The 230,686-nt window shown below is 72.0% G+C and carries 185 protein-coding genes, 5 pseudogenes, 2 CRISPR repeat arrays and 1 riboswitch (2 of these 193 cut by a window edge); of the genes and pseudogenes, 89 read left to right on the forward strand and 101 right to left on the reverse strand.

What is annotated here, in order from left to right:
- Together OG711_RS16770 and OG711_RS16775 are read left to right on the forward strand one after the other, a co-directional pair.
- Positions 1-304, forward strand: partial view of a MobC family plasmid mobilization relaxosome protein gene (locus tag OG711_RS16770; protein WP_329559625.1) — the 3' portion only. The gene continues 269 nt to the left of window position 1, outside the view; 304 of the gene's 573 nt are visible here — the last part of the coding sequence; its start codon lies beyond the left edge, outside the window; its stop codon occupies positions 302-304.
- Positions 294-2,003, forward strand: coding sequence for a relaxase/mobilization nuclease domain-containing protein (locus OG711_RS16775; RefSeq protein ID WP_329559626.1), 1,710 nt, complete (start codon positions 294-296; stop codon positions 2,001-2,003). The genes OG711_RS16770 and OG711_RS16775 overlap by 11 nt, the downstream gene beginning before the upstream one ends.
- 24 nt (positions 2,004-2,027) lie before the next feature.
- Here OG711_RS16775 and OG711_RS16780 read toward each other — a convergent pair whose 3' ends face one another.
- Genes OG711_RS16780 through OG711_RS16800 form a run of 5 tightly spaced genes read right to left on the reverse strand, consistent with a single transcriptional unit; the run spans position 2,028 to position 6,553 of the window.
- Positions 2,028-2,558, reverse strand: coding sequence for an AAA family ATPase (locus tag OG711_RS16780; protein ID WP_329559627.1), 531 nt, complete (start codon positions 2,556-2,558; stop codon positions 2,028-2,030).
- Between the two features lie 38 nt (positions 2,559-2,596).
- Positions 2,597-3,472, reverse strand: a complete 876-nt coding sequence (locus tag OG711_RS16785; protein ID WP_329559628.1) for a glycosyltransferase family protein — start codon at positions 3,470-3,472, stop codon at positions 2,597-2,599.
- Complete coding sequence (locus tag OG711_RS16790; protein WP_329559629.1) at positions 3,466-4,701, reverse strand: glycosyltransferase; 1,236 nt, start codon at positions 4,699-4,701, stop codon at positions 3,466-3,468. The genes OG711_RS16785 and OG711_RS16790 overlap by 7 nt, the downstream gene beginning before the upstream one ends.
- Complete coding sequence (locus OG711_RS16795; RefSeq protein ID WP_329559630.1) at positions 4,698-5,399, reverse strand: hypothetical protein; 702 nt, start codon at positions 5,397-5,399, stop codon at positions 4,698-4,700. Before OG711_RS16795 ends, OG711_RS16790 begins: the two co-directional genes overlap by 4 nt.
- The gene (locus OG711_RS16800) at positions 5,396-6,553 is read right to left on the reverse strand and encodes a glycosyltransferase (RefSeq protein ID WP_329559631.1); all 1,158 of its coding nucleotides are present in this window, start codon (positions 6,551-6,553) and stop codon (positions 5,396-5,398) included. The genes OG711_RS16795 and OG711_RS16800 overlap by 4 nt, the downstream gene beginning before the upstream one ends.
- Positions 6,554-6,677: 124 nt before the next feature.
- Between OG711_RS16800 and OG711_RS16805 the strand changes: the two genes are divergently transcribed.
- The 3 genes from OG711_RS16805 (at position 6,678) to OG711_RS16815 (ending at position 11,734) form a co-directional block, all read left to right on the forward strand.
- Complete coding sequence (locus tag OG711_RS16805; RefSeq protein ID WP_329559632.1) at positions 6,678-7,682, forward strand: helix-turn-helix domain-containing protein; 1,005 nt, start codon at positions 6,678-6,680, stop codon at positions 7,680-7,682.
- Positions 7,679-8,242, forward strand: coding sequence for a peptide deformylase (locus OG711_RS16810; protein ID WP_329559633.1), 564 nt, complete (start codon positions 7,679-7,681; stop codon positions 8,240-8,242). Before OG711_RS16805 ends, OG711_RS16810 begins: the two co-directional genes overlap by 4 nt.
- 786 nt (positions 8,243-9,028) lie before the next feature.
- Positions 9,029-11,734, forward strand: coding sequence for a tetratricopeptide repeat protein (locus tag OG711_RS16815; RefSeq protein WP_329563858.1), 2,706 nt, complete (start codon positions 9,029-9,031; stop codon positions 11,732-11,734).
- 593 nt (positions 11,735-12,327) lie between these two features.
- Here OG711_RS16815 and OG711_RS16820 read toward each other — a convergent pair.
- From OG711_RS16820 to OG711_RS16830, 3 genes are all read right to left on the reverse strand, one after another.
- Positions 12,328-12,675, reverse strand: coding sequence for a hypothetical protein (locus OG711_RS16820; RefSeq protein ID WP_329559634.1), 348 nt, complete (start codon positions 12,673-12,675; stop codon positions 12,328-12,330).
- 327 nt (positions 12,676-13,002) lie between these two features.
- Positions 13,003-15,576: a S9 family peptidase gene (locus OG711_RS16825; RefSeq protein ID WP_329559635.1), complete on the reverse strand. Its 2,574-nt coding sequence runs from the start codon at positions 15,574-15,576 to the stop codon at positions 13,003-13,005.
- Positions 15,577-15,728: 152 nt separating this feature from the next.
- Positions 15,729-17,267, reverse strand: coding sequence for a DHA2 family efflux MFS transporter permease subunit (locus tag OG711_RS16830; protein WP_329559636.1), 1,539 nt, complete (start codon positions 17,265-17,267; stop codon positions 15,729-15,731).
- Between the two features lie 373 nt (positions 17,268-17,640).
- Here OG711_RS16830 and OG711_RS16835 point away from each other — a divergent pair, with 373 nt between their 5' ends.
- Together OG711_RS16835 and OG711_RS16840 are read left to right on the forward strand one after the other, a co-directional pair.
- The gene (locus tag OG711_RS16835) at positions 17,641-18,435 is read left to right on the forward strand and encodes a TetR/AcrR family transcriptional regulator C-terminal domain-containing protein (protein WP_329559637.1); all 795 of its coding nucleotides are present in this window, start codon (positions 17,641-17,643) and stop codon (positions 18,433-18,435) included.
- A 102-nt stretch (positions 18,436-18,537) separates the two neighbouring features.
- Positions 18,538-19,065, forward strand: a complete 528-nt coding sequence (locus OG711_RS16840) for a glutathione peroxidase (protein ID WP_266509007.1) — start codon at positions 18,538-18,540, stop codon at positions 19,063-19,065.
- 144 nt (positions 19,066-19,209) lie between these two features.
- On the opposite strand, the gene OG711_RS16845 is transcribed toward OG711_RS16840, so the two are convergent.
- A complete protein-coding gene (locus OG711_RS16845; protein WP_329559638.1) occupies positions 19,210-20,994 on the reverse strand; it encodes an MFS transporter in 1,785 nt (594 codons plus the stop codon).
- A 640-nt stretch (positions 20,995-21,634) separates the two neighbouring features.
- Positions 21,635-23,797 (reverse strand): serine hydrolase, encoded by a 2,163-nt coding sequence (locus OG711_RS16850; RefSeq protein WP_329559639.1) that lies wholly within the window; start codon positions 23,795-23,797, stop codon positions 21,635-21,637.
- A gap of 990 nt (positions 23,798-24,787) precedes the next feature.
- On the opposite strand from OG711_RS16850, the gene OG711_RS16855 reads away from it, so the two are divergent.
- From OG711_RS16855 to OG711_RS16865, 3 genes are all read left to right on the forward strand, one after another.
- A complete protein-coding gene (locus OG711_RS16855) occupies positions 24,788-25,528 on the forward strand; it encodes a GOLPH3/VPS74 family protein (RefSeq protein ID WP_073783656.1) in 741 nt (246 codons plus the stop codon).
- A 716-nt stretch (positions 25,529-26,244) separates the two neighbouring features.
- Complete coding sequence (locus OG711_RS16860; RefSeq protein WP_073783654.1) at positions 26,245-27,102, forward strand: helix-turn-helix domain-containing protein; 858 nt, start codon at positions 26,245-26,247, stop codon at positions 27,100-27,102.
- A gap of 564 nt (positions 27,103-27,666) precedes the next feature.
- Entirely contained in the window at positions 27,667-27,876 is a 210-nt protein-coding gene (locus tag OG711_RS16865; protein WP_073783652.1) for a DUF397 domain-containing protein, read from the forward strand.
- A 134-nt stretch (positions 27,877-28,010) separates the two neighbouring features.
- On the opposite strand, the gene OG711_RS16870 is transcribed toward OG711_RS16865, so the two are convergent.
- From OG711_RS16870 to OG711_RS16885, 4 genes are all read right to left on the reverse strand, one after another.
- Positions 28,011-29,126, reverse strand: a complete 1,116-nt coding sequence (locus OG711_RS16870; protein ID WP_073783650.1) for an ADP-ribosylglycohydrolase family protein — start codon at positions 29,124-29,126, stop codon at positions 28,011-28,013.
- A gap of 91 nt (positions 29,127-29,217) precedes the next feature.
- On the reverse strand, positions 29,218-31,386 hold the full coding sequence (locus OG711_RS16875) for a bifunctional serine/threonine-protein kinase/ABC transporter substrate-binding protein (protein WP_329559640.1): 2,169 nt from the start codon (positions 31,384-31,386) through the stop codon (positions 29,218-29,220).
- A 124-nt stretch (positions 31,387-31,510) separates the two neighbouring features.
- On the reverse strand, positions 31,511-34,240 hold the full coding sequence (locus OG711_RS16880; protein WP_329559641.1) for a protein kinase domain-containing protein: 2,730 nt from the start codon (positions 34,238-34,240) through the stop codon (positions 31,511-31,513).
- A complete protein-coding gene (locus OG711_RS16885; protein ID WP_329559642.1) occupies positions 34,237-35,226 on the reverse strand; it encodes a hypothetical protein in 990 nt (329 codons plus the stop codon). Before OG711_RS16885 ends, OG711_RS16880 begins: the two co-directional genes overlap by 4 nt.
- Positions 35,227-35,592: 366 nt before the next feature.
- On the opposite strand from OG711_RS16885, the gene OG711_RS16890 reads away from it, so the two are divergent.
- Positions 35,593-38,238: a bifunctional FO biosynthesis protein CofGH gene (locus tag OG711_RS16890; RefSeq protein WP_266509029.1), complete on the forward strand. Its 2,646-nt coding sequence runs from the start codon at positions 35,593-35,595 to the stop codon at positions 38,236-38,238.
- A 333-nt stretch (positions 38,239-38,571) separates the two neighbouring features.
- Here OG711_RS16890 and OG711_RS16895 read toward each other — a convergent pair whose 3' ends face one another.
- Positions 38,572-41,076, reverse strand: a complete 2,505-nt coding sequence (locus OG711_RS16895; RefSeq protein WP_329559643.1) for a tetratricopeptide repeat protein — start codon at positions 41,074-41,076, stop codon at positions 38,572-38,574.
- Complete coding sequence (locus OG711_RS16900; protein WP_329559644.1) at positions 41,073-41,639, reverse strand: hypothetical protein; 567 nt, start codon at positions 41,637-41,639, stop codon at positions 41,073-41,075. The genes OG711_RS16895 and OG711_RS16900 overlap by 4 nt, the downstream gene beginning before the upstream one ends.
- 718 nt (positions 41,640-42,357) lie before the next feature.
- On the opposite strand from OG711_RS16900, the gene OG711_RS16905 reads away from it, so the two are divergent.
- Together OG711_RS16905 and OG711_RS16910 are read left to right on the forward strand one after the other, a co-directional pair.
- Positions 42,358-43,941: a CehA/McbA family metallohydrolase gene (locus OG711_RS16905; protein WP_329559645.1), complete on the forward strand. Its 1,584-nt coding sequence runs from the start codon at positions 42,358-42,360 to the stop codon at positions 43,939-43,941.
- A 290-nt stretch (positions 43,942-44,231) separates the two neighbouring features.
- Positions 44,232-44,636, forward strand: a complete 405-nt coding sequence (locus OG711_RS16910) for a hypothetical protein (protein WP_329559646.1) — start codon at positions 44,232-44,234, stop codon at positions 44,634-44,636.
- A gap of 601 nt (positions 44,637-45,237) precedes the next feature.
- Here the strand turns inward: OG711_RS16910 and OG711_RS16915 are convergent.
- Positions 45,238-48,093 carry an alpha/beta hydrolase gene (locus OG711_RS16915; RefSeq protein ID WP_405673632.1) on the reverse strand — a complete coding sequence of 952 codons (2,856 nt, stop codon included), beginning with the start codon at positions 48,091-48,093 and terminating at the stop codon, positions 45,238-45,240.
- 668 nt (positions 48,094-48,761) lie between these two features.
- On the reverse strand, positions 48,762-48,950 hold the full coding sequence (locus tag OG711_RS16920; protein ID WP_073785385.1) for a hypothetical protein: 189 nt from the start codon (positions 48,948-48,950) through the stop codon (positions 48,762-48,764).
- A gap of 315 nt (positions 48,951-49,265) precedes the next feature.
- On the opposite strand from OG711_RS16920, the gene OG711_RS16925 reads away from it, so the two are divergent.
- From OG711_RS16925 to OG711_RS16945, 5 genes are all read left to right on the forward strand, one after another.
- A complete protein-coding gene (locus OG711_RS16925) occupies positions 49,266-50,840 on the forward strand; it encodes an APC family permease (protein WP_329559647.1) in 1,575 nt (524 codons plus the stop codon).
- A gap of 1,168 nt (positions 50,841-52,008) precedes the next feature.
- On the forward strand, positions 52,009-54,837 hold the full coding sequence (locus tag OG711_RS16930; RefSeq protein ID WP_329563862.1) for an AfsR/SARP family transcriptional regulator: 2,829 nt from the start codon (positions 52,009-52,011) through the stop codon (positions 54,835-54,837).
- Between the two features lie 666 nt (positions 54,838-55,503).
- Positions 55,504-55,698 (forward strand): hypothetical protein, encoded by a 195-nt coding sequence (locus tag OG711_RS16935; protein WP_073783632.1) that lies wholly within the window; start codon positions 55,504-55,506, stop codon positions 55,696-55,698.
- A gap of 144 nt (positions 55,699-55,842) precedes the next feature.
- Positions 55,843-56,028, forward strand: coding sequence for a hypothetical protein (locus tag OG711_RS16940; RefSeq protein ID WP_073783630.1), 186 nt, complete (start codon positions 55,843-55,845; stop codon positions 56,026-56,028).
- A gap of 173 nt (positions 56,029-56,201) precedes the next feature.
- Entirely contained in the window at positions 56,202-56,771 is a 570-nt protein-coding gene (locus tag OG711_RS16945) for a hypothetical protein (protein WP_329559648.1), read from the forward strand.
- A gap of 100 nt (positions 56,772-56,871) precedes the next feature.
- On the opposite strand, the gene OG711_RS16950 is transcribed toward OG711_RS16945, so the two are convergent.
- Positions 56,872-57,660, reverse strand: a complete 789-nt coding sequence (locus OG711_RS16950) for a nucleotidyl transferase AbiEii/AbiGii toxin family protein (RefSeq protein WP_329559649.1) — start codon at positions 57,658-57,660, stop codon at positions 56,872-56,874.
- Between the two features lie 325 nt (positions 57,661-57,985).
- On the opposite strand from OG711_RS16950, the gene OG711_RS16955 reads away from it, so the two are divergent.
- The 3 genes from OG711_RS16955 (at position 57,986) to OG711_RS16965 (ending at position 59,898) form a co-directional block, all read left to right on the forward strand.
- Entirely contained in the window at positions 57,986-58,411 is a 426-nt protein-coding gene (locus tag OG711_RS16955; protein ID WP_329559650.1) for a hypothetical protein, read from the forward strand.
- 167 nt (positions 58,412-58,578) lie between these two features.
- Entirely contained in the window at positions 58,579-58,941 is a 363-nt protein-coding gene (locus OG711_RS16960; RefSeq protein ID WP_329559651.1) for a MarR family winged helix-turn-helix transcriptional regulator, read from the forward strand.
- A gap of 42 nt (positions 58,942-58,983) precedes the next feature.
- Positions 58,984-59,898, forward strand: coding sequence for an aminoglycoside phosphotransferase (locus OG711_RS16965; RefSeq protein ID WP_329559652.1), 915 nt, complete (start codon positions 58,984-58,986; stop codon positions 59,896-59,898).
- 421 nt (positions 59,899-60,319) lie between these two features.
- Here the strand turns inward: OG711_RS16965 and OG711_RS16970 are convergent.
- Positions 60,320-62,817: pseudogene (locus tag OG711_RS16970) on the reverse strand (outer membrane protein assembly factor BamB family protein).
- Between the two features lie 743 nt (positions 62,818-63,560).
- A pseudogene (locus OG711_RS16975) lies at positions 63,561-64,319 on the reverse strand (VOC family protein); the annotation flags it as partial.
- A gap of 514 nt (positions 64,320-64,833) precedes the next feature.
- Between OG711_RS16975 and OG711_RS16980 the strand changes: the two are divergent.
- Positions 64,834-65,481 carry a TetR family transcriptional regulator gene (locus OG711_RS16980; RefSeq protein WP_073783616.1) on the forward strand — a complete coding sequence of 216 codons (648 nt, stop codon included), beginning with the start codon at positions 64,834-64,836 and terminating at the stop codon, positions 65,479-65,481.
- 84 nt (positions 65,482-65,565) lie between these two features.
- Here the strand turns inward: OG711_RS16980 and OG711_RS16985 are convergent, their stop codons facing one another.
- Positions 65,566-66,024 carry a nitroreductase family deazaflavin-dependent oxidoreductase gene (locus OG711_RS16985; protein ID WP_073785379.1) on the reverse strand — a complete coding sequence of 153 codons (459 nt, stop codon included), beginning with the start codon at positions 66,022-66,024 and terminating at the stop codon, positions 65,566-65,568.
- Positions 66,025-66,281: 257 nt separating this feature from the next.
- Between OG711_RS16985 and OG711_RS16990 the strand changes: the two genes are divergently transcribed.
- Together OG711_RS16990 and OG711_RS16995 are read left to right on the forward strand one after the other, a co-directional pair.
- The gene (locus OG711_RS16990; protein ID WP_329559653.1) at positions 66,282-67,781 is read left to right on the forward strand and encodes an alpha/beta fold hydrolase; all 1,500 of its coding nucleotides are present in this window, start codon (positions 66,282-66,284) and stop codon (positions 67,779-67,781) included.
- A 274-nt stretch (positions 67,782-68,055) separates the two neighbouring features.
- Entirely contained in the window at positions 68,056-68,715 is a 660-nt protein-coding gene (locus OG711_RS16995; protein WP_329559654.1) for a pyridoxine/pyridoxamine 5'-phosphate oxidase, read from the forward strand.
- A gap of 63 nt (positions 68,716-68,778) precedes the next feature.
- Here OG711_RS16995 and OG711_RS17000 read toward each other — a convergent pair whose 3' ends face one another.
- A complete protein-coding gene (locus OG711_RS17000) occupies positions 68,779-69,396 on the reverse strand; it encodes a GNAT family N-acetyltransferase (protein ID WP_329559655.1) in 618 nt (205 codons plus the stop codon).
- 260 nt (positions 69,397-69,656) lie between these two features.
- On the opposite strand from OG711_RS17000, the gene OG711_RS17005 reads away from it, so the two are divergent.
- Positions 69,657-70,835, forward strand: coding sequence for a flavin-containing monooxygenase (locus OG711_RS17005; RefSeq protein ID WP_329559656.1), 1,179 nt, complete (start codon positions 69,657-69,659; stop codon positions 70,833-70,835).
- A gap of 420 nt (positions 70,836-71,255) precedes the next feature.
- Here the strand turns inward: OG711_RS17005 and OG711_RS17010 are convergent, their stop codons facing one another.
- Complete coding sequence (locus OG711_RS17010) at positions 71,256-71,492, reverse strand: hypothetical protein (RefSeq protein ID WP_329559657.1); 237 nt, start codon at positions 71,490-71,492, stop codon at positions 71,256-71,258.
- A 49-nt stretch (positions 71,493-71,541) separates the two neighbouring features.
- On the opposite strand from OG711_RS17010, the gene erm reads away from it, so the two are divergent.
- The gene (gene erm, locus OG711_RS17015) at positions 71,542-72,285 is read left to right on the forward strand and encodes a 23S ribosomal RNA methyltransferase Erm (protein ID WP_329559658.1); all 744 of its coding nucleotides are present in this window, start codon (positions 71,542-71,544) and stop codon (positions 72,283-72,285) included.
- A 203-nt stretch (positions 72,286-72,488) separates the two neighbouring features.
- On the forward strand, positions 72,489-74,063 hold the full coding sequence (locus OG711_RS17020; protein ID WP_329559659.1) for an alpha/beta hydrolase: 1,575 nt from the start codon (positions 72,489-72,491) through the stop codon (positions 74,061-74,063).
- A 163-nt stretch (positions 74,064-74,226) separates the two neighbouring features.
- Here the strand turns inward: OG711_RS17020 and dapF are convergent, their stop codons facing one another.
- On the reverse strand, positions 74,227-75,276 hold the full coding sequence (gene dapF / locus OG711_RS17025) for a diaminopimelate epimerase (protein WP_329559660.1): 1,050 nt from the start codon (positions 75,274-75,276) through the stop codon (positions 74,227-74,229).
- 327 nt (positions 75,277-75,603) lie between these two features.
- Positions 75,604-76,974 carry an MFS transporter gene (locus OG711_RS17030; protein ID WP_329563864.1) on the reverse strand — a complete coding sequence of 457 codons (1,371 nt, stop codon included), beginning with the start codon at positions 76,972-76,974 and terminating at the stop codon, positions 75,604-75,606.
- Positions 76,975-77,294: 320 nt separating this feature from the next.
- On the opposite strand from OG711_RS17030, the gene OG711_RS17035 reads away from it, so the two are divergent.
- A complete protein-coding gene (locus OG711_RS17035; RefSeq protein WP_329563866.1) occupies positions 77,295-78,326 on the forward strand; it encodes a GlxA family transcriptional regulator in 1,032 nt (343 codons plus the stop codon).
- On the opposite strand, the gene OG711_RS17040 is transcribed toward OG711_RS17035, so the two are convergent.
- The 4 genes from OG711_RS17040 to OG711_RS17055 all read right to left on the reverse strand — a co-directional run bounded on the left by OG711_RS17040 (position 78,249) and on the right by OG711_RS17055 (position 82,112).
- On the reverse strand, positions 78,249-79,541 hold the full coding sequence (locus OG711_RS17040; protein WP_329559661.1) for an MFS transporter: 1,293 nt from the start codon (positions 79,539-79,541) through the stop codon (positions 78,249-78,251). The two genes, OG711_RS17035 and OG711_RS17040, sit on opposite strands and share 78 nt — an antisense overlap.
- 222 nt (positions 79,542-79,763) lie before the next feature.
- Positions 79,764-80,237, reverse strand: a complete 474-nt coding sequence (locus OG711_RS17045; protein WP_073783594.1) for an ATP-binding protein — start codon at positions 80,235-80,237, stop codon at positions 79,764-79,766.
- A 724-nt stretch (positions 80,238-80,961) separates the two neighbouring features.
- Positions 80,962-81,474 carry an EF-hand domain-containing protein gene (locus tag OG711_RS17050; RefSeq protein WP_073783592.1) on the reverse strand — a complete coding sequence of 171 codons (513 nt, stop codon included), beginning with the start codon at positions 81,472-81,474 and terminating at the stop codon, positions 80,962-80,964.
- Positions 81,475-81,731: 257 nt separating this feature from the next.
- Positions 81,732-82,112, reverse strand: coding sequence for an STAS domain-containing protein (locus tag OG711_RS17055; RefSeq protein ID WP_073785374.1), 381 nt, complete (start codon positions 82,110-82,112; stop codon positions 81,732-81,734).
- A 453-nt stretch (positions 82,113-82,565) separates the two neighbouring features.
- Here OG711_RS17055 and OG711_RS17060 point away from each other — a divergent pair, with 453 nt between their 5' ends.
- Both OG711_RS17060 and OG711_RS17065 read left to right on the forward strand, forming a co-directional pair.
- Positions 82,566-83,138: a sigma-70 family RNA polymerase sigma factor gene (locus OG711_RS17060; RefSeq protein WP_073783590.1), complete on the forward strand. Its 573-nt coding sequence runs from the start codon at positions 82,566-82,568 to the stop codon at positions 83,136-83,138.
- Positions 83,135-84,604 (forward strand): MDMPI N domain containing protein, encoded by a 1,470-nt coding sequence (locus tag OG711_RS17065; protein ID WP_329559662.1) that lies wholly within the window; start codon positions 83,135-83,137, stop codon positions 84,602-84,604. The genes OG711_RS17060 and OG711_RS17065 overlap by 4 nt, the downstream gene beginning before the upstream one ends.
- A gap of 142 nt (positions 84,605-84,746) precedes the next feature.
- On the opposite strand, the gene purU is transcribed toward OG711_RS17065, so the two are convergent.
- A complete protein-coding gene (purU, locus tag OG711_RS17070; protein WP_073785372.1) occupies positions 84,747-85,619 on the reverse strand; it encodes a formyltetrahydrofolate deformylase in 873 nt (290 codons plus the stop codon).
- A 112-nt stretch (positions 85,620-85,731) separates the two neighbouring features.
- Positions 85,732-86,232 carry an SCO4402 family protein gene (locus OG711_RS17075; protein WP_073785370.1) on the reverse strand — a complete coding sequence of 167 codons (501 nt, stop codon included), beginning with the start codon at positions 86,230-86,232 and terminating at the stop codon, positions 85,732-85,734.
- A 118-nt stretch (positions 86,233-86,350) separates the two neighbouring features.
- On the opposite strand from OG711_RS17075, the gene OG711_RS17080 reads away from it, so the two are divergent.
- Positions 86,351-87,733: an ABC transporter substrate-binding protein gene (locus OG711_RS17080; RefSeq protein WP_329559663.1), complete on the forward strand. Its 1,383-nt coding sequence runs from the start codon at positions 86,351-86,353 to the stop codon at positions 87,731-87,733.
- 216 nt (positions 87,734-87,949) lie between these two features.
- Here the strand turns inward: OG711_RS17080 and OG711_RS17085 are convergent, their stop codons facing one another.
- Positions 87,950-89,323: a hypothetical protein gene (locus tag OG711_RS17085; RefSeq protein ID WP_329559664.1), complete on the reverse strand. Its 1,374-nt coding sequence runs from the start codon at positions 89,321-89,323 to the stop codon at positions 87,950-87,952.
- Between the two features lie 380 nt (positions 89,324-89,703).
- Between OG711_RS17085 and OG711_RS17090 the strand changes: the two genes are divergently transcribed.
- Positions 89,704-90,582, forward strand: a complete 879-nt coding sequence (locus OG711_RS17090) for a hypothetical protein (protein ID WP_329559665.1) — start codon at positions 89,704-89,706, stop codon at positions 90,580-90,582.
- A 142-nt stretch (positions 90,583-90,724) separates the two neighbouring features.
- Here the strand turns inward: OG711_RS17090 and OG711_RS17095 are convergent, their stop codons facing one another.
- Entirely contained in the window at positions 90,725-92,110 is a 1,386-nt protein-coding gene (locus OG711_RS17095; protein WP_073783584.1) for a tetratricopeptide repeat protein, read from the reverse strand.
- 355 nt (positions 92,111-92,465) lie between these two features.
- On the opposite strand from OG711_RS17095, the gene OG711_RS17100 reads away from it, so the two are divergent.
- A complete protein-coding gene (locus OG711_RS17100) occupies positions 92,466-93,125 on the forward strand; it encodes a bifunctional DNA primase/polymerase (protein WP_099284854.1) in 660 nt (219 codons plus the stop codon).
- Between the two features lie 805 nt (positions 93,126-93,930).
- Positions 93,931-95,346 carry a PAS domain-containing protein gene (locus OG711_RS17105; RefSeq protein WP_329559666.1) on the forward strand — a complete coding sequence of 472 codons (1,416 nt, stop codon included), beginning with the start codon at positions 93,931-93,933 and terminating at the stop codon, positions 95,344-95,346.
- Between the two features lie 158 nt (positions 95,347-95,504).
- Here OG711_RS17105 and OG711_RS17110 read toward each other — a convergent pair whose 3' ends face one another.
- A complete protein-coding gene (locus OG711_RS17110) occupies positions 95,505-96,335 on the reverse strand; it encodes an SIS domain-containing protein (RefSeq protein ID WP_329559667.1) in 831 nt (276 codons plus the stop codon).
- A 420-nt stretch (positions 96,336-96,755) separates the two neighbouring features.
- On the opposite strand from OG711_RS17110, the gene OG711_RS17115 reads away from it, so the two are divergent.
- Positions 96,756-97,448, forward strand: coding sequence for a metal-dependent transcriptional regulator (locus OG711_RS17115; protein ID WP_073783578.1), 693 nt, complete (start codon positions 96,756-96,758; stop codon positions 97,446-97,448).
- 1,192 nt (positions 97,449-98,640) lie between these two features.
- Entirely contained in the window at positions 98,641-99,498 is an 858-nt protein-coding gene (locus tag OG711_RS17120; RefSeq protein WP_073783576.1) for an alpha/beta fold hydrolase, read from the forward strand.
- Between the two features lie 325 nt (positions 99,499-99,823).
- Here the strand turns inward: OG711_RS17120 and pdxH are convergent, their stop codons facing one another.
- Positions 99,824-100,465, reverse strand: a complete 642-nt coding sequence (gene pdxH, locus OG711_RS17125) for a pyridoxamine 5'-phosphate oxidase (protein ID WP_329563868.1) — start codon at positions 100,463-100,465, stop codon at positions 99,824-99,826.
- A 476-nt stretch (positions 100,466-100,941) separates the two neighbouring features.
- Between pdxH and OG711_RS17130 the strand changes: the two genes are divergently transcribed.
- Positions 100,942-102,054, forward strand: a complete 1,113-nt coding sequence (locus OG711_RS17130; protein WP_266509133.1) for a citrate synthase 2 — start codon at positions 100,942-100,944, stop codon at positions 102,052-102,054.
- 288 nt (positions 102,055-102,342) lie between these two features.
- On the opposite strand, the gene OG711_RS17135 is transcribed toward OG711_RS17130, so the two are convergent.
- The 3 genes from OG711_RS17135 to OG711_RS17145 form a co-directional block, all read right to left on the reverse strand.
- Positions 102,343-103,401: an isopenicillin N synthase family dioxygenase gene (locus OG711_RS17135; RefSeq protein WP_329559668.1), complete on the reverse strand. Its 1,059-nt coding sequence runs from the start codon at positions 103,399-103,401 to the stop codon at positions 102,343-102,345.
- Between the two features lie 285 nt (positions 103,402-103,686).
- Positions 103,687-104,856 carry an epoxide hydrolase family protein gene (locus tag OG711_RS17140; RefSeq protein WP_329559669.1) on the reverse strand — a complete coding sequence of 390 codons (1,170 nt, stop codon included), beginning with the start codon at positions 104,854-104,856 and terminating at the stop codon, positions 103,687-103,689.
- 191 nt (positions 104,857-105,047) lie between these two features.
- On the reverse strand, positions 105,048-105,944 hold the full coding sequence (locus OG711_RS17145; protein ID WP_079184401.1) for an EamA family transporter: 897 nt from the start codon (positions 105,942-105,944) through the stop codon (positions 105,048-105,050).
- Positions 105,945-106,628: 684 nt separating this feature from the next.
- On the opposite strand from OG711_RS17145, the gene OG711_RS17150 reads away from it, so the two are divergent.
- Positions 106,629-107,588 (forward strand): LysR family transcriptional regulator, encoded by a 960-nt coding sequence (locus OG711_RS17150; RefSeq protein WP_329559670.1) that lies wholly within the window; start codon positions 106,629-106,631, stop codon positions 107,586-107,588.
- A 681-nt stretch (positions 107,589-108,269) separates the two neighbouring features.
- Here the strand turns inward: OG711_RS17150 and OG711_RS17155 are convergent.
- Entirely contained in the window at positions 108,270-111,284 is a 3,015-nt protein-coding gene (locus OG711_RS17155; RefSeq protein WP_329559671.1) for an FAD-binding and (Fe-S)-binding domain-containing protein, read from the reverse strand.
- A gap of 1,797 nt (positions 111,285-113,081) precedes the next feature.
- On the opposite strand from OG711_RS17155, the gene OG711_RS39235 reads away from it, so the two are divergent.
- The 6 genes from OG711_RS39235 to serC all read left to right on the forward strand — a co-directional run bounded on the left by OG711_RS39235 (position 113,082) and on the right by serC (position 120,132).
- Positions 113,082-115,571: an ATP-binding protein gene (locus tag OG711_RS39235; RefSeq protein ID WP_456341298.1), complete on the forward strand. Its 2,490-nt coding sequence runs from the start codon at positions 113,082-113,084 to the stop codon at positions 115,569-115,571.
- Between the two features lie 155 nt (positions 115,572-115,726).
- The gene (locus OG711_RS17165; RefSeq protein ID WP_266510491.1) at positions 115,727-116,212 is read left to right on the forward strand and encodes a roadblock/LC7 domain-containing protein; all 486 of its coding nucleotides are present in this window, start codon (positions 115,727-115,729) and stop codon (positions 116,210-116,212) included.
- On the forward strand, positions 116,209-116,568 hold the full coding sequence (locus OG711_RS17170; RefSeq protein ID WP_073783560.1) for a DUF742 domain-containing protein: 360 nt from the start codon (positions 116,209-116,211) through the stop codon (positions 116,566-116,568). Before OG711_RS17165 ends, OG711_RS17170 begins: the two co-directional genes overlap by 4 nt.
- 142 nt (positions 116,569-116,710) lie before the next feature.
- Positions 116,711-117,379 carry a GTP-binding protein gene (locus OG711_RS17175; RefSeq protein WP_329563869.1) on the forward strand — a complete coding sequence of 223 codons (669 nt, stop codon included), beginning with the start codon at positions 116,711-116,713 and terminating at the stop codon, positions 117,377-117,379.
- Entirely contained in the window at positions 117,376-118,812 is a 1,437-nt protein-coding gene (locus OG711_RS17180) for a cytochrome P450 (protein WP_329559672.1), read from the forward strand. Before OG711_RS17175 ends, OG711_RS17180 begins: the two co-directional genes overlap by 4 nt.
- Positions 118,813-119,013: 201 nt before the next feature.
- Complete coding sequence (serC, locus tag OG711_RS17185; protein WP_073783558.1) at positions 119,014-120,132, forward strand: phosphoserine transaminase; 1,119 nt, start codon at positions 119,014-119,016, stop codon at positions 120,130-120,132.
- A 215-nt stretch (positions 120,133-120,347) separates the two neighbouring features.
- Here the strand turns inward: serC and OG711_RS17190 are convergent, their stop codons facing one another.
- On the reverse strand, positions 120,348-121,217 hold the full coding sequence (locus OG711_RS17190; protein WP_329559673.1) for an ABC transporter permease: 870 nt from the start codon (positions 121,215-121,217) through the stop codon (positions 120,348-120,350).
- Positions 121,214-122,224, reverse strand: a complete 1,011-nt coding sequence (locus OG711_RS17195; RefSeq protein ID WP_073783556.1) for an ATP-binding cassette domain-containing protein — start codon at positions 122,222-122,224, stop codon at positions 121,214-121,216. The genes OG711_RS17190 and OG711_RS17195 overlap by 4 nt, the downstream gene beginning before the upstream one ends.
- A 128-nt stretch (positions 122,225-122,352) precedes the next feature.
- On the opposite strand from OG711_RS17195, the gene OG711_RS17200 reads away from it, so the two are divergent.
- On the forward strand, positions 122,353-123,207 hold the full coding sequence (locus tag OG711_RS17200; RefSeq protein WP_329559674.1) for a TetR/AcrR family transcriptional regulator: 855 nt from the start codon (positions 122,353-122,355) through the stop codon (positions 123,205-123,207).
- A 15-nt stretch (positions 123,208-123,222) separates the two neighbouring features.
- Here the strand turns inward: OG711_RS17200 and OG711_RS17205 are convergent, their stop codons facing one another.
- The gene (locus tag OG711_RS17205) at positions 123,223-124,221 is read right to left on the reverse strand and encodes a WD40 repeat domain-containing protein (RefSeq protein WP_329559675.1); all 999 of its coding nucleotides are present in this window, start codon (positions 124,219-124,221) and stop codon (positions 123,223-123,225) included.
- Positions 124,222-124,352: 131 nt separating this feature from the next.
- On the opposite strand from OG711_RS17205, the gene OG711_RS17210 reads away from it, so the two are divergent.
- Together OG711_RS17210 and OG711_RS17215 are read left to right on the forward strand one after the other, a co-directional pair.
- The gene (locus OG711_RS17210) at positions 124,353-125,036 is read left to right on the forward strand and encodes a GDSL-type esterase/lipase family protein (RefSeq protein ID WP_329559676.1); all 684 of its coding nucleotides are present in this window, start codon (positions 124,353-124,355) and stop codon (positions 125,034-125,036) included.
- Between the two features lie 79 nt (positions 125,037-125,115).
- On the forward strand, positions 125,116-125,667 hold the full coding sequence (locus OG711_RS17215) for a Uma2 family endonuclease (protein ID WP_073783548.1): 552 nt from the start codon (positions 125,116-125,118) through the stop codon (positions 125,665-125,667).
- 25 nt (positions 125,668-125,692) lie between these two features.
- Here OG711_RS17215 and OG711_RS17220 read toward each other — a convergent pair whose 3' ends face one another.
- Together OG711_RS17220 and OG711_RS17225 are read right to left on the reverse strand one after the other, a co-directional pair.
- A complete protein-coding gene (locus OG711_RS17220; protein ID WP_329559677.1) occupies positions 125,693-126,127 on the reverse strand; it encodes a hypothetical protein in 435 nt (144 codons plus the stop codon).
- 150 nt (positions 126,128-126,277) lie between these two features.
- Positions 126,278-127,474 (reverse strand): helix-turn-helix domain-containing protein, encoded by a 1,197-nt coding sequence (locus OG711_RS17225; RefSeq protein WP_329559678.1) that lies wholly within the window; start codon positions 127,472-127,474, stop codon positions 126,278-126,280.
- Between the two features lie 155 nt (positions 127,475-127,629).
- Here OG711_RS17225 and OG711_RS17230 point away from each other — a divergent pair, with 155 nt between their 5' ends.
- Entirely contained in the window at positions 127,630-128,622 is a 993-nt protein-coding gene (locus OG711_RS17230; protein WP_329559679.1) for an aldo/keto reductase, read from the forward strand.
- A 555-nt stretch (positions 128,623-129,177) separates the two neighbouring features.
- Positions 129,178-129,393: pseudogene (locus OG711_RS17235) on the forward strand (transposase); the annotation flags it as partial.
- A 285-nt stretch (positions 129,394-129,678) separates the two neighbouring features.
- On the opposite strand, the gene OG711_RS17240 reads toward OG711_RS17235, so the two are convergent.
- The 3 genes from OG711_RS17240 to OG711_RS17250 all read right to left on the reverse strand — a co-directional run bounded on the left by OG711_RS17240 (position 129,679) and on the right by OG711_RS17250 (position 132,397).
- Entirely contained in the window at positions 129,679-130,437 is a 759-nt protein-coding gene (locus OG711_RS17240) for a MerR family transcriptional regulator (RefSeq protein WP_329559680.1), read from the reverse strand.
- Between the two features lie 168 nt (positions 130,438-130,605).
- The gene (locus OG711_RS17245) at positions 130,606-131,535 is read right to left on the reverse strand and encodes a GlxA family transcriptional regulator (RefSeq protein WP_329559681.1); all 930 of its coding nucleotides are present in this window, start codon (positions 131,533-131,535) and stop codon (positions 130,606-130,608) included.
- 22 nt (positions 131,536-131,557) lie between these two features.
- Positions 131,558-132,397, reverse strand: a complete 840-nt coding sequence (locus OG711_RS17250) for a S1 family peptidase (protein WP_329559682.1) — start codon at positions 132,395-132,397, stop codon at positions 131,558-131,560.
- A 142-nt stretch (positions 132,398-132,539) separates the two neighbouring features.
- On the opposite strand from OG711_RS17250, the gene OG711_RS17255 reads away from it, so the two are divergent.
- Positions 132,540-133,511, forward strand: coding sequence for a GlxA family transcriptional regulator (locus tag OG711_RS17255; protein ID WP_329559683.1), 972 nt, complete (start codon positions 132,540-132,542; stop codon positions 133,509-133,511).
- Between the two features lie 9 nt (positions 133,512-133,520).
- Here the strand turns inward: OG711_RS17255 and OG711_RS17260 are convergent.
- Positions 133,521-133,691 (reverse strand): annotated as a pseudogene (locus tag OG711_RS17260) (type I restriction endonuclease subunit M); the annotation flags it as partial.
- A gap of 750 nt (positions 133,692-134,441) precedes the next feature.
- Positions 134,442-135,026, reverse strand: coding sequence for an RNA 2',3'-cyclic phosphodiesterase (gene thpR, locus OG711_RS17265; protein WP_329559684.1), 585 nt, complete (start codon positions 135,024-135,026; stop codon positions 134,442-134,444).
- Between the two features lie 31 nt (positions 135,027-135,057).
- On the opposite strand from thpR, the gene OG711_RS17270 reads away from it, so the two are divergent.
- Positions 135,058-135,573, forward strand: a complete 516-nt coding sequence (locus OG711_RS17270; protein ID WP_329559685.1) for a GNAT family N-acetyltransferase — start codon at positions 135,058-135,060, stop codon at positions 135,571-135,573.
- Positions 135,574-135,679: 106 nt separating this feature from the next.
- Here OG711_RS17270 and OG711_RS17275 read toward each other — a convergent pair whose 3' ends face one another.
- Together OG711_RS17275 and OG711_RS17280 are read right to left on the reverse strand one after the other, a co-directional pair.
- Positions 135,680-137,305 (reverse strand): MFS transporter, encoded by a 1,626-nt coding sequence (locus OG711_RS17275; protein WP_405673648.1) that lies wholly within the window; start codon positions 137,303-137,305, stop codon positions 135,680-135,682.
- A gap of 24 nt (positions 137,306-137,329) precedes the next feature.
- Complete coding sequence (locus OG711_RS17280; RefSeq protein ID WP_073783519.1) at positions 137,330-137,767, reverse strand: MarR family winged helix-turn-helix transcriptional regulator; 438 nt, start codon at positions 137,765-137,767, stop codon at positions 137,330-137,332.
- Positions 137,768-137,911: 144 nt separating this feature from the next.
- Here OG711_RS17280 and OG711_RS17285 point away from each other — a divergent pair.
- Positions 137,912-138,082 (forward strand): annotated as a pseudogene (locus tag OG711_RS17285) (ribbon-helix-helix protein, CopG family); the annotation flags it as partial.
- Positions 138,083-138,395: 313 nt separating this feature from the next.
- Here OG711_RS17285 and OG711_RS17290 read toward each other — a convergent pair.
- Positions 138,396-139,847, reverse strand: a complete 1,452-nt coding sequence (locus OG711_RS17290; RefSeq protein ID WP_266509213.1) for an NCS2 family permease — start codon at positions 139,845-139,847, stop codon at positions 138,396-138,398.
- A 221-nt stretch (positions 139,848-140,068) separates the two neighbouring features.
- Here OG711_RS17290 and OG711_RS17295 point away from each other — a divergent pair, with 221 nt between their 5' ends.
- On the forward strand, positions 140,069-140,410 hold the full coding sequence (locus OG711_RS17295) for a DUF2530 domain-containing protein (RefSeq protein WP_329559686.1): 342 nt from the start codon (positions 140,069-140,071) through the stop codon (positions 140,408-140,410).
- A gap of 93 nt (positions 140,411-140,503) precedes the next feature.
- Positions 140,504-143,020, forward strand: a complete 2,517-nt coding sequence (locus tag OG711_RS17300) for an HAD-IC family P-type ATPase (protein WP_329559687.1) — start codon at positions 140,504-140,506, stop codon at positions 143,018-143,020.
- Between the two features lie 530 nt (positions 143,021-143,550).
- Here the strand turns inward: OG711_RS17300 and OG711_RS17305 are convergent.
- The 7 genes from OG711_RS17305 to OG711_RS17335 all read right to left on the reverse strand — a co-directional run bounded on the left by OG711_RS17305 (position 143,551) and on the right by OG711_RS17335 (position 154,124).
- Positions 143,551-144,336, reverse strand: coding sequence for a hypothetical protein (locus OG711_RS17305; protein WP_329559688.1), 786 nt, complete (start codon positions 144,334-144,336; stop codon positions 143,551-143,553).
- Positions 144,337-144,475: 139 nt separating this feature from the next.
- On the reverse strand, positions 144,476-145,279 hold the full coding sequence (locus tag OG711_RS17310) for a DUF5707 domain-containing protein (RefSeq protein ID WP_329559689.1): 804 nt from the start codon (positions 145,277-145,279) through the stop codon (positions 144,476-144,478).
- 218 nt (positions 145,280-145,497) lie between these two features.
- Positions 145,498-146,322 carry a calcium-binding protein gene (locus OG711_RS17315; RefSeq protein ID WP_329559690.1) on the reverse strand — a complete coding sequence of 275 codons (825 nt, stop codon included), beginning with the start codon at positions 146,320-146,322 and terminating at the stop codon, positions 145,498-145,500.
- 255 nt (positions 146,323-146,577) lie between these two features.
- Complete coding sequence (locus tag OG711_RS17320) at positions 146,578-147,402, reverse strand: calcium-binding protein (RefSeq protein ID WP_329559691.1); 825 nt, start codon at positions 147,400-147,402, stop codon at positions 146,578-146,580.
- A gap of 254 nt (positions 147,403-147,656) precedes the next feature.
- Entirely contained in the window at positions 147,657-148,424 is a 768-nt protein-coding gene (locus tag OG711_RS17325; RefSeq protein WP_329559692.1) for a calcium-binding protein, read from the reverse strand.
- 276 nt (positions 148,425-148,700) lie between these two features.
- Positions 148,701-151,997: a sacsin N-terminal ATP-binding-like domain-containing protein gene (locus tag OG711_RS17330; protein WP_329559693.1), complete on the reverse strand. Its 3,297-nt coding sequence runs from the start codon at positions 151,995-151,997 to the stop codon at positions 148,701-148,703.
- Between the two features lie 1,152 nt (positions 151,998-153,149).
- Complete coding sequence (locus OG711_RS17335; protein WP_073783510.1) at positions 153,150-154,124, reverse strand: DUF3027 domain-containing protein; 975 nt, start codon at positions 154,122-154,124, stop codon at positions 153,150-153,152.
- Positions 154,125-154,565: 441 nt separating this feature from the next.
- Here OG711_RS17335 and OG711_RS17340 point away from each other — a divergent pair, with 441 nt between their 5' ends.
- From OG711_RS17340 to OG711_RS17355, 4 genes are all read left to right on the forward strand, one after another.
- Positions 154,566-155,951 carry an MFS transporter gene (locus OG711_RS17340; protein WP_329559694.1) on the forward strand — a complete coding sequence of 462 codons (1,386 nt, stop codon included), beginning with the start codon at positions 154,566-154,568 and terminating at the stop codon, positions 155,949-155,951.
- Positions 155,952-156,395: 444 nt separating this feature from the next.
- Positions 156,396-156,908, forward strand: coding sequence for a DUF2771 domain-containing protein (locus tag OG711_RS17345; RefSeq protein WP_329559695.1), 513 nt, complete (start codon positions 156,396-156,398; stop codon positions 156,906-156,908).
- 4 nt (positions 156,909-156,912) lie between these two features.
- Complete coding sequence (locus OG711_RS17350) at positions 156,913-157,644, forward strand: futalosine hydrolase (protein WP_329559696.1); 732 nt, start codon at positions 156,913-156,915, stop codon at positions 157,642-157,644.
- Positions 157,641-158,513 carry a 1,4-dihydroxy-6-naphthoate synthase gene (locus OG711_RS17355; RefSeq protein ID WP_329559697.1) on the forward strand — a complete coding sequence of 291 codons (873 nt, stop codon included), beginning with the start codon at positions 157,641-157,643 and terminating at the stop codon, positions 158,511-158,513. Before OG711_RS17350 ends, OG711_RS17355 begins: the two co-directional genes overlap by 4 nt.
- A gap of 22 nt (positions 158,514-158,535) precedes the next feature.
- Here the strand turns inward: OG711_RS17355 and OG711_RS17360 are convergent, their stop codons facing one another.
- Positions 158,536-158,919 carry a cold-shock protein gene (locus OG711_RS17360; protein WP_073783505.1) on the reverse strand — a complete coding sequence of 128 codons (384 nt, stop codon included), beginning with the start codon at positions 158,917-158,919 and terminating at the stop codon, positions 158,536-158,538.
- 200 nt (positions 158,920-159,119) lie between these two features.
- Here OG711_RS17360 and OG711_RS17365 point away from each other — a divergent pair, with 200 nt between their 5' ends.
- Entirely contained in the window at positions 159,120-159,377 is a 258-nt protein-coding gene (locus tag OG711_RS17365) for a hypothetical protein (protein ID WP_073783504.1), read from the forward strand.
- Between the two features lie 104 nt (positions 159,378-159,481).
- On the opposite strand, the gene OG711_RS17370 is transcribed toward OG711_RS17365, so the two are convergent.
- Positions 159,482-160,051, reverse strand: a complete 570-nt coding sequence (locus OG711_RS17370) for an HAD family hydrolase (protein WP_405673654.1) — start codon at positions 160,049-160,051, stop codon at positions 159,482-159,484.
- Positions 160,052-160,319: 268 nt separating this feature from the next.
- Here OG711_RS17370 and OG711_RS17375 point away from each other — a divergent pair, with 268 nt between their 5' ends.
- The 3 genes from OG711_RS17375 to OG711_RS17385 all read left to right on the forward strand — a co-directional run bounded on the left by OG711_RS17375 (position 160,320) and on the right by OG711_RS17385 (position 163,334).
- Positions 160,320-161,312 carry a FecCD family ABC transporter permease gene (locus OG711_RS17375; RefSeq protein ID WP_073783502.1) on the forward strand — a complete coding sequence of 331 codons (993 nt, stop codon included), beginning with the start codon at positions 160,320-160,322 and terminating at the stop codon, positions 161,310-161,312.
- 154 nt (positions 161,313-161,466) lie between these two features.
- Positions 161,467-162,480: a FecCD family ABC transporter permease gene (locus OG711_RS17380; protein ID WP_329563873.1), complete on the forward strand. Its 1,014-nt coding sequence runs from the start codon at positions 161,467-161,469 to the stop codon at positions 162,478-162,480.
- 8 nt (positions 162,481-162,488) lie between these two features.
- Positions 162,489-163,334 carry an ABC transporter ATP-binding protein gene (locus tag OG711_RS17385; RefSeq protein WP_385917668.1) on the forward strand — a complete coding sequence of 282 codons (846 nt, stop codon included), beginning with the start codon at positions 162,489-162,491 and terminating at the stop codon, positions 163,332-163,334.
- A 147-nt stretch (positions 163,335-163,481) separates the two neighbouring features.
- On the opposite strand, the gene OG711_RS17390 is transcribed toward OG711_RS17385, so the two are convergent.
- A complete protein-coding gene (locus OG711_RS17390; RefSeq protein WP_329559698.1) occupies positions 163,482-164,015 on the reverse strand; it encodes a hypothetical protein in 534 nt (177 codons plus the stop codon).
- Between the two features lie 172 nt (positions 164,016-164,187).
- The gene (locus tag OG711_RS17395) at positions 164,188-165,504 is read right to left on the reverse strand and encodes a hypothetical protein (RefSeq protein ID WP_329559699.1); all 1,317 of its coding nucleotides are present in this window, start codon (positions 165,502-165,504) and stop codon (positions 164,188-164,190) included.
- Positions 165,505-166,543: 1,039 nt separating this feature from the next.
- Here OG711_RS17395 and OG711_RS17400 point away from each other — a divergent pair.
- Both OG711_RS17400 and OG711_RS17405 read left to right on the forward strand, forming a co-directional pair.
- Entirely contained in the window at positions 166,544-169,111 is a 2,568-nt protein-coding gene (locus OG711_RS17400) for a helicase-associated domain-containing protein (protein WP_266509248.1), read from the forward strand.
- Positions 169,112-169,268: 157 nt separating this feature from the next.
- On the forward strand, positions 169,269-170,933 hold the full coding sequence (locus tag OG711_RS17405; protein ID WP_073783494.1) for a DNA repair helicase XPB: 1,665 nt from the start codon (positions 169,269-169,271) through the stop codon (positions 170,931-170,933).
- A gap of 19 nt (positions 170,934-170,952) precedes the next feature.
- Here the strand turns inward: OG711_RS17405 and OG711_RS17410 are convergent, their stop codons facing one another.
- The 3 genes from OG711_RS17410 to OG711_RS17420 all read right to left on the reverse strand — a co-directional run bounded on the left by OG711_RS17410 (position 170,953) and on the right by OG711_RS17420 (position 172,156).
- Entirely contained in the window at positions 170,953-171,150 is a 198-nt protein-coding gene (locus OG711_RS17410; protein WP_073783492.1) for a hypothetical protein, read from the reverse strand.
- A 104-nt stretch (positions 171,151-171,254) separates the two neighbouring features.
- A complete protein-coding gene (locus OG711_RS17415; RefSeq protein WP_073783490.1) occupies positions 171,255-171,767 on the reverse strand; it encodes an SRPBCC family protein in 513 nt (170 codons plus the stop codon).
- The gene (locus OG711_RS17420; protein ID WP_266509255.1) at positions 171,764-172,156 is read right to left on the reverse strand and encodes an ArsR/SmtB family transcription factor; all 393 of its coding nucleotides are present in this window, start codon (positions 172,154-172,156) and stop codon (positions 171,764-171,766) included. Before OG711_RS17420 ends, OG711_RS17415 begins: the two co-directional genes overlap by 4 nt.
- 207 nt (positions 172,157-172,363) lie before the next feature.
- On the opposite strand from OG711_RS17420, the gene OG711_RS17425 reads away from it, so the two are divergent.
- A complete protein-coding gene (locus tag OG711_RS17425) occupies positions 172,364-174,469 on the forward strand; it encodes a HelD family protein (protein WP_329559700.1) in 2,106 nt (701 codons plus the stop codon).
- A gap of 188 nt (positions 174,470-174,657) precedes the next feature.
- Here the strand turns inward: OG711_RS17425 and OG711_RS17430 are convergent, their stop codons facing one another.
- Positions 174,658-175,356, reverse strand: a complete 699-nt coding sequence (locus OG711_RS17430) for a copper homeostasis protein CutC (RefSeq protein ID WP_073783486.1) — start codon at positions 175,354-175,356, stop codon at positions 174,658-174,660.
- Positions 175,357-175,748: 392 nt separating this feature from the next.
- On the opposite strand from OG711_RS17430, the gene OG711_RS17435 reads away from it, so the two are divergent.
- Together OG711_RS17435 and OG711_RS17440 are read left to right on the forward strand one after the other, a co-directional pair.
- Positions 175,749-176,390 (forward strand): HD domain-containing protein, encoded by a 642-nt coding sequence (locus OG711_RS17435; RefSeq protein WP_073783484.1) that lies wholly within the window; start codon positions 175,749-175,751, stop codon positions 176,388-176,390.
- 171 nt (positions 176,391-176,561) lie between these two features.
- Positions 176,562-177,794: a Cmx/CmrA family chloramphenicol efflux MFS transporter gene (locus tag OG711_RS17440; RefSeq protein WP_073783482.1), complete on the forward strand. Its 1,233-nt coding sequence runs from the start codon at positions 176,562-176,564 to the stop codon at positions 177,792-177,794.
- A gap of 79 nt (positions 177,795-177,873) precedes the next feature.
- On the opposite strand, the gene OG711_RS17445 is transcribed toward OG711_RS17440, so the two are convergent.
- The 3 genes from OG711_RS17445 to OG711_RS17455 form a co-directional block, all read right to left on the reverse strand.
- A complete protein-coding gene (locus tag OG711_RS17445; protein ID WP_073783480.1) occupies positions 177,874-178,143 on the reverse strand; it encodes a DUF4031 domain-containing protein in 270 nt (89 codons plus the stop codon).
- A complete protein-coding gene (locus OG711_RS17450) occupies positions 178,140-178,466 on the reverse strand; it encodes a hypothetical protein (protein WP_073785347.1) in 327 nt (108 codons plus the stop codon). The genes OG711_RS17445 and OG711_RS17450 overlap by 4 nt, the downstream gene beginning before the upstream one ends.
- Positions 178,467-178,609: 143 nt before the next feature.
- A complete protein-coding gene (locus OG711_RS17455; protein ID WP_329559701.1) occupies positions 178,610-179,089 on the reverse strand; it encodes a hypothetical protein in 480 nt (159 codons plus the stop codon).
- 334 nt (positions 179,090-179,423) lie between these two features.
- Here OG711_RS17455 and OG711_RS17460 point away from each other — a divergent pair, with 334 nt between their 5' ends.
- From OG711_RS17460 to OG711_RS17475, 4 genes are all read left to right on the forward strand, one after another.
- The gene (locus tag OG711_RS17460) at positions 179,424-180,362 is read left to right on the forward strand and encodes a MurR/RpiR family transcriptional regulator (RefSeq protein WP_073783476.1); all 939 of its coding nucleotides are present in this window, start codon (positions 179,424-179,426) and stop codon (positions 180,360-180,362) included.
- Positions 180,363-180,478: 116 nt separating this feature from the next.
- Entirely contained in the window at positions 180,479-181,471 is a 993-nt protein-coding gene (gene murQ / locus OG711_RS17465) for an N-acetylmuramic acid 6-phosphate etherase (RefSeq protein ID WP_329559702.1), read from the forward strand.
- A 121-nt stretch (positions 181,472-181,592) separates the two neighbouring features.
- The gene (locus OG711_RS17470; RefSeq protein WP_329559703.1) at positions 181,593-183,095 is read left to right on the forward strand and encodes a PTS transporter subunit EIIC; all 1,503 of its coding nucleotides are present in this window, start codon (positions 181,593-181,595) and stop codon (positions 183,093-183,095) included.
- Between the two features lie 76 nt (positions 183,096-183,171).
- Positions 183,172-183,450 (forward strand): hypothetical protein, encoded by a 279-nt coding sequence (locus OG711_RS17475; RefSeq protein WP_329559704.1) that lies wholly within the window; start codon positions 183,172-183,174, stop codon positions 183,448-183,450.
- 284 nt (positions 183,451-183,734) lie between these two features.
- On the opposite strand, the gene groL is transcribed toward OG711_RS17475, so the two are convergent.
- The 4 genes from groL to thrC all read right to left on the reverse strand — a co-directional run bounded on the left by groL (position 183,735) and on the right by thrC (position 188,301).
- Complete coding sequence (gene groL, locus OG711_RS17480; protein ID WP_073783470.1) at positions 183,735-185,357, reverse strand: chaperonin GroEL; 1,623 nt, start codon at positions 185,355-185,357, stop codon at positions 183,735-183,737.
- 467 nt (positions 185,358-185,824) lie between these two features.
- Complete coding sequence (locus OG711_RS17485; RefSeq protein WP_037910665.1) at positions 185,825-186,028, reverse strand: cold-shock protein; 204 nt, start codon at positions 186,026-186,028, stop codon at positions 185,825-185,827.
- A gap of 448 nt (positions 186,029-186,476) precedes the next feature.
- Complete coding sequence (locus OG711_RS17490) at positions 186,477-186,752, reverse strand: MoaD/ThiS family protein (RefSeq protein ID WP_073783468.1); 276 nt, start codon at positions 186,750-186,752, stop codon at positions 186,477-186,479.
- Positions 186,753-187,005: 253 nt separating this feature from the next.
- Positions 187,006-188,301, reverse strand: coding sequence for a threonine synthase (thrC, locus tag OG711_RS17495; RefSeq protein WP_073783466.1), 1,296 nt, complete (start codon positions 188,299-188,301; stop codon positions 187,006-187,008).
- 18 nt (positions 188,302-188,319) lie between these two features.
- Positions 188,320-188,537: riboswitch (SAM riboswitch) on the reverse strand.
- A gap of 136 nt (positions 188,538-188,673) precedes the next feature.
- On the opposite strand from thrC, the gene OG711_RS17500 reads away from it, so the two are divergent.
- The 3 genes from OG711_RS17500 (at position 188,674) to OG711_RS17510 (ending at position 192,007) form a co-directional block, all read left to right on the forward strand.
- Positions 188,674-189,672: a glucosyl-3-phosphoglycerate synthase gene (locus tag OG711_RS17500; protein ID WP_329563879.1), complete on the forward strand. Its 999-nt coding sequence runs from the start codon at positions 188,674-188,676 to the stop codon at positions 189,670-189,672.
- 108 nt (positions 189,673-189,780) lie between these two features.
- Positions 189,781-189,996 carry a hypothetical protein gene (locus OG711_RS17505; protein WP_143673929.1) on the forward strand — a complete coding sequence of 72 codons (216 nt, stop codon included), beginning with the start codon at positions 189,781-189,783 and terminating at the stop codon, positions 189,994-189,996.
- A gap of 577 nt (positions 189,997-190,573) precedes the next feature.
- A complete protein-coding gene (locus tag OG711_RS17510) occupies positions 190,574-192,007 on the forward strand; it encodes an alpha,alpha-trehalose-phosphate synthase (UDP-forming) (protein WP_266509271.1) in 1,434 nt (477 codons plus the stop codon).
- 61 nt (positions 192,008-192,068) lie between these two features.
- Here OG711_RS17510 and otsB read toward each other — a convergent pair whose 3' ends face one another.
- From otsB to OG711_RS17525, 3 genes are all read right to left on the reverse strand, one after another.
- Positions 192,069-192,920: a trehalose-phosphatase gene (gene otsB, locus OG711_RS17515; protein WP_073783460.1), complete on the reverse strand. Its 852-nt coding sequence runs from the start codon at positions 192,918-192,920 to the stop codon at positions 192,069-192,071.
- 610 nt (positions 192,921-193,530) lie between these two features.
- Entirely contained in the window at positions 193,531-193,767 is a 237-nt protein-coding gene (locus OG711_RS17520) for a DUF3263 domain-containing protein (RefSeq protein ID WP_073785341.1), read from the reverse strand.
- A gap of 352 nt (positions 193,768-194,119) precedes the next feature.
- Complete coding sequence (locus OG711_RS17525; protein ID WP_399503392.1) at positions 194,120-195,388, reverse strand: extracellular solute-binding protein; 1,269 nt, start codon at positions 195,386-195,388, stop codon at positions 194,120-194,122.
- Positions 195,389-195,581: 193 nt separating this feature from the next.
- Here OG711_RS17525 and OG711_RS17530 point away from each other — a divergent pair, with 193 nt between their 5' ends.
- From OG711_RS17530 to OG711_RS17545, 4 genes are all read left to right on the forward strand, one after another.
- Positions 195,582-196,634, forward strand: a complete 1,053-nt coding sequence (locus tag OG711_RS17530) for an ROK family protein (RefSeq protein ID WP_342748454.1) — start codon at positions 195,582-195,584, stop codon at positions 196,632-196,634.
- On the forward strand, positions 196,634-197,779 hold the full coding sequence (nagA, locus tag OG711_RS17535) for an N-acetylglucosamine-6-phosphate deacetylase (RefSeq protein WP_073783456.1): 1,146 nt from the start codon (positions 196,634-196,636) through the stop codon (positions 197,777-197,779). Before OG711_RS17530 ends, nagA begins: the two co-directional genes overlap by 1 nt.
- A gap of 136 nt (positions 197,780-197,915) precedes the next feature.
- On the forward strand, positions 197,916-198,854 hold the full coding sequence (locus tag OG711_RS17540) for a 1-phosphofructokinase family hexose kinase (RefSeq protein WP_073783454.1): 939 nt from the start codon (positions 197,916-197,918) through the stop codon (positions 198,852-198,854).
- A gap of 191 nt (positions 198,855-199,045) precedes the next feature.
- Positions 199,046-199,474, forward strand: coding sequence for a hypothetical protein (locus tag OG711_RS17545; protein WP_329559705.1), 429 nt, complete (start codon positions 199,046-199,048; stop codon positions 199,472-199,474).
- 134 nt (positions 199,475-199,608) lie between these two features.
- Here OG711_RS17545 and OG711_RS17550 read toward each other — a convergent pair whose 3' ends face one another.
- The 3 genes from OG711_RS17550 to cdgB form a co-directional block, all read right to left on the reverse strand.
- On the reverse strand, positions 199,609-201,429 hold the full coding sequence (locus tag OG711_RS17550; protein WP_266509280.1) for an LCP family protein: 1,821 nt from the start codon (positions 201,427-201,429) through the stop codon (positions 199,609-199,611).
- Between the two features lie 613 nt (positions 201,430-202,042).
- Positions 202,043-203,047 carry a carbohydrate-binding protein gene (locus tag OG711_RS17555; protein WP_329559706.1) on the reverse strand — a complete coding sequence of 335 codons (1,005 nt, stop codon included), beginning with the start codon at positions 203,045-203,047 and terminating at the stop codon, positions 202,043-202,045.
- Between the two features lie 1,077 nt (positions 203,048-204,124).
- Positions 204,125-205,816, reverse strand: coding sequence for a diguanylate cyclase CdgB (gene cdgB, locus OG711_RS17560; protein ID WP_073783446.1), 1,692 nt, complete (start codon positions 205,814-205,816; stop codon positions 204,125-204,127).
- Between the two features lie 510 nt (positions 205,817-206,326).
- On the opposite strand from cdgB, the gene OG711_RS17565 reads away from it, so the two are divergent.
- Positions 206,327-206,902 carry a flavin reductase family protein gene (locus OG711_RS17565; protein WP_073783444.1) on the forward strand — a complete coding sequence of 192 codons (576 nt, stop codon included), beginning with the start codon at positions 206,327-206,329 and terminating at the stop codon, positions 206,900-206,902.
- Between the two features lie 239 nt (positions 206,903-207,141).
- On the opposite strand, the gene arfB is transcribed toward OG711_RS17565, so the two are convergent.
- On the reverse strand, positions 207,142-207,579 hold the full coding sequence (arfB, locus tag OG711_RS17570; RefSeq protein ID WP_073783442.1) for an alternative ribosome rescue aminoacyl-tRNA hydrolase ArfB: 438 nt from the start codon (positions 207,577-207,579) through the stop codon (positions 207,142-207,144).
- 220 nt (positions 207,580-207,799) lie between these two features.
- Here arfB and OG711_RS17575 point away from each other — a divergent pair, with 220 nt between their 5' ends.
- Positions 207,800-208,375 (forward strand): TerD family protein, encoded by a 576-nt coding sequence (locus OG711_RS17575; protein ID WP_073783440.1) that lies wholly within the window; start codon positions 207,800-207,802, stop codon positions 208,373-208,375.
- A gap of 33 nt (positions 208,376-208,408) precedes the next feature.
- On the opposite strand, the gene OG711_RS17580 is transcribed toward OG711_RS17575, so the two are convergent.
- The 7 genes from OG711_RS17580 to OG711_RS17610 form a co-directional block, all read right to left on the reverse strand.
- Positions 208,409-208,882: a hypothetical protein gene (locus OG711_RS17580; protein WP_329559707.1), complete on the reverse strand. Its 474-nt coding sequence runs from the start codon at positions 208,880-208,882 to the stop codon at positions 208,409-208,411.
- Between the two features lie 119 nt (positions 208,883-209,001).
- Positions 209,002-209,241 carry a DUF397 domain-containing protein gene (locus OG711_RS17585; protein WP_073783436.1) on the reverse strand — a complete coding sequence of 80 codons (240 nt, stop codon included), beginning with the start codon at positions 209,239-209,241 and terminating at the stop codon, positions 209,002-209,004.
- 169 nt (positions 209,242-209,410) lie between these two features.
- Positions 209,411-210,268: a helix-turn-helix domain-containing protein gene (locus tag OG711_RS17590; RefSeq protein WP_266509291.1), complete on the reverse strand. Its 858-nt coding sequence runs from the start codon at positions 210,266-210,268 to the stop codon at positions 209,411-209,413.
- Entirely contained in the window at positions 210,252-210,782 is a 531-nt protein-coding gene (locus OG711_RS17595) for a DUF6879 family protein (RefSeq protein ID WP_323181406.1), read from the reverse strand. Before OG711_RS17595 ends, OG711_RS17590 begins: the two co-directional genes overlap by 17 nt.
- The gene (locus tag OG711_RS17600) at positions 210,769-210,987 is read right to left on the reverse strand and encodes a hypothetical protein (protein ID WP_266509295.1); all 219 of its coding nucleotides are present in this window, start codon (positions 210,985-210,987) and stop codon (positions 210,769-210,771) included. The genes OG711_RS17595 and OG711_RS17600 overlap by 14 nt, the downstream gene beginning before the upstream one ends.
- A 178-nt stretch (positions 210,988-211,165) precedes the next feature.
- Complete coding sequence (locus tag OG711_RS17605; RefSeq protein WP_405674902.1) at positions 211,166-212,629, reverse strand: M1 family metallopeptidase; 1,464 nt, start codon at positions 212,627-212,629, stop codon at positions 211,166-211,168.
- A gap of 237 nt (positions 212,630-212,866) precedes the next feature.
- Positions 212,867-213,514 (reverse strand): GlcG/HbpS family heme-binding protein, encoded by a 648-nt coding sequence (locus OG711_RS17610; protein ID WP_329559708.1) that lies wholly within the window; start codon positions 213,512-213,514, stop codon positions 212,867-212,869.
- 618 nt (positions 213,515-214,132) lie between these two features.
- Here OG711_RS17610 and OG711_RS17615 point away from each other — a divergent pair.
- The 3 genes from OG711_RS17615 to OG711_RS17625 all read left to right on the forward strand — a co-directional run bounded on the left by OG711_RS17615 (position 214,133) and on the right by OG711_RS17625 (position 216,809).
- Positions 214,133-215,473: a sensor histidine kinase gene (locus tag OG711_RS17615; RefSeq protein WP_329563884.1), complete on the forward strand. Its 1,341-nt coding sequence runs from the start codon at positions 214,133-214,135 to the stop codon at positions 215,471-215,473.
- Positions 215,470-216,132 carry a response regulator gene (locus OG711_RS17620; protein WP_073783427.1) on the forward strand — a complete coding sequence of 221 codons (663 nt, stop codon included), beginning with the start codon at positions 215,470-215,472 and terminating at the stop codon, positions 216,130-216,132. Before OG711_RS17615 ends, OG711_RS17620 begins: the two co-directional genes overlap by 4 nt.
- A 176-nt stretch (positions 216,133-216,308) precedes the next feature.
- The gene (locus OG711_RS17625; RefSeq protein ID WP_329559709.1) at positions 216,309-216,809 is read left to right on the forward strand and encodes a hypothetical protein; all 501 of its coding nucleotides are present in this window, start codon (positions 216,309-216,311) and stop codon (positions 216,807-216,809) included.
- A gap of 49 nt (positions 216,810-216,858) precedes the next feature.
- Here OG711_RS17625 and OG711_RS17630 read toward each other — a convergent pair whose 3' ends face one another.
- Complete coding sequence (locus OG711_RS17630) at positions 216,859-217,524, reverse strand: pentapeptide repeat-containing protein (RefSeq protein ID WP_329559710.1); 666 nt, start codon at positions 217,522-217,524, stop codon at positions 216,859-216,861.
- A 116-nt stretch (positions 217,525-217,640) separates the two neighbouring features.
- Here OG711_RS17630 and OG711_RS17635 point away from each other — a divergent pair, with 116 nt between their 5' ends.
- Positions 217,641-218,870: an alcohol dehydrogenase catalytic domain-containing protein gene (locus tag OG711_RS17635; protein ID WP_329559711.1), complete on the forward strand. Its 1,230-nt coding sequence runs from the start codon at positions 217,641-217,643 to the stop codon at positions 218,868-218,870.
- 56 nt (positions 218,871-218,926) lie between these two features.
- Complete coding sequence (locus OG711_RS17640) at positions 218,927-220,480, forward strand: MFS transporter (RefSeq protein WP_405673666.1); 1,554 nt, start codon at positions 218,927-218,929, stop codon at positions 220,478-220,480.
- A gap of 708 nt (positions 220,481-221,188) precedes the next feature.
- A CRISPR array of direct repeats spans positions 221,189-221,521; the repeat unit is 28 nt; unit sequence ATGGTCCCCGCACGCGCGGGGGTGGTCC.
- Positions 221,522-221,645: 124 nt separating this feature from the next.
- Here OG711_RS17640 and OG711_RS17645 read toward each other — a convergent pair.
- Both OG711_RS17645 and OG711_RS17650 read right to left on the reverse strand, forming a co-directional pair.
- The gene (locus tag OG711_RS17645; RefSeq protein WP_073783421.1) at positions 221,646-221,843 is read right to left on the reverse strand and encodes a hypothetical protein; all 198 of its coding nucleotides are present in this window, start codon (positions 221,841-221,843) and stop codon (positions 221,646-221,648) included.
- Positions 221,840-222,190, reverse strand: a complete 351-nt coding sequence (locus tag OG711_RS17650) for a hypothetical protein (RefSeq protein WP_329559712.1) — start codon at positions 222,188-222,190, stop codon at positions 221,840-221,842. Before OG711_RS17650 ends, OG711_RS17645 begins: the two co-directional genes overlap by 4 nt.
- Before the next feature lie 172 nt (positions 222,191-222,362).
- On the opposite strand from OG711_RS17650, the gene OG711_RS17655 reads away from it, so the two are divergent.
- Complete coding sequence (locus OG711_RS17655; RefSeq protein ID WP_329559713.1) at positions 222,363-222,611, forward strand: winged helix-turn-helix domain-containing protein; 249 nt, start codon at positions 222,363-222,365, stop codon at positions 222,609-222,611.
- Positions 222,612-222,658: 47 nt separating this feature from the next.
- Here OG711_RS17655 and OG711_RS17660 read toward each other — a convergent pair whose 3' ends face one another.
- From OG711_RS17660 to OG711_RS17675, 4 genes are all read right to left on the reverse strand, one after another.
- Complete coding sequence (locus tag OG711_RS17660) at positions 222,659-223,477, reverse strand: phosphotransferase (RefSeq protein WP_329559714.1); 819 nt, start codon at positions 223,475-223,477, stop codon at positions 222,659-222,661.
- Positions 223,478-223,887: 410 nt separating this feature from the next.
- A complete protein-coding gene (locus OG711_RS17665) occupies positions 223,888-224,370 on the reverse strand; it encodes a hypothetical protein (protein WP_329559715.1) in 483 nt (160 codons plus the stop codon).
- Positions 224,367-224,591, reverse strand: coding sequence for a hypothetical protein (locus OG711_RS17670; protein ID WP_329559716.1), 225 nt, complete (start codon positions 224,589-224,591; stop codon positions 224,367-224,369). The genes OG711_RS17665 and OG711_RS17670 overlap by 4 nt, the downstream gene beginning before the upstream one ends.
- Before the next feature lie 26 nt (positions 224,592-224,617).
- Complete coding sequence (locus OG711_RS17675; protein WP_329559717.1) at positions 224,618-224,881, reverse strand: hypothetical protein; 264 nt, start codon at positions 224,879-224,881, stop codon at positions 224,618-224,620.
- A gap of 103 nt (positions 224,882-224,984) precedes the next feature.
- On the opposite strand from OG711_RS17675, the gene OG711_RS17680 reads away from it, so the two are divergent.
- Positions 224,985-225,824 (forward strand): helix-turn-helix domain-containing protein, encoded by an 840-nt coding sequence (locus tag OG711_RS17680; protein WP_329559718.1) that lies wholly within the window; start codon positions 224,985-224,987, stop codon positions 225,822-225,824.
- Complete coding sequence (locus tag OG711_RS17685; RefSeq protein ID WP_329559719.1) at positions 225,821-226,018, forward strand: DUF397 domain-containing protein; 198 nt, start codon at positions 225,821-225,823, stop codon at positions 226,016-226,018. Before OG711_RS17680 ends, OG711_RS17685 begins: the two co-directional genes overlap by 4 nt.
- 166 nt (positions 226,019-226,184) lie before the next feature.
- On the opposite strand, the gene OG711_RS17690 is transcribed toward OG711_RS17685, so the two are convergent.
- From OG711_RS17690 to OG711_RS17705, 4 genes are all read right to left on the reverse strand, one after another.
- A complete protein-coding gene (locus tag OG711_RS17690; protein ID WP_329559720.1) occupies positions 226,185-226,445 on the reverse strand; it encodes a hypothetical protein in 261 nt (86 codons plus the stop codon).
- Positions 226,446-226,746: 301 nt separating this feature from the next.
- Positions 226,747-227,228: direct repeats of the CRISPR family, unit length 28 nt; unit sequence GTGGTCCCCGCACGCGCGGGGGTGGTCC.
- 102 nt (positions 227,229-227,330) lie between these two features.
- On the reverse strand, positions 227,331-227,711 hold the full coding sequence (locus tag OG711_RS17695; RefSeq protein ID WP_329559721.1) for a hypothetical protein: 381 nt from the start codon (positions 227,709-227,711) through the stop codon (positions 227,331-227,333).
- 321 nt (positions 227,712-228,032) lie between these two features.
- On the reverse strand, positions 228,033-228,611 hold the full coding sequence (locus tag OG711_RS17700; RefSeq protein WP_329559722.1) for an HD domain-containing protein: 579 nt from the start codon (positions 228,609-228,611) through the stop codon (positions 228,033-228,035).
- Between the two features lie 19 nt (positions 228,612-228,630).
- Positions 228,631-229,737, reverse strand: a complete 1,107-nt coding sequence (locus tag OG711_RS17705; RefSeq protein ID WP_073783403.1) for a helix-turn-helix domain-containing protein — start codon at positions 229,735-229,737, stop codon at positions 228,631-228,633.
- A gap of 194 nt (positions 229,738-229,931) precedes the next feature.
- Between OG711_RS17705 and OG711_RS39150 the strand changes: the two genes are divergently transcribed.
- Entirely contained in the window at positions 229,932-230,303 is a 372-nt protein-coding gene (locus OG711_RS39150; RefSeq protein ID WP_405674904.1) for an ATP-binding protein, read from the forward strand.
- A 301-nt stretch (positions 230,304-230,604) separates the two neighbouring features.
- Here the strand turns inward: OG711_RS39150 and OG711_RS17710 are convergent, their stop codons facing one another.
- Positions 230,605-230,686 carry the 3' portion of a GNAT family N-acetyltransferase gene (locus tag OG711_RS17710; protein WP_329559723.1) on the reverse strand. The gene runs 398 nt beyond the window's last position, so only the last 82 of its 480 coding nucleotides appear in the window; the start codon falls outside the window, past its right edge — the gene reads right to left on this strand; the stop codon is at positions 230,605-230,607.

Genomic DNA, 230,686 nt, shown 5'->3' on the forward strand with positions numbered 1-230,686 from the left:
GCGACGTGGACAGCGGTTCGCCGGCTTCGTCGGCGACGCGGCGCTGGCCGCCGCGCTCGGGAAGACGCCCGCCCTCGGAGGCCCGGAGGACGATCCCGTACGCCCGCTGGTGGAGGTCGCGGAAGCGCATATCCGGGCTCTGAACCGGATCGGCAACAACCTCAACCAGATCACGGGTGCCATCCACCGAGGAACCGTGCCCGACCGCGCCGAAGCCGTGCTGGCCGGCGTCGAGGAGGCGGTGGATAGCAGCTATCAGCTCATCGACCGGCTCATGGCGGAGGGAGCCGGGCATGGTGCCTGATGTCTCCACCGGCTCCAGCACCCTCGGCCTGATCAACTACCTCTTCGGCGAGGGACGCCGCGACGAGCACACTGATCCGCATATCGTCGCCGCCTGGGACATGGCCGGTGCTCCCGACCCCGGCCGCGATCCCGGGGCGACCTACGCCAAGCTCGCCCAACGCCTCGACCACCATGTCGTCCTGCGGACCCGCGAGCTGGGCGGGGCAAGGCCGCCTCAGCATGTCTGGCACTGCCCGGTCCGTACCGCGCCCGGCGACCGCTACCTCACCGATGCCGAGTGGGCCGAAGTCGCCCGCCGCGTCGTGGCCGCGGCCGGGATCGCGCCCGAAGACGACGAGAAGGCATGCCGGTGGATCGCGGTGCGACACGCGGACGACCACATTCACATCTTGGCCACCACTGTCCGCGCCGACGGCCGCCGCCCCCGCACACACCGGGATGGCCAGCGGGCCCAACGAGAGTGCCGCAGGATAGAAGCAGAGTTCGGGCTGCGCCGCCTGAAGTCCGGTGATCTCACGGCGCCCCGCACACCGACAGGTGCCGAGCGGGCCAAAGCAGGGCGTCAAGGCCAGGCGGTCACCGCGCGGGAGTGGCTCCGTGAGCGGGCGTACACCGTCGCCGCCGACGTACGGAGCGTCGACGAATACTTCACGGTCCTGCGGTCCCTCGGGGTTCAGGTCAGAACCCGCATCGGCCCGAAGACCGGAGAGGTGACCGGCTACAGCCTGGCCGCGCCCGGCGACACCAACGGTCAGGGCGAGCCCATCTGGTACGGAGGCTCCAAGCTGGCACCCGATCTGTCCCTCAACCGCCTGCGTGAGCGGCTTCCCGACCAGGAGACCGCCGACCGCCCCCAGCACATCGCCGAGCCGGGTGGGCCGTGGCGTCGAGCCGAGACCGCGCTACGAGAGGCCCGCGTAAGTGTCGAGTCGGGCGAGGACCACGTAGCCCAGGCGCAGCTCGATGCGTTCGGTGACACCCTGCACAGCCTGGCCCTCGCGACAGACGGCGCCCACCAGGCCGATCTGCACGAGGCGGCCAAGGCGTTCAACCGAGCCCGGCGCTCCGTCATCAGGTCCGATCACCAGGCCGCCACCGCCCTACGCAAGGCCGCCAAAGAACTTGCGTACGCGTCTCGCGACCCCGGAGGACTTGCCATCGCTCTGATCCTCGCCGCCGTCCACATGGCCCGCGCCGCTTCCGCATGGCACCGGCAACGCGGCCATGAACAGCAGGCCGCCGCAGCCGAGGAAGCCCTTCACCACCTGCGAGCGGGATATCGACAGGCCGGGGACCCGGTTCTGGCGAACCTCACCCGCCGTGCGCCTCGCGCCGCAACGATCAGCCGCTTCGAGCACGACCTCCGCGCGGCCCTTCCCGACCACGCCGACCGTATCCTCGCCGACTCTGCCTGGGCCGCCCTTACCACCGCACTCGCCCGAGCCGAGACGGCCGGCCACGATGTCCGAGAGCTCCTGAGCGAGGCCGCCGCCGAGCGTGAACTCGACACCGCAGATTCACCGGCGCACGTGCTCATATGGCGCATCGTGTCCCAGCCGAACAAGCGGACGGAAGCGGCTCGCAGGCGAAGCGCCATGGCGCCCAGGACCGTCCTGTCCCGACCGACAGCAGCACATGAGCACAGCGGTCCGCACCGTCCGGCAGACGCTCACGACGGACCACGACATGGCCGATGAGGACAAGCGGCGCAGTGGAGGGCGTCAGCCCGTACGGTGCCGGGCGGCGGACAGTTCCGCCAGGAGCCGACCCCGGTCTCCGGTGTGGACAATGACCTCTTCGTCGTCGGCCGGTGGATCGAAGCGGGCGAAGAAGTCGTCGAGGGCTTCGGGGGTGACGGTGAGCGCGTTGGCATCCTCGCGCTGGTTGCGTTCGGCGAGACGCCGTAGCAGTTCCTCACGGTCGGCGGGGAGGTGAACGACGAGGGGGTGGCCGCCCGCTTCCCGGGCGGCCTGTCGCCAGGCATCCCGGTCAGTGCGCCGCCACAGGCCGTGATCGAGGACGACGTCGTTCCCGGCTTGAAGTTCCTTGACGAACCGTTCCCGGATGGTCTCGACCGCGGGCCGCTCGCGCTCGAAGTAGGTGTGCTCCGGGTAGTCCACGCCGTACCGGCCGTGGAGGCGGTGCACCTCCTCGTCCACGGACAACCGGACGAAGCCGTGTCCGGTGAGGAACCGGGCGACGGTGGTCTTGCCGGAGCCGGTGAGGCCGACCAGGAGAACGGCGAGGGGCACGGAGAAATCCCTTCCGCGACGGGCGGGCGCGAGCGCGGTCATTCTCCCCGATCCTGGCCCGTGGAGGTATACGGCCGCCATCCGGTGATGATGCCGCGCGCCTCGGCGGCCCAGTCGTCCGGCATTCGGTTCAGGCTCACCCGCCGGAAGGCGAATCGGGGATCGCTGGTGTTGATCGCGCCGCCGTATCGGCCGACGTGTGAGAGGAGACGGCCGGCCTCGTCGCGTACAGCAGGGCTCTGCTCCTGCCAGGTGCCCGTCGAGAAGTGTTGGACCCGTCGGCGGAGGTCGTCCAAGACGCCGGACCGCCACTTGAAGTGGTGAACGGCGCAGATGCGGTTCGGATCCGGCCGGTGGCCGGGCGCTCGGTGGTTACCGGAGGAGAGGGCAATGTCGTGGCGGACGAGGACGATCTTGCGGGGGTCACCGTGTAGAAGGCGGTGGGTGAGGTGCCCGCCAAGGGGATAGGCGTGGTCCAGTCCGGCTTCGGGTCGCCAGCCGGTCGGTCGTCCGGTCGCGGCGACGCGGTCGAGCATCAGCCCACCCACGACCCGATGCCCGGAGCGCTCGGCCTGGGCGATCACCTCGGGTAGTGGTACGGCGTACTGCTGGAACTCGTCGGCGTCGGCGACCAGGTGCCAACCGGGTCCGGCGCTGTGCCGCAGAGCGTCGCGGAGCTGGGTGTTGGTGTGCTCGTGCCAAGGGCCGGTACTGGTTCCGGCCGGAACGATGCCCAGCTCGCGGCAGGCCGCCTGGAGGTGGTGCCGCTGAGCGTCGGGAACGTGCTCGGGAAAGTGGAAGGAGATCAGGAAGCGTTCGATGCCCAGCCACCGGTAGTGGCAGACCCAGGCGGTGAGGAGCGGAGGCTCGACCGGGCCGATGACCGCGATCAGGGCGGGCGGTGTGTTCAGCATCGAGAATCCTTCGCCGTGAGTGCGGTGAATGTCCGGGCGAGGAAGTCGGCCTGTTCCCCGGCCGGCCACATGCCGAGCAGCCTGGGGGCTTCGGGTCCGGCCCGTTCGAGCGGCTGAAGGACGATCGAGTGCAGGGCTTGGGCGAGGCTGTCCGGATCGCCTGCGGGGAAGGTCAGGGCCCAGGGTTGGTGGCGGAGCCGATCGGTGAGGGCAGGGTCATGGTCGGAGACGATCAGCGGAACACCAAGGCGGGCGGCATCCATGACCAGGCCGGATTCCTTCCCGACACCGGGGTGCCGGGCGACCAGGGCGGCATCGGCAGCGCCGTAGACCAGCCGCAGCACGCACTCCACGACGGGGCCCGGAACGGTGTGCAGTCTGAGCAGCGGCAGATTCCGCCAGCGGGCGAGTACCGACTCGTCCAGCGGATAGCCCGCGACCACGAGATGGAGGGGCTCCTTCAGCCGGTTCAGGGCGGCGTCGATGACCCGGATGTCCTTGTACAGCCACCAGCCGCCGACCAGACACACCACGGCTTCGGCGGGCGAAATCCCGAAAGCCGTCCGCCCACTTTCGCGTTCGCCGTCGGTCAGCCGGAGGCCGTCGTCGACCGAGAAGGCTCGGACCACGGCGGGCAGGTCGGGGAAGTCGTCGGCCAACTGATCGGCGACATCCCGGGTCGGGTAGACCGCGATCGTCTGCTTCTCGTGCCGGCGGGCGAGTCGACCGAGCAGCCGTACGAACGTGTCCTCCGTGGTGACGGCCTCGTGGACGAACCTCAGGTGCGGTTGGCGACCGAGGAGGGCCGCCGCGCCGTGGAGGGACTCGCTCGCGGTGAGGATGACAACCGCGCCAGCATGGGGCTGAAGACTCCGGGCGGTGCGCAGGGCCGAGGCTTCGGCCAGACAGCGGGCGACAAGGGTGATCTGATGCGGCAGCCGCCGCAGACGGTCGGGCCAGCGGCGCGAGCGCACGATGCGGCGGCCGATCGCCGCGGCCCCAGTCGCCAGACGTGACGCGGCCAGCAGCCCGGCGGCGGTATGGCCGACCGGTTCGACCACCACCCGTGCCCGAGTGTCCCGCAGTTCCGTTGAGGCGTCCCGGGCGATCCCGTTGAGGGTGATGATCAAGCTGCCGGGCCGGGCCCGGGCGAGCGCCACCAGGGTGCGCTGGTGGTGCCCGCCCAGGCGATCGGCGTACGGCTCGATCAGGACGAGTGGCCTGGTCATCCGGAGACCGCCTCGTCCCCGTGGGTCGTGGTGAACCTGGCCCGCAGCCACGACGGGTCGTTGAGACGTTCGAACTGGTCCGGGCGGGCGCCTTCGCGAGCGAAGGCGACACCCTCCCGAGCCCCTGCCGCCGCGTAGTCGGCGAACTCACCATCACTGCTGCGCTGCCAGGCGTCCACCCGCCAGCGGGCGTCGCCGTCGGCCATGCCGTACTCGCTGCCGCGGGTGAGCATCGCGCACTCGCGGAAGCCAGCCTTCCAGGAGTGGAAGGGACTCTGGTTGAAGCGCGTGACTCCGGCGCTCCGTTCGGCGAACTCGACGCGTCCGGGCAGTGCGGCGAGGACATCCACAGCCTCGCCCATCTCCCGCAGAGCGCTGCGGCGGATCAGCTTGAGCCCGCCGTAGCCGTAGGTCAGGCCGTTGACGGGGTTGACCGCGCGCCACACGCGCATGGAGACATCATCGTCCAGCGGTTCCACGGCAGCCGGGTCGAAATCAGTGTCGATGGCGAAATCACCGTCCGCGAGGAAGAACTGCTCATGGTCGACGGCCTCGGCACACAGCCGGTAGGCCCGGCGCATCCCGTGCACACCGTGCAGACGCTTCACGGCGCCCCCGAGAGTCCGCTGGAGACGCGAGTGGAGGGAGTCGGCCATCGGTTCGTCGTACGAGAGGAAGACGGCGTCGAACCCGGTCACGAGATCGCCTCCAGGTAGCGGGCTGCGACCAGCTCGGGGGTGCAGTCGGCTGTGGAGGCATGGGCGCGCTTGGCGTGCATGGCGTGGAACGCGTCGTCGGAGGCCAGCCGCTCTGCGAGGGCGACCGCCTCGGACGTGGTGGTGAAGCACAGCTCGGGGTCGATGTGCTCGGCGAGCCAGCCCAGCCGCGGCGAGATCACCGGCAGACCCATGCCCTGGCAGTCGATCACGCTCATCGACCACGGGCAGCCGGGCCGGAACGGGGCGATGCCGAAGCGCGCGCCGGCCAGCAGATCCCGGTAGCGGACGCGGTCACCCCGGTCCGAGACGATCTGGACGTGGGGCAGCGCGGCAAGTTTCGCCCGCATCCGCTCGGGACTGTCGTTCAGCCCGGTCCGGGCCGCGCTGCGCTGCCCGAACAGGTCCATCACCCGAAGCCGCACCGATCCGGAGGACACGAGATCACGCGCCAGGTCCACGAACTGTTCGGTGCCGTAGTGGGCGTACAGCCTGTGGTTGTAGACCCCGATCGGCTCGGCTCCGTCGCCGCTCGTGGTGGTGGCGGGCGCGCGGACCAGGCGTTCGTCGCGTGGCGCCGGAACCACCCGCAGCCTGTCGCCCAGATCCACGGTCATCCGTTCTGCGGCGGCCGAGACCCAGGAGGCGGCTGTGGAGGAGTGCACCATCACCCGGTCACAGGCGGCCAGGCCGGCGGCGAACGCCAGCAGCACCGGCCGCCCGAGCCCGCCGTCATCGAGGGATGGGTCGACCAGGAGCCGCCTGCCGTCGTCGAAGGAGTACGGCAGATAGTGGCAGTACCCGGCCAGTAGCGCGCCGGAGCCCGCTTCCAGCAGGGCCGTACGGATCGCGGGGGCCTCCTCTATCTGGTTGGCCACCACCACGTCCGGCTTCTCGGACCGAATGAGAGACACCAATTCGTCGATGTCCGCCGAGAACCGGGCACGGTATTTCGTCCCGGGCAACTTCGTCCGACGGAAGCCGCACCGGGCGTCCCCGGCCGGTGCCGGCGCAGCGACGGTCACCTCAGCCCCGGCATCCGCGAGGGCCGGGGCGAGGAGATCGGCGAAGATCCAGCCGGAGTCCGATGACAGCCGGTCGGGATTGGAGATGTTCAGCAGGTACAGCACACGCATGATGCGTCGCCTCCGTCATCCGCCCGGGTATCGGTCCGGGCCGCTGAGGGAAGGAAAGCGTCGACGCGGACCGTGACGGGATGATGAACTGGGATCACTCACGGTTCATTCATGCTCACTGAAGATGACACGGGGCGATGGTTCGATGGACACCCAGGGCGCGGAGATCACCGCCGAACAGGCAGCCGAGGACTTCGCGGCCGAGTTGGCGCGGTGGCGGGAGGTACGGGGTCTGTCCAAGCGGGCTTTAGCCCAGGCCATGGGCTTCCACCCGTCATACGTCAGCCACATGGAGTCCGGTCGTCACAAGCCCAGCGCGGAGTTCGCCCGGCTCGCCGACAAGGTCATGAACTCGGGGAAGGCCATCTGGCGGCGCTGGCTCGACTACGAGCAGGCGAAGGCCAGAGAGTCCCGAGCACGGCGCCCACCCGCAGCCCCGCCGGCCCCGCGCAGGCCCGAGCAGCCGTACGCCGCAGGCTCCGCCCTCGTCGTCGAACACGACGCCGCCCATCTCCGCTACGACGGCCGCTCGTACCGGCTCACGATGCGACGACGGCTCCGGAACACCGGAACGGAACCGGTCACCCGCTACCTGATCCGCATCTCGGTCGACCGCTACCCCGGCAACCCTGAACAGTCCAACGCCCACTACCGAGCCCACCCGCTCACCTGGGACGAGCTCGACCTCACCGCCACCTGCCGGGGCGAGCCCATGCGCTGGCAGGCCAAGCACGACCGCGACGCCTTCAAGGAGATCTGGCTGCTGTTCGACAACGAACACGGCCGCTTCCCGCTCTACCCCGGCGAATCCGTCTGGATCGAGTATGCCTACACCGTCGGCGACGACAAATGGGGCAACTGGTTCCAGCGTGCCGTCCGCCTGCCCACCGAACAGCTCGAAGTCCAGCTCGCCTTCCCCGCCGCCCTCGACCCCGTGGTCTGGGGCACCGAGACCTCCATGACCGCCGAAGCCTCCCCGCTCCGCACCCCACCCGTCCGCCGTGACGACGGCGAGCAGCGGGCTTTCACGTGGATCACGACCACACCCGCACTGCACGCTCGGTACCGTTTGGAGTGGCGATTCCGGGCACGACCCGAACACGAGACGAACCAAGGGGAGTTCAGTTGAAGGACGTTCGGCCCAGCCAGCAGATGCGCGACCTCGGCGTCGTCCAGGAGGGCGCCGCCATCCTCACCACACCTGCCCGCCCCTTCAACCTGCCCAGCGAGCGCGACGAGGCCGAGCGCATCGTGGACGAACTGTTCGCCGCCCTGAACCGCATCGGTCAGGTCCACCCCTTCGCCAAGGGCATGGGCATCGCGGCCCCACAGATCGGCATCGGCCGCGCCGCTGCCGTGGTTCAGCCGCCGGGAGATGCACCGGCGATCATCCTGCTCAACCCACGGATCACAGCCGGTGTGGAGGCGAGCGACGAGCAGTACGAGGGCTGCCTGAGCTTCTTCGACGTCCGGGGCCTCGTCCCACGGCCCCTGGAGATCACGGTGGAGACCACGACCCTCGTCGGCGAGACCGTGACCACCATGTACGAACACGGCCTCGCCCGCCTCATCCACCATGAGATCGACCACCTCAACGGCCTGCTCTACACGGCCCGCATGCCGCCCGGGACCGATCCGATTCCTGTCGAGGAGTACCAGCAGACCGGGCGAGCTTGGGCATACGAATAGAAATGAGCGGATCAAACCCCATCCGCCTCTCCTCCAGCGTGTGGGCCAATCTGACATCAGGACTCGCGACTAGCTGGTCCACCAACCCCACAGAATGACCGTCAGTGCCCTCAGCGCGATACCGGCCATCCACCGCACAACAATCACGACCACCCGCCGCCGCAGTCTTGGCGTGCGCCATACGTACCGCGCTTTGCGACAGAGAATACGCATTGTCGATCCCATCGGTTGACTTGACCAACCAAGTGATCGGCCACAGGACACTTGACCTGTTCGGAATGGGGTTCGGCGAGGCACAACTACCCACGGACCACGGGTACGCGGTGGTCAGATAGGTGGGGCGTAGGGTTCGTGGAAGGTTCGGAACGAACGGGGAACGGCATCGTGGACATCCCGGCAGCAGCCTCGCGTCTGGCTGAGGAGCTGAGGGCAAAGCGGCAAGCATCTGGACTCTCGCTCGGTCAGATCACCCAGCAGGCCAGGCGGCAGTCTCCTCCCATCACCCTAACCAAGAGCACTCTCAGCGCATGGTTCAACGCTCAGAGTGTTCCGCGGGCCGGACGGCCCTTCACCTTCGTCACCGACCTCCTAGACAGCCGCTCTGGTTCGGAGCTCAGACCGCGATCCCGTGTCTGGTGGGAGGGCCTACGTCGAGCAGCCGCGCAAAGCAGGACTACGGATCACCGGGGCAGCACGGCAACCGGCACCCGAGCAAAGCGACAGTCCGGGGGTACTTGTCACAGCTCAAGGCCATTGCGCCTGGGGTTGGTGCCCGACTTGGCCGGGGTGCTCGTCGAACGAGAACACCGCGATGCCTTGGCACGCGCCCTGGACGCGCCCGAAGGCAATGACCTCGGGGACACAGCTGGCACAGCCGTTACGGGACGCTTGATCACAGGGGCCGGCGGCGTCGGCAAAACCTGCCTAGCCGCTGACTACTGCCGCCGTTCCGCCGACGCGGCGGACAGCGGAGTGGATGTACTGATATGGGTGACGGCAGACAACACGGCTGCCGTGGCCGGTTCCTATGCCCAGGCAGCCCGAAGTCTTGAACTGGTATCCAGTGATGAGGACACCAAGTCTGCGGCTGAGCAGTTTCTCAACTGGCTGCGAGTCACCGATCGTAGTTGGCTCATCGTCCTTGACGACGTTCACTCCCCCGGCGTCATGGAGGGATTGTGGATGCCTCGACGCACCGCAGGTCGCGGCAGGGTCATCGTAACCACACGTAGCCGCGAGAAGGATCTAGTTACAGCAAGTGGACATCCGTTCCTGTCGGTTGGCGTCTTCGCACCGGAGGAATCCCTCACCCACCTGCGCAACACACTTCAAAGGGCCGTGCCCACCGGCACCAGTACAGACGTGGAGCTGGCAGGACTCGCCGATGACCTCGGTCATCTTCCTTTGGCGCTGTCACGCGCTGCCGCGTATCTCGACTACAACCCCTCCTGCACCATCGCCCGTTATCGACGCCAGCTCGCAGACCGTCGGATCACCCTTGAGCGACTGATCCCTGGTGTGCGCGGTAGCGCTACAGCGGGCTCACTCGCAGCGCTGTGGGACATTTCCATCGACCAGGCTGACCAGCACACCGGCATGCTGGCCCGGCCCATGCTGGAAATGGCCGCCATCCTGGACGGGACAACCGGCGTTCCCGCCCTGCTGTTCACCAGCGAAGCCGCCCTCGCGTGGCTCACCGAGCGCAGCGGAACAGAACAAACCGTGGACGAGCTCGACGCCGAGCACACCCTGGCAACGCTGGACCGACTACACCTTGTCGATCACATCCCGGGCGAGGACTGCGACGACGCATGGCTAGTCCGCATGCACCAACTCATCCAGCGCGCCGTGCGCGAGCAACAACCTGCTGAGTCCTCGCGCGACAATCGATCACAGCGACTGAACTCCGCCCTGCCCGCTGCCGCTCACGCCCTGCTTAGCATCTGGCCAGACACTGGCCTCGACCAGGACCGCGCAGAGCGGCTGCGGGCTAACGCCCGCTCGCTGGCAGCCCACGATTACCACAACGAAGGTCACCCTCTGTGGCAGGATGACACGGCATACACCCTCCTCTTCCGGCTGGGCACGAGCGCGGGTGAATCTGGCGACACCTCCTGGGCACAGAGCCATTTCGAGGCTCTCCGCTCCCTCGCCCACCAACATCTTGGAACCGACCACGGGCACACCCTTCTTGCACGGAGCGAGCTCTCCCGCTGGCAAAGAGAGGCCGGCGATCACGCCAGGGCAGTCCGGACCCTGGAAAGTCTTGAGGCGGACCAAATCCGATTGTTCGGATACGAGGCCCCTGAAACACTCGTCACTCGCCACAACCTTGCAATCGAACGAGGCGAGGCGGGCGACACAAACGGCGCCATCACCGCCCTCACAGAGATTCTCGCTGTCCGGCAGCGCGACGGAGCCAACCGTGGGGCGATACTTGCCACTCTCCACAATCTTTGTTACTGGAAAGGTGCCGCGGGTGACGCAGTGGAGGCTGCGGACGCCTATCGCAACCTGATCCCCCTCATGGAAGAGGAGTTCGGTGCCGATGCCGATGGCACCCTGACCGCCCGCCACAATCTGGCCCGCTGGTTGGGTGAATCAGGCAACGCCGCCGAGGCCGTCAGCTTGCTCGAAGCGCTACTGCCCAACCAAACACGATTGCTCGGGGCCCGTCACCCGCGCGTCCTGACCACCAGGCAAAGCCTTGCCCGTTGGCAGGGAGCGGCTGGCGAGACGAATAGGGCCATCGACGAGTATCAGGCGGTGATTCCCGACATGGGTGAGAGCCTAGGCCCAGATCATCCCGAGCTGCTCGCCGCACGCCACAACCTCGCCCATTTGCAGGCAGAAAGCGATCCGGCCACCGCAGCCGAAAGCCTCGCTACCGTGGTCGCTGACAGAACTCGGGTTCTCGGCCCTCACCACCCCAGCACACTCACCTCCCGGCAGAGCCACGCCGAGTGCCTGGGCCGGGCGGGGAATCCCCAGAAGGCTGTACAAACGCTAGAGGACGTCCTCCGTGATCAGCAGCACCATCTCGCACCGGATGACTCCAGCATCCTCAGTACCCGTCACAGCCTGGCTGTCATGCGTGGCGCTGCAGGAGCACCCCAGGCAGCCATCGCCGCACTGCAAGAGCTGCTCTCTGACCAGGAGCGCGTGCTAGGTCCTGGCCACGTTCAAACGCTGGCGTCTCTCGATAGCCTTGGCCAATGGCAAGGTGCCACGGGCTACGCACACGCGGCAAGCGACACCTACCAGGCCCTGCTAAACCGCATTGAACGCCGCTTTGGTCCTGATCACCCCGCCACCTGTTCGGCTCTCGACAAGCTCGCTATGTGGCACGGACGCGCGGGCCGCCCAGGGGAGGCCGTCCGCATGCTCACCCGAATGCTCACCCACACACGACGCCTCGTAGATCCTACGGATCCCATCATCACCGTCATCACCAACAACATCGCCTACTGGCAAACACAGGAAAACCGTTGACAACAACGCACAGACGGTAAGACCCACAACCACAGACTCCGCACGTGGCACTGGGCAGAACGGATGCAGCACACATGAGGCCGGGAAATCCCGCGAACATGCGAGAACCATTGAGCGGTGTTTCCCCAGGTCAGGGACCCTTCAGGTGACATCTGCGCAGGTCACAGCCCTGCCCCGAGGAATCTCCTAAAGCGGGTGTCGCAGGTTCGAATCCTGCCGGGGGCACATGGCTTGACCAGCACAGGAGCCCCGCACCGAGATCGGTTCGGGGCTTCCGCGCGTCTTCGTTCAATGGCGACCCCGAAGATCACCCCCTCCGGGAGGCTTTGATCCCTCTCGGGCTGTGGTGAAGCGGTGGGGTACAGGCTCCAGGAGGGCGGCCACCGGGCGGTCGACCATCAGCAGGATGTTCTTGACCTGGCGGAAGTCTCACTGCGGTCGGGCTGCCGCAGGTGCCGGGCATACGGGCCGCAGACACCCGACGACGGCTGCGCTCGGCAGTGATCAATGCCTGATGGCATGCCCCGGCCGTCGGCCGCCCGGTCGAACCGGCCCGGCGCGCACTCGCATGCGGCGACGTGCCCAGGTGCGGCTCAGGCCGCGTTGCCCTGCCTGTTGTCCGCTGAGGCCGCAGGGGTGACGCGGGTGCAGGTGGAGCCGTGGACCGTGGTCGAGTGGTACCAGAGTGGGCAGCAGGGGGCGAGCGGAGGCGGTGCGTCCAGGGGGTCGAGGTCCGCCCTACGTGTCGCGTGACGCTCTTCGTCCTGAAGTCTTCGACCCACGGCGCGTTCACGGGAGGCTCCCCAGGCCAGCAGGGCGGTGCTGTAGGTCATGGCGACGGCCACGAGCCAGTACGCCTGGTACGCGGCGTACAGAGCCCCAGCAGCGAGCAGGAAGCTGATCGCGGTGAGTGCGTGGGCGTAGCGGCGGTGGGTGGTCATCACTGTGCGTCCCCTCCCGGGCACAATCGGATATTCAGGATTGTTGCATTAGTTGGGAGCAATGGGGATAGGAGGGGTGGAACAGGTGAGTTGCCGTCAGAGTGGCTGTAGGGCCTCACGGATGGAGAAACGCCGCAGTGGCCACCACTTGGGATGCGGTGGCCACGAGTTGGGGAGCAGGGGCCATGGGCTGGGGCGGGGTGGCCGCTGCGGGCGTGTTGGCATCTAGGTCAACGGATCGCCGGATTCGTCCTCATCGCTGGTGTCCTGTCGGCGGGGGGCCTCATCGCGGGAGTGCCTCATCGCGGGGGACTGATGGTCGGCGGCTCAGCTGAAGATGTCCTTCAGGAGCTCCGCGTCGATCGTCGGCGGTGTCAGCCGGTACGTCTTCGGGGGCTCGGCACCGAGGAGGTGGCGCAGGAAGTAGTCCCATCGGCGGCGGCTCACGTAGTGCTCGTACCCGAAGAAGGCGTGCTCCGCGCGCGGGACGATCAAGAGGTCGAAGTCCTTGTCCGCTCGGACCAGGGCGTCCGCGAGGCGGAGGGTGTGGTGCGGGTGCACGTTGTCATCCATACCGCCATGGATCAGTAGGAGCTTGCCCTCGATACGGTCTGCCACCTCCACGTTGGAGGAACGGATGTAGTCCTCCTCCGCCGCCGGGCCGTCGTACGTCTCGGCCCACCACAGGTGATAGAAGCGGTTCTCGTGGTTGCCCGCCTCCGCGACGCCCACCTTGAAGAACTCCGGGAACGAGGCCATCGCCCGGACGGTGGCGTAGCCGCCGCCGGAGAGGCCGAAGGCGCCGACCCGATCCAGGTCCATCCAGGGTCGTTCGGCGCCCAGTTGCCGTATGGCCGCGACGTGGTCCTCCAGGCCGCCCGCCGCCTCGTGCCGCGCGTACGAGGCGTCATGGAACGCCTTGTCCCGGCCCGGAGTGCCCCGTCCGTCGACGGCGATCACCACGAACCCGAGTGCCGCGACCGCCTCCGCGTCATGGCCGAGCACCCCGGGGTCGAAGGCGGAGCTCACCCGGCGCATATGCGGGCCCGGGTAGGGGTGGTCGATGACCGGGTAGGAACGCTCGGGGTCGAACCCGTGCGGCCTGTAGAGGACACCGTGGATGTCGGTGACGCCGTCCGCGGCCTTCGCCGTGAACCGCTCCGGCGGCGTCCAGCCCGTGGCCCGCAGACGGCTGATGTCCGCTTTCTCCAGCATCACGACGGCTCGCCCGTCCCAGTCCCGGACGGTGATCACCGGCGGGACGTCCTGGGTCGAGGCCGAGTCGATGAAGCGGTCACCTGCGGGGGTGACGGTGACCTCATGGTCGAGCCCGTCGTCCGTGAGCTGAACAAGGCCCGTACCGTCCAGACCTGTCCGGCAGACCGTACGCCGGTATGGGTCGCCGACGACGAGTCCGGACGCCACGAAGTCGACGGTCCGCGCTTGTCCGTCCACACGGAGGATCTCCTGAACAGCCCACGAACCGGTGGTGACCGGAGTCGCCGGCCGCCCCGACGCCGTGTCGTACAGGTAGAGGTGGCCCCAGTTGTCCCGCTGGGAGTACCAGAGCACCTCAGCGCCGCCGGACAGCACTCGCACCATCGGCTTCTGCGACTGCTGCTGTGCCGGTTCCACGCGGGTCGGACCCGTCTCGGTGACGAGTGTGCGCACCTCCCCGGTCGCCGGGTCCATCCGTTCCAGGGTCAGTGTCCGCACGTCACGGGACTGGCGCAGGAAGTGGACCGCTGAACCGTCCTCGTCCCACCAGGCCCACCGGGTCGTGATCGGGGACATGAGCGGCATGCTCAGCGGCTCGGTGCGTGCCCGCACCGTGTCCCCGGTCGCGATGTCCAGCACGACCAGTTCGCCCGTCGGCATCCGCTCGTCGCCCGGGTACGCGTACCGCTGAGTCCTCAGCTCGGGCGCACCGCCGCTGTCGGGCATGTGGTCGACAGTGTGGGTACGGCGTACATCGCGCTGGTCGGTGAGATGGGTCAGGACACGGGTGGAGTCCGGCGACCAGACCAGAGCGGGGGGCAGATGGGGCAGGCCGATCCTGCCCAGGAGTACTTGGGGGCTGAAGGGGCTGAGCCCGTACTCGTGGTCCTGCTCGCCGTCCGTCGTGAGCGGTCGCTCCATCCCGGTCGCCTGGTCACGGAGCCACAGGTTGTGGTCCTTGAGTCGGACCGCCCATCTGCCGTTGGGGGACACCATGTCCAGGAAACTGGCCGGTCGGTGACCGTCGATTCGGGTGATCGCGTAGGTGGAGAGGTCGCAGCGCCAGTGGCCTTCGGGGGTGTCGAACTCGACGGCGGAGTAAGGGGGCTCGCAGTTCCTTGCGGACGAGATGGGAGCGACGCTGGCCTCATTGGCCGCTATGGGCGCGTCCGCTGAGGTCGCGCTGGCCTCAGTGGCCGCATTGACCGCTATGGACCCGCCTGCCGGGACCTCATCGACCGCAATGGCTTCACTGGCGCCCGTGGCGTCGCCGCTTGCCCTCGTCTCGTTGCCCCGATCGGCCCCGGTCCCCGCCCGTTCCGTCGGTTCAAGGCTCTCGAAGGGAAGATGCGCCGGCTCCACGCGCTGTCCCGTCGCCTTCGCCAGAGCGACGGCCAGTCGCTCGTGGTCGAACGCGGGGGTACGGGCGCCGGTGCGGGTGTCGACGGTCATGAACATCCGGCCCGGAGGAACGCCCGGTCCCTGGTCGGTGGCCACCGTGTACCAGAAGCGGGAGCCGTCACCTGTCCAGTTGGGCCTGATCCGGCCTCCGAGGACGAGGTGGCGGCGATTGTGGCGGAGAAGGGATTCGGCTGTGGCGTAGACCGAGTCCTCGATCTGAACGACCTCGGGTGCCGTGCGGGTGTGAGCGTCGGTCCGGGTGGGCGTGGTGTGCGGGGCCATGTCCGTGTCTCCTTGCTGCCGGAGGGCGGCTGTTCCGGCGGAAGTGGGGTCGGGCGGGTGATGCATGCGGTCACTCGGGCGTAGCGGGTGTCCGCATTCCGTCAGCGAGTCGCAGGCCCGTCGCACGTACCGCGACTCGGGGGGGGCGGAAGTCAGACCGCAGCGGTGTCCAGCGCGCTCGGGACGGGTACGGGCGTGGAGGGCTTCGCTATGGGGTGCTCGGTCTTGGCGTCACGCATCAGCAGGAAGGCGACGAGGGCGGCCACGAGGACCCCGGCCGCGGCGATGACGAAGCTGGTGGACATCGCGCCGGTGAAGGCTTCGCGAGCGGCCGAGGCGAGGTCGGCGTCACCGGTGGTCCCGGCGAGCGTGAGGGCGTCGGCGATCGAGCGGGTGGCCGCCTCGGGAGCGGTGCCGGGCAGCCGGTCGGCGAAGCCGCTGGAGACAACGCTGCCGAGGACGGCGACACCGAGGGCGGCACCCATCTGCTGGATGGTGTCGTTGAGGGCGGACCCGACGCCCGCCTGCTCCTGCGGAACGGCGCCCATCAGTGCGGCGATCGCGGCCGGCATGGCCAGACCGGAGCCTGCGCCCAGCAGCGCCAGGGACGCGGCCACGGCGACGAGGTCCCCGCCGGACGCGGTGACGGAGAGTGCGAAGAAGCCTGCGGCGGTGAGAACGAGGCCGAGGGCGACAAGGGGACGGTTGCCGGTTCGGGTGCCCAGGGCGGCGCCGATGCCATTGAAGACGAGTGACGCCACGGCCAACGGGATGAAGGCGAGACCGGCCTCCGTGGGGGTGTAGTCGAGGACGAACTGGAGGTACTGGCTCAGGACGAGGAGCAGCCCGCCGTTGCCGACCTGGACGAGCGCCAAGGAGAGGCTGCCGCCGCTGAAGTTGCGGTCACGAAAGAGGCCAAGGGGCACCATAGGCGCGTCGGTTCGGGACTCCCAGACCAGAAAGCCGGCCAGCGAGGCGACGCCGACGACGAGGGTGGCGAGAGTGCTGGTGTGACCGAGTCCGCCCTTGGGGAGCTCGATGATCGTCCAGACCACCGCGACCATGCCCACCGAGGAGAGGACCGCGCCGAGCGGATCGGGCTTCTGCCACGGCCCCTTGGACTCGGGCATGAGGACATAAGCGGCCACGATGGCGAGGGCGGCGATGGGCACGTTGATCAGGAAGACGGCACCCCACCAGAACCAGCCGATCAGCACGCCGCCGAGCACCGGGCCGCCTATCAGACCGACCATGGCGACGGCGCTCCATGCGGACATCGCGGTCCGCCGCTCCTTCTCGTCGAAGACGGTGATCAGGATGGACAGCGTGCTGGGCAGCACCAGCGCTCCGCCGACACCCATGACCGCGCGGGCCGCGATGAGCTGAGCGGGGCTGTCCGCAATGGTGGCCGCCAGGGACGAGAGTCCGAAGAGGGCGAGTCCTATGACCATGATCCGGCGTCGGCCGAAGCGGTCGGAGAGGCTGCCGGAGGTGAGCAGCAGGCCGGCGAAGACCAGGATGTAGGAGTCCAGAATCCACTGCGTGTCCTGGGCTGTGGCCCCGAGGTCGGCCGCCAGGGAGGGCACCGCGACTGTCAGCACCATGTTGTCGATGACCAGCACGAGAGTGCTGAGGCACAGCACGATCAGGATCAACCAGCGGCGGGGATCGCTGACTCGTCGGGCTTCCATGACAGACCTTTCGATAGGACGACGCGGATGTTCCAGAGCACTTGACGCAGCACGCTGCGAACACCATTCCGTCGATGCGCACACCGTTCGCAGCACTGCGAACACCGTACGCACGCCGAACGCCGTACGCAAGTGCGCACAGCGTTCGCATGACCCTGCTTGGGTTGGGTGTACGCAGATGCGTACGGCGTGCGCTACGGTGATGGGGTGGGCTTCCCTGGGCTCAGGAGCGATCGATCGCAGTCGGAACGGCGCACGTCCGCGAAGCCTCGGAGCAGGCAGGAACGGCGGGATGCGCATGCCCCGGACGCCCTCCGGCCGCTATGCCCGGGACCTCTATCAGCGACAGCGCGTACCGAAGGAGCAAGGCGTTATGGCCGTCAGCAGGAAACCGTCCGCCGCGGCCGCGAAGCCGTCCGAGAGTTCCGGCAGCGCGGGGGGCGCGCATGATGAGCCGCCCGTGGCCTCCGCCTGGACCCGCCGTCGACCGCGCCGGGAGCAGCCCGCGCTGAGCCGGGAGCACATCGTCGCGGAGGCCGTCCAACTCCTCGACGCCGAGGGCATCGAGGCGCTCAGCATGCGGCGCCTCGGGACCAGGCTGGGTGCCGGAGCGACCTCCCTGTACCGGCACGTCACCAACCGCGACGAGCTGATCGAGCTGGTGGTGGACGAGGTGTACGGGGAGATCCTGGTGCCGGACACCGACGATCCCGCGCATTGGCGGGAGTCCGCGGTCGTCTGCGCGGACAGTGTCCGGGCGATGATCCTTCGGCACCCGTGGGTCGCCTCTGTTTTCAGCCAGGTCGGCCTGTCCTATCTCGGTCCTCATGTCATGCGCCTCAATGACCGCATGCTGGCCTTGTTCGAAGCCGCCGGGTTCGATGCGGAGGAGGCCGACCAGGCGATCGCCACGGTCATCGCCTACGTCATCGGGACCGGGACGAGCGAGGCGGCCTGGCTCACGATGGTGGCCCGGAGCGGGGAGGACGAGGAGCGTTGGGCGGCCCGTCTTCAGCCGGCGATCGACGAGGCCTCGGCGGACTACCCGCGGTTGCGGCGACAGCCCAAGCCCTCGGGGGCCCGCAGTCTGGCCGAGATCCGTGACACGAACTTCCGTTACGGCCTCGACCGCGTCCTCGACGGCCTCGCGCTGCGGCTCGCGCCCTGAGGAATGAGGAATGAGGACAACGCCTGGTCACGGTTGGCCGCAGGTGGCCGCGAGTGGCCGCTGGGTTCTCGTTCACGGGGGCGGGCCGACTAGCATCCAGTCATGCCCGACACCTCATCGCACGCCATCGACCCGGCGGACGCCCGCGCCCTCGACACGGACATCCGCGCGCTGAACGGCGAACCCGCCGGACTCGACGCGCTCCAGGGTTCCGTCGTCCTCATCGTCAATGTCGCCTCCCGCTGCGGGCTGACGCCGCAGTACACCGGCCTTGAGCAGCTCCACGAGCGGTACGCGGGCCAGGGCTTCAGCGTCCTGGGCGTTCCGTGCAACCAGTTCATGGGGCAGGAGCCCGGAAGCGCGGACGAGATCGCGGAGTTCTGCTCCGCCACGTACGGCGTGACGTTCCCCCTGACCGAGAAGATCGAGGTCAACGGGGACAGCAGGCACGAGCTGTACCAGCGGCTCGTCGGTCACCCCGACGCGGAGGGGTACTCCGGTGACATCCGCTGGAACTTCGAGAAGTTCCTGATCGGCCGTGACGGCCAGGTCGTCGCCCGGTTCGCCCCTGCGGTGGAGCCCGGGGCGGCGGAGCTCGTCGACGCCGTCGAGAAGGCGCTCACGGCCTGAGGCCACGAAGCTGAGGCCACAAAGAGGACACTGCGGAAACGGGTGGTGCAGGGCGGGGCGGGGCGAAGGAGGCCACGCCCCTGTCCGCTGTCCGCTGTCCGCTGTCCGCTGTCCGCTGTCCAGGATGACAGCGTGTCTGGTGGGTCAGCGGAGCTCGTCGGGGCAGGTGGTGCCCCGGGGGATCTGGTAGCGGGCCACGAGGTGGTACGTCCCCGCGCGCGGGGCGAGGAGCTCCGTCCAGCGGTCACCGTCGGCGTCCTCCGGGGCCTCCAGCAGACAGCCTTCCGTGTTGAGGAAGGTCTTGGGCGTCCCCTCGGCACGCACCTTGGACGACTCCGCCTCCTGTGGCGGCTTCACACTCTCGCCCTGGGCGTCGAGGAGACCGAGCCACGGTGAGTACGGGACCCGGATGAGGACACGACCGGGCTCCCGCACCTCGATGGTCATGCCGCCCTGTTCGGTGTCCGTGACGGTGGCGTCCGGGGAGGCGATGGGGGTGGGGTCGGTGACCTCGAAGAGCTGCCAGTTCGCGTCACCCCACACCTGCTTGAGATAGGGCTGGCCGCGCAGCACGAGTTCGCGTTCCCGTTGTCCGCCATCGCCGTCGGGCTCGTCGTCCGGCAGCACCACGTAGTGGACGGCCCACCGCCGCAGCCACTCGTGGTAGTTCGCGGAGTTCAGGGTGTCGTCGTAGAAGAGCGGGTTGCGTTCCATGTCGGCCTGGCGGTTCCAGCCGCGCGCCAGGTTCACGTAGCGGGCGAGCGCGGACGCCTCCCGGTGGCTGCGCGCCGGGACGACCTCGACCCGACCGCGCTCGGCGTCCACCTGCTGCAACTGGTTGACCAGCGGTGCCAGCTCCCGCGCCCAGGACGCCTTCGGCGTGGTGTTCACGATGTCGTTGACCGTCTTGCCGCCGATCCAGGTGACGAACCCGACCAGCACCACCACGATCACGTACCACTTGCGGCTGCGCGGCACGGTGTACGGCAGCGCGGCGAGCAGCACGGCACCGGCGAACAGCATGGCGAGACGGGTGATGTTGGACCCGACCTGTGAGCTGATCAACCAGCTCAGCAGCACCGCGAGGGTGTAGACGGCGGAGGTGATGCGGACCGTCTTCCACGCCTGCGGCACGAGGAAGTAGACAAGTGCCCCGAACACCATGGGCAGGCTCGCCGACCCGATGGACATCGGCTGGGTGCCGGAGAACGGGAACAGCCACGCCGAGAGCAGGACGACGGCGGTCGGCGCCAGTCCCAGTGCGTAGGCGCCGGGCCTGCGCTTCTGGAGGAACAGCGCAACCGCGACCAGCCCGATGTACAGCCCGGCGACCGGCGAGGAGGCCGTGGCGAGGGCCGCGCACAACGCGGCCACCGCGGCCTTGGCCCACCGCTTCTCGCGCCAGCGGTACGGCCAGCAGAACACCGTCGCGACGGCCGCCAGCCCGAACATCATCCCCAGGCCGAAGGTGACCCGCCCGGACAGGGCGTTGCACAGCAGACCGAAGAGACCCATATAGGCCGGGCCGAGGGGCTTGCGCACCGGCTTGCTGCGCAGCAGGAGCAGGGTCATCAACGTCGCGGACAGGGTGCCCGCGATCATCATCGTCGTCCGCACCCCGAGCACGGACATGAGGTACGGCGACACCACGCTGTACGAGACGGGGTGCATGCCGCCGTACCAGGCGAGGTTGTACGCGGACCCCGGGTTCTGTCCGACGAACTCCGCCCACGCGTCCTGGGCCGCCAGGTCCCCCCCACCGTTCGCGAGTGTGAAGAACCAGACGACATGCAAGGCCGCGGCGACGGCCGTGACCTGGACTACGGGATGCCGGACGAAGTCCGCCGCCCGCAAGCGGCGGGGCGGGTTGGGGCCGCTCGGCACATCGGGGTCTCCCGCGGCCACCGGAGTGCGTGGGGGTGTCCTCATGGAGGAGCTCACCGGGCGCGTACGGGACGGCCCTGGGCTTGCGGGGGTCTCGGTGCCGGAGCGCTTGACCTCATCGGCCGCATCGGCATCCACGGCCGGAGGCGCCGCGTTGGCCGCATTGGCCGCATTGGCCGGGGTGACTTCTATGGCCGGGGTGACCTCATCGGCCGCGATAACCGAGGTGTCCTCAATGGCCGCATTGACCTCCGGCGAGGGCGACGCGGGCTTCTCGTCCCTGGCCGGGGCCCGGTGGTGCTCCCGGGTGGACGGAGCGGCACCTATTCGGCTCGGTGCGGCCGTCGATCGGGGTCGCCTGCCCGGGCGGGAAGCCGGACCGGAAGGCGGGTGCGACACGGTGTCGTGTCCGCTTCTGTCCGCCGTGGCGGAGTTGTTCGGCTCGGCGTCGTCGGCCCGCGTCGGCTCCGTCGTGGCCACTTACGGCTCTCCCCGTGTTCGTCATGGGCCGGGGCTCCTCGGGGCGCGCGCCCCAGGAAACCCAGGTGTCCTGCCCCGATCACGCGACGCTAACACGAGCGGAGGTACGGCCAGGGAGTGCGGGACCCCCGTGGACAGGCGCCCACCGAGGGCGTTCTGCCCGCCACCGGGCCGGTGACGGGCAGAAAAGGGGCGCCGGAACGGATCAGCCCACTCGGGTGAGCTTCGTCCCGAGGCCCGGTTCGCTCTTGGCGTCCTGGAGCGCGACGGGCACCTCGATCGCGCCCCCCTTACCGTCGCCGACGGTGAGGGTGCCGACGCGGGTCCCCGCGGCGGCCTGGTGCGCGAGTTCCCCGCCGTCACCGGTCAGCTCCAGCTTGACCGTGTGTCCGGCGAAGCCGACGGCGGACACGTCCTTGGTCACCACGACCGGGGTCCGGATGCCGAGCCCGTCGTCCACATGTCCGACGACGGCGCCCTTCTTGAGCACCGTGCTGGCCTTGACCGCGTCCTGAGCCGCGATCACGGCCGTCTTGCTCACGGCGTTGACCGTGTCGATGATCGGCGGCTTGTGCTGCCCGAGAACCGCGCCGACGACGATGGCCGTTTCCCCGCCGACCTCCTTGGTGGCGGCGAAGAGGAGATTGCCGCCGGCCTTGGTGGTGCTGCCGGTCTTGATGCCGATGGCGTTGTCATAGGGGACGAGCCGGTTGTAGTTGTGCCATTCCTTGCCGGTCTGGTCGGTCCACACCGGCAGCCTGGTGATGTCCGTGAGGGCCTTCATGCGGACCAGCGCGTTGCCGAGCTTCACCTGGTCCTCGGCGGAGCTGACGGTGGTCTCCTTCAGCCCGGACGGGTCGGTGTACGTCGTGTTCTTCATGCCCAGGTCCTTGGCGGCCTGGTTCATCTTCTCGACGAACTCCTTCTCCGAGGAGTCCCAGCGGGCCAGCAGCCGGGCGATGTTGTTCGCGGACGGGATCATGATCGCGGCGATCGCGTCCTTCTGCGAGATCTTGTCGCCCTGCTTGAGGGTGTTCAGCGTCGACTCGCCCTCGGCGTCGAGCCCGCCCTCCTGCTCGGCCTTGGCGTCGACAGGGATCGACGCCCCGTCCGCGCCGGGCTTGAGCGGGTGCTCCTTGAGGATCACGTACGCGGTCATGGCCTTGGCGACCGAGCCGATCGGTACGGGCTTCTGCTCACCGAACTCGTCCATCGTCCCGACGCCGTTGACGTCCATCCACCCCTGGCCCTCCTCGGGCCACGGCAGCGCGATGTCCTCCCCCTGGAAGGCGTACGTCGACTTGGCGGTGAGTACCAGCGACGGCTCCGGAAGCGGTCGCAGGAACTGTGCGACCGCGAACACGATCACGAGCAGGAGGACCAGCGGGGTCCAGATCTTGACCCGCCGCGCGGCCGTCCGCAGCGGGGTCTCCCGGGGCGGTGGCGTGTTGGTCAGCTCGGCGAGGAGGTCCAGCGGGGGCCTCGGGGGAAGCGGCTGCTGGGTGGTGCGCTCCGGGGACGCCGTGGGGAGCGCCGAGGTCTCGGCGGGCCCGGCGGTGCGCGCGCCCGGGACGGGGGCGGCGGCCGCATCGGCCGCCCACGAGGGCTTCGGGGCGGGGCGGCGGGGTGTGGAGGGCTCGTCGAGCGGCTTGAGGGCGACGAACTTGCTGGTCCGCTCCTGCTCCCGTTCGACGGGCGCGGAAGCCGGTGTCCTAGATGTGGCCGCATCGGTCGGGGCGCCGGAAGCGCGACCGGAGCCCACGCCGGACGCCGCAACTGCGCCCGCGCTGCCTGTGCCTGTGCCTGTGCCTGTGCCTGTGCCCACGGCAGAGTCGGTGTCGGCGCCCGGGGCCGGGTGCCGTGTGTCGCGGTCGCCGAGCTTGAGCGTGGTCGTGGGCTGATCGACGTGGGGCGGCAGTGCGCGGAAGACCGCCGTGGCCTGGTCGGGGGCCGGGCGCTCGCCGTCCGGGTCCGCGGATTCGTCGCGGTCCTCGGCTTCATCGCGGTCCTCGCGGGGCGCCTTGTCCGTCGTCGCGTCGGCTGTCGCGTCCGCAGGTTCGTCGCGGGGCCCGCCGAGGGGTTCGTCACCGTGCTCGTCGCCGGGCTCGCGCTGCGAGCCTTCCGTGCGGCCGGCCATATCGTCCGGGACGGCCTCTGCGGTCACGGAGCCCGTGTCCGCTTCGGGGCCGGTCACGGCGTCCGCTTCCGTGGCCGCTTCGTCGGCGCGCACGTCCGTACCGGACGTGCCGTCCGCGTCTACTGCTTCGTCGGCATCAGCGTCGGCGGTCGCGTCCGAGGTGGCCTCGGCGGTCGCGTTCGTGTCCGCGTTGACCGCTTCGGTGGCCGCAATGGCCGCTTCGGTGGCCACAGGGATCTGATCCGTGACCGCATCGCCGGAGCGGGTGTCCTCATGGGGCGCGCGCGTGTCCTCATGGGCAGCGCCCCCGGCCCCCGCAGCCACAGCACCGCCGCCACCAGCGCCAGCGCCAGCGCCAGCAGCCCCGGTGTCCGCTTCCGACGCCCCCATGTCCGCTTCGGTCCGGTCGGCGTCCGGAGCGGAAGCGGAACCGGTGCCGGAACCGCTGTCCGTGTCCGGGGAGGCGTCCTCGGTGGACCCGTCGGGGCGGTCGTCCTCGTCGGGCGCACCGCCAAGGCCCTCAGTGCCGCCTGTGGGCTCCTGTACGCCGCCACGCCGGGCACCACTCGAAGCGGAACCTCCAGCGGCCTCCACGGCGCCCGTGGGGCCGCTCTCGGCGCCCTCCCCGGCTCGCGCCCCGGTTCCGCCGACGGAACCGTCCGACCCACCGCCGTCCCGTACGCCCCCGCCGGCCGCCGCGGCACCCGAATCCGGGGCCGCCGTACCCGACTCCGTCCCGGAGACCTCGTGCGAGGTTCGGAACACCGCCGTCGCGTGGTCGGGCCGTGCGTCGCCGGCCGGGGCGGCCCCCGCGCGGGCCATCGTCAAACGTGGATCGCCGCCGGGTGCCGGATCACCGGCGGACGCCGGAACCGGTTCGGACGCCGACGCCGTCATAGGTGTCGATGAAGCCCCCGGGCCTCCCGACACACTCCGCTGCTCCGACCTGTCGGGGGACTCGCCCGCCACCGATGCCTCCTACGCCATGCTGTCAACCGCTCAGCCGAAACCGGCCGCGCTTGCCCAGTCATTGGACCGCACGGCTCGCCCCAGCCCCGAATTCGGGGAACCCGGCCGCCCCCAGTGTGCTGGTTTCGGACCCGCCCCTTGCGGTAGACGAGAACGACATACCTATCGGTTCCACTACAAAGCGGCCACGCACTCTCGACAGACCAATGTGAGAGGGGTCACCCTGTCATTCATCCACGCGGGGAGGCATGGATGGGCAGGAGCCGCAGAACACTTCCGGAGGAGCTTCTGTTGCTCGCTCTGGACCCGACCACGGGTACCACAGCGCAGCCGCAGTCGCTCGATCTCGGTCTGGCCGGTGCACAGCTAGTGGAGCTGGCGCTGGCCGGGCGAATAGCCCCGGACGGGGATCGTATCGCCGTGGTCGTGCCACGGCCGACCGGAGATCCGACATTGGACTCCGCACTGGAACTGCTCCGCAGGCGCGGGGCACCGGTGCGGGCCGTCCACTGGATAGGCGGGCCCCGACTGGGGTTGCGCCAGACCTATCTCTCGCATCTGGAGCGGTGCGGCATGGTGCATGCCGTGGCGGGCCAGATGTGCGGAGTGCTGCCGACGACTCGCTACCAGGCGACGGACACGGCGATCAGCCGGGAGATCAGATCCCGGCTGGACAGCGCGATCCGGACCGGCGTACCGCCGGACCCCCGGACCGCGGCGCTCGCCGCACTGGCCCACGCGGTCGGACTCGGCAAGCATCTGTACCCGGGGAACGAAGGACGTTCCTCGCGGTCCCGGCTACGGGACCTGATTCGGCACGACCCGATGGGCGGACTCGTGGCGCACGCCGTGATGGACGTCCAGAACGGGGCAGCGGCCGGGCCACGGCGTGGTCCCGCGCAGCCCGCCCCACGGCAGGTCGGACGGCCGGAGCCCGGCGGAATGCCGCTACAGGCCCGGCACAGCCCGATGGCTCGGGTCGCCGCCCACTGACGTTCCGGTGGGTGCCACCAGTGGCGTGCCACGTGTCCCTGCACGGGAACACGTGCGGACGCCCGGTGGCGTGCGCTCGTTGCTTGCGCGGTGCGGGACGGACCAGGGTCCCGCACCGTTCCGGACGGGTCGGTACGCGGGGTTCTCCGCGCCCCGGACAGGGTGCGCGGGGCCCGTGACCGGTCCCTTCCATGTGCGCGCCGGCCCCTTCGTCGTACGCGTCCGAGCGGAACAGATACCTGTCCGCATCGATCTGTCACGTGTCCGCGCACATATGGCGCATGTCCGCATTGACAGGACGGATGTCCGCGTGGCCGCGACATGTCCTCATTACCCGAGGCCTGTCCGCAATCCCTGAGGCCTGTCCGCAATGCCCGGGACGTGTCCGCGATACCCGGGGGCGCGCGCCGAGCCCCCCGCGCCCCTCACGGCAGCCGTGCACCCACCCTGCCTGGACAGCGGCGACGGCAGCCTGACCCTCGCGCTGCCCACCGCACGGCGCGTACCCCAGGACCCCCGCCAGCGGCGCGTGACGCCGCGCTAACGGCCCATGACAGTACGCGACTTACGGCGCCCCGGGAGTCGTCCACCCGGATATCCGCTGTTTGCCAGCGGCGGTGAGCCGCATGGTGGCAGTCTGCTGAACAGCAGATACGGCTAGTCGTCCGCGATCACGAGCCGGTGTTGGCGGGCCCGGACCCGGAGGTACACGTCCCGTGGCGTCCCATGTCAATCCCACCGTCAGGCGGCGGCGCCTGGGCCAGGAGTTGCGTCGGCTCCGTGAACTGCAGGGCATGACCGCGGAGGAGGTCGCCGAGCGGCTGCTGGTCTCGCAGTCGAAGATCAGTCGCCTGGAGAACGGCCGCCGCAGCATCAGCCAGCGCGACGTACGTGACCTGTGCGGGGTGTACGAGGTCGAGGACGTCCGGATCGTCGAGTCGCTGATGCAGATGGCGAAGGACTCACGTCAGCAGGGCTGGTGGCACTCCTTCGGCGACATCCCGTACAGCGTGTACATCGGTCTGGAGACGGACGCCGCGTCGCTGCGCGTGTACGACCCCCAGGTGGTGCCGGGCCTGCTCCAGACCCGTCCGTACGCCGAGTCACTGATCGTGGGCGCGCTGCCGGAGACCGCGCCGGCCGACATCGACAAGCGCGTCCAGGTGCGGCTGCGCCGCCAGGAGCGGATCACGGCGCCGCAGAACCCGTTGCGGCTGTGGACCGTCCTGGACGAGGCCGTACTGCGGCGCGTGGTCGGCGGCAAGGAACTGATGCGGGAACAGCTGGAGTATCTGGTGGAGCAGTCGCGGCTGCCGCATGTGACGGTGCAGGTGATCCCGTTCGACATGGGCGCGCATCCGGGACTCAACGGCCAGTACGCCATTCTGGAGTTCCCCGACGCCGCGGATTCCAGCGTCGTCTATATCGAGGGCGTCACCAGTGATCTCTATCTGGAGAAGGCGAACGACGTCCAGCGGTACAGCGTGATGTATGAGCATCTGCGCGCGCAGGCGCTGAATGTCGAGCAGTCGAGGCAGTTCATCTCACAGATCGCGAAGGAGTACGCGCGGTGAGCCGGGGCGGGTTGTCCCGATAGCGAAAGGCGGCAATGCCGAACGGCGGTCCCGTACAACGACCGAGCCGGACCACGGCATATTCGGGTCGGGGTCCATTCAGGTCGGGCCTGTCCGGGTCGCGTCGGGTCAATCGGTCGGAGCGGGCCGATTGAGGTCGGGCCTGCCCGGGTCGGGAACTGCCGGACGGTAGCCGCCGACCACCGTCACCGTACGGCTGGAAGCGCACCCTGCCCGCACACGCCACCGTTCGATCTTCACGCTCGGTTCTGCGGGATCGGCGGGCTGTCACCGCGGAGCCGTACCGAATTGCATGCTCTTCCAAAAGGTCGGCACAATACACCTTCAACAACAGGCAATGGAAGACCTGATGGGGGCACACCACCCTGTCGAGTGAATGGCCCGTTCGCCCAGGAGGCTTGACGAGTAGCGTCGATCGCGCCATCACGGAGCACCACGTCATGCAAGCGGTGACGGTTCCGGGAGGGCGACGACCGCCACGGCCATGACTGCCGGACGCGGTGGTCACATGACCGACTGGCAACTGGCAAAACCGGAGCGAACATGGCAATCCAGCAGGGCGCTACGAATTCTTGGGTCAAGTCCTCCTATTCGACGGGCAACGGCGCGTGCGTCGAGGTCAGGTCCCCGATCGCGCACACCGTCGATATCCGCGACTCCAAGGTCACGGAAGGCCCGACGATCGCGTTCACCCCTCAGTCCTGGACCTCTTTCCTGAACGATGTGCACCGGGGCTCCGCCGAACTCGGCTGACCCGGCGAACGCGGTCGTCCCTCACGTACCGCGAGCTTCATCAAGAGCCCTCTCGACTGGCCCGCCGTCCTGGCCGAGAGGGCTCGCCGCTGTCCGGGAGAACCCTCCCCGTACAGGGCCGGCGCGACGGTCGGTCAGGGTCGGGGGTAGCGGGTGAGCCAGGCGGGGGACGAGGTGGTGGGGGTGTGCAGGGCCGGGCCCTGTGTCATCTCCATCGCGAAGTCGTCGGCGAGGGCCAGGATCGTGGGACGGCCCTCCAGCTCCGCGACCCACGCCGGAGGCAACGCCGTCTCCCCGTGCAGCGCACCGAGCAGACCTCCGGTCATCGCGCCGGTACCCGCGGAGTCCGCGCCGTGGTTGACCGCGAGACGCAGCCCGTGCCGGATGTCCTCACCGACCGACGCGCAGTACACCGCGACGGTCAGCGCGCCGACCGCGTCCCCGTCGCCGACGAGATCCTCGACCCGGTCGGCGGACGGCAGCCCCTGCCGTACCGCGGCGAGTGCCCGCTGGAGGCCTTCCCCGACGGGTTCGTGCCCCGGCCGGGACTCGATGAGGGACAGGGCCCGCCGCACGGCCGTGTCCAGGCTCTCGCCGCGCGCGAGGCCGTGCACGATCACCGCGTACGCCCCGGCCGTGAGATAGCCGCTGGGGTGGCCGTGGGTCTGTGCCGCGCACTCCACCGCGAGTTGCGCGACGAGTTGTGGTTCCCAGCCGACGAGCAGCCCGAACGGCGCGGACCGTACGGTCGCCTCGCAGCCGCGCGCGGTGGGGTTCTTCGGCGCGTCGAGAGTGCCCATCACCTCGTCCCCGAGGCCCATCAGCAGCGCCCGCGCGGGGTCGCGGCGGGCGTAGAGCCACTCCTCCTGGGCGAGCCAGCCGTTGTCCTTGCGCCGCTCGTCCGGCCCCCAGTCGCGCTGGGTCGCCGCCCATCGGAGATACGCGCGGTGCAGGTCGGTCGGCGGGTGCCAGGCGCCCGTGTCCCGGCGGACCTGGGCGCGTATGAGCCCGTCGACGGTGAAGAGGGTCAGTTGTGTACCGGCGGTCACCGCGCCGCGCCGCCCGTAGGCGGCGACGGGTTCGGTGACGCCGTCGTCCCCGTACGCGTCCCTGACACCGTCCAGGTCGAGCACCGCTACGGGCGCGCCCAGCGAGTCCCCGACGGCGAGTCCGAGGAGCGTTCCCCGGACCCGGCTGCGGAAGTCCTGCTGTTCGGCGCGACCCCATACGGTGGTGGCCCCTGCGCTCACCGGCCTCCCCCTTCACTGCCCTCCCCGAGCGGCTGGCTGCGCAGCACTGTAATGGACACGGTAAGCGGCACCGGGCGCGTGTACAGGCTCCTCACAGCACCCCCTTGTCCACCTCCTGGTACGGCCCCAGGTAGCGGGCGCGCCCCTTCTCCGCGCGCCAGAGGTACATGCCCTTGGTGTGGTCGAAGGCACCGTCGCCCTTGCGGAAGGTGTACGCCCGCGCGATGCCCTGGTAGGTGCCCTTGCGCAGGGCACGGTGCGCGGCGACCCGGTCGGGGGTGTCGATGCGGGACAGGGCGTGGGCCACGAGGCCCAGCGCGTCGTACGCCTCCGTGGCGCCCATCGGTACGGGGCCCTGGCCGTAGACCGCGCGGTACGCCGCTACGAATGAGGACGCCTTGCGGACACGCTCCGGGTCCACGAACGAGGAAGCGACGACCCAGCCCTCCCCCGCGGCACCCGCAGCGGTCAGGAACTCGGCGCCGAAGGCCGGTTGGGTGAGCACCCTGCCTCCGGTGAAGCCCGCCGCGCGGACCGCCTTGGCGCACCTTGCCGCGCGGTCGGGGGACGTGCCGCAGTAGACCAGGCCCTCGGCGCCGGCGGCGAGGGCGCCGGCGACGGCCGTCCCGAAGTCCTCGCTGTCCGCTTCGACGGTGTGCACGGAGACACTGCCCCGGGACGGCGGAGCGTCGTTGAGGATCTTGACCAGGTTCCAACTGGTGCTCTCGTCTGCACGGTCGTCGATCAGCGCCGTCCGTTCGGACGGCCGCACATGGGTGAGCCAGTGGACGATCGGTGTCGCGAGCATCGCGGCCGGGGCGCGTAGTTGGAAGATCGGTGCGTCCACGATGGCGTTCAGGACGGTGTCGGCCGCCCATACCGTCACCATCGGGAGCACCGACTTCTTGTACACCGTGACCGCCGCCGTCGCGGTGGTGTCGCTGGTGGGCCCCAGCACCGCGTAGACCTCGGGGTCGTCGACGAACTGTCGCGCGACCCGAGCCGCGCGGGCGGCGCCACCCCCGTCGTCACGGACGCGGAGCTTGAGGGTGACGGTGCGGTCCGCGCGCGCGTTGTGCGCGGCCACGGCCAGCCGCGCGCCGCGTTCCTGGGCCCGGCCGAACGCCCTGTCCGGGCCGCTCATGTCGCCGTGGAGGCCGATGTGGACCGTCGGTACGGCACCCCCGCGGGTCCCGGCGGTGGTCTTCGTGCCGTCGCCGCTGAACCACTGGTACGCCGCCGTGCCGCCGCCCGCCGCGAGCACACCCGCCGCTGCGCCCAGTGTCAGCAACCGGCGTCGGCCCGGACCGGGCCCCGGCCCCGGTGCGGGGGCTGGGGCGGTGACCGTACGCTCCGGTTCCGGAAGGTCGAGTATCCGCGCGGAGCGTTCCGCGATCAGGGCCGGTAGGCCGGGCGGCAACCACGCGTCGTCCCCGGGCGCGCCGGGTGTGTCCGCTACATGTCCCAATTCGGCGGCCAGTTGCGCGGCGGTCGGGCGCAGTGCCGGGTCCTTCGCCAGACAGCGCTCCAGCAGGGCCCGCCACTCGCCGTCCACCCCCGCGAGGTCCGGCGGTTCCTGCACGGTGCGGACCATCACCGCGAGCGGCGCACCCGTACCGAACGGTCGGCGGCCCGTGGTCGTGTACGCGAGGACGCAGCCCAACGAGAACACATCGCTGGCCGGGCCGACCTCGCCCGCACCCATCCTGGCCTGTTCGGGCGCCAGATAGCCGGGGGTGCCGATGACCGCGTCGGTCGCGGTGAGCGCGGTCGCGCCCAGGGAGCGGGCGATGCCGAAGTCGATCAGACGGGGCCCGTCCAACGCGAGGAGGACGTTGCCCGGTTTGACGTCACGGTGGACCAGGCCCGCCGCGTGGACCTCGGTGAGCGCCTTCGCCAGGCGCGCCCCGAGTCCCCGCGCACTGGCGTACGGGAACGTGCCCCGTTCCGCGACGGCCTCCGCCAGGGACGGACCGGGGACGAACGCCGTGGCGAGCCAAGGCTCCCGCGCGTCCGGGTCGGCGGCGGTCACGGGCACGACGAAGCGGCCCCGCAGTCGCCGCGCGCTCTCCGCCTCCCGGCGGAACCTGGCCCGGAATCCGGGGTCGGCGGCGTACTCGGCGCGGATCACCTTCAGGGCGACCAGCCCGCCGCCCTCCGAGCGGGCCAGGTACACCACGCCCATCCCGCCCGCGCCGAGACGGGCCAGCAGCCGGTAGCCACCGATGGCCTCGGGGTCCGCCCCCTTCAGCGCCCGCATCGTTCAGTCCCTTTCCCTTCTCCGCCGTCCTGAGACTTCCCCCGCCGCCCGAAGGCTTCTCCGCCGCCCTGAGGCTTCCCTGCCGTCCCAGGGCTTCCCCGCCGCCCCAGGACTTCCCTGCCGTCTAGGACACGGTCGGCGGCCGCATCGGCGCCGGGCCCACGTAGTGGAACTCGCCGTTCCTGACCTGATGGAGATACACACCGGCCGACGCCGCGTACTCGCCGGTCTCGGGCTTGAACGACATCGCCTTCGCGACGCCCAAGAACTTCGCCGCGCGCAGCGGCTCGATCAGCGCGCGCGGCTCGGGGCGCTTGCCACCGTCCGCTGCGCGCTCCAGCTCCCGGATCAGCAGGTTCACCGCGTCGTACGCCTCGACGGCCCACAGACCGGGCGCCGCGTCGAACCGCTCGCGGAACGCGGTGGCGAACCGGCGCACCCTCGGGTCGCCCGGACCGATCGCCCCGGCGGTCACCGTCCAGCCCTCGGCGGCCTCCCCCGCGTCCTGGAGGAAGGTCCCGCCGAGGGCGGGCTCCGCCGCGAACCGGGGGCCGTTGAAGCGCCGCTCGGCGAGCGTGCGGGCCAGTCGGGCGGCCCCCACGGACGGACCGCAGTACACGAACGCGTCGCAGCCCGCGTCCAGCATGTCGTCCACCACGGGCCCGAACCCGTCCCCGATCGACGCGGGCACGACCCTCGGGTACGCCGGTCTGCCCATCTGGCGGAACATGTAGTTGGCCATGGTGGAGTACATCCAGGCGAGCGTCTCGTCGCCGCGGTCCTCGATCAGCCCGGTCCTGCGGGGCGGCTTGTCGAGGCCCATGACCTGGTATGTGATCCCGGCGGCGGCGATCGTATGCGTCGGCCGGGCCCTGAGGAACATGCTGGAGGTGCTCTGTTCGGGCAGGGTCTGGCCGTTGGAAACCGTCACCATCGGGATCAGCGCGCCGTCGTAGACGGGCAGCGCGGCATCCGTCGTACGGTCACCGCTGGACGCGAGGACGGCGAGCACGTCCCGGTCGTCGGCGATCCGCTGGGCCGCTGCCGCCGCCCGGTCCTGTCGGCCCTCGTCGTCGGACGTCCGCAGCGTCAGTTCGAACGAACGGCTGCCGCGCGCGTTGTACTGCTCCACGGCGAGCCGCGCCCCGTTTTCCTGTGCCCGCCCCACGGCTCGTCCGGGACCGGACAGATCTCCCTGGACACCGATGGTCCAGCGGCGGGCGGGCTTGGCCGGTGTGCCACCGGAGCCGCCCGAGAGCGCGGCCCAGAGACCGACCCCGCCGCCCGCGGCAAGCACGGCCGCACCGGACGCGAGGGTCAGGAACCGGCGACGGCCGGCGGGGCGGCCGGGCACCGGGCCGGACGGTGTGGCGAGGGTGCGTTCGATGTCGGGCAGCGCGAGCATCGCCGTCGACCGGTCCGCGATCATCCGGACCACCTGCGGCGGCAACCAGTCCGCTGTGCCGTCCGGCAGGTCCTCGCTGAACGCGGCGGCCACCTCGGCGGCGGTGGGCCGCTCGGCGGGGTCCTTGGCCAGACAGCGGCGCAGCAGGGCGAGCAGGGCGGCGGCGGGGGTCGTCGGTGCGGATGTCTGTGCGGGGGTGGCCGGGACGGGTTCCGGTGCCGGAGCGGGGGTGGCCGTCGTGGGTGCCTGTGGCTGTGGCTGTGGCTGCGCCTGCGGTTGCGGTTGCGCCTGAGCCAGTGGCTGTGGCTGCGCCTGTGCGGGGGTGTTCGGTGTGGGCGTAGGGCCGGGGTCAGTGGGCGTGGGGCGGATGTCAAGAGGGGCGTCCATGGGCTGTGCGGGGGTAACCGTGCCGTCCACGGTGGCCGTGGTGCCGTCGGGTGCCCTGCCCGCGGAGTCGGCCGCGTTCCCTCGGTCGGCGCCTGTGGGACTGTCCTGCGTCGGCTCGGGGTCGGCGTGCGTGGCGCGGTCGCGTGCGGGTCCGGGGTAGGCGCCCGTAGCGCGGTCCCGCGTGGGTCCGGGGTCGGCGTGCGGCTCCCCGGCGCCGGACCGGAAGGCGACGCGTGGGTCGAGGGCGCGAGGCCCTTGACCGGCGTCACGGCCTGCCCCACCGGGGCCCCCGTCGGCGGACGGAACGCCCGGGGACGGCGCAGGTGCCCCGCCGGTCGCGGCCTCGTCCGCGATGCCCGCCAGATCGGGTTCGCCGTGCACCGTCCGGTACAGCAGCGCGTCGGGTGCCCCGAATCCGAACGGGGGACGACCGGTGACCGCGTAGGCGAGCAGACAGCCGAGAGAGAAGATGTCCGACGCGGGTCCGAGATCGACGCCGTCCGCGCGGGCCTGCTCGGGCGCGAGGAAGCCGGGTGTCCCGATGACGAGGTCCGCCGAGGTCAGCGCGGTGTCGTCGAGGGAACGGGCGATACCGAAGTCGATCAGCCGGGGCCCGTCCACGGCGAGGAGGACGTTACCGGGCTTGATGTCGCGGTGGACGAGTCCCGCCGCGTGCACCGCGCCCAGGGCGCCCGCCAGCATCTTGGCGAGGACACGGACACTGTGCACCGGCAGCGGCCCACAGGCCATGACCGCTTCCTGGAGGGCGGGGCCGGGGACGAACGCGGTGGCGAGCCAGGGTTGATCGGCGTCCAGGTCGGCTCCCGTCACGGGCACGGCCCAGGGGCTGCGGACCCGGCGGGCCGCGTCGGCCTCACGGCGGAAGCGGGTACGGAAGTCCTCCGTGTCAGCGTGCTCGGCCTGGATGACCTTGACGGCGGCGAGCGCACCGGACTCCGCGCGGGCGAGGTACACGACGCCCATACCGCCCGCGCCGAGCCGGGCGAGCAGCCGGTGTCCACCGATCGAGGAAGGGTCCTGGGGCAGCAGGGGCTCGGTCATTCGGTCCCTCCCAGAGCGCTCTTGAGGCGGTTCACCATGGAGGTCATGGCATGTATCTGCGCGGTGGTGAGCTCCAACGGGGTGTGGCCCTTGCCGCCCTTGACGACGACGGAGACCGTCACCGTGCCGAGCCGTGACTGGTTCCACGCGTAGTGCGCGGGAGCCCCGCCGCCGCTCTCGTCGATGAACTCGCCCCGCTCCATGAGGGAGTCGTCAGCGGTGAGATTGGCGCTCTGGCCGAAGGCGGAACCCAAGGACATCAGCTGCTGGACGCGTTCGCTGCCACCGAGCCGCTGGTCGGGGCAGCGCAGGGCCTCCTCCAGGGTCTCCGCCATCTCCCAGTCGGCTTGGGACGTGGTGCGGTGCACGGTCACGGTCGAGGAGATCCGGACGAGCCCCTTGGCGCCCGAAGCGGGTAGCTGACCTCGCCGGGTGAAACTCGCGAGCACCGTGCGGGGCAGTCCCTCGCGCTGCCAGTTGCAGGAGGTGTCCAGGACGTTCCAGTCGCCCGGGTCGCTCTCGTAGGGGGTGCCCTTGCCGTAACCACGCCCGTACTCGGTGGGCCGGGTGATCACGGCCCGCGCGAGGGTGAGGGCGTCCGCGCGGTTCCTCGGGACGAGAGCGGGGTCGGCCACGAAGTCGGGCGTGGGTGTGGTGTCCGGGGCAGGGGTGGCGTCGGGCGCGGCCGTACCGCCGGGCTCGCCGGACGCCGTACCGCCCTTGCCGCCGCCCTCCGACCCGGCTGATCCGGCCGATCCGGTCGGCCCGTCCCCGCTCGTAGCGGCGCTGGGACCACCGCTCGGGCCCGTCGTTCCCTCAGCGCCGGTCGTCCCCTCGGTGCCGGTCGGCTCCTTCGTACCTGTCGTCCCCTTCGAGCCGCTAGCGCGGTCCCCCTCCGGTTCGTCACCGGAGCCGCATCCCACGAGCAGCGCTCCGCACAAGCCGATCACGATTCCGGCCCTGATGGCCGCGCGAGCAGACCTCACGTACCCCACCTGTCCCCCAACCGCCCCTCGCCCCTGAGAGCGCCGGCCCTGTCCCCCTGGGCCCTGCGACGCAAAGGCATTTCAACGATCCCGCCCCCTGCGACGATCCACGTGGGTCCGTGGTTCCGCTTGTTACGGCTTCGCCACCCCGCCGTGAACCGCTGCGGAAATCACGGTACGCCGGTATCGATCGGCCCGTGCGGGCCTGTGGATAACTTCGCCGGAGGCGATCCGGGCGACCGCCGGGTGACCACGGCGGAGATCCGCCGATGGACGGTGCGATGGCCGGATCGGGCCGTCCGAGGAGGTCGGGGGCGGGGTGAGGCACCGCAGACGGTGTCGGTGTCCGCTCGTATGCTCGACGGCATGACTGATCCACAGGCCGTGCCCAGCTCCGCCGCCCCCGGAGGTTCCGACCGGCCGGGCGGTGCGGCGCCGACCGCCAACTCCATGCGGCGGGCGCTGAGACGTGCCAGGGACGGCGTCGCGCTGGACGCCGGGGAAGCCGCCGTCCTGCTGCAAGCGCGCGGGGACGATCTGCTGGATCTGTCGGCGTCGGCGGCCCGGGTACGTGACGCGGGTCTCGCGGCGGCGGGGCGGCCCGGGGTCATCACGTACTCGAAGAGCGTGTTCATCCCGCTCACGCGGCTGTGCCGGGACAAATGCCACTACTGCACGTTCGCGACCGTGCCCGGGAAACTGCGCCGCGCGGGGCACGGGATGTTCATGTCGCCGGACGAGGTCTTGGACATCGCGCGCAAGGGCGCCGAGCTGGGCTGCAAGGAGGCGCTGATCACCCTCGGGGACAAGCCCGAGGACCGGTGGCCCGAGGCCCGCGAGTGGCTTGAGGCGGAGGGCTACGACGACACCATCGCGTACGTGCGCGCGATGTCGATCCGCATCCTGGAGGAGACCGGGCTGCTGCCCCACCTCAACCCGGGCGTCATGTCCTGGACGGACTTCCAGCGGCTGAAGCCCGTGGCACCGTCCATGGGGATGATGCTGGAGACGACGGCGACCCGATTGTGGAGCGAGCCGGGCGGCCCCCACTACGGCTCCCCCGACAAGGAACCGGCGGTCCGGCTGCGGGTCCTGGAGGACGCGGGGCGCAGCTCGGTGCCGTTCACCAGCGGGCTGCTCATCGGGATCGGCGAGACCTACGAGGAGCGCGCGGAGTCGCTGTTCGCGTTGCGGCGCGTGGCGCGGTCGTACCACGGCGTCCAGGAGCTGATCATCCAGAACTTCCGCGCCAAGCCGGACACGGCGATGCGCGGGATGCCCGACGCGGAGCTGGACGACCTGGTGGCCACGATCGCCGTCGCCCGGCACATCATGGGCCCTTCCGGCTGCCTCCAGGCACCGCCGAACCTGGTGGACGCGGAGTACGCGCGTCTGATCGGCGCCGGGATCGACGACTGGGGAGGGGTGTCACCGCTCACACCCGACCATGTCAATCCCGAGCGTCCGTGGCCGCAGATCGACGAGTTGGCGCGGCACTCGGAGGCGGCCGGTTTCGCACTGCGGGAACGCCTGTGTGTGTATCCCGAGTTCGTGCAGCGTGGTGAGCCCTGGCTCGATCCCCGGCTGATGCCGCACGTGAACGCCCTCGCCGACCCGCTGACGGGTCTCGCCGCCCCGGACGCCCGTCCGGTCGGCCTTCCCTGGCAGGAGCCCGACGAGGGGTACGTGGCCGCGTCGGGGCGTACGGACCTCCACCGCACCATCGACACGGAGGGCCGTTCGTCGGACCGCCGTGACGACTTCGACGCCGTGTACGGCGACTGGGAGGCGTTGCGGGAGGCCGCCGTACCCGGCATGGTCCCGTCCCGGATCGACGGCGACGTGCGCGGCGCGTTGCGGACCGCGGCCGACGACCCGACTCGGCTCAGCGACTCCGAGGCGCTCGCGCTGCTGCACGCGGACGGTCCCGCGCTCGACGCGCTGTGCACGGTCGCCGACGATCTGCGGGCGTCGGTGGTCGGGGACGACGTGACCTATGTCGTCACCCGGAACATCAACTTCACCAACGTCTGCTACACAGGCTGCCGTTTCTGCGCCTTCGCCCAGCGCCGTACCGACGCCGACGCGTACACGCTCTCGCTCGACCAGGTCGCGGACCGCGCGGCACAGGCGTGGGAGGTGGGCGCGGTCGAGGTGTGCATGCAGGGCGGGATCCATCCGGACCTGCCCGGCACGGCGTACTTCGACATCGCGCGGGCCGTGAAGGAGCGGGTACCCGGCATCCATGTGCACGCGTTCTCCCCTATGGAGGTCGTCAACGGCGCGAGCCGTACGGGCATGTCGATCCGTGAATGGCTGACCGCCGCGCGCGAGGCCGGGCTCGACTCGGTGCCCGGTACGGCGGCGGAGATCCTGGACGACGAGGTCCGCTGGATCCTCACCAAGGGCAAACTCCCGGCGGCCACCTGGACGGAGGTCATCAGCACCGCGCACGAGCTGGGCATCCGTTCGTCGTCCACGATGATGTACGGGCATGTGGACCAGCCCCGGCACTGGCTGGGGCATCTGCGGACCCTCGTGGGCATGCAGGAACGGGCCCTGGAGAAGGGGGTCGAGGGCTTCACGGAGTTCGTGACGCTCCCGTTCATCCACACCAACGCCCCGGTCTACCTCGCGGGTATCGCCCGTCCCGGCCCGACCACCCGCGACAACCGGGCGGTCACCGCGATGGCCCGGCTCCTGCTTCACCCGCACATCCGCAACATCCAGACGAGCTGGGTGAAGCTCGGTGCCGAGGGCGCAGCCGAGATGCTGCGTTCCGGGGCGAACGACCTCGGCGGCACGCTGATGGAGGAGACCATCTCCCGGATGGCGGGCTCCAGTTACGGCTCGTACCGCTCCGTCAAGGATCTGGTCGCCATCGCGGACGCCGCCGGCCGCCCGGCCAAACCCCGCACCACCCTCTACGGCGAGGTGCCGGAGGAACGGCAGCGGGCCGCGGCGGAATCGGACGGTCACCTTCCGCAGCTGCTTCCGCTGGTGGAGGAGTAGGGGGCGGGGTGGGGCAGGGGCGGGCCGGGACGGGGCGGGGTGAGCCGGGACGGGGTGAGCCGCTCGGATTTTGAGACTTTTCACCCCGTTTCGTAGCTATTTGCCCAGGTCTTCGAAATCGGCCCGGCCGAATCGGGAACCCGGCGGCGCTGGGCGGTGTACCAGAGATGAAGCGGTGCGGATTTCGCACCGGAAGAACCTCCGGGGACTTCGCCCGGACACCGGCGGGGAGGCATCGATGGAAGTGCTGCGGCGGTTCGTCGCCCTGATGGCGTCGCTGGCTCTGCGACAAGTACTCGTGCCGAGCACGGTGGATGGGGCCGTGCACCACGGTCAGGGCTGGGCGGTGCGGAGCCGGTCCAGCGCCGCACGGGCCCTGGCCGTTGAAGGGTGGGCATCACCGAGGACCCGCTCGTACAGCGGGAGAAGATCCGTGAGCATCCGGGCCGCTTGCCCGATATCCCCGGAGAGCTCATGGACCCGGGCGAGACCGGCACGGGTGTCGAGGGTGTCCGGATGCAGTGCGCCGAGCACCTGGTCGCTGTCGCTCAGCAGGGTCTCCAGCAGATCGGCGGCCCGCGTCAGCTCGCCACCCCGCCGGTAGGCGTAGGCGAGATTGCTGCGCGCGCCGAGAGTGTACGGATGTGTGTCCCCGAGGGCCTGTCGGCACTGGGTGAGCACGGTTTCGTAGAGACGGGTCCCGCGCTCCTGGTCTCCGGCGGCGACGTAGGCACCGGCAAGGTTGTTGCGGACGGCGATCGTTGCCGGGTCAAGGTCACCGAGCACCCGCTCTCGCTTCGAGAGCGTGTCCTCGTACAGCTCGATGGCGCGGTCGAGGTTATCGCTGTCCTCATAGACGGAGGCGAGCGCGTTGCAGGTCATCAGGGTGTCGGGATGGTCGGCGCCGAGGATTCGAGCCCGCTGTTCCAGCGTGGTCTCGTAGAGCGTGCGGGCGCGTGGAAAGTCCCCCGTTCCCGCGAGGCCGAAGGCGAGATTGTGCCTGCTGGTGAAGGTGGCGGGGTGTTCGGCGCCTTCGGTGCGCTCACGGTAGGCAAGGATCACCTCCCGCAGCGGCAGGGCGGGGGCGAAGAGTCCGGCGCGGTACAGATGGTCGGCCGCGGTGACGAAGAGATCGACGGACCTGTCGGTGAGGTGGTGCGGCGGGGTGTGTGTGGCAAGGGCGGTGATGTGGGGCAGGAGCCGGGTCTGCCTCTCGGTGGCCGTCGGGGCGACTCCCTCACCCTCCGGGACGGCATCGTGGAGAAGCCTCTCGGCAGCGGTGAGTCCATCGGGACGGACAGGGCCTGATGCCGTCGGCCGTGCGCGGTCGGCCTCCGCGACGAGCCGGGCTCGCAGGGCGGCTTGCACCAGGCGGTGCACCCGCAGACCGCCGCCGCGCGTGAGGGTGACCATCGTGTAGGCATGGAGAACGCCGATCGACTCGTCAAGGGCGTCCGGGTCGGGACCGTCGAGGTCGCCGTCAGGGGTGACGGGATGTCCGGGGCTTCCCGGTCGGTCGGGACAGCCGGGGTGGCCAGGGAGTCCAAGGCGGCCGGCTTCGGGGGAATCGAGCCCGGGGGCAGGGCCGAGGGCCAGCGGCGAAAGGAGATCGCGGGGGATGTCGTCGGGCGCCAGCCAGGCAACTGTGTTGAGGACGGATACGGCGAGAGGGTCTCGGGCGGTGACGGCCCGCAGGGTGTGCTCCCAGATGCGGGCGACGGTGCGTTCGGGTTCGATGGCGTCGGTGCGTTTGGCCAGCATCCGGCGCAGACCTCGGCGGTAGGCGTCCATGTCCTTGCCGGTCTGGTGGAGGTACGAGCCGGCCTGTTCCAGGGCGAGGGGCAGATGGCCGAGTTCGTCCGCGAGAGCTGCGGCGGCCTGGCGTTCCGCCGGGGCGGGAGTCCGCCCGCTGTATGCAAGGGCGCAGAGCAGATCGGTCGAGGCGGCGGGGGTCAGCGGCCCGAGGGGAAGGGCGGCGCCAATGGTGTGCCAGCCCGTGGCACGACGGCTGGTCGCCAGCGCGTGGCCGCCGGAGAGGGCGCCGAGGTAGGGGTGAAGGTCGGCAGGGTTCTCGACGTTGTCGAGCACGAGCAGCCAGCCGGGGTGCCACTGGAGCCAGGTGAGGGACCAGGCGACCCGTTCCTCCGTGGTGGCCTCGCGGGCCCACAGCGGGGCCAGGCGTACGGCGAGGGAGGCGAGTCCCGCTTCGATGGCCGCAGGAGCGGTGGCGGTGATCCACCAGACGAGGGGATAGGCCGCGCGGTATCCGGAGGCGTAGTGGAGGGCGACGGTGGACTTGCCGATTCCGCCGAGGCCATGGATCGCGACGGTGCGGGTCGCGCGGGAGGTGGGGAGGTCGGGGGCGGGTGCATAGGGGGCGTGGGAGTTGGTGGTGTGAGGGTCGGCGGCCCGGAGGTCGGTGATGGGGTGGGCCGCAGCGGCGGTCGGGGAGCTCGACGCGGCCGGGTGGCCGGGCTCAGGGCCGGCGGCGTGCTCTGCCGGGGGATGCGCGGGTGGCGCGAGGCGATTCGGAGCGGTGAAGAGGGAGCGGAGGAGGGTGAGGGTGTCGTCGCGGCCGGTGAAGGTGGCGGGGGGCGGACCGGGGAGGTTACCGGTACCGGGCGGGGCCTGGGTTTCCCGGGCCGAGTGGGCCGCGTCGGCAGGAAGGACGACGACCCGGGCGTGGTCGCCGGTGATGGCAACGCCGATCGCCTTGGCGGCGATGGCCCGGGTGCCCGAGGCGTGGACCTGTGGAGCGGCGGCAGAGGGTGCGGAGGCGGCTGAGTCGCCCGAGGAGCGGTCAGGTGGCCCGGGGTTCTCGGGCACAGGCCGGGTCAACGTCGGACGGTGTTGTGGTCGCCGGTGACTGCGGTGCCGATGTGGTGTCCCGCGATCGACCGTTCGCCGGAGGCGGTGACGTTCATGGGGGCGGGCTCGGGGGTCGGGGCGGAGCGGAGGAGGGTGAGGAGTTCGGCGCGGAGGTCCGGGTCTTCACGGAGCGCGCGTTTGATGTGCTGGCGCAGGGCCGCCAGGGAGTCCGGGTCGTCAGGGGTGGCGGCCGCTTCGGTGACGACCGTCTCCAGTTCTCCGCGGGCGCCGGCCGGGCGGTGGGACCAGATGGTGTGCAGGACCCGAAGACCGAAGTGGTGGGGCGAGGCGTTGTGGGGCCCCGCGGCGGGCTCCAGGGTCCGGATCGGCTCGGCCGTTCCGTTCGACTCGCTGACGGTGTGGGGGTGCGGGGCTTCATCAGGACGGTGGGTCGTCCGGAGGGGCGGAGCGTCGGAGGAGGAAACGGAGAGCAGAGGGAAGCGCGGTGGCGGGGAACCCTCGCGATGGGAGGCCATCGCCGCCGAGAGATAGGGGCTCAGTTGTTCCATGAGCGAGGTGGCACCGGGCTCCATCGTGTTCCTCCCCCTCCCGCCGCCGTAGGACGGCGTGTCCGGGACCGAGGGTATGGGGTGGCGCGATCCACAGATAGACCACCGGACCCCACGAACTCGCCTATGGGTTAGGCGTGTTCAACAAGAGCCGTATGAGTGCGACGAAGGGAGAAGAGGGCTGACGGGATGACTTGCCTGCCTTGCGTTGGTGGGTGGTGCGGCGTGCGGGGGTTGCTTCTGCTGGGAGGGCGGTGATGGTGGTCGGCCGCGCGGTAGCCGTCGGAGGCCGATGTCAGGTTCGGCGGTCAACGTCTCGCGTTCCAGGGGCATACCTCATCGGGGTCTGATTCTCGCGCGTGTTCGTGGTCGGTGGCGCCGTCGTTCGGGTGGCGGCTGCCGGAGCCGCGGGGGCATGGGCCCTCGTACCGCCTGGATCGCGCGCACTTCAGTACCCCTACCGAGTTCCTCGGCGAACAGCACGCCTTGCGGGACCGCAGACAATGCGTCGCGGTGCCCACACTGCTCCTGGCGTCGGTTCCTCGACTGCGCCTCTCACGCTCACCCTGCGCTCCCTTCACCGTCCCTTCTCGCCGCGACGTTCCTCCGCTGCCGTAACAGCACCGTCTGACCCAGCCTCGGCCAAGCGGGCCACCCCCCGAGCCCGAGCACCAACAGGACCAGCACCAGCACCAGCAGGACCGGGACCAAGACCAGGACCAGACCTAGGACAGGAGCTCGCATGGACGTGACTTCGGTGGGTGGGGCTTCGGCGTTCGGTCGGCGGGCGTTTGTGGTGACGGGGGGTGCTGTCTCGCTCGGGTGGGCGGCTGGGGGTGTCGCCGGTGCGGAGGGCGGGGCGGGAGCAGAGGCGAGGTCGAGGCCTGGAGTGGCGCCGGGGACGGGGGACAGGGTGACGTGGACGATTCGGGGGACGCTTCCGCCGGGTGCGCCGGATTACGTCTATCTGCCGGTCGATGTTCCTTCCGGAGTGCGGGAGTTGCGGGTGGCGTACCGGTACGACCGGCCGGTGGTAGCGCCCGGCACGGCGGGCAACGCGCTGGACATCGGGCTGTTCGGGACGGGGGGTGTCGCGGCGGGTGGGGCGGGGTTCCGGGGCTGGTCGGGAGGTGCCCGTACGGAGTTCTTCGTCCGGGGTGACGACGCCACACCCGGGTATCTGCCGGGCCCCGTGGACGCGGGCCGTTGGCACATCGTGCTCAGTCCGTACACGGTCGCGCCGGGCGGGCTGACGTACGAGGTGCGGGTCACGCTGGTGCCGGGACCGCCCGCCGCACCCGTTCCGGACCGCCGGTATCCGCCGCAGCGGGCACGTGGGCGGGGCCGGGACTGGTACCGGGGCGACTGTCATCTGCACACCTGGTACTCCGACGGCCGCCGTACCCCGGAGGAGGTCGCGGCGCTGGCGCGCGCGGCGGGTCTGGACTTCATCAACTCGTCGGAGCACAACACCCACGCGGGCCACCGGCACTGGGCGGGGGCGGCGGGTGACGACCTGCTGGTGATGCTGGGCGAGGAGGTCACCACCCGCAACGGGCATGTACTGGCGATCGGCACCGACCCGGGCACGTTCGTGGACTGGCGCTACCGGGCCCGGGACAACCGCTTCGGCCGGTACGCGGGGGTGATCCGCCGCGCGGGCGGGCTCGTCGTACCGGCGCATCCGCACGCCACCTGCGTGGGCTGCGGGTGGAAGTACGGGTTCGCGGAGGCCGACGCGGTGGAGGTGTGGAACGGCGCGTACGGGGCCGAGGACGAGGCGGCACTGGCCGAGTGGGACAACACGCTGGTCACAGGGGTGCGGGGTGGGCGGCGCGGATGGGTTCCGGCGATGGGCGGCAGCGACGCGCACCGGGATCCGGAGCCGGTGGGGCGGCCTCAGACTGTGGTCCTCGCGGACGATCTGACCCGGGTGGCCGTCCAGGAGGGTATCCGGGCGGGGCGCAGCTATGTCGCGGAGTCCGCGTCGGTACGGGTCGACTTCTCGCTGGTGGACGGGCGGGGCCGTCGGGCGGGGATCGGTGAACGGCTGGCGGTCGGGCCTGACGCGGCGGTGACGGCACAGTTGACGGCTTCGGGGGTGCCGGGCTGCACGGTCCGGTTCGTGACGGACCGGGGGGCGCTGTACACCTCGCCGGTGGTGGGTCCGTCCGGCGAGGTGGCGGTGCGGTGGACGACCACTTCGTCGTACGCGGCGTACGTCCGTGCCGAGATCCGGCACCCGTCCGGGGCACCGGGCGGACAGGGACCGTCCGGCCCGCTCGCCGCGTTCACGAACCCGGTGTTCCTGGACCCACCGCCGTGACGGACACTCCGCAGCTGACGGACGCCCCGCACCGAGCGCAGACGTCCCCCCACGCCACCCGCCACCCGCCACCCGCCACCCGCCACCGAGCACGGCAGGACACAACAGCACAGGGATGTACGTCCGTGTCGCGTCACAGCCTCGTCACCCGACCGCAGCAGCCATGGTCCTGCCGTGGGAGCGGTGATTGGATCAAGCGCATCGGGGCCGCCACCGGCATGGCAAGGGGGAAGCCGGTGGCCGACCAAACCCCGGGGGGACCTTCGATCCACTGTGATGGGGAAGTACACATGAGGAAGCTGTTGGGAACCGCCGTCGTCGGCGTCGCACTGATGGGCACCGTGTTGACCGGTGGTGCCGCAGTGGCGGGCGGGGTGGACACGGCCCGTTCCGCGCCGGTGACGGTGGCCGAGGCCGGGTCCGCACCGGCGGGACCGGTGGCCGCGGCGGCGAGTTGCAGCAAGACCCTGGGGCCGATCAAGGCCAAGGAGAGCGTGAAGTTCCGCAAGTCCGCGAAGCTGAGCGCGACCGCGCTGGGTGTGTGGGGCAAGGGCCAGAAGGGCGAGGTCTGCAATGACGGCAAGGCGTCCCGGGGGCAGTCCTACCGTCTCTGCGGCAAGTCGAGCGACAAGTGGTACTACGGCCGCACCGACCGTGTGACCGGATGGGTCCCCGCCGCCTGCATCAACTGGTAGTACCGCGGCGCACGGATCGTGCGCGAACGCACAGGTAGTGCGGCGCGACCGGTAGTGCGGCGCGACCGGTAGTGCGGCGCGACCGGTAGTGCGGCGCGACGCCTTGCGCAGGGCACCCGTCACCGGAACTCCGGGGCGGGTGCCCTGTCCGCTGTGCCACCTCCCGGCCGACGGCGGATTCCGCTGCGCCACTGCCCCGGCCGACGGCGAACCGTCGGCAACCGACCGCCGACCGCCGACCCCCACCACCGGCACCGGCACCGGCACCGGCACCAGCACCAGCACCAGCACCAGCACCAGCACCAGCACCAGCACCAGCAGACACCAACCGCAGACGGGCCCACCGCAGACGGGCCGACCGCAGACCGCATACGAGCGGACCGCAGACGGCAACCGGCAACCGGCCCCGACAGCGGACAACGAACAGCCAGCAACCAACCACCGGCCCCCGTGGCCACGGCCGCCGGACCCACCACCCGACCCGGGAACGCCACCCGACCCGGGAACGTCACCGAACCCGACACCCGACACCCGGGAACGCCGTCGCCCCCGGGGTCGGATCGAGATGACCCCGGGGGCGACGGACCGGTGGAGCTGTCGGTTACGGGGTGTCCCGTACCGTCCCGGTGTGGATGTCACCCTCGATGGGGTTCCACTCGGCGTCGTGCACGATCTCCTGGAGCCGCAGGGTCTCGTCCGTCTCGGCCACCGAATCGGTGACCGTCGGGACGGTGACGTCCGCGGTGAGCGCGCCCGCGGCGAACATCACGGGCAGATACGCGTCGCCCTCCCACAGACGCGACAGCGGCACCTCCGGGGTGGGAGGAGTACCGAACTGGGCGTCGAGCCAGGTCGGGTCCACGTCGCGGGTGGACAGTTCGGTACCGCCGGTCGCGGGAAGGAGCTTGAAGGCGATCCCGTACAGCTCCACGTCGGCGGCCTCCGAGAGCTTCACCCGCCAGCTGAGGGCCTGCCCCTCGGTGACCTTGTCCGCGACCGGGGCCACGGAGATCTTCGGCATCGGGTCGTCGTTCCGGACGAGCACCCCGCCGCTGTGGGCGCCGACCGCCACGCCCCGTACGGCCTTCACGAAGGCGCTCCGCGCGGAGTCGTAGGCGAAGCGGGTGTTGCCCTCGACGGTGATCGGGACGTCGACGGCCTGGCTGCCCGGCTTGACGGTCACCGTACGGGCGGTGGTAGCACCCGTCTCGGCGTCCTGGACGAAGACGCGCACCTGGCCGCTGCCGTGCCCGGTGATCTTGACCGGCACCCGGAACGTCCGGCTGCCCGAGTCGCCCTCCTTGACCGTGAGCCGGCCGAGGTCGACCCGCGGCATCTTCGCCGTACCCGCGGCGGGCGTACCGGGACGCCAGCCCCACGCGTCCATCAGCCAGGCCTTCCCGGAACCGGTACGCGGCGTGAGTTCGAGGGACGCCGCCTTCCGCAGGTCCAGTCCGGCACGGACCGCCGCCTTCAGCGGTACGCGGACCTCACGGGCCCACGCGGACGTGGTCCGGTCGGTGCCCGGGATGCCGTCGATCCGGACCTGGCCGAGGTGGGCCTTGCGGCCCGCCCCGTCGGTGAGCCGGACATCCAGCTTCGTGCCGGTGCTGTTCTGCGGGACGATCACCCGCAGGGCGAGCGACTCGGAACCCTTGACGGAGAACTTCTTCGCGGGAGTCACCTTCAGCGGGGTGCCCGCCCGGTTCCAGTTCATCGCGACCGCGTGCCGTCCGGGCTCCCGGGCGGTCTCCCAGAAGGCGAAGTGCGGTGAACGCGCGCTGCCCTCGAGCGGCAGGCACGCCTTGGCCGGGTCGGGGTCGATCTGGGCGCAAAGACGTCCGCCCGTCACCTTGGTGGAGGCGGAGGGCAGCACCGCGGGGACGCGGTTGCCGCCGACGGCGTGCGTACGGACCTGCGCGGGTCCGGCGGACGGGGCCCGCCGGTTCGAACCGTCCAGCAGCGGACGGACCTTGTCGTCACCGGCGACGAACAGCCGGGCCGCGGCGGCGATGTACGTGGAACCGGCGGTCTGCTGCTGCTTCGCCGTCAGCCGGGTACGGGTGCCGGGCGCGCAGACGGCGTCGCGGGTGTCGTCGGAGTCCCAGTCGTCCCAGGCCGGGGCGACGGCCTGGCCGGGCGTCCACTCGGTGTTGAAGAAGTTGTGGTTGGCGCCGACCATGTACACCGAGCTCTGGAGGGCCTTGCCGCGGCTCACCGCGCGGGTGCCGTCGGCGTAGATCTGGCCCTGGAGGTCGGACACGTCGCCGTCGCAGCCGGGCAGCAGCGTCACCGACGGGACATCGGGCGCGGGGTTCTGGCCGAAGATGGTGGGTCCGATGAGGACAGTGCCGCGGATCTTCCAGCGGACCGGGCCCTTGTAGCCGTCGCGGTCGGCGGGCGCCGGGTAACGGCTGTCCAGTGCGGCGCGGTTGACACCCTCGCCGCCCCGGGAGTGCCCGACGAGCAGCACCTTGTCGAGGTCGGCGCGCGGCAGCTTGCGGAGGGCGGCGGGAGCGCTCGCCGGGTTCGCGGACCAGCCCGCGAGCCGGGCGAGGTGCTGCCGTACGAGGGACGAGCGGGCCTGTGCGCCCGCGTCCTCGATGCTGTGGTCCTGGCCGTTGATCCCGTTCGCGGAGATCGAGACCGTGACATAGCCCTGGGAGGCGAGGAGTCTCTGGTCGTGCAGATAGCCCTTATGGCTGGGGATCGGCTTGAAGCCGGTGTCGCAGGGCCATGAGCCGGTCTCGTTCTGCGCGTTGTAGCAGGTGCTGTGCCGGCCGTGCAGGAACAGCGCGACCGGACGCTTGCCGGGCGCGTCCTTCGGGCCGACGACCGTGGCGGTCATCTCGACCTTGCGCGGGAAGTCCGGCAGCTTCACGGACGGCAGGGTGTAGTCACCGCTGACGGTCCGGTAGCGGCCCTTGGTCCCGGGGTCGACCGGGTTGGCCGGTGCGGGGTTCGCCGCCTGCGGCGCGGGTCCGGTGCCGCTCCGGTCGCGCGGGGCGCGTTCGGCCGCCTCGTCCTTCCCGGCCTGGTCCAGTCGGCGCCCCCCGGCGAGCACCTTCAGCGCGTCGTCCGGGCCCACCTCGGCCGAGCCGAGCGGCAGCCGGAAGGTGCGCTGGTCCTTGTCGGGCGCGGGCGCGCCGAGCACCCGGTCACCGGCGTGGAACTCGACCCGGGCGTCCCCCATCGGGACACGTTCCGGCGCGGTCCATACGAGGTGCCGGTCGGCGCCCGCGCCGGTTATTCGCCAGCCTTCGGGGAGCTTGCCCCCCGGTTGACGAGCCCCTGGTTGCTGGGCCGCCGGTCGCGTACCCTCCGCTTGCTGGGCCGCCGGTGCGGAACCGGGCGGTGCGGGCGTCTGCCCTGGCGAGGCGTACGCCAGTTCCGGCGCCCCCGCCGCCAGCGCGAGAACCGCCACGGCGGCGGCTCCCTTGCGCGTCATTCGGATCAAGGTGGTCCTCCTTGCTGATCGGTGGTGCTGAGCGTCCGGGCACCGCCCGGAGGCTCCCCCGTCCCCCCGCCCGGAGGACGGTTCCCGCCGGTCGGGGGTTGCCTGCCGCGGGAGAGCGGCTGCGAGGCGAAGGGGGCGGATCGCCGTACACGCGGGGGCGGTTGCCCGGCGCACGGCGGTGAACGAGGCCCCGGCGATGGCCGCCCGGGACGGGCCGAGGCACAGGGGATGGTGGTGCCGGTACGCACGGCACGTTTCACGGCGCCCTCCCTGTGCCGGTGCCGGTACCCGGGGGCCGCGAAGCGCCGTCCCCTCCCCGACAACCGGAGGACGGCTCCCGCACACCGATGGTTGTACGGTCGGCGGCGGGTCGGGCACCGCGTCGGGATTCCGGCAAGCGGCTGTGGATACGTCAGCGGCTAAGGCGGGTTGACGCCCGTACGGTCACGGGTGGCGGTACGTGACAGGGGCCTGGCACACGGAACGGGTACGGGTACGGGTACACGTACGACCGGTAGGAGTGGGCGCCGGACGGGCACCGGCGGGCGCCGGGGAGTGGGCGAGCGCCGGGAGCGGGCGTCAGGGCAGGAGAGGTCGACGCCACCGCCGCAGGTGACCGGGAACCGGGGACAGCGGACCGCGGACAGCGGACCGGGAACCGGCGGAGGTCAGAAGGGGGGCTCCCGGCGCTCGTAGTCCTTGGCGGTTCCGCCGTGCTGGTCGACCCACCAGGCGATACGGCAGTCGAGGCAGGTGTAGCGCCACCGGGGAAGCCGGGTCTCCGGGTCGGTGGCCTGCGCCACGATCACGCCGGTGTTGCCGCACTGGACGCAGCGGACCTGCCTCTGAGCGTTCACGTCCGTCAGTGTGGCAGGGCACGGACCGGGGTGGTTCCCGATCATGGCAACGGACGCTTCGCGGGGTCTCGGTCCGGCCACCGCCCAGGAATTCTGGAAGCCCCCCAAACCGGACACACCTACGGTTCCCGCACCACCCATGGACCAGCAACCGACCTTGCTAAGGATGATCACCCGCCCTACGCGACCTTGGAATCCCCACCCCACACGCGCAGCCACCGCACCATCCCAAGGATGCCACGCCCTCATCACCCCACCACCAAACGGAACTTCGCCCTCCCGTTGACGGAAACCGCAGCGCTTAACCTCCTGTTCATGACTCAGGTGGAAGCACGGCCTCCGGCCGGGGACCCGGTCCGGGGCGCCACAGGGCCCGGCGGCGGAGGCGCGGACGTACCGGACAAGGGGCTCGGCGGGAACTCCGTCGGACTCTTCGGCAGTGCCGTCATCGGCATCTCCACGGTCGCCCCGGTCTACTGCCTGACCTCCACCCTCGGGTCCACCGCCGGCGAGGTCGGGCTCCAGATGCCCGCCGTGTTCCTCGCCGGGTTCCTGCCGATGCTGCTCGTCGCCTTCGCGTACCGCGAGCTGAACCGGGCCGTCCCCGACTGCGGCACCTCCTTCACCTGGACGGTGAAGGCATTCGGTCCCCGGGTGGGCTGGATGTGCGGCTGGGGTCTGGTCATCGCGACGATCATCGTCCTGTCGAACCTCGCGGGGGTGGCGACCTCGTACTTCTGGCTGCTCGCCGGGGAACTCACCGGCAGCGAACGGATCGCCGCGCTCGACGGCGACAAGGTCGTGCACATCGTCACGGTACTCGTCCTCGTCGCCGTGGCCACCGCGATCAGTTACCGGGGCATGACGGCCACCAAGGGCGTGCAGTACACCCTGGTCGCCCTCCAGCTCGTCGTCCTCGTCGTCTTCGTGGCGCTCGCCGTGCAGAAGGCGCGGTCCGGCGCCTTCGCCACCGGTGCCGACTTCTCATGGTCCTGGCTGAACCCGTTCGCCGTGCAGTCCTTCGCCGCGTTCACCGCCGGACTGTCCCTGTCGATCTTCATGTACTGGGGCTGGGACGCCTGTCTCACCGCCAACGAGGAGACCGTCGGCAGCGACCGTACGCCCGGCCGCCCCGCCCTCGTCGCGATGGTCGTCCTCGTCGGCTCCTACCTCGCGACCGGGGTCGCCGCACAGATGGCGGTCGGCTCCGGAACGTCCGGCCTCGGACTCGCGAACCCCGACACCTCCGACAACGTCTTCGCCGCGCTCGCCGGTCCCGTCATGGGCGGCGCGCTCGGGGTGCTCCTGTTCGTCGCGGTCCTGGCGTCCGCCGCGGCGAGCCTCCAGACGACGTTCATCCCCGTCGCCCGGACGGTGCTCGCCATGTCCGCGTACGAGGCGCTGCCCGCGTCGTACGCACGGGTGCACCCCCGCTACCGGACACCCGGACGGGCGACGATCACGGCGGGGATCGCGACCGGGGTGTTCTACACGGTGATGACGCTGGTCAGCGAGCACGTACTGGTGGACACGATCTACGCGCTCGGTCTGATGATCTGCTTCTACTACGCGCTGACCGCGTTCGCCTGCGCATGGTACTTCCGGGCGGAGCTGCGGAACTCGTTCCGTGACCTGATGTTCAAGGGCGTCTTCCCGCTGCTCGGCGGAGTGCTGCTCGCGGCCGTCTTCACGAAGACGCTGATCGACATGTGGAACCCTGCGTACGGTTCCGGGTCCGCCGTTCTGGGGGTCGGGTCGGTGTTCGTGATCGGGGTGGGGCTGCTGGTGCTGGGGTTCGGGATCATGCTGGTGATGCGGCGGCGGAGCCCCGCGTTCTTCCGGGGCGAGATCCTCACCAAACAGTCCCCGGCCCTTGCAGTACCGGACTGACCCCCCTTCCCTGTGCTGGGCGTACCTGTTCCTGCTCCTGGCCTTGCCCGTCATCCGCCGCGGAACCCCCTTCCTCGCGGACTCGCATGGCTGCGGGAGGGGGTGGGCGGGAATCTCTGCCCGCAGACTCCGATGCTCTTCAGTCGGACATGGGGGATGTCCGACCGAGCGCGTTGGAGCGAGGACGGAGAATCCCGACCGGCACCGACCCGAAGAACAGACCGGACGCGCCCCAAAGGGGCGCGGGGAACTGCGCAGAACCACCGAACGACGGCACAGGGACAAGTGCGTCCAGCAGGAACGAGAACCGCCCCGCACCCGAAGAGCGACGAACAGAGGCAGCATCCAGGGGCGCGGGGAACTGCGCACAACCCACGGACGACGGCACAGGAACGAAGTACGCCCCGCCGGACGAACCTGGGAAGCGCAAGCGAAGGCGACCCGTCGGGAACCGTTCGCGCGCGTACGCGCCTCCTCCTTGGGTACGACCGCAGATACGGGGCGGGCGAGCGCACGGGGCGGGCCCCTGACGTCCGGACTCTGTGACAGGTACATATCCAAGCTGACGCATCAGGCCTGAACAAGGCAAACTGGCGGCAGCCCACAGACACGTCGGGAACGGCAGGGGGACTGTATGGACGGAGAACCGCGAGTTCCGGGTCAGCGTCATCCGGTTGAGGCTCCCGCTCACGGCGCGTCCCCGGTCTCCGGCGGCGCAGCCGGGACGTACCGCGCCAGGACGGACGGCGGCGGTCGCGGAGTGAGCGGCGAGGGCGGCGAGGGCGTCCGGACCGGCGAAGACGTCCGGGCCGGCACCGCCCGCGACGCGACAACTCCGGCGCCCCGCACCACGGCTACAGCGGACGCGGCCCCGGACACACCCACCGCCGGAGGCGGCCCGGTCCACCGGGTCACGTCCGGCCCTCACCCCACCCCGGCAGCAGCCCCCAGCGCGCACCAGGCCGTCAGCGGCACCCCCGGCGCCGACGCCAGCCCACAGCCCACCCCGGGCCCGGGCGCCACCCGCACCACCACCGCAGCCACAACCGCCACAGCCACCGCAGCCACAACCGCCGCCGCAACCGCAACCGCCGCAACCGCCAAAGCGGAACTACGCTTCGGCGTGCTCGGCCCCGTGCGCGCGTGGCGCGGCGGGGAGGCCCTGCCGATGGGGTCCCCCCAGCAACGCGCCCTGCTCACCGCGCTGCTGCTCCGCGAGGGCCGGATGGCGACCGCCGCCCAGCTCATCGACGCCCTGTGGGGCGACGAACCCCCGTCCCAGGCGCTCGCCGCGATCCGCACGTACGCCTCCCGGCTGCGCAAGGCCCTCGGACCGGGGGTCCTGGTCAGCGAGGCGGGCGGGTACGCGGTCCGGATGCCGTCCGACGCGCTGGACCTCTCGTACGCGGAGGACCTGTCCGCCACCGCCGAGAAGGCCCGCAGCGAAGGCGATCTGCACCGCGCCCGGACCGTGCTGAACCAGGCGCTCGCCCGCTGGGACGGCGAGCCCCTCGCCGGTGTCCCCGGACCGTACGCCGCCACCCAGCGGACCCGGCTGGAGGAAATGCGGCTGCAACTCCTCGAAACCCGGCTCGACATGGACCTCGAACAGGGCTGCCACGCCGAGGCCGTGTCCGAGCTGACCGCCCTCACCGCCGCGCACCCCCTGCGGGAGCGGCTGCGGGAACTCCTCATGCTCGCGCTGTACCGCAGTGGACGGCAGGCCGAGGCGCTCGCCGTGTACGCCGACACCCGGCGGCTGCTCGCCGACGAGCTCGGTGTCGACCCGCGTCCCGGCCTCAGCGAACTCCAGCAGCGCATCCTCCAGGCCGACCCCGGCCTCGCGGAGCCGTCCGCCCCGGCCGCTGAACCGGCCGTCACCCTCGTACGTCCCGCCCAGCTCCCGGCGACCGTCCCGGACTTCACCGGACGGGCGTCGTTCGTCTCGGAACTGAGCGACGTACTGTCCACCGCCGAGGGCCGGGTGATGGCCGTGTCCGCCGTCGCGGGCATAGGCGGGGTCGGCAAGACCACGCTCGCCGTGCATGTCGCCCACCGCTCCCGTACCCGCTTCCCCGACGGTCAGCTGTACGTCGACCTCCAGGGCGCGGGCCCCCGGGCCGCCGAACCCGAAGCAGTCCTCGGGGCGTTCCTGCGGGCCCTCGGCACCCCGGACACGGCGATCCCCGAGACCCTGGAGGAGCGCGCCGCGCTGTTCAGGTCCATGCTCGACGGGCGCCGCATCCTGATTCTCCTCGACAACGCGCGGGACGCCGCGCAGGTACGGCCGCTGCTGCCGGGCACCGAGGGGTGCGCCTCGCTGATCACCTCCCGGGTGCGGATGGTGGATCTCGCGGGCGCCCATCTGGTCGACCTCGACGTGATGTCGCCGGAGGAAGCGCTTCAGCTGTTCACGCGGATCGTGGGGGCGGAACGCGTCGCGGCGGAACGCGAGTCCGCGCTGGACGTGGTCGCCGCGTGCGGATTCCTGCCGCTCGCCATCCGGATCGCCGCGTCCCGGCTCGCCGCGCGCCGCACCTGGACCGTCTCCGTCCTCGCCGCGAAGCTCGCCGACGAGCGGCGCAGGCTGGACGAGCTCCAGGCCGGTGACCTCGCGGTGAAGGCGACCTTCGAACTCGGCTACGGCCAGCTCGAACCGAACCAGGCGCGCGCCTTCCGGCTGCTCGGTCTCGCCGACGGTCCGGACCTCTCGCTGGCCGCGGCGGCGGCTGTCCTCGATCTCCCCCAGGACGACACCGAGGACCTCCTCGAAGCCCTCGTCGACACCTCGCTGCTGGAGTCCGCCGCGCCGGGCCGCTACCGCTTCCACGACCTCGTCCGCCTCTACGCGCGGGCGTGCGCCGAACGCGACGAGCAGCCGAACGCCGAGCCGCCGGCCGCCCTGACCAGGCTCCTCGACTTCTATCTGGCCACCGCCGCCGGGGTGTACGGCCTGGAGCGGCCCGGTGACCGCACGGTCGACCATCTGGCACCGACCTCGTACCCCGGGCTGCGGTTCACCGACAGCCGGGCCGCCCTGGACTGGCTGTACGCCGAGGCCGACTGCCTGCTGGCCGCCGTCCGGCAGGCCGGCCAGTCCGGTGCCCTGCGCAGGGCGGTGGACCTGCTGCTCGCGGCGAAGGACCTCGCGGAGACGGGCGTCAGCGCCCGGCGCTACGAGGCCGCCGCGACCGCCGTGCGGGACGCGGCGGCGGCCGCCGGTGACACCTGGGTCGAGTCCCGCGCGCGGACGACACTCGCGCAGGTGCACAGCACGGCCGGGCGTTTCGCGCGCGCCGACGAGGAGGCCGCGCGGGCGTTGCCCCCGGCGCGGACCGCGCACGACCCCTGGGTCAGCAGCAACGCGCCCAACGAACGCGGCATCATCGCCCTGTACGAGGGGCGCCACGAGGACGGCGAGCGGCATCTGGGCGAGTCCATCGCCGCGTTCCGCGCCGACGGCAACCGGCCCGGTGAGGCCAGCGCGCTGTGCAATCTGTCCCGTATCCATCTGGCCGGGGGCCGCACGGAATCGGCCGTGCGTCTCGCCGGACAGGGCGTCGCGATCTACGACCAACTAGGACTCACCCTGCGGCTGGCCAACGGCCGCTACGCGCTGGGGATGGCGCTGACCCAGGCCGGACGGCTGCCCGACGCGCTCGACCAGCTCACCGGCGCCCTGGCCGTGTTCCGCGCGTCGCGGCAGCGGCTGTGGGAGGGGATGAGCCTGTTCCGGCTGGCGGAGGCGCACCTCGCGGGGGACCGCCCGGCGCAGACCGCGGTACTCGCCGAGCAGGCGCTGATCGCCCTGCGGCAGATCGGCGGCGAGTGGCGGCGCGGGAACGTCCTCACCCTGCTCGGACGGGCCCTGGCGCGGCTCGGACAGAGCGACCGGGCACGTGCCTGCTGGTCGGAGGCCCTCGCCATCTACGAGGAGCTGGGCTCCTCCGAGGCCACGGAGGTACGGGCGTTGCTGGCGCCCATGGCCGCGGCGTGACCCGTGCGTGTGCCTTGCGGGTCCTGAGCGGGTCCTGAGCGGGTCCTGAGCGGGGGTCCCTAGCGGGTCCTGAGCGGGCGCTGGACAGGGTGCAGGGTGCTCAGGCCAGGCGGCTGGGTCCCGGGCGCTCGGCTGGTCGCGGGTGGGCCCTTCCGCGCCCGTGCGGGCTGCTTGACCGCCTCGGTCGAGCCGAACCTCCCGGATATGGGACAGGTATGGGACAAGGTATGGGACAGGTATGGGACAGGTACCGGCGGGAAACCGCCCCGGTTCACCCAGGCCATCCGGGACACCAGGGACACCCAGGCCGTCCGGGACACCCAGGCCATCGGAAGCCCCGATGACCGCTCAGGGTGGACAACCCGGCACCGCCCTCTGACCGTCAGGCACGGTTCGATACGGTCCGGCACGGGGGGAAGGGGCGAAGATCAGCCAGCCCAGCCATCGGACACCACCGGGCAAACCGCCACGATTCCCCGCGTTCATCGTTCGTTTATCGCCGCACGCCACTGTGTACCGCATCGGCCCGCCGCAGCGGGGGGCAGGCGAGCCGGTTCAGGCCACACCGTTCTAAGGTGTACGGCCCGAACGCTCGTCCGGCAGCCCACGGGGGAGCTGCCGGACGGGCCTCAGACTCGACGACTCCCAGAATAGGAGTTCAGCACCATGAGCAATGCCGAGCACATCGACGGCACCATCAAGCCGCAGGACAGTCACGCCACGGGCGAGGAGCCCCAGGTGACGGTCAAGGACAGCCACGCGACCGGCGGCAAGGGCAAGCCGGTGAAGCCGCTGGACAGCCACGCGACCGGCGGCACCGCGAAGCCCGCGGACAGCCACGCGACGGGCGGCAAGCCCTAACAAGCCTGCACCGCACGGGGGAACCGAACCGCGACGGCACCGAGGGGGAGCCGTCGCGGTTCGCTGTGCCCCGGAAGCGGGCAGGATCGTTCCGTCCGCACCTGTCCTCGTTCCCGTCACCGCACCCCAGGGGAGATCCCGCACATGACCCGCGCCACGAAGCTGCTCGTCGTCGCCGTCCTCACCACGGGCACCGCGCTCGGTACGGCGGCCGCCGCCTCGGCCGCCGACAACCACGCCACCGGCGGCCAGAACCGCCTGGTGAAGCCGCTGGACAACCACGCGACGCACCTCGGGCCGCTGGACAACCACGCGACCGGAGCACACTGACGGCCGTCCCGGCCGGCCCTGGCCGCGCGGCTCCCTCCTCGCCGTCCGGCCGAAGGAGCCGCGCCGTCCGGCCGAAGGAGCCGCGCTGTCCGGCCGACGGAGCCGCGCTGGCGTGGCGAGGGCCGCCCGGCGGGCGTAGCGTCGTTGGCGTCAGGCGCGAAGGAGGCGACGCGATGCTACGCAACGTCCTCGGGTCGGTCCTCGCCCTGCTCGGTGCGACGGCCGCCGTCTGGAGCCCCTTCCGTGCCTGGTACGACGGCCGTCTCGGGCGGTACTACGAGGTCGGGGAGCTCTTCACGGGCCACGGCGTCACGGACGCGCGGTCCGCTCTCTTCCTCTCCCTGTTCCTGCCGTTCCTGGTGGCGGCGGTACTGACCCTGGTCGGTGTGGCCCTGCGGTCCCGGACCACGGTGGCCCTCGCCGGACTGATCGTCCTCGGCTTCACGGTCCTGTGGATGGTCCGGCTCGGGCTCGCCCTCGGTGAGCTGACCGTGAACGGCGACGGCACGGGCCTCGGCTGGGGAGCCCTCGCGGGCCTGGGCGGCGGCTTGGTGATGCTGCTCGGCGCCGCCCTGATGCCGGGCCGCCGCGCCCGTCCGACGCCCACGTCTCCCCCGGCCGACACGGCTCCCCCGGCCCCGTACCCACCCCCGCCGGACACCCGGTACGACGACTCGGCTCCGACGCGTACGTGGGACACCCCGCCCGACACCCCGGGGCCCCGACCGCCGGACCAGCACTGAAGCCCCGTGCCCACACCTCGCACCTCGGCCGAAGCCGCGCACCCGGGCCTCGACCCCGTCGGCCACTGCGGCATGAGGACAGGCCGCTCGCTGTCCTGTCCTAAAGGTCCGGGGATTCCTCGGGTGGTGGCGCGCCCTCCAGAAGGCGTTCCGCGAGGTCGTCGGCCCACTCCTGTGCCCACACCCGGATCGCGACGACCTCGCCCCTGCTGACGCCGTACGTCCGGAACTCCCGGTCGTCCGTCCACTCCGCCCCGGCGAGCCGGGCCTGGAGGTCGCTCAGGTCGAACGTGTCGGGGGCGTGCCGACGGCCGAGTTCCTCAAGATCCGGACGGCCCCATCGGTCCGCGACAGCGTGGACGTGGACGAGGTCCCGGGCGAGCCCCCGGTCCGCGAGAGCGCGGACCTTGGTACCCACCAGGTCCTCAAGGCTGAGCGCGAGCCCGATCGGGGTGGCGACGGGCGGATGCCACAGGGCTTCCTTGGCCGCGTGGACCTCGACGGCCGGCATCGGAACCGCCGTCCCCCCGCCCACGGGTCCGGTCGCGACGTCACCCCGGCCCCCACCTCCGTCCATGCCCCCCACCTCGGACACCACTCCGGCGAAGGCCGCCGGGCCGCCAGGACCAGCCACGACGAACCTGGCCGCCAGCGGACCCGCCTCCCTCTCCGTGACGAACCAGCCGCGCCGCTCCAGTTCCGCGGTGACGGCGGTGGCGATGTCCGGCATGGGTACGGAGCTGTCCGTCGCGAGGCCGAGACCGTTCCCGGTGCACTCGGTCAGCCCGTGCGCGACGGCGGCATACCCCCCGGCGAGCGCGAGACGGTACGGGCTGCCCGCGGCGAGGAGAGCACGCAACAGCCCCCCATGGAGTTCGCCGGGGTTCATTCGGCTGCCGGTGACACGGAGGTCGATGAGGTTCCCATGGACCGATTGTCCCCGCCCCCACGGGATAGGGCCCGCTCCGACGGGCGGACGGGCGGACGGTCAGCAGGCGGCGTACTCCGAGTGGGCGGGCAGCGCGGGGACGGGGACGCGGGGGCGCGCGGGGCGCAGGGGCACGCGGGGCGCAGGTGGCACGAGCGGCACGGGGCACGGGCGGCGGGCGGCGGGCGGCGGGCGGCGGGCGGCACAGGGCATGGGCGGCGCGGGGCAGGTGCTGCGGCGGCTACCAACCCTCGCGCGATGTATGCGAAACGCACACGCTGCCCCCATGGAGCAGCCGGAACACACTCTGCGCACGGCCGTCGACCGATGGCATGCCGCGGTGAACGCCCACGCCCCCGCGCGGGTCGAGGCCACTGTCAGCGATCCGGTCGTGGTGAGGGGACCCAGAGGCGCCGGTCCCCTCAGCCCCGCCGAGTTCGCCGAGTTCGCCGAGTTCGCCGAGTTCGCCGAGTTCGCCGACTGGGCGGCACGATCCGGGATCGAACTGGTTCCACGGTCCTGGCACCCCGTCAGTGATCGCCTGATGGTCGTGGAGGAGGACGCCACCTGGCCCGGGAGCAAGGAACCGGTCCGGGTCGCCACCGTCTTCAGGAGCACCGGAGACCGGATGTCCGCCGCGCTGCGGCTGGCCGATCTCGGTTCCGCTCTGGAACTGGCCTCGATCTGCCGCGAGATGGCCGCAACCGAATGAGCGAGTACGACGGGTACCCCGCCCATCAGCCCCCGCCCCCGTCGGCACCCGGACCCGGACCCGGACCCGGACCCGGACCCGGACAAACCCTCTTCGAGTTCGTACGTCACTGGGCCCGCCGGTGGAACTCCCCGGGCGACGGACCGGCCCGACAACAAGGTCGCCATGTGCTCGTCACCGAAGCCGTGCGGTCCCTCGACAGCCGCGGCATCGTGACGATCAACGCCGTGGCAAACGAGATCGGCATCGACCAGAGTGGCGCGTCACGCATGGTGAAGGACACTGTCGCAGCCAGGTATCTGGAGATCAAGCCTTCGGCATCGGATACGCGCCGCCGAGAGGTGACGGTCACCTCCGAAGGTCTCGATCTGCTCCACGACGCCCATCTCTGGCAGGAGGCGTTGTTCGACCAGCTGTCCGGCCAGTGGACCGCCCAGCAGCGCGCGGAGTTCCACCACGCGATGCTCCACCTCCTGTCGCGCTCGCACACCCTCGACACCGACGGTCACGCGCGTCCCGACGCCCCATGAATTCCGGTGCGCGGAAGGCACTCGTCCGCGAGGATGCCCGACGTGACCGATGCAACCGATGCGACCGACGCGACCGAGATGACCGAGATGACCGATGCGGCCAAGGTGCCGAGCGCTCCGCTGCCGTCCGCCCAGGTGCTGGCCGCATTCGGGCTGACCGGAACGCCCGTACCGTTGCCCGGCGGCCAAGGGCAGAGCGTCCTCGCTGACGGGGCTGTCCTCAAGCCGGCGGACAGCACGGAGGTCTCCGAGTGGGGCGCCGAACTCTTCACTGAACTCGCCGACCTCGCCGATCTCGCCGTGCAGAAAGAGGACACGGCGTTCCGTGTTCCGCGTCCGATACGAGCGGCGACGGGAGGGTTCGTCTTCGACGGCTGGACATCCGACCGCCTGGTCGAGGGCGAAGCCGGTCCCGACGGGCGATGGGACGAAATCCTCACCGCGGGGCGCGCGTTCCACCACTCCCTGCGGCAGACTCCGCGCCCCGACTGGCTCGACCGACAGCAGCACCCCTGGGCCGTCGCCGACCGCGTGGCATGGGATGAGACAACGGTGAACGTCTCACCCGATCTACGCGAGCCGCTCCGCGCCTTGCTCGACCTGCGGCAACCGGTCAGTGCGCCCTCCCAGTTGATCCACGGCGACCTCACCGGCAACGTCCTGTTCGCCCCCGGCCTACCACCTGCGGTGATCGACTTCTCCCCGTACTGGCGTCCGGTGGCGTACGCCGACGCGATCGTGGCGGCCGACGGTCTGCTCCATCACGGCGCCGACCGGGCTCTGGTGGATTCCGCCGCACCGGGCACGGACGGACTTCAGATGCTGGTACGCGCGTTGATCTTCCGCTTGGTGGCCTCGGCCGGGCTCGCCGGACCTGACGCCTCTCCCCCGGCGACGGACATCCAGCGCTTCCACCTGACCGTCGACCGCGTCCGTGGGTGGTTCACCGGCCCCTGAGCGCGGCCCTTGCCGTGGGCGACCAGCAGGCGACCCATAGACGACGGGACGTGGGACAACTCATCGCGCCCTGTGGTCTCCACCTATAGGTCAGCTGGACGCCTCGACTGTCCTAGAGGCCAGCACGGCACCCCAACTGTCCTATAGGACGCCACGGTGGCTCAACTGTCCTATAGGACGACGCAGCGCGATGGCTGTCCTATAGGACATAGGACAACGCAGCATCGCAGCAGCCCTATAGGTCAGCACGGCGCCCCAGCTGTCCTTTAGGTCAACGCCGAGCCCCGACTGTCCTTTAGGCCACAGCAGAGTCCCGACTGTCCCCATGGGTCAACCAGGTCGATCAGGTCACGCACCGTCAGGTCACGCACCGACCGTGTCCCGTACCCACTCTGGGCGGCGGCGCGGCGACGAGGCGGGGTCACGTACGGGCGGTGCCGGTGCCCTTCTCCGCGTCGAGGGCGTACACGCAGCGGTCCTTGCTACAGGCGTAGACGACACCCGCCCGGACGACGGGGGCACCGGTGATCTCACCACCGGTGGCGAGCTTCCAGCGCAGTCGGCCGTCGTCGGCCTTGAGGGTGTACAGGAGGTGGTCGGTGGAACCGAAGTGGATGCGGCCCTCGGCGACAGCGGGGGCGCCGACGACCTCGCCACCGGCCTGGAAGCGCCACTTCGGCGTACCGGTGACGGCGTCGAGGGTGTAGAGGCCCTTGCCGCTGCCCACATGGACGTGTCCGTCCGCGACGAGTACCGGATCGACGGACGAGCGGGGCTCCGTGGCGATGCGCCAGCGGTCCCGGCCGTCGGCGGCGTCCAGGGCGTAGACGGTACCGAGGTAGTCGGCGAGGTACACGCCACCGCCGGTGACGGCGGGACCCGGGGCGAAAGCGGGCGGCGCGAGGAAGACGGCGGGTGCCTCGAAGTGCCAGCGGACGTGTCCGGTGGCGATGTCGACGGCGAGGACCCTGGTCCCAGCGGAGAGGTAGACATTGCCGTCCGGGGCGGGTGTGATCCGGACAGGCACGCCACCGCAGGAGGCCGCGTCGCCGATGGGGTAGGACCAGCGTTCCTCACCCGTACGGGCTTCCAGCGCGCGGAGCCGGGCGTCCCGCCAGATGTAGACCGTGCCGTCGTGCAGCGCGGGACCGGCCTCGGGGGTCTCGAAGTCGGTCTGGGCGCCGGTGACCTCCCACAGCTTCTGGCCGCCGGAGGCCTCCCACGCCTGGACACCGCCGCCGCGGGTGCCGGTGACGACGGTGCCCCGTTCGGCGCGCAGCGAGTAGATCCAGCCGTCGGTGGGCAGCCGCCACAGGTCGGTGCCCTCGCGTGCGTCCAGGGCGTAGAGGGTCGGGCCGTCGGAGGCGAGGACACGGCCGTCGGACACGGCCATGGACCAGGCCACGTCGCGGGTCTTGAAGCGGCGGCGGCCGGTGGCCACGTCAAGGGCGTGCACCTCGAAGGAGGTGACGTACACGAGGTCGCCGTCGACCGCGGGCGTGCCCCAGACGTCGTTCGACATCCGGAACCGCCACGGCCGCCAGCCCGCGCCCGCGGCGGGCGGCGCGACGGCGGGACGCGGCGGGACGGCGGGGTCGAGGGCGCCCGGCTGGGCCTTGGAGCGGGACCAGTGGCCGGAGAGCTGTGCCTCGGGCGGTCCGGCGTGCGCGGCGCCGACGCGGGCGGCGGCCTGCCGGGCGTCGGACACCCGCGGTCCCGGTCCGATCGGCACCCGCGCGCCCGCGAGGCGTACGCCGCCGTGGTCGGGGGCACCCGCGTGCCGTCCGTGGTCGACGGCGGGCGGCTGGTGAGGCACGGGCGGGGCGTGCGGAGGTGCGACGGGGGGCGGGGGACGCCGGGCGCGCCCCGGCCACGGCCACCGCGTCCGCCGCCGTGCGCGGGGGCGCCGGGCCCCGGGGCCGCACCGGGGTGGCCGCCCATCGGCGGGGCGCCCTGCGGGGTTCCGGGTGCGGCGCCCGGGTGGGGCGCGGGCCGGACGGGCGGCTGGGGGCTCACCTGGGTGCGCGCGCCGCGCCGGGACTCGATCAGGCTGGTCGCGGGCTCGGGGAGCCACGCGGAGGCGGTGCCGCTGTCGTCGGAGCCGGAGCCGAACAGGTGCGGAGCGAGCTGGGACTGGAGGTCCGCGGGAGTGGGACGGGCGGTCGCGTCCATCTGCATGCAGGACTCGATGAGGGGCCGCAGTTCCTCCGGCAGACCCGCCAGGTCGGGGCCCTCGCGCAGCAGCATGAACACCGTCTCGACCGGGTTGGCCCCATGGAAGGGGGCGTGTCCGGTGGCGGCGAAGACCAGGGTGGAGCCGAGCGAGAAGACATCGCTGGCCCCGGTCACGCTGCGGGAGTCCTTGGCCTGTTCGGGGGACATGTAGGCGGGTGTGCCGACGGCCACGTTGGTCATGGTCAGCCGGGTGTTGGACACCCCGCTGGCGATGCCGAAGTCGATGACACGCGGGCCGTCCTCGACGACCAGCACGTTGGACGGTTTGAGGTCACGGTGCACGAGTCCGGCGCCGTGGATGGACTGAAGGGCCTCCGCGACTCCGGCGGCGAGCCAGCGCACGGCCTGGGCCGGCATGGGGCCGCACTCGTTCACTATCTCCTCCAGCGAGGGCGCTGGAACGTAGGCGGTGGCGAGCCACGGCACGGCGGCCCTGGGGTCGGCGTCCACGACGGCGGCGGTGTAGAAGCCGGATACGGCACGCGCGGCCTCGACCTCGCGGGTGAAGCGGACCCGGAAGAGCTGGTCCTCGGCCAGTTCGGTCCGGACGGTCTTGATCGCGACCCGTCGCCCGGACGCCGAGCGCGCGAGATAGACCAGCCCCATGCCTCCGGCCCCGAGCCGCCCCAGCACCTCGAACGGGCCGATCCGTCTCGGATCATGCTGTGTGAGCTGATCCACCACTTGTCTGCCACCTCCCCGTACGCGCCGTCTCCGTGAACACGGCCCCGTGCAGCGTCTCACCACCGAACCGCCGCGGCGGCACGCACCCCGATTCTTCCTGTCCGGGGGGTCCGTTGCGAACCCGAGGACGAATCAGGGTGTCTCCGGCGAGTCGGCCCATTCCGCGCACCCCGGGCGTTGACGACGGGCCACCCCGGGCGCCGGGAACGTGATATGGGGCACTCTGGCCTTCCCGCAGCCCGCTCCCCGCACCCCGGATACGCGCGCGATGTGGCGTACGACTCAATTCGCAACTAGTGGCCGCGGGGCCGACGCCCTCCGGCAAGCGGCCACGCGGCCAGCCGCCGGCCACGGCTGCCGGCATCCGGCCACAAGGCCATTCCACCACCCGCGCTGACCGCATCGGCCTTGCCGACGACCCGAGCACCCTGGCCGACCGCACTGACCTGGTTGACCTGGTTGACCGGATTGGCCGCGCTGACCTCATTGGCCGCCCTGGCCTACTTGGCCGCAGCGGGCTGGTTGACCGCAGTGACCTAATTGACCGCGCCGGGCCTGCCGACCTCAAGGGCCGCGTCAGCCGTACCAAACCTGCGGGCCGCGCCACCCGCACCGGACCCACGGACCGCATTGGCCGCATTGGCCGCTTCCGAAGCGTCGGCGGCATCCGTGGCGGCGAGCACGTCGAACTCCTGGGTGGCCTCCGCGTCCGACTCGGCGGCCGCTTCTGCGGAACCTTCGACCTCATAGTCCTGAAGGACGGCGAAATCGGCTCCCTGGTTGTCGGAGAACACCGCGATACGGCCGTACGGGGTGTCGGTGGGCGCCATGTGGACACGCCCCCCGAGACGGGTGACAGTCGCGGCGGCCAGGTCGCAGTCGGGAACCCGGAAGTACACGAGGAAGTGGGAGGGCATCTCCGGCGGGAAGCTGTCCTCGATCAGAATGCGGCCACCGACCGCGGAGTCGGGGCCGGGCCGGGTCCCGGCGGGCGACCAGACGCGCAGCTCGTCGCCACCGTGCGGACCCAGATCGGTGACCCCGAAACGGAACACTGCCGAGTAGAAGGGGTCGACCACCGACTTGTCACGGGAGTACAGCTCCGTCCAGCAGAAGGACATGGGCTCCTGCTGGACGCCGAACCCGGTGCCCTGCGGGCCCTGCCACAAACCGAATACGGCTCCCTCGGGATCGGCCGCCAAGGCCATCGTCCCGTCCCTGACGGGTAGCGGACCGCTCACCACCTGGCCGCCCGCGGACCGGACCCGCCCGGTCAGGGCGGCGATGTCCGGAGCGGCGAAGTACACCGTCCAGACGGTGGGCATACGCCCGTCCCTCTTGCCTGCCAGGGCGGCGACGAGCCGCCCCTCGCGGTACGCACGGCTGTACGGCCCGTCGCCGAACATCCACCCGAACAGCTCACCGTAGAAACGTTTCCCCGCGGCCACGTCAGGCAGCATCACATCGGCCCAGCAGGGCGCCCCCTCGGCAAAACCGCCCATCAACACCTCAACCTTCCAACGAACCCCTCATCGCAGCAATCTACGCCAACCGCCCAGAAACCCCCACAGCACCCTCCCGCCCACCGGCCAGGGCCCCGGACCGGACCGGAGAGCCCCCGGACCCGGCAACCCGGACCGGACCGGAGAGCCCCCGGCCCCGGCAACCCGGACCGCACCAGCCGCGAACGGCGCCGCAAGACCGCTGAGCCCAGCGCTGCCCCCGCACCGGACAGCGCCAGACGAAGCGGCACCGGCACCCGCAGCCATGCGCAACCGCACCGCCACCGCCATGCAGAACACCCGGCGAAGAGCACCCGCACACAACCGGCCGGTCACCCCGTGGAGGGCACCCGCGCCGCATTCGTGCCTGGACCGCGCGCACCCCGTCCGACCAGGGCGGAACTCAGAAACCGCCAGGTACACGAACCGGCCCCCGACCCCCGCCGCGAACCGGGTGCACCCCATTTGCAGTCGGTCGAATCGCGCTCCGAGACCCCCTCGGTAAGCTGACGACATGACAGGACAGGTAAGAACCGTCGACGGCCGCGTAGCCGGACGACGCGGCCAGGCGACCCGCCAGAAGCTGCTGGAATGCCTCGGCGACATGCTCAGCTCGTCCCCGTACCGCGATGTGAAGGTCATCGATGTGGCCCGCAGGGCGGGCACGTCACCGGCGACCTTCTACCAGTACTTTCCCGACGTGGAAGGCGCCGTTCTGGAGATCGCGGAGGAAATGGCCGCGGAGGGCACATCGTTGGCCCAGCTCCTCGAAGGCCGCTCCTGGGCGGGCAAAGCGGGCTGGCAGACGTCCCAGGAACTCGTGGACGGATTCCTGGACTTCTGGCGCCGCAACGACGCCATCCTCCGGGTGGTCGACCTGGGCGCCGCCGAGGGTGACAAGCGGTTCTACAAGATCCGTATGAAGGTGCTGAACTCCGTCGCCAACTCCCTCGCGGCCACGGTGAAGGACCTTCAGGCCAAGGGCCGTGTCGACAAGGACGTGAACCCGGCCGCCGTGGCCGGTTCCCTCGTCACGATGCTGTCCGCCGTGGCCGGCCACCAGAAGGGGTTCCAGACCTGGGGCGTCAAACAGGCGGAACTGAAGCCGAACCTCGCCCTGCTGGTCCACCTGGGCGTCACGGGCCGCAAGCCCACCCGATAGCGGACACCAGCGGACACCGTCCCGCTCCGCCCTCAGCCTTCCGGCCCCGACGACCACACGGTCCGGCGCATCACCAGGCACTCCTCACGGCCTACGTCCGGCCAGCCTGAACAGACGGATCTCCCGAGTCACCCGGGACTGATAGGTGGCGTACGGCGGCCAGAACCGCAGCGCGGCGGTCCACGCGGCCTCACGCTCGTCCCCCGTCAGCAGACGAGCCGTCACCTCAACACGCTCCCCCTTCCAGTCGATACGCGCGTCGGGGTGGGCCAGCAGGTTCGCGGTCCAGGCCGGATGCCCGTCACGGCCGAAGTTGGACCCGATCAACACCCACGTACCACCGGACTCCGGCATGCACGCGAGCGGCACACGGCGGGGCAGGCCCGAACGGGCACCGGTCGCAGTGAGCATCACTCCCGGCAGCATCAACCCGCTGACCAGGTACTTTCCGCCGCTCAGCCGATGCACCGAACGGTCGAGCGCGGGAACGACATGCGGCGCGAGGCGCGCGAACGCACGCGTGGACGACACCCTCCGCACCATGCGGACACCTAAGGCCAGCACGTTGTCCCCTTCCTCGGCTTCCTCGGCTTCCTCGGCTTCCGCGACCTCCGCGACCTCCGCGACCTCCGCGACCTGACCTAATGGCCGGGCGAGTAAGCACAGGTGGGCACCAGGACACGTGACTTGGTGGTCCGGTAGCAACAACCCGCGCTGCATGAAAGGCACGTTGACCCCTATTACGTCCTCATCATGTGCTCATGGCAACGCCATAACGCGCGGCCGGGACAGTGACGCGCATGAACACGACCATGCGCGTGAACAGGGTCCCGAACGCGAGACGTCGGGCTGTCTCCGTACTCCTGGCCCTGTCCGCTTCCGCCGCCGCTCTGGCCGTCCCCGGTTCAGCCGCCGCCCGGGAGTCGTCCGAAGCCACGCCCGCCGTCACGCCCATCAGTTGGGGGCCCTGCCCCAAGGCCGAGCCGCCCTATCCCGACCCCAGCCCGAAGGCGCGGTGCGGGACGGTCCAGGTGCCGCTGGACTGGTCGAAGCCGAAGGGCCGGAAGATCGGCATCTTCGTCGCCCGCTACCGGGCCACCGACCCCGCGCGGCGGATCGGTGTCCTGATGTCGAACCCGGGCGGCCCGGGGGCGCCCGGCTCGGACGACGCGCTGTACGCGGACGACCCCTACAACGGCTACTCCCCCGACATGCTCAAGCGCTTCGACATGATCGGGTTCGATCCGCGCGGCATCGGCCGCAGCCAGAAAGCCGAGTGCGACGAGACGATCCTCGACTCGATCCCGACCCGTCCCCGCTACGCCGCCGAGTTCGAGCGGATGCGCACCCTGAACGGCCGGCTGGCGGACAGCTGCCTCGCCCGGACGGGCCCGCTCGCCGCCCATATGGACGGCGAGAGCGTTGCCCGCGACATGGACGCGATCCGCGCCGCCCTGGGCGAACGGAAGATCAGCTTCATCGGCCATTCCTACGGCACGTTCCTCGGTGAACGCTACGCGCGCCTGTTCCCGGACCGGCTCCGCGCGCTCGCCCTCGACAGCGCGATGGACCCGGCACGCCCGAACGCGGAGCGCTACCTCACCGACGGCAGCGTGACCACCAACACCACCCTGAAACGGCTCGCGGCCTGGTGCGAGACCGAAGCGGACTGCGCGTTGAAGGGCCAGGACCTGACGGCCGTCACCGACGGCCTGTTCGCCCGTGCCGACGCGGGCACGCTCCGCGAGCCGGGCCCCGACGGACCGACGCGGACCAAGGTCGACGCCGACCAGCTGTCCGACTACCTCACCTTCGCCCTCGGCAGGTGGACCCCGGCGAGGGCCACACAGGAACTGGCCGCCCTGCACAGCGGAAAGGGCGAGGTCACCTGGTACGGCGGAGCCACCGACCCCGCATCGCGGCTCGTGCTGTGCCGTGACTACGACTTCCGGATTCGCGACTACGCCCAGTACCGGGCCATCCGCGAACGGGTCGCGAAGGCCGCCCCGCACATCCGCTACAACGCGCAGGCCCTGGAGACCGTCCTCGGCTGCCAGGGCTGGAACATGGCGCCCAAGCCCCAGCCCGCCCAGGCGAAGGGCAGCCTCCCGCCCGTCCTGGTGGCCAACGCCACCCTTGACCTGGCGACGCCGCTGCCGGGCGCGCAGCGCATGGCGCGTGCCTTCCCCAAGGCGACCCTGTTCACGATGGACGTCGCGGGCCACTGGCTCTACCGCAAGGGCGGGACGGAGAAGGCGATGCGGGTGATCGACACCTACCTCACCGGCCGCAAGGGCTGAGCCGGGGAGGACGGAGGACCTCACCGTCGCGGTCGGCTCCACGTCAGCCGCCGGCCGCGACGGTGACACCTGCCGCGTCCCGGCCACAACTCGGCCATCGGTGTCCTCATTCCTCCACCGGTGACCCCATTACCCGGTGACCTCATTGCCCGGTGTCCTCTTTCCCCGGTGTTCTCATTCCCCGGTGTCCTCGACCCTTCCAGGGTGCACAGGGCGCGGAACGGCCTCCCGGTGAGCGATCACCGGGAGGCTGTCCGGCCCCATACTCGGGCCCATGGGAACCGATCTCGATGAGCTGCTGAAGTCCCTGCGGGTGTGGGACCTCCCCGAGCTGCCCCGTTTCGATCCGCGTGACGCACCGGCCGACCCGCGCGAGCTGTTCACGTCCTGGTTCGGGGACGCGGTCGCCGCGGGACAGGTGGAACCGCACACCATGTCCCTGGCCACAGCGGACACGGACGGTCTGCCGGATGTCCGCATCGTCATGCTGCACGGGGTGGACGAACGGGGCTGGCTGTTCGCGTCCCACTCGACCAGCCGCAAGGGCCGCCAGCTCGCCGCGCTGCCGTACGCGGCACTCGCGTTCTACTGGCCTTCGCGGGCCAGGCAGGTACGGGTACGAGGTCCCGTTCGCACTCTGGACGCACAGGAAGCACGGGCCGATCTCGGCGCACGGTCCACCGGGGCACTCGCCGCCGCGCTCGTCGGTCGGCAGAGCGAGCCCCTGACCGCGTACGAGGAGTTGGCACGCGCGTCCGCCACGGCCTGGGAACGTGCGGCGGCCGAGCCGGACGCAGCGGTGCCGAGTTGGGCGCTCTACGCGCTCGACCCGCGTGAGGTCGAGTTCTTCCAGGGCGATACCGAGCGGCGGCACGTCAGGCTCCGCTATGCCCACGAAGGTGACGGGTGGACGCAGGAGTTGCTGTGGCCGTGAGCGGCGGGACGGCGGGACCGTAGGGCAGCGGTCCGGCAAGGGGACGGTCCGGTCCGCCGAGGGCTACACGGGGGCCTCGTCCGTGGTGAGGCGGCCATGCAGGTGGACGTCCCGGAACGCGTCGTGCCGTCCCTCCGCGAACATCGCGTCCCGCAAGGTCCCCTCGTACCGGAAGCCGACCGCTTCGGCGATGCGGCAGGACACGTCGTGTCCCAACGCGTGTCCTAGTTCGAGCCGGTGCAGGCCGCGATACCGGAACGCCCAGTCGGTGGCCAGGGCGAGGGCCCGTCGCGCGACACCCCGGCCACGGGCTTCCGGCAGGGTCCAGTAGCCGACGAGCGCGACGCTCATCGTGTCGTTGATGTTGTTGATGCCGACGTGCCCCAGGATCGCGCCGGTCTCCTCGTCCGTGACGCAGAAGGCCGCTTCCGTGCCCCGCGACACGTTCTTCGAACGCGCACGCAGCGAGACGCGGGCGTCGGCCAGATCCTTGACGAGGATCGACGGGGTGTTCCACCGCAGGAACTCCGGATCGGAGAGCCCGCGCAGATAAGCGTCCAGGTCCGCCTCGGCGTCCGGACGCCAAGGGCGCAGCACCAGGCCCCGGCCTCGTAGGTCGGGGAGGGGGACCGTCTCCGAGCCTGCCGGAATCGCGTCACTCTTGTCACTCGTGTCACTCATGCGTTCATTGAACATCTATCAGGTGATCACAGCGAAGGAATTTTCGGTCGGCGGGCCGCAGCCACCGCGCGGCCAGCGAGACGCGTGCCGGATAGCGACGTGACCGGATACCGACGTGCCCGGACACCGACCGGAACCGGTCGCCTTCGGGGGGCGCTTCCTCCCGGACCGACACCTTCGCGGAAGTCCGTGATCAATTCGCAACGCATTCCGGTCTTGACCGAGACCAATCAACTCAGGACGTGATTACGCTCGCGCTCATGGCCCACTCCGCAGACCACGACAAAGCCGCCCTGCTCCGCACGTCGGACCGCCCGGTCTACGTCATCGGCGGAGGTCCCGGCGGGCTCGCGACGGCCCACGCGCTGCGGTCGCGAGGGGTGCGCGCGGTCGTCCTGGAGAGGTCGGACGGGGTCGGCTCCTCATGGCGCGGCCACTACGACCGGCTGCGGCTGCACACCACGCGCAGGCTGTCCTCATTGCCGGGCCTGTCGATCCCCCGGTCGTTCGGCCGCTGGGTGGCCCGCGACAACGTCGTGCGGTACCTGGAGAAGTACGCCGAGCACCATGAGCTGGAGATCATCACCGGTGTGGAGGTCAATCGCGTCGACCGGGCGCCCGACGGGGACGGCTGGCTGCTCAAGGCCTCCGGTGGCCGCGAGCTGTCCGCTTCGGCGGTGGTCGTCGCCACCGGCTACAACCACACACCGCACCGGCCGGACTGGCCCGGGCACGACACCTACAAGCGGACACTGCTGCACGCGTCCGCGTACCGCGAGCCCGGACCGTACCGGGACAAGGATGTCCTGGTGGTCGGCGCGGGCAACACAGGTGCCGAGATCGCCGTCGACCTGGTCCAAGGGGGCGCGGCACGGGTGCGGCTCGCCGTACGCACCGTCCCGCACATCGTGCGCCGCTCCACCGTGGGATGGCCCGCCCAGGCCGGGGCCATCCTGTGCCGCAGGCTTCCCGTGGTCCTGGTGGACCAGTTGGCCCGGGTGATGGCCAAGGTCAGCGTGCCGGACCTGACCGCGCGGGGGCTGCCCCGGCCACGGACCGGCCTGTACTCGCGGGTGCGGCAGGGGGCGCTTCCGGTGCAGGACGTCGGCTTCGTCGAAGCAGTCCGCGCCGGACGCGTCGAAGTGGTGGCGGCTGTCGAGTCACTGGACGGTGACCAGGTCGTCCTCGCGGACGGCACCCGCGTCGACCCCGACGCCGTGATCACCGCGACCGGGTACGAACGGGCTCTCGGCGGCCTCGTCGGCCACCTCGGAGTGCTCCGGGCCGACGGACGACCGCTCCCGCACGGACGCCGTTGCGCGAAGGACGCGCCCGGCCTCTACTTCACCGGATTCACCAATCCGATCAGCGGGATGCTGCGGGAGCTGGCGAAGGACGCCGACCGGATAGGCAAGGCGGTCGCACGAGCCTCGCGCTGATTCGGGCACCGCGGTTGAGTCCGCCGTCCCGCACTCCCGCGCAAGCCCCCACCACCGCGCCGCCCGCCCCACGCACCGCCCGCCCCCGCTCCGCCCCATCCCGCCCAACAGGGGGAACCGGGTCGCGGCCCCGAACCGGGAAATCCATTTGAGCCCGTGCTCGATGGCGCCTAACGTCCTGGACCATGTGTGGAATCTCAGGTGTCGCAAGCATGGCAGCAACCCGATTCCGTCGCTTCTAGCGGCGGCGTCCCCACTCCTCGTCGGTCCTCGCCGACCACGGCCGGCCCCATGGGCCTGTGCCGGTCCGCGCTGATCCCGTAGACGAGACGTACCGCCGTTTCCGAGCGACCCCGCCGGACGGCCCTTCGTGCTGCCCGGCTCACCTCGAAGCCGCGGAGTTCCCGTGCCCAGGCACCATCAGCCCTCCTCCCCCGACCGCCGCACCCCGTCCCATGACCGGGCCCGCACCCAGCCCAGGCCCACGCCGTCCGGGTCCGGGTCCTCGTCCTTGTCCGCATCCGCGTCCAGGTCGCGTTCCGCGCCCCGGACCGAACGCCGGGCCGAAGCCGACCCTCGCCGTACCGCCGGCCGCGGTGCGGGCACCTCCAGCGCCCCCACCGATCCACGTACGGCGAACGCCCCCGAACCACCCACCGCTCCCGGCTCTCCCCTCGCCCCTGTCTCACCGGGCGGACGGCACGAGTTGGGCCAGAACTTCCTCGTGGACCGGGCCACGATCCGCGCCTTCGTGGACCTCGTCGCCCGCACCGACGGGCCCATCATCGAGATCGGTACGGGTGACGGCGCGCTGACGCTTCCGCTCCAGTCCCTCGGCCGGCCTCTGACCGGAGTCGAGATCGACCCCCGCCGGGTGGAACGGCTACGGCGGCGCACGAACCCGTCCACCACCCTGGTGCACGCCGACTTCCTCCGCTTCCGCGCACCGGCCACCCCGCATGTGCTCGTCGGCAACCTCCCTTTCCACGAGACGACCCCGATGCTGCGCCGCGTACTGACCTCGTCCGGCTGGACCGACGCTGTCCTATTGGTGCAGTGGGAGGTCGCGCGGCGACGGGCCGGTGTCGGCGGGGCGACGATGATGACCGCGCAGTGGTGGCCCTGGTACGCGTTCCGGCTCGCCCGCAGGGTTCCCGCCGCCGCGTTCCGTCCTCGTCCGAACGTCGACGGGGGACTCCTGACGGCCACCCGCCGGGCCAGGCCCCTCGTCGCTGCGTCCGACCGCGCGGGGTACCAGGAGTTCGTACGACGGGTGTTCACCGGCAAGGGCCGCGGCCTCGAACAGATCGCCACGGCCGCGAGCCCCTCGCTGTCCCGGCGCGCGGTACGGGCATGGGCCGCTCGACACCGCGTCGCGACGGGCGCGTTGCCGAAGGACCTCGACGAACAACAGTGGGCGGCGCTCTACCGCATGACATCGCGCGAATGACACGCCCGCTCCGCATCGCGCCCGCTCCGCCCGCACCCCCTTCGGCGCCGGGAAACCTTCGGGCAGGGCATCCAACCAGGTCAAATCGCGCATCCGAACTCACGTACGCCGTACGCCCGTTAGCCTGTCCGACGACCCCGCGGTCCGTCCCTCCGGACCACTGAAGAGCGCCATTCACCATCCCAGCGAACGAAGGCACTCCAATGCTCCTGAGACGAAGAGCGACCTCCAAGATCGCCTTGGGCGTCGCCGCGGTACTCGCCCCCACACTTCTCAGCACCACGGCAGCGGCCACCCCCACGGCCGACCCCGGCTCGTCGGTGAACGTAGCGGCCACCGCGTCGGCCGCCATGTCCTCATTGACCTGGCGGGGCTGCGACGCCGACGTCCCCGCGACCGTCGAGTGCACGACCCTCGACGTGCCTCTCGACCACCGCAAGCCGAGCGGCAAGAAGCTCGAACTGTCGCTGTCACGGATCAAGGCCGCCGACCCGGCCAAGCGCCGCGGTGTCCTGCTCTTCAACCCGGGTGGCCCCAGCGGCTCCGGGCTCTTCTACCCCCTCGCGCTGAGCGGCCTTCTGCCGCAGTCCGTGAAGGACCGGTACGACCTGATCGGCTTCGACCCGCGCGGAGTCGGCGCCAGCAGTCCTCTCGCCTGCGGGACGACCACCGCCGACGAGCGGCTGACGTACCGGCCGTACAAGGACGCGACGTTCGCCAAGGATGTCGCCTGGGCGCGCGACATCGCGCAAGGGTGCCGGAACCTCAACAAGGACACGCTCCCGCACATCAGCACCCGCAACACGGCACGCGACATGGACATCATCCGCGCGGCCCTCGGTGAGCGGAAGATCTCGTACTTCGGGCTGTCGTACGGGACCTATCTCGGGTCTGTGTACACCCAGTTGTTCCCGCAGCGGGCCGACCGGTTCGTCCTGGACAGCGCGGTCGACCCCAAGCGGGTCTGGCGCAGCATGTCGCAGTCGTGGGCGGTGCAGGCGGAGACCGCGTTCGACCGCTGGACGGCGTGGACCGCCCGCGATTCGGCGCGGTACGGATTCGGTGACACACCCGCCGAGGTCGAGAAGCTGTTCTGGGACATCGTCGCGCGCGCCGACCGGGAGCCGCTCGACCTCGGCGGGACCGTGTTCGACGGTGCCGAGGTCCGCGAGTACATACGCTGGCAGATCACCCACCCGTCGGTCGCCGCCGACACCTTGGGGCTGCTCCGGGACGCCGCGGCGGGCAAGCCCGTCCCGACCTTCCCGACCTTCGTGCCGACCGACAACGAGCTGGCGAGCTATCTCGCGATCATGTGCGGTGACGCCCGCTGGCCCACCGACCCGGCCGTCTATCAGGCCGACTCCCGGCGCGACAGTGTCCGCTATCCCCTGTACGGCGACTCCGTCTCGAACGTCTTCCCGTGCGCCTTCTGGGACCGCCCGCTCGAAGCGGCCACCAAGGTCGACAACAAGGTCCCCGCGCTCATCGTCCAGAACGAATGGGACTCGCAGACCCCTCTGGTCGCCGCGCAGGGCCTGCGCCGGGCGTTGAAGGGCTCCCGGCTCGTCACCGTGGACGAGGGGCAGGGCCACGGCGTGTACTCGCTCGGGATCAGCACCTGCGCCGACGAGCACACCACGACGTATCTGATCACCGGACGGCTTCCCGCCCGGGACGTCACCTGCGCGGCCGACCCGCAAGCCGCGGCCGACTCCCGGTCCGCCTCGCCGAACCCCGCCCCGGTACCGGCCCGCCTCCCCTTCTCCGGCCGCTGACCCCGGCACACGGATGACCCGGACCACGCGGACCGCCTGAGAGCACCCGGACCGTCCAGAATCACTCGGATCGCCCAAGGGCACCCGGACCCGTCCAGGGGCACCCGGACAGTCCAGACGCACACAGCGCCCTCCCGCCGGCCAGGCGGGAGGGCGCCCGCTCTCAGAACGCGGACGCGGCGGGCTCCAGCGTCGTCTCGACACCCGCTTCCTTCAGCGCCACGAGGTTCTCGCCGTTGAACGCGGCGAAGGCGTGGATCTCGTCCGTGAACACAGTGCTCTCGTAGCGGACGGGCCCCTCGCCGAGCAGCGCCGACGGGTCGAGCTCGGTCGCGTACACGTTCGTCGCGTTGCCCTCCAGGACCGGCTGCCACCGGTCGCCCTCGACCTGCATCCAGCTCCGGGCGACCCCGCCCGGGTTGCGGACGACGACGGGCGTGCCCGGCTCGACCCGTCCCAGGCGGGACAGCACCGCGCGGGAAGCGGCGACACCCGAACCGCAGGACGGGGTGAGGCCCGCGCCGCGCTCGAACGTCCGCACGAACACCTCCGTCGCGGCCAGGGGGCGTACGAAGGACACGTTCGCGCCGATCGGGAAGCTGCCCGCCGCCCGCGCCACACGGGTGCCGGTGGTGATCAGCTCGGTTTCGTCGTACGCGTCGTACGCGCCGCCCCGCCCGTCCGTACCGTCCTCGCCGCCCAGCACGGTGATCAGATGCGAGTTCGGCACGGCGACGGCCGAGACCCGGCGGGTCGGGTGGTAGGCGGACAGCGTCTCGTCCACGAACGGCCACGCCACGTCCGCGACGATCGGCTCCGCCGGGGTGAAGTCGACGGGCGGCAGCTCCACGGACACCCGGCGTACACCGTGCCCGCTGGTCTCGGCGGCGCGCACGGTGAACGCGTACGGGCCTGTGCGCAGGACGACCGATTCGGCCTGGTAGCGGTCCAGCAGCAGACGGCCGGCACCGCGCATGCCGTTGCCGCACAGCAGGGACGCGGAACCGTCGGGGTTGAAGAAGTGGGCCTGCGCGCTGCCGTCACGGTGGTCGTCGATGAAGTACACGCCGTCGGCGCCCAGGCCGTTCTCCCGGTCGCACAGCAGCCGCACCGCACGCTCGACGTCACCCGGTGCGAAGTGGTCGGTGGGGGCGCCGTCGATGACGAGGATGTCATTGAGGCTGCCGTGCGTCTTGGTGATCGACAGAGCCATGCCGCTGTTCCGTTCGTCGTCCGTGAGCCGTGGTGCGACCTGCGCGGCGGGGGTACGGGAGACACCTCCGGGTCGGCGCCTCCGGGACGGTGTCCCTCGGGTGGCCTGCACCGATGGTGCCGCCGGTCGGCCGTCGCCGTGCCGGTACGGAGGGCCACCGGTACACCCGGGGCCACCCTGTTCTCGCAAGTCTAGGGCCGCGCCGTTTGTTCCCCCGATTCGTTCCCCCGGATGCTCCTCCGGCTGTCCCCAGGCAGCCCGGACGGCCCGGCCGGCACGGGCACGCGGCACGGGCACGCCGACGCCGGATCAGGCAGGTCAGGCAGGTCAGGCAGGTCGAGCCGAGGGCACGGGCTTTCGGCGGATCATCAGCACCATCAGCGCGGCAGCCGCGCACAACGCCCCCGACGCGTACCAGACCACGTCGTACGACCCGAAGACGTCCCGCGCGGCCCCGCCGAGGAAGGCGACCAGGGCGGCGCCCACCTGGTGGGAGGCGAGCACCCAGCCGAAGACGATCGCGCTGTCCTCGCCGTAGTGCTCGCGGCACAGCGCGATGGTCGGCGGCACGGTGGCGACCCAGTCCAGCCCGTAGAAGACGATGAAGAACAGCATCGGCGGCTGTACCGACGGAGCCAGCAGCATCGGCAGGAACAGCAGCGAGATCCCGCGCAGCGCGTAGTAGACCGCCAGCAGCCGCCGGGACTCGTAGCGGTCGGTGAACCATCCGGAGGCGACGGTCCCGATCACGTCGAAGATCCCGATGAGGGCGAGCAGCCCGGCCGCAGCCGTGATCGGCATGCCGTGGTCGTGCGCCGCCGGGATGAAGTGGGTCTGGATCAGACCGTTGGTGGACGCCCCGCAGATCGCGAAGGAGCCCGCGAGCAGCCAGAACGGCCCCGTGCGCGCCGCCGCGAACAGCGCGGACACCGCCCGCCGCGCCGCGCCCCGCACCGGTGGCGGCTTGGGTACGAACTCCGTCGCGCCGTAGGGCGTGGCTCCCACGTCCGCCGGGTGGTCCCGCAGCAGCAGCCAGACGAACGGCACGACGGCCAGCGCGGTCAGGGACACCGTCACGGCGGCGGCACGCCAGGCGTGGTTCGCCACGATCCAGGAGAGCAGCGGCAGGAAGATCAGCTGACCGGACGCGGCGGCGGCCGTGAGCAGCCCCGTCACCAGGCCCCGGCGCGCGGTGAACCACCGGTTGGCGATCGTCGCGGCGAACGCCAGGGCCATCGAGCCCGCGCCCAGTCCCACCAGCAGACCCCAGCCGAGGACGAGTTGCCAGGGCTCGGTCATCCACACCGTGGCGCCGGACCCGACGGCGATCACGGTCAGCGAGGTGGCGACCACCCGCCGGACGCCGAAGCGGTCCATGAGCGCGGCGGCGAACGGGGCCGTCAGCCCGTACAGGGCGAGGTTCACCGAGACCGCGAGCCCGATCGTGCCCCGTGACCAGCCGAACTCCTCCTCCAGTGGATCGAACAGCAGCCCCGGCAGCGACCGGAAGGCGGCCGCCCCGATGATCGTCACGAACGCGACGGCGACGACGAGCCACGCGCGGTGGACTCGTCGCCCCGCGCGGAGCCCGGGATCGGGATCGGGACCGGGCGTCGACACGGGACCGGGATCGGGACCGGGGGTCGACACGGGACCGGGACCGGAAATCGGCACAGAGCCAGGACCGGGAGTCGACATGGCGCTGGGGCCGGGACCGGGGGTCGGCACGGTCCGCCGTGGGGGGTCCGAGTGGTCGGCGGGGGCCGTCGGGTCCGGGGTGCCGCCCGGTGGAGTGGTCGCTGCCTGAGTCACACATGACAGCCTCCGTGCACATGACACCTCGGACGAGTGGCCCGAAGGCCAGCGTTCACTAGGATCGGGCCATGGCTCCCCAGCGCCCCGAGTCCCGGCCTTCCCCGCCCCGGACCACCTGGCCCCGAACCTTCGTAGCCGAACCAGCGGCGGCGCCGGGCCATGACCCGGTACCGGACCACGCCCCCGGCCCGGCACAGCACCCGATGCGGGACCAAGTCCCCTGCCCGCCACGGGACCCGGTACCGGTCGCGCCCCCGCACCGCGTGGTCGTCCTCGCGCTCGACGGCGTCCTGCCCTTCGAACTGGGCATCCCCCAGCGCATCTTCGGCCGCGCGCGGGATGCCGCCGGGCGGGGGCTGTACGAGGTCGTGACCTGTTCGGTCCGGGCCCCGGGGCCGGTCCGCGCGGAGGCCGACTTCTCGATCCTCGTGGAGAACGGACCCGAGGCCCTCGCCACCGCCGACACGGTCGTGGTGCCCGCCTCCTACCAGCTGGGGCCCGTCTTCGAGAAGGGCGAACTCACCGGCGAACTGGCCACCGCGCTCGGGTACGTCCGCCCGGGCACCCGGCTGATGTCCATCTGTACGGGTGGCTACGTCCTCGCCGCGGCGGGCTGGCTGGACGGCCGCCCCGCCACCACCCACTGGTCCTCCGCCGACCACTTTCAACGCCTCTTCCCCCGGGTCGAGGTCGACGCGGACGTCCTGTTCGTCGATGACGGTGATGTGCTCACCTCCGCGGGGGTCGCCGCCGGCATCGACCTCTGTCTCCATGTCGTACGCCGGGACCACGGCTCCGCGGTCGCCAACGACGTGGCCCGCCGCACCGTCGTCCCCCCGCACCGCGACGGGGGCCAGGCCCAGTACATCGAGAGGCCCGTGCCGGAGCCCCGGCTGGCGACCACCGCAAGCGCGCGGGCCTGGGCCCTGGCCCGGCTGCACGAGCCGCTCCAGCTCCGGGACCTGGCGGCCCGCGAGTCCATGTCCGTACGCACGTTCACGCGTCGGTTCCGTGAGGAGGTCGGGGTGAGTCCCGGTCAGTGGCTCACCCACCAGCGTGTGCAGCGGGCCCGGCATCTGCTGGAGTCGAGCGCCCTGTCCATGGACCAGGTGGCTCAGGACGCCGGGTTCGGGACCGCGCAGTCCATGCGCCAGCATCTACAGGCCGCCCTCGGTGTCACGCCCACCGCGTACCGGCGCACCTTCCGGTCGGGCACCGCCCTCCCCGCGCGCTGACGACGCTCCACCGCCGGACCCGGCGAGCGGGGACGACCCCGCGCCACACCGCACCCGTGCGGTCAACCGTCGTTCGCCCACCGCGGCGACAACGATCAGCACCGCGGTGAGCCCGACGCCGGCGAGCATCGCGCCGGACGGAGTGGTGACCCCGAGCAGGACGCCCGCGAGGGACCCCGCCGCCGCGTATCCGGCGCCCACCGCCGCGTACATCAGCGAGTAGCCGGCGGCGACCGCGCTGGGCGGCAGCACCTCCCGCAGGGACAGGTTGCGCGCGAGCAGGGCGCCCGCCTGGAGGACACCGCCACAGGCCAGGGCGACGGCGAGAACCACGGTGTTCGGGACCAGGGCCACGACGATCACGCAGGTCAGGAGGCCGCAGAGCAACACGAGACCCTGCGTGGGCAGCCGCCCCGGCCAGCTCCGCAGCCCGTACACGTACGCCCCCGCCGCCGCGCCCACGGACAGCCCCGCGAGCAGCGGCCCCGTCCAGCCCACACCCACACCGCGATGCTCCAGGAGGGCGGGCAGCACCAGCTCGGCGAGGGCCAGCGGGGCGAGGCCGGCCGCCCCGAGCACGTACACGGGCCAGACGCGCGCCATCAGCCGCGCCATCGGCTCGCCACCCCGGTCGTCCGGATCCGAGGTCCAGCCCGGGGGCAGCAGCCACAGCCCCACGACCGACGCGCCCATGAAGCCTCCGGCCAGCAGCAGCGGCGTGGCGGGTGCCACCCCGAGGGCGAGTCCGGCGACAAGGGCCGGGGACGCGGCCCACACCGCGTTGGTGAGCATGGACTCGACGGACAGCACCTGGGTGACCGCCCGGTCGGGGACGAGGGTGGTCAGCAGCGCGCGCAGCCCGCCCGGCGCGGCAGCGGGTGCCGCGCCCGCGACGAAGGCGAGCACGCCGAGCACGAGTGGGTGCCCGCCCGGCAGCAGCCCCAGCCCGACGAAGGCCGCCGCGCCCACGCACAGCCCGGCGGCGAGATGCGGTCTGGCCCGCTCGGACCGCATCCGCATCCCGAGCAAGGGCGCGCCGACGATCTCCCCGACCACGTACACGGCGGCGAGCGCGGCGCCCAGGGTGTATCCGCCGGGCCGCTCGCGCACGAAGAAGACCAGGGCGAGAGGCGCCATGGCGACGGGCAGCCGCGCGCCCACGGCGACCACCGCCCAGGCGCCCACGGCCTTCGAGACGACCTCGCGATAACTCATGCCTCGAAGCTAACGGGCCCCGCCGACATCGGTCCCCGACCCTGTGGATAACTCCCAACGACCCACTGCCGCCTGCCCTCTGACACCTGGCGCCGCCCACCGCCGACAGACGGCAGACGGCAGACGGCAGACGGCAGACGGCGATCAGGTGGATCAGCGAGCCGGACGGGCCCGACAGATCGGGCCCGACAGACAGGTCAACAGGTCAGACAGCTCAACAGGTCAGACAGGCCGGACCGCTTCGTAGGTGAAACCGAAACCGTTCCGGAGCGAGTTGCCCGCCCCGGAGCGGTCCACCTCGCACCAGATCCGCTTGCCCGACCCCTCGCGCTGCCAGCCCCACCGGTCGGCGAGCCCGTCGACGAGTTCGAGGCCACGTCCGCCCGTCTCGTCGCCCTCGGCGTGCCGGGGACGCGGTGGCCGCGCACAGGAGTCGGCCACCTCCACCCGGACGGTCTCGGGCTCGGTCTCCGCGTCCGGACCGCGTCCGGACAGCAGGATGCGCAGCACAGCGGGGCATCCGGTGTGCACGACGGCGTTGGTGACCAGCTCCGACACCAGCAGGATGAGGGTCTCGGCCAACGGCTCGTCCGCCGCTATGCCCGAACCGGCGAGCCGTGACCGCGCCCACCTCCGGGCCCGCCCCACCTCCGAGGGGTCAGGCCGGACTTCCAACTGCACCTGAAGCACCTGCACCGCTCACACCATCCGAACCGGCGGACACATCGCCTCGCGCCTCCCAAGGGTCACGGAACGTGATCCCCTTACGAAACAGCATGGTTGACGTACAGTCACCCCAACAAGCGCTTCGGGCATATTCCAGCGCGAAGGAGTACGCGTGCGGCATACTGTGCGACGCTCGCCGGAGGGGGTCGAACAAGAGGGCGTGAGACCGCCCCTTGTGCGAGGAACGGGACACAACACCAGGTCCGGCGCCGCCTCAGAGGCAACACCGGAACGACTCGGCCACAGGTCCGCTCGCATCTCACACAAGGTACCGGAGCCGACACCTGTCCCGGCATCGCGACGAGTCATACGAAGGACACAACCCGGTATCGACACTGCGTGACCCCTGTGCGTACGCCACGCAGCACGCTTCCGCTCCCGCCAACACGCAGAGTGAACCCTTCCCCTTCGCCTCCATGGCCCCCGCGACAGGCCATGCGCCTACGGGGGCGCGGCGACGCGGGGTTCGGAACGACACCGGTCGAGGGCATGGCTCTTGGCCCGGCACATGTCCAACTCGGCACTCGCGCCGGGATGTCACTGTCCAGGTCGGCTCAACGCCCGCGCTGCGGTGGGGTGATCGATCCCGGGGCCGGTTTGCCCGGAGGCGTCTCTCGGACGCCTCCTGACGCGTTCAGCCGGGCCGGAAGGGCGTGTTTGCCCCCGGGAAGCTCGGAAGGCAGGTGCGGCCCGGCTACTCCGGGACCGTGAAGTAGCGGGCGAAGGCCGTGACGACCTCCCGCTCGGTGATCCGGCCGTCCGCGTCCTGGTCGAGCGCCTCCGCGACGGCCTTGGCGGACGCCTCTGCCACGCCCAGGCAACGCAGCGCCCGCACGACCTCGTGCACGGTGGTGGCGCCGTCCGCGTCGGTGTCCGCGACGGCGAGGGCCGCGTGCAGGAAGGGCCGGGCGATCTCCGCGAAGCCCTCCGGGTTGTCCCGCAGCCGCTTGACCGCGCTGTTCACGAACTCCCCGCGCGTGATGCGCTGGTCACCGTCCCGGTCGGCGATCCCCGCCATGCCCTGCCAGAACGCCTCGGCACCGATGTACAGGGCCTGCCCCTTGTCGCACCGCGCGGGCGTGCCGAACTCGGTGAGCAGGGTCTTGGCCGCGGAGCTGAAGTCCTCGCGGTCGATGTAGCCGTTGCCGTCCTGGTCGAAAGTGGCGAACCGGGCGGCGATCCTGCGCTCGTTCTCGGTGCTGACCATGGGTTATCGGGCCGCCTCACGTTACGGGTTGCGGTTGCTTCCGATCGGGAGCGTACGTCCTCGGCGGTGCCGCCGGGCCGGGAACCCGTCGCTTGTGGCAAGACCGTGGGGTTTGCGGTACGGCACGTACGGCGGCCACCTCGGACGGTCATGGAGACGGCTACCGCGCGCGGGCACACCTCTTAGGCGACGCGCACACCACGTCGTCCCGGTACGCACCGACGCGCACACCACGTCGTCCCGTACCGGGGCGGGCGCTACGCGGACAGCGGCTGCGTCCGCTCGCTGACGGCCGACTCGACGTCCGGGTACACGTCGAAGAGGCGACGGACGCCGAGCGCCGCGAGCACACGGTTGACGTGCGAGCCGTCGACCGCCCCGCGCGCGGGGAGCGTCAGCCGCAGCCGTCCCTGACAGGACCGGATGAGGCGCCGTGTCGCGATCAGCACACCCACTCCGCTGGAATCGCAGAAGAACACGTCGGAGAGATCCAGCACGAGAGCGTGCCGCCCCTCCGCCACCACGTCGCGCACCCGCTGCCGCAGCACCGGCGACGTCAACAAGTCCAACTCGCCCGACACCCGCAGCACGGCCCAGTCGCCCTGCTCCTCCTCGGTCACCCTGAACGCCACGCCCAGCCCTTCGTCCGCCGAAACCCGCCCCATGTCCGGAACTCCCCGACGTGCGGCCTCGTTCCCTCTGTGACACGACCGACGGACCGAACAGACCACCGGCACATGCCCCGGACCGCGTCCACCTTCACGCACCTAACCGGAAGCGGTTCCTACGATTTCATGGCGCGACTGCCCGATAGCGCCTCCATGAAACACATGTATTCAGATCGTGAAGAGAAGTATTCGACCTGTCACGATCACATTCGGACACTTGCAATCAACGTCCGGCAAGACCCCGCGACAAGGGCCGAAAAACCCCCTGGACCGGGCCACCATCTGCGGATTTACAGGAAATCTCATAGAGCAAAGGGGCATGCGCGACCCCTCCGGCCGACTACATTCGGGGGTGCGGTGCGGAGATATCCCGCCCGCGACGACAACGCAGGGCGCCGGGCACGACCGTGGTGAGGGGACGGTATGGCGAAGGACACTCCGCCGCGCTGGGACCGGAAGATGCAGCAGCGGCTGGGGCGCGGCGAAGCGGCCGCGCTCGGCGAGCTGTACGACCGGTTCGCGTCCCTGGTGCACGGTCTCGCCCATCGCGTCCTCGGGGACCAGCAGGGCGCCGACCGGATCACCCGTGAGGTCTTCACGCACGTGTGGGAGCACCCCGACTCCTACGACCCCAAGCAGGGCCCGCTGCGCACCTGGATCGCCGCCCTGACCCACCGTTTCGCCGTCGAGCGGCTGCGGCGGGCCGGGACCGCCGCCCTCGCCGACGGCAGCAGCGGCGGCACCGACGATCTGGAGCGCAAGGTGCGCCACGCGTCGGCGACGGCCCGCGCGGACTACATCGTCGCGTCCATGCCCCAGCCTCTGCGCACCGCCCTTGAGCAGGCGTATTTCCAGCGCCGGGACTACCACCAGACGGCCGCCGAGCTCGGGGTCACGGCCGACGAGGCCCGCCGAAGACTCCGGCTCGGCCTGCAACTCCTGGCCACCGCCCATGACACCTCGGGCACCCCACCCGAACCGGGGAGCACCTTGTGAACGACCCGGAGCGGCCCGCCCCCCACGCCGGCCCCGGCGACCGCCACCGCGCCCACGACGACCAGGACGGCACAGCGGTGGACGGCGGTGACGGCGGTCCCCGGGACGGCTCCGCGGCACCCGGCACCGACGCCCCACGCCCACTCGGCACGGACCCCGACCCCGACCCCGACGGGCGGACGTCCGCCCCACGCGCACCGTCCCCGCGCGCCCGCGCCGGAACGGCCGCCCCGCACCCGCCCGGCGCGCCGCCGACGGAACAGGACACCCCCGAGCGGCACCCCGCACACCCCGCGTCCCCCGAGGCACCCGCGTCGTCCGGACCGCCGACGCACGGCGTCCTGAAGTCGCTGCTGGGCGCGTGGGCGCTCAGCGCGTGCTCACCCGGGGAGACGGCCGCCGTCGAGCGGCATCTGGGCGAGTGCGGGCTGTGTGCCGCGGAGGCACTGCGGCTGCGGGACGCCGTGCGGCTGCTGCATCCCGCGGAGACGCTGGACCTCGACCCGGGGCTGCGGACCCGGGTCCTCGACAGCTGTCTGGGCCGCCGTCCGCCGCGTATCCCGGTGCCCGGGTGGGCCACGCCCTACGACGCGGAGACGGCCCGGCTCGACGCGCTCCTCCAGGACTTCGGGGACGCCGAGTGGCAGACGCCCGTCCGGCTGCGCTGGTACGAGGACTCGCGGCCCCACAGCCGCGGGACCACCGTCGCGGGGGTCATCGCGCATCTGCTGACCGTGGACGGTCTGGTGGCGGGCGCGCTCGGGCTGGCCGACCCGCTGCACGCGCGCGTGCGCGCCGCCGGGAGCGCCGACGGCCCGGCCGGGCCCGCCGCGCGCACCGAGGCGTACTGGGCCGCCCTGCTCGACCCGCCCACGCGCGAGGTCCGCACCCCGTGGCGCGATCAGAGCCACGCGCTGGTGCGGACGGTGGCGTTCGCCGCCGGGGACGCCGCCCACGCGGCCGGGTCGTCCGGTCTGCTCCCCGTGTCGTACGGGGACTTCGAGCTGCCGTTGCGGGACGCCATGGTGGACCGCGCCTTCGAGTGCTGGGTGCACGCCACGGACATCGCCGAGGCCGTCGACTACCCGTACGGTCCTCCGGCCCCGCGCCATCTGACCCGGCTGATCGAGCTCGGCGCCCGGCTGCTGCCCACCGCGCTCGCCGCACGGCGTCGCGCGGGGCTCGCGTCCCCGCCCCGGCGGCTGGGCGAGGCGGGTGCCCCGGGGCGCAGTCTGCGCCTGGAGATCGAGGGCGCGGGCGGCGGCGACTGGTACATCCCGCTGGACTCACCGGCGGCCCTCGGCTCCGCGGACCACGAGGTCGCCCACATAGCGCTGGACGGCACGGAGTTCTGCCGGCTGGCCGCCGGACATGTCTCCCCGGAGGAGGCGGCCGCGGGCCAGAAGGGCGACAAGGAGGCCATCAGGGAGGTCCTGGCCGCCGCGGCGGCCCTCAGCCGTCTCTGAGCCCGCCCCGTCCCGTCCGGGGCGCCAGGAATGCCGTGGGCGCCCCCGGGGGCCGGGGGACAGGCCGTGGGCGCCCCGGAGCTCGCCGGGAGCACCGGGAGGGACCGGGGAACACCGGGCTCAGGGGGTCAGGGGTCAGGGGTCAGGGGAAGACGACCGTGCGGCGTCCGTTCAGGAGGATGCGCCGCTCGGCGTGCCACTTCACCGCGCGGGCGAGCGCCTGGCACTCCACGTCGCGGCCGGTCGCCACGAGCTGGTCCGGGGTGACCCCGTGGCCCACCCGCTCGACCTCCTGCTCGATGATCGGACCCTCGTCGAGATCGGCGGTCACGTAGTGCGCGGTCGCCCCGATCAGCTTCACCCCGCGCGCGTGGGCCTGGTGGTACGGCTTGGCGCCCTTGAAGCTCGGCAGGAACGAGTGGTGGATGTTGATGATCCGGCCGTTGAGCTGCTTGCACAGATCGTCGGAGAGCACCTGCATGTAGCGGGCGAGGACGACCAGCTCGACACCCTCCGCACGGACCAGCTCCAGCAGTTCCGCCTCGGCCTGCGGCTTGTTGTCCCGGGTGACGGGGATGTGGCGGAACGGGACGTCGTAGGAGGCGACGAGTTCCGCGAAGTCGGTGTGGTTGGACACCACCGCGACGATCTCCACCGGCAGCGCGCCGGTACGCGCGCGGAACAGCAGGTCGTTCAGGCAGTGCCCGAACCTGCTGACCATGAGGACGACCCGCATCCGGTCGTCGGCGCGGTCGAGCTGCCAGTCCATCTGGAAGGAGTCGCCGACGGCCGCGAAGCTCGCCCGCAGCTTGTCGACGGTCACCGGGGCCTCCGCCGAGAAGTGCACCCGCATGAAGAACAGGCCGGTGTCGTGGTCCCCGAACTGCTGGCTGTCCTCGATGTTGCATCCGGTCATGAACAGAAAGCTGGAGACGGCGTGCACGATGCCCTGCTTGTCAGGGCACGACAACGTGAGGACGTACTGATCGGCGGGGGCTGTGGCCTGCTCACTCATGCCGAACAGGGTCCCATACCGCATCCCCCGCGCGCGGGCGCCGGACCGCCGGCTTCCGGGGGGCGCGCGCTCACGCGGGTACCGGGCGGCCTCAAGCGGGTACGGGGCTGCCTCAGGCGGTGCGGGTCATGATCCGCAGCACCTCAAGGGTCCGCGGCGGCTGATCCGGGTCCTCGCCGTCGCTCGTCGCGAGCCGTACATGGGCCTCGCGCGCGGCGTGCACGGCCTCCGGCCACCCCGGGTGCTCCAGATACGCGGAGACGGCCGCGTCGGGCCCCACCTGGTGCATGATCTTCAGCACCCGCAGGACGGCGGCGTCGACAAGGGCGGCCTCGTCGGAGTCCCGGAAGATCGTCCCCACGTACTTCTCCGCGGACCAGTTGTCGAGCCAGGTGTCCTCGACGAGCCGGTACACGGCGTCGGTCACATCCCCGTAGCCGGTGTGCCCGGCGAGCCAGCAGTCGTGCTGGAAACCCGGGTCGGAGAGCATGTGCAGCGCGGAACGCACGTTGCTGCGCCAGCGCCACCACGGCATGTCGTTGAGTGGCATGCCGCCCATGGTGGAGGAGCGGCGGCCACGACGGGAAGGGTTCTCCGGACCTTGCACGGTCACCGATCGTACGTTCACCGGCCGGACGCTCCGCACGCTCCCCCTCAATTCACCTCCCCGCCGTCCGCCGTTGTCCCCTCGCCACTCGGGGGTTGGGAATGCGGCGCGAGGGTGCGGAACCATGACCGGTCGGCGACGCAAGCGCATCGATTCCCCCGCTCCGACCCGCCGTACCTGGGCGGAACGGCCCCCCGAACGCGCGGGGGCGGCCACCGCGTCCCCAGGGCCCCGGGGCGCGCGCGGCGTCCGGACCCGGCCGGTCGCGCTGTCCGCGTCCGCCCTCACGGTCTGCGGCGCGCTCGCCGCCGCCTGCGGTGTGATGCCCGGCACATCGGCGCCGTCCGCTTCCACCATCAAGGTCATGACCTGGGCGCCGGAGAACACCAGGGCCACCAACATGCCGGGGATGCCGGCGACGGCACGCGCGTACGCGCGCTGGGTGAACGCGGGCGGCGGCATCGACGGCCGCGATCTCCAGGTCGTCACCTGCAACGACACCAACGACTCCAGCGGCGCGCGGGACTGCGCGCAGCGGGCGGTGGACGAGGGCGTCGTCGCCGTCGTCGGCTCGTACAGCCAGTTCGGCCGCGCCACCCTCCCGACGCTGGAGGCGGCGGGCATCCCGTTCATCGGCGGCTACGGCGTCACCCCGATCGAGTTCACCAGCCCGGCGTCGTACCCGGTGCACGGCGGGCAGCCCGCGCTGATGGCCGGACTGGGACGCCAGCTCGCGGACCGGTGCGCCCAGGTGACGCTGGTCCGGCCCGACACCACCGCGGGTGACGCGCTCCCGCCGCAGATCGATGCCGGGCTCGCCGCCGGACGACGGGGCCCGGTGGACGATGTGCGCGCCCCGGAGGACGCGTCCGAGTACACCGCCGAGGCCCGGAGATCACTGACCCGGGCCCGTACGGAACCCGGGACCGGGAACTGTGTGGCCGCCGCGCTCGGGGAACGCACCCACACGTTCTTCGACTCGTTCCGCCGGATCCGCGCCGGGCACACGCAGGTGCGCGTCGGTTCCGTGATCGGCAGCGTGGACCAGTCCGTCGTGGACCGCGCGGGCGGCGCCTCGGGGCCGTACGAGGGGGCCCTGATCTCGGCGTGGTACCCGGTGGCCACGGACCGGCGCTGGGGGACGATGCGCGAGGTGATCAGGGAGCACGCGTTCGAGGACAACCGCGTCGACCCCACGGACGCGGGGGCGCAGACCACCTGGGTCGCCTACACCGTGCTGAAGCAGGTCGTGGAGTCCCTGGACGGCGGCGAGGTGTCCGCCCGGACCGTGCGCCGCGCCCTCGACGGAGGTCTCACGGTGGGGACGGGCGGTCTGACCCCGCCCCTGCGCTGGCGGTTCGAGGACCTGCTCGCGATGAACGACCATCCGAGGATCGTGAACGCGGACGTCACCTTCCAGACCGTCCGCGACGGCCGGCTCGTGGCGGCGCGACGGGGGTTCGTGAACGTCTCCGACATGCTGGAGCACTCCGGCCGACCGGGGTGAGCGGCCGTTGGCGAACACCCCTCGGTGGGCCTCCGCCGCGCCCGCCGGATCGCCATCCGGACGGAACGAGACGCTGTGCGGGCCGCTGCGGGCCTTCCGCGCCCGGCTGCTGACAGGTTGGGTGTTGGGCGGCCCACGGGGCCCGTACGGGCCGTCCAGGCGCCTTCCCGGGGGCCTGGACAGGGTCTCGCCGCCCCGGGAGACCGGCCGCCGGGGTCAGAGCTGGGTGGGCTGGCGGGGTGTCAGGCTGTACTTCTTCGCGATGGTGTTCCAGAGCGCGGACGCCTCACGCTTGGCCTTCGTGGCCTCGCCGCTGGCCCGGTTGCCCGCCCCGGCCTCCTTGGTCTGACGGGCCTTGCCCTTACGGCAGCCCCGGTCCGAGTCGACGCGCGCGGCCCAGTCGGCGTAGTGCTCGTCGGCCTTCGCCGACGCCTCCCAGGCCGTGTTCAGCGCGGAGCCGAGCCGGGCGTGCTGGGGCAGTTCACCGATCGGGAGTTCGGCGAGCCGGGTCACGAGGCCGCGGCGCTGGTCGGCGGCGTCCCGCAGATCGTCGCCCGCGTCGTCCAGGTTCTTGCACCGTCCGATGTCCGCGACGGCGCTGATCACGGTCGCGCGGCTGCCGCCGCTGTCCGCGAGCAGCTTGTCGAGTCCCTCGGCCTGCTGCCGCGCCGTGTCCTTCGGGCTGTCGGACGGCGACGGCCCGGTCTCCTCCGGCGCGCTCTCCTCCGGCACGGGTTCCGTCGCGGACACGGGCGCGCTGCCCTTGTCCTTCTTCTCGTCCCCTCCGCCGAGCAGGGTGCCCGCGCCGACGCCGACGACGACCAGCCCGACACCGAGGGCGGCGAACAACGGCACCTTCTTGTTCTTGCGGCCGGAGTCGCCGCCGCGCCCGGAGCGCGCGTCGCGGCGGTTCGCGGCACGGCCCTGGTGCGGGCCCGCCGCGCGCGGGGGGCCCGCCATGTGCGCCATGCCCGGGGCGTGGTGCGCGGGGGCGGGACGTGGCCCGGGGGCGGGAGGCGGTGCCTGGGCGGCGTTCTGCTCGTCGCTGCGGAAGAGGGCGTCGAACTCGGACGGCGGCGGGCGCTCACCGGGGGCGCCCGGGCGTATCCCGTAGGGCGCGCTCGTCGGCGTCGGCGGCACCTGCGGCAGATGCTGGGTGGGCGCGCTGTGCACGTCCGGCGCCGCGCCGCCGCCCGCGCGCGGGACGGTGCCCAGGTAGTGCGTCTGATCGACGGCGGGGGACGCCGGACCGGGGGCGGTGGGGGCCTGCCCGCGCGGGGCGGGGCCGGGCCGGGCGGGACCGGGTATCTCGGGGGGCAGGGCGCCCGGCAGTACGGGCGGGATCACCTGGGTCGCGCCGTCGTGGTCGGGCAGCGGGCCCGGGGCGGCGGGTACCGGCGGGATGATCCGCGTGGCCTCGGCGTCGCTGCCGTGCGCGGCGTGCGCCCCGGGACGGCCCGGAGCGGGCGGGGCCGGCGCGCGGCCGGGCGCGGGCGGCACCGGCGGTATGAGCTGGGTCGCCTGCGCGTCGGGCCCGTCGAGCGGGGCGGCGCCGATCGGCGGGATCAGCTCGGTCGGCGACTCGGCCACGGACGGCGGCCCGGCGTGCGCGCCGGACGGCCCGGGCGGTATCGGCGGCAGGTACTGCGTGGCCGGGGCGTCGCCGCCCGCGGCCGGGGGAACGCGGCATGTGTGCCGTGCGCGGGCCCGGCGGGCACCGGCGGGATCATCCGGGTGGCCTCGGCGTCCGGGTCCGGGCCCCCGACAGGCGGCAGAGGGCCCGCCGAGGGCGCGCGATGGGCACCACGGCCCTGCGGGGGCGGCGGAGGGTACCCGTAACCGTTCTGCGCCCCGTAGGAGCCCGTGGCGGGCTGCTGCGGCGGCGCGGGCGGACCGGGCGGGCCTCCCCAGCCCTGCCCGGCGGGCGGCGCGGGAACGGCGGACGGGAGCTGCGCCCCGGGATCGCCCCAGTGCCCCTGCTGGGCGCCGTGGTGACCCTCCTGAGCGGGCAGGCCCGCGTCATTCCCATGCCCTTGATGCGGCTGCTGCGCCTGATGCCCCGACTGGTGCGGAGCCTGCTGGTACTGCGGGGCCTGCTGATACTGCGGGGCCTGCTGATACTGCTGGCCGTGCTGGCCCTGTTGGTATTGCTGGCCGTGGTGCTGCTGGCCTTGGTGGTGCTGCTGGCCCTGCTGGTAATGCTGCTGGCCCTGCTGATGCTGATTCTGCTGGTACGGCGGGTGTTCCTGGTGCGACTGGTGCGGCAGGTGCCCCCCGTACCCCTGCGGCGCCTGGTACCCCTGCGGAGCCTGGTGGTTGTGGTGCCCCTGCGAGCCCTGGTGCCCCTGCGGCGCCTGGTGACCGTGCGGCGCCTGCTGGCCGTGCTGGCCCTGCTGGTCCTGCCAGGAGGTGGTGTCGGGCTGCGGCGCGTGGTGGCCCACGGCCGGCGGCAGGAGCGGTGCGCTTCCGTCGGCGGGGAGCACGATGCCCTCACGGGGCTGCCGTGCCGGGGAGGGATGCGCGTCCTCGCCCTGTCCGCTCTGCGTCACCGGGAACTCCTACGAATGGGGGAACTTCGGAACAGACGGTTCACGCTACCGGGTGCCCGGACCACCGTGCCACGTGGCTCGAAGTGGCCCCCTCCCCGTACTTCGCGAAGTATCACAACCTCCTTGCGGAACACCGTCAGCCCCCTGACACAGCCGGAGTTGACACCGGGTCCGGGTACGGAACGCCTGGTCCGCGGGGACTGGCGGCGCCGCGCGCGAGGACGTCGGGACGGGCCGTCGCACGGCCGGGGGGCACCGCGCCGACGGGTCACGGAAGCGGCCCCCGGGGAGCACCCGTGAGCCGCTTCCGTGACCCGTCTCACGCCGCGCGGTGGATCAGCGGGACGTGCGTCCGTCGTTCTCTTCCGCCGTCTCCGTCTCTTCCGCCGTCTCCGTCAGGCGTCTCGTCCGTTGGATGTCGTTCCGGCAGGCGTCTCCTCCGTCAGGCCGCGGCCTGGAGTTCGAGGCGGGCGCCGAACTCCCGTACCACCGGCTCGTCGCGGAACGGTTCGAGCCGTTGCTGGAAGTCGTCGAGGTACTCGGCACCGCGGTTGGACCGCAGGGTGCCCAGCAGTTCGACGGCGCTCAGACCCGTGTGGCACGCCTGCTCGATCTCGCGCTGCTGCACCTGGGCGCTGGCGAGCAGCACCATGCCGATCGCCCGCCTTCGCGCGCGGGTCTGCGGGTGTTTGTCGAGTGCCTCCTGTGCGGTGCGGGCGGCGGCCTCGGACTGGCCGAGGTCGCGGTGGCAGTGGGCGAGTTCGTCCGCGAGGTACGCCTCGTCGAAGTGGGCGATCCACACGGGGTCGTCGCCGGTGGCGGAGTCGGCGCGTTCCATCGCGGAGACCGCGCGGCCGGTCGCCGCCTGGGCGGACCGGGTGTCCCCGAGGAGGGCGTGACCCCGGGCCTCGGCGGCGTGGAACATGGCCTCCGCGCGTGGGGTGACCCGTCCGCGCGCGCCCTCCTGTGCGGCGCGGGCGAGCTGGGCGATCTCGCGCGGGTTGCCGAGCTGGGCGGCCAGATGGCTCATGGAGGCCGCCAGCACATAGCCGCCGTATCCCCGGTCGCCAGCGCCCTGGGCGAGGCGCAGCGCCTGGATGTAGTAGCGCTGGGCGAGGCCGGGCTGGCCGGTGTCGACGGCCATGTAGCCCGCGAGTTCCGTCAACCGGGCGACCGCCGCGAACAGTTCACGCCCGATCGCCTCCCGGTACGAGCCCGCGAGCAGCCCGGAGACGACGCTGTTGAGGTAGTGGACGACGACGGGCCTGACGTGTCCGCTGCCGTACTGGTGGTCGAGGTCGACCAGGGCCTGGGTCATCGCCTTGACGGCGGCCACGTCGGAGGCGCCCACGCGGGGGCCCGCCTGGCGTGCCACCTGGGCGTCGGGGGTGGAGATGAGCCAGTCCCTGCTGGGTTCGACCAGCGCGGACGCGGCCACCGACGAGCCCGACAGGAAGTCCCTGCGGCCCACGTCGCTGCGCCACAGTTCGCAGACCTGCTCGATGGCGCCGAGCACGGTGGGCGAGAACTGGAGGCCGACGCCGGAGGCGAGGTTCTTGCCGTTGGCCATGCCGATCTCGTCGATCGTGACCGTACGGCCCAGTTTGCGGCCCAGGGCCTCGGCGATGATCGCGGGTGCCCGGCCCCGTGGCTGCTGACCTCGCAGCCAGCGGGCGACGGACGTCTTGTCGTAACGCAGGTCGAGGCCGTGTTCCGCGCCGCACATGTTGACGCGGCGGGCCAGCCCCGCGTTGGAGCACGCGGCTTCCTGGATGAGCGCTTGCAGCCGTTCGTTCGGCTGCCGCGCGACGAGTGGCCGTGCGGCCATGACGTAAACCCCCTGTGGCTGCGGCGTTCGCCAGACCGCCGCCTCGTCGTGTCTGGGTCGTGTCCGGGTCATGTCTGAATCGCGTCCGATTTGAGTTGCTTCGCACTGTTCGGTCGCCGATCACGGCGGCTTCTCGCAGATCAATGCCCCGGCGACAAACGGAAGATGCGGGACATACGAGAAATGCCGGGGTAACAGCCGGTAGTCCGCCCCTACCCTGGTTACCCACAGCCGCGGCTCGACCCTCCGCGCGCCCCTGTCAGTGCATCCATGCGCCCCATGTGCGGGTTCGATGCACCGTGCCCGCGCGCGTGGAGGGCCGTAACCCCGACAGAAAGCGAGAGTTGAGAAGCACGTGGAAGAGACCATCGGAGTCACATCGGCCGCCCAGATCCCCAAGCAGCGTGGGGACGCCCTCCCGGACACCGCGGCGCGGTACGCCGAGGAGCGGCACTGGGACGTGTTCCCCGGTACGTGGATGGAGACCGTGGACGGGGTCCCCCGATGCTCGTGCGGCGACACCGGTTGCGCCGAGCCCGGCGCCCATCCCGCGCGCGAGGACTGGGCGACCCAGGCCACGGGCAGCGCGACCGTGGCCCGCCGGCTCTGGGCGAAGCAGGCGACGGCGTCGATCCTGATGCCCACGGGCCGCACCTTCGACGCGATCGATGTGCCCGAGACGGCCGGGTTCCTCGCCCTGGCGCGAATGGAGCGGATGGAACTCACCCTCGGCCCGGTGACCTGCACCCCGGACCGGCGGATGCAGTTCTTCGTGCTGCCGGGTGCCGCCGCCAAGGTCCCCGACCTGGTCCGCAAGCTCGGCTGGCCGCCCGCCTCGCTCGACCTGGTGACCCTGGGCGAGGGAGCCTATGTGGCCGCCCCGCCGACCCGGTTCGGCACCAAGGGCGCCGTCCAGTGGGCATGCCGCCCCACCGCGGCCAATCGCTGGCTGCCCGACGCGGAGGAGATCGTGAGCCCGTTGGCGTACGCCTGCGGCCGGGAGGCCCGTCGATAGGGCGCCGGTGCGCCGTTGCACGAGGAGCGGGCCGTCCTTCCGCCGGACGGCCGGACAGGACTCCGTACGGATCGGCCCCGGACGGCCTCCCGCGCGCGGACCAGCGGCGCGCGGAGGTGTCCGGGGCCGTGGGCTTTCATGGGCCGGGTGCAGGGCGCGGCCTGGGCCGCGGTACTGCCGTGCGTGGGACACCGCGTCGTACGGAACCGCGTCGTACGGAACCGCGTCGTACGGGGCACCTCGTCGTGCGGGGGACCTGCCGTCGATCGCGGGGCCGGGCCGTCAGAACTGCGGGCGGCCGGTGAACGCGGACAGCAGACGACCCGCAGGCCGTGGTTCCGGCCGCGCGAGGCGGCGGGAAGCCGGCCGGACGGTTACCGGCGGCCTGCGGGTCGGGTGACTGCTGGGATTGGGCCGGCTGCGCGCTCTCACGCGCGGGTCCGGCACCGCACTAGGTGTGGTGACGGGCGCTAGCCCGCAGCCACCTCACTCGTCCGGTAATCACTCATGCTCCGAACCACCTCCCTTCTGTGTACGACCGACCATAGGCACCCTCCCGCGCGCGTTCAACGGGTTTTCCGGGGAATACGGCGCGGCCCTCCCGGCAGCCGGACGAGATGTGCGCCCCCATGCGCCCACCAGCGCGAAAGCACGACCGGGAGCAGCAGGCCATTTCCCTCCGGCTGCTGTTTCGGTGAAGACTGTGTGTGCTGGGTCACGCTGGAGTTGAATGGCCTGGAGCGGTAACGCAACACCTACGTACTACGGCGCATTACTGGCGGTACTGGCGGACAGGGGGTGCCAGGTGAGTGCTTCCCGGCGTAGTGGGACCACCGACGAGATCGGACCGCCCGAGCCCGAACGGGACGGCTCCGATCTGCTCGCCGCGCTGCTCGACGGCATGGACGCGGCACTCTGCGCGTTCGACGCGGACGGTGTCGTCACCCATTGGAACCGCGAGGCGGAACGCGTCCTCGGCTGGACGGCCGCCGAGGCCGTCGGCCGCCGGGGTCTGTCCGGCTGGGCGGTGCGCCCCGGTGACGCCGCCGAGGTGGAGGGACGGCTGCTGACGGCGATGCACGCGCAGGGCCGTCAGGTGCATGAGTTCGCGCTGGTCACCAAGGACGGCGGCCGGGTCCTCGTGCGCGTCCAGTCGGCGGCCGTGCGCGGCGCGGACGGCAAGCCCGCCGGGCTGTACTGCGCGTTCAGCGAGGTGCACGCGCAGATCGATCTGGAACGGTCCATCGCGCTGAGCGAGGCGCTGTTCGAGGACGCCGCGTGGGGGGTCGTCCTCGTCGACGCCGATCTGCGGCCCGCCGTGGTGAACGCGCATGCCGCGCAGGCCCTGGGGAGCGGTCGTACGAGCCTGCTGGGCCGTCCTCTCGGTGATCTGCTCACCCAGGGCGTGGAGGAGCTGGAGGGCGCCCTCGCGCACGTCCTCGCGGAAGGTCCGCCACCCACGCCGACCGATCTGTGGGTGAGTGTCAGGCTGCCCGGCGGTGACACCCGGCGGTGCTGGCGCAGCGGCTTCGTCCGGTTGTCCTCGCCCCTCGCGGAGGAACCGGTTCCGCTGGGGGTCGCGTGGCTGTTCCAGGACGTCACCGAGTCCAAGCAGACCGAGCAGGACGCCGCACAGCTGCGGTTCCGGGTGAACCAGCTGCATCGCGCGGCGCGTGCCGCCGCCGAGTGCGAGGACCCCGTCGAGGCGGTGAGCGTGCAGCTGGACTTCTCGCTCGCCGGATTCGCCGACAACGCGGTGCTGGACCTGGTCGTCCGGGACCCCGCGAGCGGCGCTCCCCCGCGGGAGGACTCCCCCGACGGCACCCCGGTACGTCTGGTGCGGGCCCTCGCGACACCGTCCGGGACACCCGGCCCGAGCCTCGACCGGTACCGCACCGCGCTCCCCGCGCGGTACGCGGCGGCGCATCCCGCGCTCCAGAGCGTGGAACGCACCAGTTCGGTACGGGCGAGCGCGCCGGCCGGGGCTCCGGAACGGGCCCCGGAGTGGGCCGCGGCCCGGCAGTGGCCCGAGGACACCGTGCACGCCCTGTGCTCGGTGCTGCGCAGCCGGGGCCGCACGCTCGGGGTGGTGACGTTCCTGCGCGCGGGGAGCCGGCCCCAGTTCGAGCGGATGGACGCGACGTACGCGGAGAGCATCGCCTCGCGGATCGCCGCGGCGCTGGACCTGGCCGGGATCGGCACGGACCCGCCGCGGACCTGACGGCCCGGTCGGACGCGCACGAGCACACCCCGCGCGCGTGCGTCCCGGGCCACCCCGCGCGCGTACGTATCGAACCCGTCCCGCGCGCGGAGCGAGCCGTTCACGCGCGCGGGGCGACGGTTCGCCGTGACGATGTCACCGCTGGTGGAGCTCCGGCGTCACCGCTGGTAGAAGATCCGGTCCCGGTACTCGGCCATCACCCGGCGGTTCCACTCATGACCGCCGTCGACGTTCCCGGAGCGCAACAAGGGGGGCTCGATCCCGCGCTCCGCCAGCGCGCCGGCCGCCGTCGCCAGCACGGCCTGGAGGAGCGCGCTGGTGACCACCGTGGAGGCCGGGGCGAACGGGGCCTCGATGCCGTCGTGGGTCAGTTCCGCGTCCCCGACCGGGATACGGCTGTCCAGGACGATGTCGCAGTGGTCCTTGAGGTAGGTGCCCGAGGAGTGCCGTGAACCGGTCTCCGTGGCGTAGGCGACGGAGGTCACCCCGATGACCTTGACGCCACGCGCGCGGGCGCTCATGGCCATCTCGACGGGCAGGGCGTTGCGTCCCGACAGCGAGATGACGAAGAGGACGTCACCGGCCCTGAGCGGGCTGGTCTCCAGGACCACCGTGGCGAGGCCGTCGACGCGTTCCAGGGCGGAGCCGAGGGTGGCGGGCATGACATCGACGCCGACGACCCCCGGGACCGTCAGCAGGTTCATCAGGGCGAGGCCGCCCGCGCGGTAGACGACGTCCTGGGCGGCGAGCGAGGAGTGTCCCGCGCCGAACGCGAAGAGCCGCCCGCCGTCGGCGACGGTGTCCGCGAGGAGGGCCCCGGCGGCGGCGATCTCGGGCGCGTCCTGGTCACGGACCTGCTGGAGCAGTCCGATGGCCGCGTCGAAGAACCGGTCGGACAGCTTGCTCCCGGCCCCCGCCGCGTGGCCCCCCGCGCCGTCCGCCGGCGCGCCCCCGGCCTGGTCTGCCGCTCCGGACCTGCTGTCGCTCATCGCCGATTCCCCTTCGTCCGCGGTCGTCGTCACCGCGCGCGGGAACCGTGCGACCACCGCGCGCGGGAGTGCGTCCACCTCGCGCGATGTGCCGCGTGGGTGAGGTGGACGGGCCCGCGCGGGGGCGTTCCCGCGCGCGTGTCGCGGATCACGGTGCGGTCTGGACCACTGCGCTGTCAATACGCTCACCGACCGCCGCGCAGTACGCTCGGTGAACCGTCCCGCAGTTCGTTCACGTACCGGTCCGAGGTTCCTGGCGCCGGCGCGCGGGACCGGGCGCACCGGACGCGGAATCCGGCGGGCCGCATCAGCTGTTCTGCGGGTAGGCCCGGTTGTCAGCGCCATGCGTCAGAATTGGGGCCAGGGGCCAGCGCACTCGCTAGTGCGGCACTAGCAAAGCCGAACGAGGGGCACGTACGAATGTCCGGACTGATCGACACCACGGAGATGTATCTCCGCACCATCCTCGAACTCGAAGAGGAAGGTGTGGTCCCTATGCGCGCCCGTATCGCGGAGCGCCTGGATCAGAGCGGCCCGACGGTGAGCCAGACGGTCGCGCGCATGGAGCGTGACGGTCTGGTGTCGGTCGCCAGCGACCGGCATCTTGAGCTGACCGAGGAGGGCCGCAGGCTCGCCACGCGGGTGATGCGCAAGCACCGGCTCGCGGAATGCCTGCTGGTCGATGTGATCGGCCTGGAGTGGGAGCAGGTCCACGCGGAGGCGTGCCGCTGGGAGCACGTGATGAGCGAGGCGGTGGAGCGGCGGGTGCTGGAGCTGCTGCGGCACCCCACGGAGTCCCCGTACGGCAACCCGATCCCCGGGCTGGAGGAGCTGGGCGAGAAGGAGAGCGCCGACCCGTTCCTCGACGAGGGCATGGTCTCCCTCGCCGATCTGGACCCGGGCAGCGACGGCAAGACGGTCGTCGTGCGCCGGATCGGGGAGCCGATCCAGACCGACGCGCAGCTGATGTACACATTGCGCCGGGCCGGGGTGCAGCCCGGGTCCGTCGTCAGTGTCACGGAGTCGGCGGGCGGGGTGCTCGTCGGCAGCGGGGGCGAGGCCGCGGAGCTGGAGACCGAGGTGGCGAGCCACGTCTTCGTCGCCAAGCGGTAGCCGTCGGGAATCGCCGGACGGTTCCCCCCGGACGACCGGAGGGGTCCCGTCCGGCAGCTGGACCCCGCCGCACCTCGGCGCGCTCGGTCGAGGTGGGCGGACACGAGCCCTTGTGCTGCCCCGAACCGCCCCGGGGCCTGTCCGCCCCCTCGCACCCGCGGCACCCCGCCCCGCAAGCGGTGCGCGGGTCCCGTGAATGGGCCCCGCCGGGTGTCTGAACAGCCTCTGCCGGGCGGCGGCCGAGAGGCCACCGAAGCGACGTTCACGCTCGGCCCCACGCCCCCGTCGATCCAGCGCCGCCCGGCGGCATCGATGAGCGGCCACAGTCCCGCCGTACCGCGCGGGTATCGGTTCACCGCACATGTGACGGGCGCCCGTCACCGCTCCGGCGGACGTACCGAGCACGAGGTCCCCCCGCTCCGACAGGTCGCGTCCTGGCGCCGCCCGCCCCGGCCACCGGATGCAGAGGCCCCGCACCCGGCCGCGCCGTGGGACCACTGAGGCAACTCCACACGGGAGGGGGACAGTTGACTTTCCCGTGCGGACCGGATTCGGGATTCTGTGCGTGGAATCGCAGCGGCCGCCCCGATCCCGTGCCAGGCTGTGCGAGAGGCATATGACTCGAAGGCTCTGGGCCGCGCGGAGCGGTCCGGCCGCTCGGCCGGGGAGGGGCGGGCGATGCGCTGCGAACACCAGGCGAGGCATCACCGGCACGACGGGAACGGCGCACCTCGCACGAGCGCCGACACCGGCACGGACAAGGCCCGCCGACGGGCCGGGACCGACCATCCCGGCCGCCGACGACACGTATGGGCCCCGGCGCCTCACGGCGCCGGGGCCCGGTCCTCCCCTTCGCCGACCCGGAGCCCCGAGCTCCCAGGGTCAGCCCCTTCGGACCGTCTTCCCCGAGCGGCCCGCCCCTCGGGAAAGATCTCCCCAGGGTGGGATCGGCCAACCCTCGGACACCGTCACCCGAACGAGCGGTGTTGGCGGCCAGAACCCCGTTTTCGAATGAAGGTTCGATAACCTGAACCATGCGAGAGCGCCGCACCGGGGCGGCCCACGCGCGCGGTGAGGCGCCGTGGCCACACACCCCGGCGACACGTTCCCCAGCGGACCGGAGCAGCACATCGAGACCCGGAAGAGCCCGCGACCAGCCAATGAGCCGACGAGTGAGGGGGGTGCCGTAGCAATGGCCACGCGCATCGAAGTGACCGGGGCGGACGGCGTACACCTGACCGCCTGGGACTTCGCCGACCCGCCCAAACCAGGGCGGTCGCGCGAGCCGGGCGTGCTGTTGCTGCACGGCCTGATGGGCCGCGCGTCCCACTGGGCGGGCACGGCCCGCTGGCTGGGCGAGCGGCACCGCGCGGTCGCCGTCGACCAGCGGGGCCACGGCCGCAGCGACAAGCCTGCCGACGGCCCGTACGACCGCGAGGCGTACGTGGCGGACGCCGTGGCCACCCTCGAACAGCTCGATCTGGCACCCGCCGTGCTGATCGGCCACTCCATGGGCGCGCTCACCGCCTGGCAGGTCGCCGCGCGCCGCCCCGACCTGGTGCGGGCGCTGATCCTGTGCGACATGCGCGCCTCGGCTTACGGGGCGGCCTCCCAGCGCGAGTGGGAGGACTGGTTCCGCGCGTGGCCGCTGCCGTTCGCCACCCTGGCCGACGTGCACAAGTGGTTCGGCGAGGACGACCCCTGGGCGGAACGCCCCAACCCCGCGCGGGGCGCGTTCTACGCGGAGGTGATGGCCGAGTCCCCCGACGGCTGGCGTCCGGTGTTCGACCCCGAACAGATGCTGCGCTCCCGCGAGGCATGGGTGCACAACGCGCACTGGGACGAGCTGGCGCAGGTCCGGTGCCCGACCCTGGTCCTGCGCGGGCTGGACGGCGAGCTGGGCCGCGCGGAGGCGCAGGAGATGGTGCGGGTGCTTCCCCGCGGGCAGTACGCCGAGGTGGCCGACGCGGGCCATCTCGTGCACTACGACCAGCCGGAGGCATGGCGTACGGCGATCGAGCCTTTCCTGGAGGGAGCCCTGACGGGGTGACACCCCGCCGGGTGCCGGAGCGTCCGCGAACCCGCGCGCGTGGGGAGGACGGCCAGTGATCCGGCGGGGTGAGGTCGTACGGTCCAGGACGCCTCCGGGTGCCCGAAGGCGTCCTGGACCGTGCCGACGGCGGCACCGCGCCCCGCACGTCCGGTGGGGTGCCCCGAGCTGTCCAGCACGTCCTGCCGGGTCCGAACTCCCCACGAGCCGCGCGGTGCCCGCACGGTCCGGTTCCGTTCTGTTCGCAAGCGCCGGGGAGTTCTGGACCTTCCCAGCAGGTCACGGAACCGGTCGACAGGGCCGTCAGGAGTCCTCGGCGGCCCTCTCAGGGGCTCAGCCGCTCCACACGCCACCCGGGGCCGTCGGGCTCGCGAACGTAGCTCAGACGGTCGTGGAGACGGTTCTCGCGGCCCTGCCAGAACTCGACGGTCCGCGGAACGACCCGGAAACCGCCCCAGTGCGGGGGCACGGGCACCTGCTCGCCCTCCGGATAGCGGGCGGCCAGCTCCTCGTACGCCGTGTCCAGCTCGGTGCGGGACGTGACGACCGTGGACTGCGCGCTCGCCCAGGCGCCCAGCTGCGAGCCGTGCGGACGGGTGCGGAAATAGGCCGCCGTCTCGTCGCGGCCGGTCCGTGCGGCCGTGCCCGTGACCAGGACCTGGCGGGCCATGGGGTGCCAGGGGAACAGCAGCGCCACCTGGGGGTTCTCGGCGAGGTCACGGGCCTTGCGGGAGCCGTAGTTGGTGTAGAAGACGAAGCCCTCGTCGTCGTACCGCTTGAGCAGGACCGTACGGGAGCTGGGGCGGCCCCCGGCGTCCGCCGTCGAGACGACCATGGCGTTGGGCTCGTAGAGCGAGCCCTCGTCGGCGGTGCGGACCGCGTCCCTGAACCAGCGCGCGAACTGCTCCATGGGACGGGCGGCGAGCTCGCCCTCGGCGAGACCCTCGGCACGGTAGTGCTCGCGCATCGCGGCCGGGTTCGGATGATCGAAGGAGTCGCGGTTCACGCCGTCATCCTGCCGTACGGCCGTCCCGGGAACGATGCCGAGGCGGCGCCCCGGACGCGGGCACCGAGGGCCCGTACCGGGTGCCGCGCGGGTGATCGTCACACGGAGTAGCGCATGGCACTCAGTGCCGCGAACTCTCCCATTTGGTGGCACTGAGGGGTAGTGTCCTGCTTCCGGACCGGTTGAACGACCGCCCCATCGGGGCATCACCGAGGTGACGGTCCGGTCCGTGGTGCCCGCGTCAGGGGCGGCGCCCACGGAACGGCGGCCCCCCGACGGTGGTCCGTCGTCGGCACCTCCACCAGTACCTCCATAGCGCGCGGGGACCCGTCACCATCCGTCCCCACTTCCTGTTCCCCCCTCACGACCGTCACGCGCGGTCACCCACCACGGGGTGTCCGCGACTGTCCGTCGTCCATCACATGAGGAGCCGCCTGATGTCCGATTTCGTACCCGGACTCGAAGGAGTCGTCGCGTTCGAGACGGAGATCGCCGAACCGGACAAGGAGGGCGGCGCCCTCCGCTACCGGGGCGTCGACATCGAGGATCTCGTGGGACACGTGTCCTTCGGCAACGTCTGGGGACTGCTCGTCGACGGCGCGTTCAACCCCGGACTCCCGGCGGCCGAGCCGTTCCCCATCCCCGTCCACTCCGGTGACATCCGTGTCGACGTCCAGTCGGCGCTGGCCATGCTCGCACCGGTGTGGGGGCTGAAGCCGCTGCTGGACATCGACGAGGAGCAGGCCCGCGAGGACCTCGCGCGCGCCGCCGTCATGGCGCTGTCGTACGTCGCGCAGTCCGCGCGCGGACAAGGCCACCCCATGGTGCCGCAGAGTGAGATCGACAAGGCCCACTCCGTGGTCGAACGGTTCATGATCCGCTGGCGGGGCGAGCCGGACCCCAAGCACGTCGCCGCGGTCGACGCGTACTGGACCTCGGCCGCCGAGCACGGGATGAACGCGTCGACGTTCACCGCGCGGGTGATCGCTTCCACCGGCGCCGATGTCGCCGCCGCGCTGTCGGGCGCGGTGGGCGCCATGTCCGGCCCGCTGCACGGCGGGGCGCCGTCACGGGTCCTCGGCATGATCGAGGAGATCGAGCGGACCGGGGACGCGCAGGCATACGTCCGGCGGACCCTCGACAAGGGCGAGCGGCTGATGGGCTTCGGCCACCGGGTCTACCGCGCGGAGGACCCCCGCGCGCGGGTGCTGCGACGCACCGCGCGGGAGCTGGGCGCGCCCCGGTTCGAGGTCGCGGAGGCCCTGGAGAACGCGGCTCTGGCGGAACTGCACGCCCGTCGCCCGGACCGGGTACTGGCCACGAACGTCGAGTTCTGGGCCGCGATCGTGCTGGACTTCGCGGAGGTCCCGGCGCATATGTTCACGTCGATGTTCACGTGCGCGCGGACCGCCGGGTGGTCGGCGCACATCCTGGAACAGAAGCGCACGGGACGGCTGGTACGGCCTTCGGCACGATACGTGGGCCCCGGCACGCGCGACCCGAAGTCGATCGAGGGGTACACGGACATCGCCGCGCCGGGTACGTCCTGAAGCGGGACGTCGTGAACCGGTGCCTCGTCAGCGGGCAGGACTCGTCCGGCCGCTGACCTGATTGACCTAGTTGGCCGCGCTGACCTCAGTGGCCTAATTGGCCACGTTGGCCTAGTTGGCCAGGCTGACCTAGTTGACCTCAGTGGCCTAGTTGACCTCAGTGGCCTCATTGACAGCGCCGGCCTCGTCGACCTGATTCGGGTCCCCGGGCCCCACGGCAGGCTCGCGCGGTGCCGTGGGGCCTCAAGAGCGCCCAAGGACGCCCAAGGACGGTCCAGGAAACCGCCGTTACGCCGGGACCAGCAGGTCTGCGTGGTGGCGGGCCGTCACCTGCGGGTGGGCGCGCAGCTTGCCCTTGAGCTCGTTGCGGCCGTACTCGGCGTACAGGGGGTTGTCGGGGTCGCTGGTCACCCCGGGGGCCCTCGGGGCGTACGGGAACGCCAGCGGTTCCACGCGCGCGTCAAGGCGCGGGTTGTAGAAGAACGGCACGGAGAAGCGCTCGGTGGCGCCGAGCGGGCTGACGACCCGGTGGTTGGTGGCCACGAGATAGCCGTCCGTGGCCACTTCGAGGAGTTCGCCGAGGTTGACGACGAACGCGCCGGGCAGCGGCGGTACGTCGTGGAACGCGCCGTCCTCCCGCTCGACCTGGAGCCCGCCGACCTCGTCCTGGAGGAGCAGCGTCAGGAAGCCGTAGTCCTTGTGCGCGCCGACGCCCTGATCGGCTCCGTCGCGTGAACTGCCGGGGTAGCGGACCAGCTTGAGATGCGGGTGGGCGCGGTCCCCGAAGACGGGATCGTAGAAGTCCGGGGACGCTCCGATGGAGGCGAGGAGTTCCCGGAGCAGACGGTCGGCGACGCCGGTGAGGTGTTCCATCCAGCCGAGCGCGGCGGTGCGCAGCTCGGGCAGGGCGGCGGGCCACTGGTTGGGCCCCTGGAGCCACCAGTAGGCGGGCTCGCCGGGGGCGGGTGCCCGCGCGGGACGTTCGGGGCCGATGTCGAGCTGGTCGCGCCAGTCGCGGCTGCCGCCGGTGCGTTCGTCACCGGTGCGGGTGTAGCCCCTGAAGTGCGGGGAGTTGACGTTGTCCAGGGCGAGCCGGTCGGCCTCGGGGAGGGCGAAGAACCGGCGGGTGGCACTGGTCAGAGCGGTGGTCTCGGCATCGCTGACACCGTGCCCCACGAGCTGGAAGAAGCCGACACGGTGCGCGGCGTCATGCAGCTGCGCGTGCAGCAGGGCACGTGCTTGCGGGCCGCGGTCGGCGGCCGAGAGATCGATGACGGGAAGCTGGAGCTGGTACGGCCGCTCGTGTGACGGGTGGGTCGGGTACGGGGACCGGGGGGAATGCGTCATGGTGTGCGTCCGCGGGGGAACGGCCCGGGGCATCCGCCGGGATGGGGCGGGCTCCGGCTGCCTGAGCTGACTGGGGGCTGAGGTCAGACGGGGCGCTGACAGCCCATGCTCGTGACGCGGACGTAGTCCACGTGGCGGCGGCGTATGAGCTGAGGCATGCGGACAGCGTACTGCGGTGACCGACACTCCGGACATGCCCTGGGTCACACTTCGGGCGAACGGCCCGATCCCCCCAGGTCACCGACGAATGAGGTCAGGGGCGAATGAGGTCGGGGTCGAATGAGGTCAGCGGAGGGTGGCGAAGAATGTGGCCATGTCCGCGGCCAAGGGTGCGGGCTGTTCCATGGCGATGAAGTGGTGCACGCCCGGGTTGTCCAGCGGCCAGTGGATCAGGTCGCAGTCGCGGGCGGCGATCCGGCGCAGGCCGGCGATGCCGTGGTAGACGCCGGTCGGGGCGTGCCGTTGCCCCTGGGGCCAGCCGATGGCGGTGGTGTCGTACATGGGCCAGGACGAGGAGCCGAACGTGCCCGTGAACCAGTACAGCGAGGCGTTCGTCAGGATCGCGTCGCGGCCGAGCACGTCCTCCGGGGTCGAGTCGGCCGGGCCGAACTCCTTGAGCTTCTGGAGCATCCACGCGAGGCCCGCGACCGGGGAGTCCTCCCAGCCGTAGGCGAAGGTCTGCGGGGCCGCGCGCAGCAGCGCGTGATGGTCGGTGCCCTGCACCCAGTCGGAGCCCATGATCTTCATGTACGCCGCGTGCTCCTCCTCGGTCAGCCCGGGGACGTCCTCCTCGGACGGGATGCCCAGACCGCCGATGAGGTAGACGCCGACCACCCGCTCCGGGTCCGCCTCGGCCACGGCGGGCGCGATGTAGGCGCCCAGGTCGCCGCCCTGCACGCCGTAGCGCTCGTAACCGAGGCGGCGCATCAGTCCGGCCCACATGCCGCCCACCCGTGCGATGCTCCAGCCCGCCTCCCGGGGCGGCTCCGAGAACCCGAAGCCCGGCGGCGACGGCACCACGACATGGAACGCCTGCCCCGGGTCACCGCCGTGCGCCCTCGGATCGGTGAGGTGACCGATCATGTCGACGAATTCCAGGAACGAGTTGGGCCAGCCATGGGTGAGGACCAGCGGCAGGGCGTCCGGTTCGGGGGAACGGACGTGCAGGAAGTGGATGTCCTGGCCGTCGAGCCGCGTCATGAACTGCGGGAACGCGTTGAGGCGCGCTTCCTGCTCCCGCCAGTCGTACGCGTCCCGCCAGTGGTCGGCCACCTCACGCAGATGCGCGACCGGAACCCCCCGGTCCCACGCGGTGCCCGGGAGTTGCCGGTTCCAACGGGTGCGCGCGAGACGCTCGCGCAGATCGTCCACGTCCCGTTGCGGTATCGCGATCCGGAACGGCCGCACGAGGTCGGCGTCGACACTGGTGGCGGTGGGGACGGTGACGTCGGACATGTGCGCTCGCATCCTGCTGCGCCGGGACCTGTGTTCCGGCTCGGGGTCACGAGCTGACCGTACGATCCATACAGGTCAGGTTCCGTCCTATCGGCGCGCCTCCGTCACACCGTCCGTCGCGCCAACTTCCGGGGCGCGTGCGGCCGATCGGGGGCGCGACCGGTGCGGCCGACCTGATTGACCTGATTGACCTAATGGGCGTCGTCGCCCTCGCGCACCCGGGACCGGTCCCGGGCCCGCTCCCGCGCGCGAGCCGCGCGGCCGCCGCCGATCTGGGTGCGTACCGCGCCCATGCTGGCCACTATGACGAGGGAGATGGCCGCCGCCTGGGACAGCGTCAGCGCCTGGCTGAGCACGAGGAACCCGGCGGCCGCGGCGATGGCCGGTTCGAGGCTCATGAGGACGGCGAACGTGGGGGCGGGGAGCCGTCGCAGGGCGAGGAGTTCCAGGGTGTACGGCAGGACCGAGGACAGGACGGCGATCGCGGCGCCGAGCGCGAGGATGGACGGGTCGAGGAGTTTCGCACCCGACTCCACGATCCCGAACGGAAGGATCAGCACGGACGCGACGATCATGGCGAGCGCGAGCCCGTCGGCCTGCGGGAAGCGGCGGCCGGTGCGGGCGCTGAAGACGATGTACGCGGCCCACATGACGCCCGCCCCGAGGGCGTAGGCCACTCCCGCCGGGTCAAGGGTGTCGAAGCCGCCGCCGCTGAGCAGGAAGACACCGGCGAGCGCGAGTCCGGCCCACAGCAGGTTGACCAGTCGGCGTGAGGTGATGACCGACAGGGCCAGCGGCCCCAGTACCTCCAGGGTGACGGCGGGGCCCATGGGGATACGGGCCACCGACTGGTAGAAGAGGCCGTTCATGGCCGCGAGGGCGACACCGAACGCGACGACGGTGCCCCAGTCGGCGCGGCTGTGGCCGCGCAGCCGGGGACGGCACACCAGCACGAGGATCAACGCGGCGACGACCAGCCGCAGGGTGACCACGCCGAAGGCGCCGGCGCGAGGCATCAGGGTGACGGCGAGCGCCCCGCCGAACTGGACGGATATCCCGCCCGCGAGCACCAGCCCGACAGGTCCCATGGCCCCGAATCGGCCCTTGCCCCCACCGTTGTCCCCATCGGCCCCGCCGTCCGGCAGGGCGGCCACGGCCTCGGGCTGGGCGACGGAGGCCCCGGCGACGGGTGCGGTTCCGGTGACAGCGGGCGGAACGTCCACAGGAGTCCTTTCGAGGCGGCCGTCCGGGACCAGTGGCCCGGACTGGGTCTGCGGTTGTGGGTGGTCGTGGTGCGGAACGGAGCGAGGTACCGGTGCGGGGTGCGGGTGCGGGGCCGTGGAACGACCCCGTGGAGCCGAGCGCCTGTGCGTCGCGGTCACCTTGAGGACATCGACGCGGTGTCCTCATACGGCCGCACCGCATGTCCTCGATGCGACCTCATTGACCGCATTGGCCTAATTGACCGCATTGACCTCACGGCCGTCCACCCCGCGACTGCCGTGCCCTCGAAGTTCACCACACCGCAGTCCATTGCGTTGACCTTAAAAGTGCACTTTACTGCACTCCCGGGGCCCGCGACGGGCAACTGCCCCTGCCCTTTGATCCGCCCACCGCGGCGGTGCACGGACGCGCACGCCCGTACCGACGCGCACCCCAGGGCCACCGGTCGACCCGGTACGACCCGGTGCGTCGGAGGCCCGTCAGCCCACGGTAGGGCCCGTGTCCGTGTCCGTGAAATGCCGATCCCGCCCGGCTTATGCTTCACAGACATGAGCGCTGACAGCGGCCGGGGTACCGGTGACCACCGCCACCGGCCCGGCGGCACGGAACGCGCGGCAGGCCGGACCGGACATCCCGGCCTGCCAAGTCTGCGCACCCTGGAGATCAGGCATCTGCGCTGCTTCCTGGCCATCGCGGAGGAAGGCAGCGTCACGCGCGCGGCGGAGCGGCTGCGGCTCACCCAGCCCGCCGTGTCACGGACGCTCGCGGCGCTGGAGGACGCGCTGGGGGTCCGGCTGGTGGACCGGTCGACGCATCATCTGGCGCTGACCGCGCACGGGCGGGTGTTCCGGGACCGGGCGTCGGCGGCGGTGACGGCGTTCGAGGCCGCGCTCGACGCGGGGCGCGGCAGTCCGCGTCCGCTGCGGGTGGGACACCCGTGGTCGGCGGCCGGGCCGTACACGACCCCGCTGCTGCGGCGCTGGCGCGCGGCGCACCCGTCCGTGCCGCTGGAGCTGCTGCGGATCGACGACCGGACGGCGGGGCTCACCCGTGGGCTGGTCGACGCGGCGTTCCTGCGGGGGCCGGTGACGGCACCCGGGCTGGAGACCGCGGTGCTGTACGAGGAGGGGCAGGTGGCGGCGGTCGCCTCGGACAGCGCGCTGGCGGGCCGGTCCGGTCTGGCCCTGGCGGACCTCGCCGACCGGACGATCGCCCTGAACACGGTCTCCGGGGTGACGACCCTGGACCTCTGGCCGTCCGCGATCCGCCCCACCTCGACCGTCACGGTCGCCAACACGGACGACTGGCTGGCGGCGATCGCGGCGGACCGCGCGGTGGGCGTCTCCGCGACGGCCACCGCCGATATCCATCCGCACGCGGGCGTCGCCTATGTGCCTCTGACCGACGCGCCACGCCTCCCGGTCACCCTCGCCTGGCCCGCCGGGGTCACGGACCCGCGTGTCCGCGATCTGCTGGATCTGGCCCGCGAGGTCGTCGCGGAGCCCTGACCGGGGCCCTGACCGGTTCCTGAACAGGCTCAGACCCGACACGGACGCGTCCACACACATCCGCGCCCCGGCCCGGGGCGGCGCGCACCGACGCGGACCGACGCGGTGCGGCAGGGGCAACGGGTGGGGCCGATGCGGCACGGGACCGGTTTCCAAGGCCGCCGAGTGGTGTCCTCATTCATTCACGCGACGGCGCCCTCATTCCCGTGATCATTTCCTCACGCAAAGAAATGCCTAGTCGCAAAGGACATCTTGGCCCTCGCGGTGTCCTCAATACCTTCGGTGGACGGGACGGCGCAGGGACACAAAAACGTTTGCATTCACAGGGCTTGGCGGTGCGCACTCCGCGCTTCGGGTCGATCGCGTGGCGCGAGTCGAGCCGTCCTGGGCGGCCCGGGGAATTGTTCGGAACTCGCGCGGTGTCCGACGGCACTCGGCGCTCCCCCGCTTACTCCCGCCGTGCTCCCGGAGGGCCCCCACCGCACCCCGATACTCGCGGGGCTCTCGACGTACCGAACCGCCCTTGGTGCCGCGCGCGAGTAACGCGCGCGGGAACCCGTTCGGGAAATGCCTGTGCGTATGCGCGGCCGAAGCCGAGGCTCAGGTCTTGACCGCTGTTTGACCGCTGTTCGAATTACTGCGGGAGCCGGGGCGGAGATCCATGTGGTGCGGTCGCCCTCCTCAGTCCCGGTCCGTGTCCTGTTCGGGCAGCGCGTCGGCCAGGATCTCCGCGAGGTGGCGGCCCCGTACCCCGGCGAGCTGGGCGAGTTGGGTGCGGCACGAGAAGCCGTCGGCGAGGACGACGGCGTCCGGATCGGCGTCCCGTACCGCGGGCAGGAGCTGGTCCTCGGCGCAGCGCACCGACACGTCGTAGTGACCGCGTTCGAAGCCGAAGTTGCCCGCGAGGCCGCAGCAGCCGGAGCTGAGTTCCCCGGTCAGTCCGGCCGCCTCGCGGATCCGGCGGTCGGCGGTGTCGCCGAGCACCGCGTGCTGGTGGCAGTGGGTCTGCCCCACGACGGGCCGGTCCAGCACCGGGGGGCGCCAGCCGGGCACCTGGGCCTCCAGCGTCTCGGCGAACGTACGGACCGAGGCGGCGAGTTCGGCGGCGCGCGGGTCGTCCGGGAGCAGCTCCGGGAGATCGGTGCGCAGGGTCGCGGCGCAGCTGGGTTCCAGGACGGTGACCGGGATGCCGGGCATCGTGGGGGCGAGCAGGTCGAGGGTGCGGGTCATCACGGCCCGGGCGAGCCCGAGTTGTCCCGTCGACACATAGGTCAGGCCGCAGCACACCCCTGACGGCGGGAGCAGCACCGTCTGTCCCGCGTCCTCCAGAACACGCACCGCCGCGCGGCCGACCTGCGGGGCCAGATGGTCGGTGAACGTGTCCGGCCACAGCACGGTGGCCTGGCTGGTCGACAGGATGCGTGTCCCCGAGCCCCGTTCCCGGGTGCGCCGTGCCATCCAGCGGGTGAACGGCTCCGCGGCCAGCCGGGGCAGTTCGCGTTCCGGGGCGATGCCGCCGAGCCGCTTCGCGAGGGCCGCGAGCGGGCGCACGCGCGCGAGGGCGTTCACCAGCGGGGCGGTACGGGTGGCCGCCACCAGGCCGAGCCAGCGCGGGAGCCGTCCCATCGCGTAGTGGGCGGCGGGGCGGACCCGGCCCGCGTAGTGGTGGTGCAGGAACTCCGCCTTGTAGGTGGCCATGTCGACGCCGACGGGGCAGTCGGAACGGCATCCCTTGCACGACAGGCACAGGTCGAGCGCGTCCCGGACCTCCGTGGACCGCCAGCCGTCCGTCACGACGGCGTCGGGTGCGCCCGCCTGGCCCGCCAGCATCTCGTGCAGCAGACGCGCGCGCCCGCGCGTGGAGTGCTCCTCCTCGCCGGTCGCGCGGAACGAGGGGCACATCACGTCCGGTCCCGGACCCGCCGTGCGGCACTTCGCGACGCCGACACATCTGCGTACGGCCGCCGAGAAGTCGCCGCCGTCCTGCGGGTACCCGAACTCCACGGGCACGGGTTCGCGGGGCAGCACCGCGAACCGCAGCTGTGCGTCGAGCGGTGCCGGCCGCACCAGTACCCCGGGATTGAGGACACCGTCCGGGTCCCATACCGCCTTGACCCGCTCGAACAGCCCGACCAGTTCCGTCCCGTACATCCTGGGCAGCAGCTCCGCGCGCGCCATGCCGTCCCCGTGCTCGCCGGACAGCGAGCCGCCGTGGGTCACCACCAGGTCGGCGAGTTCCTCGGAGAAGGTCCGGAAGCGTGCCACCCCGGGGGCGGTGATCAGGTCGAAGTCGACGCGGACATGGACGCATCCCTCGCCGAAGTGGCCGTACGGGGTGCCGCGCAGCCCGTGGGCGGCCAGCAGCGCCCGGAAGTCCCGCAGATACGCGCCCAGCCGGGCGGGCGGCACCGCGCAGTCCTCCCAGCCGGGCCACGCCTCGGAGCCGTCGGGCATCCGGGTCGCCGTGCCCGCCGCGTCCTCCCTGATCCGCCACAACGCGCGCTGGCCCGCCGGGTCGGTGACGACCAGCGCGCCGACCGGGTCCGCCGTCCGGACGACGGCCTCGGCACGCGCCCTGGCCTCGGCGGGGGTGTCACCGCCGGTCTCCACGAACAGCCAGGCGGCGCCCTTGGGCAGCCCGCCCCGCGCGCGTGGGGGCACGAGATCGGCGGCCATCCCCTCCACCGTGAGCGGGCCGTGCGGCAGCAGGGCGGGGGCAGCGTCGGCCGCCGCGCTCTCGTCCGCGTAGCCGAGCACGGCGAGCGCACGCGCGTGGGGCGGGGCGACCAGTGCGACGGTGGCCTCGGTGAGCAGTCCGAGCGTGCCCTCGGAGCCGCAGAACGCGCGGGCGACGTCCGCGCCGTTCTCCGGCAGCAGGGCGTCCAGCGCGTAGCCGGAGATCCGGCGCGGGAGGTCGGGGTATCCGGTGCGGAGCAGCGCCAACCGGGACTCGATCAGCGGACGGAGCGCGGCGGGTGCCCCCGTCCAGCCGGGGCCCAGTCGGACGAGGACGGGGGACGCGGGGGGTGTTCGGGACGCCGGGGAGGAGCCAGCGGCGGGCCCGGGGCCTGGCGGGCCTACGGGACCCACGACGCCGGGACCGCCGGAACCCTCGGCGCCGGGGCCCGTGGCGGGCAGGGACCCGGTGGTCGGGGCCGCGGCGGCGGGGGGCTGGAGGACCACGGCCGAGAGGTGGCGGACGTTGTCGGCGGTCGTCCCCCAGGCGACCGAGTGGGCCCCGCACGAGTTGTTGCCCACCATCCCGCCGATCGTGCACCGGCCGTGGGTCGACGGGTCGGGGCCGAAGCGCAGCCCGTGCGGTGCGGCGGCCTCCTGGAGCCGGTCCAGGACGAGCCCCGGCTGGACGGTGGCGGTCCGGGCTGCCGGGTCGAGCGAGACGAGCCGGTTCATGTGCCGGGTGAAGTCGAGGACCACGCCGACGCCCGTGGCCTGTCCCGCGATCGACGTGCCGCCGCCCCGGGCGACCACCGGGACGCCGTACTCCCGGCAGACGGCGACCGCGGCGAGGACATCGTCCGCGTCCCTCGGCGCCACCACGCCGAGCGGCACCCGGCGGTAGTTGGAGGCGTCCATGGTGGTGAGGGCGCGGGCGGTGGCCCCGAAGTCGACCTCTCCGGCCACCGCGGCGCGCAGCGCTGTCCGCAGACCGTCGGGCTCGGCACGTTGATCCGTCATGCCTCCAGCATCCCCCGGGCCCGTTCCGGTACCGGGCAACGGGCCGGACGGCGAACCCCGTTCCCCCGCGTGGCACGACGTGCCAACGATCATGTGCGTAGTCCGGTCCCCGCAGAAGTCCGGACGGGGGCGTCGATCGCCGTAGACGAGGTGGTCGGGGCATCGGGCATGACGCGGTGACCTCACGGGCAGAGACATCCGGGCGGACACCATGAGGACACGTCGTGGCCGACGACAGCGGCCACCAAGCGGACACCAAGCGGACACCGAAGCGGCCATACAGCGGCCACGCACACCCGAGCGCCCGCGCGCACGACCCCCACCACCGCACATCCCACCCACCCGCACCACCTGCCACCCGGACCACCGGCGACACCGGCGCCCACCCACGCGCCCGCGCCCCCATACGCCCGCGCGCCCGTGCGCCCTTATATCCAGGCGCCCACACGACCAGGCGTCCGCGCACTCCCATCCCACCCGACCCACACCTCACGACCCACGCCTCACACACGTGGGCCGCGCACATGGACCACACGCAAGGACCGCGCACAAGGACCGCACAGCCCCCACGCAGCCGCCGGAGAACACGGATCACCCGCCGGAATGGAGACCCGGAAGGGCCGGGGAAGGCCGGGGGAAGCGCCACGAGAAGCACCCGGGGGAAGCGGGCGGGAAGGGGGACCGGAAGGACCCTGGACGGCGCCGTTGCCTCCCGTCGGGAATTGACGAGGAATCGGGCGTTGTGATCGCGGCTCGTGAGCAATTCAAGCAATTCCCGTACAGGTATCGCCACCAGGACGTCACCCGCAGCACACTCTGGCCTCATGAACCGCACAGGAGCCCCACAAGGGAAGCTGTGCGGCGGCGACTCCGGTAGCTCAGTGGGCGGGAGTCCCGTAATCCGGCGGCTGAATGTTCCCAACACGTTCAGGAACTCTCCTATAGTGACGGCAAGTTGAGCGGAGAGTGGCGCTTCCTGAACGGAGGGTCGCTTTCACCGCTCCCGTAACTCCCGCAGCACCGCCTGATGTCCCGGGGTCCGACCGCCCTCAGGACCCACCCCGAGCCGGACCGCCGGGCACCCGCCCGGCACCGGACCACGACAGCCGCCCGAGGACTCGCCCACCGAGGACACGATCCGAGGACCCGATGATGACCGCGTCCACGCCGCCCGTGCGCCCCGCGTCCGGACAGCCGCACCCCGCGCCCGAACCGCACGGTCCGGCCGTGGCGCGTCAGCGCACCCTCACCGTGGCGGACCCCGTCCCGGCGTCCACGACGAACACCGTCCCGTGCCCCTCCGGCCAAGGAGCCACCGCGCACATCCCGCTGCCCTCGGGCACCTCCCCCCACATAGCCCCGCCCCGGCGCACGGCCCCTCCCGCGCGGGCCGAGCGGGGCACCCGCCCCTGGACCGGAGCGGCCGGCCCCCGGCTGAGCACCCCCTCCCCGGCCCCGTCCGCACAGCGCGTGCCCGGCGTCTCCGAGCGGCCGTACGACACCTCCCCGTCGGCCGGCCCGTCCTGGGCCCAGCCCACCGGCTCGTTCTCGGGCTCGGCCCCGGGCTCGTCCACCGGCGCCCCCACCCCGCCGTCGACCGCCGTCGCCACCAAGGTCCGGTCCGCCTCCGGATCCACGGACCCGTCCGCCGTCCCCACCGCCTCGCCCACCTCCTCGTACGCCGCCTCGCCCAGCACCGCGCCCACCCCGGTCAGCAGCCCGCTCCTCACCCTCCCTCGCGCCAAGGCGCAGGTCACCGGGGTCGCGCCCCGCGCGCTGCCCTCCGTCCTGTGCGGGATGCTGACGCTCTCGCTCGCCGCCGTGGCCGTCCTCGCCGCCGCGCTGTGGGCGCCGGCGGACACCCGGCGCGTGGTCGTCCTGGGCGGCGCCGCCGCCGGCGCGCTGCTGCTGGCGCTCGCGGTCGCCGTCGCCCACCGCGCGCTGCGCGCCACACGGCTGCTGCGCGACCAGCTCGACGCCATGACTGGTGACACGGGTCGACTGCTGGGCGAGCGGGCCCGCCTCGTCGAGGAGCTGGCCCGGGAACGGGAGCTCCACACCGAGGAACTGCGCCGTGAGCGCGACCGGGGCACCGACGCACTCGCCCGCGAGCGGGACCGGCTCGACGCCGAGATGGACCGCGAGCGCGAACGGTTCACCACGGAGACCGTCCGGCTGACCGAGGAGGCCGCGCGCCTCGCGGCGGAGACCGACCGGGTGACCGCCGACCGGGCCGCGTCCCTGGCCGCCTGCGCCAACGCCGCCGGACGGCTCCAGGCCCTGACCACCGACACCCTCGCCGAGCTGCGCCGGATGGAGGACGAGCACGCCGACGAGGACGTGCTCGCGGACCTGCTGCACATCGACCACCGCACCGCGCAGACCGGCCGGGTCGCGGACTCGGTCGCGGTGCTCACCGGGGCACGTTCCGGCCGCCGCTGGGCCCGCCCGATCGTGATGGAGTCGATCCTGCGCGGGGCGATGGGCCGGATCGGCGCCTATCAGCGCGTACGGGTGCACTCCACCAGCGAGATCGCCATCGTCGGCCACGCGGCGGAAGGGGTGATGCACGCCCTCGCCGAGATCCTCGACAACGCGGCGAACTTCTCGCCGCCGACCGCCGAGGTCCATGTGTACGTGGAGGAGGTGCCGGCGGGGGTCATCGTCTCCGTCGAGGACAGCGGTCTGGTGATGAGCGAGTTCCAGCTCCGCCGCGCCGAGCGGGCCGTCTCCGGCGACACGTCGGGGCTCGGCGGACTGTCCGGTACGCGGCTGGGGCTCGCCGTGGTCGGGCGGCTGGCCCGTAAGCACGGACTGACGGTGTCGTTCCGTCCGTCGGCGCGGGGCGGTACGGGCGTGGTCGTGATGGTTCCCCGGAACCTGCTGACCGGCCTGGACGCCGTGCCCGCGCGGCACGAGGCCCTGCCGGACGCCTTCCCGGACGCCGGCCACCCCGACCCCGGCCACGCGTCCGACGCGCACCCGGCACCGGCACCGGCACCGGTCCACGCGCACGGCCCGGTCCAGGACCGCACCCACGTCCACGACCGCGTCCACGGCCAGGACCCCGCCTCCCCGGGCCCCTGGCCGTCCGCACCTGCCGCACCGTCCGCACCTGTCGTGCCTGCCGACGCACCGGTAGCCGCGCCCGCCGCACCCACCGCACCCACCGCACCCACCACCGGACAGGCGACACCGGCCGCATCACCGGCGCCCACCACATCGGCCACGCACGCCGCACCCGCCGGGCCCATCGCCGGACAGGCGACGTCAGCCGCACAAAGGTCACCCGCCGTCCCGGCGGACGCCCTGCCCGCCACACCCGCCCGGACCGCCGCCCTGACCGCCTCCCACCCCCGCCCGGAGCTCACCGCTCCCGCCGGGGCCGCGCGTCCCGCCCCGGACCGGCCGCTCCCGCAACCCGCACCGCACCCGCTGTCCTTCTCGTACGCCGCAGCGCGCACCTCGTCGGACGACGGCGTCGACATCGAGTCGCCGCCGTCCCACGGCGGGCCCCGCGCGTCGGGACCCGCCGCCGACCGTTCCCCCGCGCACCCCCCGTTGCGCACCCGGCCCACCACCACGGCGCGCGCCACCCCCGCCGGTACCGCGACGGGAACCGCCGTCGGTGCCCCGTACGCCACCACCCAGGACGCCACCCGGGACGCCGCCCGTCCCGACCACCACGGCGACCATCCCGCCGACCGCCAGGACGACCACCGCGCCGCCCCCCGCGACCAGCGGGAACACCGCGAGCACCGGACCGACCCCGCGCCCGGCGGCACCCACAGCACTCCCCACGGCACACCGCGACATGACTCCCCGCAGCACGGCTCCGCCCAGTACAACTCCCCGCAGCCCACCGCGCGCAGCACCGCCCGCACCACCGCACCGCGCAGCCCTGAGCGGGAGCGCACCGCCGAGCGGAGCGACGTGACCGGCCCCTCCCCGGCCGATACGGCGTCCCCCGCCGACCCGTCGGACACCCGCGGCCCGTCGTCCCCCGCCGACCCGACCGCCGCGGCCCCCCTCGCCGCCCGGCCCGGGTCGCTGCCCGTGCGGCCCCGGGGCCGTACCCTCGCCACCGCCGAGGCGCGGCGGTTCAGCGACGTACGGTTCACCGCACCGCGGCCCATCGGCGAACCCGTGGACATCAAGGCCCGCGCGGCCCGCTTCAGCAGTTTCCGAGAGGCCGTACGCGCCACTCCCCCGGCCCCAGACCCCGCGCCGCAGCCTTCGGCGCACCGGGTCGACCCGCACCACCAGGAAGGCGACCTCCCTCGATGACCGGCACCACCAGTTCCCGCACGACCGGCCAGGCCCGCCCCGCGAGCACGGCCGACGGCGACCCGGCCACCGCTACGGCCGCCGCCACCGCCAAGGCCGCCGTCACCGCCACGGCCTACGACGCGGCGTACCCGCTGGCGACCTACAGCGCCGACATGGTCCACCGCGCTCCCTCCCCGGACGCGACGACCACCGTGGACGACACCTTCACCTGGCTCCTGGAGGATCTGCTCGCCCGCACCCCCGGGGCCCGGCACGCCCTGGTGCTGTCCCGGGACGGGCTGAAGCTGTGCCGCACCCCGGAGCTGTCGGTCGACCAGGCGGACCAGCTCGCGGCGATCGCGGCGGGCATCCACTCGCTTTCGCACGGCGCGTCCGTCGAGTTCGGGAACGGCGGGGGCGGCGTGCGGTCCGCGATGGCGGAGTTCCACGGCGGGGTGCTGTTCATCGTGGAGGCGGGACAGGGCGCGCATGTCGCGGTGATCGCCGACGAGGACGCCGAGGCCGGGACCGTCGGGCGGCACATGAGCGAGCTGGTCGGGCAACTGGGCGCGCATCTCTCCGCCGACGCCCCCACGGTGGACGCCGCGGTGGACGATTCCCGGGCCCCGGACGGACCGCGTAGCGCACCCGGCCAGTGACCCGTCCCGGCCGGGACGACGTACCGGACCGGCTCTACACGCTCACCGGCGGACGCAGCAGGCCGACCGGGGACACCGTGCTGGACCTGGTGACCCTGATCGTCGCGGAGTGCGAGCCCCGGCCCGGTATGCAGTCGGAGCACGCGGCCATCCTGCGGATGTGCCGGCTGCCGACCGCCGTGGTGGAGATCGCGGCCGATCTGCGTCTCCCGGTGAGCATCACGCGGGTGCTGCTGTCCGATCTGCTGGCGGCACACCGGATCAGCGCCCGCCATCCGCGGCCGCCGACGCCGCGTGAGAGCGTTCCCGATTCCGATCTCCTGGAGCAGGTGCTCGTTGGACTCCGCAGAATTTGACGGCTCCCCCCGGAGCGGGGGGAGCGGCCCGTCCGGGGGGAGCGGACCGCACCCGGGCCACCCAGGTCCCCCGGGCACGGCCCCGTACCCGGACGGCGTCCCGGCCCCGTTCCCGGACGGGGACGAGCCGCCCGGCGGGCGGCTGTCGCTGCGGGCGACCGCCGAGACCGGGCTGAAGATCGTCGTCGTGGGCGGCTTCGGGGTCGGCAAGACCACCCTGGTCCGGTCGGTGAGCGAGATCCGTCCGCTGAACACGGAGGAGACGCTGACCCGGACGGGCGAGGGGATCGACGACCTCACCGGGGTGGCGGACAAGTCGGGGACGACCGTCGCGTTCGACTTCGGCCGGATCACGCTGGGCCCGCGGCATGTGCTGTATCTGTTCGGGGCGCCCGGTCAGGACCGGTTCTGGTTCCTGTGGGACCAGCTGTTCGCGGGCGCGCTGGGTGCGGTGGTGCTGGTCGACACCCGGCGGATAGACGACTGCTGGTACGCCATCGACCGGCTGGAGCGGCTCGGTACGCCGTTCATCGTGGCCCGCAACGACTTCGGCGGTCATCCGTACTCGCCCACGGAGCTGCGGGCCGCCCTGGACCTGGCCCCGGACATCCCGGTGATCGACTGCGACGCGCGGTCGCGGGAGTCCAGCGCGGCGGTGCTGATCACCCTGGTCGAGCATCTGACCCGGCGACATGACGCCGGAGTCCCGCCGCCGGGCCCCGGCGCGGACCTGGTCACGGACCCGGTCACGGACCCGGGCGCGCTGGTGGGTCCGGCCGGGGCGACCAGCCCGCGGGACAGCACCGCATGACGGGTTCCGGGCCCCCGCCCAACCCCCACACCCCGCACCCACCGCCGTCCCCGGACACCCCATCGTCCCCGTACACACCGATCCCCCCGAACAACCCACCGCCCCCGTACGCACCGACATCCCCCCGCACACCGTCCGCCTGGGACGCCCCGTACACCCCGCCCAACCCGCACACCCCGCACACCCCGCACACCCCACCCATACCGTCCGCCCCGGGCAGCGAGGCCCCCGACCCGCGGCCGGTCCCGCTCGACCGGCTGCGGCTGCCCAGCGACCCGTCCGCGCTCTACCAGGAGCTGCGCGCGGCGCACGGCCCCGTCGCCCCGGTCCTGCTCGACGGGGACATACCGGCCTGGCTGGTCCTCGGGTACCGGGAGCTGCACCAGGTGACGGCCGATCCGGCGCTGTTCAGCCGGGACGCGGAGCTGTGGAACCAGTGGCCCCGGATACCCGGCGACTGGCCGCTGCTGCCGGTGGTCGGACGGGCCCGGCCACCGGTGCCGCACCCGGCCGGGGAGGGACGCGCCCGGCGGGCGGCGATGATCGCGGACGCGCTCACGGCCGTGGACCCGGCCCGGCTCCAGGGGTACGCGGAGCGGTTCGCGGACGCCCTGGTCGACGGATTCTGCGCGCGGGGCGCGGCGGACGTGATCGGGGAGTACGCGACGCTGCTGCCGGTCCGGGTGCTGGCGGCGGTGTTCGGCTTCCCGCCGGAGGAGGGGCCGGGGCTCGCCTCGGCGGTGAACGGGGACGGGGGCACGGATGGCGGGCAGGGGCTCGCGCGGGCCGTGGCCAGGCTGCTGGAGCGCCGCCGCCGCACCCCGGGGCAGGACATCGTGTCCCGGCTGCTCGCCTCCCCCGAGGGCCTGCCGGACGACGAGATCGCCCGGGACCTGACGTCGCTGCTGACGGTCGGCCATCAGCCGACGGCCGACTGGATCGGCAACTCGCTGCGGCTGATGCTGACCGAGGACCGGTTCGCGGCGTCGCTGTTCGGGGGACGGCGCAGCGTGGTCGAGGCGATGAACGAGGTGCTGTGGGAGGACACCCCCACCCAGAACGTCGTCGGCCGCTGGGCGTCCCGGGACACCCTGCTCGGCGGGCGCCGTGTCCGCGCGGGCGATCTGCTGGTCCTCTCCCTCGCGGCGGCCAACTCCGACCCGGGGATACGTGCCGACCGGACCGTCCCGACCGGCGGGAACGCCGCGTTCTTCTCCTTCGGGCACGGCGCGCACCGCTGTCCGTTCCCGGCCCGGGAGATCGCGGAGGTCATCGCGCGGACGGCGATCGAGGTGATCCTGGACCGGCTGCCGGACCTGGACCTGGCGGTGCCGCCGCAGGCGCTGACCCGGCATCCGTCCCCGTGGCTGCGCGGTTTGTCGGCCCTGCCCGTCCGGTTCACCCCGACGACGGTGGTCGGCCCGGAGCACTGACACGTACGGGAGCACCGGCGCGGACGGGAGTACCGATCCGCACCGGAGCACCGACCGACGCCCGGCCCGCACCGGCCCCGGACCCGTCCCGGACCTCGCCCCCGCACCCCGCCCGTCCACGTCTGTCCACGTGGCGGAGGGGTTGTCTCAGCCGCCGGACACCCCGACCGGGGGTGTCGGGCGACGGGCTAGGCTCGGCGCGTGGCTGAGATCCAGATTCCCGCTGACATCAAGCCCGCGGACGGCCGTTTCGGCGCGGGCCCCTCCAAGGTGCGGACGGCGGCGCTGGACGCCCTCGCCGCCACCGGTACGTCACTGCTCGGCACCTCCCATCGTCAGGCCCCGGTGAAGAACCTGGTGGGCCGGGTGCGTGAGGGTGTGCGCGAGCTGTTCCAGCTCCCCGACGGGTACGAGGTGATCCTCGGCAACGGCGGCTCCACCGCGTTCTGGGACATCGCGACCCATGGGCTCATCGAGAACAAGTCGCAGCACCTGACGTTCGGTGAGTTCTCCTCGAAGTTCGCCAAGGCCGCCAAGCTCGCGCCGTGGCTCCAGGACCCGTCGGTGGTCTCCTCCGACCCGGGCACGCATCCGCTGGCCGTCGCCGAGGCGGGTGTCGACGTCTACGCGTACACCCACAACGAGACCTCGACCGGTGTCGCGATGCCGCTGAACCGGGTCGCCGGCGCCGACGAGGGCTCGCTGGTGCTGGTCGACGCGACGTCCGGCGCGGGCGGTCTGCCCGTCGACATCGCCGAGACGGACGTGTACTACTTCGCACCGCAGAAGTCGTTCGGCTCGGACGGCGGTCTGTGGCTCGGGATCTTCTCCCCCGCCGCGATCGAGCGCGCCACGCGTGTCCACGCCTCGGGACGGCACATCCCGGAGTTCTTCTCGCTGCCGACGGCGATCGACAACTCCCGCAAGAACCAGACGTACAACACGCCGTCGCTGACGACGCTGTTCCTGCTGGCCGACCAGCTCGAATGGTTCAACGGCCAGGGCGGTCTCGACTGGACGGTGGGCCGCACCACGGCCTCCGCGAACGCGCTGTACGGCTGGGCCGAGCAGAGCAAGTTCGCGAACCCGTTCGTCGCGGACCCGGCACAGCGGTCGTCCGTGATCGGCACGATCGACTTCGTGGACGAGGTGGACGCCGCCGCCGTCGCGAAGACGCTGCGCGCCAACGGCATCGTGGACACCGAGCCGTACCGCAAGCTGGGGCGCAACCAGCTCCGGGTGGCGATGTTCCCGGCGATCGACCCGGCGGACGTCGAGGCCCTGACGAAGTGCGTCGACTACGTCATCGAGCAGCTCTGATCCACCGTCCCCCACGCGGGGACACGTCGAGGGGGCGGTACCCGGCCGGGTACCGCCCCTTCGGCGTTCACGCGGACGCCCCGCTCACCGGTCGGCGCCGACGCTCTCCCACAGTCCAGCGGTCACGGCGACGGCCTTCCCGCGACCCACCGGCCACGGCGACGGCCTCTCACCGGCCACGACAACCCCTCACCTGTCGGCGCCGACGCCCCCGGTCAGCGGCTGAGCCGCTGGAAGCGGCGGACCGCCACCGGCAGGAAGATCGCGGTGATCACCAGCGGCCAGACGACCGCCATGAGCACGGCGTTCTGCTCGACCCAGGAGCCGCCGCTGCCGACAGGGGTGCCGAACAGCTCCCGGGAGGCCGCGACCGTGGAGGAGATCGGGTTCCAGGCGGCGACATGCCCGAGCCAGTCCGGCATCAGCTGGGGCGCGACATAGATGCTGGAGATCATCGTCAGCGGGAACGCGACCGCGAAGAGCCCGCCCGCGGCCTCCGGGTTCGGCACCATCAGGCCCAGCCACACACCCACCCAGATCAGGCAGAAGCGCAGCAGCAGGAGCAGCCCGAAGGCACCGAAGGCGGCGGCGACACCGCCCTGCGGACGCCAGCCCATGAGCAGGGCCGTCAGCATCAGGATCGTCAGCTCGGCACAGGCCACGATCAGATCGGTGACACCGCGGCCCGCGACCACGGCGGACGAGGACATCGGCATCGAGCGGAACCGGTCGATGACGCCCTTGGTGGCGTCGTACACCACGACGGTCGCGGTGTTGATGAACCCGAAGGCCATCGTCATCGCGAACATGCCGGGCATCAGGAAGTCCCGGTAGTCGCCGCCGCCCGGCACGGTCATCGCGCTGCCGAACACATACCCGTACAGCAGCACGGACAGGATCGGGAAGCCGAGCTGCCAGGCGATGTTGACGGGCTGGCGCTGGTAGTGGGTCAGCCCCCGGCGGACGATGTTCCAGGAATCGGCGAACGCCCAGTAGAGCCGTCCGTGCTCCTCCACGACGGGCCCGCCGGACGGGGTGCCGGCCACGGGGTCCGTGAGGTCCTTCTCGGTGGTGGTCGCGGTCATCGCCGGACATCCCCCTTCGTGTCGCTGTTCCCGCCGGTGGTGCCCGCCGCCGCTTCCTCGTCCGCCTTGGCGCGGTGTCCCGTGAGCCGCAGGAACACATCGTCCAGGCTGGGCCTGCGCAGCCCGATGTCCTCGACCTGGACGCCCTCGTCCTGAAGGGTCCGGGCGACCTCGGTGAGCGCGGCCACCCGGTCGGTGACGGGAGCGTGCACCCGGCGCTCGGACTCCTCCGTCTCCGGTTCGCCCGCGCTGACCTTGGCGACGACCCGCACCGCGCGCGGGATGTCGGCGCGCTCGGCGACGACGACCTCGATACGGTCGCCGCCGACGGTGTTCTTCAGCCCGTCGGGGGTGTCGTCCGCGATGGACCGGCCCCGGTCGATGACGGTGATCCGGGAGGCGAGCTTGTCGGCCTCCTCCAGGTACTGCGTGGTCAGCAGGACCGTCGTACCGCTCGCGACCAGCTCACGGACCGACTCCCAGACCTCGCCCCGGCTGCGCGGGTCGAGCCCGGTCGTCGGCTCGTCCAGGAACAGGACGTCCGGCGCGAGGATCATCGACGCGGCCAGGTCCAGCCGCCTGCGCATCCCGCCGCTGTACTTGCCGACCCCCCGGTCGCCCGCCTCCACCAGGTCGAACTGCTCCAGCAGCTCGGTGGCCCGGCGGCGCGCCCCGGCCCCGCCGAGATGGAAGAGCCGCCCGAACATCTCCAGGTTCTGCCGGCCGGTCAGCACCTCGTCCACCGCGGCGTACTGGCCGGTGAGGCCGATCCGGGCGCGGACCGCGCGCGGGTCCTTCGCCACATCGACGCCGGCCACCGTGGCCCGGCCGCCGTCCAGTGTGACCAGCGTGGACAGTATGCGGACGGCCGTGGTCTTGCCCGCGCCGTTGGGCCCGAGCAGTCCGTGCACCGTCCCCCGCCGCACCGTCAGGTCGAAGCCGTCCAGTGCGTTCTTCTCGCCGTACCTCTTCTGCAAGCCCTCAGCGTGCACCGCGTACGTGCTCATCCGACCTCCACCCCGTGCGCTTCCCTCGTGCGGCGTTCCCGCCGCCGCACCCCTCTAACTGGGTACACCGTACCCGATGAAGAGTACGCCGTACCCAATTATTTCCCCAGCGGTTTAAACTGCCCGGTATGGAGAGCATCGGGACCAGCGGCAGCGGCGACATCCAGCGCACCCTCGAACTGCTCTGGGAGCCGGAACGCCGGCCCACCCGGGGTCCGAAACCGACGCTGTCCGTCGAGCGGATCGTGCTGGCCGCGATCGAGGTCGCCGACGCGGAGGGCATCGACGCGGTGTCCATGCGGCGGCTCTCCACCGAGCTGGGCACCGGCACCATGTCGCTGTACCGCTATCTCCCCGGCAAGGCCGAGCTGCTGGACCTGATGCTGGACCGGGTGCAGAAGCCGTCCGAGGAGCCGACCGCCCTCGGCACGACGTGGCGCGAGGCCGTCGAGATCCTGGCCCGGGAGACCTTCGCGCTCTACCGGCGCCACCCCTGGCTGCTCCAGATCAACCAGGCCCGGCCGGTGCTGGGGCCCGCCACCCTGGACGGCATGGAGAAGATGCTCGCCCTGATCCGCCCCATGGGCCTGTCCGACCCCGAGCTGCTGTCGGTGCTGATCATGGTCGACGGCTATGTGTCCGGCGTCGCCCGCAGCCACGCCCATGAGATCGAGGCGACCGAGCAGACCGGGCGCACCGACACCGAGTTCTGGACGGAACAGGGCCCCTATCTGGACCAGGTCATGCGCAGCGGGCGCTACCCGATGATGGCGTCACTGTCCCCGGACACGTTCGGGCCCGGCTTCGACCACTTCGAGTTCGGGCTCCAGCGCATCCTGGCGGGCCTGGACACCCTGGTGGCCGCCCGCGGCGCCGACCCGGCCCCGGTACCCCCGACGCCGCCCCCGGGACCGTGCGCGCCCCTGGGTCCGGCCCCGGCCGACGGGACCGCGACGGACCAGGGCGGCCCGCCCGCCCCCTGACCGCCCGGCCCGGCTCTACCGCTTGCCGCGCAGCAGCCGCTTCCCCCCGAAGACGACCCCGAGGGCGATGGCGAGCGTCAGCACGCCCATCGAGTAGTTCGTGTCCTCGCCGGACGCGGAGGAACCCGGCCCCGTCCCCTTGTCGCCGCCGGAACCGCCCGACCGGCCGGAGGAGCCGCCCGGCACCTTCCCCGGCTCCACCTCGCTCCCCCGCCCCTCGGAGCCGTAGAGCAGACCCGTCCCGTCCGGGGTCCAGGTCAGCGACTCGCCCTGGCGCTGGAGCGGGACGCTGAGGGTGTCCGTGCGCTTGGGCACCCCGTTCCCCCAGTCGTAGAGGATGCCGCCGAAGTAGCCGCGCAGCGCCAGCCGCTCGCCGTCCGGCGAGAAGGCGCCGTCGGTGACCCACAGATCGATCGTCGCGCCGCGCTTGAAGACGTTCATGCCCGTCGGGGACAACTCGGCCGGTCCGATGTACAGGGCCGCGTCCTTGTCGTCGTCCTTCTGCTTGTCCACGATGTACAGCCGCCCCGTCTTCGGGTGCACCATCATCGCCTCGGCGTCCCGGGGCCCGTCCTCGTACGTGACGGTGTACTGGGTGGCCTTGACCGTACGGTCGGCCAGCCGCTTCGGCTCGGGCAGCTTGTAGATCCATACGTGCTTCCAGGTGCCGCCGAGGTTGTCCCCGATGTCACCGACGTACAGATTGCCGTCCGCGCCCACCGACACGGCCTCCACGTCCCGGGGGCTGCCGACGCCGGTGAGGGTGAGCGTCGCGACCGTCTTCCCGGTACGGGCGTCCACCGCGTACAGGAACGCGCCGTCGTCGCTGTCGTTGTGCGTCCAGTACACGCCGGGGTGCTGCCGGGACGCGGCCAGCCCGCTGGACTCCGTGATCCGGGGGTCCTCGATGGTGAACCCCCCGGCCCCGATGTCCTCGGCGGACGCGGGCCCGGCGGCCAGCGCGAGGGTCAGGGCGGCGAGGCAGACGGCAGAGGCCGACGAGAACGGGCGCATACGTCCAAGACTGCCATCCCGCGCGGCCGTTCACCGCGCCGAGCGGTCGGCGGCCCCGGTGCGCGGGCCGCCGGGCACCGCGTGTCCGGCCTCACATCCCGGCCCCCGGGGCGATCGGCGAGGATGAGCGGATGCTCAGATTCATGTTCGTCGGGGACTCGACGACGATAGGAAGCGCGGGCGAGCACACCTGGCGGTACCGCATGTGGGAGCACCTGCGGGACACCCTCGGCGGCCCGTTCCGGATCGTCGGCCCCCGCGAGACGCTCTACGACCAGGCGCGGGACGCGCCCGTCTCGCGGGAGTACGCCCCCGGCACCGACCCCGCGTTCCCCCGCGCCCATCTCGCGGGCTGGGGCGAGGGCTGGCAGCACATGGCCCCGCTGATCCGGTCGGCGGTCACCGACCACCGCCCCGATGTCCTGCTGATCTCCCTGGGCCTGATCGACCTCGGTTTCTACACCGGCGCGGACGACACGGCGCAAAACGTCCGCCGCTTCGTCACGGAGGCCCGCGCGGCCGGTCCCCGGGTCCGCTTCGTGATCCTCCCGGTCGTCCCCAACATCCGGGCGGACTCGGACCCCGCGTTCGCCGCCGAGGTGGCACGCTTCAACGAACTCCTCGCGAAGACGGCCGCCGACCTCGACGAACCCCGCTCCCCCCTCCTCCTCACCTCACCCCCACCCGGCTACGACCTCGCCACCGACACCTACGACGGCACCCACCCGCTCCCCTCCGGCGAACACAAGCTGGCGGCGGCGTTCGCGGGGGCGATGAGCCAGGCGTGGGGGATGGGTACGGAGTACCGGGCGTAACGCTTTCGTCGTACGTATCGTTGGTATGCGCGGGCGGCGCCAATCGGGAGGCGACTGCGCGCGGAGCGACAGGACCGGGATGAACGAACCGGACACGGCAGGGCTCGACACCCTGTTCGGGCAGGTCTGCGCACCCGAGGGATACCGGGTCGAGGTCGTCGGCGGAGAGACCTTCACGACGCCGCAGCGCTCCGCGCACTGGGAGATCATCCGCTGGATCGTCCGCGCGCTGGAGGACCGCTTCGGTATGCGGGTCAAGGTGCTGTCGGACGTGCGGATCGATTTCCCGGGCAAGCAGAACGGCTTCGCGCCGGACGTGGCCAAGCTCCGGGACGACGCCGAACCGGACCAGCGGGGTCGCTGGCGCCACGAGGACGTGGAGTTCATCGCCGAGGTCATCTCCCGGGGCACCGCCGCCAACGACTACGGCCCCAAACTGGCGGTGTACGCCGAGGCGGAGGTGCCCGTGTACGTGATCGCGGACCCCTACCAGGGCCGGTGCCGCGTCCACCTCGACCCGAAGGACGGCGAGTACCGGACGGTGACCACCGTCCCCTTCGGTGAGGACCTCGACCTGACCACCACACCGGTGGCCCTCGTCCTCGGCACCGGCGCGTTCCCCCGGGACTGAGCCACCGCCCGGCCCCCGCCCCGGCTCACCCGCCCTCGTCCGCGCACACCCCGCAGTCGGGCCCCTGGTCACACACCTCGCCCTCGCCCGGCTCATCGTCGCCGGGTCCTTCCTCGGTGGCGAGCCGGGCGCCCCGGCTGTCCGCGATCCGGGTCACCTCCCGCAGCGAGGTCCGCAACTGGTTCGCCAGGAAACGCAGCTCCCGCTTGTCCGCCTTGTGGTCCGCGATCATGTCGTCGGCCCGCTCCACCAACGCGGCGGCGTGCCCCAGCTGCATCCGCTCCAGGTTGTCCGCCACCTTGGCCATCACACTGTGCCGTCCGCCCCCGGGCCCCGACGCGTCACTCACGAGGTAACAGGGCTTGCCCGCGTCCGTAATCCACGGCAGCAGCCGCACCGCCCGGACCCCACCGTCCGGCCCCATCGGCAACCCACAGGGTTCCCCGGTACTTTGGTCCATGTCGTCGTCTCCGTTTCACGCGATGACCACGCCCCCGGACCGGTCGCACGGTCGCGGGGGTCTTTGACGGGCCCAAGACTCCCAGGACAAAAGGGGGTTGCTGTTGACCATCCGGCAACAGCAAACCCTTGACAGCGGGTACCGGTCTAGTTACACACCGCTCCAACCGGCGAACGACCGCAGCCGGTCCGGAACGGAGGGACGCGCCCTCAGCAGCACGCCCACCGTCGAGTGGGTCGTGGGGTGATAGCGCGTCTGCTGAGGCGAGACCTTGCGCGCCTCGTACAGTGCGTCCAGCGCACCGTCGCAACGGGCGGTGAGGGCCAACGAGCGGGCCCGGTCGATCCAGTACACCCCGGCCCGGGCGGCGGGGTATCCCTCCGGCAGCCGGACGCGGTCGCTGACCGCCACCGCCTCGGCGTGATCGTCGCGGTCGCCCGCCGCCGCCATCGCGTGCTGCTCCGTGTTCGTCGGACCGAAGACGAACAAGTAGTGGTTGGTCTCCCCCAACTCCGCCGCGATTCCCCGGGCCTCGGCCAGCCAGGTCCCGACCTCGTCCCCCCGGCCGAGCAGGCCGTGCATCTGAACGCCTTTCAGGATCAGCCCGCCACGGACCGCCCGGGTCCCGGGAGTCCCGTCGTCCTCCAGATCACGCAGACCTTGGCGTACGAGCCGAAGGCCCTGTTCCATCGCCGGACCGTCCGCGCTGAGCTGTGCGCGCTTCACCCGCTCCGCCGCGACCTGGCGGGGGTCCCCGGACAAGGCTGCGGCCATGGCCATACGACTCAGAGCCAGGCGGGCGAGGTCCATGTACCCGAACTTGTACGCCACGCTGAACACGCCCAGGGCGGCCTCCGCCTGTAGCCAGTGGGCCCGTTCACGGTCATGCCCCGGAACCGGGTGCACCATCGTCGCGTGGGACATCTCCCCGAGCAGACCGGGAAGCATCTCCGCGAGGGTCCCGTACTCGGAATCCGTCCGCAGCTGCCGCACCCTGGAGATGTCGGAACCGAGCTGTTCCAGCCCGCGCGGAGCCGGGTCGTCGTCCTCCGGAGGGATGCCCCAGTTGTCGAGTGCGGTACCCAGGGGAGAGATCAGCCGGTCGAGCTGGTCCTTGCGCAGCTGCTCGATGTACGGCTGGCCGTGCAGGACCGAGACAGTCACGCCCAGGGCCCGGGCCAGAGCGGCCAGCACCTGCTCGCTGGGGGTACGTGCACCTGTCTCGATCCGCGACAGCATCGACGCGGACACGGCCGCCCTGCGTCCCAGCTCCCGCAGCGTGTGTCCCCGCAGAAGCCGCAGCTCCTGGATGCGCCGCCCGACACCGCCACGCCTGTCCTCGGCCATAGCCGACCGTCCCTTCGTCCATCAAGAACGGTACTCCGATCGGCCCTTGGCGGTACGGCGTGCGTCCGGGTGGGCGGCACCCGGGGGGACGGGCGCGAGCCACGCCGGGGCACCGGCCCTTGCGTCGAGCACACTCGAAGACGTTGGCTGGGCCCATGGAGTACACGCAGCTCGGCCGCACAGGTCTCAAGGTCAGCAGGCTCGTCCTCGGGACGATGAACTTCGGTCCGCACACCGACGAGCCCGACAGTCACGCGATCATGGACGCCGCGCTGGACGCGGGTCTGAACTTCTTCGACACCGCCAACGTCTACGGCTGGGGCGACGACAAGGGCCGCACCGAGACGATCATCGGCAACTGGTTCGCCAAGGGCGGCGACCGCCGCGACAAGGTCGTCCTCGCCACCAAGGTCTACGGCAACATGGGCGGCGACCGGGGCCAGGCGTGGCCCAACCACGACCGGCTCTCCGCGCTGAACATCCGCCGGGCCGTCGACGCGAGCCTCGCCCGGCTCCGGACCGACCACATCGACCTCTACCAGTTCCACCACATCGACCGGCACACGCCGTTCGAGGAGATCTGGCAGGCCCTCGACGTCCTCGTCCAGCAGGGCAAGATCCTCTACGTGGGATCGTCCAACTTCCCCGGCTACAAGATCGCCCAGGCCAACGAGACGGCGGCCCGCCACGGACGGCTCGGGCTCGTCAGCGAACAGTGCCTCTACAACCTGTACGAGCGGCGCGCCGAGATGGAGATCATCCCGGCCGCGCAGGAGTACGGGCTCGGGGTCATCCCCTGGTCGCCGCTGCACGGCGGACTGCTGGGCGGGGTGCTCCGCAAGGAGGCGACGGGCGGGCGCAGCGCTTCCGGTACGGCGGCCGAGGTGCTGGCCGATCCCGCCGCGCGGGCGAAGGTGCAGGCGTACGAGGATCTGCTGGGCAAGCACGGGCTCGAACCGGGTGAGGTGGCGCTGGCCTGGCTGCTGAGCCGTCCCGGGGTGACCGGGCCGATCGTCGGGCCCCGTACGGCCGCGCAGTTGGACTCGGCCGTGCGGGCCGTGGGGCTGTCGCTCTCCGCGGAACTCCTCGCGGAGCTGGACGCGCTGTTCCCCGGGCCGGGTCCGTCCCCCGAGGCGTTCGCCTGGTAGTCGGTCCGCGGGTCGCCTTCGCTTGCGCTTCCGGGTTTGTGCCGGTGGACGTACTTGTTCCTGTGCCGTCGCTCGGGGGGTGCGCAGTTCCCCGCAGGTCGCCTTCGCTTGCGCTTCCGAGGTCTGTCCGGCTGGACCCACTTGTCCCTGTGCCGTCGCTCCGTGGGTGCGCGGTTCCCCGCGCCCCTGGGTACTCGGTGGTGGGCGTACTTGTTGCCGCACAGGTCGGTCGTGGGTGCGCGGTTCCCCGCGCCCCTGGGTACTCGGTGGTGGGCGTACTTGTTGCCGCACAGGTCGGTCGTGGGTGCGCAGTTCCTCGCGCCCCTGGGTACTCGGTGGTGGGCGCACTTGTTGCCGCACAGGTCGGTCGTGGGTGCGCAGTTCCTCGCGCCCCTGGGTACTCGGTGGTGGGCGTACTTGTTGCCGCACAGGTCGGTCGTGGGTGCGCGGTTCCCCGCGCTCCTTCGGGGCGTCAGCGGTCTGTTCTCCGGGGCGGGCCAGGCCGTGTTTTAGAACTGGGTCCGGGTCTTGCCCTGTACCGGGGATGATCTCGGTGTGGGGCGAGGGGATCTTTCAGATGACCAATGGGCCTTGCTGGGGCCGTTGTTGCCGGTCGCAGTGTTGGGCAGGCCGTCGCTCGGCCGACGGAGGTTGATCGACGGGATCCGCTGGCGGGTACGGACCGGTGCCCCGTGGCGGGACCTGCCACCTGAGTACGGTCCGTGGCAGACGGTCGATGGGCTCTTCCGCCGCTGGCAGCGCGATGGTGTCTGGTCGGCAGTCCTGACCGGGCTGCAGGCCCGGGCGGATGCAGCCGGTTTGATCACTTGGGACGTGAACGTCGACTCCACCATCTGCCGGGCCCATCAGCGCGCGGCCGGTGCCCGGCGGAACAGCCGAGCCCAGCAGTGGAAGGCACTCATTCGGCCTGGGTTCGATGGTGACACTGACGGGCAGCACCTCGCTCGGCAACTGACAGGCCGGGCGAGGTGGGCCTGTTGGTGCGACGTACCAACTGCTCTCCGGGCTGGTCGTCCGGGACAGCCCGGAAAGCAGTCAGCTGAGCCGGGTTGTGGCATACACCTCGATGGCGTCGCGCTGGTACGCGGCCAGGCCCGGTGCGATCGCCTCGTACGCGGCGCGCCAGGCGCTGTTGTCCACGCAGGAGCGTCCGACGGCGCGGTACTCGTCGGCGGAGACGGGGCGCAGTTCGGTCATGGCCTGGTACTGGGCGTCGATCTGGGCCTGTACGGGCGCGGCGTTGGCCGGGTGGCCGGCGGCCATCAGGTCGGCCAGCAGGATCATCTGTGTCGTGCGCTCGCGCTGTCCGGCCTCGATGTCCTGCGGGGTCATCGCGGCGACCGTGCGGGCGACTTCCTCGGCGTGCTCGGGGAAGTCGTGCAGGCTCTCCTGGTACTGGGAGGGCTGGACGCCTGCGAACAGGTTCTCCGGTCGGTTGATGGTCATGGGGTTGCCGTCCTTTCTGGAACGTTCCAGTTCGGTGATCGTGCGGGAGACGGTGCCGGCCAGGGCGTCGAGCCGGTCCCGCTCGGCGAGCAGCCGCCGGTGGTGGCCGCGTAGGGCGTCCACCTCGTCGACCTGCTCGGCGAGGATCCGGCCGACCTCGGGGAGCCCTACGCCCAGTGCCCGCAGTACGAGAATCTGCTGCAGCCGCAGCAGCTGGTGCTCCTCGTAGTAGCGGTGACCGTTGGCCCCGATCCGGGCGGGCGGCAGCAGGCCGACCTCGTCGTAGTGCCGCAAGGTCCGGGCGGTCACGCCCGACATCCTGGCGACCTCCGCGATAGGCCAGTCCATCGCTGTCTCCCTCACGATCGCGTCACCGGGCCGGTTTCTCCGGCCCTGGTAAGGACGGTAGAAGCTGCCTCAGCGGCAACCGCAAGCCCGCACCCTCACGATCTGGATGACGGCCCGCGACTTTCCCCGACGGCCCACCCAGCACACCAGGAACTCTCAAAACACGGCCTAGGGGCGGGAGTGGTGGCGGTAGGTGGCGGGGGTGGTGCCTGTCAGGCGGCGGAAGTGGCGGCGCAGGCTCGCGGACGAGCCGAAGCCCGTCCGCGCGGCGACCTCGTCGACCGTCCCGTCACCGCTCTCCAGCAGCCTCCGGGCCCGCTCCACCCGGGCCCGCAGCAGGTACTGGCGTGGAGTGAGCCCGGTCCGTTCCCGGAAGCGGCGGTTGAGCGTGCGCACGCTCGTCCCCGCGTGCGCGGCGATCTCCGCGAGGGACGGCGCGTCGTACGGATGCTCCTGGAGCCACCGCAGGGTCGGCTCCAGGCCCGCCGTCCCGGCCAGCTCACGGTCGATCTCCTCCCGGGTCGCCCCGACGTCCTCGTGCAGGGGCGCGATCAGCTGCCGGGCGGTGCGCCCGGCGACCGCCGGACCGTGGTCCAGCCCGAGGAGACGGAGGTAGAGGTCGATGCCGCCGAGGACACCCGCCGAGGTGAGGAACGGACCGTCCGTCACCACCGTTCCGGCGGGGTCCACCTCGACGCCCGGATGACGTTTGGCCAGTTCGGCCGTCCGGCACCACTCGGTCGTCGCGCGGCGTCCGTCGAGCAGCCCGGAGGCCGCGAGGGTGAACGTACCCGTGCCGACGGCGGCGACCCGGCTGCCCCGGGCCGCCGCCGCGCGCAACGCGTCGAGCACTCCCGCAGGGGGCTCGGCGAGGAAGCCGTCATGGCCGGTGAGCACGACCGTATCGGCGTCGGCCAGGGCGTCGAGTCCCCAGGGGACGGTGATGTCCAGGGGCAGCGGACCGGCCGTGGTGACGGTAGGCCGGACGGAACAGACGCGCAGCTCGGTGGGTGCGGAGGCGGCCTCGAAGACCAGCCCCGGGGTGGTGAGCTGGTGTCCGGGGACCCCGTCGAGCACGAGAAGGGCGACCACAGGCATGGGACGACCGTATGCCAGGGGATCAGCGGTGCTTGGCCATCGTCTTCGTGATCCAGCTCTTGTGGGCGGGCACCGAGGTCCAGACCCCGGGACCGTTGCCGCAGTCCGGACCGGCCGCGACATTGCCGTCGCCGGAGGTCGCCCCGACCAACTGCCAGCGTCCGCCGATCCGCTGGATCTGCGGGCCGCCGGAGTCACCCCGGCACGCCATGGCGCCGGGGACCTGGGAACCGGTGCACAGTTCGGCACCCGGCTTGAACGGGGAGCAGGCGGAGTCCGCGATCCTGCGCGTGTCGAGCTGCTGGAGCCGCTCGGAGAACGACCAGTCGGGGCCGTCCGCCGTGTTGCCGAAGCCGAGGACCCGCGTCTGCGCACCGGTCTTCGGGGGCCGGTCCGCAAGGCGCGCCGGCTGCTGGTGGACCGGGCGGTCCAGCTTGAGCAGCGCGAGGTCGTGGTGGCCCCGAGGCGCGTCGCCGAGGGCGTAGTCCGGGTGGAGCACCTTCTTGACGATGGTGCGTACCGTCCCGCCCTTGCCCTGGTACTCGCTGCCGACCCTGACCTTCCCCGTCGGCTCGGCGGGGATCTCCGGATGACCGGCGCAGTGGGCCGCGGTGAGCACCCACCGGGGAGCGACCAGCGTGCCGCCGCACACCCCGTACTCCTTGCCCCCGGGCGCCTGCATGACCTGCGGGACCGAGACCATGAACGAGTACGGCCGGGTGGAGTCCTCCCCGTTGACGACGGCCCCGGCACTTCCGGTCAGGCCGGTGACGGCGAGTGCGGCCGCCGCGCCGACCGCGGCTGTCCGCGCGGCCGGTCGGCGGGCGGGTCGGGTCTGCTGCGGGCGGGTCGGGTGGAGCATGGTGGACATCCCTTTCACGTGGTCAAGTGGGGTGCGCGCGGCCCGGGCATCCCCTCGTTCCCGGTGCGTGCACCTTCATCCTCCGGGCCGCCGACCGACCGGAAACAGCCACCGCGATGCCACCCTCGGCTAAATTCTGGCCATGGCAGTGGTCGCCCTTCTCGCGCTCGACGGCATCCCCGGACCTCAGCTCACCACCCCCGGGATGCTGCTGGGCGCCGTCCCGCGCAGCTGTGACCGGGCCCCGTACGAGCTGAGGGTGTGCGCCGGTCCCGGCTTCCGCGCCACGGCCGGGCCGGGCCCGTTCGGGCTCACCACCAGCTGGGGGCTGGACGGCCTCGACGGGGCGGCGACCGTGATCGTGGCCGGTCACCACGGCTTCCGCGACCCGCACCCGGCCGCCGTGCTCGACGCATTGCGCGCGGCGGCGGACCGGGGCTGCCGGATCGGCGCGGTGGGCACGGGGACGTTCACCCTCGCCGCCACCGGACTGCTCGACGGCCGCCGGGCCACCACGGACTGGCGGTGCGTCGGGGAGCTGGCCGCGGATCACCCCCGGGTCGTGGTCGCCCCGGCGGAGGAGGCCGTCGCCGACGGGCCGTTCCTCACCTCGGCGGGGGTGCTCGGCGGCAAGGACCTCTGGCTGCGCCTCATCGAGGAGGACCACGGCGAGCGCGTGCGGCGGGAGGCGGACCGCCGGCTCTTCCTCCGGCTGCCGGACGGACCGCCCGGGGCCGCCGGCGGGGACGGCGGGCTCGGGCCGACGATCCGGTGGATGGAGGCGGGGTCGCACCGGCCGCTGACCCTCACGGAGATCGCCGCGCACGCGGGGACCGGCGTCCGTACCCTCAGTCGCCGCTTCCGCGCGGAGACCGGGCTCAGTCCGCTCCAGTACCTGCTTCGGGTCCGGGTCGAGCGGGCCCAGCAACTGCTGGAACGGGGGGATCTTCCGGTGGAGCACATCGCCGCGCGGACCGGGTTCGGGACGCCCGCGAATCTTCGCCATCAGTTCCAGCGCCTCAACGGGACGACTCCGGGCTTCTACCGGGCGGCCTTCCGCTCGATGGTCACCATGTTCACCGAGGACACCCCCCGCACCCGAGGACCCGGGTGAGAGGGTGTCTCAAGCCTTGACCGCTGCGGCCGTCCTGGCGGTCTGCTCGATCTTCGCGCAGTAGGCCGCGCGGGCTTCCTCGTCGATCCGCTGCTCGTGTTCGGCGCGCAGCCCGGTCCGGCCGTCGAGGCCCTCACGCAGGATGTCGGCCTGTCCGGCATGCCGGACGGTCTCGCTGAGGCTTTTGAGGTCTCTCCGGTGAGCGCACTCGTCCCTGTGCCTCTGGGTCTGTCCGAGCTGGACCCACTTGTTCCTGTGCGGTCGCTCTTCGGGTGCGGGTCCGCCCTCGTCTTTTGCGCAGTTCCCCGCAGGTCGCCTTCGCTTGCGCTTCCGAGGTCTGTCCGGCTGGACCCGCTTGTTCCTGTGCCGTCGTCCGGTGGGTGCGCAGTTCCCCGCGCCCCTGGGGTCGCGCCTCTTGCGAATTCCGTTCGGGTGCGGGTGGCCCCTGGTTGCTCGCGCAGTTCCCCGCGCCCCTTTGGGGGCGCCCTCTTGCTGCTGTTCTCAGGCTGCGGGGGCGGGGTGAACCATCTTCCTCCCGCAGGCGCCCAGCTGCGGGAGGGGGTGGGCGGGAATCTCTGCCCGCAGACTCCGATGCTCTTCAGTCCGGCAAGAGGGACGTCCGACCGAGCGTGTCGGATCGAGGACGGAGAATCCCGACCGGCACCGACCCGAAGAACAAGCCGGATGCGCCCCAAAGGGGCGCGGGGAACTGCGCACCCCACGAGCGACCCGCACAGGAACGAAGTACGCCCCGCCGGACGGACCTGGGAAGCGCAAGCGAAGGCGACCCGCGAGGGAGAACTCAGGGGCGCCCGCGAACGCGGGTGAGCCTAGCCACCCAGCGCCGCGCCGACCGCCACGACGAGGAACATCAGTACGAGCACACCGGCCATGATCCGGTTACGTGTCTTCGGGTCCACACCCGAAAGCCTAACCGCCCCCGCCGAGCGCCAACGCGGCGACCACCTCGTAACGCGCCCGCGCCCCCACCCCACCACCGCCCCCGGAAAGATCGCTGCGCACCAGCGCCACCTCCCCCACCTCCCACTCCGCACCCCGGAACCCGGCCATCGCGTCCACGTACGGACCGAAGTCGAAGTCCCCGGCACGGTCCCGCGCCAGCGACAGATGCGGCCGGAACCGCCGGTGCTCCCCCATCGGGAGCCCGGCCCCCCGGGCCGCCTCCTGTGCCCCGTCCGAGAGCCGCGCCAGCGCCCCCGTGTCACCGGCCACGTCCGCCCACAGGGACCGGCCCGCGAAGACACCCGCCCCGCGCAGCGCCAGCGTGAAGGGCGGGGTGCGCCGCGCGGCGAGCGCGAGGCGCCGGATCAGCTCGGGAACCGGGTCCGCGGGCTCCTGGCGCACCTCGCCGTAGAACGCGAGGGTGAGGTGCCACCCGGGACGGCCCGTCCACTTCAGCGCGGACGCACCGGGCAGGTCCTCCAGCTGGTCGACGGCCCGCCCCAGCTCCGCGGCCACGGACGGCGGGGGCAGCACGCCGGCGAAGAGTCTCATCCGGCCAGTGTCACCCGGTTAGCCTCACCGGATGGATAACTTCACGATCAGGAAAGGCGGCCCCGGCGACCTCCCCGCCGTCCTCGCGCTGATGGACCGGGCCGTGGAATGGCTGGCCGCCCAGGGACGTACGGGCCAGTGGGGCACCGAGCCGTGGTCCACCAACCCGCGCGCGGTGGAGATGGTGACCCGGTACGCCGGGGAGGGCGATCTGTGGCTCGCCGACGTGGCCGGTGCCGTCGTCGGCACGCTCACCCTCACCGACGGCCCCGGCTCGTACGTGCCCCGCGCCGACGAGCCCGAGCGGTACATCCACGTCTTCGCGACCGACCGCCGCCGCGCGGGCGCGGGCATCGGTGCCGCGCTGCTCGCGCACGCCGCCGACGAGACCCGCCGCGCGGGCCGGTCGCTGCTGCGGGTGGACTGCTACGCGGGCGACGACGGCAAGCTCGTCGCGTACTACGAGGGCCAGGGTTTCACCCCGGCGGAACGCTTCACGGTCGGCGCGGACGCCTGGCCCGGCCAGGTGCTCGCCCGCCGCGTCTGACCCCGGGCCGGGGACACGGGACGCGACAGGCCAGGGTTCACCCGAACCCCGGCCGGACCCGCACCCCGCGAACCGCGAGCGTCCCGTGCCCCCGCCCGCCCCCGGGCTACGCCACCGTCACCAGGTCCCGCTTGGGCACGAACCGCAGATGCGGCTGCCCCCTGCGCAGATCGACCTTGAGCCGCAGATCGGCCGCGCGGGCCAGCACCAGGCCGACCACCAGCGCCGACACCGCGCTGACCAGTCCGCCGACGGCCATGCTGATCTGCACCCCGTACGCGTCGGTGAGCCAGCCGAAGAGCGGGCCGCCGATCGGGGTGCCGCCGACGAACACCATCATGAAGAGGCTGATCACCCGGCCCCGCATGGCGGGGTCGGTGCCGAGCTGGACGGAGGAGTTGGCGGTGACGTTCACCGTCAGGCCGAGCATCCCGATCGGCACCAGGAGCAGCGCGAACACCCACAGGGACGGGGTGACCGCGGCGACGATCTGGAGGGCGCCGAAGGCCACCGCCGCCCCGACCAGGACGCGCAGCCGGGAGGTGCCGCGCCGGGCCGCGAGCAGCGCGCCGACCACCGAGCCGACGGCCATCAGTGTGTTGAACAGTCCGTACATGCCTGAGCCGCCGTGGAAGATGTCGTCGGCGTAGGCGCTGAGCCAGATCGGGAAGTTGAAGCCGAACATCCCGATGAAGCCGATGAGGACGATCGGCCAGATCAGTTCGGGGCGGTGGGACACGTACCGCAGGCCCTCGCGGAGCTGGCCCTTGCCGCGCGGGGTGCGCGGGCCGGGGTGCAGTTCGGCGGTGCGCATCAGCAGCAGGCAGGTGAGCGGGGCGAGGAACGACAGTCCGTTGGCGAGGAACGCCCAGCCGGGGCCGACCGCGGCGGTCAGGACACCGGCGATCGCGGGGCCGAGCAGCCGCGCCGACTGGAAGTTGGCGGAGTTCAGGCTGACCGCGTTGCGCACCTGGTCGGGGCCGACCATCTCGGAGACGAAGGTCTGCCGGGTCGGGTTGTCGACGACGGTGACCAGTCCGGTGAAGAACGCCGTCATGTACACGTGCCACACCTGGACATTGCCGCTGAGGGTCAGCGCGGCCAGGAAGAGTCCGCCGAAGCTCATCGCGCCCTGGGTGAAGAAGAGCAGCGTCCGCTTGGGGAACCGGTCGGCGATGACCCCGCCGTACAGGCCGAACAGCAGCATCGGCAGGAACTGCATCGCCGTGGTGATGCCGACGGCCGCCGAGGAGCCCGTGAGGCTCAGGACAAGCCAGTCCTGGGTGATCCGGGCCATCCAGGTGCCGGTGTTGGAGACGACCGCCCCGGAGGCGAAGAGCCGGTAGTTGCGGATACGGAGGGACGAGAACATCCCGCCGGGTCCACGGTCCGCACCGCCGATGTCCGGACCGGCTGAGGGTGAGCCGCCGGTGGCCGGGCCGTCGGTGGCCGGGCGGCCGGTGGCCGGGCCGTCGGTGGCCGGGCGGCCGGTGGGCCCGGGGGTCTTGACCAGGGACACGGGACGCGGCCCGGTCCCGGGTACGTCCGCGCGCGGGCCGGTACGGGTACGCCGGCGGGTGCGGAAACGGGCGGTGCCGGGTATGCGGGCGGTACCGGGTATGAGGCGGCCGGGCAGGTAACGGGACCTGCCGGAGGCACGGGCGGGTGGGGCGGGGGTGTCGTGGTCGGACTGGGGTGCGGGTGCGGAGTCTGCTCCGGGTCCCGGACTCAAAAGGGTCGCCTCCTCGGCGGTCGGTTACAGATGCGCGAGTTTCTCCAGCACGGGGGCGGCGGCGCGCAGCTTCGCCCACTCGTCCTCGTCCAGGTCCTCGACCAGACCGGCCAGCCAGGCGTTGCGCCTGCGGCGGCTCTCGTCGAGCATGGCCTCGGCCGTCTCGGTCTGGGTGACCACCTTCTGGCGGCGGTCCTCGGGGTGCGGCTCCAGCCTGACCAGGCCCTTGGCCTCCAGGAGCGCCACGATGCGGGTCATCGAGGGCGGCTGCACATGCTCCTTGCGGGCCAGCTCGCCCGGGGTGGCGGAACCGCACCGGGCCAGGGTGCCGAGCACCGACATCTCGGTCGGACTCAGCGACTCGTCGACCCGTTGGTGTTTGAGCCGTCGCGACAGGCGCATGACCGCCGAACGCAGTGCGTTCACGGCCGCGGCGTCGTCGCCGTGAGTAAGGTCAGACATGTTCTTTAGCTTAACTCATTACCCTTCCTAAAGAACACCCGTTAAACCGTGATCCACCGCACCCGGACCGATCATCACCCGTACGAGTGAGCCCTGAGCGGAAAGTGATACAAAATACCGCCGCCGCCCGGGACCCTCGTACCCATGGGGACACATGTGCTGAGCCTGCGGGTGGACGGCGAGCTGCTGGAACGGCTCCGGGGTCATGCCGCGAAGCGGGGGATGAGCGTCCAGGACTATGTGATCGGGACACTGGTCCGCGACGACTTCGACGAACGGTTCCAGTCCGCGGTGGAGGAGACGGAACGGTTCTACGCGGGCGCCGACGGGGACACGGCCGGGGAGCCCGCGGGACTCGGCAGTCCGGACGGGGAAACGGTCCCGCTCAGCAGGGCCGCGACCGGGACGACCGTCGCCGGTACGGGCACCCTGAGCATGACGGCCCTGCGCGCCGCGTCCGCCACCGACCCGGCGGCCCCGAGCGACCCGGCGGGCCTGGCGCACCCGGCGGACCTCATGGGCCCGACCGGCCCGGCGGACCCGGCCCGCGCGTCCGGCCCCGGGAACGCCGAAGGGCCGTCGCGTGACGCGACGGCCCCCGGCACCGGCCGACCGGCCGGTGTCCCGGTCAGATGAGCCCGAGCCCGGGCATCAGGTAGTAGAAGACGAACACCGCCGAGACCGCGTACATCGCGACGGGCACCTCACGGCCCCGGCCCGCGGCCACCCGCAGCACGGTGAAGGTGATGAAGCCCATGCCGATGCCGTTGGTGATCGAGTACGTGAACGGCATCATCATCATGGTCACGAACGCCGGGATCGCGATCGTGTAGTCGCTCCAGTCGATCGACCGGACCGAGCCGGACATGATCAGGAATCCGACCGCGAGCAGCGCCGGGGTCGCCGCCTGCGACGGGACCATCGTGGCGATCGGGGTGAGGAACAGGGCGAGCGTGAAGAGACCGCCGGTGACCATGTTGGCGAAGCCGGTGCGCGCGCCCTCGCCGACCCCGGCCGTCGACTCCACGAAGCAGGTGGTGGCCGAGGAGGACGAGGCGCCACCGGCCGCGACGGCGATACCGTCCACGAACAGGACCTTGTTGATCCCGGGGAAGTTGCCCTTCGAGTCGGTCAGCTTCGCCTCGTCGCCGACGCCCATGATCGTGCCCATCGCGTCGAAGAAGCACGAGAGCAGCACGGTGAAGACGAAGAGGACACCGGTGAGGATGCCGACCTTCTCGAACCCGCCGAACAGGCTGACCTGGCCGATCAGCCCGAAGTCGGGGGTGGAGACCGGGTTGCCGGGCCACTTCGGGGTGGTCAGGCCCCAGGACGGGACCTTCGCGACCGCCTCGATGATCAGCGCGACACCCGTCATGGCGACGATGGAGATCAGGATCGCGCCGGGCACCTTGCGCACGATCAGTACGAGGGTGAGCAGCGCGCCGAGCGCGAAGACGAGGACGGGCCAGCCCGTGAGGTGACCGTCGCCGCCGAGCTGGAGCGGGACGGTCGTCTCGGCCAGGTCGGGGATACGGGAGACGAAACCGGCGTCGACCAGGCCGATGAGCATGATGAACAGGCCGATACCGATGGCGATGCCCTTGCGCAGCCCCAGCGGCACCGCGCTCATCACCCGTTCCCGCAGCCCGGACGCGACCAGCAGCATCACCACGAGACCCGCGAGGACGACCATGCCCATCGCGTCGGGCCAGGACATCCGGGGCGCGAGCTGGAGCGCGACGACGGTGTTGACGCCGAGCCCGGCGGCGAGCGCGATCGGGACATTGCCGATGACACCCATCAGCAGGGTGGTGAACGCGGCGGTGAGCGCGGTCGCGGTGACGAGCTGCGCGTTGTCGAGCTGATTCTGGTGGAGGTCCTTGGCGTTGCCGAGGATGATCGGGTTCAGCACGATGATGTAGGCCATCGCGAAGAAGGTGGCGAAACCGCCGCGGATCTCGCGCGGGAACGAGGAACCGCGTTCCGAGATCCGGAAGAAACGGTCGATGCCGTTGACCGGCGGGGGGACCGGAGAGTCTCCGGACGCGTCGACCTGAGCGGTGGCCGAGGGGGACATACAGGACCTCAGTTGTAGGTTCCTACGAGGGAAACGGGCCGGAGCGGAACCGTTTCAGTATGAACATATGACATGGATGATCGCTATCTCCGCGCGTAGATACCGGTGGCGTCGGCCCGGACGGCGGTACGGGAACCCTCCGGGCCACCGCCAGGACCGCCCCCCGGACCGGCGGTCCGTCCCGTTCAGGCCCCCGGGCGGGACTCACCTAAACTCGGCGTATGACCGATCGCGCACCGGGATTCCTCAAGCCGGGCCCCCTCAAGCACGACGCGCCGGAGCCCCTGGAAGGGCCCGTGACCGCCACCGTCACGGGCGGCACGATCCTCTGGTTCGTCCTGTTCCTGGTGCAGCTCCCCTTCTACGGTTGGTTCGACGAGCACGGGCACCTGTGGTGGGTGTGGACCTGTCTCGCGGGGGCCGGACTCGGACTGATCGGCATCTGGTACGTCCGCAAGCGGGACGCGGCGATCAAGCGGGACGCGGCGGCCGGCGGCGGTACCTCCACCGAAGGGACCCCCGGCGAAGGGGCCTCCGGCGGCGGGAGCGGCCCGGCGGGCTGAGCCCCGGACCGGGTCGGCGGGACCCACGGCCCGCCGGAATCCGCCCCGGCGTTCCTCACGGATGGTGGACGTATCCTTCCGTACCGTCGGAACATGACGCATATCGACGCGGGTGCCGAACTCGATCCCGTGCACCCCGTCCCCGTACCGGGCGGGCCCCCGGCGCACGGGCTCACCTCGGCGCAGGTCGCGGAGCGGGTGGCCCGTGGCGAGGTCAACGACGTACCGGTGCGCAGCAGCCGGTCGGCCGTGGACATCGTGCGGGCGAACGTCTTCACCCGGTTCAACGCGATCATCGGTGTGCTCTGGGTGATCATGCTGATCGTCGCGCCGATGCAGGACAGCCTCTTCGGGTTCGTGATCATCGCGAACACCGGGATCGGCATCGTCCAGGAGCTGCGGGCCAAGCGGACCCTGGACTCGCTCGCGGTGATCGGGGAGGCCCGGCCGGTGGTGCGGCGGGACGGGGCCGCCGTCGCGGTCACCACCTCGGAGCTCGTGCTCGGGGACGTCATCGAGACCGGGCCCGGCGACAAGATCGTGGTGGACGGCGTCTGCGCCGAGGCGGACGGGCTGGAGATCGACGAGTCGCTGCTGACCGGTGAGGCCGACCCGGTGGTGAAGCGGCCCGGCGACCCCGTGCTGTCCGGGAGCTTCGTGGTCGCGGGCGGCGGCGCGTTCACCGCGACGAAGGTCGGCCGGGAGGCGTACGCGGCGCGGCTCGCGGAGGAGGCGTCGCGGTTCACGCTCGTCCACTCCGAGCTGCGGTCCGGGATCTCGACCATCCTCAAGTACGTGACGTGGATGATGGTCCCGACCGCGATCGGGCTGATCATCAGCCAACTGGTCGTGAAGGACAACGGCTTCCGGAACTCCATCGCCCGCACGGTCGGCGGGATCGTCCCGATGGTGCCCGAGGGGCTGGTGCTGCTGACGTCGGTGGCCTTCGCGATCGGGGTGGTCCGGCTCGGCCGCAAGCAGTGCCTGGTGCAGGAACTGCCCGCGATCGAGGGGCTCGCCCGGGTGGACACCGTCTGCCTCGACAAGACGGGCACTCTCACCGAGGGCGGGATGGACGTACTGGAGCTGCGTCCGCTGGGCGGTGCCGACGAGCGTCATGTCCGGTCGGTGCTCGGCGCGTTCGCGGTGTCCGACCCGCGGCCCAACGCCTCCCTGCGGGCGGTCGCCGACGCGTATCCCCCGCCCCGGGACGGCGGCTGGGCCTGCCTCGACACCCTGCCGTTCTCGTCGGCCCGCAAGTACAGCGGCGCCCGGTTCGAGGAGGGCGGGGTCGACGGGGTCGGCGGGAGCGACGACAGCGAGGGAGACGGAAGGGGCGAGGGAGACGGGGGGAGCGGGGCAGGGGGCGGTCGCGGTGGGCAGGGCGAAGTGCGGGAGGGCGGGGCGCGGGGGGTGAGCGGGTGGCTGCTCGGGGCGCCCGATGTACTGCTTGCGGAGGGCGACGAGGCGCTGGCGGCGACGCGGGAGCTGGACGAACGCGGGCTGCGGGTGCTGCTGCTGGCCCGGGTGTCCCGTCCGCTGGACGATCCGGAGGTCACGGCGGACGCGCTGCCCACCGCGCTCGTCGTACTGGAGCAGCGGCTCCGGCCGGACGCCGCCGAGACCCTGCGCTACTTCGCGGAGCAGGGGGTCACGGCCAAGGTGATCTCCGGGGACAACGCGGTGTCCGTCGGCGCGGTCGCCGGGAAGCTGGGGCTCGCGGGGGCGGCGGACACGGTCGACGCGAGGTCGCTGCCGGAGGACCGGGAGCGGATGGCGGAGGTGCTCGACACGCACACCGTCTTCGGACGGGTCACCCCGCGCCAGAAGCGGGACATGGTGGGCGCGCTCCAGTCCCGTGGGCACACCGTCGCGATGACCGGGGACGGGGTGAACGACGTCCTCGCGCTCAAGGACGCGGACATCGGGGTCGCGATGGGGTCGGGGTCCGACGCGGCCCGCGCCGTCGCGCAGATCGTGCTGCTGAACAACAGCTTCGCGACGCTGCCCTCGGTGGTGGCGGAAGGCCGCCGGGTCATCGGCAACATCACGCGGGTCGCGACGCTGTTCCTGGTCAAAACGGTCTACTCGGTGCTGCTGGCGGTGCTCGTGGTGTGCTCACAGGTCGAGTACCCGTTCCTGCCCCGGCACTTGACGCTGCTGTCCACGCTGACGATCGGGGTCCCCGCGTTCTTCCTCGCGCTCGCGCCCAACGGGGAGCGGGCGCGACCGCACTTCGTCCGGCGGGTGATGCGGTACGCGATCCCGGGCGGGATCGTCGCGGGGACGGCCACGTTCGTCACGTATCTGCTGGCGCGGCACCACTACACGGGCGCGGGGGCGCTGGACGCGGAGACCAGCGCGGCGACGCTGACGCTGTTCCTGGTGTCGATGTGGGTGCTCGCGATCGTGGCGCGGCCGTACACGTGGTGGCGGGTGGCGCTGGTCGCGGCGATGGGGGCGGGGTTCCTGCTGGTGCTTGTCGTGCCGTGGCTCCAGCATTTCTTCGCGCTGAAGCTGGTGGGGACGGTGATGCCGTGGGGGGCGGTGGGGGTCGCGGTGGTGGCGGGCGGGGTGCTGGAGGCAGCGTGGAGGTGGGTCGACCGGTAGCGGGTCGCCTTCGCTTGCGCTTCCGAGGTCTGTCCGGGTGGACGCACCTGTTTCCTGTGCCGTCGCTCGGTGGTTTTGCGCAGTTCCCCGCGCCCCTTTGGGGCGCACCCGGCCGGTTCTTCGGGTCGGTGCCGGTCGGGATTCTCCGTCCTCGATCCGACACGCTCGGTACGACGTCCAGCGGAGCTACTGAAGAGCATCGGAGTCTGCGAGCAGAGATTCCCGCCCACCCCCTCCCGCAGCAGTGCGACTGCGAGAGGAAGGGGGTGCCCCTTAAGGGGCGCGGGGAACTGCGCAAAAGACGAAGGTGGACCCGCACCCGAAGAGCGACCGAGCGGGGCAGCACCCAGGGGCGCGGGGAACTGCGCACCCACGGACGTACCCGCACGGGAACAAGTACGCCCAGGCGGGGAACCTCAGAAGCGCAAGCGAAGGCGGCCTGCGGGGAACTGCGCACCCACGGACGTACCCGCACGGGGACAAGTACGTCCAGCCGGACGGACCTCGGAAGCGCAAGCGAAGGCGACCTGTCAGGGGACGGCGACCGTGGTGGGGGCGGACGTGGTCGGCGCGGTGGTGGACGTGCCGCCGTAGGTGTAGCGGTACGTGGTGGTGCGGGTCGGGCGGACCGTCACCGTGGCCTCGCCCCCCGCACCGGTCCGCAACGACTTCACGGAGGTCCAGGACCCACCGTCCTTGCGCTGGAGGGTCACCCGCTGCCCCCCGTACGCGGCGTCACGCCCCTTGTTCCAGTCGGCACGTCGCAGATCGGCCGTGACCTTGACCGGCTTGCCCGGCCGCACGGCCTCGGGCGCCGCGTCCGTGGCGAGCCGCGCGGCCCGCTTCAGCCGCACCGTCCGGTAGCGGTCGTCGGAGGCGTACCCGTCGTCCCGGGCGGTGGCCTCCACGTACAACTGCCAGTCGCCCGCGAGATGGTTGGACCCCTGGAGGTCCAGCGTCGGGTCGACGGTGAAGCGGAGGGTGCAGACGGCCGCGCCCGGTGCCGTGTCGGCGCAGGAGCCCTCGTTGGTGTCGGGGTAGAGCATGCCGTCGATGTGCTCGGCGCTGTTCCCGCGCCACAGCCACGCGTAGGCGTCCCGGATCCCGGCGGAGTCCTCGGCCCGCACCGACATGGTGAAGTGCTTCTTCGCGGTGGAGCCCACCACGATGTCCTTGCCGCCGTTGACGTCGACCCCGGTGACCCGGGTACTCGCGCCCGGCCCCTGCGCCGCGGCGACGGGCCCGGAGGCGGGTCCGGTCAGCGTGGTCAGGGCCAGCGCACCGGTGAGGGCGGTGGCGGCGGCACGGATACGCATGGGTCCCCCAGGGAGGTCGGCCGGAGCCCGGTCGGGTTCCTGGAGCCTAGTGCGCACCCGTCCCGCGGGCATCCCCTCCGATCGGCGGGAACCCGTACGGCGGGGGCGTCGTGTCCCCGCCGTACGGGAGGCCGGCGACTCAGCGCACGTCGACGAAGTCCGCCTTCGACGTGACACCGGCGGTGGTGGCCGTACCCGGGTAGCTGAGGCGGAAGTCACCGTCGGCCGTGGGCTTCGTGGTGGTCCTCACCTTGCCCCGGCTGTCCGCCTTGACCGTCTTCACGGTCCGCCAGGTGCTGGTGCCCTTCTTCTTGAACTGGAGCTTCACGGCGCTGCTGGCGACACCGTTGTACTTGTGGGTGTTCCAGTCGGCGCGGGTCAGGGAGCCCGAGACGGTGAGAGCGTCGCCCCGGCGGACCGGCTCCGGTGTCGCGTCGGCGGTCAGCTTCGCCGCCCGCTTCACCTGGTGGGTGGCGTACTTCTGCCGCTCCACGGCGCCGTCATCCATGCTGTCGGCCGCGACCGCCACATGCCACTTGCCCGCGCCCGCGTTGGTGAGGTCGAACAGGCCCTCCGGCGACTTCGGGTCGGCGACGACCTTCAACGTGCAGGTGGACGTGGTGTCGCTGCTCTGGACGCAGTCGCCCATGCGGATGTCCGGCATGAGGATCGTCTGCGGGTTGTCGGCAGAGGTACCGCCACGCCACAGGGCGGCGAGGGCGACCGCGATGCCCGAGTCGTCCGTCGCGGTGACCTTGATGGTGAACGTCTTCTTGGAGACGCCGACCACGAGGTCCTTGCCGCCGTTGACGGTCACCTTGGTGATCTTCGGCGGGGTGGCGCGGCTCGCGGAGGCGCGGTCGTCGGCCTGGGCGGCGGTGCCGGTCAGTGCGGTCAGCGCCAGAGCGCCGGTGGTCAGCCCTGCAAATACACGAGTTCGCATACGTTCCCCTGGGTACGGGACGGTCGGCGGCTGCGGAACATCCGTCCGCAGGCGGCTGTCGACCGGATCCCGGTGGTCTGGATGAGGAGTCCGTGGACTCCATGGGACGCGGTGGGCGCCACGCCCGGACGGGTCAGAGGTCCCGTGAAGGTCCGTCCGGGCGGGGCTGCCCCCGCGAGGTTCGGGAAGGACCGGGCGACCGGTCCCCCGCGCTACGGCTAGCGGACGTCCACGAAGTCGGCGACCGACGTCGCGGAACCGGTGGTGCCGGAACCGCCGTACGTGAAGCGGTAGTCACCGTCGGCCGAGGCCTTGACGGTGGTCTTCACGGTGCCACGGCTGTCGGCCTTGACCGTCTTCACGGTCGTCCAGGCGCCGGCGCCCTTCTTCTTGTACTGGAGCTTCACCGAGTTGCTGGCGAAGCCGTTGTACTTGAGGTTGTCCCAGCTCGCCCGGGTGAGCGCGCCGCTGATCGTGAGGGTCTTGCCCTTCTTGACCGGCTCGGGCGTCGCGTTGGTCGTGAGCTTCGCCGCGCGCACCACCTTGGCGCTCTTGTAGTTCAGGTTCTCGGCGACGGTCTTGTCCTCGCCGTCCGCCTCGAACCTGATCGCCGCCGCGAGGACCTTCCACGTTCCCGCGTCCTGGTTGGCGAGGTCGGCCTTCGGGTCGGCCACGACGGTGTACTTGCAGGTGGCCGTGGTCGCGGTGCGCTTGCACGGGTCGTGATCGACCAGCGTGTCGGGCACCAGTACCGCTGACGGGTTGTTCACGGTGCCGCGATACAGAGCGGCCACGGCCAGGGTCACGCCCTTCCTGTCCGACGCGCTGACCTCGACGGTGAACTTCTTCTTGGACGTGCCGACGGCGATGGTCTTGCCGCCGTTGACGGTCACCTTGGTGATCTTGCCCGTGGCGGCGGCCGTGGGGGCCGCGAACCGCGCAAGGGCGCCGGAGTCACCGTCGGACGCGTGTGCGGCCGGGACGGCGAGGACGGAAAGGGCCAGAGCGCCGGTCAATACGGCGGCAGAGGCGCGAGTGCGCATATGTGTTTTTCCCCAGGTGCTGTGCGGCTCGCCGGCCCGGCACGCCACCCCCCAATACTGGGGCGTGCCCGTGTCCGGCGACCCGGTTCGGTCATGGAGCCGTACCGGCTCCACCCGCGAAGACCGCGTCGGCGGGCGAAAGGTTGTACGAAAACACGCATCTGCCGCGAGGCGGGATGCCGCCACCGCCGACGGGGATGAGGATTCCTCCGGTCCCGTCGGCGGCGGCGCCCGTCACACGGTGGGTCGTGTACGTCAGCGCACGTCGACGTAATCCGCGCCGGAGTTGACCGCCGGGGTGGTCGAGGTGCCGGCGAAGCTGTAACGGAACGAGCCGTCAGCGGTCGCCTTGACCGTGGTCTTCAGGTTGCCGCGGCCGTCGCTCTTGACGGTCTTGACCGTGCTCCACGCGGTCGAACCGCGCTTCTGGTACTGGAGCTTCACCGGCTGCGAGGTGTAACCCGCGTACTTCTCGATGTCCCAGTTGGCACGGGTCAGAGCACCCGTGACCGTCAGGGTCTTGCCCTTCTTGATCGGCTCGGGAGCCGCGTTGACCGTGAGCTTGGCCGCGCGCAGCACCTTGGCGCTCTTGAAGTTCTCCACCAGGGCGACGGGCTGGAAGGTGCCGTCGATCGCCATCGCGGCGACCTTCCAGGACCCCGCGTACTTGTTCGCCAGCTTCGTCCGCGGGTCGGCCGTGACGGTGTACTTGCAGGTGGCCGTGGTGGCGGTGTACTTGCACGGGTCGGCGGTCCCCGTGTCGTCCTCCTCCAGGAACACGTCCGGGTTGTCGAAGTCGTTGCCGCGCCACAGGGCGGCGACGGCAAGGAGTACGCCCGCCTCGTTCGACGCGCTGACCTCGACGGTGAACTTCTTCTTGGACGTGCCGACGGCGACGGGCTTGCCACCGTTGACGGTCACCTTGGTGATGTTCCCCGCGGCGCTGGAGGACGCCGCGAACGGCGTCGGCAGGTCGGCGGGAACGCGGGAGTCACCGCCGGACGCGTGCGCGGCCGGGACCATCAGGGCGGAAAGGGCCAGAGCGCCGGTGGTTAAGGCGGCGGAAGCGCGAGTTCGCATAGGTGTTGTCCCCAGGTGCTGTGGGGCCGCTGGCCCGGCACGCCACCGTCCGATACGGGGGTGTGCCTGTGTCCGGCGACCCGGTTCGGTCGTGGAGCCGTACCGGCTCCACCCGCTCAGACCCAGCGGACGGCCGCCTGGTTGCAGGAAACGCGTACGCGCCGCGACATGGAAGGGCGCCGCCGCCGAAGGGGAGAGTGTTCCTCTGGCCCCGATGGCGGCAGCGCCCGTCATACGCTGCGGGTCGTGGTGCGTCAGCGCACGTCGACGTAGTCCGCGCCGGAATTGACCGCCGGGGTGGTCGAGGTGCCGGCGAAGCTGTAACGGAACGAACCGTCAGCGGTCGCCTTGACCGTGGTCTTCAGGTTGCCACGACCGTCGCTCTTGACGGTCTTGACCGTGCTCCACGCGGTCGAACCGCGCTTCTGGTACTGGAGCTTCACCGGCTGCGAGGTGTAACCCGCGTACTTCTCGGTGTCCCAGTTGGCACGGGTCAGAGCACCCGTGACCGTCAGGGTCTTGCCCTTCTTGATCGGCTCGGGAGCCGCGTTGACCGTGAGCTTCGAGAGACGCTGGAGGCGCCAGCTCTTGATGTTGTGCGAGTCGTACGACGACTCGTAGTCGGTGGAGTTGAGGCTCACCTCGGTCCGCCAGGTGGTGGCGTCGGCGTTCTCCAGGTCGTAGTACGGGTCGACCGGGAAGGTGGCCTTGCAGTTGGAGGTGGTGGCCGAGGTCTCCTTGCAGGTGTTGCCGCCGAACTCGTTGGGCAGCATGATGCCGCCGCCGTTACGCGTTACCACGATGCTTGCGTCCGGCTCGATGTTCGCGCTGTGGCTGGCCGTGAACGTGATCGTGAAGACCTTCTGGGCCGTGGTGCCCACGACGACGTCCTTGCCGCCGTTGACCTTGATGTTGGTCAGCTTGATGGCCTCGGCGGCCGGAGCGGCCTGGGCGGCCGGGACGGCCAGCGCAGAGACGGCCAGGGCGCCGGTGACGACGGCGGCGGATACGCGGATGCGCATGAATTCCCCAAGTAAATCCAGGGGCTGACGAGCGGCCGCACACGCCACCCCCCAATTCTGGGGCGCGGGGCCACCGGAAAGCCCGGGTCGGTCCGTTGAGCCGGATGACTCAACGGACAAGACACACCATGCCATTGAACGGTTGCATCCGTCCACAAGATTTTGTCGCGTGAGCCGAGTTAACACCGATCGCAGGGTGACGCGAGGCCCGGCTCCGGGGTCGGGGCCGGGCCCCGGAGCGGTGGTCGGGGTCGCGCGGGAGGGGCGGTCGGGACGTCAGTCGAACCAGCGGTCACGGGCCAGTTCGTCGGTACGGGTCGGGTCCTCCAGCAGCGCGGCGACCTCGAAGCGGCGGGGCCACTGACCGGCCGCCCAGGCGAGACCGGCCGCGACACCCTCCAGCGTCGCCGCGTGCACGACCCCTTCGGCCGTGCGGTGCCAGTCGAGTTCCACGTCCCCGACGAACAGTTCCTCGTGCTCGGTGTACGTGGCCGGGACCGACGCGCCCAGCAGGACCCGTACCGGCTCCGGGGTCGTCCGCACCACACCGTCGTCCGACACGTCCCCCGTGACCACCGCGCCCAGGCGCCGCACCTGGAACAGTTCGGCGAGGTCGGCGGCCCGGGACGGGCTGACCGGCAGCAGCGGCAGCCCGGCGGCCAGCGGCAGCAGGTCCGGGGAGTCCGCGACCACGGCGGTGGCCGCGTCCACGACGGTGACCCGGCCGTCGACCACGGCCCGCAGCTCGTCCGGCAGCGTCACCTGGTCCGGCTCCAGCTCGGCCAGCGCCCCGTACAGGGCGTGGAGTTGGGCGGTGGTGACATCGCGGTCCGGGTCCGCGAGGCGTTCGAGGAGTTCGGCGGCGCCCCCCGGCTCGTCCAGCAGCGCGGCGACCGAGGTCCGCACCCCGAGGGCCGCGAGGACCTGCTCGTCGTCGAAACCGGCCGCGTCGGCGGACTCGTACAGCCCGGCGAGCAGCGGGTCGCTCCCGGCCGCGCGCAGCCCCGCCGGACGGCGGCCCTCCAGGACGGGGTGGCCGCGCAGCCACCAGGCCGTGTACGGGCGGACGCTCTGCACGCGGCCGTCCGGCAGCAGCACCCGCACCCGCTGGGTGAGGGCGTCCCGCAGCGGCGGCCGGGACAGCAGGGCGAGGGCCTCGGGCCAGCGGTCGTCGTCCACCAGGTCCAGGTCGCGGACGGCGATCAGCTCGGCGGCGACCGGCGGGACGGGGGTGTCCGGGAGCCCGTCCAGCAGGTCCTCGCACCACACGTCGACGGCGTCCAGCAGGCCCGCGTCGTCGGACTCGGCGAAGTCCCCCTCGCGGGGCTCCAGTTCGTCCGGGTCGAGGACCACGTCCATGGCGCGGACCAGCGCGAAGTCGGCGAGGACCCCGCAGGCGGCGAGCGGCTGCGCGCCCCAGCGTTCGGCGAGCTCCGCGTCCACGGCCGCCAGTTCGCCCTCGCGGACGACCTGCGCGAACGGGCTGCCCGGCAGGACCAGCTCACCCGCCGGAGCGGGTTCGCCGTCCTCGTCGGTGAGGGCCAGCGCGCCGAGCCACGGCTCGTCGCCCGGGGCGAGCGCCGCGTCCCGGACCAGGCCGAGGACGAGCTCCGCGAGCTGTTCCGCGTCGGGCGGGCCGCCGGCGCCGGGGGCGCCGGACTCGTCGGGGAACGGGTCGTCGTACCAGGCCTCGTCGTCCATCGACGCCGCGACGGCGGCCCTGACCTGCGGGGTCGTGAGCACCGCGCGGGGGGTCGCCGGGAGGGCGCCCAGCTTCTCCAGCAGCGGGTGCGCCGCGTCGGGGTGGGCGACCTTCAGACCGAGCCGGGCGAGCGCGGCGGGACCGCCACCGCCCGGCTCCGGCCCGGTGCCCGCGCCCTGACCGGGGACGGGCAGCAGGATCTGCCGGGGCCCGATCGTGGTCCGGCCGTCGGCGAGCGGCACCGGCAGGCCCGTCAGCCGGTCCGGGTCGACCCCGGCCAGGCTGTCGTACAGCCGCCACCACCACTCGGGGTCGCGCTCCAGCCCGGCCAGCCGGTCGACCGCGTCGGTCAGCGGAACCCGGGCCACACCCAGGGTGCGCAGCTCGGCGCGGCGTTCCAGCCCGGCGGGCAGCAGGCTCGGCAGCACCTCCGAGAGGACCCGTACGGTGTCCGCGCCCGCGCCCTCCACGAGTTCGGCGTCCCGGGGGCGCAGCGCGTGCCTGTCGGGGCCGCGGGTGGTGGTGCCGTCGTCCCATCCGCCGGGTGCGGCGTCGTCCCCGTGCGGGGTGCGGTCGGGGTCGGCGGCGGGCGGCAGGAACGCGGTGCGGGGCAGCCGCTCCAGGACGGCCGCGCGCAGCGCCCCGTCGAGTTCGGCGCGGCCCAGCGGGCCGGGGACCAGATCGACGATCCCGGGGCCCACCGGGCGCCAGTCGGCGAGGAGTTCGGCGTAGGCGTCGGCGGCGCGGGTCACCAGGAAGTCGGTCAGCGGGCCCGGGGCGGCGTGGCGGCGGGTGGGGTCCAGCGGGAACGACGCGATCAGCAGGGCCGGTACGCCGAGGGGTTCGTCGCTCGGGGTCGGCGCGTGCAGTACGGGCGCGGTGCGCGGCGGACGGGGGGCACCGGCGTCGTCCACGGGCACCGCCCAGGTCACCGACCAGTGCGGACGCAGACGTTCCTCGGTGGGACGGCCGGTCAGCAGATCGGCGGTCAGCGCGCCGGCACGGGCGACGGTACGCCAGCGGGTGGTGCCGTCACGGCTGTCCTCGATCACCGTGTACGGGGTGTCCGTACGGCGGCCGAGGGTCCGTACGGAGCCGTCCGGCAGCTCCACGGTCACCTCGGCGAGGCCCGGGAGGGTGAGCAGCAGGGCCTCGTCGATCCCGGTGAGGAGCCGTTCGGCGAGGTCACGGGCGGCGGCGTCACGCAACGGCATGACGACGACCGTGTCGTAGGGGTCCGGTACGGGGCCCTCGGCGGGGAACGGGAGCCTCAGCAGCGGGACATGGCCCTCGCGGCGGCGCAGTTCGTCGTCGAGGCTGCCGGTACGGGGGGCGGTGTCCTTGCCCTTGCCGGTGCCCGTGTCCGTGGCCTGTACGGCGGTCTCGGCGGCGAGGGCGCGGGCCTCGGTGAGGGACCAGCGGACGCCGCCCGCGCGGCTGAGGACGGCGGGCTCGTCGGTGACGGCGAGCACGGCGGCGAACCCGACGCCGAAGCGGCCCACCGCGCCCCGCGCGTCGTCGTCGCGCTTCGCGGAGGCCCGCAGGGTGGACAGGGAGACGGCGCCGGTCGCGTCGAGGGGGGCGCCGGTGTTCGCGGCGGTGAGGACCCCGTGCGGGGTGCCGTCGTCGTGGAGGGTGAGGCGCAGCCGGCCGGGGGCGGTGGTGCGGGACGCCGCGTCGGCGGCGTTCTGCGCGAGTTCGACGACGAGGCGGTCGCGGTGGCCGCCGAGGGCGAGGTCCTCCTCGGCGTTGGCGTCCTCGCGGAAGCGGGTGGGGGTGGTGTGCCAGGCCGTGAGGACCTCTTGGCGCAGGCTCGCTGTGCCGAAGGGGTCGGCGGTCCCCTCCGGGGTGGGGCTCGCGGGCTGGGTCACGGGGTGCTCCTCGGTTGTCCTCGGTCGTCCTCTTACGGTGGCCTCAGGCCCTCAGCGGCGAAGGTACCTTGTCGCCTTCGCTCGCGCTTTTGAGGTCTCTCCGCTGAGCGCACTCGTCCCTGTGCCCCTGGGTCTGTCCGGCTGGGCGCACCTGTTCCTGTGCCGTCGCTCGTGGGGTGCGCAGTTCCCCGCGGGCCGCCTTCGCTTGCGCCTCTGAGGTCTGTCCGGCGGGACGCACTTCGTTCCTGTGCCGTCGCTCGTGGGTGCGCAGTTCCCCGCGCCCCTGGGTTTCCTGTGCTGGGCGCACTTCGCTGCTGTGCCGTCACTCGTGAGGTGCGCAGTTCCCCGCGGGCCGCCTTCGCTTGCGCCTCTGAGGTCCGTCCGGCTGGACGCACTTCGTTCCTGTGCCGTCGCTCGTGGGTGCGCAGTTCCCCGCGCCCCTGGATGCTGCCCTATTTCGGTCGCTCTTCGGGTGCGGGTCCGCCCTCGTTTGTGCGCAGTTCCCCGCGCCCCTGGATGCTGCCCTATTTCGGTCGCTCTTCGGGTGCGGGTCCGCCCTCGTTTGTGCGCAGTTCCCCGCGCCCCTGGATGCTGCCCCTTCGGGCTTGTTCGTCGGGTGCGGGTCTGCCCTCGTCTTCGCGCAGTTCCCCGCGCCCCTGACGGGGCGCCCCATTCCCGTTGTCTTTCGGGTGCGGGCCCCCTCCTCGCGCGGTCGCGCTGCTGCGGGAGGGGGTGGGCGGGAATCTCTGCCCGCAGACTCCGACGCCACCAGTGGGGCCACCTTCCCGTCCCTACCGAGCGCGTTGGAGCGAGGACGGAGGATTGCGACCGGCACCGACCCGAAGAACCCACAGGAAGCGCCCCAAAGGGGCGCGGGGAACTGCGCGAAAACGACGAGCGACGGCACCGGGACAAGTGCGTCCAGCCGGACGGACCTGGGAAGCGCAAGCGAAGGCGACCCGCGGGGAACTGCGCACCCCCGTCCGACCCGCACAGGGATAGGTACGTCCAGGTGTGGAACCCCAGGGGCGCGGGGAACTGCGCACCCACCGAGCGACCTACACAGGAACAAGTGCGTCCAGCCGGACAGACCCCGGGGCACAGGGACAAGTGCGTCCAGCCGGACGGACCTGGGAAGCGCGAGCGAAGGCGTCAGGTGGGGTCGGGGGACTCCGTGGTGTGGAGGGGGAAGACGTCGACGCGGGTCTCGTCGAGGACCGGCGGGGTCATCGGGGCGGCCCGGGGCATGACCGCGGCCTCCGAATGCCCCCCGCACCCGTACGCGAGCGACACGAGCCGCCCGTCCGCGGGCGAGAACTCGTTCGCGCAGGCACCGAACGCCTGCCCGAGCGCACCGCCCAGCGGGGTGAGGAAACCGCACGAACCGCAGTTCGCCGGCGCGGCCTGCGCCATCGGCGTACCCGCGCCGAACGCCACGTCCCAGCGGTCCGCCGCGTCCCGCAGCCCGTACCGCGACAGCACCCGGGCCCGCCCGAGCCCCAGCTCGACCGCGACCTCGGCGATGTCCCCGCGCGAGGGCGTGACGGGCAGCGCGGGCGGCGGCCCGTCGGTCCTCCCCGCGGCCTCCCGGGCCGCGTCGAGCCCGGCCCACTCCTCGGAGCGGACGGAGTTCGGCGCGGGCGCGTCCTCACCGGACCGGCCGCCCGCCAGCCGGGTGTCGTCCACGGCCCCGGACAGGGCGGCGTCCGCGTCGTCGGATTCCACGGCCTCCGGGGCCACGACGGCGCCGGGCTCCAGCCGCGGATCGTCGTCCTCGGTGGGCAGCAGGTCCCCGGGACCGAGGTCACCGGGGCGCAGCCGCTCGCTCCAGGGCAGCCATTCGGGGGCCAGCAGCGCGTCGGGGCCCGGCAGCAGCACCGTCTCGTCGAGCGTGACCTGCTTGGCGCGGGACGCGCGGGCCACGGTCACGGCCCAGCGCCAGCCCCGGTAGCCGGGCTCCTTGCATTCGAACAGATGCGTGACCACGCGGTCGCCCTCGACGACCGTCGCGACATGCTCACCCACCACCCCCGGCGCGGCGGTCTCCTCGGCGGCGGTGCGGGCGAGGCCGACGGCCTCCGCGCACAGACGGTCCGGGGTACGGCTTCGCGTTGTGGCTGCGCTCACGGGTATCGCTTCTCTCCTACGCCGTCTGTCGAGTGCGCCCTCCTGGCGGGCGGCGTTCGGTTCCACCGGGAACGCGGACGGAGCGGACCAGCGGGCCGCGTCGACGTCCGCGCCCGATCAACCCGGGCGCACCTGTGTCACCCATTCTGCGTGATGACGGAGAGGCGCGCGGCCAGGACCGACCACCGCAGGCGCGCTACGCACGCTACCCTCTCCGGCGGCCCGCGCCCACACCGGCGTACGGTGCGGCTCGCGTTGTTCCCACCCCGAGACCTCCCGGGGCCCGCCCCACGACATACCCCGACACACCGGCGCGGGCCCTGTACGGGCGCCCTGCCCCAGGTGACGGGGGCCGGTACACGGGGCGGTACGTGGGGCACGCCACGTCCGGGGGACGCGGTATCCCCACTTGATCGTGCTCCCAGGGGGCACTATGACGGGATGGCAGTAGCCAGGTCGCCCCGCTCGCCGGGCGGACCCGGTCCGTTGCGCCGGGCCGGCCGCTCGGTGGGCCGTGTGCTGCGGATGCCGTTCACGGGCCCGGCCCGGGGCATCCGCAAGGCGACGCACGCCCACGGGGCGGGTGAGTCGGGGCTCGGCAAACTGATCGAGCTGCACGCGGTGAACGGCGCCGGGGACGTGATGATCACCGTGGCGCTCGCCTCGACGGTGTTCTTCGCCGTCCCCACCGACGAGGCACGCGGCCGGGTCGCGCTCTATCTGGCGATCACGATGGCGCCCTTCACCCTGCTCGCACCGGTGATCGGCCCGCTGCTGGACCGGCTGCCCCACGGGCGCCGCGCGGCGATGGCGGGCGCGATGCTGGCCCGCGCGGTCCTCGCGCTGCTGCTGTCCGGGGCGGTCGCCACGGGCAGTCTGGAGCTGTATCCGGCGGCGCTCGGCGTACTCGTCGCGTCCAAGGCGTACGGGGTGGTCCGCAGCGCGGTGGTGCCCCGGCTGCTGCCGCCCGGGTTCTCGCTGGTGAAGGCGAACTCACGGGTCACCCTCGGCGGGCTGCTCGCGACGGGGGTGGCCGCGCCGATCGGCGCGGGCCTCCAGATGCTGGGGCCGCGCTGGCCGCTGTACGGGGCGTTCGTGCTGTTCGTGGCGGGGACGTTCCTGTCGCTGTCGATGCCGCGGGTGGTCGACTCGGCGAAGGGCGAGGACCGGGCGCTGCTCGCGGCCGACCCGGAACATGTGTACCGCGCCCGTACGGGGAAGGTGCGGCGGCCGGGCCTGCGGACCGTCGGCCCGGCGGTGACGCACGCGCTGGCCGTGAACGCCTCGCAGCGGTGTCTGTCGGGCTTCCTCATCTTCTTCCTGGCGTTCCTGCTGCGGGAGCATCCGATGACGGGGCAGAGCGCGGCGGTGTCCCTCGGGGTGGTCGGGGTGTCGGCGGGCGCGGGCAACGCGCTCGGTACGGCGGTGGGGGCGTGGCTGCGGGCCCGGACGCCGGAGATCATCATCGTGACGGTGGTGGCGTGCGTGGTGGGCATGGCGGCGCTGGCGGCGGTGTTCTTCGGGGCGGTGATGGTGGCGTGTCTCGCGGCGGTCGCGGGGTTCGCGCAGGCGCTGTCGAAGCTGTCGCTGGACGCGTTGATCCAGCGGGACGTGCCGGAGCTGGTGCGGACCTCGGCGTTCGCGCGGTCGGAGACCGTGTTGCAGATGTCGTGGGTGGTGGGGGGCGCGGTGGGGATCGTCCTGCCGCTGAACGGTGCGCTCGGCCTGTCGGTCGCGGCGGGCATCGTGGGCCTCGGCTGGTCCACGACCGTACGGGGCCTCCTGGCAGCGGCGAGGGGCGGTCCGGCCCACCCCCGCATCGCCTAGGCCGTCGCTTGCGCTTCCGAGGTCTGTCCGGCTGGACCCACTTGTCCCTGTGCCGTCGCTCGGTGGGTGCGCAGTTCCCCGCGCCCCTGGATGCTGCCCCCTTGCGGTCGCTCTTCGGGTGCGGGTCTGCCCTCGTCTTTGCGCAGTTCCCCGCGCCCCTTTGGGGGCGCCCCGTTCCCGTTGTCCTTCGGGTGCGGAACCTCCCTCCGGAGCGAGGACGGAGAATCCCGACCGGCACCGACCCGAAGAACAAGCAGATGGCGCCCCGAAGGGGCGGGGGGAACTGCGCATCCCACGAACGACCTGTACAGGGACAAGTACGTCCAGCCGGACAGACCTCGGGTGCGAGCCAAGGGGGGACCTTTGGGACCACCCGGGTGGGGGGTGGGGCGTGGGCGCACCCGCGTGAGGGCCCGCGGGGGCTGGCCCGATAGCCTTTCGCGCATGACGTCCCTGTCCGCGGCCGAGCCGCACCTGAAGTCAGCCCCGGCCGCCGCCCGGTCCCGTCGGACCATCGCCGTCGCGGGCGCCGTCTGTGCCGGTCTGCTCGTCCTCACGGCGTGCGAGAAGCCGACCGCCGTCGCGACCGTCACCGTCGCCGACATCTCCGTGACCTCCGAGGCCACCTGCTACGAGGACGGCAAGGCGATCAAGCCCGCCGACGTCGAGACGTGCCTGAAGGAGAAGAAGGACGTCAGGCACATCACCGTCGATCCCACCGAGACCGTCCGCTTCGGCGTCGACCCGGTCATCGCCGACAAGAGCTGGACGCTCCTGCTCAACGGGCAGCGGCTGACCGACTACAGCAAGAAGACGTACCTCGCCGTCCCGGGCAGCGTCTTCTTCAACGAGCAGTACGGCGCCAGCGGCTCGTCCACGATCGTGACCATCGCCGAGGGCGGCGAGAACAAGGTCACCGGCCTGTGGTCGTTCCGGCTCAAGAAGGGGTCCTCCTGACCCCGTGACAGCGCCCGCGCGTCTCCTCGTCGTCACCGCGGTCCCCGCCGAGCGGGACGCGGTGGCGCTCGCGTTCCTGCCCGAGCAGCGGGAGATCCGGCTGCCGGGGGCCGAGCTGCGGCGGATCACCACGGCGGGCGCCCGCTGGGACCTGCTCGCGGCGGGGGTCGGCCCGGCCGCCGCCGCGGCGGCCACGGCGGGTGCGCTGACCGCCGCCGCGCTCGGCGGGACACCGTACGGGCTGGTGGTCTGTGCCGGGATCGCGGGCGGTTTCGAGCCGCTCGCCCCGGTGGGCTCGCTGGTGGTCGCGGACGCGGTCACCGTCGCGGACCTGGGCGCCGAGTCCGGTACGGACGCGGACGGGTTCCTGCCGGTCACCGCGCTGGGCTTCGGCACCGTCACCCATACGCCGCCACCGGGACTGGTGCGCGAGGTGGCGGACGCGCTGGGCTGCGCGGCGGGGACGGTGCTCACCGTGTCGACGGTGACAGGTTCCGCCGCCCGCGCCGGGGTGCTGCGCGCGCGGCACCCGGGGGTGCTCGCCGAGGCGATGGAGGGGTTCGGGGTGGCCGAGGCCGCCGCCGCGCACGGCGTCCCGGTGCTGGAGATCCGCGCGGTGTCCAACCCGGTGGGCCCCCGTGACCGGGACGGCTGGCGGATCGGCGCCGCGCTCGCGGAGCTGACCGGCGGGTTCGGGAAATGCGCGACGGTCCTGGAGAGTTGGCGAGAGGTATGACGACCCCCGACGAAGCACCGGCCACCGGTGACGCGCTGCGCATCGCCTACTCGCCCTGCCCCAACGACACGTTCGTCTTCGACGCCTGGGCCCATGGACGGCTGCCCGGCGCGCCCGCGCTCGACGTGACGTTCGCGGACATCGACCTCACCAACGGCTGGGCGCGGCAGGGCACGTACGACGTGCTGAAGGTGTCGTACGCGGTGCTGCCGTGGGTGCTCGACGACTACGTGCTGCTGCCGTGCGGCGGGGCGCTGGGCCGGGGCTGCGGGCCGCTGGTGCTGAGCCGGGAGCCGGGGCTGGACCTGACCGGGCGGACGGTCGCGGTGCCGAGCGAGCGTTCGACGGCGTATCTGCTGTTCCGGCTGTGGGCGGCGGAGCGGGTGCCCGGCGGGGTCGGCCGGGTCGTGGTGCTGCCGTTCGACGAGATCATGCCGGCCGTGCGGGACGGGAAGGTCGACGCGGGCCTGGTGATCCACGAGGCCCGCTTCACGTACCAGGCGTACGGGCTGCACCGGCTCGCGGACATGGGCGAGCACTGGGAGTCCACGACCGGGCTGCCGATCCCGCTGGGCGCGATCATCGCCAGGCGTTCGCTGGGCGCCCCGCTGCTGGCCCGGCTCGCCGACGCCACCCGGGCCTCGGTCCGGGCCGCGTGGGACGACCCGGAGGTGTCCCGGCCGTATGTCCTCGCGCACGCCCAGGAGATGGACCCGGCCGTCGCGGACCAGCACATCGGGCTGTACGTGAACGAGTTCACCGCCGACCTTGGTGACGAGGGGTACGCGGCGGTGCGGGGGCTGCTGACCCGGGCGGCGGCCGAGGGACTCGTACCGCCCCTCGGCCCCGGGGCCCTGGCCTTCCCCTGACCGGTGGCCGGGCGGGGCGCGGCTACACGTCGAGCTGGTCGGCGACCGCGCGCAGCAGTCCGGCGATCTGCTTGCCGGCGGCCTTGTCGGGGTAGCGGCCCTTCTCCAGGCTGGGCGTGATGTTCTCCAGGAGCGTCGTGAGGTCCTGGACGATGGACGCCAGCTCGTCGGGCTTGCGGCGCTGGGCGGCGGCCACGGACGGGGTCGGGTCCAGCACCGTCACCGACAGGGCCTGGTCGCCGCGCTGGCCCGCCACGACGCCGAACTCGACGCGCTGGCCGGGCTTGAGGGCGTCGACGCCGTCGGGCAGTACGGAGGAGTGGACGAAGACGTCACCGCCGTCGTCGCGGGAGAGAAAGCCGAAGCCCTTCTCACTGTTGAACCACTTGACCTTGCCGGTAGGCACGTGAAGTCCTCGTCCTCGTACTCGTCGATCCGTCCCGTCTGGGGACGGCACTGGGAAAATCGGGAAAGCGGCTCTGGATAGGGCCTTGGGCCGTGGTGCGGCGGGCCACTCCGACCCGCCGGGGCCAAGCCTATGGGTCGGTGGGTCGCTGACAGGACGGTCCCGCGTTGTTCCTTCGCGCTGGGAACTACCCTGGTGGGGTGCGCGACAAAACCCAAGCGAATTCCGCGGCACCGGGCGAGGGACTGATCCGGGCCGGTGCGATCGTCTTCATCCTCGGTGCGGTGGCCACTGTGGTCACGGTGGCACCGCTGTTTCTCGGGACGACCCCGTTCCCGACCTATATGTTCTGGCTGAGCATGCTGATGGGGGTCGGTTTCGCGATCTCCGGGGCCGGGCTGCTGCGGTCGATCGCGGCACAGCGGGCGCAGGCGCGAGGCGCTGCCGCGGGGGGCTGATTCCGGCGGTCCGGTGCCACGAGTCTGGCCGGAACCCGCCGTCCCCGGGGTGTTCCGGTCGCCCCGCCGGCGGGTGGCGCCGGTGTGTTCCGCGACCGGGCGGGTCAGAGGTGGGTGGCCAGCCAGGGGGTGAAGGCCGTGAGGTCGGGGAGGATCACGTCCGCCCCGGCCTCCCGCAGCTCCGCCTCGGCGCAGGGTCCGGTGGTGACGGCCACCGCGAGGGCGCCCGCGGCGCGGGCCCCCCGGACGTCCCCGACGTGGTCGCCCACGTACACCGAGGCGCGGCGCTCGCGCAGGGCGCTCGCCTTGCCCTCCGCCCAGAGGTCCCCGACGACCTCCGCCTCGATCCCGAGATGGGCGAGGTGGAGCGTGGCGTTCGGCCCGTACTTGGCGGTGACGACGACGGCCCGGCCCCCGGCCGCCCGGACCGCGGCGACGGCCTCCCGGGCGCCCGGCATCTCCCGGGTCGGCGCGATCGCGATCGCCGGATACATCGCCCGGTAGCGATCGGCCATTTCCGCGACGTGTTCGGCGGGAAACCAGTTCACCAGTTCGTCGACGAGCGGCGGTCCCAGTCTGCTGACCACCAGTTCGGTGTCGATGGGAACACCCGTCTCGGCCGCGAGCGCGTCATAACAGGCCTTGATACCGGGCCGGGAGTCGATCAATGTCATATCGAGGTCGAATCCGACGACGAGCGCGGGGCCGCCGGCCGGGCCGTTCCCCCTCGGCGGCGGGGACGGATTTCCTGCGGGTTGCGTAGCGGGCGTCACAACAGCCATTGTGCCCGGGTCCGGGGAACGGCGGACATCCGGTGCGCGGCCCGGACCACCCGTCGCGCGCGGGAGACGTATCACGGGCACCGTGATCACCCATGGCCGGATCTCCCGCATACACTTAGCCAAGCCTTACCAACCTTCGTGCCACGGGGAGCGCCAGCCGATGCCGGTCAGACGTACCGTCGCGATGCTGGCGGCCGTGGTGGCGCTGCTGCTCGCGATACTGCTCAGCCTCGCCGTGGGATCACGCGCGATCGCCCCGTCCGTGGTGTTCGACGCCCTGCTCAACGGCGGGACCAGCGAGGACGCCGTGGTGGTCCGGGGCCTGCGGGTGCCGCGCACCGTCATCGCGGTGATGGTCGGCGCGGGTCTCGCGCTGGCCGGCGCCGCGATGCAGGGCATCACCCGCAACCCGATCGCCGACCCCGGCATCCTCGGTGTCAGCCAGGGCGCGTCCGTCGGGGTGGTGTTCGCCATCGCCTTCGCGGGCGTCCACAGCCTGCACGGCTATGTCTGGTTCGCGTTCGCCGGCGCGGGTGCCGCCGCCGTCGCCGTCTACGCGATCGCGGCCCGGGGCCGGGGCGGTGCCACCCCGATCAAACTCGCGCTGGGCGGCGCCGCGATCAACGCGCTGCTCGTCTCCGTACTGACCGCGGTCCTCACGACCCGGGCCGCCGCGATGGACGAGTTCCGGTTCTGGCAGGTCGGCTCGCTCTCCGGACGGGACGCCGAACTGGTCCACCAGATCTGGCCGTTCCTGCTCGCCGGGGCGCTCCTGGTGGTGTCCGTGGCCCGTGGCCTGGACGCCCTGGCGCTCGGCGAGGACATGGCGAAGGGCCTCGGCCAGAAGGTCGCGACGGTACGGATCGTGGGCGGCCTCGGCGCGACCGTCCTCACCGGCGCGGGGGTCGCGGCGGCCGGACCCATCGCGTTCGTCGGGCTCGCCGTCCCGCACATGGCCCGCGCGATCGTCGGCGGCGACCACCGCTGGCTGCTGGCGATGTCCGCGCTGATCGGCCCGACCATGCTGCTCGTCGCCGACACCGTGGGCCGGATCGTGTTCCCCCCGAGCGAGGTCCCCGCCGGAGTGATGACGGCCCTGATCGGCGTCCCGTTCCTGATCACCCTCGTCCGCAGAAAGGCGGTAGCCGCGTGACCGTCCCCGTCAGGCCCGGCGCGGCAGTGCGGGCGGTACGCCCGTGAGGTCCCGCACCGCGGACGGACCCGCCACCGGCCAGGTCCCGTCCCCGCCCGTCCCGCTCGGCGAGGTCCCCGCCGCGCGGGGCTCCCGGCCCGCCGGATACACCCCCCTGCGGTTCGGGACGGCGTCGTTCCTGCTGCACCGGCGGACCTCGGTCGCCGTCACCGGACTGACGCTGCTGCTCGCCGCGGCGAGCGTCGCCTATCTGTGCGTCGGTGAGTCGTTCGTACCGCCGGGCGAGGTGCTGCGCGTCCTGACCGGGCAGCCGTCGTCGGCGGAGCTCGTCGTGGGCACCCTGCGCGCCCCGCGGCTGGTGGTGGGGCTGCTGGTGGGCGCCGCCTTCGGGGTCGCCGGGGCGCTGATCCAGACCGTGGCCCGCAACCCGCTCGCCAGCCCCGACATCATCGGGGTGAGCCAGGGCGCCGCCGCCGTCACCGTCGGCGCGATGACCTTCGGCATCGGCTCGTTCGCCGTTTTGCCGTACATCGGTGTCGCGGGCGGCATCGTCGCCGCCGCGCTCGTCTACGTCTTCGCCTGGCGCGGCGGACTGCACGCCACCCGGTTCGTGCTCATCGGTATCGGGATCGCCGTCGCCCTGCGCTCGGTGACCTCGCTGTTCCTCACCAAGGGCGACCATCTGGTGGCCCAGCAGGCCCAGGTGTGGATGACCGGCTCGCTCAACGGCCGGGGCTGGACCGAGGCCGCCCCGCTCGGCTGGACGCTGCTGGTGCTGCTGCCCGCCGTGGTGTGGGCCGCGCACGCCCAGCGCCGGGTCGGCGTCGACGACGACACGGCGACCGCCCTCGGGGTGCGCCTCGGCCGGGTCCGGCTCGGGCTCGTCGCCCTCGGGGTCGTCCTCGCGTCGGTGGCGACCGGGGCCGCCGGGCCCGTCGACTTCGTGGCGCTGCTCGCCCCGCAGGTCGCCCGCAGGCTCACCCGCACCGCGCAGATCCCGCTGCTGTCGTCGGCGCTGCTCGGCGCCGTGATCGTGGTCCTCGCGGACCTGCTGGCGCGGCGGATGTTCTCCCCGACCGAACTCCCGGTGGGCGTCCTCACGGCGGCCGTCGGGGCGCCCTACCTGATCTGGCTCATCATCCGCAGCCGCAGTGGAGGTACCGCGTGAGCAAGGCACTGACCAGCAAGGCGGCCCCGGCGCACGGGGACACCCCGATACCGGACGGGTCGCGGCTGCGCGCCAGCGAACTGACCCTCGCCTACGACGACCGCACCGTCGTCCACTCGCTCGACCTCGCGGTCCCCGACGGCGCGGTCACGGTGATCGTCGGCCCCAACGCGTGCGGCAAGTCGACCACCCTGCGGGCGCTCGGACGGCTGCTGAAGCCGCGCGGCGGCGCGGTGCTCCTCGACGGCGCGGCCCTCGCGACCCTGCCGACCAAGCGGATCGCCCAGCAGATCGGGCTGCTCCCGCAGACCCCGGTGGCGCCCGAGGCGATCACCGTCGCGGATCTGGTGGGCCGCGGCCGCCAGCCGCACCAGCGGTGGTGGCAGCAGTGGTCCGAGGCGGACGAGCGGGCGGTGACGGAGGCGATGGACCGCACCGATGTCACGGCCCTCGCGGAGCGTCCGGTGGACGAGCTGTCCGGCGGGCAGCGCCAGCGGGTGTGGATCGCCATGGCGCTCGCCCAGGAGACGGAACTCCTCCTGCTGGACGAGCCGACCACCTATCTCGACATCTCCCACCAGGTGGAGGTGCTGGACCTGGTCCGCCAGCTCAACCACGACCGGGGCCGCACCGTCGTGGTGGTCCTGCACGACCTCAACCAGGCCGCCCGGTACGCGGACCACCTGGTGGCGATGAAGGACGGCCGGATCGTCGCGGAGGGCCCGCCCTCCGAGGTCGTCACCGCCGAACTGGTACGGGACGTGTTCGGCCTCGACTGCGTCGTCGTCCCCGACCCGGTGACGGGTTCCCCCCTGATCGTCCCCGGCCTCCCCTGGCAGCCCGCGGGAGCCTGAGCCGGACGTCCGACGCGCCGCGGCACCCGTCCGGCCGGTTCAGCCCGTCCGGGCAGTGCATCGCGCCCGGCCGGTGCATCGCGCCCGGCCGGTGCATCGCGCCCGGCCGGTGCATCGCGCCCGGCCGGTGCATCGCGCCCGGCCGGTTCAGCCCGTCGCCGGGTCCGTGGGCGGTTCCGGCGACGGGTCCGGGGGCGGGGTCCTGGCGCCGGGTGCCGGGTGTGCCGGGCGACGGGTGGCGAGGAGGACGGTGAGCGACGCGGTGACGGCGGCCGGCCACAGCGGAGCACCGTGGAAGGCGCCGCCCGCGAAGGCCGCGCCGCACAGCGCGAGGGTGACCGCGGCGAGGAACACCGGCCAGTCGGACGCCACCAGCGGACGGCCGTCCGTCGCGTCGGTCGCCTGGCCCAGTCCGACGGCGAGCGCGAGCAGCCACAGCGCGATACCGCCGAAGCTGAACAGCAGCGCCCAGCCGACCTCGGAGACCGCGGCCGTGAAGTCGTCCCGGGTGCACAGCGGTTCCCCGTAGGCACCGCAGCTCCCCGCCGGACGGTCACGGACCAGCCCGGTGCCGAACAGCCAGCCACCCGCGGCCGTCAGCGGCGCGCACAGCGCCGACCCGAGCAGCCGCGCGGTCCGGGGACCACGCGCGGCGGCTGCCGGGTCAAAGTCGGTCCCCATGGTCGAACGTTCCCTCTCCCCCGCTACGGGGTCCCCAACTCACCCCGTACTGCCGGTGACGGGAGCGTGAACGCCAGGGGCGGCGCGGGGTGGGGCGGGGTGATGGGGCGCGGGTCGGCCCAGGTCGGTGCGGCCCGAGGTGACCGCGCTGGGGCGGTGCGGCCCGGGGCGGTCACCTCCGCTGGGAGCGCCACACCAGGTACAGCGCGGTGGCGAACGCGGCGGCGCGCAGCACCCAGGGCCAGGTGCCCTCGATCGCGGTGGTCAGCTGTCCGTCGGCGACGGGGTCGCCCCACCGGCCGTCGACCCGGCCCCACAGCCACACCACGCCCCCGGAGAGCGCGAGACCCGGCAGCCACAGCACGGCGAACTTGGACTCGGTCGGGCTGAGCCGCCGGGACGCCCAGGCGATCACCCAGCCCGCGCCGAGCGCGAGCGGGTTGCCGATGACCGCGCCGGTCACGAGGAGCGCGGCGGCGATCAGCAGCAGGGGGTTGGACCACCCGGTGAGCAGGGCGCGGCCCAGATGACGCGAGCCGCCTTCCACGGCAGGCGCGGCGGCCTTCGCGGGGGGCCGGCGCAGGGCCAGGGCCCGCCGCAGGAACCTGCGCCCGGGGCCGCCGGGCCGCTCCTCCTCGTCCCCGGTGCCGTCCCCGTCCTCCTCGTCCTCGTCCTCGTCGTCGCTGGGCGGGGGTTTCAGTATCTCGGGGATCTCGATGCCGCCGACGAAGCCGGGCACATGGTCGCTGAGCCCCGTCCCGGTCTCCACCCGCCACCAGTCCTGCTGCTCCGCGGACTCGCCCAGTTCCTCCAGCCCCGCCAGATGCGGGGGCGACGGCGGGCGTGGCGCGACACCGTTGCCGGGTCCGCCCTCCACGGGCGCCGCAGGGCCGCTGGTACGGGACCGGGGCCGCGGGACGAGACGGCGAAGCCCGCGGGGCTTCGGGGGACCGGGGGACTTGGTGAGGTCCGCGGGGGTACGGGGCCCGTGCCCGGGGGGCGCGTCGGGCGGAGCCGTGGCTGGACGCGTCGCGTCGGGCGGTGCCGTGGGCGGGCCGGGGGCATCGGACCAGGGTGGGTGCGGGCCGGGGGCGTCGGACCGGGCCGGGTGCGGGCCGGGCGCGTCGGCCGGGGGTACCGGCACGCCCGGGGGGTCGGTGGGGGGCGCGGGTGCGTGGGGGGTTTCGGGGGTGCGCTGTTCGGGGACGGCGACGGGGGTGCCCACGGGGGGCGGGGCGTCCGGCCGGGTCCGGTCCGCCGTCATCGCGCCCGCCTGGGTGACCAGTTCGGTCGGGTCGCCGAGGCGGTTGAGGATGCGGCGTACGGACGCGGGGGTGTCGACCGGGGTCTTCGCCCGCCGCCGGTCGATCTCCTCCCGCAGCCCGGAGACGAGGCGCATGCGCGCGGCCGACGGCAGTTGCCGCTGCTGTGCCAGATCGCCCACCCGACTCAGATAGTCGAAGACGAGCTGGTCGCTCTCAATCCCCACGGGTCGCCTTCGCTCGCGCCGCCAGGTTCTCGTGCCTGGGCCTACGTGATCCTGTGCGGGTGCTCGGTGGTGTCGCGCGGGTCGCCGCGCGGCTTGGTCCTGGGCCCCAAAGGGTACCGCCTTCGCTTGCGCTTCTGAGGTCCGTCCGGCGGGCCGCACTTGTTCCCGTACGGGTCGCCTTCGCTCGCGCTTTTGAGGTCTGTCCGGGTGGGCGCACTTGTTCCTGTGCCGTCGCTCGTGGATTTCGCGCAGTTCCCCGCGGGTCGCCTTCGCTCTCGCCCCGGGGTTGCCTGTGCTGGGCGCACTTGTTCCTGTACGGGTCGTCCGTAGGTGCGCGGTTCCTCGCGCCCCTGGGTCTGTCCGGCTGGGCGCACTTGTTCCTGTGCCGTCGTTCGTCGTTTTCGCGCAGTTCCCCGCGCCCCTTCGGGGCGCGTCCGGCCGGTTCTTCGGGTCGGTGCCGGTCGGGATTCTCCGTCCTCGATCCGACACGCTCGGTACGACGTCCAGTTGCTCCACCGAAGCATCGGAGTCTGCGAGCAGAGATTCCCGCCCACCCCCTTACGCAGCCGAGCGCCTGCGAGAGGAGGGGGTTTGAACCCCGACCCCGGTCGATGAGAGTCCGCAGCCGGACGACAGCCCCAGGCGGGCGCCCCAAAGGGGCGCGGGGAACTGCGCACCCACCGGACGACCCGCACGGGACAAGTTCGTCCACCACAGGCAACCCCGGCGCGCGAGCGAAGGCGACCCGCGGGGAACCGCGCAAAGACGAGGGCAGACCCGCACCCGAAGAGCGACCGCAACAGGGCAGCACCTCAGGGGCGCGGGGAACTGCGCAACCCACGAGCGACGGCACAGGAACAAGTGCGCCCAGCCGGACAGACCCAGGGGCGCGGGGAACTGCGCACCCACCGGACGACCCGCACGAGGACAATTGGGCCCCGCCGGACAGACCTCAGAAGCGCGAGCGAAGGCGACCCGCACGGGGCCAAGTACGGCCAGGAGTGAGCCGGGGAGCCCCCCGTGTCGTACCGTGAGCCGGATGAGCGGCACGTCACCCGTAAGCCAACCGCCAAGGTCCCTCGCAGAAGCGCTCCGCACCCGGGACGACACCGCCCTCGCGGCCCTCCTGCGGGCACGCCCCGACCTCCTGAGCCCCGTCCCCGGCGACCTCACCCAGCTCGCCACCCGCGCGGGGACCCGCGCCAGCGTCCTGCGCGCCCTGGAGAGACTCGACCGCTTCACCCAGCAGGCCGCCGAAGCCCTGTGCGTGGCCCCGGACCCCGCCTCGTACGACGACCTGCTCCGGCTGATGGCCGGGGACGACGAGGACCCGGAGGTGACCGCCGCGCTGCCCGCGGCGGTCGCCCGGCTGCGCGAGCAGGCGCTGCTGTGGGGGGACGACCGGCGGCTGCGCCTGGTCCGCACCGCACGCGAGCTCCTGGCCCCCGGTCCGTCCCAGCCCTCCCCCACCGGCCTCGGTCCGAGCGTGACGGAGACCGTCGCGGGGATGTCGCCGGGCCGCGTCCAGACGATCGTGACGACGGCCGGGCTGCCGAACACGCACGACTCCGTGTCGGCGGTCGCCGCGCTCGGGGCCCTGTTCGGGAACCGCGACCGGATGGCCGCACTCCTCGCGCAGGCCCCCGCCGATTCCCTGGAGGTGCTGGACCGGCTGGTCTGGGGGCCGCCGTACGGGCAGGTCAACGCCGATCCGGCGCCCCGGCTGCGCTGGCTGCTGGACCGGGGACTGCTGCTGCCGACCACCCCGGGCACGGTCGTCCTGCCCCGCGAGGTGGCCCTGTACCTGCGGGCCGGACGCGCGCACCGCGTCCCCGAACCGCTGCCGCCCGCCGTCACCGAACGGACCGGTCACCGGCCCCAGGTGGTGGACGCGACGGCCGCCGGGCAGGCGTACACCGCGCTGTCGACCGTCGAGGAACTGCTCACGGACTGGGACGAGGGCGGTCCTTCGGTGCTGCGCTCGGGCGGCCTCAGCGTCCGTGACCTCAAGCGGACCGCAGTCGCGCTGGACCTCCCGGATCCCGTCGCCGCGTTCTGGGTGGAACTCGCCCACAGCGCCGGGCTGATCGCCTCCGACGGCCGCACCGACGAGCGGTACGCGGCGACCCCCGCCTACGACGGATGGCGCGAGCTGGCCCCCGCCGACCGCTGGGCCGTGCTGGTCACCACCTGGCTCGCCACGACCCGCACCCCGGGACTCGTCGGCGGCCGGGACGCCAAGGACCGCGCGCTGGCGGCGCTCGGCCCGGGGCTGGACCGCTCCGCCGCGCCCCGGGTGCGGCTGCGGGTGCTCAGCCTGCTCGCCGGTCTGCCCGAGGGCGCCGCGCCGGACCCCGACACCGTGCTGGCCCGGCTCCGCTGGGAGCGCCCGGTCCACCCCGGCACCCCGGGTGCGGGCGCGGGCGCGTCGGGAGGCGCCGCCGCCGCCCCCGCGTACGGGACGCCCGCGTACGGCCCGCCCGTGTACGGGGCCCCCGTCCCCGAGGGCGAGCGGTACGGCGACCTGCGCAGCAGACTCGCCCGCTGGACCCTCGCGGAGGCGGAACTGCTCGGTATCACCGGCCGGGGCGCCCTGTCCGCCCCGGGCCGCACGCTCCTCGCCGACATCGGCGACGACCCGGACGCCCCGTCCGCCGACCGGCTCGCACGGGCCGCCACAAGGGCCGCCGAACGGCTCGCGCCGCTGCTCCCGCGCCCCCTGGACCATGTCCTGCTCCAGGCCGACCTCACCGCCGTCGCCCCCGGCCCGCTGGAACGGCCGCTCGCGGAGACCCTCGCCGTCCTCGCGGACGTCGAGTCCAAGGGCGGGGCCACCGTGTACCGCTTCACCCCGGGGTCGGTCCGCCGGGCCCTGGACGCCGGGCGTACCGCGAGCGATCTCCACGCGTTCCTCGCCGCCCGTTCCCGGACCCCCGTCCCGCAGCCCCTCACGTATCTGATCGACGATGTCGCCCGCCGCCATGGGCAGCTGCGGATCGGGGCCGCCTCGGCCTACGTCCGCTGCGACGACGAGAGCACGCTGGACGAGATCCTCGCGGACCGCCGCGCCGACTCCCTGCGGCTGCGCCGGCTCGCCCCGACCGTGCTCGCCGCGCAGGCCGACCCCGGGTCGCTGCTGGAGGTGCTGCGCACGATGGGCTTCGCACCGGCCGCCGAGACCCCCGAGGGCGATGTCATGATCGCCCGGGCCCACGCGTACCGCACGGGCCCCCGTACCCCGCCCGAACCGGTCCACGACGGTCCCCCGCGCCCCGACGACGTCCTGCTGCGGGCCGCGGTGCGCGCGGTGCGGGCCGGGGACCTGGCCGCGACGGTGCCCCGCAAGGCCGCGCCCGAGCAGTCCGGCGATCTCCCGAGGACCAGCGCGGCCGAGACCCTGGCCACCGTCCAGGCGGCGGTGATGACCGGTGAGGCCCTCTGGATCGGCTATGTGAACGCGGAGGGCGCCGCCAGCCAGCGGGTGATCGCCCCGATCCGGGTGGAGGGCGGCTTCGTCACCGCGTACGACCACACCGCCGACGAGGTCCGGACCTACCCCCTGCACCGGGTCACCGGGGTCGCGGAACTCGCGGAGGGCGAGGGCTGAGGGACCCGGCGGCCCCCGGCGGCGGGCGGTCCCGGCCACCGTGCGCGGCCGGTGAGGCACACTGGATGTTTGGCCGCGAGGGCCGCCACGCGGTCCGCCGGGCCCGGCACACCCCCGTGGGCCCCGCCGCACGACCGCACCGCAGAAAGGGACGCGCGTGAACGGACCCCTGATCGTCCAGTCCGACAAGACCCTGCTCCTGGAGGTCGACCACGAGCTGGCCGACGCCTGCCGGCGCGTCATCGCGCCCTTCGCGGAGCTGGAGCGCGCGCCCGAGCACATCCACACCTACCGGCTCACGCCGCTGGGGCTGTGGAACGCGCGGGCCGCCGGACACGACGCCGAGCAGGTGGTCGACGCGCTGGTGGAGTACAGCCGCTATCCGGTGCCGCACGCGCTGCTGGTCGACATCGCCGAGACGATGGACCGCTACGGGCGGCTCACCCTGAGCAAGCATCCCGCGCACGGACTGGTGCTCTCCAGCACCGACCGGCCGGTGCTGGAGGAGATCCTGCGGTCCAAGCGGATCGCCCCGCTGGTGGGCATCCGGATCGACGCGGACACCGTCGCCGTGCACCCCTCGGAGCGCGGGCAGATCAAGCAGACGCTGCTGCGGCTCGGCTGGCCCGCCGAGGACCTCGCCGGGTACGTGGACGGGGAGGCCCACCCGATCGAGCTGGCCGAGGACGGCTGGGCGCTGCGGCCCTATCAGCGCCAGGCCGTGGAGGGGTTCTGGCACGGCGGTTCCGGGGTCGTCGTGCTGCCGTGCGGCGCGGGCAAGACGCTGGTCGGGGCCGGGGCGATGGCCGAGGCCAAGGCGACCACGCTGATCCTCGTCACGAACACCGTCTCCGCCCGGCAGTGGAAGCACGAGCTGGTGCGCCGGACCTCGCTCACCGAGGAGGAGATCGGCGAGTACAGCGGCACCCGCAAGGAGATCCGCCCGGTCACCATCGCCACGTACCAGGTGCTGACGACCCGGCGGAAGGGCGTCTACCCGCATCTGGAGCTGTTCGACTCCCGGGACTGGGGGCTCGTCATTTACGACGAGGTGCATCTGCTGCCCGCGCCCGTCTTCAAGTTCACCGCCGATCTCCAGGCCCGGCGCAGACTCGGGCTGACCGCGACCCTGGTCCGGGAGGACGGCCGTGAGTCGGACGTCTTCTCGCTGATCGGGCCCAAGCGGTTCGACGCGCCGTGGAAGGAGATCGAGGCGCAGGGCTACATCGCGCCCGCCGACTGCGTGGAGGTGCGGGTCAATCTCACCGGGGCGGAGCGGCTGGCGTACGCGACCGCCGAGGCGGAGGAGAAGTACCGCTACTGCGCGACGACCGCGACGAAGCGGAAGGTGACGGAGGCGCTGGTCCGCAAGCACCGGGGGGAGCAGACCCTGGTGATCGGCCAGTACATCGACCAGCTGGACGAGCTGGGGGAGCATCTGGACGCCCCGGTGATCAAGGGCGAGACCTCGAACGCGCAGCGGGAGAAGCTGTTCGACGCGTTCCGGGCGGGTGAGCTGTCGGTGCTGGTGGTGTCGAAGGTGGCGAACTTCTCGATCGACCTGCCGGAGGCGACGGTCGCCATCCAGGTGTCGGGCACCTTCGGGTCCCGTCAGGAGGAGGCCCAGCGGCTGGGCCGGGTGCTGCGGCCGAAGGCGGACGGGCACGAGGCCCGCTTCTACTCGGTCGTGGCCCGCGACACCATCGACCAGGACTTCGCGGCGCACCGCCAGCGGTTCCTGGCGGAGCAGGGGTACGCGTACCGCATCGTCGACGCGGACGACCTGCTGAGCGATCCGTCGGCGGCGGAACAGCCGGAGTAGGGGGATCGGCGGGCCGGGGTCAGTGGTGGCGGGCCGTGCGGACGCCCGCCTCCTCCGTGTACTCCCCGAGCACCGCGACGCCGAACGCCGTGGAGACGAAGACCTTGACGGCCCGCAGGGCGTCACCCAGCGGGTGCGCCCGGTGGGCGCCGCTCAGGGCGGTGGAGCCGGGCCTCGCGGTACGGACAGGACCTGGGGTGAATGCCGTGCTGCTCATACCTCCAGTGTCGGTTTTCCGCACGCCGGGCACATCTGCCGGAGGGCGGAACCCGCGCGCGCCGCTCTACGACCAGCGACGGACGGCGACCCTGGGACCGTCCCCTAGTCCTCAGGGGGGAGCGGGGTCAGTCCCTCGAAGTACGCCTTCTGCGCCGGGTAGTACGCCTCGAACTCCGGCAGGTCCCCGCCGTCACGGGACGTGACCAGCCGGTCCAGGTAGTACTCCCAGCCCGGTCCGACCTCGCCGAGGCCCTCGGTGCCGGTGAGGTGGTGCACCAGCGCGAGCCGGGTGTGCCCGTCGTCCGTCCCGGTCAGGCGGATCTCCAGCCGCCAGGAGCCGTAGTCGTCCTGGGTGGTGACCACCAGCCGCCGGGGCGGTTCACAGGCGTCGATCCGTACCTCGGACCAGGGTTCCCCCTCCTCGAACGCGAGTCGTACCCGGACCGTGCGGCCGGGTGCGCCTTGTCCCTCCCAGGGGCCGAACCAGCGGGCGGTGCGCTCGGGGTCGGTCACGCTCGCCCAGACGTCCTCGACGGGTGCCCGGAAGGTGCGGGTGAGGATCAGCTCGTCGCCGTCGGCGCTGCGGAACAGGCGACCGGTGGGCTGCGGTGTCATGCGGTGTCCTCCGTGCGTTCGTGACCTGTGTGCGGTGCGGGGCCCGCGGCGGGTCCGGCGGTGCCCGTCGCGCGTTCCCTGCGGGTGCGGTGGACCTCGGTCTCCAGGGCGTCGAGGTGGTGCTCCCAGCCGGCCGGGGCGCTCAGCCGGGCGATCCAGCCGGCGAGTTCGCCCAGCGGTTCGGGGGTGAGGGTGTACAGGCGCCGCCGTCCGACGGGCTCGTCACGGACCAGTCCGCTCTCCCGGAGCACCCGCAGATGACGGCTTATCGCCGGGCGGCTGATCGGGAAGGGGCGTGCGATCTCCCCGACGGGCAGGGGCCGGGCCCGCAGCATCATCAGGATCTCCCGCCGTACCGGATCGGCCAGCGCCACGGCCACATCGTCCATGCCGGGAAGCGTAACCCACAGGTTACGCATTCGTCCCCACCTGGACGGAGAAACGTACGCTCCGGAGGAGAGAAACCCGTTGGCGCCCGGCGACCGCCCTCGCCTAGGATCTCCGCTCCTGCCCGCCTCCCGCGCGGAGTGCCGCCCTCCGGCCGGAAACCGGACGGCCCCCTCACCGAACCGCACACCGTCCGGAAGGCCGCATCCGTGTCCAGCACGCCCCCCGAGTCCGTCCCGCCCCCCGCCGCCACCGGGTCCCCGGACCCCCTCGCCCTGGAGCGGGCGCATCTCGCCGCCTCCCGGGCGGCCCTGCGCGGTATGCGGGACGACGTCGAGTCCCTCGACATCAAGGACGTCACCGCGAACTGGGTCAACGCGGCGGCGCTCCAGCACCAGATCGAGCTGCGGATCAAGGCACTCGCGGACCTCGCGCACACGCCCCTGTTCTTCGGCAGGCTGGACTTCCTGCGCGCCCCGGGGACGGCGGACGACCCCGACGCCGACCCGGGTGCCGGTGCCGGTGCCGGTGAGGTGTTCTACGTGGGGCGGCGCCATGTGCACGACGCCGCGGGCGACCCGATGGTGATCGACTGGCGGGCGCGGGTGTCCCAGGCGTTCTACCGGGCGTCGAAGAAGGACCCGATGGACATCGGGCTGCGCCGCCGCTTCGGCTACACGGGCGGCGACCTCACCGCGTACGAGGACGAGCGGCTGTCCGACCCCGCCGAGGAGTCCCGTACCAGCGCGCTGCTCCAGCGGGAGATCGAACGGCCGCGCGTCGGGCCGATGCGGGACATCGTGGCGACGATCCAGCCGGAGCAGGACGAGATCGTGCGCGGCGGGCTGTCCGGCACGGTGTGCGTCCAGGGCGGTCCCGGCACCGGGAAGACGGCGGTGGGACTGCACCGGGTCGCGTATCTGCTGTACGCGCACCGCGAGCGCCTCGCGCGCACCGGGACGCTGGTGATCGGCCCGAACCGGTCGTTCCTCCAGTACATCGAGCAGGTGCTGCCCGCGCTGGGCGAGCTGCGGGTGCGGCAGGCGACGGTGGCGGACCTGGTCGCGCATGTCGAGGTCAGGGCGACGGACGGCCCGGCCGCCGCGCTGGTGAAGGGCGACGCCCGGATGGCCGAGGTGCTGAGCCGGGCCCTGCGCTCGTATGTGTCGGCGCCGGCCGGGCCGGTGGTGGTCGTACGCGGCTCCCGGCGGTGGCGGGTCCCGGCCGACGAGCTGACCGCGATGGTGGACGAGCTGCGGGCCCGCGGCCTGCGGTACGGCGCCGCGCGGGAGGCGCTGCCGCAGCGGATCGCGCACGCGGTGCTGGTGCGGATGGAGCAGTCGGGCGAGGCGCCCGACGACCGGGTGCAGGACGCGGTGGCCCGGGACCGGGCGGTGAAGGCGCTGGTCAAGGAGGTGTGGCCGCCGGTCGACCCGGCGAAGCTGGTGCTGCGGCTGCTGTCCGACGCGGAGTTCCTGGCGGAGCACGCCGAGGGGCTGCTGAGCGGGGAGGAGCAGCGGGCCGTGCTGTGGGAGCGGCCCGCGCGCGGGGTGCGCTCGGCGCGCTGGTCGGCGGCGGACGCGGTGCTGGTGGACGAGGCGCGGGACCTGGTCGAGCGGACGCAGTCGCTGGGGCATGTGGTCCTGGACGAGGCGCAGGACCTGTCCCCGATGCAGTACCGGGCGGTGGGGCGGCGCTGCTCGACGGGCTCGGCGACGGTCCTCGGCGACCTCGCGCAGGGCACGACTCCGTGGGCGACCCCGCGCTGGTCCGAGGCGCTGCGGCATCTGGGCAAGGAGGACGCGGTGGTGGAGGAGCTCACGGCCGGGTTCCGGGTGCCGCGCGAGGTCATCGCGTACGCGTCACGGCTGCTGCCGTCGATCGCCCCCGGGCTGGCGGCGGTCGAGTCGGTGCGGGAGGCGCCGGGGTCGCTGGTGGTGCGGGAGGTCCCTCAGGAGGAGCTGACCGGGGCGGTGCTCGCGGCGTGCGCGCGGGCGCTGGAGCACGCGGGGTCGACGGGGCTGATCGCGGCGGACGCGCGGATTCCCGCGCTGGCGGCGGCGCTGGACGCGGCGGGGACGCCGTATCTCGCGCCGGGCGAGGAGACGGGTCCGGGGACGCGGCTCACCCTTGTCCCGGCGTCCCTGGCGAAGGGTCTGGAGTACGACTTCGTGGTCCTCGACGAGCCGGCCGCGGTGGTCGGCGGCGAGCCGGACGAGCGGACGGGCCTGCGGCGCCTGTACGTGGCGCTGACCCGCGCGGTCTCCGGCCTGACGGTCCTCCACGCGAGGCCGCTGCCGGACACGCTGGGCTGACCCGGCCCGGTCCGGCCCGATCCGGTCAGGGGAGCCGGACCCGGCCGCTCGGGGGTGGCGGGCCGGGTGTCCCCGGGTGGTCCGGGAGTTCCCGGGCGGTCCGGGAGTTCCCGGGTGGTCCGGGTGTCGGCGTCCCGGCCGCCGTACGGGCTGGGCCGGCGGCGCCCGGCGGGGTACTCCCGGAGGGGTCAGCCGTCGACGGCCGAGCGCCACTGGCGGACCGCGTCCGCGGAGACGGGGCCCTGCCAGCCGCCGGGGCGCGCCGCGCCGCCGATGTGGAAGCCGTGGACACCGCCCGCGCGCAGCTCGGGGACGTGGGCGAGGCGCAGCCCGCCGCCGACGAGGATCTCCTGCTCGTAGCCGGGTTCACCGGAACGGGCGGTCTCGGCGAGCAACGTTGTCATCCCGTCGTCGACCCCGGCCGCGGCGCCCGCGGTGAGGTAGGTGTCGAGCCCGGGGAGATCGGCGAGCTGCTTGCGGACGGCGTCGCGGTCGGCGGCGCGGTCGAGGGCGCGGTGGAACGTCCACCGGCAGCCCGAGAGTTCGGCGGCGACGGCCTCGACGGCGTAGACGTCGGCCTCGCCGGTGTCGGTGAGGAAGCCGAGCACGAACTCGTCGGCGCCTTCCGCGCGCAGGCCGCGGGCGGCGAGGGCGAGGGCTTCGACGCCCTGGGCGTCACCGGCGGCGAACCCGTCGCTGAGTCTGAGCATCACCCGCAGGGGGATGTCCACGGCGGCCCGGATCTCCGCGAAGCACTCGCGGGAGGGGGTCAGACCGTCGGCGGCCATGTCGGTGACCAGCTCCAGGCGGTCCGCGCCTCCCGCCTGGGCGGCGACGGCGTCCCTCGCGTCGAGGGCGATCACCTCCAGGACTGCACTCTTGCTCATGGGACCCCATCTCTTGCTGGACGTCCCCGGGAGCCCGGGGTGCGTCTGGGCGGGTGTGTCGGTCGGGCCGCCTGTGGGTACTGGCGAGTAGCCCGATAGGTCTAGTCCAATGCCAGCCTACGCCGCAAGGGCTTTCGCCAACAGACGCAAAGGGCCGCGAGGCACCCGGAACACGCCAATCTGACCGGAAGTGGCTGCTCTCCGAGCAGCGGGTCCACACCTGTCCGGCGGGGGAATCCGCCGGTCAGACGGGGGTGTCCGGGGGTGAGCGGGGCAGGGGTGCGGTTCACCACGGGGACGGGTCCATGGCTGGGTCCCCACACCTGCGGTACGGGCGGACCGGGGTTCACGCCCCCTCCCCCGTACGCGTACGCACGGGGGACAATGGGCGGATGGCCGAGTTGATGGAGCGATGGAACCGGACCGTGGACGAGGCCCGGGAAGGGCACACCACCCCGTACGCCGACCCGGCACCGTACGGGGCGGAACTCCTGCGCCGCTGGACGGAACCCCAGCGGAAGTACCACACCGTGACCCATCTGACGGCCGTGCTGGACCAGGTGGACACCCTCGCCCCGCACGCGGACTCCCCCGCCCTGGTCCGCCTCGCCGCCTGGTTCCACGACGCCGTGTACCGCCCCGACCGCTCGGAGAACGAGGAACGCAGCGCCCGCCTCGCCGAACGCGCCCTGTCCGAACTGGGCCTCACGGCAGCCGCCGTCCAGGAGGTGGCCCGGCTGGTCCGGCTGACCACGCACCACGACGCGCGGCCCGGCGACCCCAACGGCGCCGTCCTGTGCGACGCGGACCTCGCGGTCCTCGCGGGCACCCCCGAGGAGTACGCCCGCTACGCGGAAGCCGTCCGCGAGGAGTACCGCTTCGTCCCCGACGACGCGTTCCGCACCGGCCGCGCGGCCGTGCTGCGCCACCTCCTGGAACTGCCGGAGCTCTTCCGCACCCCGTACGCCACCCGCACCTGGGAACCCGCCGCCCGCCGCAACATGACCGCCGAACTGACCCGCCTCACCCCCTGAGCCGCCCCGGGCCGAGCCGAGCCGACGACGTCCCAGCAGCCGGAGCACAGGAGATACCGGGGAATACAGGGAATACGGGGACGCCCATCAGGGTTGTGTTCCGTTATGCCTGCGCCGATATCCGTCCCCGCCGCTGTCCCCGCCCCCACCCCCGGACAGCCCGGCAAACGGATGCCGCTGGCCGTCTACATCCTCGGGCTCTCCGTCTTCGCGCTCGGCACCAGCGAGTTCATGCTGTCGGGGCTGCTGCCGCCGATCGCGGACGACATGGGCGTGACCATCCCGCAGGCGGGCCTGCTCATCTCCGCGTTCGCGATCGGCATGGTGATCGGCGCGCCGCTGCTCGCCGTGGCCACCCTGCGGCTGCCGCGCAAGGCGACCCTCGTGGCGCTGCTGACGGCGTTCGGCCTCGGGCAGGTCGCGGGCGCGCTCGCCCCGACGTACGAGGTGCTGTTCGTGTCGCGGGTGGTGAGCGCGCTCGCCTGCGCCGGGTTCTGGGCGCTGGGCGCGGCCGTCGCCATCGCGATGGTGCCGGTCACCTCACGGGCCCGGGCCATGGCCGTGATGATCGGCGGACTGTCGATCGCGAACGTCCTCGGGGTCCCCGCCGGGGCGTTCCTCGGGGAGCACCTGGGCTGGCGGTCCGCGTTCTGGGCGGTCGGCGCGGCCTCGGCGCTCGCGCTGGTCGGTGTGGTCACGCTCATCCCGCGGATACCGCTGCCCGCCGAGGCACCGAAGCTGCGCCGGGAGCTGCTCATCTACCGCGACCGTGAGGTGTGGCTGGCGGTGACGCTCACCGCGCTCGCCGCGGGCGGGGTGTTCTGCGCGTTCAGCTATCTCGCGCCGCTGCTCACCGATGTGTCGGGGCTCGCGGACGGCTGGGTGCCGACGGTGCTCGGGCTGTTCGGGCTGGGCGCGCTGATCGGGACCTGGCTCGGCGGCCGGTACGCGGACGCGCATCTGTTCGGGGTGATGCTGTCGGGCATCACCGCGTCGACGGTGCTGCTGACCGCGCTGGCGCTGCTCGCCGAGTGGTCCGTGGCGGCGATCGTGGTGTCGTTCCTGCTCGGGATCTCCAGCTTCTGGACCGCGCCCGCGCTGAACGCCCGGATGTTCAACGTGGCGGGCGCCGCGCCGACCCTCGCCGGGGCGACGACCACCGCCGCGTTCAACCTCGGCAACACCGGCGGCCCCTGGCTGGGCGGCACGGCGATCGACGCGGGCTGGGGGTACGAGTCGACCGCGTGGGCGGGTGCGGCCATCATGCTCGTCGCGATCGGTGTGGTCCTGGTGTCGATGCGGCTGCACCGGCGCGGCGGCGGGTCCCTGGTCGTGACGGCGGGGACGCCCGCCGCGGTGCCCCTCGGTCCGGTGGAGCCGTCGGCCCCGCGGGCCGCGCGCTGAGCCACCGGCGGGCCGCGCGCTGAGCCGGTACCGACCGCCGACGCCGCGCCCGGGCATCAGCGCCCCGGCCGACCGCGGGTCAGGGGCGCGGGCGGTGCTTCCGGCGGCGCAGACCCGCTTCGGTGAGCCGGCGGACCAGGTCCTTCGAACCGGTCTCCACCGCACCGGCCCGGACCACGTCGGCGTAGCGGTGGGAGGGGATGTCGTAGTGGTCGCGATCGAAGGCGCGGGGCGGTACGCCGATGAGCGCGGCGAAGGCGTGCAGCTCGTCGTACGAGACATCGCTGACGAGATGGGACCAGAGGCGGCCGTGGCCCGGCCAGGTGGGCGGGTCGATGTACAGCGTCATCGCCCGGGTGTCCCGGGCGGCCGTCCGAGCGAGCCGACGGGCGCGATCTCCACACCCGCCTCCGAGCAGACCCAGTGCGGGTCCGGCCCGAGCTCCGGTTCGACATCGAGGGCGTGCGGCTCGCCGTCGCCGCACACCGGGCACAGCGGCCAGCGCCCGTACCGCTCCAGCAGGGCGTCCTGCACATCCTGGGCGACGAGCCCGGCGACATAGGCGGCGCCCTCGGGCCACTGCTCGGCCCACCAGCGGCGGTGCGCGACCGCGTCCTCCACCAGCGAGACGATGTCCGCGTCCGCGACATCGCCCGCGACCAGGTCCGCCATCACCAGCGCCCGGGCCGCGTGCAGTGCCTGTTCCGTTCCGGACACACCCTTATCCGCGTTCACCACCCCCCCATTGTGCGCCCTCGGCGCACCGTGTCCCGGCCGCGGGGGAAGACGGCCGGGACCCGGGGTCACAGGACCGGTCAGAGCGACGGCGACCCGGTGAGGTCCCAGCGGAAGTCGCCCAGCCCGTCGCCGTCGATGTTGTAGATCACCGTGCCGTCCGCCGTGACGGGGGAGGTCGTGGTGTCGCCGATGGGGCCGCAGGGGATGTTGTCCCCGGAGACCCCGAAGTTCACGATCGGGAAGAAGTTGCACACCAGACCGGCCTGGACCACGTCGTAGCGCTCCAGCCGTACGTGGACCTCCAGCTTGTCGAACTTGTTGATGGAGCCGCCGCCATTGGCGTAGCTGACGCCCGCTCGCGCCGAGTAGCTGCTTGCGCCCTCCTTCTCCACGCACAGATAGATGGTGAGCCTGGTGTCGGTGCCGGGTGTGGGGAAGGTCTTCGGCTGATTGACGCTGCACTTGAAGGGCGCGGCCGAGGCGGGGCCCGCGAAACCGATGACGGGGGTCAGGGCCAGGGCGGATACGGCGGCGGCACTCACCAGACGTGACTTCATGAGGCTCCTCGATGGATCGGCGGTGGTGTGCCCGGAAGACCGGCCGGTACCTCAACGGGGTTCGCCGCCGACGCTACCGGCGGGTCCGGGCCGCGATGCGACGATGCCCGCACGCTTTTCGCGCATTCCCCGCACCCGGGGTCACGGGACCGCGCCACGCGTCCGGACCCGGCCACCGCCGCGCAGACGGAACGCCGGGACCGGAACCCACCGGCTGATCCGGACCCCACCCGTCGCTGATCCGACCCCGCCGGCTGCTCCGGCGCCGGTCGGGCGTTCCCCCGGGCGTGGACGTCCTCTTGACCGCCCCCCGGGGTGAAAATATCTTTCAAGCGTGACGGAAACAGTGAAGGAAACTTCCGAGAGCGCTCCCGTACCCCCCACCACACCCCCGCCGCCCGCCGCGCTCGCCGCGAAGGTGCGCACGCTGGTGCCCACCATGACCCGCTCCATGCAGCGGGTCGCCGAGGCCGTCGCCGCCGACCCGGCGGCCTGCGCCGCGCTCACGGTCACCGGGCTGGCCGAGCGCACCGGCACCAGCGAGGCGACCGTCGTACGGACCGCGCGTGTCCTCGGCTACCCGGGCTACCGGGACCTGCGCCTCGCGCTCGCCGGGCTGGCCGCCCAGCAGCAGTCGGGCCGCGCCCCCGCGGTCACCGCGGACATCGCCGTCGACGACCCGCTGCACGAGGTCGTCGCGAAGCTCGCCCACGACGAGCGGCAGACCCTCGCCGACACCGCCGACGCCCTCGACATCCAGCAGCTCGCCGCCGCCGTCGCCGCGCTGGCCTCGGCCCGCCGGATCGACATCTACGGCATCGGCGCCTCCGCGCTCGTCGGCCAGGACCTGGCGCAGAAGCTGCTGCGGATCGGGCTGATCGCCCACGCGCACAGCGACCCGCACCTCGCGGTCACCAACGCGGTCCAGCTGCGCGGCGGCGACGCGGCGGTCGCGATCACCGACTCGGGCGCCACCGGCGATGTGATCGAACCGCTGCGCGTCGCCTTCGAGCACGGCGCCACCACCATCGCGATGACGGGCCGCCCCGACGGCCCGGTCACCCAGTACGCCGACCATGTCCTCACCACGTCCAAGGCCCGGGAGAGCGAGCTGCGGCCCGCCGCGATGTCCTCGCGGACGAGTCAGCTCCTCGTCGTGGACTGCCTGTTCATCGGCGTCGCCCAGCGCACCTACGACACCGCGGGCCCCGCGCTGTCCGCCTCGTACGAGGCCCTGGCCCACCGCCGCAGCGCCCGGGCCCCCGGCCGCTGACCCGCCCCGCACCCCCGTCCGCACCGCCCCGGACCACCGGCCCACCGAACCCACCCACCCCACCCCCCACCCGTTCGCACCCGTCCAGCAATCCACGACGTACCGGAGTCCCGCCCATGCCCTCCTCGGCCCGTACCACCTCCAAGGACACCTCCCAGGAAACCTCCAAGGACACCCCCGGCGACACCCCGGACGGCACGCTGCGCGCGCAGCTCGCCTCGCTCACCACCGAGGCGTTCCGCCCGGAACTCGCCGGGATCGACCTGCTGCCCACCCTGGAGATCGCCCGGCTGATGAACGGCGAGGACACCGCCGTCCCCGCCGCCGTCGCCGACCAGCTCCCCCGGATCGCCGCCGCGATCGACGGGATCGCCGAGCGGATGGCGCGGGGCGGGCGGCTGGTCTACGCGGGGGCGGGGACCGCCGGACGGCTGGGGGTGCTGGACGCCAGCGAGTGCCCGCCCACCTTCAACACCGCCCCCGGGCAGGTGGTCGGGCTGATAGCGGGTGGCGCCGCGGCGCTGGTCACCTCCGCGGAGGGCGCCGAGGACTCCCGGGAGCTGGCCGCCGCCGACCTCGACGCCCTGGAGCTGACCGCCGACGACACGGTGGTCGGGGTCTCCGCGTCGGGCCGCACCCCGTACGCGGTGGGCGCGGTCGTCCACGCCCGGGAACGGTACGGGGCGCTGACCGTCGGCCTCTCGTGCAACGCGGGCAGCGCGCTCGCCGCCGCCGCGGACCACGGGATCGAGGTCGTCGTCGGACCCGAACTCCTCACCGGCTCCACCCGGCTGAAGTCCGGCACCGCCCAGAAGCTCGTCCTCAACATGCTCTCGACGATCACCATGATCCGGCTCGGCAAGACGTACGGGAACCTCATGGTCGACGTCCGGGCGTCCAACGAGAAGCTGCGCGCCCGCTCCCGGCGGATCGTCGCCCTGGCCACCGGGGCCGACGACACCACCGTCGACCGGGCCCTGACCGCGGCGGACGGCGAGGTGAAGAACGCGATCCTCATCGTCCTCGCCGACATCGACGCCCCCACCGCGGAGCTGCTGCTGAGCACCACCGACGGAAGGCTGCGGGAGGCCCTGGCCGCCGCGGGCTGACCCCCGCCCCCCGGCCCGCCCCGCGCCCCCCGCCCGCTCGTCCGCCCGCTCCCGGAGGAACCCGCCCCACGACCCATGACCCCCCGCCCTGACGGGCCCGCACCACCAGCGAGGCGACACCATGGCACCCACGACACCGGACACGAACCAGCGGACGGCCGGGGAGCTCCTGCCCCTCGTCGGGGGCGCCGGGAACATCACCTCGGTCGCGCACTGCATGACCCGGCTGCGACTCGGCGTCCGGGACCGCGCCCGCGTCCAGGACGACGCCGTACGGGCCCACCCGGCCGTCCTCGGAGTCGTCGAGGACGGCGACACGTACCAGATCGTGCTGGGACCGGGCCGCGCCGCACGGGTCACCCGCTGGTTCGAACAGCTCGTCGAGGCGGCACCCGTCACGGTGTCCGCCACGGCACCCGGCACGGCGTCCGGCACCGTACCCGTCACCGCCGACGCGCTCGCGGAACGCGGCGCGGCCCTGCGCGCGGACCGCGCACAGCGCAACGCCACCCCGTTCAAACGGCTGCTGCGCCGGATCGCGGCCGTGTTCGTGCCGCTGATCCCCGCGCTGATCGGCTGCGGACTGATCGCCGGGCTGAACGGCCTGCTCGTCAACTCCGGCCGGCTCCCCGGGATCACCCCCGCGCTCGGCGCGATGGCGTCCGCGTTCCTGGCGCTGCTCGCGGTGTTCGTGGGCATCAACACCGCGAAGGAGTTCGGCGGGACGCCCGTCATCGGGGGCGCGGTCGCCGCGGTCGTCGTCTTCCCCGGGGTCACCGAGATCAGCGCGTTCGGCCAGCGGCTGTCGCCGGGGCAGGGCGGGGTCCTCGGGGCGCTGGGCGCGGCGCTGCTCGCCACGGCGATCGAGAGATGGTGCCGGCGCTGGGTCCCGGAGTCGGTGGACGTCCTGCTGACCCCCACCCTGACCATCCTGCTGACGGGACTGGTGACGGTCTACGGGCTGATGTTCGTCGCGGGCGAGGTGTCGTCCGCGATCGGCAGGGGCGCCGATCTGCTGCTGGCTTCCACGGGCGCGTTCGCGGGGCTGGTGCTCGGCGGGCTGTTCCTGCCGCTGGTGATGCTGGGGCTGCACCAGGCGCTGATCCCCCTGCACACGACGCTGATCGACCAGCAGGGGTACACGGTGCTGCTGCCGGTCCTCGCGATGGCCGGGGCGGGGCAAGTGGGCGCGGCCATCGCGGTGTTCGTCCGGCTGCGGGGCAACCGGACGATCCGCGCCACGATCCGCTCGGCGCTGCCCGCCGGTTTCGTCGGGGTGGGCGAGCCGCTGATCTACGGGGTGTCGCTGCCGCTGGGCCGCCCGTTCGTCACGGCGTGCGTGGGCGGGGCGGCGGGCGGGGCGTTCGTGGGGCTGTTCTCGATGCTGGGGACGAAGGTGGGGTCCACGGCGATCGGCCCGTCCGGATGGGCCCTGTTCCCCCTCGTCCAGGGGAACCGGGGGTTCGGCGTCACGGTCGCCGTGTACGGGGGCGGCCTGGTCGTCGGGTACCTGGCCGGCTTCCTCACGACATACTTCTTCGGCTTCACCAGCCAGTCCCTCAAGGAACTGAACACCGACCCGACCCCGGACCCCGACGCAACCCCGGAACCCGCCCGAGCCTGACCCCCGAACCCCGACGCATACGTTCCCGTGACCGTCCGGGCCGCTTGTTCGTTCCCCGGGCCTGGAGGTCACATCGATGAGTTCACCCGGAAGCACAGCGACTGCGCGTGACTGGACTTTCGTCCTGTACCCGCAACGGCGCCCGAACGAGCGGGAGTCCGACGCTTTCGATCACGCGGCCACGCTCGCCGGTGGCGAGATCGGGTGGGAGGAGGACCCGAGCGGTGTGCGGTTCCCCTGCACGGTACGGGCGCCCTCGGCGAAGGAGGCCGTGATGTGGGCCGTCGAACGGCTCGCCGGGGTGGGCGTACCGGTCTCCGACGTCAGGATGCCGCTGACCGCGGCGTTCGGGTAACGAGGTCGGACAACCCCAGGAGCCGCCCCAAAGGGGCGCGGGGAACTGCGCGAAGACGAGGGCCGACCCGCACCCGACGAACAAGCCCGAAGCGGCAGCATCCAGGGGCGCGGGGAACTGCGCACCCCACGAACGACGGCACAGGAACAAGTACGCCCAGCACAAGGAACCTCGGAAGCGCAAGCGAAGGCGCCCCCCACTCCCCGGAAAACGCCCGCGGGCGGCACCCCCGCTGTGGGGTACCGCCCTTGGGAACCTGCTGGAACGTCCGAGCCGGGAAGGGCTCAGAAGTCCATGTCACCGCCCGGCATTCCACCGGGAGCGGCCGCGGAGGCCTTCTCCGGCTTGTCGGCGATGACAGCCTCGGTCGTGAGGAACAGCGCGGCGATCGACGCGGCGTTCTGGAGCGCGGAACGCGTCACCTTCGCCGGGTCGAGGATGCCCTCGGCGATCATGTCCACGTACTCACCGGTCGCGGCGTTGAGACCGTGACCCGGCGTGAGGTTGCGGACCTTCTCCACCACGACGCCACCCTCAAGGCCGGCGTTGACGGCGATCTGCTTGAGCGGGGCCTCCAGCGCCAGCTTGACGGCGGCGGCACCCGTGGCCTCGTCGCCCTCCAGCTCCAGCTTGTCGAAGACGGCGGCAGCCTGGAGCAGCGCGACGCCACCACCGGCGACGATGCCCTCCTCGACGGCGGCCTTCGCGTTGCGCACCGCGTCCTCGATGCGGTGCTTGCGCTCCTTGAGCTCCACCTCGGTCGCGGCACCGGCCTTGATGACGGCCACGCCGCCCGCGAGCTTCGCCAGGCGCTCCTGGAGCTTCTCGCGGTCGTAGTCCGAGTCGGAGTTCTCGATCTCGGCACGGATCTGGTTGACCCGGCCGGCGACCTGGTCGGCGGAGCCCGAGCCGTCGACGATCGTGGTCTCGTCCTTGGTGATGACGACCTTGCGGGCGCGGCCCAGGAGGTCCACGGTCGCGTTCTCGAGCTTGAGACCGACCTCCTCGGAGATGACCTCGCCACCCGTCAGGATGGAGATGTCACCGAGCATCGCCTTGCGGCGGTCGCCGAAGCCCGGAGCCTTGACGGCGACGGACTTGAAGGTGCCACGGATCTTGTTGACGACCAGGGTCGACAGGGCCTCGCCCTCGACGTCCTCGGCGATGATCAGCAGCGGCTTGCCCGACTGCATGACCTTCTCCAGGAGCGGCAGCAGGTCCTTGACGTTGCTGATCTTGGAGTTGGCGATCAGGATGTACGGGTCGTCGAGGACGGCCTCCATACGCTCCATGTCGGTGGCGAAGTACGCCGAGATGTAGCCCTTGTCGAAGCGCATGCCCTCGGTGAGTTCCAGCTCCAGACCGAAGGTCTGGGACTCCTCGACGGTGATGACGCCTTCCTTGCCGACCTTGTCCATGGCCTCGGCGATGAGGTCACCGATCTGGGTGTCGGCGGCGGAGATGGAGGCGGTGGAGGCGATCTGCTCCTTCGTCTCCACGTCCTTCGCCTGCTCCAGCAGCGCGGCGGAGACGGCCTCGACGGCCTTCTCGATGCCACGCTTCAGGGCCATCGGGTTGGCACCCGCGGCGACATTGCGAAGACCCTCGCGGACCAGCGCCTGGGCGAGGACGGTCGCGGTCGTCGTGCCGTCACCGGCGACGTCGTCCGTCTTCTTCGCGACCTCCTTGACCAGCTCGGCCCCGATCTTCTCGTACGGGTCTTCGAGCTCGATCTCCTTGGCGATGGAGACACCATCGTTGGTGATCGTGGGGGCGCCCCACTTCTTCTCAAGGACGACGTTGCGGCCCTTGGGGCCGAGGGTGACCTTGACGGCGTCGGCGAGCTGGTTCATACCGCGCTCAAGGCCGCGCCGCGCCTCCTCGTCGAACGCGATGATCTTGGCCATGTGAAGTGGTCCTCCCGGACTGAAGGGGGTCCTACCCGCGCCCTTACGGCGTGGGAGCGGATGGTTCGGACCGCGCTGGCGCCCGCGACGGACGGCCTGCGGGGCCGTGCGGTTCCTTGCCCCGCCCGGTCCGCGGGCCTCACCGACCCGGTCCTTCGTAAGCACTCTCACTCGGAGAGTGCTAACGCCAATGATTAGCACTCGACCGGTGCGAGTGCAAGCGGCTCAGCCCCTTCCAGGGCGTCCGACTTCCCGTTCGGTAGCGCGGTCGAGGGGGGTCTGTACGGGTTTTCGACCCCCCTGCGCGCGGGCGCGCGACCCCCGCGGGAAGCGGTACCGGACCGGAGCCGACCGGAACGGACCGGAGCCGGCCGCGCGGGGCCGGGGCGACAGAGAGTGAAGGGGCCCGCCCCCTCATCGGGTGCGGACCCCTTCACCAGGTCGCTTGCCGTCCGTCGACGCGCGCCTCAGACAGCCAAGCGGACCATGTCCGCCTGCGGCCCTTTCTGACCTTGCGAGATCTCGAACTCGACCCGCTGGCCCTCTTCCAGGGTGCGGTACCCGTCCATCTGGATGGCGCTGTAGTGGACGAAAACATCCGCACCACCGTCGACCGCGATGAAGCCGTAGCCCTTCTCCGCGTTGAACCACTTGACGGTGCCCTGAGCCATGCCTAACTCCCCTATTACTGGCCCTTGCACAGGACCGCACTTCGCGGGCCCGGGTCAGACCTCCACCCCTCATCGGCTGGGGGTGTGCGCCGGAACGCGTCGACCGCCGCTGAATGTATCTGTCCAACTGCCGTCTGCAACAGGTCAATCGGACGAGAAATCCGGGCACGACCGATCGGAGATTTCCGGCGAATTGACTTGAATTCAGGGCAAGTCGGGCCCGGCAAATGCCGCGAAAGGAATACTTCGGCAAAGCTCTTTGGCTACTTCTTATCGGCGCGCGGCCAAATAACTCATCTGAGTTCGGCACGGGCGGCGCGGCCTTTTCCCCAACTCTATCGCGTTCAACCCTGGAGAATTGACCAGAGAATCGCCCCCTCCGCGTCTTTCGCGGAGGGGGCGCGGACGGTGACACACCGTGAGCGGTCACCAGGAGTACGGGCGGGGCTCAGCCGCCGGCGACCGCCGGGATGATCGACACACCCGCGCCGTCGGGCGTGGCGGTCGAGAGACCCTGCTCGAAACGGACGTCGTCGTCGTTGACGTAGACGTTCACGAAGCGGCGCAGATTGCCCTGGTCGTCCAGGACGCGCGCGGCGATTCCGTGGTGGTTCTTCTCCAGGTCGGCGATGACCTCACCGAGGGTCGCGCCCTCGGCGGGCACCTCGGCCTTGCCGCCGGTGTAGGTGCGCAGAATGGTCGGGATACGGACGTTGACGCTCATGTGGCGGCCTTTCCGGGTCGGTTACCGGCGGTGCGGGTGCCCCGGCCCACCGGGCGCCCCCGTCCCCCGCCACCGCCCGGACGGAACCGGGACGCGACCGGGTCGGGGCAGGCGGATCGGGGCAGGGCGGTGCGGGGCGGTGCGGGGCAGGACAGGCAGGGCGGTGCGGGACGGGGCGGGAACGGGACCGGGGGGCCGGGGCGGGCGGGGACAAGGAAGGCGGCGTCCCGGTCCCACCCCGGTCACGTACCGGTCAGTCGGTGGCGAGGCCCGCCGCGCGGAACGCCTCCAGGCTGGCCGGGATGGTCGCGGTGGGGCCGGTCGTCGGCTCCACCGCGTCCAGGGTCTTGAGCCCGTCGCCCGTGTTCAGCACCACCGTGGTCAGCGTCGGGTCCAGCAGCCCCGCCTCGATGAGCTTGCGGGTGACACCGACCGTGACCCCGCCCGCGGTCTCCGCGAAGATGCCCTCGGTCCGGGCCAGCAGCTTGATCGCCTCGACGACCGTCGCGTCGTCCACGTCCTCGACCGCGCCGCCGGTCCGGCGGGCGATGTCGAGCACGTACGGGCCGTCCGCCGGGTTGCCGATGGCCAGCGACTTGGCGATGGTGTCCGGCTTCTGCGGACGCACCACGTCATGCCCGGCCTTGAACGCGGCGGAGACCGGCGAGCAGCCCTCGGCCTGCGCGCCGAAGATCCGGTACGGCTTGTCGGCGACGAGGCCGAGCTTGATCAGCTCCTGGAGTCCCTTGTCGATCTTCGTGAGCTGGGAGCCGGAGGCGATCGGGATCACCAGCTGGTCCGGGATCTCCCAGCCGAGCTGCTCGCAGATCTCGTACGCCAGCGTCTTGGAGCCCTCGCCGTAGTACGGGCGGAGATTGACGTTGACGAAGCCCCAGCCCTCACCGAGCGGGTCACCGATCAGCTCGGAGCAGAAACGGTTCACGTCGTCGTACGTGCCCTCGATGCCGACGACGTCGCCGCCGTAGACGGCGGCCATGACGACCTTGCCCTGCTCCAGGTCGTGCGGGATGAAGACACAGGACCGGAAACCGGCCCGGGCGGCGGCGGCGCCGACGGCACCCGCGAGGTTGCCCGTCGAGGAGCAGGAGAGCGTGGTGAAGCCGAAGGCGCGCGCGGCCTCCAGGGCCTGGGCGACGACCCGGTCCTTGAAGGAGTGCGTCGGATTGCCGGAATCGTCCTTGATGTACAGGCCGCCGGTCACCCCGAGCTCACGGGCGAGGTTGTCGGCCTTGACGAGCTTGGTCCAGCCGGGGTTGAGATTCGGCTTGGACGCCACATCGGCGGGGACGGGGAGCAGCGGGGCGTAGCGCCAGATGTTCTCGGGGCCCGACTCGATCTTCTTGCGGAGCCCCTCGGGGTCACCGACCGGGAGGTCGTAGGCGACTTCAAGGGGCCCGAAACACAGTTCGCACGCGAAGATCGGGCCGAGGGCGAAGCGCTCCCCGCATTCCCGGCAGGACAGCGCGGCGGCGGGACCGAGATCGACCGCGGGGGCGTCGGTGGAAGGTGCGACGGTCTGAACAGCCATGAGAGGCGAGGCCCTTTCTCCTCATCTTCCCCGTGACGCGTTTCGCCACGAGACGGAATTGGCACCTTCCCGAGCCGGGGAGCCTCGCGACATCGCGCAGTGTCCGGTACGTCGACGCGTGACGTCATCACGGATGACGTGGTGCTGCGTCGGCGGATCACTGACGGTTACGAGAACCGGCTGGAGGGTTGCCGGGGCTTCAACGGGCCGTATCCCTCTGCCCCTCTGGATGAGCGGTATTCGATTGTGTGTCGGCGCGGCGACCCCGACATGCGACGGTCATCCGCGTTGTTCAAGACTGTAACCGAAGGCCAGGACAGTTGAGATAGTCGTCCGCACCGCGAGATGGATCACAGTTGGGAGCCGCTGACCGTGCTGGAAGAAGTCGAGAACTGGCTGAGCAGGCGCTCCTGGTCCGTGACCGACCGGCCGCGGAGCAGGCTCGTCACGGCGAAACGGGCTTCGGGCGCCCGGGTCAGTGTCGTCCTTCCGGCCCTCGACGAACAGGCGACCGTCGGCCAGATCGTGACCGTGATCCGCGAGGAGCTGATGCGGGGACCGGTACCGCTGGTGGACGAGCTGGTGGTGGTGGACTCCGGTTCCACGGACCGGACGGCCGAGGTCGCGGCGGCGGCCGGCGCGCGGGTGGTGCACCGGGACGCGATCCTGCCCCGGCTGCCCGCGGTGCCCGGCAAGGGCGAGGTGCTGTGGCGGTCGCTGCTGGTCACCAGCGGCGACATCGTGTGTTTCGTGGACGCGGATCTGCGGGAGTTCTCGGCGGACTTCGTCGCGGGGATCGTGGGACCGCTGCTGACCGAGCCGGAGGTGCAGTTCGTCAAGGCGATGTACGACCGTCCGCTGGGGGCCGGGGCGGGGCCCGGCGGGGCGGGGCCCGGCGGGGCGGGGCCCGGCGGGGCGGGGGGCGAGCAGGGCGGCCGGGTCACCGAGCTGATGGCGCGCCCGCTGCTCAACATGCACTGGCCGCTGCTCGCCGGGTTCGTCCAGCCGCTGGGCGGGGAGTACGCGGCGCGGCGCTCGCTCCTTGAGCGGCTGCCGTTCCCCGTCGGGTACGGGGTGGAGCTGGGGCTGCTGGTCGACGCGCTGCACACGGTGGGGCTCGACGCGCTCGCGCAGGTCGACGTGGGGGTGCGAAGGCACCGCCACCAGGACGGGCGGGCGCTGGGGCGGATGGCGGCGGCCATCTACCGGACCGCGCAGCTGCGGCTGGCGCGGGGGCATCTGCTGCGGCCCGAGCTGACGCAGTTCGAGCGGGGGGACCAGGGGTTCGAGCCTCGGACGTACCAGGTGGATACCGAGGAGAGGCCGCCGATCGGGGGGATCGCGGAGTACGCGGCGCGGCGGGTCGCGTAGCCGGGCCCTCGGTTGTCTATTTTCACCTTTATGCGTTTTTCACACCCCAGGGGGAAGGTATCGGGCGGTGGCGTCCGACGGTTCGCCGTGTGGACGGCAGGGGTCCTCGTGGCGCTGGCACTCGCCGTGACGGCGGATTCGTCCGCGTACGCGGCGGGGTCGCCCCGAGCGGGCGCCACCCCCGTGGCGGGGAGCCCGGCGGGCGCCCCTTCGGGGCGGGAGGGGTCGGCGGTGCATCTGTACGCGGGGCTGGGGGTCTCGCTGGTCGCGATGGCGGGGCTGCTGGCGGTGGGCATCCGCAGCAGGGTGAACGGCCCGAGGTAACCCCCGACGCTCCGGGCGCCGTATACGAACTCGGCCGGCCCCGTTGGTCCCGTTGGTCGGCGCCCTCTTGGTCTCTTGCGCTGGGCGAACTTGTTCCTGTGCCGTCGTTCGTGGGTTTCGCGCAGTTCCCCGCGCCCCTTTGGGGCGCATCCGGCTTGTTCTTCGGGTCGGTGCCGGTCGGGATTCTCCGTCCTCGATCCGACACGCTCGGTACGACGTGAAGTGGCTCTACTGAAGAGCATCGGAGTCTGCGAGCAGAGATTCCCGCCCACCCCCTCCCGCAGCAGCGCGACTGCGGGAGGAGAGGAGTGCCCCTTCAGGGGCGCGGGGAACTGCGCACCCACGAACGTACCCGCACAGGAACAAGTACGCCCAGGTGGGGAACCCCAGAGGCGCAAGCGAAGGCGACCCGCGGGGAACTGCGCACCCACGGACGGCCTGTGCGGGGACGAGTACGCCCAGCCGGACGGACCTCGGAAGCGCGAGCGAAGGCGAACTGCGGGCAAAACCACCGGGTGCTCGGACAGGGGGCCGATGGGACGTTTGGGGGGCAGGGGGGTGGGCGAGGTATCGCCGTATGGGTTTCTCTCAGGGTGGGCAAGGCGCCAGGATCCTCGTCGCGTCGAACCGCGGCCCGGTCTCGTACGACGTACAGAAGGACGGCACCCTGCAAGCCCGCAGAGGCGGCGGCGGCCTCGTCTCGGGCCTCTCCGCGATCGGCCCGGACACGGACGCGGTCTGGGTCTGCGCCGCCCTCGGCGACGGCGACCGCGAAGCGGTCCGCCGCACCGGCGGCGCCCTGCCCCAAGAGGACACCGGCGACCAGCGGGTCCGGATGCTCGACATCCCGCCGGAGGTGTACGCCGACGCCTACAACGGCATCGCGAACTCCGTCCTGTGGTTCGTCCACCACATGCTGTACCAGACCCCGCTGGAGCCCGTGTTCGACACGGAGTTCCGCACCCGCTGGGCCGCCTACGAGTCGTACAACGCCGCGTTCGCCCGCGCCCTCGCGGACGAGGCGGCCGAGGGCGCCGCCGTCCTCGTGCAGGACTACCACCTGGCCCTGGTCCCGGGACTGCTCCGCGCGCTGCGCCCCGATCTGCGGATCGGCCACTTCTCGCACACGCCGTGGGCCCCGGTGGACTACTTCCGGCTGCTGCCGGACGACGTGGCGGAGCAACTGCTGAGGGGCATCCTCGGCGCGGACCGGGCCGCGTTCCTCACCCACCGCTGGGCGGACGCCTTCACCGCGTGCTGCGAGGAGATCCTGGGCGGTACCGGCGGCACCCGGATCGGGGTGCACGGGCTCGGCGCGGACGCCGGGTTCCTGCGGGAGCGCTCGCACCGCGCGGACGTCGAGGAGCGGATGACCGCCCTGCGCGAGCAGATCGGCACCGCGCCGGACGGCGGCCCGCGGCGGACGGTCGTCCGTGTGGACCGTACGGAACTGTCGAAGAACATCGTGCGCGGGCTGCTGGCCTACCGGGACCTGCTGGAGCGGTACCCCGAGTGGCGCGGCCGGGTGGTGCACATCGCGTTCGCGTACCCGTCGCGGCAGGACCTCGCGGTCTACCGCGAGTACACCGAGGAGGTGTCGAGGGTCGCCGGGGAGATCAACGGCGCGTACGGGACGGAGGGCTGGACGCCGGTCGTGCTGCATGTGAAGGACGACTTCGCCCGGTCCCTGGCCGCGTACCGCCTCGCGGACGTCGCCCTCGTCAACCCGGTCCGGGACGGGATGAACCTCGTCGCGAAGGAGATCCCGGTGGTCTCCGACCAGGGCTGCGTCCTGGTGCTGTCCCGGGAGGCGGGCGCGTTCGAGGAGCTGGGGGAGCACTCGCTGACGGTCAATCCGTACGACGTGACCGCCACCGCCGACGCCCTGCACCGGGGCCTGTCCACCCCCGACGCCGAACGGGCCGAGCGGACCAAGCACCTCGCGGCGGCGGCCACCGCGCTCCCCCCGGACCGGTGGTTCCTGGACCAGCTGCGGGCCCTGGACGACTGAGCACCGACCGGACCGGCCACCAGGAACCGTTCTCCGGGTGGTGGGTGCCGGTCCGTGGCGGTCAGGGTGTCCGGATGGCCGCCGCGAGGGACGCCAGCAGCGCGACGACGCCCGCCGGGCCGTCCACGACCAGGTCGGAGCGCTCGGCCAGCTCCGTCACCTCGGTGCTGCCGCTGCACACCAGCAGCCCGGGGAAGCCGCCGGAACGCAGCTTCTCCACCGCGGCGAAGGCGGGGATGTCGCCCAGGTCGTCGCCCGCGTACAGGACGGCCGCGGCGTCCGTCTCCTTGAGGTACCGGGTGAGGGCGACGCCCTTGTCCATGCCCGGGGGGCGCAGTTCCAGGACCATCCGGCCCGGTTCCACGATCAGGCCGTGCCGGGACGCGAGCGCGGCGAGCGGGGTGCGCAGCGCGTCGAACGCGGCCTGCGGGTCGTCGGCGCGGCGGGTGTGGACCGCGACCGCGTGGCCCTTCTCCTCGATCCACGCGCCCTGCCGGACACCGGCGGAGTCGAGGACGGCGGGGAGTTCCGCGCGGACCGCGGCGACGCCGGGATGCGGGTCGGGCGCGGTGAGCGTGCCGGTACGGGCGTCCCAGCGTTCGGCGCCGTAGTGGCCGAGGACGACGAGGTGCTCCAGGCCCGGGACCCCGGCGAAGCCGCCGTTGCGGACGGCGACGGGGGCCGGGCGGCCGGTGATGACGGCGACCGAGCGGACGAGGGGGCCGAGGGATCTGAGTGCGGGGACGGCGCCCTCGTGGGCCCGGGCCCGGTCGGGGTCGGCGACGATCGGGGCGAGGGTGCCGTCGAAGTCCAGGGCGATCACCGCGTGGTCCGGGGCGGTGAGCAGACGGTGGAGGCCTTCGCGGCCGGCGGGGGTGGTGGGGCTCGGCAAGGTGTTCGGGTGGCTGCCCATGGTCCCCGAGCGTAGCCCTAGCCGGGCCGGCAGACAGAGGACCGGCGAGCCGTCGCCGTCCCCTCGCCCCCGGGGTTCCCCGTGCCGGGCGCACTTGTCCCTGTGCGGGTCGTCCGGTGGGTGCGCAGTTCCCCGCGGGTCGCCTTCGCTCGCGCCCCTGGGTTCGTCCGGCTGGACGGGCTTGTTCCTGTGCCGTCGCTCCGCGGGTGCGCAGTTCCCCGCGCCCCTGGGTTCGTCCGGCTGGACGGGCTTGTTCCTGCGCCGTCGATCGTGGGGTGCGCAGTTCCCCGCGCCCCTGGGGTTCGTCCGGGTGGACGGGCTTGTTCCTGTGCCGTCGCTCGGTGGTGGCGCAGTTCCTCGCGCCCCTGGGTTCGTCCGGGCTGGCGGGCTTATTCCTGTGCCGTCGCTCGGTGGTGGCGCAGTTCCTCGCGCCCCTGGGGTTGTCCGGCTGGACGGGCTTGTTCCTGTGCCGTCGTCCGGGGGTGCGCAGTTCCCCGCGCCCCTGGGTTTGTCCGGGCTGGCGGAGTTGTTCCTGTGCGGGTATGTCCGGGGGTGCGCGGTTCCTCGCGCCCCTGGGGTCGCGCCGCTTGCGGTGGCCGTTCGGCTGCGGTCAGCGGTCTGTGCGGCGGGTGGTTCTCACCCGGCGCAGGCGGTTGACCGTCACGGGGTCGTGGGCCAGGGCCCGGGGGTCGTCCAGCAACGCGTTCAACAGCTGGTAGTAGCGCACGGGGGCCATGTCCAACCGCTCACGGATGGCCCGCTCCTTGGCCCCGGGACTCGCCCAGCTCATCCGCTCCAGCGCGAGGACCCCGACCTCCCGCTCACCCAGCCCCTCATCACCCACCATCCAAAACACGGTACGCCACCCGCACCGGACAAGGCCGCCCCTCAGGAGCGCGAGGAACCGCGCCACCACCGAGCCGCGGCACAGGAGCAACTCCGCTGACCCGGACAACCCCAGGGGCGCGGGGAACTGCGCCACCACCGAACGACCGCACAGGAAAAAGCCCGCCCAGCCGGACGAACCCCAGGGGCGCGGGGAACTGCGCACCCCACGAGCGACGGCACAGGAACAACTCCGTCCACCCGGACGAACCCCAGGGGCGCGAGCGAAGGCGACCCGCGGGGAACTGCGCACCCGCGGACGACCTGTGCGGGAACAAGCGCGCCCACCCGGGGGCGTGAGGGGTACCGGGGGACTACTCCGGTTGGTCTGCTCGCGCGGCCCCCCGCTGAAGTGCGTTGAGGACCACCGCCGGGTCCCCGCCCTCCGTCACCGCCGTCCCGATCCGTCGTTTGATGTCGGCGCTGACCCGGGCCCACGAGGTCTTCCCGACGGGGTACAGCTGGGCGGACGGCAGCCCGTCGAGGAACGTGACCAGTGCCGCGTCGTCCGCGTTGCCCGCCATCTCCTCCGCCGCGGAGACCGTCACGGGCAGCATGTCGTAGCGCCGTGAGAAGTCCAGGACGTTCTCCTTGGCGTAGACGAAGTCGAGGAACTCCCCGATCTCGTCCTGGTGGCCGTTCTGGCGGAACGCCATCATCCAGTCGGCGACCCCCATCGAGGCGTCGGCCTCGCCCTTGATCCCGGGCATGGGGACCATCCCGAAGTCGACGCCCTTCTGCGCGGCCTTCTGCATCAGCGTGGGGTGGCCGTTGAGCATCCCGACCTTGCCGTCGGTGAACGCGGCGAACGCGTCCGCCCGGTTCAGTTCGGCGGGCGGGACGGGACCGGTCAGCCCCTCGCCGACCAGTTCGTCCTTGAGCCAGTCGAAGGTCCGGACGTTGGCCTCGGAGTCGAGGCGGTAGGAGCCGATGTCGTCGGTGTAGCCCGCGCCACCGCTCAGCAGCCACATCAGCGTCTCGCCCTGCGCCTCCTCGGGGCCCAGCGGCAGCGCGTAGGGGTAGAGGACGTCCTCGTCCTTGAGGAGCCGCGCGGCCTCCTGGAGTTCGTCCCAGGTCCGGGGGGCCTTGGTGATCCCGGCCCGCTCGAAGAGGTCCTTGTTGTAGAAGAGGAGCCGGGTGGAGGACGCGAACGGCATCCCGTACTGGACCCGGGCGACCTCACCGGCGTCCGAGAGGGTGGGCAGGAAGTCCGCGTGGACCTGGATGGAGAGCAGGTCCTCGACCGTGTAGAGCTCCTCGGCGGCGGCGTAGTCCGCGTACGCGCCTATCTGGGCCAGGTCGGGCGCGTCACCCGCGTCGACCATCTTCTTGACCTCGGCGTCCACGTCGTTCCACGACAGGACGGTCACCTCGACATCGATGCCGGAGTGTTTCTCCTCGAACGCGTCGATGACCTTGTCCCAGTACTTCCGGGAGGTGTTTTCAGCCGAAGTTCCGTAGTCTGCTGCGACCAGCGTCAATTTAGTGACCTCTGATCCCCCCGGGCTCCCGCACCCGGCGAGAACCACTGTCATCCCCAGCGCGGCGCCCGCCGCGATCAGACCTGTCATGCGACGCTGCACGCCTGTGTCCCCGCCCTCGGCGGGCCGCCCTGTCCCCGGGGGCGGCCCTGCAATCGGTAGGCCGCGAGTGTCCCGTGCGGGCGCGCAAGAGGTCGACACCGGCCACGTATCACTTAGGCAACGGCCCGTGACCAAAGGTACGTACCGCAACTGGACTAGACCTCTCGCGGGTCGACACGCGACACTGTTCCCCGTGACTGCAACGACCCGGGTGACACCCCCCGGAGCCCCGGCCGGGAAACACGTCATCGCCCTCGATGTGGGCGGGACCGGGATGAAGGCCGCCCTGGTAGCCAAGGACGGAACGCTGCTCCACACGGCGCGCAGAGCGACGGGCCGTGAACACGGTACCGAAGCGGTCGTCGAGGGCATCCTCGACTTCGCCGCGGAGCTTCGTGCGTACGGCGTGGAGAACTTCGGCGTGCCCGCTTCCGCCGCGGGAGTGGCCGTGCCCGGCATCGTCGACGCCGAGGAGGGCATCGCGGTTTACTCGTCCAACCTCGGCTGGCGGGACGTGCCCATGAGGAAGCTCCTCAGCGGCCGTCTCGACGGTGTTCCGGTGGCCCTGGGCCACGACGTACGGACCGGCGGGCTCGCCGAGGGACGGATCGGCGCAGGCCAGGGCGCCGACCGCTTCCTCTTCATCCCGCTCGGCACCGGCATCGCGGGGGCCATCGGCATCGACGGCCGGATAGAGCCGGGCGCACACGGCTACGCGGGTGAGATCGGCCACATCGTGGTCCGGCCCGGCGGCCCGGAATGCAGCTGCGGACAGCGCGGCTGTCTGGAGCGGCTGGCGTCGGCCGGCGCGGTGAGCCGCGCCTGGGCCGAGGCCTCGGGCGACCCGAGGGCGGACGCGGCGGACTGCGCGAAGGCCGTGGAGTCCGGCGATCCGCGTGCCGTCAAGGTCTGGCAGGAGGCGGTGGACGCGCTCTCGGACGGGCTCGTCACCGCGCTCACCCTGCTGGACCCGCGGATGCTGATCATCGGCGGCGGTCTCGCGGAGGCCGGGGAAACCCTCTTCACCCCGCTGCGGGCGGCCGTCGAGCGGCGCGTCACCTTCCAGAAGATGCCGGAGATCGTCCCGGCGGCACTCGGCGACACCGCCGGCTGCCTCGGCGCGGGTCTGCTCGCCTGGGACCTGTGCACCGGCGCCGGGGGCACCACCGCGGTCACGAAAGGCACGGCATCCGATTCCGGACCACGTCGGTCCGGACCATCTGACTCCTCGGAGGTACCCGCCTGATGGCCCCTAGCAAAGTGCTCGCCGGTGCCCGGGTGGTGCTGCCCACCGGGACCGTCGACGGCGGACGCGTCATCGTGGAGGGTGAGCGGATCACCGGCGGCCTCACCGCCGACACCCCCGCCCTCGACCTGACCGGCCACTGGCTGGTCCCCGGCTTCGTGGACATGCACAACCACGGCGGCGGCGGCGCCTCCTTCACCAACGGCAGCGTGGACGACATCCTCCGGGGCGTGCGCACCCACCGGCAGCACGGCACGACCACCGTGGTCGCGTCCACCGTCACCGGCGAGATGGACACCCTCGCCCACCGCGCCGGACTGCTCTCCGAGCTGGCCGAGCAGGGGGAGATCGCGGGCGTCCACTTCGAGGGCCCGTTCATCGAGCCGTGCCGCAAGGGCGCGCACTCGGAGGCCCTGCTGCGCCACCCCGACCCGGCGGAGGTCCGCAAGCTGATCGACGCGGCCCGCGGCCAGGCCCGGATGGTCACCCTCGCCACCGAGCTGCCCGGCGGGATCGACTCCGTACGGCTGCTGGTGGAGCACGGGGTGATCGCCGCGATCGGGCACACCGACGCCACGTACGAGCAGACCGTCGAGGCGATCGACGCGGGCGCGACCGTCGCGACGCATCTGTTCAACGCGATGCCGCCGCTCGGCCACCGCTCGCCCGGCCCGATCGCGGCGCTCCTGGAGGACCCCCGGGTCACCGTCGAGCTGATCAACGACGGCACCCATCTGCACCCCGCCTCGCTCCAGCTGGCCTTCCATCACGCGGGTCCGGAGCGTGTGGCGTTCATCACCGACGCCATGGACGCGGCCGGGTTCGGGGACGGCAGCTACCGGCTCGGCCCGCTGGAGGTCGAGGTCAAGGACGGGGTCGCCAGACTGGTGGAGGGCGGCTCCATCGCCGGTTCCACCCTGACCCTGGACCGCGCCTTCCAGCGCGCGGTGACCGTCGACGGGCTGTCCGTGGAGGCCGCCGTCCAGGCGATCTCCGCCAACCCCGCACGGCTGCTCGGGCTCGCCGGCTCGGTGGGCTCGCTGGAGCCCGGCAAGTACGCCGACCTGGTCGTCCTCGACGCGGACTTCGCCCTCAAGGGCGTGATGCGCCGCGGCGAGTGGATCGTGGAGCCCGAGCTGGGCTGACCTACGGACAGCGGGACGGCGGTCGGCAGTGCGGTCTGTGCCGACCGCCTTCCGTTTGGCATGATCAGGCCCGGCACAAGATCAGGTCCGGAGCCCCTCGGGGCCCGGCGGACGCAATCCTTGGGGGAGGTTCACGGTGATCCTGACGGTCACGCTCAACACGGCGCTCGACCTCACCTACCGGGTGCCGTCCCTGCGTCCGCACTCCTCGCACCGGATCACCGAGGTGATCGAACGGCCGGGCGGCAAGGGGCTGAACGTGGCCCGGGTCCTCGCGGCCCTCGGCCACCCGGTGACCGTCACCGGCTTCGCCGGCGGCGGTACGGGCCGGGCGCTGCGCACCGCGCTCGCCGGACTTGACGAGGCCGGTCCGCTCACGGACGCGCTGGTACCGGTCGCCGGGGCCACCCGCCGGACGATCGCCGTGGTCGACGCGGCCACCGGGGACACCACCCAGCTCAACGAACCGGGCCCGCTGGTCTCCCCCGCCGAGTGGAACACCTTCCTGGAACGCTACGACGCGCTGCTGCCGACCGCCGCCGCGGTGGCCCTGTGCGGCAGTCTGCCGCCGGGCGTACCGGTCGGGGCGTACGCGCGGCTGGTCAGAGCCGCGCGGGCCGCGTCCGTCCCGGTGCTGCTCGACACCAGCGGGGAGCCGCTGCGCCGCGGCGTCGCCGCCCGGCCCGACATGGTGAAGCCGAACGCGGACGAGCTGGCGGAACTCACGGGCTCCCATGAGCCCGCCCAGGCCGTCCGGGAGACCCGGCGCCGCGGCGCCCACGCGGTCGTCGCCTCGCTCGGCCCCGAAGGACTGCTCGCGGTGACCCCCGAGGGCCGCTGGCGCGCCGCCCCGCCCGCCCGGGTGTCCGGCAACCCGACCGGCGCGGGCGACTCGGCGGTCGCCGGGCTGCTGTCGGGCCTGGTGTCCGGCGAACCGTGGCCCGTCCGGCTGGCCCGCGCGGTCGCCCTGTCGGCGGCGACCGTACGGGCGCCGGTCGCGGGCGAGTTCGACGCGGGCGTCTACGCGGAGTACCTGGAACTGGCCGAGGTCACCCCGGAGGGCCCGGCCGACTGAGTCCACCCGCTGTTTGACGCGTCCCCATCATCCCCAAATGCCGTACCGGCAAGGCGTACCGAAGCCGGTCCAGTCACCTCACACACCGCATTCCGCACTCAGGGCACCCCCGCGCCAAAGGCGATTGCGGCGGTATGACCATTCCATTAACGTCACCTCCGCCTGCCCGCAATTCACTTGGGGGTCAACGGATGCGACTCATCGCGCGAACAGGCTCCATCGTGTGCGCCCTTGTGGCGCTCACCGGTCTCTCGCTGGTCAACGCCCCTTCGGCGGCGGCGAGTACCCCGTCCGGCTGCGGTTCCGTCTCCCAGATCGGCAGCACCAGGGTGCTCACGGTCGGCGGCATGAACGCGGCCTCGGTCAAGCAGTACGCCGGCTGCGGCCGCAACTACGCCTACCTCTACGTATGGCAGCAGTTCCGCAGCACGCGGACCGACTGGGACCTGTACGTCTACATCGTCAACCACTCCGACTCCGGCAACGACTACGGGGAAGCGCGGGTCGACAACACCAGACGGTCCGAACTCTGGAGTCCGGGCGCGAACACCACCGCGTACTGCACCCACGCGACCGGTTTCCTCGACAACACCGGCGGCTCCACCTCCACGGTCTGCTGACCCGTACGGGTATCCACCCCGCGGTGACCTGTACGGATACCCGCCCCGCGGTGACGGCCGCCCGCCCCCGGCCCGGGCACCCGGCCGGCCGTCACCGCCGTCCGCTCACCGGGCTTCGCCCGACGCCTTTCGCGTCACTGGGCGCAGATCTTCTTGTCGGCCTCGACCCGCTGGATGTCCTTCGGCGCCTTCCCTGGGCCGGTGATCGGCACGCCCGGGCCCTTGAAGTCGGCACCGAGGGTGAGCGACATGGGCCGCGTCTCCGGGGCGTCCTGGGCGGTGGGCTTCAGCGCGGTGGCGGGCAGCCCCATAAGATCCGCGAGCTTGCGGGCCTGGTCGGCCTGGTTCGGCCCGTAGACCAGCGCCGTCTTCGCGAGCTTCTCCGGCGCGTTGCTCTTGTTCGACGACTTGAGGACGTCCTCGGTGTTCTGGAGCCAGTCGAGGGTCTTCTGCGCGGCCCCCTGGACCCCGCTGCCGTTGTAGACGTCGACCCGGACATCGGCGGCCTCGGCCCGGGGGCCCACCAGGAGCTTGGCCTGCTTGCTGCGGGCCGCCGCCTTGTCCTTCTTCTCCTTCTTCTCCACCTCGGTGAAGGACACATCGTTCTGGATCATGCTGAAGACCTGGGGCGCCTTGGTCTCGTCCAGCACCACGGTCGCCGCGACCCGTTCGGCCGGGTTGTCCTTCACCGGGACCGTCGTGAACGTCATGTTCTTGATGTCGACCTTGCCGAGCTCCTTGGCCAGCTCGGTCAGCTTCGGGATGTCCCCGATGCGCTGGTCGACGGTGAGGGCCTTGGTCGCGGCGTCGGCCAGGTCGAACATCCTGGTCGGGCTGCCGAGGACCTCCGTCTTCATCTTGCGGATCATCGAGGCGACGAACTGCTGCTGCATCTTGATCCGGTCCAGGTCGCTCTCGTTGCCGAGCCCGTGCCGGTTGCGGACGAACGCGAGGGCCTGCTCGCCCTGCACGGTGTGCTCGCCCCGGCCCAGGTCGAGCTTGGAGTCCTTGTCCTTGATGGGCTTGTCCAGGCAGACCTCGACGCCGTCCATCGCCGTGGTCAGATCCTTGACGGCGTTGAAGTCGGCCATCATGAAGTGGTTGGCGGGTATCCCGCTCATCGCCTCGACCGTGCGGATCGTGCACCCCGGGTCCCGGCCCGCCACGCCCAGGCTCTCGTTGAACCGGGTGTCGAGCTTCCCCGGTATCACCTTCTCCGACCCGTCCGGCTGTTTGGTGGGGCAGTCGGGGATGTCGACCCGCAGATCCCGGGGGATGCTCAGCACGGTCGCGTTGGTGCGGTCCTCGGAGACATGCAGCAGCAGGGTGGTGTCCGCGTGGCCGGTGGAGTTGGCACGGTCGCCGTAGCTCTCGTTGCCCTTGCCGGTCCTCCGGTCGGTGCCGAGGAGCAGGACGTTGATCGGTCCGTCCTTCAGCGAGCCGCCTTTGGCCGCGTCACCGATGTCGATCGAGTCGATGTTGCCGTTGAGCCGGTCGTACACGAGGTACGCGCCCACCCCGGCGGCCACGAGCACGAATCCCATCGTCCCGCCCGTCCAGAGCAGGGCCTTCTTCTTCCCCCCGGCCTTCTTGCGCTTGCGGCGGCCCGGCCCGGCGGCCTCGGCGGTACGGCTCTCGCCCCGGGACCGCGCGGCACGTCCCCCGGCCCGGGGCTGCGCGGTACGGCTCTCGCCCCGGGGCTCCGCGGCGCGGCGGCCGCGCTGGCCCGGGACCTGGCGGTCCCCGGCGGGGGCCTTGGCCCCCCGCTCGGCCTCGGCCGGGTCGGAGCGGGGGCCGGGGGCGGCCGGGCGGGCGGAGGCGTCCTGCGGCCGGGCACCGGCCGGCTGCCGTGGCTTCCGGTTCAGCCGCAGCTCGTACTCACCGGTCTGCGGGTTCCGCACCCACTGGTCTGCGGGGTCGATGTCGTCCGACCGCCCGCGGCTTTGCGCGTCCACGGTTGCTGAGTCCTCCGTTGGTGCCGCCCGAGGCGCCTTGTCCTCGCGAAAGCGCCCGGTTGTCGATCCGAAAAGGTCTGACCTGCTGGCTGGGAACACCGGATCGCGTCAGATTATCCGCCCGGCCCACGGGGAGCCACGGCCGTGATCCGTCGCACGGCCCTTATATGCGGGCATCACCGCCGATTTCCCCGGCCGGAGGTGAATTCTTGGCCAGCGCCTTACCCCTTACCGGGGGTGACACCGACACCTCGGCGACCCAAAGCCCGTTCGTACGTGGGTGATTGACGTACCGACGGGTCGGAACGGTTCCGGGGGCGCCGGGCGGATTCCGGGTGGCGGGATTCCGTGCGGCGGGGTTCCGGGTGGCGGGATTCCGTGCGGCGGGTGACCCCGGGCGGGCGGGGCGGGCGGCCCTGGCGGCTGCGAGGGGTACGTACCGGGGCCGGGGCGGCCGGGCGGCCCGGGGCTCGCGGGGCACGTCCCGGGGCCCTGGGCAGGGCCGGAGGCGGGCTGGGGGCGGGCTGGGGGCCGGGGCAGGGCCGGAGGCGGGCTGAGGGGCTGGGGCAGGTCCGGGGGGGCCGGAGGCGGGCCGGGCCCGGACCTGGCGGGACTACTGCTTCTTCCAGCCCTTGACCAGCCAGACGCGGTCGATGTTGGCGTCACAGCTGTTGCCGGTCTCGCAGGACAGCTTGATCGTGTTGGTGCCCTCGTTCAGATCGACGTAGCCGTACGACTCGGTCCAGCCCTTCTCCAGATCGCCCTCCGGGGCGCCCGCGTAGTTCTTCAGGTTGAACGGACGGGTGTGGGCGGTGCCGTTGATCGTGAGGGTGGCGTCGGCGTCCTTGCCGGGTACGCCGTAGCCGACGTAGACCGTGTACTTGCCCTTGTCGGGGAGATCGTTGATCGTCCAGGTGACGGACGCGCCGACCTGGTTGAAGCCGGTCACGTAGACGCCGCCCGCGGCCTTGGAGCCCTCCACGTCGGACGCGGTGCTGGTGCCGCCCTCCAGCTTCAGGGCCTTCGCGTCGAGGCTCGGCAGCTCGGCCGGCTTCTCGTCGTCCTCCCCCGGCTTCTTGTCCTCCTCCTTCGGCCCGGACTGCTCGGCCGTGGCGGAGGGGGTGGTGACCGCCTTGTCGTCGTTGCCCTTGTCGGCGTCGTCGCCGTTCATCATGACGACGGTGATCCCGACGACCACGGCGGCGACGACCGCGACGGCGCCGATCAGCAGGCCCTTGGTGTTGGGGCCGCGACCGCGTCCCTGGCCGCCCTGGGGGGCCGGGGCGGCACGGCCGGGGCCCTGGGGGCCGCCGCCGTACTGGCCCGGGGCCTGGGGGGCGGCGCCGTACTGGCCGGGGCCCTGCGGCGCCCCGTACTGCTGCTGCGGGGGCACCTGGCCGTACGCGGCGGTGGGCTGCTGGGCGGGGGCCTGCTGCTGGGGGCCGCCGTACTTGCGCTCGCCCACCGGGCGGACCTGGTTGTACGAGCGGGGGCCCGGGTAGCCGTAGCCGCCGCCACCGCTGGGCGGGGTGGCCCCGGACGCCTGGCCGTCGGCGTACAGATAGCCGAACGGGTCGTCGTCCTCCGGCGTGCTCGCGCCGTTGTTGCCGGCCGTCATCCCTGGGTCACTCCTCAGCAGGTCCTGGTGCGTGATGCGGGCGAGCCTACCCGTTCTGGGTCATCCCATTGGGTGACAGCCGCAGCTCGCTCCCGCGTCCGAGGTCCGTCCGGCGGGACGCACTCCGTTCCTGCGCCGTCGCTCGTGGGGTGCGCAGTTCCCCGCGGGCCGCCTTCGCTTGCGCTTCCGAGGTCCGTCCGGCGGGACGCACTCCGTTCCCGTGCCGTCGCTCGGTGGGTGCGCAGTTCCCCGCGGGCCGCCTTCGCTTGCGCTTCCGAGGTCCGTCCGGCGGGACGCACTCCGTTCCTGCGCCGTCGCTCGGTGGGTGCGCAGTTCCCCGCGCCCCTGGATGCTGCCCCTGTCCGTCGCTCTTCGGGTGCGGGCCGGTTCTCGTCTTCGCGCAGTTCCCCGCGCCCCTTTGGGGCGCCATCTGCTTGTTCTTCGGGGCGGGGCCGGTCGGGATTCTCCGTCCTCGATCCGACACGCTCGGTAAGACGTTCCGTGACTCGACTGAAGAGCATCGGAGTCTGCGAGCAGAGATTCCCGCCCACCCCCTCCCGCAGCCCCGCGACTGCACGAGGAGGGGGGTTCCGCACCCGAAGGGCGACCTCAGGGGGCGCCCCAAAGGGGCGCGGGGAACTGCGCACCCCCGTCCGACCCGCACGGGAGCAAGCAGGCCCAGCACAGCAAACCCAGGGGCGCGAGGAACTGCGCGAGCAACCAAGGACCACCCGCAGCCGAGCGGGAACCGCAAGAGGCGCGACCAAAGGGGCGCGGGGAACTGCGCAAAAGACGAGGGCGAACCCGGACCCGAAGAGCAGCCGCAATGGGGCAGCATCCAGGGGCGCGGGGAACTGCGCACCCCACGAGCGACGGCACAGGGACAAGTACGCCCAGCACAGCAAACCCAGGGGCGCGGGGAACTGCGCACCCACGGACGTACCCGCACAGGAACAGGTACGTCCAGGTGGGGAACCCAGGGGCGCGAGCGAAGGCGACCCGCACGGGGACGAGTACGGCCAGGTGTGGAACCGCCGGGGCGAGGAACTGCGGGGCCGACGGAAGGGAGGACCAGGACTACCCCGCGCGACGCTGCTGCTTCGCCCGACTCCGCTTCTCCGCGTACATCAACTGATCCGCGGACTTCAGCACCTCTTCCGCGGTCATCCCGCACCGCGCCCACCCGATCCCGAAACTCGCCCCCACCCGCACGGCCCGCCCGTCCACCCGGATGGGCGGAACGATCGCGTTCCGCAGCCGCACCGCGAGATCCTGCGCGTCCGCGCTGCCGAGCCCGTCGGCCAGCACCACGAACTCGTCGCCGCCCAGCCGGGCCACCGTGTCGCCGTCCCGCACCCCGCTGGTGAGCCGCCGCGCGACCTCGATGAGGACCGCGTCCCCCGTGTGGTGCCCGAACCGGTCGTTGATCGACTTGAAGCCGTCGAGGTCGCAGAAGAGGACGGCGAGCCCCTTCGTCCCGTCGTCGTGCTCGCCCTCGGGGGCGACGACGTGCACATGGTCGTACCCGACGACCGGCTGACCGGCCGGGGTGTCGAAGCGTTCCACCGCCCGCGCGGCCCGCTCGGCCAGCGCCTCCTCCTGGTCGAAGCCGTGCATCCCGGGCCCCCCGTACGCGGCGTCCGGGGACTCCCCCGCCGCCTCCCGCCCGTCGGCGGTCGACGCGGGCCGCCGGCACAGCCGCGCGGAGAGCCGGGACCGCAGCTCCGCGGAGTTCGGGAGTCCGGTCAGGGCATCGTGGCTGGCCCGGTGGGCGAGCTGGAGCTCGCGCCGTTTGCGCTCCTCTATGTCCTCGACATGCGTCAGCAGGAAGCGGGGCCCGTCGGCGGCGTCCGCGACGACGGAGTTGCGCAGTGACACCCATACGTAGGTGTTGTCCCGGCGCGCGAGCCGCAGCTCCGCGCGCCCGCCCTCGGCGGAGGTGCGCAGCAGGGTGCCGATGTCCTCGGGGTGGACCAGGTCGGAGAAGGAGTAGCGCCGCATGGCGGAGGCGGGGCGGCCGAGGAGGCGGCACAGCGCGTCGTTGGTGCGCAGCAGCCGGCCGCGCTGGTCGCCGCCCATCTCCGCTATCGCCATTCCGCTGGGCGCGTACTCGAACGCCTGCCGGAAGGACTCCTCGCTGGCCCGCAGCGCCTGCTGCTCGCGTTCGAGGCGGACGAGTGCGCGCTGCATGTTTGCTCGCAGACGTGCGTTGCTTATGGCAATGGCGGCCTGGAACGCGTACATCTGGAGGGCTTCGCGGCCCCACGCGCCGGGCAGCCGGCCGTTGCGCGGACGGTCCACGGAGAGGACGCCGATCAGCTCCCCGGGCAGTGCGCCGTTGGCCCAGAGGGGGGCGAAGAGGCGGTCGGAGGGGTGCCACTCGTCCTCGAACCGGGGCTCCGGTCCGTCGGTGTACCACTGCGGGACGTCGTCCTCGTCGAGGACCCAGCCCTCGGAGTGCGGGATGAAGATCAGGCTGCCCCAGCGCTCCCCCATGCCGAGCCGCCGGTCCCAGGCGGCGCGCGGGCCGACCCGGCCGGTGATGAGGGCTTCGGCGGACGCGTTCCCGGCGAAGGCGGCGACGACGAGGTCGCCGTCGGGGCGTACCAGGTTCACCGCGGCCAGCTCGTACCCGAGGCCGCTGACGACACCGTTCGCGACCGTCTGCACGGTGTCCGCGAGGCTGCGCGCCGTGTTCATGTCGGCCATCACCTGATGCAGCTGCCGCAGGGTCGCAAGGCGGACGTACGGCTCCGATTCCGTCTCCATGCTCGCCCTCCCCGAGACGTCTACAGCAACTCCAAGGTCTCTCTGCGGCCGGGTGCGGCTGGGTGCACCCGGGTGCGGCGTCCCTGCCACTGAATCACAGCGAGCTGTGCACCCGGTACACAGGGTCAACAAATAATGGACCCTGTGACTCATGTCACAGTGGATGAATATGCCAGTTGACGCGCATAGACCGGCCGCTCCGCCGTTTGCGGACGGCAAATCCACTGACCGCCCTGGTCCTGATTGACGAGTGTTTCCAGGGCTGCGGAGGTCGGTACAGCAGCGCACGGGGGGCGCGTTCACACCAGAAGCGCGTGCTCCGGTAAATCATGGAAAAGGGTTTTGGATACATACGGTGTTGGGTATACACATCCATTTCCCTCCGCGAGGTACGCCGAAGGTACTCCGCGACGGGCCTCCGTGTACGGCAAACCGGTCCCGTGGTCCTAGGTCCATCGTCCGCCCTGGGGCCCGATGTGATGAACCGGAACGTCCGGTTAGCGTGATCTCGTGCTGAACACCTCCGCCCACGCCGCCGTCCCCTCCGCCCGCCCATCGGCCGGGCATGCTGAGGGGGTGACCAACGACGAGTTCCGCGCCGCGATGTCCCGGCTGGCCGCGGGCGTGGTGCTGGTGACCGCGCACGAACCGCCCCTGTCGTCCGACGGACCCCGCGGCGAGGACGTCGGCATGACCGCCACGGCGTTCCTGTCGGTGTCCCTCGATCCGCCACTCGTGCTGGTCAGCCTGCGGGAGGGCTCCCGGATGGACGACCTGCTCCTGGAACAGCCGCACTGGGCTGTTTCCGTTCTCACGGAGAGTCAGCGGCACATCGCGGGCCGCTTCGCGATGAAGGGACGCATCAGCGACCGCCTCCTCTTCGAGGACATCCCGTACACCCGGGGCGAGGTCTCGGGCTCCCCCCTGGTGGGGGGCGCGCTCGCGAACCTGGAGTGCGAGACGGAGCAGCGGGTGGCGGCGGGCGACCACACCCTCGTCATCGGCCGGGTCCTGACCGCGAGCCTGCCCAGCCCGGACGGCGGCCCCCTCATGTACTTCCGCGGGCGGTACCGGCAGCTGGGATAGGCGGGGCGCGGCGGGCCCGTCGTCCCGCCCGCAAGATGGCGGGTTCCCGCCGACGCGGGTCCCGGCGGAGCGGTGGTTCCGACGCCGTGGAGGCTCCGATGCCGTGGAGGTCGTGGCGGCCCCGGCGACCCCGGGCAGACGATTTCCGGTCCCGGGCCGCGAACGATCCGCCGCACACGGCCCGCCGCCCCCGATCCGGCCGCCGAACGGCCACCGCAGCCTCACGACCACCAGGTCCCTCACGACCAGCCGCGTCCCGAACGCCCCTTCTTCGTCTCCGCGCGCGCCTTCTTCTCCCGCAGCCGCCGTTCGTTGATCCCGCGCGGGATGCGGGTCGGTTTGCGGGCTTTGGGGGGCGGGGCCGTCGCCTCGGCGAGGAGCGCGGTGAGACGGACGGCGGCGGTCTCGCGGTTGCGCCACTGCGAGCGGTGGTCGGAGGACCGTACGGTGACGATCCCGTCGACCAGGCGGTCGGCGAGGCGGGCGAGGGCCCGGTCCTTCCAGACCTGGGGCAGCGCGTCCGTGCCCGCGAGGTCGAAGCGGAGCTCGACCTGGGAGTCGGTGGTGTTGACGTGCTGGCCGCCGGGCCCCGACGACTTGGAGAAACGCCACATCAGCTCGGCCTCCGGGAGGAGGACCGAACCGCGGATGACGTGAGGACCGGACATGCCGTCCATGGTCGCGCCCCGGACGGCCTCCCGTCACGCGTTTTTCGCCGGGTACCGGATACGCCGGGACCGGTACGGGGACCCCGCTTCCCGTCGAATCGAATACGCGTACGAGAAAATCGGACGCGACACCAGGAACCTCAGGGCATCCTGCTCACGTTCATAGAGGTGACGGTAGCTTCGTCCTCAGTACGGAGCCCGACACACATCGCATGGAAAGGGACATCCCATGGCTGTAAGCCTGTCCAAGGGCGGCAACGTCTCCCTCACCAAGGAGGCCCCGGGCCTGACCGCCGTCACGGTGGGCCTCGGCTGGGACGTCCGGACCACCACCGGCACCGATTTCGACCTCGACGCCTCGGCCATCGCGGTGAACCCGCAGGGCAAGGTCTACTCGGACGGCCACTTCGTCTTCTTCAACAACAAGCAGACGCCGGACCAGACGATCGTCCACACCGGCGACAACCGCACGGGTGAGGGCGCCGGCGACGACGAGGCGATCAACGTCAACCTCGCCGGTCTCCCCGCCGACATCGACAAGATCGTCTTCCCGGTCTCGATCTACGACGCCGAGAACCGCAGCCAGAACTTCGGCCAGGTGCGGAACGCCTACATCCGCATCGTCAACCAGGCCGGTGGCACGGAGATCGCGCGCTACGACCTCTCCGAGGACGCGGCGACCGAGACCGCCATGGTCTTCGGCGAGCTCTACCGCAACGGCGCCGAGTGGAAGTTCCGCGCCGTCGGCCAGGGCTACGCCTCGGGCCTGGTCGGTATCGCGCAGGACTTCGGCGTCAACGTCTGACGTCCGGTCCGGCTGTACGGGACCCCCGGGGCATCACGCCCCGGGGGTCCCGGCCGTACGGGGGCAGGGCGCCGGACCCCGCCCGCAGCTCAGTACGGCCAGGGACAGGAACACGGGCCGCTGGAGGTAGTGACCCAGCGAGATGTCACCCCCGGCGGCCAGTAGCGCGGCGGCGGAGGCGGCGCGGGCGGCGATCCGGGCGGGGTCGCGTTCGGCGGTGGAGTCGAAGCGGGGCGCGTGGGCGGTGAGTTGCCGGGCGATCCACTCCGCGGCCTCCTCGGGCTTGTCCCAGGTGCCCCGGATCAGGGCGGCGGGCTTGAGGAGCCAGTGCGCGGTCTCGATGGGCGGAAGGTCGCTGGTGGCGAACTCGGCGGAGACCTCGCGGTACCGCTGGACGAGCTCCGGCCGGCTGCCGTGCGGGGGCGGTTCGGGGTACGGAGGTCTGCGCAGCGCCTCGTCGTCGAAACGGCTCTTGGGCCCGGTCCAGAGATAGCCGTGATGGTGCACGGGCGAGCCTGCTTTCGCCGTACGGGGAGGGTGGGAGGTGCGGCCGGCCGGCCCCGGCCCTGGGCGGGCGGGGATCGGCCGGGGCCGACCGGGGTCCTGGGCGGGTCAGGTCCGCCGGGTCAGGCGGAGCGCACGAACCGGCCGGGGTCGATACCGGCGGCGGTCAGCTCCGCGGTGGTGAACCTCAGCGGTTCGGCCTGGGGCCGCTTGGTGTCGCCCAGGGCCCAGACGTCGTCATCGATACGTGCCAGGGTCACGCAGGACTCGCCGTCCGGGTGGGTGTTGCCACCGCAGGCGGTGGCGGTCACGAAGCGGGCTCCGTCGAGGGGGAGGGTGTAGAGGTCGCGCGGTCGGCGCATGGATGCCTCCTGGTGGACTCGGTAGGGGTGCGCTCGGCGGGGGAACCTGGAGAACTCGGACACGACGGTGAGCCGTACCGTTCCGTCGATGTCCTGTACGGCGGCCATCTTTTCCCACGCCTTTTCTTCATATGCCCAATATCTCAGACCAGTTGGCAGCCAAGGCGCTTCAGTCACGTTCACGCATGAACTCGGAGGCGAGTTCCTCAAGAAGCGCAGTGAGACGTTCTCCGGTAACGGAATACGACCAGAAGAGATCGAAGAGATTGCGGTGGAACTGGACATCCTGCGGGTCACGCAACACGACTTCGCCGGAGAAGAGTTCTACGGTCACCAGGCGCCTGTCATAGACCACGAAGATGTTCATCGGGATGGCCGGCACCTGGACCGACTGGGGGACTATCCCGATGTGCACCTGCGGCTTCCGGGCCACTTCGGCCATGTGCCGGCATTGCGCCGCCATGACCTCGGCGTTCGCTCGGCGCCATCTGACCGCCTGTTCAGTCATCAGGAACCAGAAGGTCCGCGAGGTGTCGTCCAGGATCGCTTGACGGTCCATACGGGCCTGGACCGCACGCGCGACATCACGTTTGGAGCTCCCCTCGACGGTCGCTGAAAGCGTCTCTGTGGCGTACTCCCTGATGTGCAGCAGCCCGGTGGGGACTGCGGGCAGAAAGTGCCGCACTTCCCCGGAGGAGGACTCAAGCGCCTGGAGCTCGGCCTGCTTGCGGTGGAGCCCCATGCGGGCGTAGGCACGCCAAGAGGCGTAGTCGACGTTGGCCTGACGGGCCAGCGCGATGATCTCCGTCGCCACCGTCCCGGGAACGGAGAGTGCCGCGAGGATACGTTCCACGTCGATGACCGTCGGCAGAGCACGTCCGGTCTCGATCCGGCTGATCTTCGTTTGACTCATGTTGCAGCGGAGCGCAAGGCGTTCACCACTGAGTCCGGAAGCACGACGGAGGCCCCGAAGGGCCTCCGCGAGATGCTGCCGGTCGTCGGCGCTGTTCTCAGAATCGATAGGCACTGAACGGAACGGCTCTTTCCACCGCGAGATCCCGCCACGCCAGATACTGACCGATATCGGGGTCCTGGATCAGCTCCCGATTGATCTGTGTCCCGTCGTCCCGGTAGTTCAGATGCACGACGATCCGCTCGTCGAACATCCAGAAGTCCTGCTCCGGGAGCCCCGGATTCGGTTCGTCCGTGAGGTCGAGGATCCGGTAGTCCTCACCGGCGGCCACGTTGCCCGGGATGGCCCATTCCAGGAGATACTTGGTGTAGTTCGTCAGCGGCCGGTGGACGATCTTGGCCCGGGTCATCGTCCGGCCCGCCGCCGCGTTGTTCCGAATGGTCTGGTGCCAGACCGTGTTGAAGTCTCCGGGCCTCGGTTCTCCGGCAGTGAAATCGCGTACCGAATCTGCTTCCTTCGGCATCGTGTACTGCTGATGGACCTCAAGCCGGAATGCCGACGACTCGAAGTTCCGGAAGTGAGACTTCCATTCGTCGCCGTCCAGCAGAACGGGGCTAGAGCCAGCCACGGACACGTGCGGCCTCCTTCAGCAGGGACTCGGGGATCAGCACGATCGATTCCCCTTCGGGGGTTCGCTGCGGTACGTCGCTGCCCTGGACCGCCAGCATCTCCGGGTCGGCGGTGGCGTACACGGTCGGGCAGTCACCGTTGCCACATTTGTCTTCCTTCTCATCGGCGCAGGGACCACCGGCGATCGGGCGTAGAGCTGTCATCGAACTCCCCTCATCACAGTGTGCACTTGAGGAAAGTACGGACGGTGATGGTCCGGGCGCAAGCCGATCCGGCGTCCAGTCACGTTGTCGCATAGACATGTCCGAGGAGCGGGCCCCGCGCACGCACCGGACCGCATCCGCCGACCGGCTGCGGTGAGGTCCACCTGGTCGGCGCCGCTCACGGACGGGACGGTTTGCCGTTGCCGTGGAGCCAGGTCGTCCAGATCTCGCGGAGGGCCCGGCGGTGTTCCGGGGCTGCGGTGCGTTCCACGTAGGACGTGAAGTCGGCGGTGTTCGCGTTGCGGTGGCGGTACGTGGTGGGCCAGCCGCGGAGGATCTCGCGGAACGCGGGGTCGCCGACCGTACGGCGGATCTTGTGGAGGACCATCGCGCCGCGCTGGTAGACCGGGGCGTCCGAGACATGCGCGGCGCCGGGCGGGTCGGCGGGCGGGAAGGCCCAGACCGCCTCGTTCGCGCCGGGCTCGTCGTAGTAGTCGCCCCGGTACAGCGCGGCGAACACGCTCTGCGCGGTGCGGCCCCCGTGCTCCTCGTCCCACAGCCACTCGGCGTACGTGGCGAAGCCCTCGTTCAGCCACATGTCGCGCCAGGTCTTCGGGGTGACCGAGTCCCCGTACCACTGGTGGGCCAGCTCATGGACCACCAGGACGGTGCTCGGGGCGCCCGCGTAGACGGGCCGGGTCTGGGTCTCCAGCGCGTATCCGGCGTCCCCCTCGCGGTCCACGATCGCACCCGTCGAGGAGAACGGGTACGGGCCGAAGGTGCGCTCGCCCCACCCGACGATCTCCGGGATACGCGCCAGCGCCTTGCGCGAGGCGCCCGCCTCGACGGGGTCGACGGCGGTGTAGACGAGCAGGCGGCGGCGCTCGTCGCCGCCCTTGATGCCGTCGGACTCCGTGAACCGGTCCGCCGTGATCTGCGACGTGGCGACCTTGTAGCGGCCCACCGCCACGGTCGCCGTGTAGCTCGCGAGCGGTTCGGAGCTGTGCCAGCCGAAGGTGGTGCGGCCGTTCTCGGTGCGCTGCCCGCGCGGTTCGCCGTTGGACACGGCGGTCAGCCCGTCCGGGACCGTGACGCTGATGTCGTACGACGCCTTGTCGCTCGGGTGGTGGTTGCCGGGGAACCACGCCATGGAACCGGTGGGCTCCCCCAGCGCGAGCGCTCCGTCGGCGGTGGGCAGCCAGCCCTCCTCGGAGCCGTCCGGGTCGGTGATCGTCCGGGGCCGCCCCTCGTACCGGACGGTGGTCCGGAAGTCGGCGCCCTTCTTGAGCGCCTTGCCCGGACGCACGGTCAGCTCCTGTCCGTCCCTGGAGGTCCGCGCCCGGTCGCCGTCCACGGTCACCGACCCGACCGTGAGGCCCAGCAGATCGAGGTTGAAGGCCGTGAGGTCCTGCCCGGCCCGCGCGGTGAGCGTCGCCGTGCCGGTGAGACGGCGGGGACCCGGGTCGTAGTCGAGGGTCAGGGCGTAGTGGGTGACGTCGTAGCCGCCGTTGCCCATCCGGGGGAAGTACGGGTCCCCGACCCCGTCGGCGCCCACGGTCCGGTCCCGCGTCCCGGTACCGGTCCCGGACCCCGTACTCATCCCCGTCCCCGTACCCGTGCAGCCCACGGCCACGACGAGCATCAGGCCGGCGAGGGCGGCGGCCGTGCTCGTTGCGGCGGCGCGGCGTACGGGGCGACGGTCCACGGGATGGATCTTATGCACCGTTTGCCGGGGTTGCCCGCTGGGGCGGGTGGGTCCGGGGGAAGGTGGAGAAGGCGGGCAGGGCGGGCAAGGCGGGGGACGTGGGGAAGGGCGGGGAGGGCTGTCGGGTGCGGGAGGTCCGGGCCGGACCTCCCGCACTCCGGGCGGGAACGGCCGTCAGCGGTTCAGCGCGGCCACGCCCGCCTTCGCGAACTTCTCGTCCAGCTCGCCCGACGGCGCGCCCGCCACCCCGATCGCGGCGACCGGCGCGCCCTTCACCGTGACCGGGGCGCCGCCGCCGAGGAAGAGGGTGCCGGGGATGTCCTTCAGGTTCGGCGTCTGGGCGAGCCGCTTGACCAGCTCGGACGTCGGCGCGTTCCAGGAGACCGCCGTGTACGCCTTCTTCGCCGCCGACTCGTACGACTGCGGGCCCGCGCCGTCGCCGCGCAGGGTCACCAGGGTGTTGCCGTTGCGGTCGACCACCGCGACGGTCACCCGCTGGTTCTCGCGCTCGGCCGCGTCCAGCGCGGCCTGGGCCGCGCGGGCGGCGGCGTCGACGGTGAGGTGGGTGGTCTGCTGGAGGTGCCGGTTCGCGGTGTCGGCGGTGGCCGTGGAACGGCTCGCGGGGGCCGCGGAACCGGCGCTCGCGGACACGGCGCCGAACGTTCCGGCGCCGAGCGCGGCGAGCGCCACGGCGCCCGTGACCACCTGGGCCCGCCGGGAGAACCGGCCGCCCGACCGGTGCCGCGCGCTCCCGGAGGACACGCCGACCGCGCCGGACCCGGTGTGCTCGTGGGACTCGGGGGACTCGTGGTGACGGCTCATGGGACGGGCTCCTTCGGGGTCGCCGGGCCTCACCGGCACGGGTGACGGCCACCGAACGGTGCGGTGGCCGGCGCCGGTGGGGACCGGTCCGGGGGACGGCCGGTGCGGTGACCGGTCCGGGTGAAGACCGGTGCGGTGTGACCGGCTCTGGTTCCGATCCTCGGGCCGGTTCGGGCCCGTGCCCGTCGGCGTACCGGCTGCGCGCGGGACGCGGCTCGGACGACCCGGGGGTCGGCCGATCGGATGACCCCGCCGGTACGGAGGCGGGTGAGAATGGGAGAAGTGCCCGTGCGGCGCGATGGCGTACGCCGTAGGGCGGCCGTGTTTCGCGCGGTGGCGGCGGCGGACGTGCAGGCCGGTGCCGTGCGGGTGCCGGACGCGGGCGCCGTGTGCCGTGTGCGTGCGCCGGACGCCGGTGCCGTGCGCGGGTACGGGACGCGGGTGCCGTGTGCCGGTGCTCCAAGGACCGTACGCGAGGAGGACCACGTGGCCGCACGAACCCGACCGGACGGGACCCCGCGCTCGACGGACCCCGCCGCCCCGGCCGCCTCGGACACCCGGGTCTCCGCCACCGCCACCGCCTCCCCCGACCCCGACGCCCGCTGGCTCGCGGCCGTCATGCACTCCGCGTTCTTCCTGCTCCTCGGCGCCTCGCTCGCCCGTTTCCTGCTGCGCCACCCCGGGGAACCCCGCACCCCGTGGGTCATCGCGCTGTCCGTCGTCCTCGCGCTGCTGTACGTGCTGGGTCCCGTACTCGGCTCGGCCGCACCCACCCGGCCGCGCCCGCCCACGACACCCGACGAGAACGGGATCGGGGACGGGGACGGGGACCTGGGCGCGGGCGGCCCGGACAGCGGCGCGGGGAGCCGTACGCCCGCGCGGCTCGCCGTCCTGCTGTGGCTGGCGCTGGTCGTCGCCGTGTGGGTGGTGCTCGTACTGCTCGCGCCGAGCTTCGCGTGGTGCGCGGTGCCGCTCTTCTACACCGGGCTGCGCATCCTGCCGGCCCGTCCGGCACTCGCCCTGATCGCGCTGCTCACCGCGTTCGTCGTGGCCGCCCAGCTCCAGCTCGCGGGCAGGTTCGACCCGAACCTGCTGCTGGCCCCGCCCGCCGTCGCGGCGATCGCGACGGCCGGGTTCGTGCACATGCAGCGCCAGGCGGCCCGCCAGCGCGCGCTGATCGACGACCTGCTGCGCACCCGCCGCGAACTCGCCGCCACCGAACGCCGCGCGGGCACCCTCGCCGAGCGGCAGCGGCTCGCGATGGAGATCCACGACACCCTCGCGCAGGGGCTGTCCAGTCAGCAGATGCTGCTCCAGGCGGCGGACCGGGTGTGGGACGCGGAGCCCGTGAAGGCGCGGACGCATGTACGGACCGCCGGGTCGATCGCCGAACGCAGCCTCACCGAGGCCCGCCGCTTCGTCCATGACCTGGCCCCGGCCGACCTCGCCGACGGCGGCGGACTGGTGGCCGCGCTGCGCGCGCTGGCGGTCCGCGAGTCCCGGACCGGGCCGCCGGTGCGGTTCCACGCGGAGGGCACGCCGGCCGCGCTGCCGGAACGCGCGGAGTCGGCGTTGCTGCGGATCGCCCAGGGCGCTCTCGCGAACGTCCGTGAGCACGCGGACGCGCGGACCGCCGCACTGACCCTGACCTGCCTGGACGACCAGATCGTGCTGGACGTCGCGGACGACGGCCGGGGTTTCGTCCCCGGGGCGTCGGACGGGACGCGGGCGGGGGTGCGCGGACACGGACTGCCCGCGATCCGGGCCCGGGTCAGGGATCTGGGCGGGACGCTGACGATCGAGTCCACGCCGGGCGAGGGCACCGTCCTGACCGTGTCGGTCCCGCTGGCCGTCCGCCCGCCCGGCCTCCCTTCCGAGGATCTGTCCGGCCGTTCCCCGGCCGCCCCCGGACCCGGAACCCCTCCCCCCGCCGGCCACCCGCCCCTGGAGCAGCCATGAGTTCCCGTCCCGGCCCCCGTCCCACCGGACCCGGCCCCGCCGCCCCGGTCCGGGTCCTGCTCTGCGACGACCACGCCGTCGTACGGGCCGGACTGCTGGCGCTGCTCGGCAGCGAACCGGACTTCGAGGTGGTCGGTGAGGCGGGCGGGGGTGACGAGGCCGTGGCGATGGCCGCCAAGCTCGGTCCGGACGTCGTGCTGATGGACCTCCAGCTCGGGGAGGGCACCGACGGGGTCGAGGCGACCCGGCTGATCTCGGGGAGCGGGGTCCGGGTCCTCGTCCTCACCACGTACGACACGGACGCGGACATCACCCGGGCGATCGAGGCGGGCGCGACCGGCTATCTGCTGAAGGCGGAGCGGCCGGAGGAGCTGTTCGCGGCGATCCGGGCGGCGGCCGAGGGACGTACGGCGCTGTCGGCGCCCGTCGCGGACCGGGTCATGGAACGGATGCGCAGACCGCGTCCCACGCTGACGGAACGGGAGCGGGACATCCTCGGGCAGCTGGCCCGGGGGCTCGGCAACCGGGAGATCGCACGGGCGCTGTTCATCAGCGAGGCGACGGTGAAGACCCATCTGGGCCGCATCTACGACAAGCTCGGGGTGGACACCCGGGCGGGCGCGGTGTCGGTCGCCAAGGAACAGCGGCTGCTGACCTGAACGTCCCACCGGCCCGGGTCAGGGACCCCAGCGGCCCGGGTCAGGGACCCCAGCGGTCCGGGTCAAGGGTCCCACCGGTCCGGGTCGGGGGCCCCAGCGGTCCGGGTCAGGGGTGTCGCGGGCCCCAGGGGAAGGGGCAGTGAAGGGGGCGGCGCGGGCGTGACACCATCTCCTCTGTGCTCGACATCGGATACGCCCTCTCCAACCGCTTCCCGGACCCGCCGCAGACCGACTACCGGCGCGCGGACGTCCGCGCGCTGCGCTACGACCTCTTCTGCGGGGACGTGTATCTGGCGGACACGAAGGCGGACCGCGAGCTGTCCACCGCCTGGGGATGGGTGCCCGTACTGGACTTCGCGTGGGCGCTGTGCGACACCGTGGAGCGGCTGGACCGCGATCCGCTGGGCGGCCGGGCGTCCGCTCCGCAGTACGCGGAGCTGGACTTCACGGAGTCGACGGACCGGATGCTCTTCGAGCGGCGCTTCGGCTGGGTCGACATCGAGGCGGAGTGGATGCCGGGCGACGAGCCCCCGCTGACGTTCTCCCACACGGAGCTGCGCCGGGAGGCCCGTGACTTCCTGCACGATGTGATCGCGGACCTGAGCGACCTGCACGACGACCTGGCGGAGAACCCGGCGATCTGGACGCTCCAGTCCCGCTTCCCCCGGCTGCCCTGACCTCCGCCGGACTCCCGCTCCCCGGGACCGTCCGTTCCGTCCCGTCCCGTCAGTTCTCCACCAGGACCCCCAGGTGGGCGGCGAAGTGGCCCGCCAGATCCATGAGCTGCGGCGGGCTGATGACCGCGCCCCGCAGCCCCTCCGTCCCCCGGGCGATCTCCAGCCGGGTGGCACCCCGGAGGTCGACGTCCGTCATCCGGGCGCCGCTGAAGTCCACTCCCTTGAGGACGCAGTCGTGGAACTCGACGCGCTCCAGGGCCGCCCCGCCGAAGTCCGGCTCGGCGAGGACCACCGACTCGAACACCACGTCCTTGAGCCCCGCCTGCCGCAGATTGAGGTAGTCGATCTTGCCGCCGCGGATCACCACCCGCTCCAGCCGGGCGCCGTGCAGCTGGACACCGCCCATCCGCGCGTCCAGCACCTCGGTGTCCCGCAGGACGGCCTCCGCCAGGTCCGTGCCGACGCCGCGCACGCCCGTGAGGACCGAGTCGACGAAGCGGGCTCTGGTCAGCCGGGTCTCGTCCAGGGCGACCCCGTCCAGCCGGCAGTCCAGGAAGTGGGCGCCGCCGCCGTCCTGCCCGGCGAGGTCGAGACCGGTGAACTCCATCCCGTCGTAGTCGCCGTCGGGCTCCAGGGCGGGATCCATGAAGGGGGCCAGTACGGGAGGGCGGATCTCGGGCCGCCGCGCCTTCTTCACCGCCGCGTTTCGCGTCATGGCCCCATCGTGCACCCCGCCACTGACAGTCCGGTCCGGACTTGACCTCAAGGTTGCGTGAGGTCACAGGGTGGTGGGCGGATCGTCCTTGCCCGAGCACACCCACTGGAGCTCCCATGCGCGCCGTCCGTCTGCACACCTTCGGTCCCGCCGAGAACCTGGTCGTCGACGAGGTCCCCGATCCCGTACCGGCGCCCGGGGAGGTTCTCGTACGGGTCGCGGCGGCCGGTGCGCATCTCCTCGACACGGCCCTGCGTCAGGGGCTCCGTGGTCCCCTGCCCGAACCACCGCGACTGCCGACCGTTCCCGGCCGGGAGGTCGCGGGAACGGTCACCGCGCTGGGTGCGGGAGTCCCCGCGCACTGGCTCGGCAAGCGCGTCGTCGCCCATCTGGGCCTCGTCCCGGGCGGTTACGCGGAGCAGGCCGCGGTCCCGGCCGGGCGGCTGCACAAGATCCCCGGTCCGCTCGGCTTCGCCCAGGCCGTCGCGATGATCGGCACCGGCCGCACCACGCTCGCGGTCCTCGGGTTCGCCGAGCCGGGCCCCGGCGACGTGGTGATCGTCCCCGGGGCCGCCGGCGGCATGGGCACCCTGCTCGTCCAGTACGCGAAGCACGCGGGCGCGACCGTCGTCGGCATCGCGGGCGGCCCGGCGCGGACGGCGTTGGTGGCGGCCGGTGCCGCGGACCTCGCCGTCGACCGCACCCGCCCCGACTGGCCCGTCGAGGTACGGGCGTTCCTCGACGGGCGGGCGGAGGCGGCGGGTACGGGGGCGGGACCGGAGTCGGGGTCGGGGTCGGGTACGGGACCGGGGGCGGACACGGGGCCGGGGCCGGGGGCGGGGCCGGGCAGTGGGTCGGGCGCCGGGCCGGATGCCAGGCGGGGCGGCGGGCCGGAGGGCGGGCCGGGCGGCGGACCTGGCACCGGGCCGGACGCCAGGTTGGGCAGCGGGCCGGGCATCGCGGGCCGCCGCGCCACGATCGTCTTCGACGGGGTGGGCGGGGGCACCGCGCGGGCGGCGGTCGATCTGCTCGCCCCCGGCGGACACCATGTCGTCTTCGGCTGGTTCGACGAGGGCGACGACGTCCACGGCGGTGAGGCGCTCACCTTCCCCGCGTCGTATCTGACGGAGCGGGGCATCCGCTCCGAGGTGGTGCTCGGTCCGCGCATCCTGAGCCGGGTGGGCGGACCGGACCCGATGCGCACCCTGGAGTCGCGGTCGCTGCGGCTGGCCGCCGAGGGGCGGCTCGTCCCGGCCGTACAGCGCTTCCCCCTCGCGGACGCGGCCGGCGCGCACCGCGCCATGGAGGCCCGGACCACCGTCGGCAAGGTGGTCCTGGAGCCCTGACTCCGAAGGGCCGCGCACCGGATGCGACCTGGTGTGTTCCATGGTGTTCTGTCAGGGTGAACGACCCCCGGACAGGTGACGCGGCGGGCGGGGTGCCGGGTGGCCCACCCGGTGTCCCGCCCCAGGCGGAGAGTGCCCAGGACGTCCACCGCTGGTGGGGTCTCGTCGTCATCGCGCTGGCCCAGCTGATGGTGGTGCTGGACGCGACGATCGTGAACATCGCCCTCCCGTCCGCCCAGCGCGACCTGCACATCTCGGACGCCAACCGGCAATGGGTCATCACCGCGTACACCCTCGCCTTCGGCGGACTCCTGCTGCTGGGCGGGCGGATCGCGGACTTCGTGGGCCGCAAACGCACCTTCCTCATCGGGCTGGTGGGCTTCGCGATCGCCTCCGGCATCGGCGGGGCCGCGGTCAACTCCGGGATGCTGTTCGGCGCCCGCGCGTTGCAGGGCATGTTCGCCGCGCTGCTCGCGCCGTCCGCGCTGTCCCTGCTGACGACATCGTTCACCGACCCCAAGGAACGGGCGCGCGCCTTCGGCATCTACGGCGCCATCGCGGGTGGCGGCGCCGCGATCGGCCTGATCCTGGGCGGGGTGCTCACCGAGTTCCTCGACTGGCGCTGGTGCCTGTACGTGAATGTGCCGATCGCCGGGATCGCCGTCCTCGGCGGGCTGTCGCTGCTGCACGACCGGGCGGGACACCATGAGGCCCGGCTCGACATCCCCGGTGTGGTGCTCGGCTGCGGCGGACTGGTCGCGATCGTGTACGGCTTCAGCGAGGCGGAGCCGCGGGGGTGGGACGATCCGCTGGTGCTGACGCTGCTGCTGGGCGGGGTCGCCATGCTCGCCGTGTTCGTGTGGTGGCAGACCCGCTCGGCGCATCCCCTGCTGCCGCTGCACATCATCCGCGACCGCAACCGCGCGGGTTGCTTCCTGACGATGGCGCTGGTCACCATCGGCCTCTTCGGAACGTTCCTCTTCCTGACGTACTACCTCCAGACGATCCTCGGCTACTCGCCGCTGAAGGCAGGACTCGCGTTCCTGCCGATGACCGTGGGCATCATCGTCGGCTCGACCCAGGTGTCGGCCCGGCTGATGAACCATGTGGCACCGCGGGCCCTGATGGTGCCGGGGCTGCTGCTCGCGGCGGGCGGGCTGACGATCCTCACGCAGCTGACCGTGCACGCGGAGTACGCCACGCACATCCTGCCCGCGGAGCTGCTGCTGGGGCTCGGGATGGGCATGACGTTCATGCCGGTCATGGCGACCGCCACGCAGGGGGTGGCGCCGGGGGACTCCGGGGTCACGTCCGCGACGGTCAACACGTCGCAGCAGGTCGGGGGGTCGATCGGGACGGCGCTCCTCAACACGATCGCGACGAGTTCCGCGACGGCGTATGTCGCGGCGCACCTGAACCCCGCGGACGCGGGTGATCCCGCGGTGGTGGGGCGGGTCACCAACGTCGGGGTGGTGCACGGGTACACCGTGGCGATCTGGTGGGCGGTCGCGATCATGCTGGTCGCGGTGGTCGTGGCGGCGACGATGGTGACGGTGGGGGCACCCCGTCACCGGACACCGCAGGGTGAGCGGTTGGGGCCTGCGACGTAGCCTCCCGCCTTCGCTTGCGCTTCCGAGGTCCGTCCGGCGGGACGCACTTCGGTCCTGTGCGGGTCGCCTTCGCTTGCGCTTTTGAGGTCTGTCCGGCGGGGCGCAATTGTTCCGGTGCCGTCGCTCGTGGGTTTCGCGCAGTTCCCCGCGGGTCGCCTTCGCTTGCGCTTTTGAGGTCTGTCCGGCGGGACGCGCTTGTTCCCGCACAGGTCGTTCGTGGGGTGCGCAGTTCCCCGCGCCCCTTTGGGGCGCGTCCGGTCTGTTCTTCGGGTCGGTGCCGGTCGGGATTCTCCGTCCTCGCTCCAACGCGCTCGGTACGACGTCCCTCTTGCCCGACTGAAGAGCATCGGAGTCTGCGGGCAGAGATTCCCGCCCACCCCCTTACGTGAGTCCTGCGGGTGCGCGCGGAGGGGGGTTCCACGCCCACCCGATGGGGACGCCTCCGAGGGACGCGGGGAACTGCGCATCTACGTGACGGGGGTATCCCGAGGCCAGCCCATTGCCTTGCACTGCCGGGGGACCTTGGGCAGCAATCAGCCCACTCTTACGCCCCGTTGCGACGTTGGATGAGAGTTGTACGCTTCCTGGACGGAGCAGGTGCGCGGGTACACGTGATCCGTTCGGAGGAGCGCCAGAGATGGCCACGGGGGTGCGATGCGACTAAAGGAAATCGGCCCGATCCCGCGAAAGACCCGCAGGTCAGGAAGTATGGTCCCCGCACGCGCGGGGGTGGTCCGGGCCAGCGTCCGCCGCGACTTCCGGGTCTTGGATGGTCCCCGCACGCGCGGGGGTGGTCCGCACAGGGACGGGGTCCTCACGGCCGCCAGGGAATGGTCCCCGCACGCGCGGGGGTGGTCCCGCCCCGTCGATGTACACCGACTGGCCGCCCGCATGGTCCCCGCACGCGCGGGGGTGGTCCGGTCGACGCGGTGCTCCCGGGCGGGACCAAGGTGTGCTCCCCGCACGCGCGGGGGTGGTCCGTGGTGCCCATGTCGACGGCATCCCGGAACGCGATGGTCCCCGCACGCGCGGGGGTGGTCCACGCAAGTCCGAACGCCCTTGGCTGACCGTGTTGGGTGTATGCCATGGTCAGCGAGTATGGGAGGCCAATGACGGCGCCCAGTCCGGCACTTGGCCGGACGGGGCTGTCCGCTGTCTGCGGGGTCTAGCTGTGCGCCGCGTGGTCGGTGGTGCAGGGGCCCCGGGTGTGGACGTGGTCAGCGCACACGTAGTGGGTGATGCTGACGCTTCCGCTCATGGCCCCGTACCCGATCACCACGGGTGCTTCGGTCCAGCGTCCGCACTTGCAGCAGTGTTCACCGGAGATCGGGGGCACTTGGGGGAAGGGGTTGTCGTGCGTCATGCGGACGCTCCCACCCGGGCGACGTGGGAGCTGTCGAACGTGAACGGGATGTCCACACCGCGTGTGGCCGCTGCGGCTGCCTCTCGCCGTTCGCGCTGCCGCTCCCGCTCTTCCTGCTCATTGATCCACCCCCGGAGGTAGGGAGGGATGCGGGGCCCCCACGGCGTGGGTGCGGTCCGGGCGAGGACGTGCAGCGGGACGGGGGTCCGGGGTGCGCAGATGATCAGCGGCGCGGGGGCGGGCTGGTTGTCGAAGTGCTCGGCGGTGTGCCGTCCGGGACGGGTGCGGCGGGTCCCCGGAAGTGTGGACAGCACCCGTGCAAGGGCGCGGGCGATAGAGTCGCGCATACGTCGTTCAGCTCCTTAGCAAGCTGTCTCGGCGGAGCCCCGATGGACCGTTCGCGCGGTCTGTCGGGGCGCTTTCGTTTCTGAAGGTAAGTCTCCCGTATGCCCCTGTCCACCCCGAGGGGCCGCGTGGGGCGGAAGTGCGCCACGCGCAGTACCTCGGTAGCGTCACGGTGTGGAGTTCGACCCCATGCGCCCGAAGTGGCAGCAGATCGCAGATGAGATCACCCGCCGTATTGAGCGCGGCGAGTATCCGGAGCGTTTCCAGCTCTCGGAGGTCCGGTTGGCGTCCGAGTTCGGCGTGAACCGGGACACGGTTCGCAAGGCGACGAAAGCGCTACGCGACTCCGGATTGATTACCACTGTGCCGAACATGGGAACGTTCGTCCGGCCCTCTGCGGATGACCGCCAGGCGGACGAATAGCCCCTCCGTCTGCCAAGGGACAGCAGGCGGGCGGGGCGGTTCCGTGGCTACGTCCGCCGGATGGCGCGCGGGCGGGGTGTGTCGAGCAGATGCCGCAACTGTGCGTTGCTCGTGGCCGCCCCTCGCTCTCCTACCTGTGCGACCGCTTGGCGGCACGTCACACGCACGAACGTCTCGACCGCTATGCGGTCGGCTTGTTGCCAACTGGGGATGCCTGAGAGCCATGCATTCGCGTCGTCGGGTGTCTGCCCGAAGGCCATGAGCCACGTGGCGGTGTATGCGGCGTCGACCCAGGCGGGTCCGAGCGCGGGCATGGCCCAGTCCACGAGGCAGGCGTGTCCGTCGTGGTTCGAGATCAGGATGTTGTGCGGGTTGGTGTCGGTGTGGAGCAGGTGCGTGCCGTGCAGCGCGTCCACCTCTCCCGGCTTCAGGTGACCCGCGAACCGGTCCGAGAGCTGTGGAACGGGAAACGGCGGTGTCCGCAGGCCGTGCGAACGGCGCATTACATGAGTGACGGCGTCCAGATCGGTTGTTCCGGGGCTGTAGTCGACGTGCCGCCCGTCGATGTGGATGAACGCCAGAGCAAGCCATCCGGCCGCCTCAACGCGGTAGCGCACGGTTGCGCCGATATCTCCCACCACGCTGTTGATCCGCTCTTCGCACAGCAGACCCGCCATCCCGGCATCGTCGGAGAGCCGTACGCCTTTGAGGAACAGGCGTCCGCTGTTCCGGGTGCGTACATCCATCGCGAGGGTGCAGTTGAACCCGCTCGTCACGCTCGCCGACGCGATCACGGGCCCGGTACGCGCCTCAACAGCGCTCCGGAACTTGACGGGAAGCGCGCCCCACTCGACTCGTTCAGTCATTGGCTCTCTCATCTCAGTGCCGGAAGGGGCGCCGGTTGCCCAGCACCCCTTCCCTACCTCAACTACCGCTGAGTATGGCCGCACTTGATGCAGCGCTGTTCTCCGCTCCACGGCTTGTACTCGTGGTCACACTCGCCCAGAATCCACGGCTTCATTACCGAACCTTCCTGTTCGATGGTGCACTTCACCCAGCCCCAATGGGCCCGGAGGTCCGCCCCAACCGGCATGACCGCTTGGGGAAGCCTGATTGGTTCCCTCACAGCGTCGGCGGACGCTGCCGCACGGAGCGGGGGTAGGTGGTGGTCCGCCCGACTGTCCGACCCTCGGCGGGAGTCGGGCGGACCGGTTTGCCGCCCCGCATGATGAACCCGCGATACGAAAGTGGCCGGGTATTCAGGGGGCGGACATCTTCAGCGCGGGACAGGCTGCATCTCCAGCAAGGGGATGCCTGCGCGCCGCTTGCGGTGCCGGGCACGGCCAGGGGACGGGGGTGGCGGGGTCGCGGCAACGGTGACGGGCCAGAGAGTGAACGCGCACACGCCGCTGTGATCACTGACGATCAGCGCGAACGGATCACCTTCCCGCAACCGCTCGATGACCTGTCGCCGTTCGTCCCGGCAGGCCGCCCACGCACGTAACTGTGCTGGTACGTCCCCGAGTTGTGCGCCCACACTGTCCGGGATGACCCGCAGCGCCTGAGGCGGGCACCAGCTCGACCGGGGGTGGGGGTCCAGCCGGTTGGCGATCATCAGTGCTTTGGCGTTCAGCCAGGCGACTGCGGGGCGGATGAAGTGGGCGCGGAACTCGCCGAGTACGACCCGCGCCCTTCGCTGGCCTCCGTACACGAACCCTTCCGCAGTGACCTCGGCGTGGTACTCCAGCGGCGGACTCACCCGGTCGCCCCGGGCGGGGTGCGCGGGTCGGCGTCGGTGTCGGTGTTGGCGGACGGCTCCCACAGGACGGTGTCGCAGCGGACACGGTCGTACAGGGGGTGACCGGTTGCGCGGAAGTGCTGTCCGGCCCACGCTTCCGCGTCGCCCTCGGTGAGCCCCGCCGCAGCGACGGGTGGTTCCGCTCGACACCGTGGGATGCCGGAGACGCATTCGATGTGCAACCGCCCTCCCTGGGAGGACACGGGTTTCAGGCTCCCCACGCGGACCCGCCCTTCCTGCTGCGCGTGTTGGCCTCGGCAAGGGCGGGCCGGAGTTGGTCCGCCACCGTGGCCGGCCGGACGTCCGAACGCACTGCGGTCCACTCGACACCGCCGCCTGGCGGACGGAGAGAGTAGCGACCATCGACCACCGCACCCGTATCCATGACCACCCCCACGGCACCGGTGCGAGTGTCGTACGCGAGGGCACCAACCGCGAGTTTGGGCTGTTCCGCTACGTTCTTGCCGGGCATGACCACTCCTCTCCGTAGTGGAAGCACTACCGGGGGAGATCAGAGTGGACTACGGTCCAAACCTAATCAACGTGGCTGTATAGACAGAACAGTTGGGGGATGGATGGTGAACCGCAAGGAGCTGAATCCGGACGCATCGCCACAGGCGGCGTTCGGGGTACGTCTCCGCAGCTCACGTGAGGCGCGAGGCTGGACCCAAGATGCACTTTCGGTGCGGATGGGCGTATCCAGCGGGCATATTTCGGGTGTTGAAACTACCCGCAAATCGCCTTCTGTCCAGTTCGCGAAAGCTGCGGACCAGGCGTTTGGTACGGCCGGTTCGGCAGCCACGTTTGAGCGGCAGTGGCGCGAGATGCACACCGGATCGTTGCTAGAGGGCTTCCCGGAGTACCTGGGACACGAAGCCCGCGCTGTGGAGATCAGGTTGTTTGAGATCGGAATCATTCCAGGTTTGCTTCAGACACCTGCCTACGCACGCGCACTCGCGGACGGTGACGTTCGGCGGGGCACTATCACGCCCGACCAGGCAGCAGAACGCGTCTCGGTCCTGGCCGACAGGCAGGCGACCCTCAAGAAGCCCCGTCCGGCAACCATGCTTGTGGTGATGGATGAGAGCTGTATCCGACGTTCAGTCGGCGGCGCACAGGTCATGCGCGAACAGCTTCAACACATCTTGAAGTTCGCCGGGTCGCCAAACACCACGTTTCAGATTGCGCCGTACGACATAGGGGAGCTGCGCCCGTTCAACCTGCCGATCAATCTGCTGACCCAAACGGACAGATCGGTGATCGCCTACTCAGAGTCCCAGATTCAGGGGCATCTTGAACGCGAATCCTCGTTCGTCCTGGCAGCACTGTCGGCCTACCATCAGTTGCAGGCAGAGTCTCTGTCCCAGACAAAGTCCGTGGACATGGTTCACCAGGCACGAAAGGGAACCCCGTGACGACCGAAATCCCCCGTTGGTTCACGTCCTCCTACAGCTCAAACGGCGGCAACTGCGTAGAGGTCGCCGCTAACCTCACCACACATGGGATCGTCCCGGTCCGGGACAGCAAGTGCACCGACGGCCCTACCCTGTTCGTCTCTCCGTCGGCGTTCGCCGGACTGGTCACCCTGGCCCGTTCCGCTGAGCTGTAGAACCGCGCGGCCCCTGAGCTGTAGAACCGCGCACCCCGAGGGCCCCGTCCGGTGACCGACCGCACGGGGCCCTCTCATGTCCGTCCACAGGACACAGAAAGGCCCCCGCACCCGCCGCCCGTGTTGGGCAGCGAGCACGGGGGCCCTGTGAACCTGTGTCAGCCGTTCAGAACGTTCCTGAGGCGAGCGGCAGCCCTTCCGCCGAATACAGCGATGCCGCAATAGAACTCGATTTGAGTCCGGTCGCTACTCGCTGGGCGACGTCGCGGGTAGCGTCGATTCCCGCGAAATTCATTTCCAGTTGAGAGCACCGACCGACTCCCGACTCACCGAAATGCAGTTCCGCACCATGCTGGCGGAAAGGCAACTGGAGCTGGGGCATCTGGAACTGGCTTGCGGCACATGGGGGCAGGTACTCGACGAGCACACCGGACTGCACTCGGGGGCCGTGGACACCTCCGTCGCGAACATCCGTCCCCGTCCTCGCAGTTACCGGTCCAACCCGGTGGCGCGGGAAGTCTACGAACGAGCCCTAGCCGACGCCAAGCCCCGTCGATGCGCGACCGGGTGGCGCCCGAAGAACCTCCGAGGACGGTTGTACCCTTCGGGGACGGAGCAGGTCACGTGTGCACATGATCCGCACGGAGGGGCTCCGAAGACGGCCACGGGGTGCGATGCGACTAAAGAAAAACGGCCCGACCCCGTGAGAAACCCGCAGGTCAGGAAGTGTGGTCCCCGCACGCGCGGGGGTGGTCCTCCTAGCGGATTCGGGTGGGAAAGGCAAGGGGGGTGGTCCCCGCACGCGCGGGGGTGGTCCAGCTCCCCGGCTGGATCGCGTCCGGCGGCGGCGGTGGTCCCCGCACGCGCGGGGGTGGTCCTGAGCGACGAACATCCGAACCTCTCCAACCTGCGTGGTCCCCGCACGCGCGGGGGTGGTCCCTGAGGGGCGAGTACCGGACGCTCACGGAGCAGGTGGTCCCCGCACGCGCGGGGGTGGTCCGTGTTTGGGATTCGCGGACGCTCGCCCGAAAGCGTGGTCCCCGCACGCGCGGGGGTGGTCCTCTACTCGCGGATGCGGGGGTGGTCCCTTGAACACCCCAAGCTCCGGGTCATCGGCCAAGTGGTTCCCGCACGCGCGGGGGTGGTCTGTGGCTGAGTGCGCCGTTGCCGTTGCGGCCCGTGGTGGTCCCCGCCCGCGCGAGGGTGGTCCGTCGACCAGGTCTGCCCGCCCCGACGACCTGCCGTGGTCCCCGCACGTTCTTGCCGTATCAAGTCAGCGCGTCCTCGGAATCCTGTTTCCAAAGGACCCGGCCTACGGGGCCATTCGCCCGTTCAGTTCGTCCCTCAGTTCCTCGGTGGTCACCGTGTTGGTGATGCCGCGCAAGCGGTTCACCTCGCCCTGGAGGAGCCCTAGGGCGTCTTCCAGGACTTCCAGGACGGCCGGGGAGATGACCACTGCGACGGTTTCGCCGGCGTCGTCCGTCAGCGACAAGGACTCGGCCGCGCGGGCGAAGGCCAGCGACTTCTCAGCATCGAGGACCGGGAAATCGCCGTTCTCCTCACGCCGGGCGAGGTCTTCCCGGGCCTGAGCCACATAGCGGGTGACCGCGTCCAGTTGCCGGGACGCGTCTCGGATGGAAAGGGTGTCCACCGGTCCTCTGCGGACATGGCCGTCGAACTGTGCGGGGTCCATGCGCGTCACCGTGGCACAGCGCGGAACAAGCGGACAAGGACACCCACCCGAACGGGTTGGACGGTGACAGCCGGGTAGTTCCCTGCTTGGAGATGGGGCCCCGGGCACGTCGCGTTCGGGTGTGGGGTACGGCCGGTCCGGCTGGAGGCCAATGCGTTTCTGTGGGAACGCCGCGACTGCGACAAGCTCGACCAGACCGAGTAGCGACCAGCAGTTTCGTCCCATACTTTTGTTGGGCCGGTCTCGCCCGTCAGATTTCCACAGGGCGCCCCGTCCGCCGTTCAAAGGGCCGGGTGGGGCGCCCTTCGCGCGCTCTCCGGGCTACCTCAAGTAGGTCTTCTGCCACTCGACCGAGGTCATGTTCAGGGCCGCCTCAGCGAGAGCCTGCGCCGAGGCCGTCTTCAACTTCGCAAGGCTGCTGTCGATCCATGGCTGGACGTTGGCGCAGCCCTGTTCACGGTACTCGACGGCCTGAAGCAGGCACTCCAGCTTGTCGGCCTCGCGGGCCACGATCACCTCCAGCGAATGGCCGTTCTCGTACTCGTCCACGATCCGCTGGGCACCTTCTTGGACCGCCGGATGCGCCGCCGACACCTGGTCCGCAGTGACCTGTTCATTCGACGCGGCTTCGAGGTACCTCCGGCCGATGTGCGGGATGTCCCCGACACGGGTCTCCTGCGTGTCGTGCCACAGACCGAGAAGGGCCGCCTTGGCCGGGTCGGCACCCTCCATCATGGCCAGCACAGAAGCGATCAGGGCAACACGGAAACTGTGCTCGGCGATCGTCTCGGGGTCCTTCACTCCCGCGATCCACCATCCAGAACGCTTGGCCCTCTTCAGCATCCCCATTTCCAGAAGAAAGCCCGCGGTGCCTCGCGCGTTGGACGTGTCATCCGCCATGTGGTGTCCTCCGGTCCTCTCACTCGCAGTTGTCGCGTAGAACGTATTGCACGCTGCTGATCTCTCGTCTCGCCCGGGGCGAGAGCTGGTTGCCGTCGAGGAGAAGTCCGGCCTGTCCTCGGAGTCGTGCTGCCAGGTCGGGGGCGGCGAGTGGAAGCCACCGGTACGCCATGAGCAGCGCCCAGAGGCTGTGGACATAGAGCTCGACGTAACCAGGCGCGGGATGCAGGTTGTCCACCAGCCGCCGAAGCAGCGCCACTGGTTCGAAGCTGGTTGACCTCCGATCGGTCATGAACCCGTCGTTGGGCTGAGGGTGGTCCCAGACACCGAGCCAGTACGCCCAGTAGTTCAGATTCGCCGTCTCAGCCACATCGTCATCGGCCATCGACCGATCGATGAAGCGCAGCAGTGGCTCAGGATCTCCAAGACGAGCCAGTCCTACCGCAGTCGAGCGCGCCTCCGTCCAATGCGAGTTCCAGCCTCGGCCCCCTGGAGCATCACGACGGATGTGGAGCGCTTGGGCGGTCCGCAGGGTCGCACCCTGGGTTCGGTCGTACGAGGACAGGTACAGGGCCTGCCTGTGCAACAGGACGCCTTGTTCGGAGGTCCTGTCGGCTGATTCCGCTGCGGAGCGGAGGTGCTCGAAGAACGCGGAACGTTCTTGTTGCGGCAGGAGCGGCGCTTTGGCCACTGCGCCTCGCCGCTGGGGTGCGGGCCGGTCCGCGAGGGAAGGCGGCGTGGTCCCGTTGACCGCCCAACCGATCATGTGCGCCGTGTCGCGGTTGTGCACCCACTCGGCAAGCGGGTGCATGCGGTTCTCACGGTCCTGCGCGAGGGCGATGCCGATGATCCTGTCCGCGTCCATCGCGGCATCGATCAACGCCACCACGGCCTTGTCGGCACCGAGCGCAGGCAGGTGTCTGCGAAGGCCCAGAAGCGCGCTCACCTTCATGTTGGCCATGGGGCGTCGACCTGACTCCCAGCCCTGCACCGTGGCCAGATCGACGCCCAGCAACTGGGCGAAGCCGACCTGGGTCGCCGGGATCGACTCCCGGGCGATACGAAGGACGAATCCCGTGACAGCCCCGCTCGACGTTCGACACCTGCCCAGTGCGCTGTCGCTCATGACGCTCCTCGGGTGCAGCCAGTCACCGAATACGTACCCGTAGTCAGTTTTAACTTACGCGGCCCCGCCATAGGTTCCATCCCACCGAGGTCAACACTCCCTCGATGAGGTCATGTTGACTGGACAAAGGAACCCCTATGCGCACAGCAGCTTTCCGCACCATGGCAATTGGCGCTTCCAGCTACAGCAGAACCATGACGTGCGAGCCATCCGCTCCTGGCGAGGCTCGACGCCTTGTCGCGGCTGCCATGGAGACCTGGGGCCTGAGGGATCTGAGCTGCGACGCGCAGCAGATCGTCAGTGAGCTCGTCGCGAATGTCGTCGCTCACACCGACTGTTCGACGCTTCACCTTGAGGTCCGACGTGGAGAGTCCGGCGGGGTACGCATCGAAGTGGGCGACCGATCACGTACCGCCCCCGAGCCACAGCAGCCCGGGACCTGCTCGGAGTCCGGACGTGGCCTCCTCATGATCGAGGCATTGAGTTTCCGCTGGGGCTGTGACCGGAGCCGCAGGGGCAAGGTCGTCTGGGCAGAGCTCAAGCCCACTGAGAAGCAGCCGACATGAGGTGGCACACCGGGCCCCGCCGGTTCCCCTCCGTAGCGGGGCGACAGTGCCGACTCCACGGGCGGCCACGGTCGAACCACGAGCGCAACCAGTGCGCCCTCCTCTGCGGCCGCCACCCTCCCCCGTACCGCGAACGCATCGCGGCACTCGCCTGGCAGGTCGAAGAGCTCTGGGCCCGCCACGTCGCGCAGCGGGAGCTGTACCGCCGCCTCGATCGCCTACGCGTCCGGCATCCGCCCCGCGATACGTCCGGCCGGGACAGCGCGGACTTCACGTGAGGCAGATGGCGACGCCGAGGGAGTCAGGGACGGGCCGCCAGGGTGGTCAGGGCCTTGTCCGTGAGGCGGTGGACGGTCCATTCGTCCTGGGGGGCCGCGCCCAGG

Origin of the sequence: Streptomyces uncialis (assembly GCF_036250755.1) — a bacterium.
GTDB lineage: Bacteria > Actinomycetota > Actinomycetes > Streptomycetales > Streptomycetaceae > Streptomyces > Streptomyces uncialis.

Excerpts from the sequence above, each read along its gene's own strand:
- OG711_RS16820 (WP_329559634.1), bottom strand. The coding sequence starts at position 12,675 with ATGACCACCCACCGCCGCTACGCCCACGCACTCACCGCGATCAGCTTC.
- OG711_RS17095 (WP_073783584.1), bottom strand. The coding sequence starts at position 92,110 with ATGGCCGCACGGCCACTCGTCGCGCGGCAGCCGAACGAACGGCTGCAA.
- OG711_RS16840 (WP_266509007.1), top strand. The coding sequence starts at position 18,538 with ATGCCCGACACCTCATCGCACGCCATCGACCCGGCGGACGCCCGCGCC.
- OG711_RS17545 (WP_329559705.1), top strand. The coding sequence starts at position 199,046 with ATGCGACTCATCGCGCGAACAGGCTCCATCGTGTGCGCCCTTGTGGCG.
- thrC (WP_073783466.1), bottom strand. The coding sequence starts at position 188,301 with ATGGCTGTTCAGACCGTCGCACCTTCCACCGACGCCCCCGCGGTCGAT.
- OG711_RS17635 (WP_329559711.1), top strand. The coding sequence starts at position 217,641 with ATGCGCGCCGTCCGTCTGCACACCTTCGGTCCCGCCGAGAACCTGGTC.
- cdgB (WP_073783446.1), bottom strand. The coding sequence starts at position 205,816 with ATGGAGACGGAATCGGAGCCGTACGTCCGCCTTGCGACCCTGCGGCAG.
- OG711_RS17390 (WP_329559698.1), bottom strand. The coding sequence starts at position 164,015 with ATGGGGACCGACTTTGACCCGGCAGCCGCCGCGCGTGGTCCCCGGACC.
- OG711_RS17585 (WP_073783436.1), bottom strand. The coding sequence starts at position 209,241 with ATGCGCCGACCGCGCGACCTCTACACCCTCCCCCTCGACGGAGCCCGC.
- OG711_RS17610 (WP_329559708.1), bottom strand. The coding sequence starts at position 213,514 with ATGAGCCGTCACCACGAGTCCCCCGAGTCCCACGAGCACACCGGGTCC.
- OG711_RS17440 (WP_073783482.1), top strand. The coding sequence starts at position 176,562 with ATGCCGCTGGCCGTCTACATCCTCGGGCTCTCCGTCTTCGCGCTCGGC.
- OG711_RS17410 (WP_073783492.1), bottom strand. The coding sequence starts at position 171,150 with ATGAGCAGCACGGCATTCACCCCAGGTCCTGTCCGTACCGCGAGGCCC.
- OG711_RS17040 (WP_329559661.1), bottom strand. The coding sequence starts at position 79,541 with ATGAGTTATCGCGAGGTCGTCTCGAAGGCCGTGGGCGCCTGGGCGGTG.
- OG711_RS17415 (WP_073783490.1), bottom strand. The coding sequence starts at position 171,767 with ATGACACCGCAGCCCACCGGTCGCCTGTTCCGCAGCGCCGACGGCGAC.
- OG711_RS17400 (WP_266509248.1), top strand. The coding sequence starts at position 166,544 with ATGAGCGGCACGTCACCCGTAAGCCAACCGCCAAGGTCCCTCGCAGAA.
- OG711_RS17510 (WP_266509271.1), top strand. The coding sequence starts at position 190,574 with ATGGGTTTCTCTCAGGGTGGGCAAGGCGCCAGGATCCTCGTCGCGTCG.
- OG711_RS16940 (WP_073783630.1), top strand. The coding sequence starts at position 55,843 with ATGACCCGCGCCACGAAGCTGCTCGTCGTCGCCGTCCTCACCACGGGC.
- OG711_RS17250 (WP_329559682.1), bottom strand. The coding sequence starts at position 132,397 with ATGCTCCACCCGACCCGCCCGCAGCAGACCCGACCCGCCCGCCGACCG.
- OG711_RS17630 (WP_329559710.1), bottom strand. The coding sequence starts at position 217,524 with ATGACGCGAAACGCGGCGGTGAAGAAGGCGCGGCGGCCCGAGATCCGC.
- OG711_RS17370 (WP_405673654.1), bottom strand. The coding sequence starts at position 160,051 with ATGACATTGATCGACTCCCGGCCCGGTATCAAGGCCTGTTATGACGCG.
- thpR (WP_329559684.1), bottom strand. The coding sequence starts at position 135,026 with ATGAGACTCTTCGCCGGCGTGCTGCCCCCGCCGTCCGTGGCCGCGGAG.
- OG711_RS16875 (WP_329559640.1), bottom strand. The coding sequence starts at position 31,386 with ATGCGGGCGCTGAAGGGGGCGGACCCCGAGGCCATCGGTGGCTACCGG.
- OG711_RS16995 (WP_329559654.1), top strand. The coding sequence starts at position 68,056 with ATGGGAACCGATCTCGATGAGCTGCTGAAGTCCCTGCGGGTGTGGGAC.
- OG711_RS17110 (WP_329559667.1), bottom strand. The coding sequence starts at position 96,335 with ATGAGCGACAGCAGGTCCGGAGCGGCAGACCAGGCCGGGGGCGCGCCG.
- OG711_RS39235 (WP_456341298.1), top strand. The coding sequence starts at position 113,082 with ATGCTGACGCTCTCGCTCGCCGCCGTGGCCGTCCTCGCCGCCGCGCTG.
- OG711_RS17340 (WP_329559694.1), top strand. The coding sequence starts at position 154,566 with ATGGCAGTAGCCAGGTCGCCCCGCTCGCCGGGCGGACCCGGTCCGTTG.
- OG711_RS16980 (WP_073783616.1), top strand. The coding sequence starts at position 64,834 with ATGACAGGACAGGTAAGAACCGTCGACGGCCGCGTAGCCGGACGACGC.
- OG711_RS16835 (WP_329559637.1), top strand. The coding sequence starts at position 17,641 with ATGGCCGTCAGCAGGAAACCGTCCGCCGCGGCCGCGAAGCCGTCCGAG.
- OG711_RS17300 (WP_329559687.1), top strand. The coding sequence starts at position 140,504 with ATGACGCATATCGACGCGGGTGCCGAACTCGATCCCGTGCACCCCGTC.
- OG711_RS17005 (WP_329559656.1), top strand. The coding sequence starts at position 69,657 with ATGGCCCACTCCGCAGACCACGACAAAGCCGCCCTGCTCCGCACGTCG.
- OG711_RS17575 (WP_073783440.1), top strand. The coding sequence starts at position 207,800 with ATGGCTGTAAGCCTGTCCAAGGGCGGCAACGTCTCCCTCACCAAGGAG.
- OG711_RS17605 (WP_405674902.1), bottom strand. The coding sequence starts at position 212,629 with ATGCTCGTCGTGGCCGTGGGCTGCACGGGTACGGGGACGGGGATGAGT.
- OG711_RS39150 (WP_405674904.1), top strand. The coding sequence starts at position 229,932 with ATGACGTGCGAGCCATCCGCTCCTGGCGAGGCTCGACGCCTTGTCGCG.
- OG711_RS17230 (WP_329559679.1), top strand. The coding sequence starts at position 127,630 with ATGGAGTACACGCAGCTCGGCCGCACAGGTCTCAAGGTCAGCAGGCTC.
- OG711_RS16880 (WP_329559641.1), bottom strand. The coding sequence starts at position 34,240 with ATGACCGAGCCCCTGCTGCCCCAGGACCCTTCCTCGATCGGTGGACAC.
- OG711_RS17345 (WP_329559695.1), top strand. The coding sequence starts at position 156,396 with ATGACGTCCCTGTCCGCGGCCGAGCCGCACCTGAAGTCAGCCCCGGCC.
- OG711_RS16855 (WP_073783656.1), top strand. The coding sequence starts at position 24,788 with ATGGGCAGGAGCCGCAGAACACTTCCGGAGGAGCTTCTGTTGCTCGCT.
- OG711_RS17375 (WP_073783502.1), top strand. The coding sequence starts at position 160,320 with ATGCCGGTCAGACGTACCGTCGCGATGCTGGCGGCCGTGGTGGCGCTG.
- OG711_RS17695 (WP_329559721.1), bottom strand. The coding sequence starts at position 227,711 with ATGGACCCCGCACAGTTCGACGGCCATGTCCGCAGAGGACCGGTGGAC.
- OG711_RS17240 (WP_329559680.1), bottom strand. The coding sequence starts at position 130,437 with ATGGACTGGCCTATCGCGGAGGTCGCCAGGATGTCGGGCGTGACCGCC.
- OG711_RS16925 (WP_329559647.1), top strand. The coding sequence starts at position 49,266 with ATGACTCAGGTGGAAGCACGGCCTCCGGCCGGGGACCCGGTCCGGGGC.
- OG711_RS17195 (WP_073783556.1), bottom strand. The coding sequence starts at position 122,224 with ATGAGCACGTACGCGGTGCACGCTGAGGGCTTGCAGAAGAGGTACGGC.
- OG711_RS17420 (WP_266509255.1), bottom strand. The coding sequence starts at position 172,156 with ATGGACGATGTGGCCGTGGCGCTGGCCGATCCGGTACGGCGGGAGATC.
- OG711_RS17180 (WP_329559672.1), top strand. The coding sequence starts at position 117,376 with ATGACGGGTTCCGGGCCCCCGCCCAACCCCCACACCCCGCACCCACCG.
- OG711_RS17450 (WP_073785347.1), bottom strand. The coding sequence starts at position 178,466 with ATGGCGGACCTGGTCGCGGGCGATGTCGCGGACGCGGACATCGTCTCG.
- OG711_RS17245 (WP_329559681.1), bottom strand. The coding sequence starts at position 131,535 with ATGCCTGTGGTCGCCCTTCTCGTGCTCGACGGGGTCCCCGGACACCAG.
- groL (WP_073783470.1), bottom strand. The coding sequence starts at position 185,357 with ATGGCCAAGATCATCGCGTTCGACGAGGAGGCGCGGCGCGGCCTTGAG.
- OG711_RS16785 (WP_329559628.1), bottom strand. The coding sequence starts at position 3,472 with ATGCTGAACACACCGCCCGCCCTGATCGCGGTCATCGGCCCGGTCGAG.
- OG711_RS17210 (WP_329559676.1), top strand. The coding sequence starts at position 124,353 with ATGCTCAGATTCATGTTCGTCGGGGACTCGACGACGATAGGAAGCGCG.
- OG711_RS17705 (WP_073783403.1), bottom strand. The coding sequence starts at position 229,737 with ATGAGCGACAGCGCACTGGGCAGGTGTCGAACGTCGAGCGGGGCTGTC.
- OG711_RS17030 (WP_329563864.1), bottom strand. The coding sequence starts at position 76,974 with ATGTCGACTCCCGGTCCTGGCTCTGTGCCGATTTCCGGTCCCGGTCCC.
- OG711_RS16990 (WP_329559653.1), top strand. The coding sequence starts at position 66,282 with ATGAACACGACCATGCGCGTGAACAGGGTCCCGAACGCGAGACGTCGG.
- OG711_RS16865 (WP_073783652.1), top strand. The coding sequence starts at position 27,667 with ATGGCAATCCAGCAGGGCGCTACGAATTCTTGGGTCAAGTCCTCCTAT.
- OG711_RS17470 (WP_329559703.1), top strand. The coding sequence starts at position 181,593 with ATGGCACCCACGACACCGGACACGAACCAGCGGACGGCCGGGGAGCTC.
- murQ (WP_329559702.1), top strand. The coding sequence starts at position 180,479 with ATGCCCTCCTCGGCCCGTACCACCTCCAAGGACACCTCCCAGGAAACC.
- OG711_RS17490 (WP_073783468.1), bottom strand. The coding sequence starts at position 186,752 with ATGAGCGTCAACGTCCGTATCCCGACCATTCTGCGCACCTACACCGGC.
- OG711_RS16935 (WP_073783632.1), top strand. The coding sequence starts at position 55,504 with ATGAGCAATGCCGAGCACATCGACGGCACCATCAAGCCGCAGGACAGT.
- OG711_RS17270 (WP_329559685.1), top strand. The coding sequence starts at position 135,058 with ATGGATAACTTCACGATCAGGAAAGGCGGCCCCGGCGACCTCCCCGCC.
- OG711_RS17200 (WP_329559674.1), top strand. The coding sequence starts at position 122,353 with ATGGAGAGCATCGGGACCAGCGGCAGCGGCGACATCCAGCGCACCCTC.
- OG711_RS17435 (WP_073783484.1), top strand. The coding sequence starts at position 175,749 with ATGGCCGAGTTGATGGAGCGATGGAACCGGACCGTGGACGAGGCCCGG.
- OG711_RS17155 (WP_329559671.1), bottom strand. The coding sequence starts at position 111,284 with ATGACGGATCAACGTGCCGAGCCCGACGGTCTGCGGACAGCGCTGCGC.
- OG711_RS17190 (WP_329559673.1), bottom strand. The coding sequence starts at position 121,217 with ATGACCGCGACCACCACCGAGAAGGACCTCACGGACCCCGTGGCCGGC.
- OG711_RS17050 (WP_073783592.1), bottom strand. The coding sequence starts at position 81,474 with ATGGTCAGCACCGAGAACGAGCGCAGGATCGCCGCCCGGTTCGCCACT.
- OG711_RS17445 (WP_073783480.1), bottom strand. The coding sequence starts at position 178,143 with ATGACGCTGTACATCGACCCGCCCACCTGGCCGGGCCACGGCCGCCTC.
- OG711_RS16845 (WP_329559638.1), bottom strand. The coding sequence starts at position 20,994 with ATGAGGACACCCCCACGCACTCCGGTGGCCGCGGGAGACCCCGATGTG.
- OG711_RS17310 (WP_329559689.1), bottom strand. The coding sequence starts at position 145,279 with ATGCGAACTCGTGTATTTGCAGGGCTGACCACCGGCGCTCTGGCGCTG.
- OG711_RS17140 (WP_329559669.1), bottom strand. The coding sequence starts at position 104,856 with ATGTCCGACGTCACCGTCCCCACCGCCACCAGTGTCGACGCCGACCTC.
- OG711_RS17150 (WP_329559670.1), top strand. The coding sequence starts at position 106,629 with ATGAGCGCTGACAGCGGCCGGGGTACCGGTGACCACCGCCACCGGCCC.
- OG711_RS17600 (WP_266509295.1), bottom strand. The coding sequence starts at position 210,987 with ATGACAGCTCTACGCCCGATCGCCGGTGGTCCCTGCGCCGATGAGAAG.
- OG711_RS17020 (WP_329559659.1), top strand. The coding sequence starts at position 72,489 with ATGCTCCTGAGACGAAGAGCGACCTCCAAGATCGCCTTGGGCGTCGCC.
- OG711_RS16805 (WP_329559632.1), top strand. The coding sequence starts at position 6,678 with ATGACACGGGGCGATGGTTCGATGGACACCCAGGGCGCGGAGATCACC.
- OG711_RS17555 (WP_329559706.1), bottom strand. The coding sequence starts at position 203,047 with ATGACGGCCGGCAACAACGGCGCGAGCACGCCGGAGGACGACGACCCG.
- OG711_RS17215 (WP_073783548.1), top strand. The coding sequence starts at position 125,116 with ATGAACGAACCGGACACGGCAGGGCTCGACACCCTGTTCGGGCAGGTC.
- OG711_RS17280 (WP_073783519.1), bottom strand. The coding sequence starts at position 137,767 with ATGTCTGACCTTACTCACGGCGACGACGCCGCGGCCGTGAACGCACTG.
- OG711_RS16890 (WP_266509029.1), top strand. The coding sequence starts at position 35,593 with ATGACTGATCCACAGGCCGTGCCCAGCTCCGCCGCCCCCGGAGGTTCC.
- OG711_RS17615 (WP_329563884.1), top strand. The coding sequence starts at position 214,133 with ATGCACTCCGCGTTCTTCCTGCTCCTCGGCGCCTCGCTCGCCCGTTTC.
- OG711_RS17325 (WP_329559692.1), bottom strand. The coding sequence starts at position 148,424 with ATGCGCATCCGCGTATCCGCCGCCGTCGTCACCGGCGCCCTGGCCGTC.
- OG711_RS16910 (WP_329559646.1), top strand. The coding sequence starts at position 44,232 with ATGAGGAAGCTGTTGGGAACCGCCGTCGTCGGCGTCGCACTGATGGGC.
- OG711_RS17320 (WP_329559691.1), bottom strand. The coding sequence starts at position 147,402 with ATGCGAACTCGCGCTTCCGCCGCCTTAACCACCGGCGCTCTGGCCCTT.
- OG711_RS17130 (WP_266509133.1), top strand. The coding sequence starts at position 100,942 with ATGTCCGATTTCGTACCCGGACTCGAAGGAGTCGTCGCGTTCGAGACG.
- OG711_RS17620 (WP_073783427.1), top strand. The coding sequence starts at position 215,470 with ATGAGTTCCCGTCCCGGCCCCCGTCCCACCGGACCCGGCCCCGCCGCC.
- OG711_RS17120 (WP_073783576.1), top strand. The coding sequence starts at position 98,641 with ATGGCCACGCGCATCGAAGTGACCGGGGCGGACGGCGTACACCTGACC.
- OG711_RS17000 (WP_329559655.1), bottom strand. The coding sequence starts at position 69,396 with ATGAGTGACACGAGTGACAAGAGTGACGCGATTCCGGCAGGCTCGGAG.
- OG711_RS17295 (WP_329559686.1), top strand. The coding sequence starts at position 140,069 with ATGACCGATCGCGCACCGGGATTCCTCAAGCCGGGCCCCCTCAAGCAC.
- OG711_RS17060 (WP_073783590.1), top strand. The coding sequence starts at position 82,566 with ATGGCGAAGGACACTCCGCCGCGCTGGGACCGGAAGATGCAGCAGCGG.
- purU (WP_073785372.1), bottom strand. The coding sequence starts at position 85,619 with ATGAGTGAGCAGGCCACAGCCCCCGCCGATCAGTACGTCCTCACGTTG.
- OG711_RS16825 (WP_329559635.1), bottom strand. The coding sequence starts at position 15,576 with ATGGCCCCGCACACCACGCCCACCCGGACCGACGCTCACACCCGCACG.
- nagA (WP_073783456.1), top strand. The coding sequence starts at position 196,634 with ATGGCCCCTAGCAAAGTGCTCGCCGGTGCCCGGGTGGTGCTGCCCACC.
- OG711_RS17080 (WP_329559663.1), top strand. The coding sequence starts at position 86,351 with ATGACCGGTCGGCGACGCAAGCGCATCGATTCCCCCGCTCCGACCCGC.
- OG711_RS16930 (WP_329563862.1), top strand. The coding sequence starts at position 52,009 with ATGGGGTCCCCCCAGCAACGCGCCCTGCTCACCGCGCTGCTGCTCCGC.
- OG711_RS17475 (WP_329559704.1), top strand. The coding sequence starts at position 183,172 with ATGAGTTCACCCGGAAGCACAGCGACTGCGCGTGACTGGACTTTCGTC.
- OG711_RS17660 (WP_329559714.1), bottom strand. The coding sequence starts at position 223,477 with ATGACTGAACGAGTCGAGTGGGGCGCGCTTCCCGTCAAGTTCCGGAGC.
- OG711_RS17165 (WP_266510491.1), top strand. The coding sequence starts at position 115,727 with ATGGTCCACCGCGCTCCCTCCCCGGACGCGACGACCACCGTGGACGAC.
- OG711_RS16955 (WP_329559650.1), top strand. The coding sequence starts at position 57,986 with ATGGAGCAGCCGGAACACACTCTGCGCACGGCCGTCGACCGATGGCAT.
- OG711_RS17675 (WP_329559717.1), bottom strand. The coding sequence starts at position 224,881 with ATGCCCGGCAAGAACGTAGCGGAACAGCCCAAACTCGCGGTTGGTGCC.
- arfB (WP_073783442.1), bottom strand. The coding sequence starts at position 207,579 with ATGGACGGCATGTCCGGTCCTCACGTCATCCGCGGTTCGGTCCTCCTC.
- OG711_RS17315 (WP_329559690.1), bottom strand. The coding sequence starts at position 146,322 with ATGCGCACTCGCGCCTCTGCCGCCGTATTGACCGGCGCTCTGGCCCTT.
- OG711_RS16950 (WP_329559649.1), bottom strand. The coding sequence starts at position 57,660 with ATGAACCCCGGCGAACTCCATGGGGGGCTGTTGCGTGCTCTCCTCGCC.
- OG711_RS17145 (WP_079184401.1), bottom strand. The coding sequence starts at position 105,944 with ATGGGACCTGTCGGGCTGGTGCTCGCGGGCGGGATATCCGTCCAGTTC.
- dapF (WP_329559660.1), bottom strand. The coding sequence starts at position 75,276 with ATGGCTCTGTCGATCACCAAGACGCACGGCAGCCTCAATGACATCCTC.
- OG711_RS17485 (WP_037910665.1), bottom strand. The coding sequence starts at position 186,028 with ATGGCTCAGGGCACCGTCAAGTGGTTCAACGCGGAGAAGGGCTACGGC.
- OG711_RS16945 (WP_329559648.1), top strand. The coding sequence starts at position 56,202 with ATGCTACGCAACGTCCTCGGGTCGGTCCTCGCCCTGCTCGGTGCGACG.
- OG711_RS17455 (WP_329559701.1), bottom strand. The coding sequence starts at position 179,089 with ATGAAGTCACGTCTGGTGAGTGCCGCCGCCGTATCCGCCCTGGCCCTG.
- OG711_RS17355 (WP_329559697.1), top strand. The coding sequence starts at position 157,641 with ATGACGACCCCCGACGAAGCACCGGCCACCGGTGACGCGCTGCGCATC.
- OG711_RS17645 (WP_073783421.1), bottom strand. The coding sequence starts at position 221,843 with ATGACGCACGACAACCCCTTCCCCCAAGTGCCCCCGATCTCCGGTGAA.
- pdxH (WP_329563868.1), bottom strand. The coding sequence starts at position 100,465 with ATGCGCGAGCACTACCGTGCCGAGGGTCTCGCCGAGGGCGAGCTCGCC.
- OG711_RS17035 (WP_329563866.1), top strand. The coding sequence starts at position 77,295 with ATGCGGGACCAAGTCCCCTGCCCGCCACGGGACCCGGTACCGGTCGCG.
- OG711_RS17430 (WP_073783486.1), bottom strand. The coding sequence starts at position 175,356 with ATGAGCAAGAGTGCAGTCCTGGAGGTGATCGCCCTCGACGCGAGGGAC.
- OG711_RS16905 (WP_329559645.1), top strand. The coding sequence starts at position 42,358 with ATGGACGTGACTTCGGTGGGTGGGGCTTCGGCGTTCGGTCGGCGGGCG.
- OG711_RS17225 (WP_329559678.1), bottom strand. The coding sequence starts at position 127,474 with ATGGCCGAGGACAGGCGTGGCGGTGTCGGGCGGCGCATCCAGGAGCTG.
- OG711_RS16830 (WP_329559636.1), bottom strand. The coding sequence starts at position 17,267 with ATGGAAGCCCGACGAGTCAGCGATCCCCGCCGCTGGTTGATCCTGATC.
- OG711_RS16800 (WP_329559631.1), bottom strand. The coding sequence starts at position 6,553 with ATGCGTGTGCTGTACCTGCTGAACATCTCCAATCCCGACCGGCTGTCA.
- OG711_RS17650 (WP_329559712.1), bottom strand. The coding sequence starts at position 222,190 with ATGCGCGACTCTATCGCCCGCGCCCTTGCACGGGTGCTGTCCACACTT.
- OG711_RS16900 (WP_329559644.1), bottom strand. The coding sequence starts at position 41,639 with ATGGAGCCCGGTGCCACCTCGCTCATGGAACAACTGAGCCCCTATCTC.
- OG711_RS17290 (WP_266509213.1), bottom strand. The coding sequence starts at position 139,847 with ATGTCCCCCTCGGCCACCGCTCAGGTCGACGCGTCCGGAGACTCTCCG.
- OG711_RS16775 (WP_329559626.1), top strand. The coding sequence starts at position 294 with ATGGTGCCTGATGTCTCCACCGGCTCCAGCACCCTCGGCCTGATCAAC.
- OG711_RS17135 (WP_329559668.1), bottom strand. The coding sequence starts at position 103,401 with ATGACGCATTCCCCCCGGTCCCCGTACCCGACCCACCCGTCACACGAG.
- OG711_RS16985 (WP_073785379.1), bottom strand. The coding sequence starts at position 66,024 with ATGGTGCGGAGGGTGTCGTCCACGCGTGCGTTCGCGCGCCTCGCGCCG.
- OG711_RS16790 (WP_329559629.1), bottom strand. The coding sequence starts at position 4,701 with ATGACCAGGCCACTCGTCCTGATCGAGCCGTACGCCGATCGCCTGGGC.
- OG711_RS17220 (WP_329559677.1), bottom strand. The coding sequence starts at position 126,127 with ATGGACCAAAGTACCGGGGAACCCTGTGGGTTGCCGATGGGGCCGGAC.
- OG711_RS17205 (WP_329559675.1), bottom strand. The coding sequence starts at position 124,221 with ATGCGCCCGTTCTCGTCGGCCTCTGCCGTCTGCCTCGCCGCCCTGACC.
- OG711_RS17115 (WP_073783578.1), top strand. The coding sequence starts at position 96,756 with ATGTCCGGACTGATCGACACCACGGAGATGTATCTCCGCACCATCCTC.
- OG711_RS17305 (WP_329559688.1), bottom strand. The coding sequence starts at position 144,336 with ATGCGTATCCGTGCCGCCGCCACCGCCCTCACCGGTGCGCTGGCCCTG.
- OG711_RS17700 (WP_329559722.1), bottom strand. The coding sequence starts at position 228,611 with ATGGCGGATGACACGTCCAACGCGCGAGGCACCGCGGGCTTTCTTCTG.
- OG711_RS17520 (WP_073785341.1), bottom strand. The coding sequence starts at position 193,767 with ATGGTGGGTGATGAGGGGCTGGGTGAGCGGGAGGTCGGGGTCCTCGCG.
- OG711_RS17680 (WP_329559718.1), top strand. The coding sequence starts at position 224,985 with ATGGTGAACCGCAAGGAGCTGAATCCGGACGCATCGCCACAGGCGGCG.
- OG711_RS17255 (WP_329559683.1), top strand. The coding sequence starts at position 132,540 with ATGGCAGTGGTCGCCCTTCTCGCGCTCGACGGCATCCCCGGACCTCAG.
- otsB (WP_073783460.1), bottom strand. The coding sequence starts at position 192,920 with ATGGGCAGCCACCCGAACACCTTGCCGAGCCCCACCACCCCCGCCGGC.